This window comes from Flavobacterium sp. PS2 (assembly GCF_046250155.1).
GTDB lineage: Bacteria > Bacteroidota > Bacteroidia > Flavobacteriales > Flavobacteriaceae > Flavobacterium.
This window is the reverse complement of record NZ_CP176426.1, coordinates 1-230,686: the sequence shown is the minus strand read 5'-3', so window position 1 is coordinate 230,686 and position 230,686 is coordinate 1. Positions and strand designations below refer to the sequence as shown.

The following is a 230,686-nucleotide window of genomic DNA, read 5'->3' as shown; positions in this document are numbered from 1 at the left end:
CGATTGTTACGATTCATTTTCCAGTAACAATAGCGGTTTGTTCAGATATAGCAATAGGAAAAGTGGTAAACAATTCAACACCAACAATTGGAGAAAACGTAATATTTACAATAACAACAACCAATATTGGAACAGGTGATTTTAAAAACGTAAGCATCGACGAAATGTTACCATCGGGATATAGTTACGTAATGGCAACAACTACTTCAGGCAATTATAATAGTGTCAATGGAGTTTGGAATCTTCCAGTTTTAGCTGCGGGAACAACCGAAACATTAACGCTAACAGCAAAAGTACTGGAAACAGGAGATTATCTTAATGTAGCCTATTTAAAGGATTCAACACCTACAGATCCTAATCCAGATAATAACCGTGCAGAAGCAGCAGTTGTTCCTACAGGTGTAGTGATTTATAATGCAGTTTCGGCCAATGGAGATGGATTAAATGATTATTTTAAAATAGAAGGATTGCAGCATTATCCTGACAATACCGTAGAGATTTATAATCGTTGGGGAGTAAAGATCTATGAAGCTAATGGATACGGATTAAACAATAATGTATTCCGTGGTATATCTGAAGGAAGATCAACGGTTAAAAATGGAGATATCGTACCAGCTGGAACGTATTTTTATATTCTGCGTTATAAAACAAATACAGAATCAAGAATTGAAAAAAGCGGGTATTTATATATTAATTAAGCCCAGCAATAAGATTAGATTACAAAACAAAAATTGTTCAATAAATGATTTTGGACAGTTTTTGTTTCTCAATTTGTATTGATAAGTAAGGATACAAATCAATACTATAAGAATATAATAACAGTTTTGGGTTTTGCTCAGTGCTAAATTATTAGGAAACGATGAAGAAAAAAAGAGGATTGGTATATGATAGTCAGAAATGTTTTTCGAGATTCTTAAAATATGAATTCAAAGAACATTTTGCATTCGATGTATATAAAAATTTTAAAAACTTCGATGGAGAAGTAGAAGAATATGCCGTAATGTTATTTGTGGTTTATTCGGATAAAGAGTTAATAGATTTAATGCAAATACATAGAAGAGGAGTTCCATTAATAGTTTCGACACTAAATGAAGAAATGAAATCAAAACTTGAAAAAATAGAGGATATACTATTATTTGATCCAACCAAAGTTAAATCAGAAATGAGAGCTGAATTAAAGTTCTATCTAAATATAGTTGCATAAAAGGGGTTATAATAAAGTAAAAAACAAGTATGCCGTTACTCTTTGATAAAGTTAAATACAGAAATACTAATTTATATAAAATAAAGCTAGATAAGCTAAAAGCTATATACCTATTTATAGATAAGTTTTTATCTAAAAGAATCCCCAAAGCAATTGCTTTAAGAAAACAAAAAGCAAAATTTAAACTATCAGAAGAGCATTTTCAATTTGCATTAGAAGCGTCCTCCATAGGAGTTTGGGACTGGGATATAAGAACAAATACCGTTTTTTATTCGTCGCAATCAATGAAAATACTTGATTTAAAAATGACAGATACTTTTGATAATTCACAACGTTGGGATAAAATAGTCCATCCAGATGACTTAGAAAAATATTATGTAACCATTCAAAAACACTTTGATAAGAAAATACCCTTTTACGAAAATTACCATCGAATAATAACTTCAGATGGAGAGTATAAATGGATTCTGGACAAAGGTAAAGTTATAGAACGGGATATAAACGGGAGACCATTAAGAGTTATAGGAACGCATATTGATATCTCTTCCCAAAAAGAGAAAGAATTAGAATTAAAAAATAAGATAGAATTATACCGCAAGCAAAAACATCGTTTGTTGAATTTCTCATATATCGTTTCACATAATTTAAACACCCATATAAGTAATATTAAATTGCTTTTGGATATTAATGAATTAAAAGGAAATAAAAACGATATCGAAACTTTAATGAATCTGCGAACAGTTTCTAATGACTTAAACGACACATTAACCGATTTGTCTCAGATAGTTAATATTCAGAATAACCTAAACATAGTGGTTAAGCCATTAGATATAAATTTTTATTTCATGAAAGTTTTGTCTTTAATTAATGGATACAATCATAAAAACAAAGTAGCTATAGAAAACAATATTCCCGTAGGAACTGTTGTTAATTTTAATCCGGCCTATTTAGAAAGTGTGTTGTTGAATTTTTTTACAAATGCAATTAGATATGCACACCCCAATCGTTTTCCGATAATTAAATTAAACTTCTTTATAGAAAACGAAAAAAAAACGCTGACCATAGCCGATAATGGTTTAGGAATTGATTTGGATAAATATGGGGATTTATTATTTGGGATGTATAAAACATTTCATAGACATAAAGACGGACAAGGATTAGGTTTATATATTGCAAAAAATCAAATCGAAGCCATGAAAGGGCAAGTAAGTGTAAGTAGTAAAGTAGGTGAAGGAGCAACTTTTAAAATTGTATTTAATGATTGATTCTTCAGAGATAAAAATATAAATGTAGTAAGATGAGTATTATTATAAAACCAATAGTAGATCACGAAAAATATATGGTCAATGAACATTTAGTCTATAGAGACAGGCTCTGGAACTGGTCCTGCAAAGATGATTTGTCAAACAAAGAACTTCAAGCGTTTAAACTCTATGAAAAATTGATTATAAAGAATTCAAGAATAAAAAAGCATATTAAAGCAGTATATAACATCAATAATGTAAAAAATAGGTCCTAATTGAACAGTTTGATACTAATTCAAAAGAACTCTTTTTAATAAATGAATTAGTGAAAATTGGTAACAGAAAATTAACCGCAAAGACCACAATCCCAACGTTCAGTCAGGACGAGGGAAAATCCGTGTTTGTCTGTGTTTTCGCTTTAGCGAATCTGTGTCATCCGTGTTCCCTTATAGACAATCTTTGTCGAGAATACAATTAACCATAATTGGCTAAAAAAAGCTTAACTTAATGATATTGCGCTTCGGGATACGCAAAGCACGTAAAGTTTAGAAATTCTAACTAGCAATTTTTAGTTGTTTAAAAATGTAATAATTCTATTTTCAATTGCAGGTTCGGTGTCAGAATGTCCCGCATTTTCAATATATAAAACAGAATTATTTAATTTTTCATGTAGTTCCTGAGCATATTCAATTGGGCAAATTACATCGTTTTCTCCGTGAATTATAGTTATTGGTATACTATCTAGTTTATCCACATTTTTAGTGATATAACCTTCTTCGATAAAACAATTATTACCAAGATAGTGTGCTTCTAATATTGAAAGAGAATGATAAGGAATTTGTTTTACAATAGCATCAATTTCCTTATCTGATAATTCTTGTTTAAAAATAGATATTTCGTAGAATGCCCATTCGTAACAATAGAATTCCTTGTTTTCCGCTGATCCGTTTAACATCTGTGATAGATAATATTCAGATATTTTTTGCCTAGAGTTTACGGGGACATTATTTTCAAACCGATTCCATTCTTTTGGGTACTTATCTTTGATACCGCCATTAGTAAAATGGTCAATTGATTTTTTATCTCCCAGAAAAACTGCTCTAAGCAATAGATTTTTAGTTTTTTCAGGATTCTTAATGGCATATACAAGACTTAAAGTTGTTCCCCATGAACCTCCAAAAATGTTGATTTTATCAATATTCAGATGATTTAAAAGTGTATTGATATCATCAACTAAATGTTGAGTGTTATTTTCTTCTATACAGCCAAAAGGTTCACTTTTAGAAGAGCCCCTTTGATTAAAAAAAATCACTTTATGTTTTTTAAAATCAAAAAAGCGCTTGTCATTTTCAGAAAAACCAGCACCAGGCCCTCCGTGAACAAATAGGTATGGATATCCATTTATATTTCCGCAAACCTCATAATATATTTTATGAAGTTTACTGACCTCAAGAAAACCTTTTTCGATAGTGTAGTTTTGTTCCAATAGATTTCTATTTAAGAATCAATTGCATGAAAACCAAATCTAGCCAATGGTCAAATTTATATCCAACTTCACGAATAGTTCCAGTTGCTACAAATCCGAATTTCTCATGAAAAGTAATACTTCCTGCATTGTCAGCATCAATTGCACCAATCATAACGTGATATCCCTGTTCCTTGGCAAGCCGAATTAATTCAGTCAATAATTTAGAACCAATACCTTTGCCAATAGTGTTTTCTGTAACGTACACAGAATGCTCTACAGTGTATTGATAGCCAATTTTTTCTCTAAACGGACCATAACTACCAAAACCAATAACATCACCGTCTAGCTCGGCTACAATAACAGGCAGGTTTTTAGCATTCTTATCTTCAAACCATTTTTTCTGAACATCAATAGTCTGGATTTCATAGCTATAATTAGCTGTAGTATGTAAAATAGAATAGTTAACAATATCAAGAATTTTTTCTAAATCCTGAAATGTGGCTTGTCGAAGTGTAACAGACATATTGAGTTGTATTATTTGTGGTTTTATTTAAGTTCTGTTAGTAAAGCGTCGGCATCTTTAGAATCCCAATCCATTTCCTTGCAAATAGCTTTTGCTTTCTTAGCATATACCAAAGCCGATTTTTTGTCTTTAATTTTAATATAAAGACGGGATAACAGTAAATTCCCATCATAAGAATCATTTAGTTCTAACGAACGTTTTACCCATTCTATTGATTTTTTAAGACTTTCGACATCAGTAATGTTTTTTAAGTATACTTCACCGATTTCTTTTAAGATACTTGGAGTATTCCACACATATTTTTGAGTTCCATCTAAAGTTGTTTTCTTATAATATCCCCAATTAGTACTTCTTTCTGCAATGGTTAAATCATAAGAAAAAATAAGAGAATCAGTTTTTTGAAGCTGAATCGTCTTAGCAATTTCCCTCTGTTTGTAGTAATTAATAGTATCCAGGCTTTCAGTATAAGGACGAAGCAATTCGGTAACGATATTAACTATTTTTTTCTCTACACGATCAGTAGAAGCAACAGTTCCGAACTCTTTTTGGTGTTGCAATACATATTGAAATTCATGCGACTTGATATCACTCACACCATTGGCAATAATGCGCCAGTTCATTTCGGTAAGCAATTGAGCGTCAGATTGTGTGGCAAGATATGTATGAGTGGCTTTAGATAAATCAACCCTTTCCCGGCCTTTTCTTAACGTATTTAAATAAGCCAAACATTTATTAGCATTACTTGGATCAGCCATAAAAACAGACTCCAAATAAGGCAATTGCATTTTTGGATTTAATGCATTTTTAATTTCGTTTAAAAATTCAGGAGTTTTTATTTCACCTTTCAAGTTATATAAAACAGTTTCATTAGCATCAACAATCAAAAAACTAGGCAAGGATTTAGTGTCAAACTTCGTTTTTAGAGCAAGACCTTCTTCTTTATCAATATCTTTCCAGACACAAATATAATTATCCTTTAAAAAAGCCATTACCGTAGCGTCCTGAAAAGTGCTATTTTTCATTGCATTACAATGCGGACACCAAGTAGCATAAAGCATAATAAAAACAGGTTTGTTTTCTTGTTTAGCCTTAACCAATGCATCTTTATAAGTAATATCATCGTGAACAAATTGTTTTTGAGCATTTCCGGTATGAATAAAAAGGATAAGTAAGGATAGATAAATAAAACGCATGATTCTACTGTTTTTAGTAAAGATAATAGTTACAAATATATTTCCTTTTTCTATAATTAGATGGTAATATATTGTTATTTATACCCTAAATCATTTCTGAACTTACTAACTTTGTACTTTATAATTTCCAAGAAAATGATTTACCCCAAAATACCTCTGGCTCAGAGTATCATTCAGATTTGTTTAGAAAAAGGAATCACCAACATAATTATATCTCCAGGATCACGAAATGCACCTTTAACCATAGGATTTGTTAGTAATCCGGCTTTTCAGTGCTATAGTATAGCCGACGAAAGGTGTGCTGCATTTTTTGCATTAGGAATTGCACAACAAACCGGGCAACCAACAGCTTTAGTATGTACTTCGGGTTCAGCATTATTAAATTATTATCCCGCTTTTGCAGAAGCATTTTATAGCCAGATTCCACTTATTGTAATCTCAGCAGACCGTCCGCAAAGCAAGATAGATATTGGCGATGGGCAAACCATTCGTCAGGAAAATGTGTATATAAATCATTCCATATACAATGCCAATTTACACGAAGATGTTTCGCTCGAAAACGATAAAAAAATAAACGAAGCAATAGATACAGCCAGAGCTCAAAAAGGGCCAGTACATATTAATGCACCTTTTGAAGAGCCATTGTATGAAACCGTTTCAGAACTTGCCGTAAAACCAATAATAAACACTTACGTAAAAGAAAACCAGCCAGAAACAATCGGAGATTTAGCCGATATGGTTGCAGCTTGGAACAAAACAACTCGTAAGATGGTTCTTGTGGGAGTAAACGAGCCAGACACTATTAATAAAGAAATAATAGACGGATTGGCAAATGATAAATCAGTAGTAGTTTTAACCGAAACAACGTCTAATTTACATCATCCGAGTTTTATCAATAGCATCGATACTTTAATTACACCATTTACAGCCACTGATTTTGAAGATTTTCAGCCTGAAATTCTGGTAACTTTTGGAGGAATGATTGTTTCTAAACGTATAAAGGCGTTTTTACGAAAGTACAAACCAAAACAACATTGGCATATAGATACATTAAGAGCTTATGATACATTTGGAGCTTTATCAAAGCATATAAAAACAAACCCAAATGATTTCTTTAAAGCCTTTTTGCCACAAACAAAATCTATAGAGAGCGATTACTTCTTAAGAATTAATAAAATAAATGATTTAAGAAAAGTAAGAGCAAAGGAATATTTAAGTAAAATTCCGTTTTCGGACTTTAAAGTATTCGAAAAAGTAATAGAATCATTGCCTAAGGATAGTCAGTTACAAATAAGCAACAGTTCAGCCATTCGATATGCACAATTAATAGACATCGATTCATCTATTAGCGTATTCTGTAATCGTGGTACAAGTGGTATCGATGGTAGTACATCGACAGCCATAGGAGCGGCAGTTGGCAATTCTAAACCAGTAGTTTTTATTACAGGAGATATTAGTTTCTTGTACGATAGTAACGCTTTATGGAACAGTTATATCCCTAAGAATTTTAAGATTATAATCATAAATAATGGAGGAGGAGGAATCTTCCGTATTTTGCCAGGACATCAGGAACAACCAGTGTTTAATACCTTTTTTGAAACATCACATCATTTAACCGCCGAGCATTTGGCAGGAATGTTTAAGATGAATTACATAAAAGCAGACAATGAAAGTTCGTTACAATCAGGACTAGAAACACTGTATAATGTAAATGAGGCACCAGCTATTTTAGAAATCTTTACACCAACAGTCGAAAACGATAAAATATTACTTCAGTTTTTTAAAGAGTTATTGTAAGTTTAATTTTCATAAAAATTACTTAAAATAAAGGCTTGTATAGAATAAATGCTTAAATTTGAGAATATAAACTAGTATTAATCAAATATTAAAATTTTATTTATGAGCGCAAGAGACGAATTAATTGTAAAGTATGCTGCTGACTTAAAAGATAAATGCGGCGTAACTCCGAATATGGATTTATTGACAAAAGTAACCATCGGTTGTGGGCCGTCAATATATAACGCAGATGCAGCTACAGTTGCAGGAACTCAAAAATCGGAATTAGATACTGTAAAGAATAATTTTTTAATCAAAAAATTAGGCTTGCCAGATGGTCCCGCTTTAGATGCAGGAATTGATGCAGTATTAGAAAAATACGGGCGCTCAAACAAACATAAATACAGAGCAGTAGTATACTACTTATTAACGCTACACTTTAAAAAAGAAAGTGTTTATAAATAGTATTTAAACTTCCAAATATAGAAAGCGCCTTAATGGCGCTTTTTTTAATAGAATAATTTTTATGCTTCTCATTTTCAAACTTCGTACCTTTGCGACTTAGAAACTTGCTTAAATAGCAATACAGAACTTTAAAGAAGATGATTGAAATAGGAAAATACAACACCCTAACTATATTACGTGATACCAAAGTAGGATTATTTTTGGGTAACCCCGAGAAAGATCCAGAAGGAATCCACGACATACTATTACCAAACAAATATGTTCCAAATGAATTTGAAATAGGCGAAGAACTTATCGTTTTTGTTTATTTAGATCACGAAGAACGTCCAGTTGCAACAACCCTAGAACCATATATTTTGTTGAACGAGTTTGCTCTTTTACGAGTAAATTACATTAACCAGATAGGTGCTTTTATGGATTGGGGAATGGAAAAAGACATTCTTGTTCCGTTTAAAGAACAAGCGCGCCCTATGGAAAAAGGAAAGCGTTATTTGGTTTATTTATACATGGACGAAAAAACCAATCGTTTGGTAGCTTCAAGTAAAACAAACCAATTCTTAAGTAATGATAACCTAACGGTAGAAAAAGGCGAAGAAGTAGATTTAATCGTTTCGCATATTACCGAGATAGGAATCAATGTAATTATTAATGAAAAGCATAAAGGATTATTATACAAAGATGAGGTTTATGATGATGCCATTCGTACAGGAGACCGTATGCGAGGATATATCAAGAACATACGTCCTGATAATAAAATAGATGTTTCATTACAAGTGCAGGGATACCAAAGTATCGAACCAAATGCCGAGAAAATAATGGACGAATTAAGAGCAAGTCGTGGTTTTTTAAGACTTACAGATAACTCACATCCAGAAGACATTAAAACGGTGCTTAAAATGAGTAAGAAAACATTTAAGAAAGCGATTGGAGCTCTATATAGAGAGAAACTAATCGAGATAAAAGAAGATGGTATTTACTTGGTAAAAGAGTAATACTAAGTTAGGATCAACGCTAAACGTTGTAGAAAAACTTAAAAATATACTCACTAATTATTTTTTACCGCAGAGAGCGCAAAGATTTTTATCTAAGAATACCTTATAAAGTACAGAGTTCGCAAAGCTAAATCGATACAAAGCTTTGCGAACTTTGTCTTTTATTAAAGTTAAGAGTAAAAAAACTTAGCGTTCTCTGCGGTAATTTTTGTGTATCGCTATTTCAGGACTAGAGATTACAATAACAAAAAAGGCTAATCATTACGATTAGCCTTTTTCTTTTTATTCTAGTTTTATAAAAAAATTGTAATTAAAAAAAAACAAAAATAAAAATAAATCTACTTTCATCACGAAAAGTGAATAGAACCACACAATATGTAATACTGTACTTAATCTTGTTGCGTGTGACTTACTACTTCTTCAGATGGGTTTGTCTTGAATGGGATAACAATTTCTTACATGCTGAAATTGATTTCACGGCAGAACCTTTGGTTTATTTTTAATATTTTTAAAGATGATTAAACAATAATAAGTACCCATTTATAGAGTAGTTTAATATATCTTTCTTGTTAACCGTAGGTGTTACTATCTCTTTTTTGCAATTTCGACAAATGCTAATCTCATTTGCTCTTTGTCTAAAGGTTTTAAATTTAAAACCATAGAAAAATGAGCGACAAATTTTTTAAATTTTCTCAAAAAATCATTTTTTAGGTTAATAAATCAGTGAAAGAAAATCAATCTTAAATGTGTACGAAAAATAATGTATCACATTGATTAATAGAAAGTAAAGATAAAAATAAAAAATAGAATACACTATAAAATGATTGCCGTTTTTAATTGAAAAACAATATTTAACATTTGATCAAAATTTTTTTAGAATAGACTTCATGATGATTGTATAGTCTAAAGTGTAAAAAATGATTTATTTTTACACTATAATTAATTAAAAATACATCTAATGGATTGGATTACTGCCAGAGAATTTGAAGATATAACCTATAAAAAATGTAATGGAGTTGCAAGAATAGCATTTAACAGACCTAATGTACGCAACGCTTTCCGCCCAAAAACTACATCCGAATTATACCAGGCATTTTACGATGCACAAGAAGATACCTCGATAGGAGTAGTTTTATTATCTGCCGAAGGACCTTCGACCAAAGACGGAGTATATTCTTTTTGTAGTGGTGGAGACCAAAACGCAAGAGGACATCAAGGATATGTTGGAGAAGATGGACAACATCGTTTAAATATTCTAGAAGTACAACGATTAATTCGTTTTATGCCAAAAGTTGTCATAGCCGTAGTTCCAGGTTGGGCAGTAGGTGGCGGACATAGTTTACATGTAGTTTGCGATATGACATTAGCGAGTAAAGAACACGCTATTTTTAAGCAAACAGATGCCGATGTAACTAGTTTTGATGGCGGATATGGATCAGCTTATCTAGCCAAAATGGTAGGACAGAAAAAAGCACGTGAAATTTTCTTCTTAGGGCGCAATTATTCAGCTCAGGAAGCAATGGATATGGGAATGGTAAACGCCGTTATTCCTCATGATGAACTAGAAGACACTGCTTACGAATGGGCGCAAGAGATATTACAAAAATCGCCTACATCTATAAAAATGCTAAAATTTGCTATGAACCTTACAGATGATGGTATGGTAGGGCAACAGGTTTTTGCTGGAGAAGCAACCCGTTTAGCGTATATGACCGAAGAAGCCAAAGAAGGAAGAAATGCCTTTTTGGAAAAAAGAAAGCCTAATTTTGGCGAAAATAAATGGTTGCCATAAAAAGAGTTTAAAGTTTAAGGTTTCAAGTTCAGGAACCTTAAACTTTAAACCTTAAATTTTAAATTAAATAAAACATAAGAATGAAACATTGGATTGAAGCCGCTAGATTAAGAACATTACCCTTATCAGTTTCTGGGATTATCGTCGGTAGTATGTATGCTTTGGCAAATCCCACAGAAAACGTTTATACGCCTACAGAAGTTTTTAATTGGAAAATTTTTGGTTTTGCACTTTTAACAACGCTAGGATTGCAGGTATTATCCAATTTTGCCAACGATTATGGTGATGGAGTAAAAGGAACCGATAACGAAGACAGAATAGGACCAAAACGTGCTATACAAAGCGGAGTAATAACGCCACAAGCCATGAAAAAGGCTATAATCATTACTTCGTTGTTAACTTTATTATCGGCAGTTACATTGATTTATTTTGCCTTTGGCGAGACAAATTTTGTGTATTCAATCTTTTTCTTACTATTAGGGATTGCGGCAATTGTTTCGGCAATACGTTATACAGTAGGAAACTCAGCTTATGGATATAAAGGCTTTGGAGATATTTTTGTATTCGTATTCTTTGGTTTAGTAAGTACATTAGGCGTTAACTTTTTATACTCAAAAGAAATAGATCCACTTTTAATCCTGCCAGCAGTAGCCATAGGATTATTAAGCGTAGGAGTTTTAAACCTAAACAACATGCGTGACGAAGCCTCAGATAGAAAATCGGGCAAAAACACAATTGTAGTAAAAATGGGTGGACAAGCTGCCAAAAAGTACCATTACTTCTTAATCATAACAGCAATGATTTCGGTAGTTGCATTTGCTATTTTAAGCGATTATAACTTTGATCAATACTTGTTTTTATTGGCTTACATACCATTAACCAAACATTTAATTGTTGTTTATAAAAACCAAGAACCTAAATTACTAGACCCAGAATTAAAAAGAGTAGCACTTAGTACATTTTTGCTTTCAGTATTATTGACTTTGTGCATGATATCATTAATTTCAGACATTATTGTAAACCTCTTCTTAGGAGGAAGATAATTTATTAAACTTTAAAATTGTATCAATATGAAAATTACATTTTACGGTCATGCATCATTAGGAATCGAAGTAGGAGGAAAGCACATTCTGGTAGATCCTTTTATCTCAGGTAATCCATTGGCATCACATATCGATATTAACACATTAAAAGCCGATTATATTTTGCTAACGCATGCGCATGGAGATCATATTCTAGATGCCGAAGCAATTGCAAAACGTACCGAAGCAGTAATCGTATCTAATGCCGAAATTGCGAGTTATTTTGCCCAAAGAGAGCTAAAAGCACATCCAATGAATCACGGAGGAAGCTGGCAATTTGACTTCGGAAAAGTAAAATATGTAAATGCTATACATTCAAGTTCATTTCCCGATGGTAGCTACGGAGGGAATCCAGGAGGATTTGTAATCGAAGGCGAACACAAAAATATCTATATCGCAGGAGATACAGCACTTACGATGGATATGAAGTTAATCCCGATGCGTACTAAGCTAGATTTAGCGATCTTACCAATAGGAAACAACTTTACAATGGATGTAGAAGATGCCATTATAGCATCAGATTTTATCGAATGTGATAAAATTCTAGGGTATCATTATGATACCTTCGGGTATATCAAAATCAATCATGACGAAGCAATACGTAAGTTTTTTGATAAAGGAAAAGACCTAATGCTTATAGAAATTGGAGAATCTATTGAATTGTAAATAGCGTTATTCTAAAAGAAATTGAAGAATTAGGAGCTATCCCGATAGCTATCGGGACCCGCCATACGCTTTATCTTTTCCTGTCCGCCGCGGCGGACAGGAAAAGGATATCGCTGCTGTCAGGGCTAAAAAACACACACATCCAGTCAAGAAAATGAAATCTAAAAAACTGATTTTAGTACTTTTATTAAGTTCGTTTTATTCAGCTTTTGCACAAAAAGAAGGATATTGGGACAAAGAACGATCCACTACAAAAGAAATAATCGTTTCAGCCCGCGACAGAATCATCATTCCAACCGAAGATTTACCATTAGGAACCACCGAAGTGATATATAGGATCACTCTGTTGGACGAAAACCAACAATTGGCAAGCAGCTTAGTCTCGGTATTAAAATCGATTCCAGACCCATCAGGAATTAGTCAGGGATCAGCCGGAGCAGTATTCCTAATGTCAAAAATATCAGGAGATGATAAGTGTAAATATGCCTTGTTTACCGATCAGGCAATTGCTAAAAGTTATGTACAAACGGGAAAAACCGATAAAGCCTGTTATGCACAAGAAGAACCAGTAAGCAAAGACGCAAAACGATTATCATTAGATAAAACCAGCTGTTTGCAACCAAATGTAAATACAATTTGGTTTGGATTCGAAAGCAAGAATTGGCTTTTAAAACAAAAAATAGTGCTAGAAGTAGTGCCGTGGGTTGATGTAAAGCTAAGCCGTGGTTGGAATCAGGAGAATAAAAAAGAAATTATCAGCCAATGTAAGACCTCAAATCTGGCACAGAAAATGGCAAGTTCTGATGAATTTTGCGTTTGTATCCTCGAAAAAATCGAAAAGCAATACCGTTACACAGAGTTTGATAAACTATTGGCAATGGAAAAAATCAAAGCCTATAAAGATTATGGTAATACCTGTTATAACGATACCAGTATCTCTAAAAACATTTATAGCGATTTAAGAAATCAGGCTTCTAAATTAATTAAAAGTCAGAAATATGGTGAAGCGATAACATTGTTAAACACTGTAATTGCTGACAAAAAGGCTACAGCACTAGATTATAGCGCTATTGGATATTGTTATATAATAACCAAGCAATACGAGAAAGCGATTAAGTTTTTAAAAGAAGGAGAAAAACTAGATGAAACAGAGTTGCAATTAAAACTTAACCTAGCCCATGCTTATTTGGTAAGCGACGATTATAAAGACGCCAAAGCCATTTATAAAAAATACCAAACACAAAACGTTACTGATAGTTTAAGCTGGATTCAAAAAGTAAAACTTGATTTTGCAGCTTTTAAGAAAGCAAATTTACCTTCAGCAAACTTCGATAGAGTTTTAGACCTTTTTAATTAATAATTAATCCTATAAGTGATGCAAGCAAATATAAATTGTATTTTCTAAATGCTTTATTATATGAACTTATATCACTTATATGTTTAAAAAAAGTAAATCACATTGAAAGCCACTTACCACAAATATATTCTCAATTTTAAGCGCCCATCGGGAACTTCCAGAGGCGTAATGAACGAAAAAGAAACTTGGTTCATTATTATTGAAGAAAATAATAAGAAAGGAATAGGCGAGTGCGGAATCCTCAGAGGACTAAGCGCAGACGACCGAGATGACTACGAAGAGAAATTGCAATGGTGTTGCGATAACGTCCATCTAGGTGAAACAGCCCTTTGGGAAGCCTTATTAGAGTTCCCTTCGATACAATTTGGTGTAGAAATGGCTTTCCGTTCATTACATAGTAAAACGCCCTTTTTGCTATTCCCTTCACCTTTTACCACAGGACAGAAATCTATCGCAATAAATGGTTTGGTCTGGATGGGAGAACCGGAGTTTATGAAGCAACAAATAGAGGAGAAGCTAGCCACGGGTTTTCGTTGTATAAAACTCAAAATTGGTGCTATCGATTTTGATAAAGAACTGGAGTTATTAGGTTTTATCCGCAGTCATTTTAGCCCAGAAGAGATAGAAATAAGAGTAGATGCCAATGGAGCTTTTAGTTTAGATACCGCATTACATAAGCTAATTCAGCTTAATGCATATAAGTTGCATAGTATCGAGCAACCTATAAAACAGCACAATATTCAGACTATGGCTAATTTATGCCAGACAACGCCTTTTCCTATAGCATTAGATGAAGAGTTGATAGGCGTGTTTACATTGCAGGAAAAAGAAGCATTACTACAAAACATAAAACCACAATACATTATCTTAAAACCAAGCTTTATAGGAGGTTTTAGAGGAACGCAGGAATGGATTACGTTGGCAGAGAAATATAATATCGGTTGGTGGATAACATCAGCCTTAGAAAGTAATATTGGTCTTAATGCAATCGCACAATGGACTTTTTTGCAAAATAATATGATGCCACAAGGTTTAGGAACAGGAGCATTGTATACGAATAATTTTGATTGCCCGCTAGAAGTTACCCAAGGGCAATTATGGTATAACCCAGATTTAAACTGGGAAATAGATATTGATAAGTTTTAATCTAGAAGAAAAGGACAACGCTTTTATCTTTGTCAAAGTTGACAAAGATTTTCACCAATAGGTTGTCTTTAAAATTAGAAATAAAAAAAACTGGCATAAAGCCAGTTTTTCAATTTTAGTGAATAAAAATTATTCTTTTCCGCCATCTAAGACATCTTGCCATTCTTTTAATTCTTTCCATTTTCCTTCATAAGCCAACTTAGCTTGTCTTGCCCAGGTTCCAGGATTATGAATCGCATAGTTTTCACCAGCGTTATCTAGAATAGTTTGAGATTTTTCTGTTGGTGTTTCCGATAAAGCCAACCAGGTTTTGATTCCAGCCTGATGATACAGCTCTTCAATTTTAGGACCAATTCCTTCAATTATCTTCAAATCATCTTTCTTTATTTTTTTGCCAAATACAGTTGCTGCCAATGCAGCATCAAAAGTAATTTCTGGAATTGTAGTTTTACCCACAAATGATTGTGCAGATGCCGAAGCATTATTTAACTTAGCTGCTAAATCTGCTTCAAGCGAAGAGATTTTTGCATTTAAGTTCTTAGTATTAGCTCTGCAAGCGTCTAAATCAGCTTGTAAAGAAAGCAAATCAGAATCGTTTCCTTTTGAAGCCATTTTTCCTATCAAGTAACCTAAAATTCCACAGATTAACCCAACTAAAGCTGGTATTAAGATACAAGGTATATTCATAATATTATTTTTTTGGATTAATTATTTTATTGTAACTACAGTTCTACGATTATTTGCTTTACCGTCGGCGGTTGTATTATCTCCTACAGGTTCATCTGGACCTTTTGATTGAGTTTCGATTTTACTACCATCAATGCCATTTTTAGACAAATAGTTTTTAGTAAAGTCAGCACGTTTTTGGCTTAACACAACATTCGATTCACGGTTTCCAACATTATCAGAATGTCCAACAACCAATAATGCGCCATCATTTACATGAAGAATGTAATACGAAATGTCTTTAATTTTTTGACGATCGGCAGCATTTAGATTATTATTGGATTTATTGGTATTAAAATGAAGAACCAAAGGATCAGCATTTATTTTGGTTTTTAAAGCAGCAAAATCTTCACCATCAGTTTTTGTTGCAACCGAATCAGTCGAAGTATTAATTTCGAAAGAAACTGGACCTAATAGCGTATCTCCACTTGTTTTCCAGCTATCGATTATTTCGCCATTAGTGTTAAACTTTCCAGCTGATAGCCCTTTTGATACAAAATAATTTTTAACATCATTTGCCCTTGCAATACCAAGATTAGGGTACGTTGTGGTGTTCTTTTCATCGGTAGTCGCATATCCAGTTATGGTAACCTTTTGCTCTGGATTGGCATCTAAGAAAGTTTTCAGTTTTTCAATACCAATATTAACAGAGTCTTTAACTGGCATAATCACCGAAGCACTATTCTTCAGGAACTTCAGATTGTCGCTACTGCGGTAGTCAATACCGGTACCATTAATTACAAAAGGAACAATCTCCGTGACCGTTTCTTTAATAACAACTACTTTTTCGATATCGTCTGCGGGTTCTTTCGTACAGCAATTGCAGCAAAATTTCAGATACAGGAATGTACCTAAGATAATTGTGACTACAATGCCTAAGAGATAAAGTGTTTTTTTAGACATAATTTTTATGAGTTAAAATTCTCTCAAATTTAACAAAAAAATAAATGCAAAACGTTACTAATCAGTTATTTTAATATTATTGTTAAAAATAACCTCTTTTTATGTTTAAGAATTTACTTACTTTTTAAAATTAACAATTAATTTGAATAATTGTAAGGAGAAAATCTTAATTCGCCAATTAATTAAAATGAGTAACTTGCTAACTGAATTTAGTTATGGATATGATGGTCGAAATAGAAAGAAAGTTTTTAGTTAAAACAACCGATTTTAAAGAGCAGGCTTTCGCCAAAAATCGAATTGCTCAGGGATATTTAAGCTCCGAACCAGAGCGAACAGTACGTATACGTATAAAAGGCACGAAAGGGTTTATTACTATAAAAGGAATAGGAAGTGATAGTGGAATGTCACGATTTGAGTGGGAAAATGAAATTCCGCTGGACGAAGCACAAGAATTATTGAAATTGTGTGAGAAAGGTAAAATAGAGAAAACACGATTCGAAATAAAGTCAGGAAGCCATGTTTTTGAGGTTGATGAGTTTTATGGAGAAAATGAAGGATTGATAATTGCCGAAATCGAGCTTGAATCAGAAACAGACACGTTTGATAAGCCTGATTGGTTAGGAGAAGAAGTAACCAGTGATCCAAGATATTATAATTCTTATTTAAGCAAGCATCCGTTCTCAGAATGGAATAAAGAATAATGTTTATGACAATTGAAGCATATGATTTGATTATAGTAGGAGGAGGACCAATAGGTTTGGCCTGCGCGATCGAAGCACAAAAGAAAAATTTAAAGTATTTAATTATAGAAAAAGGAGCAATTGTAAACAGTATTTTTAATTATCCGCTGTATATGACGTTTTTTTCTACAGCCGAAAGACTAGAAATAGGAGATATACCTTTTAATTGCCTGGCTCCCAAACCAGGCCGACAAGAAGCATTGGAGTATTATCGCAATATTCATCGTTATTTTGACTTCTCCATTCATTTATTCGAAAATGTGACCCAAGTTATCAAGCAAGAAAATTCGCTTTTTAAAATAACCACAAATAAGACATTGTATGAAGCCAAGAATGTAATTATCGCAACAGGCTTTTATGATATTCCGATTTATATGAATGTAAAAGGCGAGGAGTTGCCACAAGTGCGCCATTATTACAAAGAGGCACATGAATATGCTTTTAGGAATGTTCTTGTTGTAGGCGCAAATAATTCATCTGTAGATGCAGCCTTAGAATGTTGGCGAAAAGGAGCTAACGTTACAATGGTTATTCGCAAAAGCGAAATAAACAATCGAGTAAAATATTGGGTTAAACCAGATATCGAGAATAGAATAGCCGAAGGAAGTATAAAAGCTTATTTTGAATCGAATATTACTGAAATCAGAGAGAATGAAGTTGAAATTGATACTCCAAACGGAAAAGTAACTATCGAAAATGATTTTGTTTTGGCACTTACTGGTTATAAGCCAGATTTAACGTTTCTGGAAAAAATGGGAATTCAATTATCTGATGATGAAAGAAAAGTACCAACATACAATCCTGAGACAATGGAAACCAATGTTGTAGGATTGTTTTTGGCAGGTGTTGTGTGTGGCGGAATGGAAACTCATAAATGGTTTATTGAGAATTCCCGTGTTCATGCCAATATGATTCTAGATTGTATTACTTCAAAATAGAAAAAGATTGCCATGATCCGAGCGCAATGTTATTAAGTTAAGCTTTTTGGGCTATAATTTTACTCGCAAAGCCGCAAAAGCGCAAAGTTTACACATTCTTTCTTTGCGTTTTTGCGACTTTGCGGGAGATTTAATTTGACAAAGCATTATAAATATTCCCTTTATTTAATGAAATTGCGCTCGGATCGTGACAAAAAATAGCTAAGAACTACAAGAAAGCATAGAACAGCCTACTTTGTCTCTTGCCCAATCTGGACGTTTGGCAAACCATTTTTCGTATTCTGGTTGTTCATCGTAAGGATTTTTAAGTAATAAATGTAATTCCTCTATTAGAGAATAATCACCTTCATCGGCAGCATCAATACTTAGTTGAGCCATATAGTTACGCAAGACATATTTAGGATTTACTTTGTTTTGGCTTGCAGCACGTTCTTCGTCGGATGTTTTTTCGGTATTTAAACGCGTTAAATACACCGAGAACCATTCTAGCCAAGTATTTAAAATAGTACCTTTAATTTCTTCTGGTTTATAAAAAGCATCCTGAATGCAAGCAAATGCCTCTTCTGCAGATTGTTCTTTTTTAATTTTATTTAAATTTCTAAAAAAGATAGTCATATCTGTTTCAGATAATTGCAAGTTGGTTTCTAGATCTAAGATGATTTTATCATCAATTTCTTTTGATGTAGAAATTCCTAATTTGCTTAGCATCATTTCTTTATATTCTTCATCAAATGAATCAGAGAATGATTCTAATATACTCTCTAAACCTTCAGCTTCATTGATTAATGGGTATAATGCATTTGCTAATTGAAATAAATTCCATTTAGCAACATTAGCCTGATTACCAAAACGGTATCTTTTATGTTGATTATCGGTAGTATTTGGTGTCCAATTCGGATCATAATCTTCTAACCAACCATAAGGTCCAAAATCTATTGTTAAGCCGTGAATCGACATATTATCGGTATTCATGACCCCATGTACAAAACCTACACGTTGCCAATCCAGAATCATCTTACGGGTTTTATCAGCTACAGCTTTAAAAAACTGGATATAAGACTTCTTAGGATCTTCCTCGGTTATCTCAGGATAATAATACTTGATGGTATAATCAGTAAGAGATTTAAGATTTTTAAGTTCATTACGTGCCGTTAGCATTTCGAAACTTCCAAAACGAATAAATGACGGTGCTACACGACATACAATTGCCCCTTTTTCGTAAGCAGGATTGCCATCATATAGTTTATCACGCAATACTTCGTCACCAGATAACATTAAAGAAAGGGAACGAGTGGTAGGAACTCCTAAATAAAACATGGCTTCGCTACATAAATGTTCTCGTATAGAGGAACGTAAAACTGCTAAACCATCGGCAGTTCTCGAATAAGGTGTTTTTCCTGCTCCTTTAAGCTGTAAAGTATAAAACTGGTCATTGTGTTCAACCTCGGTTAAATTAATCGCTCTACCGTCTCCTAATTGTCCCGCCCAATTCCCGAATTGATGTCCTGCATAACACATGGCGTATGGATGCGTGGTTGGTAAAACTTCTTTACCTGAAAAAACATTCAGAAATGATTCCGATTGAATGTCTTTTGGCGAAAGCCCAATTAATTCAGCCACAGCTTCAGAAGCGTGAATTAGCTTAGGTTCAGCAGGAATTCGTGGGTTAACATAAGAGAAACAAGTATTTAAAACCTGCCTTATTTCGTTAGTACTTAGTGGATCTTCGGGTAGTTCGGCTGTAAACCGATTATGTATATTTAATTTTTTCATTTTATTTAATTTCAATAACAGTAATACGTGCTTGTTTATGCCAGTTTATCGGCATACATTTTTCTTAGTTTTTGCACTTTAGGGTCGATTACCATTCGGCAATAACCAGCTTCCTGATTATTGTTGTAATAATTTTGGTGATCTTCCTCAGCTTCATAAAACACTTCAAAAGGTTTTAATTCGGTTACGATTGGATCAGCATAAAGAGGTTTTACAGCTTCAAAAACCTGCTCTGCAATTGCTTTTTGTTCCTCATTATGGTATAAAATAATAGAGCGGTATTGTGTCCCTCTGTCAGCTCCTTGTTGGTTTAATGTCGTTGGGTCATGACTCGTCATAAAAATGGCAATTAAGTCATGGTATGAAATGATTTCTGGATCGAAAGTTACCTGAATAACTTCGGCATGACCTGTTCTCCCGGTACAAACCTCGCGATAAGCAGGGTTTTTGATATGACCATCGGCATAGCCCGATTTTATTGATATTATCCCCTTCAGGCGTTGAATAACTGCTTCGATACACCAGAAACAGCCCCCTCCAAAAGTAGCTATAGATAAGTTTTTCATAATATATAATTTAAATAATTATTGTTCTTTGTTGATAATGAGTAACATATTTTAAATAGATACTCAAATTTAATTCTAATTTGTTGGTTTTGCTAAAAAGAAACCTGTTTAAGAGGTGTTTATTTAAAAATAACAGAAATTGTAGTACAGTTTTCACTTAAGTATTAACAAATTCACAATTATATAAAAAATATATACCTTTGTCATCAAATCAGTTTATAATGAATATCAAAAACAATACCACGGCTTTAGAAGCTTATTTCCAAGATTTTCGTAAAAATATCATTGGAATCGACCAGGAATTTACCTCTCCTTATGGTAAAAAACAGATAATTTATACCGATTGGACTGCCAGCGGACGATTATATAGACCGATTGAAGAGAAAATTATGAACCAATTTGGACCTTTTGTCGCAAATACGCATACTGAGACCACTGTGTCAGGTACTGCCATGACAAAAGCGTACCATCATGCCAGAAATATCATTAAGCGTCACGTTAATGCCAATCAGGATGATATTTTAATTACTGATGGAACAGGAATGACTGGTGTTGTTAATAAATTTCAGCGTATTTTGGGTTTGAAAATCCCTGAAAATCTAAAGGATTTTACAACTATACCAGCTGATAAAAAACCAGTTGTTTTTATATCTCACATGGAGCACCACTCAAATCAAACGAGTTGGTTAGAAACTATTGCCGATGTCGAAATTATTCCTGCTTGCGAAAAAGGACTTTTTAGCCTTGAAAGCTTAGAAATTTTATTAGATAAATATAAAGACCGAGCTTACAAAATAGCTTCGATTACCTCTTGTTCTAACGTAACAGGGATAAAAACACCCTATTATGAAGCTGCTAAGTTAATGCACCAACATAATGGAGTTTGTTTTGTAGATTTTGCGTGTTCTGGACCGTATGTAAAAATAAATATGCACCCAGAAGATCCAGAAGCGTATTTGGATGCGATTTTCTTTTCTCCACACAAATTTTTAGGAGGACCTGGAACATCGGGAGTTTTAGTTTTTAATAAAAAGTTATATAAAAACATGATTCCGGATTGTCCTGGAGGAGGAACAGTAAGCTGGACAAATCCTTGGGGAGAGCATAAATATATCGATAATATCGAAGACCGTGAAGACGGCGGAACTCCTGGCTTTTTGCAAGTTATTAAAACTGCTTTGGCAATTGAGCTAAAAGAACAAATGGGAGTAGATAAGATGCTACAACGTGAGCATGAAATCGTAGATTATGTGTTTAATGAACTAAATGATATTCCGAATATTAAAATTCTTGCAGGACAACATCAGGAACGTTTAGGAGTAGTTTCGTTTTTTATCGAAGATTTACATTTTAACTTAGGTGTGAAAATATTAAATGACAGATTCGGAATCCAAACCAGAGGAGGCTGCAGTTGTGCAGGTACTTACGGACACTTTTTGTTACATGTTGACCAAGAAACGTCTAGTAAGCTGATTGATCAAATCACTATTGGAGATTTAATCCGTAAACCGGGATGGATAAGAATGTCAATACATCCTACAACAACGAATGATGAAATTGCTTTTGTTTGCGAAAGCATCAAAGAATTAGCCAAAAACCATAAAACATGGGCCTTGGATTACGAATACAATAAAGAAACCAATGAGTTTATACATGAAAATGTAACTTCATTCGAAGATGAATTAGTCGCAGGTTGGTTTGCATCATAAAACAAAAAATAGCTTCAATCGAAGCTATTTTTTTTTGATTTTTTTAACCATTAAGAGATTAAGGAAAATTAAGAATGCTATTAGAAGGCAAGTTGTGATTATTGAATCTCGTAAAGCCGCCAAGTCACAGTTTTTAAAGAATATTTTAAGAAATTTAAAATAACAGTAAAAGCTTAATTTTTCTTAATCTCTTAATGGTTTAAATTGTTGTCAGTCAACCATTTTACGCGTCTAATAATCGGCGGTGATAGTTTATTTGTCCTAAATGATAGGCGAGGTGAGTGGTGAGATGCGTTAGGATAAAATCGGTAGAGTTTTTACCTTCAAAAACAAATACAGGAAATTCATGTTCCAAATCTTCTTCTGATAAATTACTTAAAGCGGCATCAACAACACTAATTGTCTCTTCAATTTTAGCTATTAATTCTGCTTTTGGGATGTTTTTTAGAGAAAACTCTAATTCTCGATGTCTGATATAACCAGAATTACCCAATGCAGCGCCTATATAAGTGTTTAAATTACCAATTAAGTGTAAACATAGATTACCACCCGAATTTAGAATTTGTTCGCTTACAAGCCAGATTTTAGCTTCGTTTTGATAAGATTCTATTTCGAGTTTTAATTTATTAAGATCTCGGTTAAAAAGAGCTCTTAAGGTCTCGAGATGTGCCATTATTTCTTAGTTTGATAATTATGAAGTGATAATAAGGCTTGTTCTTGTATTTTTTTCTGAAAAAAACCTGTCCAGCCCAATAAGTATCCTGTAATACCAAATGCTTGTTTTGACCATTTCCAGACATCAAAGGTATCGGTATGTTTAATAATCAAACCATCTTGAAACTGAAATTCGGCAGAAATACTATTGATTACCCTTCTGTTTGTTTTGCTAAAGTTGTAAGTAGCAACCCAATGCGCTGAACCTACAAAATCATCGGCTTTTACATCCGAGAATTCTATTTTTATGTTTCCTTTGCTTTTTTTAAGTAGCATTTCCCACATTTTAGAAACCTGATTCTCTTTTAATAAACCAAAAGCAGGATCACGAAATTGTACTTTAGGATGGTAACATTCGCTCATTTTGGCTGCGTCGGCATTGGCAAATGCAGTATAAAATTTCGTAATTGTGGCTTCGTTTGCAGTCATTTTTAATCTAATTAGAATATAAATGTACAGAATTATTGACTATTTACTCCAAAAATAAGCTTATAAACCTTGAATTTCTGTTGCGGTATCAAAGCTTTTTTTAGTTTTGTCAAATTTGGTCGAAAAATAAGACTTCTTATTTACGGCAGTAAAATTACCAATTTGGCTACTAAACTTATTTGCAGTCCCTGTTATATTGAATCTAATAGATTGTATATCAGTTTTCTTTAGTTTATTCATTTCAATAGCCGAAAGATTGTAATAATTTGCCGTTTTATTTTCGGCAGCTTCAGTATTTTTTTTATCAATACATACAATAATCGTATTGTCTACTAAGTAAATATAGGCAACGCCTGTAATTTGTAATTTAGGATCTGTTGTGGCAACACTAAGTTTTAAGAGACCTCCCGTTTCTGTTTTTGCAATTTGCACATTGGCTTCGCCAGATAAAGCATAATTTTCGCAGATAAAATCCCAAGATTGGGTAGCTGGATATGTTTTTCCTTTAAAATTAAGCGACTCCTGAGCATTAACCAAAATGGATAAGAAAAAAAAGGGTAAAATCAGTAGTGTTTTATAATTCATATGTAGATAGTATTTGTTTTTTAAAGGAATATGGAATTCGCAGATCTTCATTGGTATTTGCGACCAATTTTCGGTAATGCTCATTTCATAAGGTTTTATTTTTCAATTAAATTTGACTCGAATGTTTCGTCCCAGTCCAACGATTTTATGGCAGAAATCAGATTGTCTTCGTTTACATAGACGCGAAGTTCTTTATTGGCTACTTTTTTTTCATATAAAGCTCTGTATCTGTAGATGGTTTCGTGTTTGGTTTTATAAACACCATCTAATTTAAGATCTTTAAATGCTCCGTACCATTGTCGGAATTTCTGGCATGTTTTTGTCAATCGCTCTTCTGTTGTATTTGCCATAACCGATGGCGTAACTTCAGTTTCGTTAAAAGGCTTAAATTTTGAGGTATTACAAGTCAATAAAACTCGTTTTCCTAAATCGTAGGCCTTTTTTTGTTGGCTATTATCTACTTCTGTAGGTAAAACTTTTGATATTTTTAAATCCTCTGTTTTGTTTCCTCCTGTTTTAGATTTGCAACCAATCAACAGAAGCAAACTTAGAATAAATAGTACTTTTTTCATCGTTCTTTATGTTATTTTTAATACTAAATTGGGATTTGGGCAGTTGTTAGCATAATAATCTGCGTCGATTTTACTGCAAACACCTGGATAATCGCCAAAATTATCTCCAATATTTTTTATAATCTGAAAGTGCAAGTGCGGTGCATAATCCCCATTTACATTTGATTCTCCTAAAGTGCCCAAAATTTGTTCTTGAATAAAAACATCTCCAACTTTAAGATTCTCTATACTTTCTAACGATAAATGCCCGTATAAAGTATAGAAAATATGATTTTCGATATCATGTTTCAGGATAATTGTAGGGCCATAATCACCCAAACCAATATTGTTTTTAAAACTATGCACTGTTCCGTTAAACGCTGCCAATACTGGAGTTGAGGCTTTTATCCATAAATCGACACCAATATGAATATTACGTTCTGGTGCATCAGAATTATTGAAATTTTCACTTCGTTTGTATAGATTACGTTCCTCTAAATATCCGCCAAAAGCAACTTTTGCATTGGCATGAGCTAATAAATTATCGATATAATTCTCAAAATCGGCAGCAGTTTGTAGCTTGTTGTTTGCTAAATCCTGATTTGTAATTGATAAATCCAAAGGCATATACTGAGCATAACCGATTGTTGCATCGATTACTTTTGCTGGAGCTAATTTTTTTAAAGTAGTTTCTAAATCAGGCATATATTTTACTTTTTTTAATATTCTATCTAATACTTTGTGGAAGGAACGCAGATTAAGCGGATTCGCTAAGGCGAAAACGCAGATTAAAAACGGATTTTTTTCGTACCGACGTTTTGGGATTAGTAAGGGATTGGGATTGTTTTTGAAAATCCGTTTTAAATCCGCGTCTTTACTTTTGTAAATCCGCTTAATCCGCGTTCCTCCGTAGACAATAAACAACTCGTTAAATAAATTTACCGCTAAGCTAGTTTTTCAATAATTATCAATTCATTGTGTTCTTCGATTCGAGGAAGCATTTTTACAGTATGTTGGTCATTGTTTATCTCCGAAATATATTTTTGGTTTCGCACATTATGCTTCTCATCCAGAATCATGGTATTGAAAAGTACAAAACCGCTATTTTTTAAAAGATCACAAACCCTATTACTGAAGAAACTTTCAAATAAAAAATTTGGCATCGTAGTATCCTCAAAAACATCAATTATTATAAGATCGTATTTTTTATTTGTTTTTAGTACAAATTCAAAAGCATCATCAATAATAACTTCGAGTTGTTTTATTTTATTTAGGTTAAAATATTTATTGGCAACCTGAATCATTTCGGGATCAATTTCGACACCGGTGATTTTGCCTTTGTATTTTATTTCATCGACCAGCGTTTTTATAACACTTCCTCCGGCAACACCAAGAAGTAAAATGTGTTTCATCGGAGTTATCTTTTCGAAACCAATATTTTTTAAACCATATCTTAGAATGCGTTGCAAACTTCCGTAAGAGTAATTGGTATTTTCGGAATCTAGGACTAATTCTCCGTTTGCCCAAGTAACTTCGATTGCTTTACTGCGGGCAGATTTTTTTTCAAATATTTTTATAGGAACCAGGTAACTGAATATTTTCTTAATCATTCGTATGCGTTTTTACCAAATTTAAGATTTAAATTATTTATTTTGCAGGTTAAAATAAAATAATGAAGAAACAATTATATAAATTCATCTTTCTGAAGTTGATGGGATGGAAAATTGTAGGGGTTGAAAATGCTGAGGTTAAAAAATGTGTATTAATGGTAATGCCACATACAAGTAACCATGATTTTTATTTAGGAATTTTTACCCGAGGTATTTCAGGATTAGAAATGAATTGGGTCGGAAAGAAGGAATTATTTAAATTTCCTTTTGGATATTATTTTAGAAGTGCAGGAGGAGAGCCGCTGGATCGTTCAGGAGGTTTGAACAAAGTCGATTCCATTGCAGCCATTTTTGATAGAAAAGAAACTTTTCGATTAGCAGTTGCTCCAGAAGGAACTCGTAAAAAAGTTTCAGAAATTAGAACAGGATTTTACTACATCGCTTTAAAAGCAAATGTGCCTATTGTGCCTGTAGCTTTTGATTGGGGTAAAAAAGAAGTTAATCTTGGGAAGCCTTTTTATCCGACAGGAAATTACGAAGAGGATATGGAAATTTTAAAACAACATTATAAAGGCGTAGTGGGGAAAATTCCAGAAAACGGATTTCAATTATAAAAAGATGCTCAGTGAGCTTTCTTTTGGATATAAAAAAAACACAATTTTCTTTAGTGGTATCGGAAATTGTGTTTTTTATTTAAACGAGGTGCTCGTTTATTTTTTTTTGACGTCTTTTTTCTCAAAAAAGCCTTTAAAAAAGCCCTTTTTTACTTTTTCTTTATCGTCTTTTCCAGTAGCTACAAGATGATCTACATATTCCATGTACGTCTTGTTGCGTTCCTCCAGAAAACCTATTAAATATTCTTCAGAGGCTTTAACTCCGCTAGCTTCCTCAATATGTATTAACTTTTTATACAAAGGCTCTATAAACTTTACTATAATGGCTTCAGGAACAGATTTTCTTGTTCCAAAGAATCCCGCAATTTCTCCATCTGAATCGGCAATTATTTTAAAATCGGTAATTACCCAATAGTATCTACCGGTTTTAGACATGTTTTTGATAATAGCATGTATGTTCTTGCTTGCTCTAATATTATCCCACAAGAATTTAAAAATTACTTTAGGCATATCGGGGTGTCGTATAACATTGTGAGGTTGCCCAATTAGTTCAAACTCATCATAACCCGACACGTCTATAAAGGCTTCATTTGCATATAAAATCGTTCCTTTTGTATCTGTTTTACTTAGCAGTACTTTAGTTTTGTTCCAATCAACTTCTCTATCAGATGGAGTCGGGCGAGTAGTTCTTGTTTCCATAAATTTTTATTTTAAGTTAATATATGAGTTGGTTTTTTTTATAAAAGGTGTGATATTTTTTATAAAGTAGTGCTTAGTTAAATTCTTTTTCTAAAGTTGCTAATAGGTCATTTATTTTCTGGAAAACCGTACCTAATTCATCTTCTAGCCAATCAGGTAGCGTATCATCATTTACCAATCTCAAATGTTGGATATCGGTTGCAATATGAATGATTTTCTTGTATTGAAAGTCCAGGTTTTTAACGGTTGCATTGGTGCTGTGTTCATTTAATAATTTTTCAACCTCTTTGCCAAAACCAGTTTCAGATACTACCATATCTCTTGGATTTAGCGCGATGTTGTTTTTTAAAAAATCATCAAAAGATTTTTTCCAGGTAATCAGTGTTTTATTTGCTGATTGAAAATCATATTCTGCCATAAAATAGAGGTTAAGGTTACTAATTGATTTGGGGGGAAATAACAAATACGCCTAAAATTTGGAAATAAAAAGTTTAATTCGCCATATGGTTTGCCGATTTACCGTGGATATCATTGACTAAGCCATCTATTTTTTTGGTATTTTCTTTAATCATTTCAAAATAACCAAGGAGTTTCTCATTGTCGGTTTGCCCTTTAGAAACTTCGATTAATGTGAGTACGGAGTGTACAGGTGATTTTAAATCTTGTGACGTTTTATAAATAAAACTATTAAATTCATTGTTTGCAGAGAGAGAACTATATTTTGCCGATGCCAATTTGATATTTTCCAATTCGTATTCATCAGAAATTTTAGAAATATGATTTTCACTATGTTCTTTAAAATAATAAGACCAATAGCCATTCATAAAAAATACAACAGCAGCAAGGACAACGTGAATGATAAAAGTTTCTATATCAAAATTAACTTGCGAAAAATATATTTGAGGACCATTAGCATCATTGTAAACAAAATTTTGCAAGTAAGCCAAAGCTCCATGATGAAGTACAACTAAAAGCGTAAGCGGAATTTGTAATTTCCAGTTCTGATAAATAATCAAAATCGTACTGGCGATGAATACTGTAAAATGCATTTCGAACAAACCATGCATTTGGTAAATATACTGCGCCATAAATATAGCCAGAACTACAGAGAGAACGTATTGGTAGAATTTAGATTTTTTGAGAAAAAATTTTGCAGAATAATAGGCGATGAGATTAAGTGCTCCAACACCGACTCCAATTTCCCATGTATCATATTTAAATGCCAAAGCTATTCCGAAGAGGAAATAGAACGCAAGAACATAGTTGATAATGGTATCAGATTTTTGTGTCATCGTAGACATAAAATTGTGCAGGTAATCTCGTTCATTCAAACTTGCTTTTGTTTTCATAGTAATTAGAAATTGGTTAGGGTTAGATTTATTTAGTACATTTAGGTAATGAACATCCATAAGCTTTAAGAGCCAAAGCATCAAAAGAAGGTTTGTTATTTTGGATTAATAAAGAATCAATTGCCATTTGTGCATAATTAGTATTTGCATCAGTGCAATATCTTGTCTTGTTATAATTTCCTCGATAATATAAATTTTGGGAAGCATCAATAAGAACCGCTTGAGGTGTAGAGAACACACCGCATTTTTCAGCAATATCATTATCAAAGAAAACAGGAACCTTAGAATCAAATTTGTCTTGAATTTCTTCTACTGTGAAATTTTTTACTTTGTTGAGAACTACGATATTGAAATTAATCTTATCTCCATATTTTTTTATTAATTCACTTACATGTGGCGCGTTAAAACGGGAGCATGGACAATCGGGATTAAAAAAATGGATGAAAATAGGTTTATTTTTAGTAGTAAACTGTTTTCCAAGATTAATGTGAGATCCCATAGCAATATCGTGATGATTTTTTGGGACGGGTGTAGGTAAACTGTATTGGTATTCATTTTGCCAGAACAAAACTAAGATGGCACCGAAAAGAAATGAAAACCACACGGCAAGAAGGAATTTTTTCCTCATAAATTGGTTGTTTTTTTGGTTGAAAATATAGAATTAAACACTTGTTAATTATTTTCATTATAAAACACATTTAGCTAATATGAATAAAAATATCATATTTAAAGACTATTTAAATAGATAATAATAAGATATTATTGTTAAAATATGTTTTTCTTAAGCCGTATCAATGTTACAAATAAAATCGATAAACAACAAATAAAATGGACAAATTGCGACAAAAAAAGCAATATGTAAGAATAGGATTAATTATAGGAAAATATCGTACAATTTTAGGTTAAACAAAAATTACTTTGTTTTAGAAGTATCTTTTGTAAACAAGTCTTGATTTTGCAGTAATAGTTTGAGAGTAAGACAGAAGAGAGGTAGTGTAGAGGATGTTTTTTCCTGTCTTACAAAAATCGAAAAGGGCTCGCTTATTTTTTAAGGAGTGTAAATTTTAAAAGTTCCATTTTTATAAAAAAGCACAATTTTTTCTATTTCTTCGGAAGAAGAAGAATTAGGAATTACGTTTTTTATTTCAGGAGTATTTTTTTCAATTGGTTTTTTCTCCGTTGGATTTTCTATTTCTAAGAATAGGTCTTCGGGGATAAAGCTTTTAGTTGGAAAAATAGGAGCGATGGGTTTTTCAATTTCTTGTGGAATTGAATTTGTAACCACTTCGATATTTTCACTTTTAGGAAAAGTACCTTTTCCGTTCAAGACCCAATACAAATCTACATCGGGAAAAATCTCAATAATTTTTAATATAAAATCTAAGCTAGGTTTGTTTCTGCCAGAAAGTAGGTGAGACATACTAGAGCGTTGCACCCCAATTTTGTCTGCAAATGATGAAGCATTTAAACCATAATAATCGAGTATGGTTTCCAATCTTTTTATAAAATCCTCGATGTTTACCATTGTAAATTGTTTTTTAAATTAAGATGGTTTACAAATGTAACTAAAATATACCGAAGCACCAATTATACAATTGTAAATTGCCTAATTCTAGCTATTTTACTGATTATATGACTTCATGTAATGTTATATAAGTTGTTAGTATTTAGTGTTGTAAGTGTGTTTTTGTAAATAGGTAACAAATGTCACCAAAACCAAGGGAAATGGAGGTTATTTCGAGAAAATAAGCGTTTACAAATGTAGATTATGGCAAAATTTAATTGTTTACAATTGTAAAAATAAAGATGTTTACTTTTGTAAACCAAACAATACGACATGAATTTAGAAGAATTATTTAGCTTACATAAAGAACAAAGTATTCAAGGAAGGTATCTTACACTAGATGCAATTACTCCCTTATTAGACAAATTAAATACTAATAATCAAGTTAAGATTATTGGTAAATCGGTTTTGGATCAACCTATATATAGTTACGAAATTGGGTCTGGAAAAACACGAATTTACCTTTGGTCGCAAATGCATGGAAACGAAAGCACGACCACAAAAGCCTTATTTGACTTTATTAATGTCTTAAATAGCGGTTCAGATTTTGCAAATAAAATGCTAGAAACCTTTACTTTTTATTCCATTCCTATACTAAACCCCGATGGTGCGAAGTTATATACCCGAGAAAATGCTAACAAAGTCGACTTAAATCGTGATTCGCAACAGTTAACTCAACCAGAAAGTAAAGTATTAAGAGCTGCATTTGAAGCGTTTAAACCTCATTATTGTTATAACCTGCATGATCAGCGCACTATTTTTGGCGCAGGAGACACAGGGAAGCCTGCTACGGTTTCGTTTCTGGCACCTGCATATAATGAAGAGAGAGAGATAAATGAGTCTCGTACAAAGGCTATAGATCTGATTGTTGCTATGAATGATGTTCTGCAGCAGTATATCCCTGGGCAAGTAGGGCGTTTTGATGATTCTTTTAATATTAATTGCATAGGAGATACATTTCAATATCTGGGAGTGCCTACAATTTTATTTGAGGCGGGGCATTATCCTAATGATTATGAAAGAGAAGTTACTAGGAAGTATATATTTTTTGCCTTAATTACTGGATTTAAAGCACTAAGCGAAAACGATATAGTTGTCAATGGAATTAATAAATATTTGAATATTTCACAAAATAAAGTCGTTTTTTATGATTTTATGTATAAAAACATCAAAATAAATTATGATGGTATCGAAATAATCACGAATTTTGCCGCACAATACAAAGAAGAATTGATTGAAAATAAAATTTGCTTCACTGCTTACATTACCGAAGTTGGTGAATTAGAAAATTATTACGGTCATTTTGAATATGATGCTAAAGGGGCAACATATACTGATGATTTTAGTAATATTCCGAAAACAAGTCAGAAAGCAGATTTTTATTTAGATAAAAACATAAAATTTGTTAATGGATTGATAAAAAGTTAGTTTTTTTGTCATTTTGTTATTTTTTATATATATTTTTATACTTTGTAATAGCAATTAGTAATATTAATTAAAGAATTATGAGTAAATTTCGTTTGGATGAAGTAGATCACCAGATTTTAGACATGTTGATAGACAACACAAGAGTACCGTTTACTGACATTGCAAAAAAATTATTGATATCTGCAGGAACAGTACATGTAAGGGTGAAAAAAATGGAAGATGCCGGAATAATAATGGGATCTTCATTAGCCTTGGATTATGATAAATTAGGATATTCATTTATAGCTTATGTAGGTGTTTTCTTGAATAATACATCTCAAACAAAATTTGTTTTAGAGCGTATTAATCAAATTCCATTCGTAACAGTAGCATCTGTAACTACAGGAAAATTCAATATTTTCTGTAAAATAAGAGCAAAAGACACGAAACATGCTAAAGAAGTTATCTTTATGATTGATGATATCGAAGGAGTTTACAGAACAGAAACTATGATCTCGTTAGAAGAAAGTATTAATGATAAGAAGCGTTTGATGCATACTATTTTTAAAAATATGTAATTGACCTTGAATGCTATATTGAATATAACCTCAAGTTTTTCTTGGGGTTTTTTTATGAAAAATTAACTATTAACAACCAACCAACTATAACACATTATGTATACGCTTCCTAAAATTGAACGTTTTAATCAAGACGTTCTTTCTAAATACCATATTTACAATAGTGTCTTTATTACATTACCATTTGATTCTATTGATAATACTGGGGTTTTACTTCCTTTATTTACCGAAGTTTGCGAAACAGGCTTCAAAAAACAAGAAACACCTAAAGAAATTGTGAATTTTTTCTCAGGAAAGTATTTAAATAATGCTTCCGAGAAAGATAAAATCGACTTAATGTTTCGATTTATTCAATATATCGAGCGACAAATTGTATTGTTTGATGCTATCGAAGACGCAGCTTTTCCTACTGTAAACAATATGGAAGGAAGAGGATCGCTTCGTGATATCAAAGAAAAGTCTGATGCTAAAGAAAAAGAAGATGATTTAGTAGAGTTTTTAGAAGACTTTAATGTTCGTACCGTTTTAACTGCGCATCCTACACAATTTTACCCAGGGCCAGTATTAGGTATTATTAATGACCTGACCGATGCGATTCGTGCAAATGATTTGCTTAAAATCAAGAAATTACTTGCTCAATTAGGAAAAACACCATTTATACAAAATGAAAAACCAAATCCTTACGACGAAGCGGTAAGTTTAATTTGGTACTTAGAGAATGTATTTTACGAAACCTCGGGCGAAATAGTACATTATCTTCAAAGGAATATCTTTCACGGAAAATCAATTCAAAATCCATTGATAAAACTAGGATTTTGGCCAGGAGGAGACCGTGACGGAAACCCATTTGTAACCACTGCAATTACCTTAAAAGTTGCAGAACGTTTGAGAACTTCGATTCTAAAATGTTACTATGTAGAGATACGAAACCTAAAAAGGAAACTGACTTTTGCGGGAGTAGATACATTAGTTTCAGATTTAGAGTTTAAATTATATCGTTCTGTTTTTTATTCAAAAGGGGAAATTTACATCACTTTAGGCGAATTTAAAACACAATTAAACAAGATAAAAGATATAATTATCGATAAGCACCAGTCGTTGTATTTAGACGAATTAGAGGCGTTACTTATAAAAATTAACTTGTTTGGTTTCTATTTTGCAACACTAGATATTCGTCAGAATAGTAAAATACATGATGCTGTTTTTAAAGATGTTGTAACGTATTACTTAAAGTCTGACTCTACAGTTTTTCCTGCTAATTATTATGATTTATCAGAGAATGAAAAGATAGCAATCCTTTCAAAAGTAAAAGGAGATCTTAATCCTAATGTGTTTGAAAACGAAATTACAAAATCAACAATAGAGTCAATTCAAGCTATTAAAACCATACAAGAGAATAATGGCGAGTATGGAGCAAATCGCTATATAATCAGTAATAACGAAAGTGCGCTGAATGTAATGGAGACTTTTGCATTGATTAGATTAAACAATTGGGAAAGTCCAACAGTTGATATAATCCCACTTTTTGAATCTGTAGATGATTTACAAAAAGCCCATAAAATTATGGAGCAATTGTACACAAATCCAGAATATGCAAAACACCTTGTAGAGAGAGGAAACAAGCAGACTATAATGTTAGGATTCTCAGACGGCACAAAAGATGGAGGGTATTTAATGGCAAACTGGAGTATATACAGGGCCAAAGAAGCACTTACCGAAATCTCAAGAAAATACGGAATTAAAGCTATTTTCTTTGACGGACGTGGAGGACCACCAGCTCGAGGAGGAGGAAAAACACATAAGTTTTATGCTTCACTAGGTCCAAAAATCGAGAATAACGAAATTCAGATTACAATACAAGGGCAAACAATTAGTTCAAATTTTGGAACATTAGATTCTTGTCGCTATAATTTAGAGAATTTATTAAGTGCCGGAGTTACAAATCAGGTATTTAGTAAAGGTAAAAATGAGTTGACTGTAGATGAAAAAGATATATTAGATCAACTAGCAGAACTAGGGTATCAAGAGTATTTAAGCTTTAAGAATCATCCTAAGTTTATTCCTTATCTGGAAAAAATGAGTACTTTAAAATATTACTCTAAAACAAATATAGGTAGCCGACCATCAAAAAGAAGCAAGTCAGAGAATCTGGATTTTGCCGATTTACGAGCTATTCCGTTTGTAGGTTCTTGGAGTCAGTTAAAGCAAAATGTACCAGGTTTCTTTGGGGTAGGTTCAGCTTTGAGACATTTTGAAGAAACAAACCAATGGGAAAAAGTTCAGGATTTATATGATAATTCATTATTCTTTAAAACCTTGTTAGAAAATAGTATGATGTCACTGGCAAAATCATTTTTACCATTAACAGCTTACATGAGGAAAGACCCTGAATTTGGTGATTTTTGGCAAATTATCTACGATGAATTTTCGGAAACTAAACGTCTTTTATTAAAAATTGCCGGACATAAAGAGTTAATGGAGAATTATCCTGATGGTAAAGCATCAATTCAGATAAGAGAGCGTATAGTATTGCCATTGTTAACAATACAACAATATGCTTTGTTAAGAATTAATGAATTAAACAAGCAAGATAAAGTCGATGAAGACCTAATCAAAGTTTATGAGAAAATAGTAACGCGTTCGCTTTTCGGAAATACAAACGCAAGTAGAAATTCAGCTTAAATTTAATTATTATGTTAGGATCACAATTATTAGAAAACGAGTATTCTGGCGGATTTACAACTTATATCCGCGAAGCAGGAGATGTAAATTTGATTGAAGAACTAGAAATTTCTTTGCATGATTTTATAAAGTTTGTTCAGAATATCCCAATGGATAAATTTGATTATCGTTATGCCGAAGGAAAATGGACAATCAAAGAAATCATTCAGCACATAATCGACACCGAACGTATTTTTGCATATCGCGCTTTACGTTTTTCTAGAAACGATAAAACAGGATTGCCAAGTTTTGATGAAAATGATTATGTAGATAATACGAATGCAAACGCAAGAAGCATTCAGGATTTATTAACGGAACTTTCTGCAGTAAGACATTCGAATTTATTGTTCTATGAAAATTTATCAGAAGAGCAGCTTAAACGAATTGGTACAGCATCAAATAATCAGATATCAGTTAGAGCTTTAGGTTTTGTAATTATTGGTCACCAAAAACATCATCAAAAAGTTTTTCAAGAAAGATATTTGTAGCTAATAAAACGCTACAATTAAATATTAAAAGTCTTGTGAAATAGTAATTCACAGGATTTTTTTTTGAAGCTATTCCTGCTGTTTACTATATCTTTTTATTTTTAAAGGAAAAATAAAAAGGATGCCGTTTCCATCAGGGCTAAGGATTATCCTAGTTTATAAAAGATTTTGTGATTAAAGTTTCAAATTTGTCCTCCTGAGTCGAGTCGAAGAGTAATTGCAATTTGTCTTGTTTTTGTTGATACGCGAGTAGTTTGTGTCCTTCGATTCCGCTAGAAAGTCTTAAAGGAACGCAGATGATACGGATTTGCTAAAGCAAAAACGTTGATAAAACGGATTTTTTAAACGAATAAAAATAGAATTCGTCTCAATTTTGATAGATAATTTTCTGCAAACTTGCTTTTTTGAGTGCGATAAATCCCTGTAAGAAACACAATAATCTTTGTCAAAGTTCAAAATTTTGACAAAGATTTAGAGGTGTAATATCGTTTAATGAGTACGTGAATTTATCATGTTTTAATAATTCTTCTCAATAATCGCCAGGCCTAAGCGTATTTTATCATAAGAAATTTGCTCTTCAAAAAAGTCATAATAGGGCTTTAGTGTTTCAGGATTTTCAAGTTTTACTTGGGCTTTTCTTATCTGGATAACTTCGGCATCAGAGACATAATCAGATAAATTAATATCATGCCCATCAACATATAGCTTGGCTAAGTGAGATGCAATTGTCGAAATACCAAGTTTCCTTTTTGCTGCGATAGCCTCAATAGAAATTCCTTCCTGAAATAACTCTAAGGTTACTTTATATGTGCTGCTTTCCTTTTTAGATTTTGCCTTTGGAGCTTTTTTGTTTTTAAAAAAATCGATTATAGCATTTACAAAATCAGAACCATACTTCTCGAGTTTGGCTTTTCCGACTCCGTCAATTGCGATAAGTTCATCATCGCTCATTGGTCGTAATAATTCCATTTGCCTTAAAACAGCATCGCTAAAAATTACATAAGCCGGAACTTCTTCTTCTTTAGAGATTTTGTAGCGCAATTGTCTGAGTATTTCAAAAAGAGAATTTGGCTTAGCTTTAGTAGCTTTTTCTTGTATTTCAATTTGCTCAATAGCTTTCTTAACTACTGTTGTAAGCTGAACTTTTTCCCCTTCAAATAATACTTTTTTAGCAAAAGAAGTCAGTAAAATTTTATTGTGTTGGTGAAAAGCAATTTCGCAATAGCCTAAATTTATCAACTGAATTAAATATTGGTTCCAATCGTACCAAGAAATATCGGCACCAATACCATAAGTTTTTAAATTCTGATATTCGTTTTCGTAAATATGAGCGTTTTTAGAACCTCTAAGAAAGTCGACAATTACTGCTAAAGTTTCTTTTTCTTGTAAACGTGTAATGGCTGATAGCGCTTTTTGAGCAATAACGGTTCCATCAAAAAACTTAGGAGGATTTTTGCAAATATCACAGTTACCACAGTTTTCATTTACTAATTCACCAAAATAAGAAAGCAAGATTTTTCTGCGACAGCTTAAAGCGTCCGCATATTGTTTCATTCGTTCTAATTTTGCAAGTTGTACTTCGGCGTTTAAACCTTCAGAAGCAAATTTCTGCAACTGAATAACATCGCTGTAACTTTCGAACAAAATAGTTTCTGATGGCAAACCATCACGACCAGCTCTTCCGATTTCCTGATAATAACCCTCTATATTTTTAGGTAAATTGTAATGAATTACCCAACGAACATTTGATTTATCGATTCCCATCCCAAAGGCAATTGTAGCACAAACAACCTGGCAATCGTCGTTTATAAAATCATCCTGAGTTTTAGAACGTAGTTTATTATCTAGACCTGCATGATATGCTTTGGCGTTAATTCCTCTTTTTTGTAATTTTCCTGCAAGTTCTTCGGTTGTTTTTCTGCTTAGGCAATAAACAATCCCAGATTCGTGAGGTTTCTTTTCTATAAAATCTATAATTTGTTTTACTCTGTCGAGAGCAGGACGTACTTCCAGACTTAAATTTTTTCTATCAAAAGAAGCAACAACCGTTTTCGGGTTATTTAAATTTAATTGTTTTGTAATGTCGGTTCTCGTTGCTTTATCGGCAGTTGCTGTTAATGCAAGGACAGGAGTGGAAGGGAAGCGATTTTTTAGATATCCTAAATTAGTATAAGCAGGACGAAAATCATGTCCCCAAGCCGAGATACAATGCGCTTCGTCTATTGCTATTAAGCTTACCGTTAATTGATTGAAAATGATATCTAGATAAGATAAGCTTTCGGGAGCTATGTAAACCAACTTTATTGTGTTAGATTTTAAGCTTTCCATGTAAAATTGTTGCTCTTGCTCAGATTGGCTGCTGTTTATAAAACAAGCAGCAATTCCGTTTGCTTTCAAGCTATCGACTTGATCTTTCATCAAGGCAATAAGAGGGGAAATAACGATTGTAATTCCTGGTAGTACTAATGCCGGTAACTGAAAACAGATAGATTTTCCGCCACCAGTAGGCATAATTGCTAAAGTATCCCGACCAGAAAGTATTGTATTTATAATATCTTCTTGGTTTGGTCTGAATTTTTCAAATCCAAAATTTTCTTTTAGCTTGGCGTGTAATATTTCTGTTTTCATTGGCTTATATTTTTGTAGGTAATTTACTAAATAAAAAAGGAACTCATATTATGAGTTCCTTTTTTATTTTGAAATATTCAGATTAATTAATCTTCATCTTCTTCGTCATCATCCTCATCGGCGATATCTTTCTCACGGTCTTCATCGTCATCATCTCCGTCAAGATCTGGCTTGTCTAAGTTTTCATCTTCATCGTCGTCATCGTCAGCAGCGTCGTCGTCTAGATCAAGACCTTTTATTGGTTCGATTGTGTCAACATCTGCATCGATTTCATCATCTTCATCGTAATTTTCAATTCTATCAGCAAGTTTAGTACTAATTTTTACTAAATAGATAGTATCTTCTGTACGTACTTCAACGGCTTCTATCAATTCGTTTTTAGCATTTCTAAAACGGATAACATCCGAATCATCATAACCATCAGGAAATTTATCAACTAATAAGTTTAAAATTTCATTGGTAAGTTTAGCGTAATCAACTATTACTCTTTTCATAAAGTTATTCTATAAATCTAATAAATATGCAAAAATTAACGGTGCTACAATGGTAGCGTCTGACTCTATAATGAACTTAGGTGTTTTAATATCTAATTTACCCCAAGTAATTTTTTCATTAGGAACGGCTCCAGAGTATGAACCATAACTGGTTGTTGAGTCTGAAATTTGACAGAAATAGCTCCAAAACGGAACATCGTGCATTTCCATATCTTGGTATAACATTGGTACCACACAAATCGGGAAATCTCCAGCAATACCACCACCAATTTGGAAAAATCCAATTCCGTTAGTGCTATTTTTAGGGTACCAATCTGATAAGAAAACCATATATTCGATTCCAGATTTCATCGTAGATGCTTTTAATTCACCTTTGATTACGTATGAAGCGAAAATGTTACCCATTGTGCTATCTTCCCATCCTGGTACAATAATAGGTAAATTTTTCTCTGCTGCAGCATACATCCAGCTATCTTTTAAGTCAATTTCGTAGTATTCTTCTAATACACCAGAAAGTAACATTTTGTACATGAATTCATGTGGGAAATAACGCTCTCCTTTATCATCTGCATCTTTCCATATTTTGTAGATATGTTTTTGCAAACGACGGAATGCTTCATGCTCAGGGATACAAGTATCTGTAACTCTGTTTAATCCTCTTTCTAATAAATCCCACTCATCCTGAGGAGTTAAATCACGATAGTTTGGCACTCTTTCGTAGTGAGAGTGTGCCACTAGATTCATGATGTCTTCTTCTAGATTTGCACCTGTACAAGAAATGATTTGAACTTTGTCCTGACGAATTATTTCGGCAAAAATCTTTCCAATTTCGGCAGTACTCATTGCTCCAGCCATACTTACCATCATTTTGGCTCCATTTGCCAATTGTTGCTCGTATGCTTTTGCAGCATCAACTAAAGATGCAGAGTTAAAGTGTAAATAATGTTTTTCAATAAACTGACTAATTGGTCCTTTCATTTTTTCTTTTTTTTTTGAATTCAAAGGTTATAAAAACCCTTAAAGATTGTTATGCAAATTAATAAAATTTATAAAAATATAGTACAATTTGCGATTTTTTTTATTGTTTTTTACTGTACCCTAATATCTTCAATACTTGATCTGATGTTTGCTCTTCTGAAAAGACTTCAGTTGCCAAAAATCCATTCTCATCTCTATCTATCAAAATGTGCTTAGGTTGTGGGATTAAACAGTGATGTAATCCTCCATAACCACCAATCGTTTCCTGATAAGCTCCTGTATTGAAGAAACCAATATATAAAGGCTTTTCTTTATTATATTTAGGTAAGTAAATGGCATTCATATTTTGTTCGGAATTGTAATAATCGTCACTATCACAAGTAAGTCCGCCTAATAGAACCCGTTCGTAAGTATCATTCCACCGGTTTACAGCCAGCATAATAAATCGTTTGTTAATTGCCCAAGTGTCAGGTAAAGTAGTTATGAAAGAAGAATCAATCATATTCCATTTTTCTCTGTCATTTTGTTGTTTTTGGTAAAGAATCTGATAAATCGCACCACCACTTTCACCTACGGTAAATGAACCGAATTCAGTAAAAATATTTGGAACATCTACTTCAGCTTCATCACAAGCAATTTTAATTTGATTGATAATTTCATCAATCATGTATTGGTAATCGTACTCAAAAGCCAATGAGTTTTTAATTGGGAATCCACCTCCGATGTTCAAACCATCTAGAGTAGGGCATTCCTTTTTTAAAGCTACATAAACTTTAATACATTTTACCAACTCATTCCAGTAATATGCATTGTCGTTGATACCTGTATTAATAAAAAAGTGCAACATTTTTAGTTCCAAATTTTTATTTTCTTTGATCTCTTTTTTGTAAAAAGGAACAATATTTTTGTATCCAATTCCTAATCTCGAAGTATAGAACTCAAATTTTGGTTCTTCTTCGGCAGCAATTCTAATTCCGATTTTAAATTTACCTTTTATTTCTGCCTGAAGCAAATCAAGTTCTTCGTAATTATCAATAATCGGAATGGTGTTTTTATGACCATTATTTATAAGTCTTGCGATATTAGTTACGTATTGGTCTCTTTTAAAACCATTACATATTATATGTGTATTTTTGTTAATCTTGCCATTCTCCAATAAATTTTCCGCGATATTGATGTCAAACGCCGAAGAAGTTTCTATATGGATATTGTTTTTGAAAGCTTCATTCATGATAAACTCAAAATGCGAACTTTTAGTACAATAGCAGTAATAGTATTTAGCTTCGTATTTATTTTTTTCCATCGATTTTCTAAACCAACTTTTTGCTTTGTTGATATTATTAGAAATTTGAGGTAAATAAGTAAATTTTAATGGCGTACCATATTTTTCTACTAATTTCATCAAATCGATGTTGTGGAATTGAAGGTTGTCTTTGTTTAAAGTAAATTCCTCTTGAGGAAAGTAATAAGTTTGATTGATTAAATCAGAATATTTTGTATTCATTGAGATATGTATATTTTAAATTAAATTATGTGGTAAACAATAAAATAATCTAAAATTCAAACCCGAATATTTGCATACACGATTTGTAGTTTCTCGTGCTCCGCTTTTGTACATTGAAACAGGTCAAAACAATAGTTTCCTTTTATATTATAAAAACGGTTCAATATCCTCAGGAATGAAGTATTGACTTGGTTCTTGTATGAACGGAATTCTTTTTGTTTTTGATTTTTTTTCACGCTGCAAATGTAAAAAATATTATATACGTAAAGCAAAGCTTTTTTATTAAAAAATACGTTAAGATTTGTAATCTTGAAAGGACTCAAGAATTAATTCATTTTCAACCGATTGATTGATCTTTATTTTCCCGATTCCTTCTATTAATGCAAACTGAATTAAGCCATATTCGTTTTTCTTATCATGAATTAGTAATTCTAAGATAGGTTCGATATCATTTTCTTCAATAATAACATCGTCATAAATAGATTTTATAGCCGATTTTATCTGTGAATATTCCTCTTTTGTAATTAAATTTTTGTGTAACGATATGTAACTTTCCAGAATCATACCTATAGCAATTGCCTCACCATGTAGTAATGTTTTCTTATTTTCATTTTCTAAAAAGTAACTTTCGATAGCGTGTCCTAATGTATGTCCGAAATTTAAAGCCTTACGAATATGTTTTTCAGTAGGATCTTGCATTACAATCTCGTTTTTAATCTCTACCGAGCGATAAATTAACTCGTCTAGATCTGCAAAATCGATAGCTTTTAAATCTAAAAATTTCTCCCAATATGCAGCATCATAAATTAATCCGTGTTTTAGCATTTCGGCAAGACCAGAACGCATCTCGCTTTGAGGTAGAGTTTCCAGGTATTGCGTATCAATTAATACCATTTTAGGTACATTGATAACACCAATCTGGTTTTTTAAATTCCCTAAGTCAACACCATTTTTACCACCAACAGATGCATCAACCATAGATAATAAAGTAGTTGGGATGTGTATAAAATCAACTCCACGTTTAAATGTAGAAGCTACAAAACCACCTAAATCGGTAACAACGCCACCACCAAGATTAATAACCAATGTTTTTCTATCAGCACCAAGTTCCGTTAGAACCTTCCATATTTCGATGCAAGTTTCAATATTTTTATTGATTTCGCCCGATTCAAACTCGATAATTTCGATAGTTAAGTCCGTTTCTAATAAAGGTAAAAATTTAGGTAAACAATATTCATTTGTGTCGGTATCTACAACAATGAACAGGTTTGAATACTTATTTTCTTTTAAATGATTATTTAAAGCTTCGTATGCATTTTGATTAAAATGTATCGGATAATTATTGGCGTGAATTGATTGCATGTTTTCTGTAGTTAATTGAAAGCGCAAAAATAAGGCATTTTAAACTAAAAAATATTCAAACCTGCTCTCTAATTTGCATAAAATACTAACTAATAAGAGAAAAAATATTCAATAACAAACAACTTACTTTTCTGTTAAAAGTAATGAAATGAAACGTAAAAGAGGTTGTTTTATTTTTATAATTAGTTGTATTACTTACAGTTTAGATTTAATTGCTGCTGAGCATCAGGAAAGTTTTTGGCTTTTGAAATAGAAAAGTACTTACAGGCATTTTCTCTTTCGTTAGTTTTTAGGTAACAATTGCCTATAAAAAATTCGGTACGTCCAGATTTAAACTCACGACGTTTTAATGCTTCCAGAAAATATGATTTAGCATCTTGGTATTTGCCTAGGCTATAATAATAGAATGCTAAGTTTTGCATTGTATCGGGATTATTTGGGTCGATTTTTAATGCTTTCTGGTATAACTCAAGACTCTTTTTTAAATCATTTTTCAGGAATAAATCCCGACCTTCGTTGGTATATTTTTGAATTAAAATGTTGTTTTTCTGTTTAGTCAAAAGAGTGTCGGCAGGATGGTATCGCAAACCGTTGTCTATAAAACGGAGTAATTTGGAGCTGTTATAATTACTTTTTTGTAGTTCCTCTGCAGCAATTCCCCACGCTTCGGGAATGTTTCGGTATTTAATAAAGAGATTATGTTCTTTAAATATCTCTGAAGTATCGTTTTTAGCACGTGCAAATTGTGCAGACATTTTAAAGAAATTTACATTTCGAGGTCGTAAATAAAACGCCTGTTTTGCATAGATATAAGCGCTGTCTATGTTTCCTTTTGCATTCGATATAACCATTTTATAAAAGAAGATGCGTCCGAAATGAGGGTTTATTTTATCAGCTTTCGAAAGGTATTTTAATGCGTCGTTATATCTTTTTTCATTTGTATAATAAATACCAGCATATTCATAAAATGATTCGGCTGTGCTAAGTGTATTTTTATATTTTGGTATTCTTTTAAGTAGTTCATCACCAGTTAAATTATTTGTAGCAAATAAACTTTCAACATCTTTTTGGATTAAATATTCAAGACTTGAAGCTTTGTTGTTTAAAAAGGCAAAATAGCTAGTTATTATGCTTATTATAATCAGTATTAAATAGGATTTACTTTTGTTAGTTTCAAATTCAAGGCTTGATGGAGGTGGAGTATTAATGATTGTTAATACAAATATTAAACACAAGAAAATTAGCATTGCAGGACGAAACATCGGGAAGTTTATAGCAGAATCGACTCCATAAACAATCGTCATCATCAAGGTTAGTAAGGCAATTGTTTTGCGGTTAGTTTCAGCTGATTTGAAGATTCTTTTTATATTGATAAAAGTAATAAGAATAAAAATGGATAGATAGATCAAGCCGTTTAAGATTCCTGTTTCGGCAGCTACTTCCAGGAAATCATTATGAGAGTGTAAAGAAATAGAAGAATTGTTATCTAATGTTTTCTCATACGGAATAGATTCTACTTTATAATTTCCTAATCCAACGCCTGTAATTGGGTTTTCTTTGGCTAATTGTATCGAATTTCTCCAAATTGTTATTCTGGTTTTAATAGATTCATCCTTAAGATTTATTTGTTCTACCCGGTTTCTTAATGATATGTAGCGTTCTTCGTTTGCAGATCTTTCAAAAACTAAATTGGTAATAAATACAGCTATAATAATCGGGATAATGAGCGATAAACAAGTTCCTAAAGAGGATTTGTTAGCCGAATTATTTTTTAGATAGTAGAGTATATAGACAATAAAAATTAAAAACATACTAATAAATGTTGCTCTTGCCGCAGTTAAAAGGATGGTTGTGAGAACAAGTAATAATGTGATGTATGAAAACAATTTTTTAAAACCTGAAAAAGTAGTGATTCCGAGTAGTAGAAAAGGGATTTTGATAGTTAAGCTTGAAGCTAAAATATTAATGTTTCCTGTGGTTTTTATCATATTCTGAAGCCCAAATGATATTGTTGCCTGAGATGCTAATAGCTTTAAATTGTATATTTCGACACAGGATTGTAAAAAGGCTGTTATACCAACAATGAAAATAATTTTATTAAATAAATCAAGTCTGTTTTTTAGTAAAACGGTGAAGTTTACCACTAAACAAAAGGCTATGATTAGTTCTGTTATTTTCTCTAAAACTAAAGTTGTATTTTTTGTATTAATGGCAGATATGCCGCAAAGAATAATAAATAGGAGGTATAACCTTAAGAGAGAACTCTTTTTTAAGAGCGGAAAGGTATCGGTGGAAATGACATTTGGATTAAGATAAAAATACAATCCCATTACTAAGTTTAGCCCCGATAGGTATAAAAACTGAGGATAAAGAAGATCGATAGATTTGGGATGGGGCAGGAAATTGGTGAGTAAAAGCGATATTGTAAAAAAAATAACAACGGTGTCTGAAATATTTTGCTTGTCAATATTGTTTGCCATAAGAAAACATTTTATCGATTAATATTTTTTCTTTAACAAATATAACTTTTTTTATTAAGTGAAAATTTACATTTTTACCTTGTTTTTATTTGTTTTAGGCATTTAATAATGTGAAATAATGAATTTTTAACAAAAAAAGTATTCAAACTCTCTCTATATTTGCACAAAAAAATCCCTAATAATGGAAAAAATATTTAATAATACACAAGTTGCATTTTCGTTAAAAAGTGATACAGAACTTGAAAGAGCTTATTTTCTTTTTAAAATGATTGCTAATCAGCCTTTAGTTCGCATAGGAACGGCTGTAACTAACTTTGCTTTAAAAGCAAATTTACCAGTAGAAAAATTAATTCGTGCTACAGTTTTCGACCATTTTTGTGGTGGTGTAAACGAGAACGATTGTATTACTGTTGTTGACAAAATGTACACTAAAGGTGTTTGTTCCGTATTAGATTATTCAGTAGAAGGGAAAGAAGAAGAGGAGCAATTTGATGCTGCTTTAAAAATGACTTTAAAAACAATTGAGTTTGCCAAAGAACGTGAGGCAATCCCGTTTGCGGTTTTTAAACCAACAGGTTTGGGTCGTTTTGAATTGTATGAAAAATTAGGAGAAAAGCAAACTTTAAACGCTGCTGAACAAGCGGAATGGAATAGAGTAGTAGAGCGTTTTGATATTGTATGTAAGGAAGCGCATAAAAATGATGTGGCTTTACTTATTGATGCTGAAGAAAGCTGGATGCAAGATGCAGCCGATGAATTGGTTACCGAAATGATGCGTAAGTATAATAAACAGAAAACAATTATATTCAATACATTACAAATGTACCGTTGGGATCGTTTGGATTATTTGAAAAAATTGCATGAACAAGCTAAAACAGAAGGTTTTTTCATTGGTATGAAACTAGTTCGTGGTGCTTACATGGAAAAAGAAAACAAAAGAGCAGAAGAGAAAAATTATCCTTCGCCAATTTGTGAATCAAAAGAAGCTACGGATATCAATTACGATGCAGCAGTTTTATATATGTTAGCGCATTTAGAAACTATGTCTATTTTTGCAGGAACACATAACGAAAACAGTTCTTATACTTTAATGCAATTGATGCAGGAAAGAGGAATTAAAAGTAACGACCACAGAATTTGTTTTGGTCAGTTATACGGTATGAGTGATAATATTAGCTACAACCTTGCTGAAAACGGCTATAATGTTGCTAAATACTTGCCATTTGGACCTGTAAAAGACGTTATGCCTTACCTTATCCGTCGAGCGGAAGAAAACACTTCGGTTGCGGGACAAACAAATAGAGAACTTGAGCTTTTAAAAGCAGAGCGTAAGAGAAGAAAAGGATAGTAGATTTTAGTCTCAGTTTTCAGTTGCAGATTACAATCTCCAGTTAATATAAAAAAACTCCAATGAAAATTGGAGTTTTTTTTTGATTTTACTTTCCAGATTTAATCTTTAAAACTTAAGAATTACTAAATTGTAAGTTGCTTAAGTTTTTATATGTTCCGTTTTCTAACGCAATTAATTCCTGGTGCGTTCCTTGTTCTGAAATAATTCCATTATCCAGAACCAAAATTTGGTCGGCACTACGAATCGTTGATAGGCGATGAGCAATGATTATACTTGTTCTTCCTTGCATTAAAATCTCTAATGCTTCTTGTACCAGTTTTTCGCTTTCGCTATCTAATGATGATGTTGCTTCATCAAGAATTAAGATACTTGGGTTTTTAAGCAATGCACGTGCAATAGCTATACGCTGGCGTTGACCACCAGAAAGTTTAATTCCTCTTTCTCCAACCAAAGTGTCGAATTTTTCAGGAAAACCTTCAATAAAATTAAACGCATTGGCTTGTCTGGCAGCTATTAAAATTTCTTCTTCGGTTGCATCAGGTTTACCGTAAGCGATGTTTTCTCTGATGGTTCCTCCAAATAAAATAACATCTTGAGGTACAATACTCATGTTTCCTCTTAGATTTTCTAAATCGTAATCGTAGATGTTTTTTCCGTCTACAATTATTTCTCCAGCATCAATATCATAAAAACGTAATAACAAAGATGAGATTGTCGATTTTCCAGCCCCACTTGGTCCAACAATTGCAATTTTCTGACCGAATTTAGCAGTGAAATTTACATCTTTTAAAACCTTGATTTCTTTTCTTGACGGATAACTAAATTGTACGTTTTTAAAAGTAACATTTCCTTGTATTTTTTCGATTGCAGTCGAATTTTGGTGTGAGTTTATTTTCTCAGGATGTTCGTCTAATAATTCAAAAACACGCTCGGTTGCTCCAATAGCTTTTTGGATTTGCGCGTATAATTCGGCGATTCCACCAAAAGAAGCTCCAACAAAAGTAGAGTAGAGTACAAATGAGATTAATTGTCCTACGCTCATTTCGCCAGCAATACTCAATCGTACACCATACCAAACTACAGCTACAATTGCACCAAATAAGCAAAAGATGATAAAGGAAGCAAAGTAACCACGGTATTTACCACCTTTGATGGCTAATTTTACTACTTCTTTAATTTTCCCGTTATAACGTGCAATTTCGTACCATTCGTTAGCAAAAGCTTTTACAATGCTAATTCCTTGCATGGTTTCTTCAACAATTACCTGACTTTCGGCTACCTGATCTTGTACTTTTTTAGAATATTTACGAATAAAACGACCAAAAATAACTGCTGCCACTGCCACAAGCGGAACTACAGATAGCATTAATAAGGTTAGTTTTAAGCTCTCGGTAGCCAATAAAATAACGCCTCCTATAATTAATATAAACTGACGTAAAAACTCGGCAATTGTAGAAGTTAATGTGTCTTGTATTTGAGTAATATCGGCACTTATACGACTATTTAATTCTCCTACTCGTTTTTGAGAAAAGAATGACATTGGTAGTTTTACTAAATTACTGTAAAGTGCCGAACGAAGATTTGCCAGCGTATTTTCGGTAAAATTTACAAATAAGGATAATCTGAAGAATGAACATATTGATTGTAAAAAAAGGATAACAACTAATCCTAGCGCAATCATATTAGCCTCAGAATTGTCTTTGTTCTTAACACAATCTATTAGCATTCCCATTAATTTAGGAAAGGCCAGAGCAGTTGCTCCTGTAAAGAGTAAGAAGACCAATCCTACATAAAATTTCCATTGGTGTTTTCCTGCGTATTTAAATATTATGGTTGCTTTATTGAGTGAAGTAGCGGTTATTTTTGATTTTGGTAAATCATTTTCTTTGAATCTTGCCATTGTATAGTATTTATAAATGCAAATGTATGACTATACCAAGTTACTACAAAAGAAATGTAGCATTTCATCACGTAATTAAAACGCTGCAAAAGAGTAGAGTAAAAAAAACTTTAAATTTATTTAAAAAAAAGGCTTGCGAATATGAAATCTAGCTGTATATTTGCACTCGCAATCAGATAATGATAGCAACCTAGTAAAATAGGGCGATTAGCTCAGCTGGTTCAGAGCACCTCGTTTACACCGAGGGGGTCGGGGGTTCGAACCCCTCATCGCCCACTAAAAACTCCATTAGTAATATTGGAGTTTTTTTATGTCTTTCCCCACTTGTACTTTACTGTTGGGGTATGGATTGCAAATTTGCACAATCGGCCTCGTGGCGCAACTGAATAGCGCACTTGATTACGGCTCAAGAGGTTACTGGTTTGAATCCAGTCGAGGTCACAAAATAAAAAGCTTCAAATCACTGATTTGGAGCTTTTTTTATGGCTTTTTCTTACTACAACTTTTTTATTGATCAATCAGAAAGTAGTAAAACTTCCAAAATGCATATTCATGATAGTATCTGGTAAACTAAAAGTCATTTGATGATTTATTAAGAATTGTTTTTATATTAGTATAAAATATAATCTGAACGAATATCAGACACAATGAAGAAATACTTACAGGTTTGTACTTTGCTATTTATACTTTTTCTTTACACCTCTTGTCGACAAAACAAAACAGAAAGTGGGGGAATTATTATCCACTCCAAAACTGAGGATGTAATTACTTCCTATGGACCTCAATGGATAAGTCGAAATATTATACAAGACAGAAAGAATAATATTTGGATTGCTACATTTACTGGTATTTTTCGGTACGATGGAAAGTCTTTTACTAATATTACAAGTAAAGTGATTTCGACTCGTTTTTTTTCTCTTTTAGAAGATAGAAATGGCAACTTGTGGTTCGGTTCTATAGGTTCAGGTGTTTATTATTACGACGGGAAAACCTTTCAGAATTTTACAATTAAGGAGGGTCTTCTTAATAATGAAGTTACAAGTATTTATGAAGATAAAAAAGGCAACATTTGGTTTGGTGTTTCCGGAGGAGCAAGCCGTTACGATGGCAAGTCCTTTCGAAATTACATCATAGATGGGAATAGCATGAATGAGGATAGGACAGGGAAAACTTTTCCGAATAGACGTCCTTATGAAGTTAATTCTATTATAGAAGATAAAAATGGCAAGTTTTGGTTTGCTACAAGAGGTAACACCTTTATTTATGATGGAAAAACATTTTCTGTTTTCACGCATAACGACAAACCTTTTAAAAATGTTCGTTCTTTAATCGAAGATAAAAAAGGAAATATCTGGCTTGGTGGGTTTGATGGTCTTTGGTGCTATGATGGCAATACATTTATCAGTTTCACGAAGAATTTTGTTGGTTATATACTTGAGGATAAACAAGGTAATATTTGGACTAGTTCACAAAGGAACAATAGTCAGGTTTGGGCACTTTTTAGGTATGACGGAAAGTCTTTATCTGATAAAAAGCCTACTATAAGCGAAATTAAATCAGGAGGAAACGGTCTTTTTGGTATTTTAGAAGCTCGTGATGGGAATATTTGGTTTGGATCTATGAACGGAGTGTATCGTTATGATGGAAAGACCGTCACGGACTTTAAAAATAAAGAGAGTCAGAAATAATATTTACGCCATTTTAAGAACTACAAAAGTATGGATAGCTATAAAGAAACATTTGAAACTTGGAACAAAATTGCTTCGCTATATCAAGACAAGTTTATGGACTTAGATTTGTATAATGACACTTATGATTTTGTATGCAGTTCATTTGATAAAGCAAATCCAAAAATTTTAGAAATCGGTTGTGGGCCGGGGAATATTACAAAGTATTTATTATCAAAAAGGCCAGACTTTGATATTTTCGGGATAGATATCGCACCAAATATGATAGAACTTGCAGGTAAAAGTAATCCAACAGCAAGTTTTGCTGTAATGGATAGTAGATATATTGACGAAATCAAAACAAAATTTGACGGAATAGTTTGTGGCTTTTGTTTGCCGTATTTGTCTCAGTTAGATAGTCAAAAACTTATCAGTGATTGTTATAATCTATTGAATGAAAATGGACTGATTTATATGAGTTTTGTAGAGGGAGATCCGAGTAAATCTGGCTTTCAAGTTGGGAATAGTGGTGATAGAATTTATTTCTATTTTTATAATTTAGATGACTTAAAAGCGCAATTTGCTAAAAATAAATTTGAAGAACTTCAAACATTCAAAGTAGAATATAAGAAATCAGAAACCGAAATTGAGATTCATACAATATTAATTGCGAAGAAGAAGGTATAGTATTACGGTATAAAAAACTAAATATTTATACCCATTTATTAAAATCACGTATTTTTACTTATAGTCTGAGAATTAAAATATCCTAGTTTTGAGTACTTTATAATTTATTTTTGAAACTGTAGCAATCATATCTTAATAGTATAGTTTGTAGATTATTGGCAACTTATACATGACATAAAATATTTATATTTTATAAATTCTACAATGGTCATTTGTTTGAATATTAGTGTTTTAAGGAATGTGTCTGGTTTTGATGAATGTAAAGTCTAATTATTTAATCAATAATACCATCAAATTATGAGCAATTATCCGGCACTAAATTGGGTTACATTTGAGAAAGGCGGTATAAATAGTTTTTTTAATGACTACCGGCCAGCAATTGGTCCGGACGGTGAAGCTGTAATATTTGAACGAACGTCATTCAATATTGAATTGGAGCCGTCGGCTACCCAGCTCTTTATTGTCAATGATCTAAAAAATCCTTCTCCGCAACTTTTTCTTAATAACTGTGATTCTCTCCAACAAACCAGACCTGATTGGTCTGGTGATAACATAGTTTTGAATTTAGAATATGAGAAAAAGGTTACTGTTTGGACAGTTGATGCCAAAGGTAATAACTTGAAACAGATTAAAAATACAACGAGTTGTATTTATCCGCAATGGGCTATCGATCCAACATTTAAAGGTTTCGTTGTGATGAACAATAAACAGCCAAAACCGCACAGTACATTATTAGATATTGATGGTAATATTGTTATTACCAACATGAACGGTAAGGATACTAATAACAATATGATGTTTGGCGGTATGCCTGCAGTTTTCCCAAATAAACCAAGATTAATAGCATTTGCTGGCCAGTCTTCATCTAGCGGTAGTTATAATCAGGAGGATAACTATATTTTCCTTAATGTCGAGGACGGGAATGAATTTTTATCAATACCTATGGAGCGTTCAGCAAATTTAAATTGCTTCGATAAGCATTTTCAAGGACGGGCTCCTGCTATTTCGCCTGATGGAAACTATATTGCTTTCGAGAGCAATAGAGATGGGGGCTATGCAATCTATTTATTTAATTTAAGTAAGCCTGAAAATCCTCCTGTCCAGCTGACTGATTCAAAAGTTAAGCTCAATGCGCAGCATCCAAAATTCTTTCCTGATGGTAGTCGACTAATTTTTAGTGCAGTATCTCCTGGAGATGCTTATAATAGTATTGTCTGGATTGATATTTCTGAATACTTATGACATTTTTCAATTTTATTTTGGCATTTGTATTACGTCATTTGATTGTTTTTGATAGTGCTTTGTTTTAGAAAATAAAAAAGCAGTTTTAAAACATTGAATTTTAAAAATAAACTTGTCTTTTGTAAAAAGTCTACTGACTTACAAATAAGATAAGTAAGCAGTGTAGATGGAACTTTTTTAAATTATTTAAAAAAAAGGCTTGCAAATACGAAATCTAACTGTATATTTGCACTCGCAATCAGATAACGATAGCAACCTAGTAAAATAGGGCGATTAGCTCAGCTGGTTCAGAGCACCTCGTTTACACCGAGGGGGTCGGGGGTTCGAACCCCTCATCGCCCACAAAGAAACTCCATTAGAAATAATGGAGTTTTTTTATGTCTTATTTGAAATATTTTTGATTTATGGAATTAATGCTAACGTTAATCTATTTCATATTATAAAGTTTGATAAAATAAATAGTTATATGCTAAACTATATACCATTTTCTTTTTTCCCATCATTTATTAATTCTATAATCTTTAAAGCTACACCACTTGACGATTGAAAATTTTGTCCAGTAACGATTCTTCCATCCGTTTCTACATGTGCGGCATTACGAACAGAAAACTTAAAAACGCCTCCTCTTTCTTCAATTGTCTTTTGAATTAAGAATGGAAAGTATTTATAATATTCTCCATCTTGCTTTTCGAAAGAATCGGGGTAACCACTAATTTTTTTTCCTGCCACTAAATAATTGCCGTCTTTTGTTTTTAAGTTTACAATTCCTGCAGTTCCATGACAAACAGAAGAGATAATACCCTTATTTTCTTCATATACTTTAAGAGCAATAGTTTGAATTTCTTTATTTTCAGGTACATCATACATGGCAGATCCACCACCGATATAATGAACAGCTTTATAATTTTTTGAATCAATTTCTTCGGGTTTTTTAGTGCTTTTTAGTGCATACATAAAATCTTGATCAAATAAATATTGCTTTTGCAAAGAGTCGGATGTGTTGATATATGCCAATGGAATACTTCCTCCTTCTGGGCTTACAAAATCGACGGTGTATCCTGCTGTTTTAAAAGTATTGTAAGCATTTACTATTTCAGAAAAACTATTGCCTGTTGCTATGGTTGATTTACCATAATAATGAGCATTAGAAACAATAAATAGAATACGCTGTCCTGATTTATTAGAATTTAAGCTAGTTGCAGATTTACTAATAATTTTCCATTCGCCTTGAATCTTTTTAAGTAAAAACAGATCAATAAATTCTAATTTTTTGGAAGGTATTACTATTTCGGCCTTAGCCAAAGCAATATCGTTATACAACTCAACTGAAAGAATTCGGCCTATACGACCATTAAATTGCCCCTGAACGCCCTTTTTATACCCATTGGCGTATTCGTTAATAGGTACAATCCAGAGGTCTTTGTCTTTATGACTTAAAAACAGATTGGCTTCTGGATAAAATGCTTTTTCGATGCTTTCAGGTTTGTTGTATGAACTTCCTTCAATGTAATTGTCAATACATTTTTTCACTAATACTTCTTCTGTTTGTGCTAATAAGCAACCTGGCAAAAATAATAGTGCGATAAAATAAATGATTTTTTTCATAAGCTTTTTTGAATTAAATTTTTCACAAAGCTATGATTGGTGGCATTTCAACAGGAATGAATTTATAAATCAGGACTCCTGATTTATAAATATTAAGAGAAAAAAATGAGTTTTTGCGTAGTTTATAGATGTTGTTCCAGTTTAAGAATAGTTTATTAGATTTATGTCTTTACTCGTGTCTTATTGTGTGGGCACGGATTAGAAATCTGCTATCGGGATTTTGTACTTAATTTCGTAATCTATCAAATCGGTGATTATCTACTGGCCTTTACTTATTAATTGTATTTTGATAATCTGATAGAGATTTCCAAATTTGCTCTATTTCTGGCCAAACAGTAGCTGTGAAATCGGTATCAGTGTTGACTAGTACTATGGTGCCAATTTTAGTTTTAGGATTAAAATACATTGCTGTAAACACACCCGGGTCTGAACCGTTATGACCAATCATTTCATTTTTAATATCTAAAAAGGAATCACGAAATTCAATAAAAACACCATATGCTTCATTTATTCCATTGCTAACAAATGTTTGTTTTTCAAAGAGTTTATTGTAACTTTCTTTCTTTAAAAGTTTTCCATTTCCCTCATATCCTTTTATGAGTTCTGATAAAAATAATCCTAAATCCTTACTTGATGTTAGAAATCCTCCATCAGGATATGTTATGAGAGAATACTCGGCAATCATCTTCTCTTTGTTTGCAAATAATCTCGAACGTCTATTAGGATCAATATCTTTTGATGACCAACCAGAGGAATTCATTTTTAATGGTTTTAGAATATTCTCTTTAGTAAATGAGGCGTAATCTTGTCCCGTTGCAGATTCTATTACTAAAGCACAAAGAGCAGCAGCTATATTTGAATATTCACGCTTTTCTCCTGGTTTAGCATTTAAAAATGTATTTTTTGAATACCATTTTCCGTTTTCAGTAAGACTATTTCGCATGAAATCTGATAATGGAATATTATTTTTGGGTTTATTGAAGTAGTCGTAAACTCCTTCATTTTCATCGTGTTTGTCTTTCGTTAAAATATATGATTTTGCATAAACTTCATCAAGATCAGTAATTGAAGAGGTATGATAAGCCAAATGTTTTATTAAGATTGGAATTTCAGGATGATTTGGATTAACAATCTTGAATGGTAAATACTTATTGATTGGGTCGTTTAGATTTAATTTTCCTAATTCTTGTGCTTTAAATAAAGATATTCCTATTAGCGTTTTTGATATTGAAGCTATGTTTTGAATTGTATTTGATGTGTATGCTTTCTTTTGCTCAATATCTGTAAATCCAAAACCTTTATCGTAAATTAATCCCTTTTCGTTTACCAAGGAAACTGAAAATCCAATTATTGCCCCTTTTTTATAAGCTAAGTTTAAGTTTTTAGTTAGCGTATCATTTTTTTTGGTTTTTTGGTTACACGAAAAGACTAGTATTGAAAGTATGAGAATTAAAGATTTTTTTTTCATTGTCTGTTATTTTTTATGCTATATTTTCTCTATTTTAGTTATGATTACATCAGTTCCTCTTATTTCTATGCAGCCTATTCTTTGTGATTTTTTAGCTGTTTTTATTACTTCAATTTCATAAAGGATTTTTTTATAAAGTCTTTAGACTCCCAATATCCGTTTTCCCTTTACAGATATGGTTTATGAAGCGTAATATAGCGACATCTCTATGTGTGATATCATTTTTGAAATAAATCTCTTAAGTATAAAATAAATTCTACGTTTCATAATTATGGTATTTATAAGTAAGTCAAAAGTTTAAATGTCGTAAAGTCAAAAGAATCAATATTGGGAATAATAGCTTGAAATCAATCTGTTGTGTTATTTTGTCAAATTTTTAAACACGACATTATACAATAGTTGCTACTTAGTTTAATTGGAAAATTTTATTTAAGATACGCTAAAATAAAAAAATGAAAGAATATTTGATTAAAACATTCTTTCATTTTTAATTTTCTTTAGAAAAATAAAGATTATTATAAGCTGTCTTTTATTCTTTCAGTAATTTCGTCAATCGTTCCAAGACCATCAAAAGTGAGTACTTTGATTTTTGATTTCATATATTCAATTGCAGGTCTGGTAGATTCTTCAAAAACCTCTATACGTTTTATATGAATTTGAGGATCTTTGTCGTCTTTTCTATTAGATGTTTCGGCTCTTTTTTGAGCTCTGATCAATAATTCAGATTTTGGAACTTCGATATTTAAAGCTTTTCCGATTTTTAATCCTTTTGAATCAACAAGTTCTATTAAATCGTCTACTTGGGCTTTCGTCCTTGGATAACCATCTAGAATTATACCCGATTTTGTTTTATTTTCATCCAATATTTTACTAAAAAGATCTTTCATGATAGAATCAGGAACTAAATCTCCTTTTTCTTCATATTCACACATAATCTTTCCTATTTTGGTTTCATTTTGTTTTTCTTCTCTGCATTTATCACCTGTTGAAATATGTTCAAAACCAAGGAGTTCTTTTAATACATTACATTGAGTTCCTTTTCCTGAATATGGTGGTCCGGTTATTAATAAAATTTCCATTTTAGTGTAATTGTTTTTTAAGCTAATATAAGAAATATTGTTGCTATGAGTGATTAACTTTTTTTCAAATTTAAACAGAAAACATTTTTGATCAACATGTCATTTTTCAGAAAGAGCTTTGTAAATTAAAATGGCTACAACGAAGATGTATGTTGTTGATTTAGAGTGCGGTTTTTAATTTTGTCTATTTCTTATTTCCTGAAGTTTTAAATTAATTTTAGTACTAATTTCATCTGGCATAGCATTCTTATAAAATTTAATTGTTTTGTTTGTAAGATCAAGCTTTACGATACCACCTCTTACTCCCATAAATATATTTTCATCATCGAATGCTGCAATTGAAGTTGGGTATAAATTGTCCCAAAAGGTGCTTTTAAAAACGAGTTCTTTCTTAAAATCTTTGAGAATGTAAAATTTTTTATGTGTAGCGATTAGAATTTTGTCCTGATATATGGTGTAAGCCATGGGAGTATCATCAAAGTTGACAAGTTCCTTATAATTAAAATTATCATCTTTAATATCAAGTTCGTATAGTTCACCACTATGAAATGTCATATTTCCAAATCCTTCAATAAAATATATTTTATCTTTAAATTTGAAAATATGTCTCATAGCTGCATCTTTAATTTTAATGAAGTTTTTCGGATTATCTTTAGGAACATAAATAAGCTTACCTCCACCAAATTCACCTCCATCATTTCCTGCTAAATAGCCATTAGCCATCAGAAGGATGCATATTTGATCTCCCTTATATTTTTCAATTTTAAGTTTTCCATCAAAAATCTGAACCTTATATTCGATAGAATTATTTAATAAAGACCACTCAGCGCTCCCAACTTTAGGAATTTCACTTTCAACAAATTCTTTCGGAATTAAAATAGTTTTTTGTTTATAATTGGTTAAACCAAATAAATTCAAAATCATTAAAAAAATTTTGCTTATCTTAAGTTTAGATTGTTTTTCTTCAAGCATATATTTATTTAGATAAAAATATTAAATTGATTAAAGCATCTTACACATCTTTTTTCTTCAAACATCTTCCTCTCGGTTGGTCACCTTCATGGAGTACAACTTCGGAATGTAGGAACTGTGCGGCTTCAGCTGAATCTTTTACTTTTATAGCGCTACGTTCTAGCATTTCGGCTTCATAATCATTTAATACACTTTTTCTAATTCCAGCTTTTTTCCATTGTGATAAAGGTCTGCATTCTTTTGTGATTCCTCGGGCGAGTGAGAGGGCATCTAGTAGTGCCTGATTTGCTCCTTGACCTTTAAACGGACTCATGGGGTGGGCTGCATCTCCAATAAGAGTTACTTGCTGTCCTTTTTCTAACAATTCAGGTTGGAGTAATTCCCGATCATAAACAGGATAACCAGAAATTTGAGCTTCTTGAGTAGCTGCCAAAATTTGAGGAATAGGGTCGTGCCACTGAGTTCTGCGACAGGCTTCTTCCTTGAGTGCTAGAGGGCCTTTGGCACTTAATGCTTTGGCTTCTTCTTCGGGCATTGGGAAACTAAGTTGCCACATTATCGAGTCAGATGTATAAGGCATAATATAGATTCGCTCATTACCATTGGCAGTTTGAAACACTGTAGCTGAGTCTAGTAAAGAACTATTAAGATTTTCGAGAGCACTTAAAGGACAAATACCTAATATTACAATACAGTCTAAATAGCGTAAAGGGGTAATGTCTTCACCAATAAGCAATCTGCGGACTGAACTACGAATGCCATCGGCTCCAACTACAAGATCTGCTTTTGCCGTTTTTATTTTGCCGTTTACTTGAAAACTTAAATCAACACTTCCATCCTCAGATTCTTTAAAATCTATTAATTGATGTCCCCATTGTACGATATCATGCTTGCCTAGTTGCTCAAGTAGCTCTAAGCGCAAAGATTGTCGTGCAATATGTATATTTGAACGTTTTGGAGAGGTTTTTACATCCGATTGTATCCATTTTCGAACTCCCCATTCGCCAATCACTTTTCCTTTTGTAGTATGAACGAGATGTCTTGTTGAAACCACACCATCTTTTAACGAAAAAATACCCAATCCTTCGATTGCTTTACTCGCTTGTTGCAAAGTAAGTCCGTAGCCTTGTGATCTTGCAGCAAAGTCATTATCTCGCTCATAAAGAGTAAAAGGGATTCCGCGGTGTAAACAAGCTACTGCCAGAGCAACTCCTCCTATACCAGCACCAATAATAGCAACGTGTGGATAGTTTTCTTTATCTACTACAGGTGGAGTAGTAGAATGTACCAACCCAGACCCGTGACAGATAGTACAGGAATATAAATATCCTTTAGGGCGAGTTGGAGCCGTTCCTTCTCCCTTGTTTTTCTCAAATAGATCGAGTGCCATTTGATATTGGAGTCGAACTTTCTTGCTGATTCTTCTGCTTTTTTTGCCGCGTCCTTGGCATTCCGGGCAAATAGTCCAGCTTACCTCTTCATTTTCTCCTTTTTTCACTTCCTCTATATTAAACTTAATCTTTGCTTCGTTCCGTATGCAAAAATACAATGTCTTGCTCTATATAAGAGTTATCGTGAGACTTGTTTTCTATGTCTAACCATTTATTTATCTTAATTAAGACAAAGCTATCTGGGTTTCTTGTATACTTTTGAAGTCTATTTGTTGCTGCTTTTCCGTGTTGTCAGAATTACATCTTACTATTAAGAACGTTTTTTATTCGTTACTTTTTTTATTTATATTGTTCTTTATCAAAAGAAAAATCGTTGCTAAAAAAACGATCAGGTATATAATAGAGAGACCTAGTTTTTCAAATCTTAGAGTTTCAAAATTAAACTGTTTGTAAAGCGCACTTCCTAAAATTAGTATTATAATAACGGGTACAAAATTCTTCATTTAATTATTATTTAATGGTTAATAATTGTTTTTTATTCAAATAATTGCAATCTTTTTTATCCATTTAGTTTTATAAGACGTGACTGGTCATCAAATTCGGCTGTTACTGTATCTCCATTTTTAGTTGCGGTTAGTTTTATTCCATTTTCTGAAATGTTGTATCCTTTATCAGTTAAATAATTGGTCAAGGCGAGATTATGGTTCATGTCAAATTGCGAAATTAGTTGCGGGAAAACAGTCATAATTCTAAAATGATTGTCCTTGTGATTTTTATCAATTAGATCACTTTTTATTGTTACGACCATTGCACCTTGTCCGTAATCACAAATATAGTAAGCACTTGAATTATGAATTCCGGACGCAATAGTACCTATTAGATGTAAATCTTCTTTTGAGAAATCGAAAGTATCATTTTTTAAAATGTTGATTTTATTATCTTCTCCATATTTTTTTAGTTCCAAAGCTTGTTGGATAACTTTATCTGTAAGCCCAGATTTTGTGTTTGCCCAAGCCCAAAGCCAGGTTTGAGAGGAATGTGAAATAGTACCTAATACTTGAATTGGAAAAACAAGGTCGGTTCCAAAACTAATTTCTCCGTTGGCAATATTTATATTCCAATTATTATTCCCAATTAAGTCTCCAAAATCTAATTGTTTATCAAATACAATCCCACCATATCTTTCGATCAGTTCTTGGTCTGTTTTAAAAGCTATCAAATCCTGTTGTGTTTCTATCTTGTTATTTTGCCCAAATATTTTATTGAAAAATCCCATATGTTTCTTTTATTATTGTTTAAAATTAAAGTTTAGTTTGTAAAATATTTATTAACGGATTATATTTTTGTCAAAATTATTTCGAACCAATTTTTATTAGTTCACTATATAAATTATCTAAAAAAGCTTGCTGTTCTTCATTTTCCTTAAAATAGCGTTGATAGTTTACACTACAACTTTCGACATCTGAAATGTTTTTTGTATTAAAAGACCAATCATCTGTGTCTTTGACTGTAATTCCTAAGTCATTACAGCAACTTTGCCACAGCTCAGAGAATTTAGTTTTTTTATCATTGCTTAATTTATCAAAGTCAGTATTAACAGTAAAACCATGCATTTCGGAATTAAAAAATTTATCAATCGAAATTATAGGAACACCGCCCCAATTTAATGGTTTCCCAGTTGGAAATTCTATCGTTATAAGGTTTTCCTCGTTCATTATTTGATCTTGTTCATCTTCTTTAAAGTATTGTTCTTCATAAACTAGCTTTGTTCCTACTGGAACTGCTATTTTCTTAACGACCAATGGTTTTGTAGTGATAAAATAAGGATAATGTGGTGAAGAATTCCCACCTGTAGGACTCATATTTCCGATGCATCCCGTTAAAAAGAATAAGACGAATAAAGCAGAATAGGGTTTAAAAGATTTCATAAGTGTTTTTCTTTATTTTAAAATTTAAATTTTCTAATCTCCTCCGCATCCGCTACAGCCACTTCCGCAACCACTGCATCCACTACTACAACCGCTGTCAAAACTAGAAGAGTAATCATCAAAACTCCAATCGTAACTACTACAGCCACTTCCTCCGTCATTTGAACTATTTATATTAATTTCGGTTACTAAATTCTTATCAATCTGATTTAATAGTTCGTAATCAAGATTTACTAACAGGAATATATTTGCTCCAATTATTTTTATTAATTCAATCGCTTTTTGGTTTTCGATATTGTCTATGTCTGAAAGCTCATTTCCTGCGTCTTGAATTTCTTTTTTAACCTTTTGTTTTAATTCAGTTCCATATTCTGTAAGACTATAACCATAATAAAATTGCTGAAAAATGTTTTGAGTAAAGCATTTTTTCAGAGTTGGAGTTTTTATTAAATCATTTATTAAATCTTGTACTGTTCTAGTTTTTTGAAAAGCAATTTTAGCCAAATTCCTAAACAATATTTCCATCGTATTATCAGTTCCAAAAGTAGATAGAAACGATCTTTCGTGATTTTGAGAATTATAAGTTTTATAGTTTTGTCCTATGCCAACATATTTATAAACTTTCACTTTTTCTCTAATGTGTGGCTGTCTTTCTACTTCAAAAGTTCGTAAAACTTGTTTAAATAATAAATCGATGAAAGTTATTTTTAAAAGTTCCTGCTGAGTAACATTTTTTTTAGTTAATATTAATATTTCTGCTGGCGTTAGTTCAGATAAATATCTCATTTAAAAAGGTTTTTTTATAATCCAGTTTCTATCCAGATTTATTCTTTCAAAGTTAATTTCAGTAAACCTAATTTCGCTTGACGGCCAAATATCTTTTGGTGTTTCGGTTTTGAAAATTTCAAGATATAATTCTTTGGTTTTTTCGTAATAATTAGTGTATTTACTTTTCTCGGTATTACCGCCTTTAGTTGGCCCGTGATGTATTCTTCTTTTGATTGTGTTTTCGCAAAAATCTTCCCAATATGATTGCGTGTAGAGCAAATGCAAATGCCAAACCTGATCTACTTGATCCGATGGAGTTAATGGATGATTTGCAATAGTTAATAGAAAAATGAATTTTTTATATTCTAAAATCGCTCGGATAGAATATTCAATTGTCCAACCATTTTCTCTGGCAAGTCTATCTGTAAAACTAAATGAAATTTCAGGTTCATCGAGCTCAAAATTCTTAATCCTATTCCACAATATTAATTGTTCGTCATTCATATTTTACTTAGATATACTATTTTTTGATCATTTTTTATTTCTTTAAACTCCAAAACGAAACAGTTCTTGCTAATCTAGTTATGCCTTTAGTAAACTACTCAGAACTTTTTTTCCGTTTTCGTTATTAGGATTTAATTCAACAGATTTTTGATACATTTTAATCGCATCTTCTTTTTTGCCACATTGAAGTAATGCTTCACCATAACTATCATAAATATTCCAACTCTCAGGAAAAATTAATGATCCGGTTTTGAATGTCTGCAAAGCATTTTCATTTTTTTGGAGTCTAAGAAACTGATAGCCTAATCGATTAAAATCTCTTTCGGTTGCTTCATAATTTTTTGGATTTTTTAAATAGTCATTAATCAATTGATTTGCTTTTTCTTTATTTACGTTTTCAAGTAAATTGCCATAGATTCTTGAAAGATTTTGTGCAGGAATTGTATAAGGTTTGTTGTCCATTAATTGTAAGATGGTATTAAGGATAGAATACACTGGGCAATTTCCTGTATTGGATAAAAGGATTACAGTTTGATTTTTAGTAATGTTATGAGCCAAAATACTGGTAAGACCTGTAATAGAGCCATCATGAAAAACTATTTTTCCGTTACTTTCATCGGTGTACATTCCCCAACCTAAACCATAACTCATTTCTTTTCCTTCTAGATTATAAGTTGCTTTTTTTCCATCATTAAGTATTGTAGCTGTAAGAGCTTCCTCTAGTTCTTTTTTGCCTAAAATCTGATAGGTAAATAATGCGTTTTGATATTTTTGCAAGTCTAAAGCGGTGCTTACGATTCCTCCATTTCCATAAAAGTTGCTTTTTTCGAATATTAAAAAAGGTTCTTTTAAGGTATTTATATTAGCAAAATCTGTCGAATAAAAGTTAGGATACATGTATAATTCTACTTGATTTGGTTCTTTAATTTTTCTGTTAATCGGAACAAATGAATCTTTCATTTTTGCAGGGCCGAAAATATTTTTTTCCATATAATTAGCATAACTAATTCCTGATACTTTTTCGATAATTAATGCAGCGATGCAAAAATTAATATTATTGTAGTCCCATTTACTTCCTGGTAAAAATGCAAGCGTTGTTTTAAAACGAATGAATGTTGGAATAATATCCTGATTCGAAATTATTTTTTCGGGTTGTTCTTTTATTATACTATCAAATAAATTATAATATTGAGCTAATCCCGAGGTGTTATTAAGCAGTTGTTTAATGGTGATATTTGGATAAGGAAAATCTGAAAGGTATTTCTGAACCGGATCATCAATTTTAAGTTTGCCTTTCTGTTTAAGCTGCAGTATGGCTGTTGCTGTAAAGGTTTTTGTAACAGAAGCAATTGGAAATCGAGAATTGTCATTAAACTTTTCTTTCTTTTCGATATTAGAAAACCCATAAGTATTAGAAAAAATGGTTTTTCCTGATTTAGAAATTACAGCACTACCCTTAAAAAGATTCCTTTCAGAAAGTGTCGAAAATAAATTGTTCAATTCTTGAGCAGAAACTGTATTCGTTAAGAAGCTAGAGAGTAAGATAAAAAAAAGTATTTTTTTCATTTATTTTAATTTTTATTGTTCGCTATTACTTTTTTCAAAACTTCACCATAATTTGTATCAAACAGATAACTCCAATAGAACTAGAATTATGATACTTGTAATTATTTTTACAGATAGATGTTTTTTATAATAGACTAATAATTAATAAGATTGTTACGCCTATAATTTTATTATTTTGAATTATTGTGTTTATCTACTTAAAAAGTGTACGAAGTCAGGAGACTTCGTACAGCTTAAGATTTTGAAGTGTATTAATTTGCTAGATTAATCATCATTAAAAGATTCATCTTCCCAAGCCTTTTGGCCTAAAAATTTTCCACAAAAGTCATAACGTTTTATTATTCCTTTTTCAGGATTTGTATTGTAATGAAAAAACCATATTTCATTATTTACAATTTTTACTCGGCGATATTTTATATCATCACAAGAGCAGGATGAACAAACTTGAATTGTAGTTTTCTTTAATATTCTCTTTCCGCTACTATCAAATACTTGATCAATATGAATTATTTTTTTGTGTGGTAATTTCCAAAAAAGGAATTTTCGTTTCTTCTCAATTCTTTCTGTTTTTAAAGTTACGCTAGTAACAGAACATTTGCTTTCAATATTATTTATACTATCTATAGGCGGTAATTTATACATACCATAAGCAGACGATAAAATAAACAACATGATTATTTGTATGGTAATTTTCATTTCCTGATAAATTGACTGTATCTTATTTTACTGATTTGATAAGGGTTTCAATTGTCGATTTTTTTTGGTTCAATATTATCAATTGACTTTTATCGTCTAATAGAATTTTGTAAGCAAACTCATTGTCTGCGTTAGCTTGCCAGTTTTTTAATTCTTTAAATTTAGTTTTTAATAGTTTTATCTTTTCAGAACTGTTTTTGGAAATAATGACCACTTTTGTAAGCGATGTTTTTTGCATTTTTTCAATACTACTTTCTGTAATTTGGTCTTCGCTTTCGGTTCTGGAACGATAGCGAAACAGTTGGTTTATGGTCTTAATATCTTTCTCATTTTCGGTAAGCACAAATCTGTAAGACATTATATTATTAAGCTCATTTATCCAATCAGGAAAGTTTGTTTCATATAGGTTGATGTATGTATCGATAAAGTTTTTATCTATTGGTTTCTTCTGATTAATATATTCTGTAACCAACGGATAAATTTGCTTAGCCATAAGGTTAATATATTTTTTATTATACCAATCTCCAGTATCAATTTTTCCGTCTAATTTTTCATAAACATGCCCATTTCCTAAAGCGGTTGCCAAGACTTCGTTCATAAGCTGATAGGCATAATTGCTGCATTTTGATTTATTTTCTTTAAAATAAGTATTAATATCTGTTTTTACTTCAAGCGACTGTTCATCATAAATTATATGATAGGTTTCGTGTAGCATAACACTAAATAAGTCTTTATACGATGTTAAATCGGTTTGTATTGCGCTAATAAAATTGTTGCAAAATGCTTGTGCAGTAAATCCTTTAGAATTTGGTAACGGGTAAAAAGCTACGTTGAAAGGAATTGAATTGTCCCAACTCGAATTATAGAATAATAATCCCGTTTGGAAGTAGTTTTCTATCTGGTTTTCGTTAGAATACTTTGTGAGTTCCTTAATTTGGTTTTCGAATTTATCTTTGTTCGGATTGTATATTAGCTCATTATAAATTGGGGTAAATTCCAAAATACTTTCAGCTAAATCATTCAGTGTATTATTTGGAATAAAACCAATCGAACGAATTTTAAAATCCTTTAGATTTTCTGTTTCTATTAGATTTTTTTTCAATAGATCCTCCGTTTGCATCGTCTTTTTTGAGCCATATGGATAATCATCATATGGGAAACTATAGTAAATGTTTAATTTGTTAAATCTTGAGATTATAGTTTTGTATTTGTCAACGTTATATTTTGATTTTTGAAATTCAGTCTTGAAAACATTCTCAGGATAATCTTCAGAAAGATTTTGTAAAAAAACATAAACGGCCAACTGTTCAGAATATTTAATATTAAAAGTTGCCTTTTGTCCAAAAGCTAAAGATGTCAAAAATAAAAATGCTAGTAAAAGTCTGTTCTTCATTCTTTTAGTTTTGGTTTTTTGGTGAATGTTTTAGGTTATAAATGGCTCTGAATAGTATGTTTTTAAATTATTTTAAGATATAAATTGAATTATGTTTAAGCGAATATAAGAAAAATCTTGAGTATTGGTAATTTAATAGTTAAGTTGATACAATGAATATAATTAGAGGGTATTTTATCAAAATGTTACTAATAAAGACCATAAATTCTACAAAAAACCTCCATTATTTTTAATGGAGGTTTTATAGAATAGATCGATTATTAGATTTGTATGGTTGGGTAGAGTAGGAGTCATCCAGTTTGATATTTTTTATATTGTCATTGTGCATTAATCTTTAAAATAGAACTTCGAAATATTTTCTGTTATAGTATAAGTTTCAATCCCAGTAAGGTTGGTAAACAATATAATAGCTAAATTATCATTAGGATCGAGAGATTTTGAAAAAAGAACTTTATTATTTTTAATTACAGCAATTTGTAGTCCTGGAATCTTTTGCTCTTTCATTTCTTTTTTAAGATACGATATAACTTCTTTCTCATGGTTTTGTGCAAAAATAAAATCAGTTTGAAAGAGTAAAATACATATAATGAATAAAATGTTTTTCATAGAAACAACTTAATAAGTTTTATTTTAGAAAGTTACTGATTAGTTATTTATAAAAATCATAAAATTATTTTGTCAATGTAAGTTTGATTGACTTTGTGCCACAAATAGGCTTTTATTCATGTTATTATAGATCTAATTTCAACGTAAATAATGTATTTATTTAATCATAAAAAAATGCGCAAAGTATGAGATACTTGCGCATTTTTTATAAGAGTTAAGTTGTTTACGAGATTATGGGTATATCATAAGGAATACAAAAGCAAATAGATTGACCAGCAGTACCACACCATAAACAATATTCGACTTTCCTTTGCTTAACGACAACATTACGGTAAATACTGATAATGCTAATAATACAATAGATTTTATGTCGAGCCCAAGAATAATAGGCATATCCATCATGATACAAACAGCTGCAACACTAGGAATGGTTAATCCGATACTTGCCAATGCTGAACCTAAGGCTAAGTTTAAACTCGTTTGTAGTCTGTTTTTTCTTGCCGCAGTAATTGCTGCAATTGCTTCGGGTAACAAGATTATTGCTGCAATTACAACTCCCACTAAAGTTTTAGGAAGATGATAGCTTACAATAATGCTCTCGATAGTAGGCGAAAGTGTTTTTGCTAGTAGCACCACAATACCTAAGCTTACGATAAGGAAAACCAAACTTGTATAAAAGGTTTTATTATCGATTGCTAATGGTTCTGCAGCATCTTCATTTTCATCGGCTCCAATCGTAAGGAAATATTGGCGGTATCTTGTGGTTTGCGCAAACAGAAATGAAGAATAAATAACAATACAGGCACCTGATGCAAAAACAAGTTGAGGTACTGAATAATAAGAACCCTTAACACTTTCGGTGAAAGTAGGGAAGACCAATGTAAATACGATAATCGAAACTAGCGAAACCAATCCAATAGTTACAGAAGAGACAGAAAAATTCTGTTCGTAATGTTTTAGACCACCAATTAATAGGCAAAGACCAATGATACCATTAAGAATAAGCATTGTGGCGGCAAATACAGTATCTCTGGCTAATGAAGCTGCTTCTGCGCCTTCGGACATCATTAAGGAAACAATAATCGAAACCTCTATAACGGTTATAGATATGGCTAAAATAATGGTTCCGTAAGGTTCTCCAACTCTTTCTGCGATTATTTCTGAATGATGTACTGCCGACATAACGCTCAGGATAAGTAGTATACTTGCAATAACTTGAAAAATACTGCTGTTGTCAACAAGTCCGCTAAAAAATAGAATCCAGGAAAGTGCTGGAATGATGATTGTCCACTGTAGTAATTGTTTCATTTTTTTTAATATAAATACGGGTAAATTAATATTCTCGCCAATTGCTTTTAATCACAAATTGGCTCTGATTTTCCGTAATATAGAACTTTTTTCGCTAAAAACGGCAAAAAACTCACATTTTCTTTGATTTTAGGTTAAAAACTGTAAGCTTGAAAAGGACAATTTTGGAGCTAATCTCTTTAAAATCACTTGTAGAAAATGAACTTATATTTAGGTTTTGCATGAACAAAAAAAATGCGCAAAGTCAGAGACATTTGCGCATTTTTTTATATAAACTCTTTTCAGATGATTTTGTAAAATTTATTAAATGTATTCTAATTCATTTTTGAATTGCTTTACTAATTCATAAAATAATTTAATAGATTTTAAATGCTGCTCCTGAGTAATATCATAAGCAAAAAACTCTTCCCATTTTATATTCTCAGGTTTGAATCCTATACTATATGCTAAAATCATATTTGCCCATCCAGCAGTTGATTCAAAATAGCCAAGCTTATTTGCAACCCAATCAAAAAAAGGTTCATCTATTGCTCATTTACAATCTTATTATCAATAAGCGCTAGATAATAGCCCGAAACAAAGGTCTTTATACTCTTAAGACTTGCTTCGCCAGTCCACATGATAGGTCGCTGTTCTATTGCTTTTAATAAACTGTAACATTCTAGAATCATAAATATTGATGAGGTTATTTTATAAATGGGTATTTTGTATATATATCCACATCTTCAATTTTTCTTAATGATGGTCCTTTACTTGTAAGTATTTGTTTGCTTTCGACTATCAATTCATCTAAATCAAATCCTTGTATAGTTCTTCCTAATAAAAATGAAATGGTATAATCGGTCCAGTTTTCCCCTTTTTTAATTGCTATTTCAGAAGCTTTTTTCATGATTTCCCAAGTTTCATTTTCGGTTAAATAACCTACCCAATAACACCATTTTGCTAATGATACTGCTCTGCAAATATCCCATGCATAAGCTGATTTTATTTTTGTAACATTATCCAGATCTAATCCTAAACCTTTTGAAATATCTTTCTGAATACTGCTTAATTCTTTTGATGATTGCAAAAAAACAGGTTCGAACTCATTACTTCTCTGCAATGATAATAAATCATTCAAAGTTTCTTTGGCTTCAGCTTCGTTTGTTATTTCCCATTGAAGTTTTAAACCTCCTATGTATTCATTTAAACTATTCTCAGGTTTAATACCAAGTATTTTTTCTCCTCTGTAATAAAACAAAATTCCTCCAAAAGAAAGTAGTCTTTTTTGCTCATCTGTTAGTGGTGAGTTGGAGTGATTGTTATTAAAATCTTCTAAAAGTTTATTATTGCGTTTTTTCATAATGGTTTTTAGAAAAATCATGTATGCAATAAATAAAACGGCAATACCGCCAATAATAAAGTAAGTGTTTGTAGTCATAAAAATTTATAGTATTAATTATTTTGAGGTTAATAAATTCTGAGGTTAGTATTATAGTTGTTATCAAGGTTAATTAGTATTTAATACTAACTATCATCTATGATGGTATTATGCCGTCTTTTTATATTTTTATTTTAGTTTTTAAAAAGGCTCCTTTTTTATCCTCATTCCACATATCATCCCCAATTAAAAAATAGTTGCCATTTTCTTTAATTATTCTGTTTTTAAAATCTTTATCTTCAGAAATAAAGGCCTTTGTTTTTGCAATTTTTTCCCACTTTTGATTATAAAAACTCCAAATAGAAATTTCATTCCACCAGCCTTCATGAGTTCTGGAAAATATTATGATTTCATTTTTATTATCGCCATTCAAATCATTTACTTTTTGAATATAAACACCTAAACTTTCAAAACTTAAGGGAGGAATTATTTTAGAAAACTCAATAGCTACTTGGTCAAGACTGTTATGACTTATAACACGTACAAAAGCGGTATCTTGGATTTTATCATTATTAACATCGCCAGTAATAAACCGTTTAATTTCGGTTTTGGTTTCTCTTGCTGTATTGTCTTTTTTTGTTTCGCATCCAAAACAAAATATTAGAAAAACAAAAAGGACAAATTTCATATTAGCATTAGTTTGTGTAAAATAATAGATAACTTGATTTTAAGAAAAATCTTCGTTTTATTGGTGGCAAATATAATAAAAGAGTAATATAAAAACAGGATTTTTCGTGTTATTAAAAAGAAACTATATTTCATTAAGAATTTCTCAAGGCTAAAGGCACAATAATCTTAAGCTTGTATTTAAGGCATAAATATAAAAGCCGTGCAAAGTCAGTGATACTTGCGCAGTTTTATAAGAGATGTTTAAATAATGAGGGATTTTTAAAAACGATTAATTTTAACTAACTCCACATTTTATTCAACTATCTTTTTATGGTTTGAATTGATTGATTTTTTTTTAATGGATTAATATTAAATTCTATTATATTTATTAAAAATTATATATGAAAATAGTTAAAAGCAATAGAATTATACTCCTCATTGCCTTATTAGTAACTTGTGGTAATTGTTACAGTCAATCCTCTCAAAAAACGACTAATCTAGACAGCTTATTTCAAAAAGCGCATAAGTTAAAAGCTTTCAACGGTAATGTTTTAATTGTTCAAAAAGGTAAAATAATTTATGAAAAAGCCTTTGGTCAAGCCGATGCAAGTAATACAACTCCATTAAACACAAAATATCGCTTTCATATAGGTTCAATTGCAAAAGAGTTTAACGCTATTGGAATTATGATGCTTAAAGAGCAAGGAAAATTAAAACTGGACGATTCAATTTCTAAATTTCTACCCGAACTTCCTTCTTGGGCAAATAAAATTAAAATTATTCATTTACTGCAATACACAAGCGGTCTTCCTCAAATAAAATGGAATGAAGTTAATCAGGATTCTGATAATATGATGTTACTGAAAAAAACTTTGATTCTTGATTTTGAGCCAGGAACGAAGTATGATTATAACAACAATAATGTATTTCTGCAGAGAAGAATCATAGAAAGAATCACCAATATGCCTTTCAATTCTTTTGTAATAAAAAAGATTCTTGAACCTATTGGTATAAAAAATGGGCTCGTTGATCCAGACGAAAAAGAGAAACTTTTTGCAATATCATTTAATAATAAAGGAAAACAAGATGTCATTAAATACAATATTTCGGGCTGGACAGCACTAAATTTAAAGGATTTTTACAAATGGTCTGAAGCAATTAATTCGTTTAAAATTATTAATCCAGAATCTACACTTGAGCTTTTCATTCCATTTTCTGCAGGAAATCAAACTGGGTTAGGTGAAGGAAGTATAGAAGAGGGCAAAGTTACAAGTCATATACATGATGGAGCTGCTTTTAATTACCAAGCTTTATTGGTTAGTAATCAAAATTTCACGATTATTTTAATGACCAATAACAAACAAAATAATTTAGATGAAATAAGCGATTCAATACAATCTATCCTTGAGGAGAAGCCTTACAATCAAATTAAGTCCCTATAAGTACTTTACTAATCAATGTGCTTTTGCAGTAAGTTTGTGCTTTTTTGTAATGGCAATAAATATCATATAACCATTCTGTGATAATTGATTATAGCAGTCTTGAACTAGTTTTTCTCTTTTGGGATTATCTAATAAATGAATCAGGGCATAGCAAAATATTCCATCATATTGGTAATTGTCTAACGGTATATTTGTTACCGAGTTGTGATGGATAGCAATTAAAAAAAATCAGTATTAAAATTTAATCGTATATCATTTTGATAGAAACTAAACCAATTTCGCAAAGTAAACGAACACCAATTATAGATATTTTAAGAGGTTGGGCATTATTTAGTGTGGCTGTAATGAATTATTCTACAATATATAGCTGGAACAATCACTCGAAGGATTCTGATTCAAATTCTCTTTCGGAAACTTTAAAAATAATATCCGAAACTATTTTTGAATCCAAGGGATGGACATTATTAGCTATTTTATTTGGTTACGGATTTTCTGTTTTGCTCAAAAACATTAAGCAAAATGGACAGAATCATTATACTTTTTTTATAAATCGTATGCTTTGGTTGTTTGTATTTGGGTTCATAAATAGCATATTTTTTGGAGGTGATATTTTAACTGATTACGCATTCATGGGGCTAATATTGCTTATGTTTTATAATTGTAGCACAAGATCACTCTTTATTTTGTCAGTAACTATTTTATTACTGACACCGGCATTACAGTCATTGTTGGGACGGCATCATTTATTGTTTACACCAAAGTATCGTGATATTTTTTATGAACTTTATAATAGCCATACAACTTTGGATAGTGTTAAAGCTAATTTATATATGCGATATAAATGGATGTTACGCTTAAGTTATTCGGTAATATTGCATTTAATTCAATTAGGGTGTTTTATATTAGGAATGGCATTTCAGAGAAGTAATTTCTTCGAAATGATAGATAGAAAACCAAGGATAGTTCTAAAAAAAATAGTGTTCTATAGTTTAATTATTTCTATAGTCATGTTTCTATTACAAATGGCTGTAGATAAAAATGACTGGACTCTTAATGATTACTACAATCTGTATTACCCAGTAGCATTAAGTTTAACGGTTTTCTCAAGTTCACTTATTTGCTGGATATATTTTTCAGGATATTTTAAGAGTGCATTTAATCTTATTAAAGCTACTGGGAGAATGACGCTAACAAATTATGTTTTGCAAAATATAATCTCCTTCTTTTTGTTCATCTGTATTAGACCAAACTGGTCTTGGTATTGGTATTTTCTTGCCGGAATTATTATTTATATTCTGCAAGTATTTTTTAGCAATTGGTGGTTAAAAAAGTATAACTATGGCTTATTAGAATGGTTATGGAGAAGCTTATCATACAAAAAGTGGTTTCCATTAATTAAAGTAAAATAAAAAAAGGATTACCATGTCAACAGACTTTTATCAACTTTAATAGAAAATAAAGAACTGCGCAAAGTCAGGGACATTTGCGCAGTTTATTTTAGCTCATAGCAGGAAAGGTGTTTACTTCTTTTCTCTTTGATAATACGTTACAATACTTGCCTTTGCAATAGTATTTGCCCATAGATTGTAACCAACAACGGCAGGATTTGTATTGGAGTCTAAGCCTAGTTTATCGATTTTTAGAGCATAAACGGTTATTATATATTGATGAAAACCGTGATTTTCGGGAGGACAAGGTCCGCCATATCCAGCCACACCATAATTGGTAACACCTTGAATTGCTCCTTTTGGGGTAAGATTTAAAGTTAAGTTTCCTGCATTTGTAACTAACTCGGTAATGTTTGCCGGAATATCAAATACTACCCAATGCCACCATCCGCTACCAGTTGGAGCATCAGGATCATACATGGTGATTGCAAAACTTTTAGTGCCTTCTGGCGCATTTGCCCAAGATAATTGTGGAGATTGGTTTTTACCTGTACATCCGAAACCTCCAAATTCTTCGGTTTTAGTGGCTTGTCCGCCTAAATCTTTACTACTTAAAGTAAATGTCTTTTGAGCGAAAATCGTACTTGTAGTAAATAGTAAACCAAGCAATGCTAAACTAATCTTTTTCATTTTTTAATTCTTTAAAATTATAGACTACAAAGATATTTTGCAAGGAAGGTTTAGGGATGTTCTAAGAAGTTCTAAAAGTGTTTCCAGAAGTTCATTTTTCTAGCTGGAACTGTTTAGGGGTAGTATTGTATTTGGTTTTAAAGGCTTGTGTAAAACTAGATAAACTTTCAAATCCTATTTCATAATAAATATCTACAGGGCGTTTCTTTTTGGTACTTAATAAGTAAGCAGAGTACTCCAATCTTTTTTCTTGGAACCATTTTCGGGGGCTTGTTTGATACTTTTGTTCAAAGTTTCTCTTGAAAGTAGAAATACTCATATTACATAAAAAAGCAAGCTCCTGAATGGTTAAATTATTAAGTTTATTACTTTCTATTACATCTGTAAAGCGCCTGTTTTGACTATCTTGGGCGAGTATATTATTTAAAAATCCAGTACCGTTTTTGTATAATAAATAGGTTAGTATTTCCTCAAGTTTGGTTTGTAATAAGCTATCTCGAAGGGAATGATCGTATGTCTTTATTTGGATTAAACTCTTTACAAAATGATGAACATAATCATCGTATTGGAATATTTCATAAGGTTTGGAACTAGGATCTGCAGTTTTTGAAACATTGTTTTTTTGCAATAATTTTAGAAGGACATCATCGTTAAAAAAGAGCAATACACTACGATATACATTGGTATCCGAAAGGTTTTCGGTCATTAAACAATTTCCTGATTTTATCAATAAGAACGCATCATTATTGATAATTGTTGCTTTATCTTTTGTAATGAATTCTTTAGTTCCTTCAAGTAAAAAACTTAAAACATTTGTATTAAGCATTACCTTATTCTTGATAGATGAGCTAGTTACACTATAATCAAAAATTTGTATCTCACTTTTAGAATCTATGTTTAAGTCGTTAGGAAGATTATGAATGTTCATTGTATTGTATACGATTAACGAAGATATATTATAATTACCAACTTACTCGTGTAATTATTACAGATTTATTATCATTTAAAAAGCCAACCGAATAATACTTTCCTGCATATATTTCTTTAATATATTCAGCTGAATATTTTTTGTCACCTTTTCTTTTTTCTATATAATCAAGTTCTTTAGCAGACATTTTGCTTTCCTTTTTAATGAAGGCTTTATTTTTCAGATTTGCTTCAAGTTTTTTTATATCTGTTATGCCAAATTCAACTAAAAACGAAGATGTATAATCTCCAAATAGATCAGGATATGAAGCGGTTTTGTATATTATTTCTCCCTTTTCAGGAAATTCCATTTCTGTAACTTCTTTAAAATCTTCTTTGTAGAAATCAGAATCTGGATAAAACGCATCGTATATAAAATATCCCGTAATAATTATCGGGATAAGTGCTAATAGCCTGTATTTTTTGTTAAGTCCTTTTTTCTTAATCCATTTATAGATGAAATAAGAAACACAAATTGGGATTCCAATTAATAAAAGGAGAACGATAATAAATAAAATTAATAATTGCATTTAGTTTTTTATCGTATTTCTTTAAATGTAAAAAATAACATCAAAATATAGGCGATTATTGGTAAATAAAACTTTTTAGTGATTTCTATAATTTCTTGCCATTCTATTTTGAAATTTTTTTCGTCAATTGGGATTATCCTACGGAAATCCCCACAAACACGAAAGATAGTTTTCTTTTTTTCTCCTCTTGAATAAGCAAACCAAATATCATTTTTATATGGAACATAAAATTTGGCATTTTGGATTTCTAGAATTTCAAGAACCTTAATAAAGCTCCAATATTCAGATTTATCTTCAAAATGAAATTTTATTCCATTTATAGAATCTTTAGTCGCAATAAGTTCTTTAATTCTTTTTTCAGCTGCATTTAGTTTCGCTTTATCGGAAGTTGAATTTCCTGTTAGGTTAACAGCAGTAAATTTTTTTGAATTTATAATAGGAACAATTTCTTCTTTATAATTTTCTTCATTCCAAGGTTCTAATTTTATAGAATTATAACTTGTAAAAGCATCATTCTTTTTTAAATATAGAATACACAAAATTGGAAGTAACATGATACTAATTAAACCTGCCGAATAATAAATTTTTCTATTGCATTTCTGCATATTTCCCTAAAGGTAGATGTTAAGTAACTTATCGTTTTAGTCTTTTTTATACACATTAGGATTAAAAAGTTCCATGTATATTTCTGGTTTTGGCAATTTGTTAAAACCATATTTTTCATAAAGCCAATCAGCAGTTGAGGTTAACAAAATCCAGCGTCTTAATCCTTGTAAATTTGGGTGACCCATTACAACTTCCATTAGTTTTTTAGAAAGCCCTTGTCCTCGATAATCATCTAAAACATAAATATCGCCTAAATAGGCAATAGTCGAAAAGTCAGAAATCACTCTTGCAAAACCTATTTGTTTGTCTTTATAAAATAGTCCAAAGTTTAGCGAATTGTCTATAGAAGTTTTTACGTTATCAAAAGGAATATTGTCACTCCAACCTGAATGTTTTGATAAAAAATCATGAATGGCAACAATGTCTAATTTAGCTTTATCAGTCGTAATAAAAAAATCTCCAAAAGAGTGTTCAGTTATTTTCATTTTTGGTTTTCTATTTTAGTATTGAAGGTGTTATTTAGCTATTTTTCGAACCTCAGGATTAACAAGTTTAGAGACTATGAAATAAATTCGTTTTTTAAGTATTATCTAATGGGTTCGCTCAATATGATTTACTAAGCGCTAATATAAAGCTAATTTTATTAAGATTAATACGTTATTTAGTGCTAACTCTATATTATGTAAAAACCTTCAGAATCAGTAATTTTGAAGGCTTTTATTTTTATTAAATTGTAGTTTTAATCTTTTTTGTAAATTCTTTCTTGTCCATCCTGAAAAACTCTTTTGATTCCTGTTACAGATTTATTTTCAGTAATAATTTTGATACGAAAATCGTCTATACCATCAACTAAAAATAAATCTTGTTCCAGAGGAGTAAGTAATAAAGTGACGATATTATTCCATTTGTAATATAAGCTATTATCTTCAAATACTATTTCGGCTTTCCCGTATTTTCCTTGATATGATTTTAAAATTGCATTATCTACATGTACTGGTTTTTGTCTGTTCTTTATGATAGGAATAAACCAATCGAGGTTGTTTAAAGAATCTTTATTTTTAGAAGATAGTTTTTGTAAGGCTATCAAATGCGATGTATTCAGTGCCTCTTCACTTTTGCATAAAACATCTGGCATAACACCTTTACCTTCAAAATCCGTATTTGTAATAGGATCTTTTACTTCTCCAAAAGGGATATTTACAGAAAAACCATGAGCCAAAACTTTTCGATCGATAGGGTGGGCGCCACCAGCTGTTTTTTCGCCTATAATTGTAACACGTTTTAAATTTTGGAGCGAATAACTCATCCATTCCGCTGCAGAAAAAGTAGCACCGCTTGTTAAAATATAAACATCGATATCATCCAGACGTTTACCAGGAACAGATGGTAATAACCACATTTCTCGCTCCAATTTTTTTCTGCCTTTCTCGTAATAATAGTATTTATAAAGAGGTAATTCTTTGTTAGAGTACAGATAACTACTAATAAATTGTCCCATCTCCATCGCTCCGCCATTATTTTTGCGCAAATCTATAATTAGAGCGTCTGTATTGCTTAAAATTCGCATCATTGCAGCTGCAGTTTCGCTTCCTATTGCAGGATCTTCAAAATAATTAAATTCTAAATAGCCAATATTTCCTTCCAGAATTCGCGCTTGTTGAAACCCAAAGTTCTTCTTTTTAGCTTCAGCTAATTCTTCCGCTTTTATTTTTTTAAATGTTTCTTTATCAGTGTCTTTTAGCTTACTTTCTGCCCATTCAGGATCAAACATTACTCTAAAATGTAAATCTTTGCTAATATCTATAAGATTCGAGGAGAGTTTAGAGGCAAATTCATTTGGATTTGAGATGTCCTTATACATTCCTTGCTTATAATTCTCATTCAGCTTTTTCTTTATCTCACCAATAGCATTTGGTCTGATATAGAATTCTTCGAGTTGTTTGGTTAACGAATCGATAATTTGTTTTTTATTTAATTCGGTAAGGTTTATTTCTTCTTTTGCAGTAGGATTTTTTTGAGAAAACGTGCAAACGGAGAATAGTAGCAATGCTAAAGTTACAATGTGTTTCATTTTTAGGAAGTTTTACAATTTGAAATTATTTTATGTAGAATTTTATCAAGTAATTCAATTTCATCAGCAGATAAACCGTCTAGAGCAGTATTGCGATTTAGCTTAAAAACAGGAGTTAATAGAACAATTGTTTTTTGTCCTTTTTCGGTTATAACAAGTTTGGATTTTCTTTTATCTAATTCATTTGTTTCCCTCGTTAGATAATCTTTTTTAACCATTAATTCTATTATTCGGGTTACCGAAGCATTATCCTTAAAGATTAATTTGGCCATTTCTATTTGAGAAATTGTTGCGTTATCGTTTAAGATAATTAATACCAAACATTGATCAACTGTAATATCATCTACAATCTTTTGGATGTTTTTTTGGCAAATTTTCCTGTATTCTTTAATTGTCTGTTCTATTGTATAAAGTACAGTTCCAGTTGGAGTTTTCTGCTTCATGCTTACTGATTTAGATTTAAAAGTATTTGATATATCAAATATAATTATTTATTTCAATATTGGTTATTATTTTTATTAAATTAGTTATGATTTTGTAAATGAGTTAATTATGAAGAGTAAAATGATTTTTGCCGCATTAATACTAGGTTCTGTATTATCGGCTAGTGCACAAAAGAGAATTACAATTACTGAATTACCGAAAGCATCACAGGAATTTCTGCAAAAATATTTTAGCCATTCAACAGTAGAGATTGTCAAAAAAGATGCTGAACATGGCGAAAAAGGGTATGAGGTAATACTTAAAGATGGTACCGAGATAGAATTCTGGAAAGATGGTTCTTATCGTGAAGTAGATGGAGGGAACAAACCAATTCCTACCGAGTTTATTGCCGCATCAATTAAAGAGTATGTTGCTTTTAAAGATGCTAAGGTTCTAAGTTGCAAAGGCTCAAAGGTTGATTGGTTTGTGCGTAAATCTTTGTAATATCAATCAGAACAAATAAATCATGACGATAAATCGATAAATATTATGGAATTTTTAGCGGAGATACTTCCTTCGTCAGGATGACAAGTTTGTGGTAAATGGTGCGCTGATTAAGCAAATTAAAGGTTTCTTTTAAGGAACTAAGGTTCTAAGTTACAATCCCGAAGCCTCGGGACAAAGGTTGATTAGTTTATGTATAAATGTACCTTTGTCAAAGTTTTTTTTAATTTGACAAAGGTCTATACATAAATTGATTAAGATTGCTATTTCATCTGCTTGCTAATTATTATATCATCCCTCAACCAGGCAAAGTTCAAAAGTAGTTTTACCATCTTCATTTTTATGAGCGAGATAACCACCATGTGCTTCGACAATACTTTTGGACAAGGTTAATCCAATTCCTGCACCTTCTTGACGGGTAGTAAAAAACGGCAAGAATATCTTGTTTTCTATTTCTTTTTCGATGCCTTTTCCGGTATCGGTAATTCGTATAAAAGTTCGGTTTTCTTTGGCTTCAGCCGAAATAATAATTTGTTTGTTTAAAGAATCTTCGAGTGCATAAATACAATTTGTTAGAAGATTAATCAGTACTTGTTCCATCTGCTGAGAATCGACATTTATCTTGCGATTTAAAGCGATTGTATTTATAACTTCTATTTGATTTTTTTGAAACAACGGAGCCATAATCTGAAGACTATTTTCTACCCAATACTGCAATTCTATCTTTTCTTTTTTAGGAGAGGGCAACATGGCTAACTTGCGATATCCTTCGATAAATTTTTGCAAATGGTCGCTTCTTCTTAGCATTGTTCCCACGCTATTTTTAATGTCTTCCAGGTCTTCGGTCGACATGGTGTCCTGATCGACCAAATCTTGTAGGTTTTGGCAAATAGAACGAATAGGAGTGATGGAGTTTAAAAGTTCATGAGAAATCACTTTCATTAAATTCCCCCAAGCTTCTTTCTCTTTCTTCTCTACTACATTTTGAATTGAATCTAGCAAGACAATAAAATAATCTAAATCGCATATTTCTGTTCTGGAAGTTTGCATAACAAAGGTTTGCACGTTTTCCTGATTCACACGAATTTCTAGTGATGTTTTAATTTCCTGAAAATCCTGATCTTCGATAACTTCGCATAAAGGTGGTAAATGGTTCTTTAGATATTTCCATTTAGAAATTTTAGGCACATCAAAATATTTGGAGAAATAGTCATTCATCAAAAAAATGTTCCATTCATCGCCATCTTTTTGCAGAATAAAAATTCCGGTTTCGATATTATTCAATATAGAGCGATATATAATATCTCTTGAAACTTGTTCTTTTTGGTTGTTTTTTAGAGTATCATATAAAGTAAATAAATCATCATAATTTTTGTTGAATTTATGCTTAGAAAAATCCGAACTAAAATCATTTTGCAATATCGATGCAATAGTTTTATTATAAAGTAAAACGAAATTACGAACATAAAAATACATTTCGCGTACAAGGAAAAAAACGATGAACAAGCTAAATATAGCAGTAAAAATCAATTCCTTTTTAAAGAAGTAAATAGCGATTTCTACACCAGATAAAATAAGTATTAATCTCAGGAAAAGAAGATTGTATATTTTTAATGATTTAAACATAGTAGATAGTAATGTTATTATTGGTTAAACTAGGTTGTCTATAAAGGAACGCGGATGATACGGATTTACAAAAGTAAAGACGCGGATAAAAACGGATTTTTAAAAAAAAAGTTAACCACAACCCGAGCCCGAAAGAGCGAACAGACGAAGTAATTGCACAAATTTTCACTAATTAAAAACTTTGCGACCTTTGCGTATCCCGTCCCGACGCTTCGGGATCGGGATTGCGTCCTTTGCGGTTAATTTCTCTACCACAAATTGCACAAATTAAAAACTTTGCGACCTTTGCGGTTAATCTTTTGTATGCTTTGCGGTTAATTTCCCTAAACACTTATGGATTAATATTGTATTTCTCTAAACGTCGGTATAAAGAACCTCTTGATAATCCTAGTTCTTCGGCTGTTTTGCTAATGTTGTTATTGTTCTTGAGTAATGCTTTTTCCACGGTTGCTTTTTCGACTGTGGAAAGCTGAATATCATCTGGATTTTCGTCATAAGTTGTTATTTCGTTTAAATCCAAATCAGAAACCGTAATGAGATTGTTTTCGCAAAGGATAACAGCGCGTTCTATTTTGTTTTCCATTTCACGGATATTACCTTTCCAAGCGTGCTTTTCGATTTGTTCGAATACTTTTTTGTCAAAAGTAATTTCGTCTCTTCTGTATTTAACAATCATTTTTTCCAAAAGATATTCTGCCAGAGGAATTTTGTCTTCGTTTCGTTCTCGCAACGGCGGCAGCACTATCTCCATCGTATTAATACGATAATACAAGTCTTCTCTAAAGGTTTTATCCTCAACTTCTAATTTAAGATTTAAGTTGGTTGCTGTTATGATGCGTACATTAAGAGGTCTGGCTTTTGTTTCTCCTAATCGGGTTACGGTTTTGGTTTGTATAACCTGCAAGAGTTTAGATTGTAAATGCAGCGGGACATTTCCTATTTCGTCTAAGAAAATAGTTCCGTTCTGCGCCATTTCAAAACGTCCGGGAGTATCAATTTTAGCATCGGTAAAAGCACCTTTGGCATAGCCAAATAATTCGCTTTCGAATATATTAGAGTTCAAAGATCCCAAATCGACTGCAATAAATGGATTGTTTTTTCTTTCGGATTGTGTGTAAATATGATGTGCCAAAACAAATTTACCAGTTCCGTTTTCGCCCAGAATCAAAACATTAGCATCGGTTTTTGCCACTTTATCTGCCAATGAATATGCTTTTTTTATAATCTCTGAATTGCCAATAAAGAAATCTTCTGCAGGTTCGTGGTCTTTCAGTTTCTTTTGGTCTTTACGAGATTTATCTACTGCTTGTTTTACAGATTCTAGTAGTTTTTTATTTTCCCATGGTTTTAAGATATAATCAAAAGCACCCGATTTTAAACCTTCTACAGCCGTTTCGACTTTACCAAAAGCCGTCATTAAGATTACTACTGTTTTTGGCGAAAGCGTTTTTATCTCTTTTAATAAATACAAACCTTCTTTTCCGTCCTCAAAACCTATTCTGTAATTCATATCGAGCAAAACTACATCGATGGTGTTTTTTGCCAATAATTCGACGATATTTTTTGGATTATTGAGCGTATAAATGTTCTCAAAATACTTTTTTAAGTACACTTTTGATGCAAAAAGGATGTCTTCCTGGTCATCTATAATCAATATTGAGGCATTTGTCTTTTTCATTCTTGTTCGGTTTTGGACGAAAGGTGTTCAATAATGGACACTTTTAAATTTAGCTTTAAATAAAAACTTAAAAATAAGCTAGTTACATATTTTTAATTTTTGGCATGAAAATCACTTTAAGACTAGTAAATCATCAAGTATGAGAATCATTATTGCTAGTAAATGTAACAAAAATAGATATTTATAGATTATGTTATCAATTATCTTAATTTAGGATCTGTTTTTTACTTCAGCGATACAATTCTTAGACAGAAAAACAAACATCAAAAATCAAATTATTATGATCAAAATTGAAAAGCTTTCTAAAATATTTAGAACTGAAGAAGTAGAGACAAAAGCTTTAAGCGAAATTTCATTAACGGTAAACGAAGGCGATTTTATATCGATCATGGGACCATCTGGAAGCGGAAAATCGACTTTATTAAATATCATCGGATTATTAGACAGTGCTTCTGGTGGAAGTTATGAATTGTTAGGACAGGAAATGATTGGATTAAAAGAGAAATTTGTATCGAAAGCCAGAAAAGAAAACATTGGATTCATTTTTCAGAATTTCAATTTAATCGATGAATTATCGGTTTATGACAATATCGAATTGCCATTAATTTACAACAATGTTCCATCATCAGAAAGAAAGAAAAAAGTAGAGAATATTGCGACTATATTAGGTATTTCTCATCGTTTAAAACATTATCCGCAACAACTTTCGGGAGGACAACAACAACGTGTGGCTGTTGCCAGAGCTTTAATTAATGACCCAAAAATTATTCTTGCCGATGAACCTACAGGAAATCTGGACAGTAAAAACGGTAATGAAGTAATGGAATTATTAACGGATCTTCATGCTAGTGGTTCTACAATTTTAATGGTTACACACTCTGATTATGATGCTTCATTTTCGCAGAGAACCATTTTAATGAAAGACGGTATTGTTCTTTCGGAAAAAAAGAATAATCGAAATGTAGATGTTTTAGTAAGTAACTCAATAAACTAAATCATGCTAAAGAACTGGATCAACGTATTTATTTATCACATCAAAAACAATAAGCTTTTTACGGCTTTGAATGTTTTGGGCTTGGGTATTGGAATTGCAGGTTTAATTTTTGCGATTTTATATTGGAACGACGAACAGAGTTATGACCAATGGAATCCTAATAAAGAAAATGTCTTTTTAGTCGCTAATCAAATGGATGCAACTACCTATTGGGCTTCGAGTTCATCACCAATAGGATCTGCGATACAGGCTGTAAGTCCAGAAGTAGAATCGTACTGTTATTTAAGCGGAAGTTATGATAATGAGATACTGTATTTTAATAATAAAAAAGTGCAATCTGACAAGGTTGTCGTAGCACAAAAAAACTTTTTTGATTATTTCCCTTATGAGTTTATAGAGGGGAATCAAAAAGCTGCATTACCAGATGTAAACAGTATTTGTTTATCGCAAGATCTGGCTATTACCCTTTTTGGAAACGAAACGGCTCTGGGTAAAAAAGTAGTTTTACAGAAAAAAGTTCTGATTGTAAGAGGTGTTTATAAGCTGGATAAAAAATCAGTATATAATCCTTCTTGTGTGGTCAATTTTATGGATGCAAGAGTAAAAGAAACGATTCAGCAATGGGGTAATTTTCAATTTGTTCTGTTGTTAAAATTAAAAAATCCGAACGACCAAAAACGAGTGACTCAAAATCTTCAAAAAATATATTTTGAAAATATGACAGCTCGTTATGCAAAGGATCAAGGTATTAAAATTGAAGAATTTATTAAGAAATTTGGCGAAGTAAAACCCCTTTTAGAACCCTTATCATCTATTCGTTTACATTCAAAAACTGGTAGTTTAATAGAAGCAAAAGGTAATCTTCAATTTTTACTTATTATGGTTGGGTTATCGGTTTTGATCCTACTGTTATCTATTGTAAATTATGTTAATTCGGCAACGGCAAATGCTATAAAAAGGGCTAAAGAAGTTGGAGTTCGCAAAATTATTGGAGCTTCGAAATTCTCTATAATTCAACAATTTATTTTTGAAACTGCTATCATTTCGTTGTTTTCAATTTTAATAGCATTGGTTATTGTCGAGATTTCTTTACCGTATTACAATGCTTTTTTAGAGAAATCACTTGTTTTACAAACTGGACAGTTTTACTCTCAGCTTGTTGTTATATTTTTTGTAACCGTTGTCGTGGCAGGAATATTTCCGGCTATTTATGTTGCTAATTTTGAACCGCTAAAGGTTTTAAAAGGAAATTTTGGGCGAAGTAAAAATGGTATCTGGCTTAGAAACGGAATGCTGATATTTCAATTTGCGGTAGCTACTTTCTTTATTATTGGATCTTATATTGTGTATGAACAAATAGAGCTTATGAACTCAAAAGATTTGGGTTTTAACGGAAAACAAATCCTTAATATCTCTTACAGAAATATTTACGGCGAAGCAATAACTGAAAAAGAACAATTTGCCCGCTACAACAGTATTAAAAACCAATTGCAACATATAAAAGGAGTACAACAAGTTGCAGGAGGTGGCTTTGTTTTTGGGAGTGGGGCAAAATCTGTAATATCCTATCACTATAAAGATAAAAATATTGATGGTAGTAATATGCCAATAGATTTTGGACTGTTGGAAATGATGAAAATAAAAATTGTAAAAGGGCGCTATCTGAGTCCGAAATTTGCGCAGGACACCATTACTTCGATGCTAATTAATGAAACTGCCCTAAAATTATTAAATGAAAAAAATCCGATAGGTAAAAAACTAAACTGGAACGGAAATGATGCTATTATTGTTGGGGTTGTAAAAGATTTTAATATCGGAAATCCGGGAGATCCAATACCTCCAATGTCTTTTTTCCATTTTAAAACAGTACCCTGGTTTCCCGGACTTTTGAATAATATTTATATTACGGCCGATCCTAAAACTATGCAGCAAACCATAGCTGATATAGAAAATCTCTGGACAAAAAAAGTAGATACAGAATATCCGTTTTCATACGATTTTGTAGATAAAGAATATAAAAGATCTTATAGTAATTATGTGAAGCAAAAGAATCTTTTCACTTTGTTGAATGTCATTGTTATTATAATTGCACTTTTTGGGTTATTTGCCCTGGCTTCGTACTCTATTGAGCGTCGCATGAAGGAAATTGCTATTCGAAAAACACTTGGTGCCGATACAAATGTTTTATTAAAAGAACTTTGTAAGCAATATGTTGTTTTCAGTATAATAGGTTTTTTAATCGCTTTATTTCCAGTGTATTATTTCCTCAATAAATGGTTGGATAATTTTGCTTACAGAATTAGCATTTCTGTTTATCCTTTTATAATCGGATTTACCGTCTTACTGGTATTAACATTATTAGTTGTACTTACAAGAGCTTATCAGGCAACCAAAATAGATGTTCTAAAATACCTTAAATACGAATAAGATGCTAAAGAACTGGATCAACATATTTATTTATCACATAAAAACCAACAAGCTTTTTACAGCTTTAAATGTTTTAGGATTGAGTATTGGAATTGCGGGATTAATTTTCGCGATTCTGTATTGGAACGAGGAACACTCTTATGATCAGTGGAATCCCGAAAAGGACAAAGTATACTCGGTCATGAATGATATCGGGGGAGGTAACATCTGGTCGGTAAATCCTACGACGACTGCTCCAATGCTAAAAATAATGTCGACAGCGCTGGATAGTTATTGTTATACCCAATGTCTATATACTAAAGAAACGGTAGCCTATAAAGGGAAGCGAGAATTATTAGATAAAATCTATACGGCTCAAAGTAATTTTTTTACTTTTTTTCCTTACGAATTTATTCATGGTAACGGAAAAACGGCTCTTATGGACCTTAATAGTATTGCTTTATCAGAGGAAACTGCTTCTCGATTATTTGGAAACGAAAACCCGATGGACAAGCAAGTAAGGTATTTGGATAAAATATTTATGGTTCGTGGAGTATATCGTTTAAATCATAAATCGTCTGTAATGCCAGATTTGGTCACTACTTTGATAGAAGAAGATTTAGAAAAGGATAAAGGAAAATGGAGTTATAATTATGGATTGATGCTTAAGCTCAAGAAGCAAAGTGACACAACTTCGATTAGAAAAGATTTGGATGCCATTTTTATAGATAATAATTTAAAAGTTTCAGCAAGAGAAGAAGGTGTATCGGTTGCGGAATATGTAAAGATGTATGGCGAACCTGTTAAAGCTAGTTTACTTTCCTTACCCAATACCAGATTATATTCGGGAAATTGTCCTTTTCCAGAAGGCAATGGCAATTTGTTATTCTTGCGAATATTGATGGGTTTATCAGTACTTATCCTATTACTGTCTATTGTAAATTATATCAATTTGGCTACAGCCAATGCAGTAAAAAGAGCCAAAGAAGTAGGAGTAAGGAAGATTGTTGGAGCTGGAAAAAAGCAAATTATAGCACAGTTTGTATTTGAAACGGCGTTAATTACACTTTTCTCAGTTTTATTGGCATTGGTAATGGTAGAACTTTCGTTACCATTTTATAATTCGTTTTTAAGCAAAGAACTTGTATTAAATGGAGCTCAGTTTTATGTTCAGTTAATACTTATTTTCGTAATTGTAATTTTAGTTGCTGGAGTTCTGCCTGCTATTTATGTGTCGAATTTCGAACCATTAAAAGTTTTAAAAGGAAATTTTTCTCGTAGTAAAAGCGGAATTTGGCTGCGAAATGGTATGCTGGTTTTACAATTTGCTATAGCTACTTTTTTTATTATTGGTTCATTTATAGTGTACCAACAGGTAAAATATATGAATGAAAAGGATTTAGGGTTTAGCGGAGCTCAAATTATCGATGTGATTTTTAAACCTCAGCAAGGCAAAAGTCAATTTGAAAGATACAAACTAATTAAGCAGCAAGCAATGAAGATTAAAGGTGTTGAGGCTGTTTCTGCAGGATTGTTTTCTATTGGTAGCAACGAGAATTCCTGGGATAGTTTTTCTTATAAAGAGAATAAAGGAATCTTAATTCAGCGTATGGGAGTCGATTTTGGAGTATTGGATATGTTGGGAATCAAAATTGTAAAAGGGAGATATTTAAATGAAAAGTTTTCTTCAGATACAATTTCGAACGTTTTGGTAAACGAAGCAGCTGTTAAGACAATGCAAGAAAAAAATCCGATAGATAAAGTAATTAATTGGCTAGGTAAAGATTATAAAGTTGTAGGCGTTGTAAAGGACTTTAATTACTTTGGACTTGAGAATGAAATAAGCCCGATGATTTTTGTACACATAACGGCAAGTGCTATTAATAAAGAGAACTTACATAATGTTTCTTTTAAAATTGCTCCGCAAGATATGGCTAAAACAATTGCTGATCTGGATAAGTTTTGGAGATCAAAAGTTGATGCAGAATATCCTTTTGAATATAATTTTGTAGATAAGAATTTTGCCAGAAACTATAAAAAGTATGAAAACCAAAGAGATTTATTTTCCTTATTAAATGCAATTGTTATTCTTATCGCCGTATTTGGATTATTTGCTTTGGCTTCTTTCTCTATGGAACGTAGATTACGCGAAATTGCTATCAGGAAAACACTAGGAGCAGAGACTAATGTTTTACTCAAAGAATTATCTAAACAATATGTAATCTTCTGTGTAATAGGATTTATAATAGGGATTATTCCAGCGTATTTCTTATTGCAACAATGGCTTGACTATTTTGCTTTTAGAATTAATATTCAGATATTTCCGTTTGTAGTTGCCTTTTTGTCTTTATTATTTTTAACACTAACTATTGTTTTGGCAAAAGCATATCAGGTTACTAAAATTGATGTTTTGAAGTATTTGAAATATGAGTAGTTTTTGAGGTTCAGAGGTTTTTTTAAGGTTCAGAGGTTCAGAGGGACAAAGGTTCAAAGTTTTTTAAGATTGAGTTTAAAATCTATAAAATAGAATATATGCTCAATTGTTTTCTTCGTAGTCTTGTAACTCTGAGCGTAGTCGAAGAGCCATAATGAGTTTCGACTAAGTTTATACTTTACGAACTCTTGTTACGTATAATTTAGGACGCGGATTTTAACGGATTTACTTCGTAAAGACGCAGATAAAAACGGATTTTTTTCTTATTCTTACTTTAAGAAATCCGTTTTTATCTGCGTTTTCGCGATAGCGAATCCGTTTCATCCGCGTCCAAACTTTTTAGATGGGGTTATACTCTAAGCGAGCTACGGAATCCTCTTACGGCATAGTATGAATCGGCACCGTTATGGTATATAAAGATAGTATTGTAACGAAAATCGGCAAAGATAGCACCACCGAGTTTTCTTATCTCCGCTGGGGTTTGTATCCAGCTGGATGTTTTTGTATCAAATTTTCCGAGTTTATGTAATTCCCGATATTCTTCTTCGTTTAAGATAGTAACACCCATAGTTGTTGCCATATTAATTGCACTATTCTTTGGCTTGTGTTCTTTTCTTGCTTCTAGTGCTACATGGTCATAACAAATACTTCTGCGCCCTTTGGGAGTTTCGGCTGAGCAATCGTAAAATATGTATTCGTCGGTGCTTTTATCATGTCCTACAACATCGGGTTCTCCACCAGTTTCTTCCATTTCATTAAGCGACCATAATTTTTCGGGATTGGCTTCTAGTTTAGCTTGTATTTTGGCCCATTCAAGGCTTTCGTGACGAGCCTTATTTTTTTCAAAACGAGTTTTTAATAGGTCAAGAAGTTCTTCTTGTTGTTTTGGGGATAATTCTTTTTTCATTTTATTTCTTGATTAAAAATTAAACTAAAATGGTTTTTCTGTCTGTAGGTCTGTAATACCAAGATATAACAGTTAGAACAAGTAATAATATTGGTCCAAAATATTCTTTGGCGCCATCACCGCTTGCAAAATGAGAAAATACTGCACCCGACATTGCAAAAACGAAACCTGCATATGCCCATTCTTTTAATAACGGAAGTTTAGGGATAAGAATTGTTATAACACCTAATATTTTCCAAACACCTAGTATGGTCAAAAAATACAGCGGATAACCTAAATGTGCCATCATATCGGCCTCTTCTTTTAGTTTTAATACTTGTACTATTCCAGTTGATAACATTCCTAATGCTAGCCAGAGTGTAGCAATCCAATAGATAATTTTATTTCTCTTTGTCATAATATTTTATTTTAATTTGTTAGCAATGTCTTGTAATCTGTTGTGAGCCATATTTATGCCTTGGGCAAAAGGTAGTTTTAGCATTTGATCTCGAAGTTCAACCGATTTATATATGATATGTATATCTAGTTTACTTGTATTGTTTGTAAGTTTTTCAAATTCTAAGAATTCAAGTTGTACAGCAAATGGTGTGTTTTCCATTTCAAAAGTTCGTGTGATTTTTTGGTTGGGAACAAACTCATGAATGGTGCCATTGGCTTGAAATACTACATTTCCGTTAGCGTTACTTGTTTGATATTGCCAACTGCCGTGTTTTTTATTTTCGAGTTTTAGTACTTTAGTCCCCATCCATTGTGCTACAATTTCGGGTTCGGTGTAGGCTTTAAAAAGCAATTCAAGAGGCAAATCAAATTCTCGTGTAATTACTATTTCCTGTTTGCCATTTTCAGCATTGATTTTTGTTTTTTTCTCCATGTTAGATAATGTCTTTATAGTTTTTCATTATTGTTTCTAATTTATTAAATCTGTCTTCCCACATTTGGCGGAATGGCTCAATAAAGTCGGATACGTCTTTCATCTTTTTGGGATTAAGGTGATAATAAATTTCTCTTCCGTTTTGTTCTTGTTTCAGTAATTCACACTCTGTGAGTATTTGTATGTGTTTAGAAATAGTTTGTCTCGATGAGTCAAAATTTGCTGCTATTGTACCAGGAGTCATTGCCTGTATTGCAACTAGACTTAATATTGCCCTGCGAGTAGGGTCGGCTATTGCCTGAAATACATCTCTACGAATTTTCATTTTGAAGTTATTTGACTGCTAATATAGTGCAGTTATTTGACTGCGCAAAATTTTTTCTGATATTTTTTTAGTTAATTGTTTGATTACTAAAGATAATAAGTGTTTTTTGGTTGATTTTTCTGCCACAGATTGTACAGATTAAAAGGATTTAAAACAAATGTTAGCTCAATTCTTTACGGTAAATTCTCGTATCAGTAGGATCAAAGTTTTGTGACCTTTGCGCATAAGTCTTGCGCTCTTTGCGGTTAAACTCTCGCCACAGATTGCACAGATTAAATGGATTTAAAACAAAATTCAGGTAAGTTCTTCTCTGTAAATTCTTGTATCGGTGAAACAGCTTTGTAGACTTTGCGTATCCCGACGCTTCGGGATTGTGCTCTTTGCGGTTAATTCTTACTACAGATTTTCGAACCCGTTTAATCCTGTTTTTAGGAGTTATTCTTACTTATTACTCAAACGATGTAGTTTTTTGTAACTTGTTTATTACAAAATAATTAGAATAATTTGTTTTTAAAGAAAACTATCCATATTATTGTTATTTGTTTAAAGTTTTTACTTACAAAAAAAGTATATTGTATAATTAAGCAATCTGAAAAAATGAAAAAACACTACTTATTACTCCTGTTTATTTGTCCATTATTCATGCACTCCCAAGATATCCTTTGGGAAAAATCGTATGGGGGAATACATGCAGATTATCTTTTTGATGCACAACCCACAGCCGATTATGGTTTTATACTCGCAGGAAGTTCTTTATCTGATAAAACAGGTAATAAGACTGACAACAATAATGGAGATCTAGATTATTGGATTTGGAAAATGGATGAAAAAGGGGAGTTAGTTTGGCAGAAAAGTTTTGGAGGTAGTGGTTTTGACTTGTTACAAAGCATAAAAAACACAAGAGATGGTGGTTTTATTCTTGCAGGAACTTCGAATTCTCCAAATGATTTCCAGAAAAAAGATCCTTGTAAGGGAGGTACTGATTTTTGGGTAATTAAGCTAGATGCCAATGGTGAGGAACTATGGCAACGAACTATTGGTGGCAGTGGTCAGGATGAACTTTTATGCGCTTTCCAGACCAGAGATGGAGGATATATACTTGGAGGTTCCTCTAGTTCGATTCCAGAAATAACAGACGAAACGATAGAAATTACACAATCATTAGATTTTAAACCAAATATATATACCAAATCGGAGAAAAGCCGTGGCAACATGGATTATTGGATTGTAAAATTAGATAAAGCGGGAGTTGTAGAGTGGCAAAAGACATACGGAGGCGAATATGCCGATGTATTAAGAAGCATGGAGCAAACCCAAGACGGAGGATATATTTTGGGAGGATATTCTAATTCTCCACAATCGGGAGATAAAACAGAACCTAATGCAGGGATAGGAGATTATTGGATCATAAAGATTGATGGTGTGGGTGGTATCGAATGGCAAAAAACATACGGAGGTAATGGAGACAATCAGTTGTATGTAGTTCATCAAACACTAGATGGCGGATATATAGCAGGGGGAAATTCAAATAGTACCAGTCCGCTTACTTCTTTGGGGGGTATGGTAGGCAATGGTACCGATTATTGGGTATTAAAGCTCGATGATAAAGGAGATGTTGTATGGAGTAAGACTTATGATTTTGGTAAAACGGATATTTTGACCTCTTTGGTCGAAAACCAAGATCAAACCTATTTAATTGGAGGGTATTCTCAAAACGAAAATGAATACGCTAAAGATGGAATTGCCGGAAAAGTAGCAGGACTTGTCAATAAAAACAAAGAGGCAGGATATATTGCTTTAAAAATTGATGATAAAGGCGAAGAAATCTGGAAGAAAAATGTAGCTAGCAATGGTGATGATGTGCTACAAAAACTATTCGAAACCAGAGATGGAGGTTACTTAATGGCAGGAACATCTAACTCCGGTACATCCAAACAGAAAAAATCGACTATAGGAGGTAATGATTTTTGGGTAGTCAAGCTAAAAGACAAGACCAAACCCGAAAAAGTTAAAGCCAAAGGCATAGAAGCCATTCCTAATCCTGCAGTAACATTTACCAATATTATTATAGGATATGAGTATGAAAAAGGAACGGCTACGGTTGTAGATATGGCGGGACGCATCCTCCAGCAGTTCGCAATCACAGACCGGACCGTTCCTATTGATTTAAGCCGTTACCCTGAAGGAATTTATGTGGTGAATATAAAAACCAATGTACAAACGGATGGTGTGAAAGTAATAAGAAGAGGGAGAAATTAAAAAAATAAAATAGAGGCCATGAGATATAGCATATTAACAATACTACTTTTAGTTTATTCTTCAGTTTTTTCGCAAACAGAGGTAAATAACATTGTCCCCTTAGCACCAAATACTGCTGCCTTTGTAAGGTATGGAGAAGTACCTGTCAATAATTTTACAGGTACGGCAAACATATCAATTCCTATTTATAACATTAAGACAAATGCATTTAATTATCCTCTGGAATTAAATTATCATACAGGAGGTAATAAAGTTGAAGATATTGCTTCGTGGGTTGGTTTAGGTTGGTCTTTAGGAACAATACCCATGATTTCTAGATCAGTCAAGGGTATACCAGACGAAGAAACTGGTGGCTTTTTTAATAAGTTCAGTGAACTGTCTATTGAGAAGGTGTATAGGTTAAGTAATAGTGATATTAAAAAACAGCGATTTATGAGCGCATTAGCTGCTGGAACTGCAGATTCTGAACCAGATATATTTTACTTTAATATATTGGGTAAAAGTGGCAAATTTATATACAGTCAAGAGCATAATCAATTTGTAACACTAGAAGAATCACAAATAAAAATCACTTATAATGATAATGGAATTTTCAAGATAATTACAGAGGAAGGTTACGAATATACATTTTCTGAAAAAGAGATTTCCTATGTTGACAATACAGAAACTACAACGGCATGGTACGTTTCTAAAATTGTTTCACCAAATAAGAGTGAAGATATTGTTTTTGAATACGATTTGGAAGTACAAACACTAAAAACAATGACGCCTAAAACGAAGTTAATTTTTATGAGTGGAGTAGCTAGTGATACAAGAGATATTACCGAAGGGCCTATAACAACTATTACTACATTACATTCTAATCTTTTAAAAAGAGTTTCTTTTAATGATGGAGTTGTTGAATTTAATCGAAATATAATCGAAAGATCAGACCTTCAAGGCGGGTATAGTTTGAAAAATATTAAGGTAAAAGATTCTAAAAAAAATGAAGTATTAAGTTATGATTTTGAATATAAGTTTGTTACAGGTGGAAGTTGTTACAGTAAAGAAACGTATTCAAATAAATGGATGTTGTTAGAAAAAATTAGAAATACTACTTCATTAACAAGCTCAATTGGGCATGCTTTTTTTTACGATGAATCTTATTTTCCACCTTGTCGTAATAGTCCAGCTCAGGATTATTGGGGATACTATAATGGAGCTACTGACAATATCGATTTAATTCCTACAATATTTTTGGAGAGCAGACCAATCGAAATTAAAGGAGCCAATAGATTCGTTAATCCTTCTAAATCTCAATTTGGTATATTAAAGAAAATAATATATCCTACTGGAGGATATACCGAATTTGATTTTGAAAATAATGATGGCTATTCGACTAAATTACCTGATGTATATTTGGTTGATGCTGCTTCCATAGACAGTAGTACTGTAATAGGACTTGATGAAAGTTACGAAGAGACTTTTACTATAAATAACCCTCCAGACCCTTTTTTAAATGGAAATAATCCTTTAGGTGGAGCATACGGTGATTTTAGTATGGGATGTAGTGGATGTGGTCTAAAAAATGGAATTGCAGACGCTAATATTAATTTTAGTTTAACAAGATTAGCAAGTTCTACATCACCAGCATATACTTTTTATATATCAAGAAATTTTAATTCCTATCTGCAAAATGGAGACTATATATTAAATGCCCATATAGCTGGTGCTGGTCAGGATTTAGAAATAAAAGATTTTTTTGTTTCTGTTACTTGGAATAAATTAAATCCAAATAACAATCCTAAAAATATTAATAAATATATTGGTGGATTAAGAGTTAAGGAAATTAGAAGTTATCCAGATGCTTTGGCTTTACCTATAACAAAAAAGTACAAGTATAAAAAGGATTATTTTTCTGACTTGAGTTCAGGTAAAGTTTTTAATGAACCAAAGTTCATTTTTGAAGACGATATTATAGTGGGCGCAGGTGAATGTGTTGGTGGACATTGTGATGGCTATTACCATAGGTTAAAATCATACAACAATATTCAGCAAGTAACGTATTCAGGAGCTAATGTAGGTTATGAAACTGTTATAGAAGAATCTAATGATCCTAACAAAACAGGGGTGACTATTTACAATTATACACATTCGATGGATTTTGTGGTTAATAAATTCCCTTTTCCGCCCCCAATTAGTATGGAACTATTTAGAGGACAACCAAAAGAAATTTCATATTATAAAAAAAATGGATTAGCATCATTAACTTTAGTAGAAAAGAAAGAATTTGAATATGATGCGTTTTTGAGTAATACTCAGATAAGCGCTTTAAAAAATATATTTGCTTTTAAAATTGGTAGATTTTATTTTTCTAATAATATACTTCTCACATTTTGGGATACTCACATGGCACTAGAATATGAGATTACTGCAAATGTTAATTTATTGTCTAGTGAAAAAACTACAAGGTATTTTGATAGTGGAAATTTAGTCACTGTAAAAAAATATAACTATAACAGTCTAAAACATTTTTTATTAACCTCGGAAACTATAACAAACTCCAAAGAAGAAGCCTTAGAAACCAAATACTTTTACCCTCAAGATCCACAAATGGCAAGTGAGCCATTTGTAAAAGAACTAATTGCCCAAAACAGGGTTGGAGTACCGTTGGATGTACAAACATTTAGAAGAGGAATAAAGCTATCGGAGCAAAAAACAGTTTATGATAAAAGCATTGCCACCAGTAATTTATTATTACCGAGTTATATACTCGAAAACAAGGGGACAGCGGCATTAAATCCTGTTACCGACAAGAAAATATCCTATGATTTTTATGATGACAGAGGGAATCTCTTGCAATATACTCAAGATGGAGGTACGCCAACATCTATTGTATGGGGATATGATAAAACATTGCCTGTTGCCAAGGTAGATAACATTGCTTATAAGAACATCCAAACCTATTTGGTTAATGGAGTACAAAATGCTTCATCTTGGGATAAAGGAACCGAAGGCGATATGATTATTGCATTAAATAGATTTTGGTATGGGTATTCAGGATTATATAATACATTGATAACTACTTATGCATATAAACCATTGGTAGGAATAAGCCGTATGCGAGATATAAACGGCACAATGACTTACTATGATTACGATGATTTTAATCGATTAAAGTTTGTAAAAGATAATGATCAGAATGTTTTACAAGCCTATTTCTACAATTACAAAGGGCAGGTTATGGATATTTCGCTAGATGTTGCTCCAGTATATCGTAATACAGCAATAAGTAAAACTTTTTATAGAGCTAATTGTAGTTCAGGGCTTACTGGACCTTTAGTATATTCAGTTTCTGCTGGAACTTATACTTCTGTAATCTCACAGCAAGATGCAGATAATAAAGCGTTGAACGATATGAACATGAATGGGCAAGTTAATGCTAATAGAAATGGATATTGCGCTTTTTGGAATAAGGAGAAAAGTGGTGTTTTTACCAAGAATAATTGTGCATCTGGAACAGCAGGAACTTCTGTAGTGTATACGGTTCCTGCAATGACTTCTTATTCTCTTACTTCACAAGCAGCAGCAGATGAAATTGCACAAACATCTGTAAACAAAAACGGGCAAGCTTATGCAAATGCTAATGGTAGTTGTATTTATTTAAGCAATGAACTAAGTGGTTATTTAAATATGTTTTCGGAGTACCTCGGTATGGTAAAGGTTGCCTATCTCGTCCCAGCGGGTGAATTTAGTTCTACTATTTCGCAGGATGATGCCGACAATCAGGCTCAAGAAGGATTATCTCAATGCTGGCAGGAGTTTAGTTGTGGAGTGGAGCAATATCAAGATTTTGCACCAAATATTCCACCAAATAAAATACCAGACTTTAAGGGATATGATTGTAAGAATGTAGTATTTACAATTATGCAACCTTCTTATGAAACAAACTAATCATAAACTAAATAATATGAAAAAGTACTTATCACTAATTATTTTGCTACTATTTTCGAATGCTACTGTAGTGGCACAGGCTTTTAGCGATGATAATTTTATTTATACAGCTTCACCCAAAAAAGGAGTTACAGCAGATTATTTTAAAACGCTGAAAAAAGAAGAAATGAACCAGAGTGTAACTTACTTTGATGGTTTAGGACGTCCTATACAAACTATTGCCATTGGGCAAGGAGGAAATGGAGAAGACATCATAACCCCAATAGAATATGACGGATTTGGTAGGCAAGAGAAAGAGTATTTGTCTTTTTCGCTGCCCAATGGCAACAATAAATATCCAAAAAAGGATAGGCAAACAGCAATTAATGCTACAAAAGTGTTGTATGGTACCGAAAAATACGATTATACAGCAAATCCTTTCTCAGAGAAAAAGTTCGAAAATTCGCCGCTTAACCGAGTTTTAAAACAAGCCGCACCTGGAAACGATTGGGCAATGGGTAGCGGTCATGAGATAAAGTTAGATTACCAAACGAATACTACAAATGAGGTACGATTATTAGAAGCCGCCACAATCTGGAATGCTACAGCAGGATTGTATGATATAACTTTTTGGGATAATAAGTATTATGACAAAAATGAGTTGTATAAAACTATTACTTATGACGAAAATTCCTCAGCAAATCTCTCTGAAACAAAAGGAAGCACGGTAGAATTTAAAGATAAAGAAGGAAGGCTTATTTTAAAGAGAACTTATGAGTCTGATAAAAAACACGATACCTACTATGTATATGATGAATATGGGAACTTAACCTATGTGATTCCTCCAAAAGCCGATGGAGCAATAAGTGATAAAATCCTGAATAACTTATGTTATCAGTATAAGTATGATAATCGCAACCGATTGGTAGAGAAAAAATTGCCAGGAAAACAATGGGAGTTTATTGTTTATGACAGACTTAATAGAGTTGTGGCGACGGGACCTGCAAATTCTCCATTTCAGGATGATACAACTGTAGGCTGGTTATTAACGAAGTATGATGTTTTTGGCAGATCAATATATACAGGATGGGATAATACAGTATGTAATAGTGGTACAAGGCAAACTTGGCAAAAAACTCAAAACGCAGTAATTCCAGTAATAGAGACTCAAAAAAAAACAGGAATGATCGAAGGGATAAAAGTAGAGACTAGTAGTATTCCGTCAGCATCAAGTTTTAAGTTACTTACAGCGACCTATTACGATACATATCATTTTCCTAATCTTGCTCCAAAACCTTCGGCTATTTATGGACAATCTGTTTTATCTATGGAAACTCGTCTAGTAACAGGTGGCTGGACTAGAATAACTACAAGTAAATCGATTGTTTTAGGAGAAACAAACTCTCTGTTTTATGATACTAACAGAAAACCAATAGAAAGCTATATTATTAATTATTTGGGAGGATATACCTATGTGCAGGATAGGTTAGATTTTACAGGTAAAAAAATTACTTCGTTAACAGCTCACAAAAGAATGATATCAGATTCGGGTGTTAGTACACTTGAAAATTTCACATATTCTATACAAGACCGTTTGCTTACACACTTTCATAGAATTGGTTTTGCTGCCGAAGAACTCTTGGCAAATAATACCTATGATGCATTAGGGCAACTTATAAATAAAAATGTAGGAAACTCAGCATCAAGTCCATTTCAGAAAATTGACTATAAGTATAATATACGAGGCTGGCTTACAGGAATTAATAATACCGATAACTTACAATATGGCAATGATCCAAAAGATTTATTTGCTTTTAAAATAAATTACAATAAAGTCGAGGGAAATGCAACGGCAACCAAAGCGCTTTATAACGGTAATATAGCCGAAACGTTCTGGGCAGCAGGTTCAGATGGTATAGGAATTATTCGCGGGTACGGCTACCAATACGACCATTTAAATCGTTTAAAAAATGCTACGTACCAGACTCCAAAGCTCACAGACAATAAAAATTATTTTGGAGAGAACATGGATTATGATAAAAACGGAAACATTACCCGACTACAACGCAAGTTTATGGCAGGAACATTGAGTAATCCTTATGTAGATGATATGGATAATTTGGGATATTTTTATCCCGAAAATTCTAATCAGCTTGTGAAAGTAACCGATACATCCAATAACCCACAAGGATTTAAAGATGATAGCAATGGGTATAACGATACTGAAGATGATTATGCGTACGATGATAGCGGAAACCTAATAAAAGACCAAAATAAAAACATTACTAAAATACAGTATAACCATCTTAACTTACCTACCAAAATAACATTTGGAACAGGAAACACGATTGCTTATATTTACAATGCAACGGGACAAAAATTAGAAAAAAATGTAACCGAGAATGGAGTAGTAACCAATACGAAATATTTAGCAGGAGGTTTTCAGTATAAGAACGATGTTTTACAGTTTTTCCCAACGGCAGAGGGATATGTAAGAAATACAAGTACCAATGCAACTACATATGTTTTTGGTTACGTTTATAATTACACGGATCATTTGGGGAACGTAAGACTAAGTTATGCTCAGAATCCATTAACAAAAAAAGTTGAAATTCTAGAAGAAAATAATTATTATCCGTTTGGTTTAAAGCATCAAGGGTATAATACTCTTAATAATCAACTGGGATATAAGTATAAATATAATTCGAGAGAACTGCAAGATGAGTTGGGGCTTAACATGACGGCGATGGATTATCGTCAATATGATCCTGCGATAGGAAGATTTAATTCTATGGACAGACTTTCGGAATTAGCTTATTCAATAAGTCCTTATCGTTTTGCTTATAATAATCCTGTTTATTGGAATGACCCAACAGGTTTGTTTGAAAGTATAGATGAAGCTAAAAAATGGGCAAAAGAACATGGTATAAGAACTGGCTGGTTTAGTAGAAATAAAATTGAAGAAGTTGGAGATGGAACTTGGGCTATCAATAACAAAAAAGAAGGAACTTCACATTCAGCGGTTAATGCGACAGATGCCGAAGCAATGGGATTAAATGCTGGTGATGTTGTGACTTCCGTTTTATTTGTTGGAGAGAGCAAGAAAAAAGAAAGCGATCCACTTGATTTTAGTATTTGGGGGACAGACAGGTCAGGAGATACCAGTGGAAGAAAAGGAAGTGCTTCGCATTCTTTGAATTCGACTGATTTTGTGACCCCAGGAAACTCAAGATCTTTAAACAATAAAACAACAGGTATATGGGAATGGATAATGAGTCTAGTTTATAATTCATCTTATACAGGTCAGCATGCTAAGGCCATTCAGGATAATGTAAAGAAAAGTGGAAATACCTCTACAATGGAAGTTCAAAATCTTAATCCAGAGCTTCCCCCAGAAATAATTACGGTTCTTCTTGACACAACCCACTATCATATAAAAAGTGATGAAAAGGTAATAGAAAAGAGAACAGGAAAAAAGCTGTTTAAAGGAACAAGAGGAAGTATACAATCATCAAAAGATTCAATCAATGAAAAAAATAAATATTATGACAACTGGTTTAATAACTAAAAAGGTTCTGCTATTATTGCTGTTTATTACATCCTGCAAAGACAAGCCTTTAGAAGAATTAAAAAATTATTATGATAATGGAAGTTTAAAGAGTGTTGAGTATGTAAATGAAAAAGGAAATAAAGAAGCAGAAAACAAATATTATACTGAAGATGGTATTTTGAGTTATATAACCACTTTTAAAAACGGAAATCCGATAAAGACTTTACATTTTTATGATAATGGAAAAATACGCTATAGTTCTGAATTAAAGTCAAAAGATACGATTGAGGCTATAAGTTATTTTAAAAGTGGCAAGATAAAAAATAAAGGAAATTTGATAAACGACATTAAAGTTGGTTGGTGGACAGAATACTTCTCTGACGGGAATGTACATAAAGAATATGAGTATTTAATAAATGATGGAAAAGAATATCAGAATCAAATTAAAGTTTATGATAAAAATGGTAAAATAATAGAAAATCAAAGTTCTTTTTTTACAGTAAACCTTTCTGATACATTAAACTTAGGTAAAAATGAAGGGAATCTAATCTATTGTTCAATTACGAATAAGAATTCTGAAAGACATCTATATGTTATTATTGATAATGAATATGAGGGAGGGGTAATAAAAAAAGATACTTTTTTTATTAAAGAAAATGGTAAAAATCGTTTTGGAGTTTATGCTTATAAATTAGGGATATTGAAAGTAAAAGGAATGATACTAGAGCGAGAGTTACATGAAAAAAAAGATGAAAGGTATTCTGAATTAGAATTTATTGACCATCACAAATACTTTCAAAAAAAGATTTATGTAAAAAAGTAAGAATAATTACTAATCCTAAAATATAAATGAAAAGAATGAAAAATATATTTTTATTTTTAGTAATATGTTGTATAATTTATTCTTGTAATGAGCCTATTGTTAAATATTCAAAATTAAATAAACAAAAAACAATAGAACAAGGAGAATGGATAAGTAACTTAGATTCTTTATCAGGAATTAGTATTAGAGAGAATAAAATAGCTTTCTTTAAAAATATGGAGTTTACCTCTGACGATATTTACGAATATCAGATTATCGATTCCATACATCAAAGTAATGGAAGAGATATAAAAGTTGGAGAGTTTTTAATGATGAAAGACTTTAAAGACACAATATGTTATCAGATTATAAATAAAAATGATAGTAGTCTTACATTAAAAACAGATAAAAATAAATCAGAAATTTTTAAGCATAAAGCCTCTAAAAAATAATATGAATGATTATGTTGGTTTAGCAATTTTAATATTAGCCTTAATTATTAGTCTTTTAATTGCTAAGAAAGATTATAAGAATTGGTATGATTCAGATGGAACCTATAAATCCTATATTATAAGAGTAATACTTATTATTAGCTTTGGAATTATTTTATTAATATGGAAAATTTGTAAATTTTAGTTTTAAACTTTAAAATTCTTGAAGAAAATAATTATTACCCTTTTGGTTTAAAACATCAAGGGTATAATACGGATAATTTACAGGTTGGGTATAAGTATAAATTCCAAGGTCAAGAATTGCAAGATGAGATGGAGCTTGGTTGGTATAGCTATAAATGGAGAAATTATGACCCTGCAATTGCAAGGTTTATGAGTATTGACCCATTGACTGAAGAATATGAAGATTATACTCCATATCAATTTTCTTCAAATCAACCAGTTCATGCAAAAGAATTGGAAGGTTTAGAAAGTTCTAATGATTTAAATAAAAATAAACAAACTCCTACGCAAAGAGCTTATAATCCTAAAACGGGAAATACTGATTTACTTGTGTTTGTAAAAGAAGTAGTTTCTGATTTTGTTCAAAGTATAAATACGTATAGTAGTATAACTGATAAAGAAATTACTACAACTGTTACTTCTAAAAATGCACGTGGGGATAACCCAAAATCAACAGGTAAAAAAGTTGGTGATAATTTTAATGGCGATGCATTTCTTATTGCTGCTCCAGGTTTGGAAAAAAATGGAAATAATCTTAAAACTTTGAAAGATATGCTAGAGGCTGGAAATGATTTAAAATTGATGTTTGAGAAAGGTCAAAAAATTGGGAATGGTGTCAATGAGGTTATCGAAGAAAATGAAAATAAAAAAGAAAAATCATCGGATATGGTTCAAACAGTTAATGACTCTAAAAATCCAAATAAGAATGAGTTCGTGCGAAGAGATATTCTTGAAGAACAACAAAAAAAGAAATAATGAAAAAAATATATATAGTAATATTTATTATTCTACTTGGACTGGTAGTTTTGTTTTTTTATTTTAAAGATGAAAAAGTTCATACGTTTAAAGAATACAGCCCATCAGGAAAATTAATAAGTACAAACGAATACGTGATTAGAAACGGTAAGCCAATTCAGCACGGAAAGTTTGTAAACTATAACGAAAAAGGGATTAAAATTGCTGAAGGCAATTTTGTAAACAACGAACCTAATGGGAAAAGTATTTATTATTTTGATAATGGTAAAATAGAATCGATTCAGTATAAGAAAACCAGTAAAATCACAGAAGAAAGCATTTTTTACAATTCCAATGGTTTAATTAGAAAGTATATATTTTATAATGATTTAGGAGAGCCTTACTTTATTATTGATTTTGATGAAAAAGGAGTAAGAGAATTTAAAGGACCTACAATAAAAGAAATTGATCAATATAATATCAAAAATAACCAGCATTTAAAAATAGGCGATGTTTTAAAATATAGTTATATTGTTGCCAATATTCCTAATACAAAGCGTGATTTCAAAATTGAGAATATAAGTATTGATGATTCAAAAGTTAAACGAACTATACAATTAGTACCCCCAACTCGAATTGATGTAGAGGAAGTTTTAATCAAAAAAGGTATAAATACAATTAGAGCGATTGTTAAATATGAATTTGAGGATAAAATTACTCCAGCAATAAACGATACAATTTCTTTTGATGTAAATGTGAATTGAAACCTTAAGCGACTTATGTTTTTGGTTACGTTTATAATTACACGGATCATTTGGGGAATGTAAGAGTTAGTTATGCCAAGAATCCAACAACAAATAAACTGGAAATATTAGAAGAAAATAATTATTCCCCATTTGGTTTAAAACATCAAGGGTATAATACCCTGAATTTACAACCTGGTTATAAATATAAGTACAACGGAAAAGAGCTGCAAGACGAACTGGGGCTTGGGTTTTACGACTACGGCGCAAGAAATTATGATGCTGCAATTGGGCGTTGGATGAATATTGACCCGCTGGCAGAACAAGGTCGTAGATGGTCGCCTTATAATTATGCAATGAATAATCCTGTATATTTTATTGACCCCGATGGAATGTGGGTTGGTGGTGGCGGTACGAAAATTATTAGCTCTTCTCATCGAGGAAATGTAAATATGACGAAAACGCACACTTTTAGAGGTCATGGCAATTATAACAATGACAGAGGTAGAAATGCGGATAAAAGTATATTCCCAGGAGTAACTAAACTTCAACATTCACACACTTTACCGACTTCAGGGAAAAATACAACAGGGTCATCAACAGAATTAAGTAAAAAATATTCTGGTTTTGAAATAATGGGAAATGATGTAACAACCTCAGTATCTTTAAAATCTACTTCTACGTCAGGTACATATTATAATTCTGATGGCAAAGTGGTGTCAAGTATTTCAGATGCAAGTACTTTTGTGTCAGTAACTAATACAAAAACAATGACAGTAGATGTAGGTATAACAGGAACATCGGATACGGTAAATGTTTCAAATAGTAGTAGTGTTACAACTTATAACGTTACGGATAAGTCAGGAATGCAAGATTATGGAGGGTTACAATTGACCGATGGAAAGACTAAAACGAGCAATACAAACTCAACAATGGAACTTTCAGCACCGCCAGAATCACTAAGGACAGCAGCATCTAGCGAGGCACAAGGTAATAGTAAGGCTATACCTAATAATGCTTCAGACCATATTGATAGTTCAATACAAAGAACTCTTGAACAAGAGAATATGTATAATGACCATCCCACTAATCAAACACGAAAATAAATAAAAATGAAAGGAAAAATATTAAAATTTATCTTAAATTATCTTCAAGCATATCTGTTCTGCGGACTTACAAGTTTGTTATTATTAATTTATTTAGTAACTACAGACCCATATTTTCATAAATTAGATTTTAAATTAGATGAGTTTAAAACAAAAATCGAATTATATTTATTATTCACTTTTAATATCCCCATCATTTTAGGAATTGTATTTATGATATTTCAATTATTAAAAAAATCTTCAAATAGCAACAAACTAATCATTGGACTATCTTCTGCTTTCGGAATATTTACATTTATTATAAGTGATAAAATAATTAAAAAACTATTTATTTATCCTGATAATATTTTGCTTGGTTTGGTAGTGGGGTTTTTACTATATTGTTTATTATTTGTGATAACATATAAATTCACTAACTTAAAATCAATAGTTCAACGATAGCATGAAAATCCTTACCCGACCGCTCGGATATGTGTAACGATAGCACTGATTTGCAATCAGTGCCGACAAAGAAAATAACTTAAAAACACTTAAACCTCGTCCAAATACTGGCGAGGTTTTTTTATGTTTAAAAACAAAATCATCCTCGATATTCTTTAATCCTGAGCTTGTTTTTTTGGAGCATGCTTAATTATGCGATGATATAAAAAATGAAATAATTGACAGATTTATCCTGTATAATGCTGATTTAAAGGATGATAACATGGCAATGTTAGAACATTAAAACAGAATGTAATAACTTGTTTTACAGTGTTATATGGTAAATTTGGTAGGTAAAAGAGTCCCCGAATTTTTACTTAAAAACTTTGCATTTATGTACTACTGTAAAAATTTAAAAAATGAAAACATTATATCCATCCGCTATAATTTTAGGCCTTTGTTTTTTTGTTTCTTCTTTTGGGAGATATGAAAAAAATGACTTAAGTGAGATTAAAATTGCTACATATTCTAATGGTCAAATTACAAATGATAATGACCGTTTAGTTGACAAGGAAGTTTTAAATGATTTTTTCGAAAGATATCCTGATTTTAAAAAATATCAAAATGATGTTGTCTTATTATACAAAAACAGATCGTATGGAACGATTTGGTATGATAGAAATAAAATCACTGAATTTGGAAATTTATTATATCAAAAATTAAAAGTTACAGATGAAGAAGGAATACAAATTACTATTCCTTATGAAAATACAATTGACCAAATTTTTGATAAAAAATCAAAACAAAAACCTTCAATAACTGATACCGATATGCTGTTGAGTACTGCTTATATCATTTATATGAGTAATGTATATGGAGGACTTGATGAGGCTGCTGTAAAAAAAACTGGTTGGCTTTTGCCTAAAAAAAAGATATCCTATGATACTCTATTAGACTCTTTAATATCTAAACCTACGTTATTAGAAGTAAATGGAGAACTTCTTTTTGATCAATATTATAAACTTCAGGAAGCGCTAAAAAAATACAGAAAAATAGAACAAGATAATACTTGGCAACCTATTATCACAGACATTCCTTATAATGATTTGAGACCAGACGCAACTTCGGCAACCATTGGACAAGTCAGGACACGATTATTTGTAATGGGAGATTTAAAGAGTGACTCAAAAAGTAATTTTTACGATCAGGAATTAATGGATGGTATTATGAAATATAAATTACGTAATGGTTTTAAACCAAACTACATTATTTCTGAAGTTCATATTAAAGAAATGAATATCCCAATAACGGATAAAATAAAAACGTTGATGGTTAATATGGAGCGTTGTAGATGGATTTCTCCTAATCTGGTAAAAGATAAAGAGTATATTATGGTAAATATCCCTTCTTTTGAATTGATTTATGTAAGAAACGGAAAAGTTGAATTGCTTTCTAAAGTCTTTGTAGGAACAGTACTGACTAAAACCACCATTTTTAGCGGAAGTATTGATAAAATTGTTTTTAGTCCCTATTGGACTATACCACAAAGTATTGTAGAAAATGAATTGAAGTCAAAAATTGCTTCTGATAAAAATTATTTGGCTGATCATAATATAGAAATGGTAAATGGTCAGTTGAGACAAAAACCAGGACCGAGCAATTCGTTGGGATTGGTGAAATTTATCTTTCCAAATTCAGATGATATCTATATGCATGATACGCCATCTAAAACGTTATTTGATTTTGAAAAAAGAACTTTTAGCCATGGTTGTATAAATATGAGTAAAGCCAAAGAATTAGCTGTTGCCATGCTGAAAGATTATCCGGAATGGACACAAGAAAGAATAGATAAGGCTATGGATGGGACAGAAGAAACAACATTTAAATTATCTAGTAAGGTTCCAATTTATATTTGCTATTTTACTGCATGGGTAAAAGATTCGGGCGAAGTTAGCTTCTTTCAGGATGTTTATGATCAAGATGCAGATTTGGATAAAATTCTTTTCCCTCTAGTTGAAATATGATAGTATTTTGAAATGCCATGTATTAAGATGCGAGTTGTTCAGAACAAATAAAAAAACTAAAAAAAGCTCTCATTTTGAGAGTTTTTTTTTGGCATTCTAAGTCCCAGAGGGACGATCATATTTATAGAAATTCACAAATTCATTTTACAAATCCCATTGGGGTGACATACATAGTAATTGGAAAAAGAGATCAAATAGCGCTACGCTGTAACTTTAACACTAGATTCTAAAAAAATGCTATAAATATTATGCTCCGCTGAAGGAATTAGCAATAATGTTTTCGAAAATCAATAAAGAAGCTGTCTAAAAATTACTTTTTGGACAACCTGATGTATTTTTAAAGCATCGTTTTTACAAACGAATAAATCCCTAAAAGATAAGCGATAAAGCTTATATCGTTTATAAAATCCATGTCGTAAATATAATTATAAAAGCCTAGCCCAGATAATAGCGGCATCCTTTTTATCTCATTTTTTTCGAGATAAAAAGATATAGCGGATAGCTGGAAAAAGCTCCAAATTTGGCTAAAATGTCTTTTGGGTTTCGGTCTATTTTCCTCAATAAAATATACCTTTGTGGTAAATTGATTATCTACAAAAACATAATTGTATGGATTATGACAAATTTATTTTCTGCCTCGAGGCTGTTCCCGATGTAGAGATTGACGTGACTACCGAAGTGGTTAAAAACTTAGAACAACTGGCTTTTGATCAAGGTATTTCGAGTATTCATAAGACTTGCGATACTATCGAAGGTTTAGAGGATAGCTTAAACGCTTTGCTTTATGATGACCATAACTTTAAGGATTATGAAATAATATATTTGGTGATGCCTGGGGAAGGAAACAATGTGTGCCTTAATGATTATTACTACAGTCTGGAGGAAATAGCCGAAATTTTTGAGGGTAAAATGAAAGGTAAAATTTTGCATTTTGCCAATGCAAAAATATTAGATTTAAGTGAAGAGGAAGCGCAATATTTTCTTGATATTACCGGAGCGAGAGCCATTTCGGGTTATGGAACTGCACTTAAAAAAATAACTAGTTGTAGTACGCTTGACAAAGCTTTCTTTAGTTTGTGTCAGGAGGAAGATGATGTAATTGAGATTGTGGAGGAATTACACCAAAAACACTATGACCTTTGTAAACATCTAGATTTTAGATTATATTATTAATAGAATCTGTTGGATGCAATTATTAAGAATTGTATCCAACAGATTAATATTTGCCTATTTAAGTTTCTGAATCTGTTCGAATATTTCGTTTAAGGTATCTTTCATGTCTTTTGGTGTGTTTTCGCCACTTTGGTTTGTGATAATAAATACCCCTAAATTATATTCTGGAATTATATAAATAAAACATTGTGAACGAGGAACGCCTCCATGATGCATATATAACGTTCCTAGTTTTTCATCTTTGGTTACTCGCCAGCAATATCCTGAGCTAAAACGATCATTAACTTTAACCAATGGGCGGTGTGATTCGGCTACAACGGCATCATTTTTTAATTGGTATTTAATGTATTTTACCATATCGGGAACTGTAGATTTCACATTTCCGCCCGCGCCCCAAGGCAATGTTGTCATTTGGGTAGTGATTTCGTCGTAAGCACAATGATATCCTACTGCAAGATTTTTTTGATCCTCTGGAGATAAATTTATCATTGTATGATTCATCTGAGCATTTTTGGCAAAATATTCTTTTAATATAACTTCAAATTGTTTGTTATATACTTTCTCCAAAACTGCTGCCAAAAGTTCTATTCCTGCGCTTGAATAAGAGAAGTTGTATCCTGGAATGGTATCAATTTTTATTTGATGCAGGTCTCTGAAAAAATCTTTTTTGGTGTAATTTTTTAATGCATTGTTGAGGTCTGCTGGTGTCTCTTTTTTGGTGAAGTTTTTCAACATTTCATTTACGCTTAAAGGAATCATATTTGGTAAACCACTTGTATGGGTAACTAAATCTTTTATGCGAATTGGGTGGTTGTTAAATATTAAATTAGGATAATCTTCGCTTAAATATTTTTGAACCGGATCATCAAGATTTATTTTTTTATCTAAAACAGCTTTGGCTATTAATGTACCTGTATGGGTTTTTCCTAATGAACCAATTTCATAAATTGTATTATTAGTTGGTGCATTTGATTTTCCTTTTTCTAATTCTCCATAATGTCCTATAAATTCTTGCCCTTGATATACTATCCCGATTGAGGTAGAATTGATCAAAGGTTTTTCGATCATTTTGGTTGCGGCATTATCAACTATAGTTTTAATGGTTGTTTTTTGTGCAATAGATAATAGTGGTAATACTAAAAAAACGATAAGGATTAATTTTTTCATGATTTCTAAATTTTATTGGTTCTTGTTATTTGATACAAATATCCTTTAGATAATTATGGAATACGTACGACAAAAAATAGTCGTACGCATTTTTTTATTTAAAATGAGTTCGACTATTTACAAGAAGGCGTACGAGTAGTTACAAATGTTTGAAAATCAATAATTTTAGAGTGATTTTTAAGCTTGGTTTGTATGGTTTTTTGAAGGAAGTCTTAAAATTTTATTCTTTGCAATGGTCTTTAAAAATTGATTTTTCTTCGATTAAAAAAGCTTTTTGGAACTTAATAAAAGTATCTATCTTTTTATAAATATAAAGTAAGTTGGTATTATTGTAATCATAATCCTCTGCGTTTTCTTCGCCCGCCACATAGTTTAGTTTATTGATGTAGGCGTTTCTTTTTTCATCTAAATTATAGTTTAGTTTAAAATTGATATCCTCTGTATCTGATTCTCGAATATTATATTTTAGTGTAGATAGTACAATTTTTGGTTCAAAATCGATACCCGAAATTTGCCCGAATTCAGATTCTTTTAAAGCATCATTTAAATTCTGTTTTTTGCTATAATCATCTTCATCTTCGTACATAACATTATCCTTGAATAGGTATGAAAACGCATGATAATTTGGATGGTCACTAAAATGATATACAATAAAATCGTTAAACTTTTCGGTGTTATTATAAGTGTAAATTGTAGGCTTGAAATCTTTAGCTCTTAGATTATCATAAGGAAATGAAGAGAATGATATGGTATCTACTTTTTTAGTTGTTGTATATACTTCGGGAAATTGAATACAATGATGTCCTTTTACATAAACTCGTTGTAGTTTTGGGTTTACTGCACTAAGTTTCCCTATATGCATAAAAGTTTCTCCTTTGTCTAATCCGTTTGAGAGCATGAATTTGGAGTTTTCTTTTAACTCTGGAGTATATCTTCCGTAAACCTGAAATGATTCTTTAGGAGAGTCGGGAACAAAGTTTACTTCGCCATGTTCTTTTAATGTCCATTTTCCGGTTATTAATGTTGCGTATCCTATTATTACAAATGTACCATCGGGTTTTAGGTAATGGCTTCCGCCTCTTAATTTGTAATAACCAACGACATCGTTTTGAGTTTGCGCTTTTGCATTATAATTAGAAAACATAAGTATAATTAGAATAAATATTTTTTTCATTTGTTGTTCCTTAGTGTACATCAATTCCGTTAAAATAGATTTCGGTTATAGCGGTGTCGTTGAATTTATCTCCTTTATAGACTTCAGCAATTTCGAATTTTAAAATTAAGTCGGTTCCGTTTTTGTTATGTCCAAATGTGCCAAGGTCGAATATTTGGTCATTTTTACTGTCTTCTAAATTCAGGATTCCAAATACTTTTCCGTTTATACTTAATCGTAGTTTTTTTACTCGGTTATTGTTTTTCCAAGCGGCATCGGATTTTACATATCCGTTAGAGATTATAATTTGTGTAATCCTCGGGCTTTTGTTGTAAAAATAATACTCTAAATATTCTCCAATTCCTTCATCTGGTTTGCCTTCGACCCAAGCGGTTTGGTAGCTTAAATCATTGGCATTTTTTGCTTGGTATTTTGTGTCTTTTTCGGTGTTTAAAGTCGATGATGCTTTTACTTTATAATTTCCGCCTGCGCAATACCAACTACAGCCACCATCTACAACATCCCACATACTTTCTACAACCTCACCATATTTCTGTAATAAAATATCGAGTTCTTTTTGTTCTGCAACTGTAAGTTTCGATTTTTGTAAAAGTTCGTTTTGACGCTTTATTTCATTGTCGGTCTTTGTACTTAAATCTACTTTTCGGGTTTCCTTGGGATAAAAGTTCTTATCTGAATTTTGGGCATAAGTAAAGCTTACAATTATTGTAAATAAAAATAGTGCTAAGTAGTTTTTCATAATAGGATTATCAGTTTTGGCACTATTCTTTATTTTTTGGTTGGATATTTTCCAACAGCTGTTATTCCGTTTTCCGAAATAAACAATATTTCTGTTGTAATTGGATAACCTGAATTCTGATATTCTTTGACTACAGTTGTTCCTATTCTATTTGCGAAGAAATCAAAATCTTTTTCAGAAAAAATATAACAAAAATCTCTTACCGGGATTACTGCGTAAAATGGAAATCCAATATCGGCTTTCAATTTTTCTTTTATTTTTGAGGCAAATAGGAGTGAACTTTTCAGAAATGTTTTTTCAACTTCGATCATACCAAGTTTCCTGTCTTCTATTATTTCAAAATCTATCTTCGTCTTTGCTAGTAGTTCATTAGCGTTTAAATCAGCTTGTTTAATTAAATCTAGCTTAGTTATTTTCCACTTTTTTAAATTATCTGCAGAAATCCAAGTTAGTTTTTCATTTTCGCTTACTGCATAAATCTTACTAAATTCATCTGTGACTTTTTCAGAAATTAAGTGATTGAAATCAAAATCATTTGGAAATAGCTGGATGTAGACATTATTTTTTGAATTCTCCCAATTTGGAACGTCAGATGGATAAGATAGATAGGATAGTATAGTTTGAACCAAATCGGTTATATGACTTTCGTCGGAATCTCTTTCGTAATTTCGTCTTACGTTTTCCAAACTTATTTCTAAATTATTTCCGTCAACATTAATATGAATGAGATTTTCGTTGTCAATTGAATCGATTTTTAGACCACTTTGTTCAAGTTGTTCTCTAAATTTTTCAAAAACAATATCTTTTTTTTGATTGTTGTGTCCAGAAAGATCAAGCATAAATATTTAGTGTTATTGTAATTTTAAATTGCCTTATTTTTTTAACAAAGTGTTTTAAAACACTTTCTTATATAAGCTATAAGAAAGGCTTGCAAAGTCTGGTTTTGGTAGACTTTGTGTCATAAATACCCTTTTAGTAGGCTAATATAGCACTATTTTTAGTACAAATAATGTACGAAATAATGATAAATTAAGGAAGTAATTATAATAAAGAATAGGAGTGGAGCTAGTATCCTAAAGATTTAGGAATGCGTATGCAATATCTTATGGACTGACAAAAAATAAAAATAAGTGTGAAGAGAATAAACGCAAGAAACGTTTTTAGGAATAAAAAGAAGGGAATCAGGAATGGGATATATTTTAAATGCAACTTAATTTTACTTAAATTAAGTTGCATTTTTTTTACTACAAGTTTCATTAATGTGAAACTGATTTTAATCCGATGATTGAACCAACCAATGTTGCAATAAAGAACAATCTCCAGAAGTTTGTTGGATCTTTAAACACAAAAATACCGACTAAAACTGTCCCAACAGCCCCAATTCCTGTCCATACAGCATAGGCAGTCCCAATAGGTAATGTTTGTGTACTCTTGATAAGAAGCAACATACTTATAATAAGTGATGCCAAGAATCCTCCATACCATAAATAAACATCATTTCCTGTTGCTTCTTTAGCTTTCCCCAAGCACGAAGCAAACGCCACCTCAAATAATCCTGCAATAATCAAAAGAATCCAATTCATATTTTTAAATTTTAATAGGGCAAAGATCCTCTAGCGGATTCAATTAAAATTTAACAAATGATAAAAAATAAATTTATTTTATTTCGGCTCGAATTCGGCTTAAACTTACTTGGGTAATCCCGAGATAGGAGGCAATATGACCAAGTTGTACTCTCTTGATTAAATCGGGGTTGTTGGTTATTAGTTCGTTATATCTTTCAGACGCTGTTTTAAATTGTCTGGAGATTAATCTTTCTTCTGTTTTTATGAGTTCTTTTTCGGCAAATTTTCTTCCCCAATTTGCAATATGTATATCTTCTTCAAACAATCTTTGCAAATTGATTGTATTTAATTCATACAGATCACAGTCTTCCAGAAGTTCGATATCTTCATAGCCTTTTTGGTTTTCTACATAGCTTTTCATCGAGAGAATTGTTTCTCCTTCTTTGCCAAACCAAAAAGTAACATCGCTGTCATTCTGGTTTACATAAGCTCTTACAATTCCTTTTTTTATGAAATAGATATTAGATTCGATTTTACCTGCTTTTAATAAAATATGTCCTTTGGGGAAACTAACCAAAGTAATGTTTTCCTCCAAGGTTTTTCTGGAGCTTTCTGGCAGTTTAGATATTTGATCAAAAATAAGGTTACTGTTCATTTAGGGGTGTTGTTCTGGGATATTGTTTAATTGTTTTTTATGGCTTTATCTATCTCATTTTTCCAAATTTCTCTGTTTGTTACAACAAATCGTTCATTCATGCCATTAGAAGTGATTATAGATAATCCGTTATTAACGATTCCTAATGTTTTTTCAAAATGGGTTTCGGTTATATTTTTAATATCAATTGCAGTTTCATGCTTTTGAATAAAGTTTAGCATGTTGGTTTGAAAAATAAGCTGATTGTCTGTTAGGTAAAGATTCCCACCAACTGTTACTCCATCTTTATAATGATTTGCACGTCCTGAATATGCTACGTTTTTTAGTTGTTGAAATTTTACTTCTTGATTTGTTATATGTGCAAACATTTTAAAATAAGACATTAAAGTCATCATAATAAAAACAAAAATAGCACATACAATAAGTACATCATTATTAAAGTCTTCTGTAAGGGTTAAGTATAAACTTAGAAGAAGGCTTGTTACTAACCCTAAAACAATCGAATATTTAAATCTTTTCATATTTAATTACTAAGAACAGGAATAATATGCTCCCAGTTTAATTGTTTAGCAATGTCTAATGCTGTTTTACCTTGACTTGTTTTCATGTTTTTATCTACACCAGACTCTAATAAAAGAGTTATAGAAGTTAAATTTCCAGCAACGGTTTCAGTATGTAATAACGAGAATCCTTCTTCATCCTGATAAGTAATTTCGTCAGGATTTTGCTTTAAGAAATCCTGGAGTTTTTCTTTCATGTTTTTGCTCATAGGATGTTCTATAAGGTTTTCCGGCTTTTCTTTTTGCTCGTTAACAAGAAGCACTTCATTGTAATCTCCAAAATCTAATCCCCAGGCTTTATCATGATCTTTTCTTTCCTGATTTGTCATTTCTGAGCGTATTGCCTGAATGGTAAATCCTCCATAAGCTCTAGGTTGAGGCGATGAGAATAGTTTTGAAAGCCCTTTTGGCGAACTACCTTGAATTGCAAATAACCAATCGCTAATTTGGTTTAAAGGAACTACAACTTCATCTCCGTTCTCGATGTTTGTTAACTCGTTTGGATCATTTATTAAAACACCCTTTATTTGTTCACCGTCAAAAGAGATATCGTTAATCCACATATGTTCTACAATAGGATGTTCGTTTCCGTCTACATCTTGCGAGAATGCTACTTTTACGCACGCTACGGTTAATGCAGGAACAATTCGGCGGTATTCCCAAGATAATTCTCTCCAAAAATATTTAAATGTTTCTTGAGCATTTTTAAAAGCTTCTATCATTTTTGGACTATCTCCTTTGGCAAAGAATATTTCTTGGTTTGGCATTTGTTTGAATATTAGATTATTAATAAAATAAGTAAACTCAATTTAGTTTGAGTTTGTATTAAAATGTAATTTTTGTATTGCTAATATATGATTATTTTATAATTAATAACAAGCGATTTTTTGACTAATGCCACGTTTTTGACATAAAAAAACTCCCTAATTTCTTAAGGAGCTTAATTTTATAGATTGCAATTAGAAGTTAAGAAGATTTAATTTTTTTATTGAAACTAGTGCATTTATTATTGGATTGAATGAGATTTATTCATAGAATTTCAGGAATGAAAAGTCTGAACCATGCATGGCTATTTCGTTCTGGCTTGTTTCTTGTTGCGCTTCGGTTGCATAAATCATCATTTTTTGTTCATAATCATTGATTGCTGCTTCTATGGTTTCAAATTTTCCATTAGTCAGATTATCAGATAAAATTAAGGCGTCTAATAATCCTGTATTTGCGCCTTGACCAGCAAAAGGAGGCATTATATGTGCTGCATCGCCAATAAGTGTGATAGGCAAAGGGCGGTTATTCTTCCAAGGATTTCCTAAAGGTATTCTTCTCGTTGGCCATAAAATAAAAGACGATGTAGCGCTAAATAATTGTTTATAACTGTCATGCCAATGGGCAAATTTATCGATAAGGTATGTTCTTACACTTTCGGTATCTTCGGGGTTTAATCCAGTTTCAGAGTTCCAATTTTCTGGTGTTTTAAAAATTACATTGTAGCTCAATATATTGCTATTCTTAGGGTTTGCTACTAGCGAATTACCTTCGGCTGCAATCATTAGTATATTATCATTGCATAATTTGTAGCACTCGTTACAGGCAATTTCTGGCTCAGGAACATCACCTTGTATAATAAGCGTTCCTGTGTATACTATTTGAGCATCTGTTACATATTTTCTCACTTTAGACATTCCGCCATTGGCACCAATAATAAAATCTGCGATTACATCTTTTTCATTTTCAAATTGTAAAAACCATTTTCCGTTTTCTTCTTTAATATCAGTAAATTTCCTATCCCAAATTACGGTATCATTTGCTAAACTATCTAGTAGCAATTTTCTTAAATCATTTCTGTTTATCTCAGGATTATCATATTTGTTTTTGGTTGTAGGTTTGTTAGAAAATAGCACTTTGGCTTGCTCGTTAGCAACGGTTCTTCCCATGGGTGTTCCCATTGCATAATACTTTTCGAGCAATCCAGCTTTTTTCATTGCTTCTTGTCCAGAACCTTTATGCAGGTCGAGTGTTCCGCCAGAAATCCTTGTTTGTGCGTCTTTGTCTCTTTCGTAAACAGTTACATCTATTCCTTCTTGCTGTAATAATTTTGCCATGGTAAGACCGACAGGTCCTGCACCTATAATGGCTATTTTTTTATTTTTAAATAACATGATTTTGTATTATTAATTATCATACAAAATTCAATAATGTTAGTAGGTTAGGATTGTATAAACGCGACAAAATCATTACTTAACGTTTCTTTCTTTGCCTTTCGTGCAAATGCTGCTGGTGTAGTGCCACTATAGCGCTTAAATTCTTTACTTAGATGAGATTGATCGGTGTAGCCAAATTCATGAGCTAAACTGGCAATATTCGAATTTGGATTGTCCCATAATTGGTTTCGTACTTGCTCAAACCGCATGAGTCCTGATACGTCTTTTACACTATAACCAGAGGATTGTTTAAACTTTCTTTCTAAAGTACGAACTGTTGCATGTGCAGCTTCGGCAACTTGACTTACGGGTATAGAACCGTTTGCTTTATTCATAGCAACTCCAGCTTTGTATAACATACTGTTAGTAGGGATTTGCGATTGTGCATTCAGGAAGTATTGTTTTACCAGAGTTATGGCACCATCAATTTTATTACTAAGTACTAAATCTTTTAATACTGATTGAAGTTGATTAATAGGATGTTCAAATGCTTGAACTCCGTTTTTTCCAGAGGATAATCCTAGTAAATCAAATACTGTCCAGGGATAACATCTTATACCAATAATTTCTAAACAATCTTTGGCATAAAAAAGAACCGGTTTATTAAGTAATCCTATCAAAAAAGGTGACGGGAGTGGCTGTAAACTTCCATTATAAGATATGCTGCAGGTGCTGCCGAAATAGAAAATTATTTCGGCATAACCATCTGGAACTACTTCAAAACTAGTTTCTAATTCTCCTAAATTTCTTTTGTCATACCAAAAACATTTTATGGCAGCGAGCAATTCTGTAGGAGATTCAAATTCTTGATGTTGTACTTTTAAAGATTCCATATATTTTACAATAAAATTGTTCGCTCAATATTTATTTGTTCCAAAAAGTATTCGTCGTGTGATATAACGATTAATGTTCCTTTAAACTCATTAATTGCTGCAGTTAGGATCTCGATGTTCTGAATATCAAGGTTATTTGTCGGTTCGTCGAGGATTATACTATCTGGCGACTGATTGCTTATTGTTAGACAACAAAGCATCAAACGCATTTTTTCTCCACCACTTAATACATTGCAAGGTTTATCCCAATCTTCTCTAGTAAATAAGAAACGGTTAAGCCTCATCTTGATTTCATGCTCTTGTAATGCGGTGGTATTAAATTGTTGTGCTTGTTCGTATACTTTAAGCTGATTGTCTATAAGCGAATAATCCTGATCTATATAAACTGACGTATTTTCTGCTCGGGATAATGTACCTGTTTTTGGTTCTAATTTCCCCAGTATTAATTTTATCAAAGTGGTTTTTCCTGAACCATTAGATCCTTTTAATGCAATGCGTTCGCCACTAGTAATCTGAATATTTAGGTTTTGCTTCCAAATAAACTCATTATCATAGCTATAATTAATGTCTTTGGCATTAAACAGAATTTTGCCTTTGTGTAATGACGAATTATCAAAACCAAATTTCATTTTGTCAATATCTGGTAAGGCCGAACGTAATTCTTGCAGTTCTTGCGAGATACCATCAATTTTTTCGGCATGCATACCTTTTATTTTAGAGGTACTATTCTCAGCATTATTTCTTAAGGTATTTATCATTATTCGGGCTACACCAGCTTTTTCTTGTTTCTTTTTGCCACGAGCGTCTAGTTTTTGTTGGCGTTCCAGCGTTTCACGTTCTTTTTCTTTGGCTTTTCGTAACGCTTTTTCTTTGCTATGTAAATCTTGGTTTAGGGCGTTTTGTTCTATTTGCTTTTGCTCAGCATAAAAATCATAATTACCACCATAAATACTAATACCTCGCTTACTTAGTTCGAAAACGGTGTTTAAAAGATTTAATAATTTTCGGTCGTGACTTACTACAATTAAAGCGCTCGATGTAGACTGAATAAAATCATACAATAATTGTCTGGCTGTTACATCAAGATGATTACTGGGTTCGTCCAACAGCACTAATTCTGGCTGATGAATAGAAATACCAGCAAGGAAAACCTTTGTTTTTTGTCCTCCGCTTAAAGTTTCTATTTTTTGTGATAAATCTAAGTCTGTTAATTGCCAATATTTTAAGGCATTGTTGCAGCGTTCCTCGATTGTCCAATCATCATTTAATGCGTTAAGATTATTTTCGGATACGTTTCCTTTCAGAATCTCTTTTAGAGCGGTTAGTTTTTCCTCAATTTGTAATGCCTGAGCAATTGTAAGATCATTATACTGACCAAATATTTGTGGTATATAATAAGGTTCAGAGCCGCATCTTACTTGTCCGTTTGAGGGTTGTAATTTGCCTGCAATGATTTTAAGCAAAGTCGATTTTCCTGTGCCATTGTTGCCTATTAAGGCGATTTTTTCGTTAGTATTGACAGTAAAGTTAATAGTGTCAAATAACAATTCCTTGTTGGGATGTGTATATGAAATGTTTTGTAGAATAAGCATAATTTCTTTCTTTTGAGATGAATAAATTAAGCAGACTCGATTTGGAGTCTACCTTCTTGATTGTCCGAAAGAAATTATTTTTCACATATAGTGTTGCTTTAATTTTGAGATTACAAAGATACATTTTTTTGTTTAATAGGGCATATAATATGATTTTGGAGATAATTCTGCTGTCATTTTTTTCTTCTATTATTTTAATAAAAAGGATAACAAAGCTATATAATTCAATATCTCAGCTGTAAAAAGGATAAAAATCTGTTATATTTACAACAATAGATTTTATGTTATGTATGAGGAATTAAAGTATTGGTATTTGCGTGATCACAAATTGTTTGAAACATTGAGTTTTAGACAAATAAAACAATTATGTATTATCACTGGTTTTAAAAAAGCAAACAAAGGAGAAATTATTTATTTTTCTTCTTCTGATGTGCCTCGTATTTTTTTGTTGAAAAAAGGAAATATCAAAATTGTTTCTGTTGATGAAGAAGGCAATGAAAATATAAAAGATATTATCCAGAAGGGAGATTTATTTGGAGAATTAAGTCTCGAAACTGATGAACAGACAAATGAATATGCCAAAGTACTCTCTGACGATGTTACAATATGTAGTTTTTTGATGTCAGATTTTGAAGATTTATTATTACGAAATCCAGCTTTGGCGCTGTCTTACACTAAATTTGTCGGGCTAAAAATGAAACGTATCAAAAACAGTTATTCTAATCTGATTTCTAAGGATGCCAGAACCAGAATGATTCAGTTTCTAAAAGATTGGGCAGCAAAAGAAGGTGTTCAGTCTGGAAACTCTGTTAGAATAGAGAATTATCTAACTCAAAATGATATTGCTCAAATTATTTGTACTTCAAGGCAAACAGCCACACAATTGATTAATGAATTAGAAACAAATCAGATTCTTGTTTATAACCGAAAAGAGATTTACATACAGGATATTACTAAATTATAGTTATTTGTTTGACGATTAATTTAGTAGATATTTTGATTTGAAAGGGTATTGTAGCTTTATATTATTTATTAAAACAATATCGATTGCATTTTGTACAGCGTAATAAAATTGTAAATTTTTATGTTTTGTTTGAAATAAAAAAGCTCCTTAAAATGATAAGGAGCTTAAAGAATTATGTTTTTTTAGGTTGAAAAAGCATTAGATAAGTTCTAGGTTTATTTCTTGTCTAATGTTAATTTCATTTCTTCACCATCTAATATTAATTGATCTTTTTCTATAGTACTTACAAAAGGGTAGGGAGTACCTACTTCATCTTTAATAATTAAACTTTTTCCTGCTTTGTATAGAGCAAATGTTCCATTTAATTCTGAATCTAAATACCCGGTTACTTTTCCATCTTTTGTAAACGTAAGATTTCCTTTGGTGAGTATTATGTTTTTGATTGAATCTGTAAGTGGTTTTTTGACCTCTACATTGGTAACTTTCCAGGAATTAACAAGTGTATTTCTTCCTTTATGACATGAAATCATTAATATTGATAATAAGGCAATCCCGAAGATAAGCAGTGTAGATTTTTTCATAGTTTTTTTGATTAAAAGTTAAACATGAAAAGTTACAAAAAAATAATATTCAATCAAATAATAAAATTTAAGATTTTAGGATTGAATTGACTAGTTATTAATGTATTATGAATGCTGGGACTAAGGTGTTTTTGAATTATATATCATGCATTTTTCTTGATTTAAAAATGTTACATTGATGCTAGATTTCCTCTTCCTTTTATCTTTTTTTGTATCAATAAGACGAATATTCTGTATAGTAAATGATTTTTAATAAAGGTTCAAAGTTTCTGAGGTACTAAGGTACTAAGGTTCAAAGGAACAAAGGTTAAAAGGTTGTAAAAAAGAAGATAAGAATTTAAGGCAGATTTAGTCATAAAGTAATACCAAACTTGTCACCCTGACTCAGGAAGGGTCTCCGCTAGTAGCTTGACAAAAAGAAGAACAGTATTTGATTTAGATGATAATAAGTTAGCATATAACACAGAGTAAATACTCTCATGTTAAATAGAGTAAAGGCTCATTTTTTTTCTTGAATTGTTTCATTGGATAATTGAGTTATTTACGGAGACCTTTCCTGAGTCAGGGTGACAAGTTTGAGGATATTTGGATACAATTAACCGCAGAGGACGCAAGGTTTTACGCAAAGTCCACAAAGCTTTTCAGAGCCTTTGTACCTCAGTCCCGAAGCTTCGGGATTGCAACTTTGAACCGATGCCTCTCAGAACCTTAATAAAAAAAAGCCCAATTCAACTGAATTGAGCTTTTTTGAGTATAAAAAGGGGGGGCAAAATTAGTTGTTTAGCTTTATAGAGTAGCTTCTTGTTGTACTGGGGTTTTACTTTCTACAGCAATGAATTTTGTTAGCATCATGTCTGCAGTTTGTAATGCTCCTTCAACCCAGCCTTGTCCATCTGAATAAGCTTCTCCACATATATATAAAGAACAATTGTCTATCGGGTGGATAATTTTTTCTTTTACTTCCCAGCTTTTTACTCCAATATTCCAACTATTCCAACCTCCTCCAAAAGGGTCTTCTCCCCAGTCACGGAACGTTGCGTTCTTAACTGCTGGTGCATAATCGACATCATGTATTTGTTTTAACTGACGGCTTAATTCTTCGACCATTTTGCGTGGAGCCTGATATTGATGCCAGGTTTGATTTAAAGCTTTACTTAAAAGAGATTCTGTTTCTGAATATTCTCCAATAAACGGATCATCCAGAAGTTCGGCATGTGAGATGCCTTTTTTCCAGGCTTTTTTACGTTGAGGTCTAAGTCCATCCCAGAACCCGATATTCGAACCATCATCATAACTTGCTAATAGCATTGATTCTCCACTTACTGAAGGATGTCCGTTATTTAATGGCCAATAATAAGTTTGTCTTATTGGTAAATCGGTAACGGTTCTTCCGGATTGTAATGGAACATATTCTCCTTCAGAATCATTATATCCTGCATTTCTCCACCAAGGACTAGTATAGGTCGTAAATATTTTAAATAATGGTCGTGGTGTTACACTGCTTATAAGGGATTGAATTTCCTGTAATCTAGGCGAAGTATTGGTTAATAAGTCTAGCGAACGACGTGGCATTGCCAATATTAATTGTGTCGCCTCGATTATTTCGCCATTAACAGTAAGTTCAAATAAATTATTTTTAGACTCAAATCCTTCGAGTTTGGAATCTAATCTTATTTCGCCTCCATCTGCTTCGAAGAAGTTTGCTAATGAAATCGGAACTTGTTGGAATCCATTTTTAAATCCTTTATATACAGGTTTAATACCAAAATCTGAGAGGTACCACGGAATTGCATCAGCAGCATTCCAATTGACTAGTGTTGAGTTATATCCTCCGGAATCGATACTAAATTGATATGCTTCACCACTAATTACGCGATAGAGCAGATTCCAAAAACCTAATTTGTATAATGGTTCTCCTTCAAAAGTAGCTTCCTGACACATTTTTAAACGCTCTTTTTCCGTCAATTCCGTATTTGTTATACCCGGAACCAATTGTTCGATTGCATTTACTATTATGGCTCCAGAGGTATTGCCTTTTTCTAAAAAGGATAATTTATAAGGTACTTTGTCTGGTTCGCTTGTAAAATCAGATAAGCGCAGGTGCTCTCCACGCAAATAAGCGATGTTTTGTGGCTGATCTACTGGGAAATCATATAACTTGATTTGATCCTCCTGAGATAATTTTGCATTAATATCATCTATTAATTTTACAATTAAATGTTGTGTGTTTTCAAGAATTCTCATTCCGCCTAACTCTGCTACCATATTAGGAATTCCTGGGGGGATTACAGATAATAAACGCCCTCCAATATGATCTCCTCCTTCAAAAAGAACAATCTTTTTGTTTGGATATTTTGTTTTAAGTTTCCATGCGCTGTATACGCCCGAAACACCTCCACCAACTATGGCGATATCAATTTTTTCGTTTTCCATTTTGTTATATATTTATGTTGTTTTCACAACGATTATTTCTTTAAAAGAATGATGGTAAATTAAGTATTGTACTTTCGTTTTCTAGAAGGTCAGTGTTTTTTAAAGATGCTTTCATGTTTAATGAATTCCCTCTTAATGAATCTTCCAGAGATATATTTAAGGTTGGTTGTAACGCATATCGTTTATCGACCAAAAAGGTTGCATCATTAGATTTTATTTGTATTGGTGGTGTGTCCGATGCAATACGCATATCTAGTATATAAGAAGTATTATTGGTTAAAACGTGATTTATTCCTCTCTCGACAGCTTCTTTTACTGTAGCGGGAGTAAGAACAACTTCGCCATGTTCTCCACCAAAAGCTTTTGCCAGATTCACAAAATCCATTTTTGGTCTTTCTAATCGCAAATAAGAGGGATCCATAGTTTTAGGGTTCCATCCATATCCAGGAGCTTTACCATAGGCAGCAACTACTTGTTGTAAGCCTAACTGTAATGTATGGTATTCGTGATTATTGGTAATGATATATAAGATTGGTAATTTTTCGTGCGCTGCTGTCCACCATGTTTGCGGATAGAATAAAGATGATCCATCGCCAATGGCATTAATGACTAATTTAGTACCAATTCCTTGTGAAGTTTTGTCTTCTAGTTTAATTCCTAATGATGCTGGCATTGACCATCCTAGTGAGCCTCCTGCGACACAATAATAACTAATAGGTTTTGCTCCTTTGGTTCCAAAAGGTAGATAATACTGAAATGGAGCTCCATCGGATACAGCTTCGTGTACATAGACAAAATTATCGGCTAAGTTGCGATCTTCTATAGCTTCTTTTAATGCTTTGGCTATAACAACTGCCCAGATATCTGGCTCATTCATAGCTTTTTCATGATACAGATCCCATTTTTGAGCACGAACAAGATCTAAGGCCTTGAGTTTTTGATTTCTTGCATCGGCTTCTTTAGGTCTTTGCGGGGAGATATAATTGTTTAGTATTGGCAATGTGGCTTTAATATCTCCTAGAATGGCTGTTTCACCATAAAAATTCTTAGCTATATCCCAAGTGTTGTTTGTAAGATAGGCTAGTTTTACCTGTTCTGGTATAAGCGGTCCATCTGAATATTTGAATACTGCTACTTGTGCCTGAGCTCCAAAACCGATTAAAAAAGCTACGTCATGGTCTTTAAAAGCAGCTTGAACTCCTGCTTGACTTCCTGCTAATTCTCCTTGCCAGTGATAGTCATTGTTAGGGAAGTTTGCTACACTACTAAATGATTGTAAAACTACAGGTGCACCAATTAATTCGGCTAGGTCTTGAATTTCTTTCCAGGCATCGGCATATCCTACTGCATCGCCAGCTACAATAAGCGGGTTTTTGGCTGTAGCCAATAAATTAGCAGTTTCTTTAATAGACTCATCATCTCCTGTAAAGTGTGGAGAAATACGGGTAACTCCTTTTATTTTTTGATTTTCCTCGATGGCTACCATTGTAAATTCCCATGGTATAGAGATAAAAACTGGACCATTTGGCGGCGCCATAGCTTCTTTAAAGGCTCTTTGTAATACAAGTGGCATTTCTTCGGCTGTGCGCACTTCATGAGCCCATTTTGTGTATTGTTTGGCAAGATCTACTAAGTTTGATGCTAGTAATGGTTCTTGTGTTACCAGCTCGTTCTGTTGCTGACAACAAAGTACTACTAATGGCATTTGCGATCGATGAGCGTTAAAAAGATTACCAATACTGTGGGCAATTCCTGGTGTTACATGCACTATAAGTACTCCTGGCTTACCTGTCATTCGAGCTGAACCCATTGCAGCTCCAATAGCAATATTTTCGTGTAAACATTCTATATACTTAACTCCATTTTCGGGGTAAGAGGTTCCATCTATTAGTGGGATTTCGTTGGTACCGGGAACACCAAATATGTAATGGATTCCTAAATCTTTGAGAATATCAAATAAATAATCTCTGGTCCATCGCGTAGGTGGGGCAATAGCGTCTTTTTTCATTTCTTTTTGATTTTTAGCGTAGGTTACTAAATCAAAGATAGAAACAAGGTTTTACAGAAAATTGAGTATAAATACGTGTTTTATAATTAGTTATTTTATTTTTTTAGAATAAAAAGGTAAGTGTTTTAATATAAAGAATAGAAGTTAATGTTGTATTTCGAAATTTTATTAGATATTACCTTTTATAATTCCTCTAGTTGATTGTTTTATAAAGTGTATGATTTTATCGCGTTCTACAGTTTGTTTAAAGTGGTTTTCAATTAATTCTAAAGCAAGGGTTGTATTTTTCTTTTCTTGAAAAATAATACGATATATTTCTTTGAGTTCATTTAATTTTTCGGTTTCAAATCCTCTCCTTTTTAAACCTACAGTATTTATGCCCACATAACTCAGTGGTTCTCGAGCTGCCATTATGTATGGAGGGATATCTTTTACAATGCGACTCATGCCACTAATCATGCTGTGCTCACCAATAACAGAAAATTGATGTATGGCAGTTAATCCACTAATATTAGCCCAATTACCTAGAACTACCTCTCCAGCCATTCCAACACTAAATCCTATAATACAATTATCTCCAATCAGGCTATCATGACCAATATGTGCATTAGACATTAATAAATTATTATCTCCAATTATAGTTTTTTGTTTGGATATTGTCCCTTTATTAATGGTTACAAATTCTCGTATAATATTGTTATTTCCGATTTCGAGTGTTGTGTTTTCTCCATTATATTTTAAATCTTGTGGCATTCCTGCCAACACTGCTCCCGAATGTATTTGGCAATTTTCGCCAATTCTTGAGCCATTTAAGATACTTACATTATTACCAATCCAAGTATTATTGCCAATTATGACGTCACTTTCTATAGTAGTAAAATTTCCTATATGAACATTTTTCCCAATATTGGCTTTCTTTCCTATTATTGTATTTTTCACTTTTGCTTTATTAGTTGGCAAATGTTGAAAAAATATAAATGATTTTGATTGATGTAATATCAATTAATTGAAGCTCTTATTCGGCTTAAGGTTTCTGGACTTACATTGATAAGGGAAGCAATATGTTTTAATTTTGCTTTTTTTATGATGGAAGGAAATGAATGAAGTAAGTACATATATTTTTCCTGAGCACTCATTAGTTTATATGAATGATGGAATTCATTAAGTTTAGAAAGATATAGTCTTAGTAGTTTTATATGAAATTTTGCAAATAATGGATATTCTAATAAAAGTTGCTCATCAGTATAAGATAAGGAATATAGTATAGTTTCTTCACAGGCTTGAAAGATTTCGAATGATGGTTTTTGTTCAAAAAAACTACTTAATGATGTAACGAACTGGTCGTTGGTATAAATCCATTTAGTTATTTCTTCACCATCATCAAGATAGAACCTACGGACTAATCCTGATTTTATGTAACTGATTTTTGAACATATTTTTCCTTCTTCAACGATAAACTCATTTTTAGCATAGGTTTCCTTGACAAAGCATTTTTTGATGGCTTGTTCGGTTTCGAAATCTAATTCTTGTAGCGTATTTATAAATGCAATTAGTTCGGTCATTTTTTACGAAGTTTTAGGAATCATCTTCCAGGTAATTTCTAGCACACTAAAATACTATTTAAACTGATATTTCCATAAAATCTCTAGCCCAGATAGCAACGGCATCCTTTTCTTTGTTTCCTTAACAAAGAAAAGATAGAGTGGAGAGCTGGAAATAGCTCCTTATTCTTCTCCTGTTCCGAAAAAATCTCACGTAAAGACGCTAAATAGAAATGACAAAATTGTAGTGAAACTTTGCGCCCTCTGCGGTTAATTTTTTTGCCACAGATTAAAAGATTTAAATGATTTTAAAAAAAAATACTTAGCGTCCTTTGTGTATCTCTTTGTGAACTTTGCGGTTAAATCGCTCAGGTTTCCTACGTCGAAATTGACAAACTATAGGGTTTTATTTAAGTGTAAGTTCTCCTAGAATTTCTTCGGACATGAATGGTCCTCCAGGATATTTGGCTGTATAATCAAGGTTTAGCCATACTTGTCCGCGTTCATCGATATGATAGTGCAATGTTTTCTTGTAGCTTTCGTTTACAAAAAGGACATTTTTAATCAAGTAATTTACTTTTTCGAGGTCTATCATTGACCCAATTAATATTTCTGGGTAAATATGCCCTTTGGTATGAATAAGTCTTGGTGTGCCGCCGATAGAGCGTACAGCTGCTGCCATTAAAATAGAATGATCGTCGCAATCGCCCGAAAAATACATTAAGGACTCACTTGCTGTAGCGATATAGTCGCCTTCTTTGGGATCATTTACATAATTCCATCGACTATTGATTTCTTTAAAAACAGCAAAACATTGTATTATGGTTCTATAATCCGAATATCCTTTGATGTTCTTAAAATGTTTAGACGTTGCCATTATAGCAAAATTCCTCACTTTAGGATTTTGATATTCTATGGCATTAATAATCTTAGATTTGTTAGGAAACGGAAGCAGTTTGGCAACAATAATATCCTGAGGATAAGGATTATCGGACATGGTATAGATAATCGAATTGTAATCTTCGGCAACTTCGCTAAAGCCATAATTGCCCAAAGCGGTTCCGTAAAACAAGATTATGAGGTATAAAACGATACAAATAATGATTATCGTTTTTAATTGCATTAAGAGAAAATAGAGTGCTACGAGAACAAATATAAAGAGTAATACTCTATCGAAATTAAAGGGCCAGTTGAGGTCGATTAAATTTTGGTGCAATATGATAAAAGTAGGAAGCGTGATTAAAAAACTCAATAGCATAATAATAACCTGATTCCAAGGTGATTTTACCTGAAGGCTACTTTTAAGTTTTATTAAGTCAATTTTTCTATTTTTTATCATAATGCCCCCTAAGCAATTTTTAAAGAACTTTTACCGTTTCTACAAAAGTACCTTTTTTATCAATAATACTCAGTTCAAATAATTGATTTTGAATTTTATTAAATGTTTTTTCATTTAATGGTTTTTGTGACCATTGTGTAAGTTTTAACCATTCTTGGATATCTTCGACTTTTTGCTCAAATAATTCGGCTAAAGTTCTGTCTATGCTAGGTATTGACTTGAAATCTTCGGTTGTGGCGTTTATAACTTCCAAAATTGAAGCAATTGCCTTTGGATTCTTTTTGAGCACTTCGTCACGCACAGCAATTACAAATGATGGCCATGGAGTAGGACAGTCGGTTATGCGTCTGAAAACGCCTTTATCGACTAATGGTTTTGTCATGAAACGTTCCCACATAAAGTAATCGGCAGTTTTATTTGTTAGTGCTTCGACTGCGCCATCGATAGTGTTTACGATTTCGAATTCCAGATTATTTGTTTTCCAATCTTGATTATTGGCATTTACGTAAGCCATTAATTGTGATCCTGAACCTAAGCGGGAAATTGCTACTTTTTTGTTTTCTAAATCTCCGATGGTTTTATAATCTGATTTTGCCGCAACGTGTATGCCCCAAATTAAAGGCGATTGTACATATACTTGCACAATTTTGCTTGGGTTTCCTGCAGCTATATCTTTTACGATTCCTTCGGTTAATATTACAGCAATATCAGTTTCGCCATCGCGAAGCATCTGGCACATTTTGCCTGTTCCTTCGGGAACATCTGTCCATTGTAAATCGATTCCGTCGTTTTCGAATTCGCCATTTTCAATACATAAATGCCATGGTAAATTAAAATGCTCGGGAACACCTGCTATTTTTATAGTTTTCATTTTTAGACTTCTTAGATTTTTAGATTAGTTAGACTACTTAGATTTTAGAAAATTTATTTAGCTTTTAATGATGAAATAATAATACGGAAACCATCTGGATCAAGCAACATTTTTCCGTTTTCTTCCAAATTCCAATATGGATTTTTAGCCGTTATAAAAGATATGTTATTATTTAAAATATTAATTACTAATCGATTATATTCTAAAAGTGTTTCGGGATATAATACTATAGCATCGTCTTCATCTGAAGTATGATTGGCTTTATCATTCGACTTTGTAAATTCAAAATGCCAGCCTAAATCAGGTTTCCCGATAAAAGCTCCATCATAATTGTTATGATCCTGAAAACCTCCTAGTCTTTCAAATCCCAAAATATTGACATAGAAATTTACTAGTTTTCCTAGATCATTTGTATGGCGAGCAACTCTTAAAGTCATGCTATTTTTTTATTTGATTAATATGATGTTCCAAATGCTCAACGTAATCTTTCATCAAGAAATCGAGGTTAATCATAGAACCATCACTTAATATAATTTTGTAATCGAGTGCTTTTTCATCAACAGATTTAAAAAGTCTAATAATTTGCTTATTTATCGAGTACCAAAGCTGTATTAACTCCTCCATATCCATTGTTTGATATTGGTTTATGTTAACCAAATCATTCTGGTTGTATGGTCTGTGATTATACGGCTTTGGCAGATAATTTATCTCTGTAAAACGAATTAAATTATGTATAGATGAATCTACAAGATGTCCTAAAATTTCTTTTTTTGACCATTTTTCAGGAAGTTTCTTTTCTAAAGTTTCGTTGTCTAAAGATCTTAGGTATTCTGAATTTTCATGGAGCAATTTTTCAAACTTGTAGATTGCATTTTGCATATTAATTCGTAATTAATTTGTTTAACGTGTATTTAATTAATTCATCTACAGCTTTGTATGGGTCTTCGCTAAAAGTTCCCGAAGCACGATTGGCAATAATTGCATTTAGTGATAATGCATGATGTCCTAAAAGTGCCGAAAGTCCATAAATAGCAGCAGTTTCCATTTCTAGATTTGTAATTCGGTTATCATTAAAAGTAAAATTATCCATCTTAGCATTTAATTCTTCATCCTGAATGTTTAAACGTAAAACACGCCCTTGTGGACCATAAAAACCTCCTGCAGTTGCAGTGATTCCTTTGTGTATTTTGTCGCTCTCGATAAGTTTTTCTAGTTTCTCTGAACCAGCAATTACATATGGTTTTCCTTTACGGATGTCCCAATTGGTATGGTTTATAAAAGCTTCTTCCATGGCAACATTCGAAACTTCATCGATTAAATAAGAACGAAGCATATTATCAAGACCAAGTCCAAAAGTAGACATTACAAAACTATCTACAGGAATATCTGCTTGTAGTGAACCAGAAGTTCCAATTCTGATAATATTTAGAGAGGTTAGGTTTTCTTTTGGTTTACGAGTTTCTAAATCAATATTTACCAAAGCGTCTAATTCGTTTACTACAATATCAATATTATCTGGACCAATACCAGTAGACATTACAGTAATTCTTTTTCCTTTATAGGTTCCGGTTTGAGTTTTAAATTCTCTTTTTTGTGTAGAAAACTCGATGCTGTCAAAAAACTGAGTAATTTTTTCTACACGATTTTGATCGCCTACAAAAATAATGTCATTTGCAATATGTTCTGGGCGAAGATTTAAATGGTAAACGCTTCCGTCTGGATTTAGTATTAATTCTGATGATTGTATCATTGTTTGTATTTTTTAAGGTTCAAAGGGTTTTTAAAGGTTCAAAGAGACAAAGGTTCTGAGGTTCTAAGGTTTTCTTATAGAAGCGCATAACTGTACGTCTTTTTTTTTATTTTTTTAAAGGTTCAGTTCTGTAGAGGCGCACCGCAGTGCGTCTTTTCCTGTGTTTTGTTATGATTTAACCGCAAAGGGCGCAAAGGTTTCATACTAGATTTTCATAAACGCAAGGTTCGCAAAGAAAAATTTTGCGCTCAAAGTTATGTATCTGAAAACCGAAACTGATTACTGGTACTAAATACTAGCCGCCAACACGTTTTACTTTAAATCCTTTAGCTTTTAGTATTTCCATTATTTTATCTCGGTAATCACCTTGTATAATAATAGAATCGTCTTTAAAAGTGCCGCCAACGCTTAATTTGGTTTTAATTTCTTTGGCTAGGATTTTAAAATCTTCATCGGTTCCTTCGTAACCTTCGATTATGGTTGTAGCTTTTCCTTTTCGTTTTTCGTATTTACAAATCATAGGTTCTTTTTGAATAAAAAGCGTATGATCTTCTGGAACCACAATTTCGTCGGGAGATACTTCGTGATCCGGGAAAAGATTTTTTAGTTGGTCTTGTAAGTCCATTTGTAATTTATTTTAAAATTAAAAAGACATTAAGTATAAACTCAATGTCTTTTTATTATTAGGTAAATTTAAAGATTATTTTTTGATTAAACCCAAATCTACCAAACGTTCGTATAAATATTCTCCAGCAGTAATATCCTCGAATTTTTTAGGATTCTCGTCATCAATACAGTTTTCTAAACAATCCAAACGCATATCGCTTACAGGGTGCATAAAAAACGGAACAGAGAAACGAGATGTTCCCCATAATTCTCTTGGAGGGTTAACTACTTGGTGAATAGTCGATTTTAGTCTGTTGTTGGTATGACGAGAAAGCATGTCTCCAACATTAATTACCAATTGATCATCTTCGGCAATGGCATCAATCCATTCTCCATCATGATTTTGAACTTGTAATCCTTTTCCTTGCGCTCCCATTAATAAGGTAATAAGGTTAATATCACCGTGAGCAGCAGCACGAATTGCATCTTTAGGTTCAGATGTAATTGGTGGGTAGTGAATAGGACGTAGGATAGAATTTCCGTCTTTGGCATATTTGTCAAAGTAAAATTCATCTAATCCAAGGTGTAATGCTAAAGCTCTTAAAACATAAACTCCAGTTTTTTCAAGCATTTGGTACGCTTCTTTACCAACTGCATTAAATTTAGGTAGTTCTGTTACTTCAACATTTTCTGGGTATTCTGAGGCATACTTTGAGTCTTCACTCACATACTGACCAAAATGCCAGAATTCTTTTAAGTCACCTTCTTTTCTTCCTTTGGCGTGTTCTGTACCAAAAGAAACATAACCTCTCTGACCTCCAATACCTGGAATTTCATAATTATGTTTAGATTCTATTGGCAATGCGAAAAATTTTCTAATTTCGCCATAAAGTTCGTCAACTAACTGATCATCTAAAAAATGACCTTTTAGGGCAACGAAGCCAATGTTTTCAAATGCATTTCCGATTTCATTTACAAATTTTTGTTTACGTTCCGGGCTGTCCGAAAGGAAATCACGTAAGTCTACACTAGGAATGTTTTGCATACTTTACATATTTATTGATAACTTGATTGGTTTAAAAACCATATCTTGAGCAAATGTAAAACTAATTTGTTATTTTTATTTCAACAAATGCTAATAATTTACAATTATATAACAAAATATAGCTTAATTGTTATATTTTTACAACATTCATTGACTAAATAATAAACCAAAAAATGATTTTTGACAGAAAAAAACTGACCAACGACCAACTACTAGATTTATACAAGAGAATTTTAAAACCAAGATTGATAGAGGAGAAGATGCTCATCTTAATCCGCCAGGGAAAAGTTTCTAAATGGTTTTCTGGAATAGGGCAAGAAGCAATTTCGGTAGGAGTTACTGCCGCTTTAGATTCCGATGAATACATTTTGCCAATGCACCGTAATTTAGGTGTTTTTACAGGAAGAGATATTCCATTATACCGTCTTTTTTCGCAATGGCAAGGAAAAGCAAATGGTTTTACCAAAGGTCGTGACAGAAGTTTCCACTTCGGAACACAACAATATAAGATTATCGGAATGATTTCGCATTTAGGACCACAATTAGGTGTTGCCGACGGAATCGCTTTGGCTAATAAATTAAAAAAGAATAATAAGGTAACTGCTGTTTTTACTGGTGAAGGAGCAACGAGCGAAGGAGATTTTCATGAAGCATTAAATATTGCTGCTGTTTGGGAATTACCTGTAATGTTTATTATCGAGAATAATGGTTACGGACTTTCGACTCCTACAAATGAGCAATATCGTTGCGAAAACCTTGCTGATAAAGGCGTTGGTTATGGTATAGAAAGCCATATTATAGATGGGAATAATATTCTGGAGGTTTATAACCTTTTATCAGAATTAAAACTTTCGATGATTGAAAATCCACGTCCTGTTTTATTAGAGTTTAAAACATTTAGAATGCGTGGTCATGAAGAGGCGAGTGGTACTAAATATGTTCCGCAAGACTTGATGGATATGTGGGCAGTAAAAGATCCTGTAAATAATTACAAGAACTACCTGACAGAAATAGGGGTATTAACGCCTGAATACGATGAGAAATTACATGCAGATATTAAAACGGACATTGAAGAAAGTTTGGTTATTGCTAATGTAGAATTTGAAATCGAGGCTTCGTATGAAGAAGAGTTAAATGATGTTTATGCGCCATATAGCTATAAAGAAATCACGCCAGATCCTGAAGAAAAAAATATCCGTTTTATAGATGCTATTTCTTCAGCTTTAAAACAATCAATGCAATTACATCCTAATTCGGTTATAATGGGACAAGACATTGCCGAATATGGTGGTGCTTTTAAAATTACGGATGGTTTTGTAGATTTATTTGGAAAAGAACGTGTACGGAATACGCCAATTTGTGAAAGCGCTGTGGTTTCTGCCGGAATGGGACTTTCTATAAATGGTTACAAAGCGATTGTCGAAATGCAATTTGCAGATTTTGTTTCAACAGGATTTAATCCAATTGTAAATTTATTGGCAAAATCACATTACCGTTGGTTAGAAAAAGCTGATGTTGTAGTTCGTATGCCTTGTGGAGGCGGAACTCAAGCAGGACCTTTCCATTCGCAAACCAATGAAGCCTGGTTTACAAAAACTCCTGGTTTAAAAGTTGTTTACCCAGCTTTTCCTTATGATGCCAAAGGGCTGTTAAATGAATCTATCAATGATCCAAATCCAGTTTTGTTCTTTGAGCATAAACAATTATATAGAAGCGTTTACCAAGATGTTCCAACAGATTATTATACAATTCCGTTAGGAAAAGCAGCTTTATTAAAAGAAGGTACAGCTGTTACTATCATTGCTTTTGGAGCTCCTGTTCATTGGGCTCTGGAAACGTTGGCTAAAAATCCTGAAATCTCAGCTGATTTATTAGATTTAAGAACATTACAACCGTTGGATACCGAAGCAATTTTTGAATCGGTTAAGAAAACTGGACGCGTAATAATTTATCAGGAGGATTCTCTTTTTGGTGGTATTGCAAGTGATATCTCGGCATTAATTATGGAAAACTGTTTCCGTTATTTAGATGCTCCTGTAAAACGTGTGGCGAGTTTAGATTCTCCTATTCCGTTTACAAAAGCACTTGAAGATCAATATTTACCAAGAGGTAGATTTGAGAAGGAACTCCTTGATTTGTTAGCTTACTAGAAGGTTCTGAGGGACTAAGATTCTAAGAGGCAAAGGTTTATCTTTAGACGCACCGCAGTGCGTCTAAAGATTTAACGGTTCAATGAAAAAGCCTCAAAGGTTTTCTAAACTTTACACATCCCGTTTCGACGTTTCGCGATCGGGATTATGAACCTTAGCGTTCTTTGCGTATCCCGACGCTTCGGGATTGCGAACTTTGCCTTAACTTCTTTTGCCACAGATTTAAAGATTTAAAGAGATTAAAAACTTAGTGCTCTTTGCGTAAACCCTTGCGAACTTTGCGGTTAAATTTTTCGCCACAGATTAGATTAAAATATAGCCCAGCATAAAGATCATTTTTTATCTTTAGCGGTTTAATACATTATATATGAAAAAACTTTTTATTCCTATTGTTATTGTAGCTCTACTAGTTTCCTGTAATAAAAATGCTAAAACAGGTGATGATAAAGCTTCAAACGAAAAATTTGAGAAATATAAGGATGGTTTTATTACCGACTTATGGAAACTGAATCCTGATTGGGCTGCAAGCCAAGGATATCATAAATTAGATAGCGTTTTGGTTATACCAAATGCCGAAAATCAAAAGAAACAATTGGATTTTGCTAATTCTCAATTAGATTCATTAAAACAATATTCTTTAGAAAGTCTTTCTGATAATAATAAAACTGATTTTTATATGATTAAAAATCAGCTAGAAGGAACACTTTTTAGCATAAACGAACTTAAATCTGGACAATGGGATCCATCAGAATATAATGTTTGTGGCGCTTTCGCAGAAATATTAAACGGAAAATATGATTCATTAGATGTAAGATTGCATAATTTTAATTTGAAGATGAATGCAATTCCTGCTTATTATGAAGCAGCAAAATTAAATATTAAAAACCCAACTCAGGAACATACATCACTTGCAATAGATCAAAATCTAGGAGGAACTTCGGTATTTAAAGAAGATTTAGTTGCCGCTTTGAGCAAAAGTAAATTATCTCCTGAAGAGAAAAAAGCGATTACTACTAAAGCAGACGCATCAGTAAAAGCAATTACAGATTATGCTAATTGGTTGAAAAAACTAGACAATAAAACACCTCGTTCGTTTAGATTAGGATCTGAGTTATATGCTAAGAAATTTAATTTTGATATTGAGTCAGGATATACTGCCGATGAAATTTTTAAAATTGCAGTAAACCATAAAAATGATCTGCATGATAAAATGTTTGTTCTTGCCAATAAACTGTGGTCAAAATATAACGGAACAGCAGTAAAACCAACAGATAAACTGGAATTAATTAAGCAAGTAATCGATAAGATTTCATTACAGCATACAACTCCAGAGAAATTTCAATCAGAAATAGAAAAGCAAATCCCTGAACTTGTTGCTTACGTTAAGGCAAAAGATTTACTTTATATAGATCCATCAAAACCGCTTGTAGTAAGAAAAGAACCTGCTTATATGGCTGGAGTTGCAGGAGCTTCGATATCTGCGCCTGGTCCTTACGATAAAAATGCAAATACGTATTATAATGTTGGTAGCATGGTAGGTTGGACAGCCGAAAATGCCGAAAGTTATTTAAGAGAATACAATGATTATATCTTGCAGATTCTTAACATTCACGAAGCAATTCCGGGACACTACACACAATTAGTTTACAGCAATCAATCGCCAAGTATCATAAAATCTATTTTAGGAAATGGAGCAATGGTTGAAGGTTGGGCGGTTTATACTGAAAGAATGATGCTAGAAAGCGGCTACAAAAACTCAAATGAAATGTGGTTGATGTATTACAAATGGAATCTAAGAACAACTTGTAATACAATATTAGATTATAGTGTACATACTAAAGATATGAGTAAAGAAGCTGCAATAGCTTTACTTACTAAAGAAGCTTTCCAACAACAAGCAGAAGCCGATGGAAAATGGAAGCGTGTAACATTATCTCAAGTTCAGCTTTGTTCTTATTTTACAGGATATACAGAGATTTATGATTTTAGAGAAGCATTAAAGAAAGAACAAGGAACGAAGTTTAACTTAAAAGAGTTTCATGAAAAATTCCTAAGCTATGGTAGTGCTCCAGTAAAATACATAAAAGAGCTAATGACAAGCAAAAAGTAACATACATAAAAAAGCCTTTAGTTAATTCTAAAGGCTTTTTTATGTATGTTACTAAATATGAAAGTATTTTTAAAATGCTTGCGTAAAACTAATAGTCATACGCGTGCCATTTTCTTTTACATAATTCATGTTATTAGACCGCCATTGAGAAATAACAGTATAGTAACTTATCAGGTAAGTAAGTATGTTTTTAAGCAGATATAATTAGTTTTTTATTCAGCATGAAACATACTAGAAATCTCTGATATTTGTTTATTCAGAATGGCTTTTGTAAAAGTTAAATTTGCTTTTGAAGAATCGGCAATTAAGTAAATAAAGTAACTATTATTTTTCGAAATTTTTAAAAACTGATACTGATTCGTTAATGTTATAGTAATATCGTCTATGCTTTGATTCAGTTTTAGAAAATCATTAGCATTTAACTGAGCTCGAATCATTTCTAATGCAAATTTTGATGCTACTTCTATATTAAAGCTATCATTAATTTTTTTTGAATAATATAGATTTCCACTTTTCACATCAATAACACTCAAAGCTACAAATCCGGGCATTTCCCTAGATATATTTTCTCCGAATAATTTTAAAAAATCTGACATCTATAAAAATTTAAGAAGCAAATTTAATTTTTTTCTGCTTCAAATACTACAAAACCTTTTTTATTCTTCTAAATATTTATTAATCTAATAACTGAAAGGCTGAGTACATTAAACACATAAAAAACATAGTAAAATTACTTACAATTCACTTCTTTGTTTTATTAATTTAAGAACGGCTTGAAATATAGTTAAATTCTTATGATTAATGTAATGCTGAAATTGTATTAAACTGTAAATCACATCAAGAGGTAAATTATATTTATCTAACATTAAAAAAAATCACTAACGAATTATATACTAAATAATTAAAGAAATATTCAGATGAAATCTTACATTTTATTCTTTAAAAATTGAGGTATGCTGATTTTTTTTTGTAGCTTCGCAGCCCAAAAACACTAGCAATTGCGATGAAAGTGACATCCAAAAATTTGCTTTACAACTAATTTAAAAATCTTTCTTTTTCATTCTCAAAAGATATGATATTTCTGCATTACTAAATCACTATAATAAATTACGGGATTTTAAATGTCAACCCGAGACAAATAAAACTTAACCTATGAAAAATCTAAAATTGTATTTTACACTATTTCTTTTATTTTTTATTACACCAATACTTTTTTCACAAGAAAATATTTTTGCTGGAATTGAAATTGGAAGTAAAGGAATTAAAATGTCAGTTATTGATGTTTACAACATTAAAAGAGGAGACTTCACCGTCAAATCATTTTGGACAGAAAATGTAGCTATAGCAAAAGGTATTTCTATAGATGGAAATATGGCACTAGTTGATATTGATAGAGCTATTGCAGTTATTACAGCTAACTACAACAAAATGAAGACAACTATGAAAGTGCCTGATGAAAACATTTTTATAGTAGGTTCTTCTGGAGTAGCCATGGCTCAAAACACTCAAATTCTTACCGATAAAGTAAAAGCTGCCACAGGTAAAGATCTTGAGTATATTGAAGTACAAATGGAAGGGAAAATGCTTCTAAAAGGTTGTATTCCTCCTGTTGATTATAAAAATTCTATAATACTAGACATAGGTGGAGGTAATACTAAAGGTGGTTATGTAGATGTTAGTAACAATAACACTTTTGTATTTTTCCCATTATCCCTTAATTACGGAAGTGTAACTCTTACAGAAAGTGTAAAAAAAATAGCTCGTAGTCAAGATATTGATGAATTCAACTCTAAATCATTTAGCTTCTTGCCAATCTTAAGAGAGCAGGTAAATGCGATGTACAAGTCTAGTCCTCAGGCTTTAGATAAAGATAAAGTCTATTTGTCTGGTGGAGCTGTTTGGGCATTTTATACTTTGTATAAAGGTGCTACTAAAGAAACATACAATCAGTTTAAACTTGAAGATGTTATAAACTATGATGCTATCTTAAAAAACAATTTCAAAAAATTTGAGGATCTGGCAAAAACAGATAATGAAGTCAAAAAAGTACTAGAAACATACTCGCAAAAATACTTAATTTCAGGTAGTAATATCTTATTGGTTAGTCTGGAAGCCTTTCCTGATATTAACAATAAAAAATTGTATTTTGCAAAAGAAGGACAAATAGCATGGTTAATATCTTATATTGCTGATCGTTCTAAAAGAGTGAAAAAAATCTACTAAATACAACGAACTCATATTTAATGAGTTATTTACTAAAACCCAAATAAATTGAAATTTTATGGATAAAATATGTCCAACCCCAATTGATAAAGAAGTTAAGTGGGATACTACCAAAACTATTGTAAGTAAGGCAGACTTGTACGGAACTTTAGAGTACGTAAACGACACTTTTTCTAAAGTTTCAGGATATGATGAATCTGAATTAGTAGGTCAGCCACATAATATTATCCGTCATCCCGATATGCCTAAAGTGATTTTTAAAGTCTTATGGGATAATATTAAGATGGGAAGAAAGTTTCACGGTATCATTAAAAACTTAGCCAAATCTGGAGAATATTACTGGGTAATTACTGATTTTGATTATATAGTAAATGAAGATGCAAAAATCACGAAATATATTGCTCGCCGTAAAGCTATTTCGGCTGGAGTAGTAGAAAAAATCGAAGATTTGTATAAAAAACTATCTAAAATCGAACAAGTAAGCGGAATAGAGGCAAGTGAAAAATACTTAACTGGTTATCTTGAAGATCATAATCTTGATTATGTAGAATTGATTACAAAATTGATGATGGATGATTTAAATGAACAAATTAAATTAGAGTCATCTACTGAGGAAATTGAAGAAACTAAAAAAAGTTTCTTTGGTAGGTTCTTTGGAAATTAGTACTTCTTTAAAGTACTCAAAAAAATATATGCCCCAACTAAATATTTTTGAAAATGCTTAACCGTTATTTAGGAAATTTTAAAAATTTCCCAAGAGAAATATGGATTCTTGCCCTAATTACTCTGGTAAATAGAATAGGAGCTGTAGTAGTTCCTTTTTTATCTAAATATTTTAAAGACGAATTAAACTTAAGTTACTCAGAAATAGGTTGGGTTATGGTTTGTTTTGGAATAGGATCTTTATTCGGAACTTTCTTCAGTGGAAAATTATCTGATATTTTTGGGGCGTACAAGGTCATGGTTTTTAGTTTGTTTTCTAGTGGAATAATCCTTCTTTCACTGCAATTTGTAAAAACTTTTGAACTATTATGTCTTTCCATTTTTCTTTTAACGGCAATAGCAGATATGTACAGGCCTGCAATGATGGTAAGTCTAAATAGTTATGTAAATAACGATTCACGACTGCGTGCCTTATCATTATTAAGAATGGCAACCAATGTTGGTCTTGTCGTTGGTCCTGTTTTAGGAGGACTACTAATTATAAATTCAGAGTATAATACCTTGTTTATTGTAGATGGTTTAACTTCTATTATTTCTATAGTAATTTTTGTCTTTTTTGTAAAAGAAAAGAAGCTATTGTATAAGCTTGAAATGAATACTGTAAATCAGGATAAATTTGCACCGCTAAAAGATTTTCCTTTTGTAATGAATTGGATAATTGCTTTAGTAACAGGATATCTCTATTTTCAGGTTTTTTCTATTGTACCCATTTATCATAAAGAAGCATATCATTTAACAGAATTTGATAGCGGAATGTTCCTTGGTTTTAGCGGAGTTATATTTGTCTTATTTGAAATGGTGGTGGTAAATTTTGTTCAAAAGAATAAAATCACTGATCTGGTTGCTATAATGATAGGATTATTATTAATAGGAACTTCATATCTCATGTTGTTCTTAGTACATCAGGCATGGGTATTTTGGATCTTTATGTTTTTAATGTCTTTTGGAAACATGCTAACTTTTGCTTTTGCTAGTGGTTTTGTCATGAATAGAAGCCATAAAAACCTAGAAGGGATATTTATGTCAACTTTTCAAATGAGTTATGGTTTTGCACATGTATTTAGCTCTAAAACAGGTTTGACAATTATTCAAAATTACGATTACAATACAAATTGGATGTTTAATTATATACTTGCATTTGCTACAGCTTTTATTACTTATTTAATTTATTTAGTGGTTAAAAAAGAGCAAAAAAAGGTAAAAGAAGACATTGTGGTTTCTTTTTTTAAGTAATAAATATTCTGGATTTTTGCAATCCATTAAATTAAATGGAATTTAAAAATTTATAAGGAACATTTTACAAAACACGTAAAACTACGCGTACAACTTTGGTTTTAATTATTTTAATTTACTTATGTGTAGTAATGTAAAATACTTTAAAATGAAAAAAGAAATAATATTAGTATTACTGTTAATCACGACTTTAATAAGTTGTAAAAAAGAAGTTGAAAATCCAGCAGACCTTATTTATTTTGGCGGTGATATAATCACAATGGAAGGAGATCAGGCTCAATACGTAGAAGCAATCGCTGTAAAAAGTGGGAAGATTTTATTTGTTGGTTCTAAAGCTGAAGCTGAAAAATTAAAAGGAAGCAATACTGAAATGAGAGATTTGAAAGGTAAAACATTATTGCCTGGATTTATTGATCCGCACAGTCATTTTTTGAGCTCTCTGGCCATGAATTCCCAAGCTAATTGTCAACCAGCACCTGCAGGAGAAGCAAATAGTGTAGAAGGGATTATTAAGGCATTAAAAAAACTGAAAGTGGATAAAAAAATCCCTGATGGTGAAACAATAATTGGTTATGGTTATGATGATAATGCTATGCCTAACGGAAGATTATTGAATAGAGATGATCTAGATAATGCATTTCCAAATAACCCAGTGATGGTAATTCATGTTTCTATGCATGGTGTAGTATTGAATTCTAAATCGATGGCTATATATAATATAAATGACAAAACGCCAACTGTTCCAGGAGGTATAATCGTTAGAAAACCAGGTACAAATGAGCCTTATGGGTTGATTATGGAAATGTCATATCTCCCTATTTTTGCGGCAATGCCAAAACCATCTATAGAAACACAGCTTTCTCAATTAAAAGAAGGACAAATGTTTTATGCAGCCGCGGGAATAACAACTGCACAAGAAGGAGCCACACATATGGGCGAGGTTACAATGTTAGATCGAGGTGCCAAAGAAGGTAAATTGTTTATTGATGTTATTTCATATCCGTTGTTTACAGAAATGGATACTTTATTTAAAGCGTATCCGCCTAAAGTCTTTGGGAAATACAATAACCATTTTAAATTAGGTGGTATAAAAATTACGATTGATGGTTCGCCGCAGGGAAGAACTGCATATTTTACAACACCATACTTAACAGGTGGTCCCGGAGGAGAGACAAATTGGTATGGACAACCCTCATTTAGTCAGGATGAAGGCAATCAACTATTAAAACGTATTTATGATGCAGGTTTGCAATCAGGATTTCATGCCAATGGAGATGCGGCAATTGATATGTGTATTAAAGCTCATGAATTTGCTTCGGCTGGAAATCCAACAAAAGAGCGAAGAACAATTATTGTTCATGCCCAATTTGCCCGAGAAGATCAATTAGATAAATTTGTTGAGTACAAATTAATTCCGTCATTTTATACTGAACATACATACTTTTTTGCTGATACACATATTAAGAACAGAGGTAAGGATCAGGCATTTTTTATAAGTCCTTTTAAAACTGCACTTGATAAAGGACTTCGTCCAACAAATCATACTGATTTTAATGTGGTGCCAATAAATCAGATGTTTGTTATTTGGTCTGCGGTAAATCGTATTTCCAGAGATGGAGTTGTTATAGGAGCTGATCAAAGAATTTCTCCATATCAGGCTTTGCAAGCTATTACAACTAATGCGGCATATCAATATTTTGAAGAAAATAATAAAGGTTCTCTTAAAGTTGGAAAATTGGCTGACTTAGTTATTCTGGATAGCAATCCTATTAAAGTAGCCGCTATGGATATAAAAGGTATCAACGTAGTTGAAACCATTAAAGAAGGGAAAACCATTTTTGGAAAATGATTTGTAAAGAATATATAAAAAAACAAACTCCAAAGTCATTTGATTTTGGAGTTTTTTTGGTTTTGAAATTTATTTTGAAAATATCTTAACACTTGATAGATGCACAACTAAAAAAAACGGGAGTCTTTTACAAAATTCTATTGGCTTCAAACTATTTTGCTTCTGTCAGATTCATAATCCAATTTGTTATTAAATCCTTTGCCTGTTCTATGTATTGAAATTTGTTTCCAAACATATTAACTCCTTTAATTCCCCAACCGTGATCTCCCTGAGGAAATATAAATAAACTTGAATCTATCCCATTGTTTCTAAGTGCTTCATAATACATTATGCTATTAATGGGAGAAACAATGGTATCGTCATTACTTGTCAATATCAATGTAGGCGGGGTAGTTACAGACACTTGGTTTTCACAAGAAAATGCTTCGATATCCTCTATTGATGGTTGATTTCCTAAAAAATTTTCTCTGGTATTTATTTGTGTATTACTATTCATGGTAATAACCGGATAAAATAAAATGGAGAAGTCTGGGCGGTATTCCATACCATTTTTAGAGGATAAGGTAGAGACTAATGCTGCAAGATGTCCTCCGGCAGAAAACCCAGCTATACCAATTTTGTTATCATCTAAATTTAATGTTTTTGAATTTCTACGTACATAACGTATTGCTTCCTTGACATCATCTAGAGGAATTTCTTTGTTTGCGTTTGGCATTCTATACTTTAATACGATTGCCATAATACCAATTGAGGATAACCATTCTGCAAAATCATATCCTTGAGGCGTAATTGCTAAACCTGCATAAGCGCCACCTGGGCAAATAATAATTGCCCTTCCACTATTTAAGGAAGGGGTAGGAGAATAGATAATAATCTCCGCTTGTGTAATATTACTGATTTCAATAACCTCATTAGGATGCAAAATTTCATTACCGATTAAGCCACTATTTGTTGGCATATTGTTATTCCAGAGATTAACTCTTTTAATTGTTTCCATTTTTTATAATTACGTATTATTTATTTGCTAATGCAGCTCTTACTTTAGGAGCAATTTTTGTCCCGAATATTTCAATAGATTTCATAATATGACTATGAGAAGGCGCTCCTACATCCATATGAGCTGTAAAACGAGTCATTCCGTATAGTTTATGTGAATACAATATTTTATCTATAGCTTGGTTTTCATCTCCTACAAAAAGAGCAGCTTCTCTTGATCTTCCATAATCAAATTGGTTTTGACTAAAAGGCGACCATCCTCTGGTTTTCCCTATCCTATCCATTTGAGCAGCATATAATTGGAAGTAATATTTTGCTATGTCATTAGCATCATTACCAAATAGCGAATGAGAAAACATACCCACTTGAAATTTGGACATATCATGACCAAATGCTAAATAAGTCTCTTTATAAAACTCAAAAAGGGGTTTAAAATTAATTAAAGGAGTTCCTGCCACAATTGCAAAAACTAATGGCAATCCCAAACGACCTGCACGTTCTACAGACGCGGGAGTTCCTCCAGCAGCAACCCAGACTTTTAGGCTATTATTAACTGCTCTGGGAAGCACCAGCTGATCTTGCAAATCTGGGCGGAATTCTCCCCTCCAGGTAATCTTTTCTTCATTATTGATTCTAAGCAGCAAGTCTAATTTCTCCTCATACAAAAGGTTATAATCTTTTAGATCATAGCCAAATAAAGGAAAAGATTCTGTAAAGCTTCCTCTGCCGGCCATCAGTTCAGCCCTGCCATTTGAAAGCAAATCGACTAATGCAAAATTCTGATACAATTTAACGGGATCCGAAGAGCTTAAAACAGTCACAGAACTTGTCAATTTTATATTCTTTGTTACTATCGCTGCAGCAGCAAGTACAATCTCAGGACTTGATACTGCATATTCTTTTCGATGATGTTCCCCAATTCCCGCAAGATCTAAACCTACTTCATCAGCAAGTTTTATTTCTTCAATTAATTCTTGTAAGCGCACTTGCGCAGATTGTATTTTGCCAGTAGTAGGGTCAACATGTAAGTCCCCAAAAAGGCTAATTCCTAATTCCATATAAAGTATTATTATTATTATTAAAAATGCTGTTAAGTAAGATTTATTACTGTATTATCCTCTTTTTTGTTTCCATACCTCTAAGTAATCATACGTTAGATATGCTTCGGAATTAAAGGCGCCCCAAGCTCCTTTTTCGATGGCAAGATTTACTTCTCGTAATTGAGATGGAGCAAATCTGAGTGTGATTAAATGTCCAAGACCAACCAATACATTCCAACTCAGAACTTCTACATTAGGAGAAGGGAAAATTTGCCAGAATTTGTTATCCTCCAAAATCTCAGAAATACTATCGAGATTTTTGTCTTGTTGATGCTTTAAGATGTAGCTAACTACTATTTTATTATTTTCTTCCATTTTTATTATTTTTAAATATCACTTATTAGAACGAACGTTCTATTTTAAATCAAAAAAATATGGAGATTGTTTTATCTCCATTAAATAAACTTATATGCTTTGATTATTAATTATATAAATATCATTTTAAACTTTCCAAAATACGTTCTGCCATTGCTTCGACCATCATTCTATCATTAAATAAAGACTGCATTTGCCAAAGTCCTGCAAAGCTTCCAACAATAAATTGAGCAGATTTTAATGCATTTTTTTCTGTTGAAATCTCACCAGCTTCCTGTGCTTTTATAATAAGATTCTGAAAAATTATAATTAGTTTTTGAGTATGTTGTTTTAATAAATCTCTCATGCTTTGATCAAGTGGAGCCAGCTCAAATGAGGATTTAACAATCATACAAATTTTCTCCTTTTCAAACGAACGTTCAATTGCTTTTGATATAATGCCTTCTATGGCTTTTTTGGGTGATTTTTCTAATTGAGCAATGCTATTAAATTCACCATATGTTTCGATTGCATAGCTTTCAAGACTTTGAATAAACAACTCATGTTTATCTCCATAAGTATCATACATACTTCTTCTATTAACTTGCATTTGGTCTACCAAATCTTGTATAGAAGTTACATGATATCCTTTTTTCCAAAAAAGATCTCTAGCTTTTACTAGTTTTTCTACTGGGTTAAATTGTTTATTTCTTGACATAATGTGGCAAAGTTATATAATTAGAACGATTATTCTAATATAAATTAAAAATATTTAGCGCTTCACAGCTAGCATTGGTTCTGTTTATAATTGTAGGAAGAATTTATCTCAATACGGTTACTGGTTTTAAGAGCTAATTTGTCAATTACTTATGCTTTAATAAAGCTCTCTTGAAGGATTTTTTTTGCATCATTTAAAAATAAAAAAAGAAGATGATAATTACTTTTTTAAACTGCTCATTAACATAATCTACGAAGATATTAAAACAGGTATTTTTACGTGATAGTATATAATTTTCTTTTTTTAAATTTGGTAATTACTTAGTTATCAATAGTTTGTTTCTTTGTTGGACTTATTTTTAATACAGAAACTAACCATTAAATTTTTACGGAGTTAATAAAACATTATATCCCAATAAGGTAATTTTTTGGTTTAATAGCAGGACTTAGACTTCTTCTTAAGAACTTTTTTTAAACCATTTAACCCTTGTAATTTTTATCATTTTTATTAGATAAATAACATATAATCAGTGTATTATTTGTCATTAGAGAATTATATAAGAATCAATGACAATAAATTGAACAGCCAAGACAACACATTAGTAAAGTATAAAGTGTTGTAATCTCACCTACAAGTCGATAAAGTTACCCTCATTTGCTTTTGCCTCAACGCATTAAATAATAAGAAATGAAAGAACAGACTAAAAACAACTCTAACAATGAATTTCTCCAAACTGATGGAGGAAAAACTAAATCCAATGCAATAGAGGTGCCGTCAATTTCTTTACCAAAAGGAGGTGGCGCTTTAAAGGGAATTGATGAAAAGTTTACTGTTAACGCTGTAAATGGCACATCTTCATTTTCAATTCAACTTCCGTTTTCATCTGCAAGGGGTACATCACCTTCATTAAGTCTTTCTTATAATTCAGGTACCGGTAATGGTATTTTTGGATTAGGTTGGGGGCTAAGTTTAGGGTCAATTAAACGTAAAACAGACAAAGGACTGCCTCAATATCTTGATTTAATTGATTCGGATACTTTTCTATTTTCGGGTGCGGAGGATTTAGTTCCTGAATTTACAAAAGATCCGGATGGAAGTTTTCAGTTAGATGTTAATGAAGACTATATTATACACGAAAGAATCTCATCTGACGGACTATTTATTATAAGAAATTATAAACCCAGAATTGAAGGTCTTTTTGCCCGCATTGAACGCTGGACAGAAAAGGAGACTGGAAGAATTAAATGGCGGGTAATTTCAAGAGATAACGTTACGACTCTTTTTGGATGGACTAATAATTCTATTATTACAAATCCAAAAGACCTGACAAAAATTTTTGAATGGTTTCCTGAATTTGTATTTGATGATAAAGGAAACTGCACTCAATATATTTATAAGAAAGAAAATGAGATTGGTTTTGATGATTCTTTATTGCATAACAAAAACCGATTTAAAGACGGTAAAATTACGTACACCAATCTTTATTTAGAAAAAGTTTTATATGGTAATAAAACACCCTACAAAAAATTTGGTGATGCATTCCCAAGTGAATCTGATTATTTGTTTTCAACAGTTTTCGATTATGGAGAGTATAATGATGTCGCACCTTTCAATAAAATAAAAGATTGGACCTTCAGATTAGATGCTTTTTCAGATTACAAATCAGGATTCGAAATTAGAACGACAAGGTTATGCAACAGGATATTACTATTTCATCATTTTACCAATTCCAATGAATACGAAGGTTTAGTAAAATCCCTCAATATAGGATATGACCTTGCAACGGAGCAGGATTTTACATTTCTGAAATCCATAACTTCAATCGGCTATATTAAAAAAGGGGATGGTTCCTATTCTTCTAAAAAGATCCCTCCTATAGAGTTCGACTATCAAAGGCATGAATGGAATGATATTGTTAAATCCATAGATGCAGGAAATTTAGCTCATGCACCATCAGGCTTGGATGAACAGCAATATCAATTTACCGATTTATTTAATGAAGGATTGTCGGGTATTCTAACAGAACAAGCCAATGGATGGTATTATAAACACAATCTGGGAGATGGAAAATTTGAACATGCAAAATTAGTCTCCCCTAAACCTGCTTTTTCAGGATTGGGTAGTAGGATGCAACTAGTAGATTTAGATGCAGACGGTGGTAAACAACTAGTCAGTTTCAATACCGAACCTAAAGGTTATTTTGAATTGGATGACGATAATGCATGGCAGGGATTCCGCTCGTTTAAGGCGATTCCAAATATTGATTTTAACGATCCCAATACTCGAATGCTGGATCTGAATGGTGATGGAAAACCCGAAGTAGTTATTTCAGAAGATCAGGTTTTTACATGGTATGCTTCTGAAGGTAGAAATGGTTTTTCAGCTGCACAAAGAGCACCTAAATCATTTGATGAAGAAGCTGGACCGCATATTGTTTTTGCCGATGCAAAGCAAACGATTTATTTAGCTGATATGTCAGGTGATGGTATGACAGACATTTTAAGGATTCGAAATGATGAGATCTGTTATTGGCCCAATATGGGTTACGGAAAATTTGGTGCAAAAGTAGCGTTGGATAATCCACCAATTTTTGATAGTGAGAACGATTTTAACCTTTCCTTTATAAAACTCGCAGATATTGATGGTTCTGGAACAACAGACATCATCTATTTGGGTAAAAACAAATTTACTTGCTGGAAAAACCTAAGTGGCAACCGTTTTAGTACAACTCCGTTTGAGATAGACTCCTTTCCAGAAATCGATTCCCATGCTAAAATTACTGTAACTGATTTATTAGGCAATGGCGTTGCGTGTATTGTATGGTCCAGCATATTATCAAAAAACACTCCCTCTCCATTAAAGTATATTGACCTAATGAACAGTAAGAAACCACACATCATGGTTTTCTATAAAAACAATTTTGGGAAAGAAGTATCATTAGAATATACACCCTCGACTAAATTTTACATCGAAGATAAGTTAGCAGGAAAACCTTGGATAACTAAATTACATTTCCCCGTACATTGTGTTTCCAAAACCACCACCGAAGATAAAATATCAGGCTACAAATTTGTAAGTGAATACAAATACCATCATGGCTATTATGATCATTCAGAAATGGAGTTTAGGGGTTTTGGTATGGTTGAACAAATTGACACCGAGAGTTTTGAACATTGGAAAAAGAGTAATGCCACTAACATTGTAGAAAAATCATTGCATCAGGAGCCAGTCGTTTCCAAAACCTGGAATCATACCGGGGCTTTTTTAGAAAAGGATAAAATTCTGACTCAATTTTCGAAAGAGTACTGGTATGAAGAAATGTCTCGCAATGGATTTGATGTTATTCATCATGAAATACCTCTGACAGATGCCCGATTGATAACCGCTCCTGAGGTTCAGCCAACTATACTTAATCACCTTTCTGCTCAAGAATGGTGTGAGGCACTCCGAGCCTGTAAAGGCATGAGTTTACGCTCTGAAATTTTTGCAAAAGACGCTATTAATTTTGAAAACACAGCTGAAGCAAAAAGAAAAGAGCTTATTCCTTTTTCTGTAGCTTCACATAATTATGTTATTGAATTACTACAGCCCAAAGGAAAAAACAAACATGCCATTTTTATAGTTAAAGAAAATGAAGCTATAACTTATAACTACGAACGAAACCCTGAAGATCCGCGAATTGCTCATAACTTAAACATTAAATTAGATAAATACGGCAATGTATTAGAGTCCGCTGCGGTTGTCTACCCGCGATTGTTAACAGATGTAACTCTTCCTGTCGAAACACAGCAAGAGCAAAATAAAACTGTTATTATCTATACACAAAATCAATTTACAAATGATGTCATTAATGCTGATACACTTCGATTGCGATTGCCTTCAGAGGCAAAAACATATGAACTAAAAAATGTGCCAAAAGCAAATGCATTTTATATACCCAATGATTTTAATGAAATACTCACCGAAGTAAAATCAGCAATAGCTTTATATCATGAAATAGATAAACCAACAATCCCTGGTTTATCACAAAAACGATTGATAGAACATACCAAAACGATTTACAGAAGCAATGATCTGAAAAGTGCTTTGGCTTTGTATAAATTAGAATCCTTAGCCATGCCGTTTGAGAGTTATCAGTTGGCATATACTCCCGATTTATTGCAACATATTTACCATGAAAAAACAGACGATTGGGCACTACAAAATTTAATGTTAGAAGGCAAGTTTACTCACGCATTAAATGAAAGTGGTTTAGAAGATGCCAATTGGTGGGTACGTTCTGGTACGATACAATTTCTAGCAGATGTAGAAGCTGTGATAGATGCAAGCAAAAGATTTTATGTCCCAATATCTTACACAGATCCTTATGGAGCCCTAACAAAAGTAAAATACTATGGGAATTATTTTCTGTTTATAGAAGAAACCGAAGACGCAATAGGGAACATGGTTAAAGTGAATTTATTTAATTTCCGAACACTATCGCCTCAGCGGATGAGTGATATAAATACCAACTTATCAGAAGTAATAACAGATGAATTAGGTTTGATAAAAGCTGTTGCAATAATGGGTAAGGGAAATGAAGCGGATGAATTGACCGATTTAACCGAAATAACAGATGCAGCCGAATTAATACTGATTAATAACTTCTTTCAGGCTCCCGATTCTGTTGATTTAACCAATATTGGGAAAGACTTATTGAATAAAGCAACGTCAAGATTTGTTTATGATTTTGATACTTATATCAATTCCGGTAAACCTGCTGTATTAGCGTCAATAAGTAGAGAGCAACATTATAAGCAAGATAACAATTCACCAGTTCAAATTGGCTTTGAATACTCCAATGGTTTAGGTGAAGTAATAATGAAGAAAGTACAGGCAGAACCTGGACTTGCCAAAAAGGTTATTGTGCTTCCGGATAATACGATTACTATTTCGGAAACAAATACATCAGCAAGTCTACCTAAACAACTTCGTTGGATCGGTAATGGCAGAACCATCAAAAACAACAAAGGCAAAGCTGTAAAACAATATGAACCCTATTTTTCGGTAACACATCAATTTGAAAATTTAAAAGAATTGGTCGAAACTGGAGTAACACCCATCATGTATTACGATGCAGCTGGACGATTGATAAAAACAGAAATGCCAAACGGTACATTGTCAAAAGTTATTTTTGATAGTTGGAAAGTAAGTATGTATGATCCTAACGATTGTGTATTGGAAAGTGAATGGTATAAAAAAAGGACAGATTCTACCCATCCAGAATTTATCAATGATCTCAAAGAACAACAAGCAGCATTAAAGGCCGAAAAACATGCCGATACTCCCAGTGTTCAATGTTTTGACACATTAGGAAGACCAATTCTGTCAATTGAAAATAATAAAAATGGAGTAACAGGTGTCGACGAATTGCAATATACACGTGTAAAATTAGATACCGAAGGAAACCTGCATTACGTAACCGATGCGCGTGGTAATATAGTAATGCGCTATAAACATGATATGCTGGGTAGCAAAGTATATCAACAAAGTATGGATGCAGGACAGCGCTGGTTATTAATAAATATTTTAGGTAAACCGTTACGTACTTGGGACGAACGCAATCATGAACTACACTATTTTTATGATACACTACAAAGACCCTTATACAATAAAATTATAGGAGGTGATGGCGATGTAAGTTTAAATCACCTATTTGATAAAATAATTTATGGAGAAACACAACCTAATGCGCAACTCAAAAATTTAAAGGGACAGGTTTGGAAACATTATGATACCGGTGGTGTAATAGAAACGCCAAGCTATAATTTTCAAGGTAAACCAACAAGTACCAAAAGAACACTTTTTAAAAAATATAAAGAAGTTGTGAATTGGATCGATGATAATTTGGTCGATGATTTAGAAAATCAATCTTTTACTTTTATTACAGAAATTGATGCCTTGTCACGTATTACAAAACAAATTGCGCCTGACGGTAGTGTTATTACACCTTCTTACAACGAATCTGGTTTATTAGATGGAGAAAGCGTATTACATCCCGATAATGTATTATCAAATACCTACATCAAGAATATTGATTACAATGAAAAAGGCCAACGTAATAAAATTGTTTACGGAAATAATGTAACCACTAAGTTTTATTACGATAAAGAAACGTTTCATTTAAAACGTTTGGAAAGTAAACAGAATAATACCCCTTTGCAAGATTGGTTTTATACTTACGATCCAGTTGGGAATATTACCCATATAGAAGACAGAAATATACCTGTTGTATTTTTTAATAACCAAAAAGTGACGGGTATTTCAGAATATACCTATGATGCATTATATCGATTAATAACAGCAAGCGGGAGAGAAAATAATGCTGCACTAACACTCAATGGGCAAGACAATTGGAATGATACTCCTTTTATGCACCAATTAAATCCTGGTGACCCAATGGCAGTTCGAAATTATACTCAAAACTATCGTTACGATAAAGTAGGGAATATGATGCAGATGAAACATGTTGCAGCGGGTAATAATTGGACACGCGAGTATACCTACGAAACCAGTAATAATCGTTTAAAAATGACACAGGTAGGTAGTGAAATGTTTACTTACCCACATCATGTACAGCACGGTTTCATAACCACATTACCTCATTTGCAGGAAATGGGATGGAACTACAAAGAAGAATTAATCAAGACAATTAAACAAAAACGTACCGATGGCGGTACACCGGAAACGACGTATTATCAATACGACGGACAAGGACAACGTATTAGAAAAATAACAGAGAACACTGCCAACGAAGGAGAAACACCAACATTAAAAAACGAACGCATTTATGTATCGGGTTATGAATTGTATAAAAAGCATAGTGGTGCCGATGCCGGATTAGAAAGAATTAGTTTGAGTTTAATAGATAAAGGGCATCGTTTTGTAATGGTAGATATGGAAACTAAACCTAAATATATTTTGGGCATTCCCTTTGGCAGAACATCGATTGAATTTACTACACGTTACCAGTTATATAATCATTTAGGATCTTCTGCCTTAGAACTTAACGAAACTGGTGATATTATCTCTTACGAAGAGTATCATCCCTATGGAACAACCGCATATCAAGCTATAAATGCATCTATTAAAGCGGCAGCTAAACGCTATCGTTATACAGGCATGGAGCGTGATGAGGAAACTGGGTTGGAGTATCACAGTGCCCGGTATTATTTGCCCTGGTTAGGCAGGTGGATGAGTAGTGATCCTATTGGGATTGGGGATGGCGTGAATTTGTATGCCTATTGTAATGGCAACCTTATTATAAAAAATGATAAAGCAGGAACAGATGGATGGGATTTCTTAGAAGGTATTGCAATAGGCATTGGAACTGGTCTTGTAGTTGCTGCTGTAATTGCGACTGCCCCTATTACTATACCTGCTTCTGTCGCAACAGGTTTAGTTGTTGCTGGTGTTGCAGTAACTACTGCAACTGTTGTTCAATCTGCTAGACAAAGAGATTTATTTAATAATGAAATAACTCCTGCACAGGCAGATAGACAAATGGGCATGGCCTTAGGAGGGATTGTTGTTGGCGCTGCAGCTGGTCCAACTTCTACTCTAATGACTGAAACTGCCGAATCTTTTGCTATTCCGGGCATGGTCTTAGCAGAAGGGGCACTTGTAACTGGAGCAGCACCAGCAATTCCAGCAGTAGTGTCTGCTGCTCCTGGAGCAATTACAGCAACTGCAGGGCCTATACTCATGTCGATGAGTGGAAATGGAGGTTCAAATGAATCTGGTAATAGAAGTAGTTCCTCAACCAGTAGAGGAAGTTCTTCTGGCAGTAGAAGTAGTCGATTACAGAATCAATTACCTGAAAGATTACCTGAAGAATTAGCTGCTGCTGAAAGTGTTGGCGTTAGACCAGAAATTGCCACAGCTGAAACCATAGAATCAGCTACTTTAGCATCAGACGTTGGAAATATTAAATGGGTTCTAACTGAAGAAGGGCAGTTAATTGTTGCTCCTCATACAGTTGAAGGAGTTGAAATTTCTCATGCTGTTCTTGCTGAAAATCAAGCTATTATAAGTGCTGGTGAAGCTAATATTGCAAACGGATCAATTGGACTTGATATTTCTAATAGTAGTGGACATTTTATGCCTCCAAATAGTACATTGAGTTCAGCATTAAGTGCATTCGAAGAAAGTTTAGGGATATGTTTTGATCCATCAAGCATAACATTAGTGGGAAGATAAACTTAAAGATATTGAATTTAATATTCTAAATTATTTAAACTAAATGCAAAGCTATTAATAGAATCATAATTATTTTTTGAATTAAACAAAAAGACAATCCATTCTTTATAGTTCATTTTGTGTATCAATCAAAAAAAAATAAAGAATGTAATGACCTTAAACTTTTTAGCACAACATTTATTAACCATTTAAAAATTTTAAATTATGACAGCAAAGAAAAAAAATGACGAAGAATCGATCTTCTTAGTATCCTTAGAAGGGCTTGATTTATCTAAAGATCAGAAGAAAAGAATTGAAGAAGGTATAAAAAGCCTTGTTTTAAAGGAAATTGCGGGAATAGATTTTGAAGGCGACATAAAGATCAGTAGGAGATTTACAGGAAAGCCCGGTTGGGAAGATTTATGGAAAAGAGGACAACTAGCAGGTTTCTGGATTGGAGGTTTCCCAAACTTCCCATCTGAGATCCCAAAATAATGTTATCAAGGTTGCTAAAATTCATAATTATGAATTTTAGCAACTTATAATTGTCATTTAAAAAATAAAGAAATGGAAAACAATAAAGATAACGACAATAGTTATTGTCCTAGTTATGCCGTTAAACCAGGTGCAAAACTTTATGGTATTGTAAATGAAAACGGCTTCATTAATTATCTAAAAAGTCCCATTGAAATCAATCAGGATTTTATTGAAGAAGCTTACAAAGGAAGAGACCCCGAAAAAAGATTCAGATTTGCTGGCAATTGCTCCAAATCTGGCTGTAATCAATGGAATGGTACTTCAAAAGAATGTGGTCTGGTTGATCAATTGATTGATATCATAGGGAATGAAGAGTCTATACAGTTACAGGATTGTCCAATTCGTTCAAAATGCAGATGGTTTAGTCAACGTAAAGGTTATGCTTGTGCTCAGTGTAATGAGGTGATTCGGGATATAGAAATGAAAATTATTGGGGTTGATTGACATAATCGCTTCAAATAACTGATTTTATAAAACTGTCAAAATTCTAAAGTTTTGGTTTTTTCGATAGCACGGATTTACACTCCATGCCACATCAAAGTATTTCTGCTAAGTCCAATAATTTAGGAAAAATTAGAGAATAATTTTAAAAAGTTGAAAATTATGAAACCTACAAACGATAAAAAAACACATCAAAATACACTACCCGTAAATGACAAAATATTTCAGGCAGTATATGATTCTCCCTCTTCATTACCAGGAAAGCAAAAATGGATAACAAAAGACGAAGATGTTCGCATAATAGAAAAATTATTAGGTATGCCGGACAAAACAATTGGTGCCCCGCTTTGGGTAAGTGGAGATAATAAAAAATGTCCAAAATGCAGACGCGAAATCAATTGGCTAGATATTGTTTCCTCCGCAGTAGATAGCATTCATGCTAAAGAAATGATTGCACAAGTTATTCTTGGCGAAACCAAATTTGTAAATATTGAAGTTCCAAGAGCTATAGCAAATCTACATTGTTTTAAATGTAAAACCGCTATTGAAAACCTTCGCAGTTTTAAATGCCACAATTGGGCTTATGCAAAACCAGCTTTGCTTAAAGTGCTGCAGGAAATGGAGAGAAAGCAATAACCGATTCAGAAAACATATAATAACAATATCATGGCAACACAATCTGACAACCAAGATCCAAATAAAAATAAACTCAATTTTTTTAAATTCGATTTAAAAGCCGGAAACCAACTCAAAGCATTCGATGCTATTTATAAAATACATCATGGCAATTGGGATGAGGTAAAAAGTGAACTATCCAAAGACAAAAGTTTTACACCAATACTGGTTAAGAATCTTGAGTTTACACACTACTTGTCTAAATGGAGTAATGATAATAAAGCGGTTGTTGAGCTTTTTCAGAAAGATGATAAGTTACTTTCGATGCGTGATATTGCTTTAAATTTTAATAAAGAGGCTTTTATCCAAAAAGTAAAAAGTAGTTCACCGGCAACATCAAACGAGGATAAAAAAGCATTTGCCATTGATTTGCATCATAAGCTTTTTGAGTTTGAACCCACTGCGGTTGTCGTAAACATGATAAAAGACCCACAAGTAACAGTGTTAAATACTGCTGTAGGAACAAAAGTTGCTACATTATTAGAAAAAAATCCAGATTTTAATATCAGAACCACTTCGATATATGAAGTATTCAAAAATAATAAGGAATTCAAAAAAATCCCGGTCGAATTACAACAACCTGTTCAAACAGAATTAAAAACGTTACAAAGAATTGTTGCTATTAGTCCCATAGCCGATGCTATTCCGGTTTTGTACGATGCCAAAATTCATACTGCATTTCAAATTTCAAACGTGCCACCTGCGCAATTCAAAACCGCAATGAGTGGTAAAGGATTGGATGAAAACGTATTGTTGCAAATTCATACCAATGCGCAGCATTTACGTGTACGTAATGAACACGCTTTAATAGCCTTAAAAGAAGCCAGTCAGAATACTGGTATTGACATGATTGACAGAAGCGTGCGCTTGGGTAATGGGGCTGAAATAAAAAAGGGGCTGGGAGCAATGAAGACAGAGAGTAATACCATTATATATTCTCCGGAAGAAGCTACAAAAGAGATTATAGAAAAAAATAATTTAACATGGGATATGCTTTTTGGCGATGCAGATATTTGCGAATGTGGCGAATGTACTTCCGTCTACAGTGCCGCGGCATATTATGTAGAGTTATTACAGTATTTGCGCAACAACAATCTTGATCCTGATGCCACGGAAGATGTTGCCATAAAATCCAACCCTAAAAATATTTCCGGAACTCCATTAGAAAAATTATTCAATCGTCGTCCAGATTTAGGCTGTCTGGAATTGACTTGCAAAAATACCAACACCATTTTACCTTATGTAGATTTGGCCAATGAAGTCATGGAAAGTTATGTGGCATTCAAACATTTAAAACCTTTTAATGTAGCCGATGAAACCAGTAGTGAGTTACTTGCAGAACCTCAGCATACAGAATATCAGGCGTATTGCATCCTGAAAAATGAAGTATATCCATTTACACTACCATACCATCAGCCCATTGATGCCACAAGAATATATCTGGATTATTTAGGAACAAGTCGTTATGAAGTAATAGATACATTCCGAAAAAACAATAGTAGTAACAATGTCGAATTAACTCAATTAAAAGATGAGGTTTTAGACAGGGCATCTGATTCTGAATTTTTAAATATTACTAAAGAAGAATATATCATACTCACAAAGGAATGCTTTGAAAGTAAAGCCCTGATGAATAAGCTCAAAAATAAAACATTCACAGATTCAGAATATCAAGAACTGATTGGTGTAAAATCAGTAGGTGAATATTATGGCTATGATAATGATGCAACAATGTTGAGCGATAACGGACTCACATTAATCAAAAAAGAATTTTTACGACGCACAGGAATTGATTATTTCAACCTTGTTGATTTACTTAAAACACAATTTATCAACCCGTTTTTACCCAAAGGAAAATCAAAAAACATAACGGAAAGCCTGCATTTTAGCTATCGATTTTTACAAAACTATGCCAAAAAATACGGCATGGATAAAATGGCGGAAGATTTGGTAAAATTGGAAAAATTTGCTGATTTATTGCCAATGATTATAGATCAGATTGAAGTATTAACCAACAAAAAAGTACTAAGTTGCCCTGATACATGCAAAGATAAAGTCGAAATAAGCGATAAAGATATTATTTGTTGGGTGAAATGCCATTTTGAGAAAATAGGCAAAATGATAGTCATAGAAAGCGGTAGAGGATGCGTGAACGGGGAAATACTGTTTGCGAATAATAATAGTTTATTTGATAATGACTTCAGCATAAGGGTTGAAAATTGTAAAATACTTTATGATACAGCAAAAGAAAAACTTCCACTTGGGCAAATCGATAAAAAAACAGGAAAAGTCACTTTTTTGATTGATAATGGAGAAACGGATCCTAAAAGTTGGGAGCAAATAAAATTTGTAGGTGACAAGGGCGAAAAAGGCGTATTCTTAATAATAGACGGAGAAGTATATCTCATTTTCCTGGAACAAAAAGACAGTTGCGATTTAAATACGGCGCTATTGCAGCATTTAGACGGAACACCGCTGACTGTTGACGAATATGATCGTATACATCGTTTTATACGCTTGTGGAGAAAATTAGATTGGACAATTGATGAAATTGATAAAGCAATTATTGGATTAAGCATCCAGAAAACAGTAGATAATGAAGACGATGTAAGCGAGGATGATTCTATTTGTGATGATTGTGGTGATGAGTGCAATACTTCAGATTGTGATGAATGTGATTGCGATGATTGTAGCGAAGAATGTCATCATGATTATGCTATTTCAACAACCTTACTACATCAATTGGTAGCCGTAAAAAAACTATTGGATAAAACAGGAATTGAAGTAATAAAATTACTTTCTTTTTGGACAGATATCAGCACAGCAGGAGAAAATTCGCTCTACAAAAAACTTTTCTTAACACACAATGTACTAGGAATCGATAAGGTATTTAAGGCCAATGCAAATGGAAATTATCTTACTGTAAATACTACAATTACCGAACATTTTCCGGTATTAATGGCGGCTCTAAATTATACAGCCGATGATTTGCAAACTGTCATGCAGGCAACAGCAATGACAGATGAAATGACTATCAGTAACCTCTCAACACTATATCGCTACCGATTGCTCTCAAAAGTTCTGGGCTACAAGATTCCTGCATTTATGGATATCGTTCCTTTATTAGGTACTATATTTAATGATGCATACAGTACACTTGAATTTATAGAGAATCTATCCAAAATAGATGATGCAGGTTTTACACCACAAGAACTCAATTATATCATTAGCGATTTTGATGATATTAAAAAACCGTTTAAACCTACACAGAAATCAATTTTAATTTTGGCAAAATCCATATACGATGGATTAAACACAATCGACGAAACTCAACAGGACTTGAAGCCTGATGATAAAATAGGTAATGCAGCATTAGAACAAATTAATCTCAAAGAAAAAGCAACGTCAGAATTTGTAAGAGCTAAAGCAAGTTTGCTTTTTGAAACGGATATTGTAGAAAAAGTCATCGGTATATTGAATGGTACAAATGTATTTATAACCAATGCTCCTAAAAACATAGCGTTCATTCTAGGAGAAGATAAAACGCTTCAAAATAAATTAAAATATGATAAAATAAATGGTAGTATCCAAATAACAGGGATCTTAACCGAAGCTGAAAGCATTGATTATAAAGCAATCAGTAACGACCCAGAGTGGATATCTGCGTTAAACAGGGTTGAAAAACAACAAAACAAACAATTTAAAGAATTATTGTCTAAAATTTTTGAGACTGAAAAAACAAAAACAGACGCTCAAAAAGAAGCATTAGAAATAATAATTAAAGCAGGTGACATAAGTTTACCTATTGATAAAATACTTGAAGGAGATCCTGATATTAATACAGCTCCACAAAAAAGAATAGCATTTTTAGAAATTTTCATGCCTTACCTGCGTCAGGAACTGAGTCATCGTTTTATTGTAAACACTTTGTCTGGCATAGTAGGTTTACAATCTAATATTACTGACTTATTGATTTCTGATATACTAAAAATTGGTAATATACCAGTTTCGTTATTCAGTATTTTTGAAAAAATAAAAGAAAGTAGCAAGCCTGTTGAAAGCAATTGGAATGGATATCTAATTCCTTCAACAACTGCTACATATACTTTTGTTATTAAAGAGAGCAATGTTCAACCTATACTTAGTATTGATGGAACAACATTGACTTTTACAGTTCAGGAAGACCCTACAAATGAATGGTGGAGTACTGATATTGTGCTCCAATCTGGCAAATTATATAAATTATCAACTACTGGTGTCGAATTAAAAAAGATCCATTGGAAAACAACTGCCTCTGCTATTACAGCTGTTCCATCATCGGCATTAATTCCCGACTTTGCCTCACAGCAATGCGAGCCCGCATTAATTGCATTAAAAAAAGTGGCCATGCTGGTTACTGGTTTTGATTTGAGTGCAGATGAAATTCAGTTTCTGGAAAAAAACAAAGTTCATTTTGATAATCTGGATTTTAACAAATTGACATTAATCCATTGGTTGCGACTGGAGGTATATACCAGATTGCGAAACTCTTTGCCAGAATCTGAATTCAATATACTTGATTTTTGGAACTGGACTTACAATCCATTATCTGATGGCACATTATTGAGCGGTAAAATTGTGGAACTCACAACATGGAAAAAACAACGAATTGATAAATTGATTGCCCCAAATCATTTCAATATAACACAACTACAAGATTACAACAACGAAAAAAATCTATTAAAACTGCAGTCTGCTCTGGCTGTTGCCGATAAGATAAGTGTAGATATCGATTTGCTTTTTGAATGGGCAATCCCAACTTCTAAATTCAATAAATGCAGGGTAATAGCCGATAGTATAAAAAATGCAATTCGTGCCAAATACAATCAAACCGATTGGGAACAGGCTGTAAAACCATTGAGCGATAAACTGCGTAATAACCAGAAAGAAGCCTTAATTGGATTTTTGTTGCAACAACAAACATTAATAGATTGGGGGGTAACAGATGCAGATAGCCTATTTGAATATTTTCTGATAGATGTTCAAATGGATGCCTGTATGGAAACCTCACGTATCAAACAGGCTTTATCATCAGTACAATTATTTATACAACGTTGTTTCTTGGGATTGGAAGAAGAATACAGCGGAATTGCGCCAGATATATTAGATAGAGAACGTTGGGACTGGATGCAGCGTTACCGCGTTTGGGAAGCTAATCGTAAAGTTTTCTTATATCCCGAAAATTGGATTGAAAGCAATCTACGAGATGATAAGAGCCCATTTTTTAAAGAATTAGAGGGCGAATTACTGCAAAAAGACATCAACAAGCAAAATGTTATTGATGCGTTAAAATCCTATCTCTATAAAGTTGATGAAGTGGCTAATATGGAAGTAGTAGGATTGTATATTGACGGCGAAAAAACATCCGAAAAATGGAATGAAGGAGCAAAATTACATGTGTTTTCCCGCACCCGCAATGCTCCCTATTTTTATTATTATCGTTATTTGGCCCTAGATGAAATGAATTGGTATCCTTGGGAAAAAATGCAGGTAGATATACCAGGTTATGATGTAGAAGATGCAACTGGGAAAGTTACAGATAATGGTTGTTTTTTAACAGCTGTGGTATGGAATGAACGCTTGCTGATTTTCTTTCCTCAGATTGCAAAAAAAGTAAAGCCAGCTAAGACTGGTAATGATTCAATGAAAACTCTTGGAGATACAACAGTTAACAGTAATTTGCCTGTAGAATATTTTGAAATAAAAATGGCATGGAGTGAGTACCGAAATGGTAAATGGACACAGAAACAATTGAGCAAAGATGTTTTGGCTACAAGTCCTAAAGATAGTACTCATGATATTCCATTTTTTAAATTCATTCCTATTATAAGTGATGATAAAATACTAATTAATGTAGATGATCTTAAAGATGCTGATGGTGGTTATTTTGGTGCATTTAAATTTGAAGGGAATACCATAAAAGTAGGATCAGCGATAGGAACTGTACCAATTCCAATTGATCATTTTAATCAGTCAGACGGGAAAATGTATTCATGGCAGCTTAACAGTCCAACTTTTGCACGTCATCTTGATTTTTATTTTAATGAAGAATCATCAAAAGAAAATTTAGTTTGGGATTATGGAAGTTCAAATACGGTAAAATTCCATCATTCTTTTACACATAAACTAATGGGTAAAATTAATTCAGGGAAACTGGAAGAATTTTTTAATTGTAATCTAAAAATAGTTGATAAAGATGATGCTTTTGGTAAATATGACCATGATGGAGATGCAAGTACACCCGAAATATACAATGAGCTCAAACGCCCTTATTCTTTATACAATTGGGAACTGTTTCTGCATACACCAATGATGTTGGCAGATGCATTAAGTAAATCACAACAATTTGAAGAAGCCATGAAATGGTATCATTTTGTGTTTAATCCTATTGCCGAAGGTTCTGATGATAAACGCTTTTGGCAATTTGCGCCATTCAAAGAAACAAATAGTCAAAGAGTTTTAGAAAGCATTTTCAATAATCTGAAACCTAATAAGGCTGATCAAACCATTAACGAATGGCGTAACAAACCTTTTATGCCACACTTGGTAGCCCGTAACCGTCCGGTGGCATACATGAAATGGGTCGTAATGAAATATATAGATAATCTGGTGGCGTGGGGCGATTATCTATTCCGACAAGACACTATTGAAAGTATTAATCAGGCTACACAATTGTATATTTTAGCCATGCATATTATGGGACCTCGCCCTATGATTATTCCTAAGCGCGGTATTACAAAACCGCAAACCTATATTGGTTTATTAGACAAATGGGATGCTTTTGGGAATGCCATGGTAGAATTAGAGTTAGCAGCTCCATTCAGCAATCAAACTGCCTTACCTTTTGGGGCAGTAAATGGGGAATTGGCCTTTGCAAATATATACGGTTTAGCTTCTTCGCTCTATTTCTGTATCCCGGACAATCCTAAACTTATGGGCTATTGGGATACGATTGCCGATAGATTATATAAAATACGTCATTGTGAAAATATCGAAGGAGTATTCCGAAAATTACCATTGTTTGAACCACCAATTGATCCTGCATTATTGGTAAAAGCTGCGGCGCAAGGATTAAGTATTGCCTCGGTAATAAATGATTTAAATACTCCAATGCCTAACTATCGTTTTTACTATTTACTCCAAAAAGCATTGGAATTGTGTGTAGAATTAAAATCTATGGGGAATGCCTTGCTTTCCGTAATCGAGAAAAAAGACAATGAAGCCATTGCACTTATCCGTTCCAGACATGAAAATGCTATGCACAATCTGGTAATGGAAATTAAAAAATTGCAACTGGAAGAGGCTCAGAAAAATATGGATGGTCTGGAACAGAATCGTAAAAGTCCAGAACATCGTATGAAGTATTACCTAAAATTAATAGGGGAGGACTTAGGCAAAGTACCGGGATTGGATGCTGAATTTGCTGAAATTGTCAATAGTATAGAAGCACCTGTGGATGAAAGCGGATTGAAACTTATACCTTTTGAGAAAGAAGATATGGATAAGGCCAGTGCTGCTGCCGATTGGCAAACTGGTATTGGAGTAGTAGAGACATTGGCTTCGGTTTTTCATGCATTACCAACGATAAATGGTCACGGAACACCCTTAGGAGTAGGGGTTGCTGTATCTTGGGGATTTCCTAACTTAGCAAATGCTACATCAGCAGTTGCTAGAGGTTTACGAATTTATGCAGATCATCTTTCTTACCAATCTTCATCAGCTGGTAAAAAAGGAAATTTTAAACGTGCTTTACAAGAACGAGTTATGCAAGCTAATGCTGCAGGTTATGAACTAAAACAAATAGATAAGCAAATAACAGCTCAAAAAATTCGTATTGCCATTGCCAATCAGGAAATTACCAATCAACAAAAAATGATCGATAATGCACTGGAAATAGAAGATTTTTTAAAAAATAAATATACTAATGAAGAATTGTATACCTGGATGCGCGGCAGTCTTAAAACATTGTACCATCAGGTATATAGTTTGGCACATGAACTGTCTAAAAAAGCAGAAAAAGTATATCGCTTTGAGCGAGGAATAAGCAATTCCAATTTCATACAATCAGGCTATTGGGATGCTGGACGAGAGGGCTTACTCGCTGGAGAACAACTTTATGTTGGATTAAAACAAATGGAAGCCGCTTATCAGAACGAACGAGGTTATGATTATGAAATCACAAAACATGTTTCTTTATGTTTATTAAGCCCATTGGCACTTATTCAGCTTAGGGAAACAGGCAAGTGTGAGTTTGAAATACCCGAAGTATTATTTGATATGGATTATCCGGGGCAATACAAACGTCGTATTAAATCGGTATCAGTATCATTACCATGTATTGCTGGACCTTATACAGGTGTCAATGCCAAATTCAGTCTGTTGGAAAATAAATTCAGAAATAATGCGATCGGAGGTAAGACATATGAGGAGAATACAGATGATACAGATGATCGTTTCAGTACATACCGAATACCAATTAATGCTATTGCAACCAGTACAGGTCAAAATGATAGCGGTATGTTTGAATTGAATTTTAAAGACGAACGTTACATGCCATTTGAAGGTGCTGGTGTTGTTAGTAAATGGCGTCTTGAATTACCAGAGATTCGTCAATTTGACTATGGAACAGTTACCGATGTTATTGTACATATTAGATATACATCCAACGAAGGTGGAGAACGATTAAAACTAAACGCTACAAAGACCGTATTTAAACAATTGGAAAATATTAAACAACAATTGAACGAAACTGGTCTCCATTTGGCATTAAACATGAAGCATGATATGGCTAATGAATGGCATTTATTAAAAAAATCAGGAACAGTTGAGTTGAATATTGACAAAGTACGATTGCCTTATTTGGCTCAGTCTATTAATTCAGTACATATTGAACAAGTTATGTTCTTGGCAAAAGTCAAAGATAATCCAGTTAGTTTTGTACTTAATATTGATGAAACCGAAACAATAGATCTTTCTAAAGTAAATGAATTGAATATGTGTCGTGGCATCAACTCGGATATTAAACTTAATATTCCATTTAGCCTATCTGTTGAAGAAGTCGATAAATTAAAATTGGAGGAATTGATAATGATAGTGAAATATGGTTTTTAAAGTTAAATGATTCTATATTTAGATGGAGAGGTAGTTGACCATGCCACAATATAATTGACTTTTTTTGTTGACTAAGCAAAGACAGAGGATGGGTGCTTAGGTATTTTAAATAAAGGTAATTGAGAATAATTGTAAACCAGATATAATAAATATTGATAAAAGTGGCTCAAATATCAGTACTGCCAGAGTTTATAGTAAACGTTTGTTTTCCAAAATAGCAATCCGACAGAACTTTATAATTTAACCATCATAAAATGGCGCCACTACAAAAGATTTAATTTTTTATAGTAAATAAGGGGAGGAACTCCAATAAACACTTTCTATAAAAAGACTGTAGACTCACTCGATAATGATGCGTATATTTGGAATTATAAATTATAATAATGCTATCTATGAAGAAAATAGGATTTTTATCGTTTGGGCATTGGGCCAATCATCCTTCCTATCAAACTCGTACTGCTGCTGATACACTGCTTCAATCTATTGATTTGGCCGTGGCTGCTGAGGAAATTGGTCTGGACGGCGCTTATTTTCGAGTGCATCATTTTGCTACACAGCTGGCATCGCCTTTTCCTTTACTTTCGGCCATTGGTGCTAAAACGAGTAAAATAGAGATTGGGACAGGAGTAATCGATATGCGGTATGAAAATCCGTTGTATATGGTGGAAGATGCTGGCGCTGCAGACTTAATTTCGGGAGGACGTTTGCAATTAGGAATCAGTAGAGGGTCGCCGGAGCAAGTCATTGATGGTTGGCGTTCTTTTGGTTATGAGCCCATGGAAGGTGAAACTGATGCTGATATGGGACGCAAGAAAGCTTTGGAGTTTTTGGATAAGTTAAACGGTGTGGGATTTGCTGAGCCAAACCCGTATCCGATGTTCCCAAATCCACCAGGTTTATTGCGCCTTGAACCACATTCTGAAGGTTTACGAGAACGAATCTGGTGGGGAGCAGCCTCTAATGCTACTGCCATTTGGGCGGCCGAAAACGGGATGCATCTGCAAAGTTCTACCCTGAAGTATGACGAAAATGGTAAACCTTTCCATGTTCAACAGGCCGAACAGATCAGGTTATATAAAGAAGCCTGGAAAAAAGCAGGACATAAGTACGAAGCACGAGTTTCGGTAAGCCGTTCTATTTTTGCACTGGTTAATGATCAGGACAAATACTACTTTGGAGATCAGGGTAAAGGATCAGATAGTTTTGGTAATATTGAGAGAGATAAACGAGCAATTTTCGGAAAGAGTTATGCTGCTGAGCCGGAGAAACTCATTGCAGAATTGGCACAGGATGAAGCTATTCAGGAAGCTGATACGGTGCTGTTGACCATACCCAACACATTGGGTGTTGACTACAATGTACATATACTGTCGGCTATATTAAAATATATTGCTCCAGAATTGGGCTGGCGTTAGTTTTTTATAAAAAAGTGAACCTCCAAGATTAAATAATTTTGGAGGTTTTTTTGTTTCAAAAACTCTTAATACCATCGATTTATAAAAAGGAGGATATAAAATCACTTAGACTTTAAAAGCTTTGAATCTGAAAAACAGAATGTTATATAAGCAATAGAATCTTAATTTACACAACTACAGTTACTTGATCTATTCTTAAAATCAAATCCAATAGTTAACATATGTGTGCCTGAGTTATGATTTTGAAGTTGATTTAAACTAATATTAAAGGAGTAAGCGGCATAAAACTTATTTTGTCTGAATCCTACTAAGGGTGCGATTGAATTGGGCTTAAATGATTGATCTGCTAACAATCGTAAGTTTATGCCTCCCCAAATATAGTTTTCACCAGTCATTTTCCGAATCTTAAGGTTAAGATCAAGACTTGACCGACCATCACTTTCGTATATTTGATATAGGATAGATGGTTCATATTCTATAGAAGTAAATTTATTTTTTAAAAGAAATCCTGTATATAAATAATAGTTTCTAATATTCATTGGTTCTTTTAAGATTGTAGGTTTTACTGATTTATTTAAAATATTAACCGCATTGAAACTGACGAAAAAATTTTCTAAACGATATAAAAAGCTTAAATCAAAATTTGAGTTATTCACATTATAAGACTGGACACTCGGATCAGATGTGTTAATGTCGGATATATCAATATTAAAATTTGTAAACTTATAAGAGAGCCCAAATGACAAATACTGATTATTAAACTCTGATAAAGTAATATGATGAGCATAAGTTAACTGTCCTCCCTTTTGAGAAGTATTTCTATTTTTATCATTAAAAAAAATGGCACCAATGCCTGAGCGATCTGCAATTCTGGCATCAAAGGATAATGATTGTGTTTGTGGTGCATCTTCTACTCCTAACCATTGTGTTTCGCCAGTAAGACGTATTTTATAAAATTCACCAATACCTGCGTAGGCTCCAGCAATAACATACGGATTGTCTGCTAAATATTGGCTAGTTGGTGCTAGTTGTAATTCTTGCCCATAAGTGGGAAGACTAGCTATTATGAAAAGTAATAATACTATTTTGTTTGTTTTTTTCATTTTATCTAAATAAAGTCATTCCGCCAATAAATTCTCTTCTATCCTTATCATTATTAGTTTTAATAACGTACCAATAATCCCCAGTTGGCAAAGGTTTTCCTTGATATGTACCATCCCATCCCATTGTTGTATTCCCTTTAAAATTCATGATTAATCTCTGATATCTATCAAATATTGAAACTTCTAAATTTGGATAATCTTCTATTCTTGTAGGATACCAATAATCATTACTTCCATTTCCATCTGGTGAGAAAAATTTAGGAAACTCTATTCCTTCATAAGCTAAATATGCTGTTTCAGTAGAGAAACAACCTTTGTTATCTTTAACATAAATGGTATAATTTCCAGAGTGATCAATCTTAAAAATTGGATTGGAGGTATAACTATTAGCGCTATTAATGCTATATTGATAAGGAGCAGTACCACCTGATGCAACAATTGTATATTGATTAACTCCTGTTTCGGAAAAAGAAAAATCTGGATTCTCAATATTTTGTGTAACTAAAACAGTATCACTAGAAGCACATCCCAAAATACTATTTGTGACTGTTAAAGTATAGACTCCACTGGAACTAACAACGGGGGTTAAAGTATTCGCACCACTATCGATAGTTCCCCCAGTCCATAAATAAGTAACACCCGAAATATCAGAACCAGCTCCATTAAGCATAATTGTTGATGAAGCACAAGTAATTATAACTGGACTACCTGCTTCTGCAATGGGAGCAGTTTGTCTATTTATAGTTACTGTAGCTGTAGCAGATAGATTGCAAGGAGAAACAGCATTTACAGTATAAGTATAAATATTACCAACATTAGTCCAAACACCACCTGTATCTGGTGTTCCGCCCAACTGAGCAAACAATTGAGCATTGGTAGGAGTAGTTCCTGAGCATAAAGTCAACGTTCCGTTTGTTCCTGCATTTGGAATTGTTTGCCTATTTATAGTTACAGTAGCTGTAGCAGCTATATTGCAAGGAGAAACAGCATTTACAGTATAAGTATAAATATCACCAACATTAGTCCAAACACCACCAGTATCTGGCGTTCCGCCCAACTGAGCAAACAATTGTGCATTGGTAGGAGTAGTTCCAGAACATAAAGTCAAAGTTCCGTTTGTTCCCGCATTGGGAACAGCTTGCGTATTTAAGGTTACAGTAGCTGTAGCAGGTATATTGCAAGGAGAAACAGCATTTACAGTATAAGTATAAATATTACCAACATTAGTCCAAATACCACCTGTATCTGGCGTTCCGCCCAACTGAGTAAACAATTGAGCATTGGTAGGAGTAGTTCCTGAACATAAAGTTAACGTTCCGTTTGTTCCTGCATTTGGAGTTGTTTGTCTATTTATGGTTACAGTAGCTGTAGCAGATAGACTGCAAGGAGAAACTGCATTTACAGTATAAGTATAAATATCACCAACATTAGTCCAAATACCACCTGCATCTGGCGTTCCGCCCAACTGAGCAAACAATTGAGCATTGGTAGGAGTAGTTCCTGAGCATAAAGTCAACGTTCCGTTTGTTCCTGCATTGGGAACAGCTTGCGTATTTAAGGTTACAGTAGCTGTAGCAGCTAGACTGCAAGGAGAAACTGCATTTACAGTATAAGTATAAACATTACCAACATTAGTCCAAATACCACCTGTATCTGGCGTTCCGCCCAACTGAGCAAATAATTGTGTATTAGTAGGGGCAGTTCCTGAGCATAAAGTCAACGTTCCGTTTGTTCCCGCATTGGGAACAGCTTGCGTATTTAAGGTTACTGTAGCTGTAGCAGCTATATTGCAAGGAGAAACAGCATTTACAGTATAAGTATAAATATTACCAACATTAGTCCAAACACCACCTGTATCTGGCGTTCCGCCCAATTGAGCAAACAATTGTGCATTGGTAGGAGTAGTTCCTGAGCATAAAGTCAACGTTCCGTTTGTTCCTGCATTTGGAGTTGTTTGAATATTGATAGTCTTAGTTATTCCTGTTAGAACCTGACTACAGATACCATCTGTAGTATTTGTTAAATTTAAAGTCGTATTAGAACTTGCTGAAGGAATTGTTACCACTACAGAACCTGTTGTTCCTATTACAGCTGTTCCTGAAACGACTCCTGTATAACTCACATTATCACCAGTTTTCCCAGTTATTGTAAAATTAGCATCCGATCCTAAGCAAATGGAATTTGGACCCGTTAATGTTGGAACTGTTGGTAACGAATATGCTCCTGTAACATTAACAGTTACCGGAAGAGAACTACAACCTCCACCAGCTGTATTGGTTACAATTAACTTATAAGTACCTGCAGCATCCACAATTGGGTTTAATGTTGTTGCTCCGCTGACAATTGAGCCATCAGTTGTTGTCCATTGATAATCGATACCAGCACCGGTTGTCGAGCCTGTGCCATTTAGCGTAACCGAAGGACTCAAGCAAGTAATTACCGCAGTAGTAACTACTTGTGCTACCGGAATGCTACAAGTTGGTGCTGTACTAGTCTGGCAACTATATTTTTCAACGTCAAAACAAGTACCAAGACTACCTACTGGAGTTACAAAAATCTCGACATTATCGGATGGTTGCAATCCGGTTACACTATAGGTTAAGACATTACCAATGGCTCCAATATTTTGGATTAGATTAGTGTTTACTTGATAAGAGATTGTATAATCAGTAGCTCCCGCAACTGCTTCCCATAGAAAAGATACCGCATTTTGTGATGGTACTCCGCATGAAATTTTAGGCTTTAATATTGAATTTATACCAACCTGTATCTGTTCTTTTTTTATAATGTCTGTACTACCATCACAATCCTTAACTGTACAGGTTACTTCATAAATACCTGCATTAATTGTTTGCGCATTGGTAATACTCGGATTTTGGGTTGTATTAGAATAGCCGTTGGGTCCAGTCCATGAATAAGTAGTACCTGTAGGTAAAGTTCCGTTTACTTTTAAATCGATAGTGCTATTGGCACAAAGAGAAATTGGCGTAACAACGCTTGGTTCAAGAACCACGCTAGGAGTAACCACTAGTTCTTTGGTTCTTGTAATCAGGCAATCAAAAGAAGTAATTTCTAAGGTATAAATACCAGCATCTTGAGGTGTTACAGCGGAGATAGTATATTTATTAGATGTGGAAACGACTGTCCCCAATGGATTCTTCCATTTATAAGTAACCCTGGAATCAGTATCGAGATACTTTGGAAAATTATTTTCGACACTAAAATCTGCTTGGTATCCTTCGCACAATAGGGTAGGCATAGACTCAGTATAAAGTATATCTTCAAAATCATCTACATTAAACAAAAACATTTGCACGCCCGAAACAGTACTTCCGTATGTAATATTCCTGAAGCCTATTTTTTGAGGTTTAGAACAATCACTGTTTACATAAATAGCATGCACTTTTCCAGGTTTAGAGTAGCGGGTATCAACTCTTCCTGCTTTAAATTGTGATTGGGTTTCGGCAATAGAAGTCCAAATTCTTGGAGCGATGAGAGTTCCGTTATTTATAGTAATAGCCGTTTCTTCTCCAGCTATTGGGCTCACAGTATTTTTTTGTTCTACGTACATTTTACCTAAAACAGGAGTATCATCATTATTGCGCACCCCAGCATATAAGCCATCTTTACCTATAAACCCATTGCCATGCAATCGGTAGTATTTACCTTTAACAGCCCCACCAGATTGAAATTCAATATTATAAATATATAAACCAGTCGTTTGTATCTTATAAATAATCCTGTCGGCATTAAGACCCAATCCATTATACCAACTTCCATCGTTTATTCCCCCATTAGTGATTGCACGATCTGCAGAAGTTGTGTACAAGCCATGACCATCTATTCCTGTTGGAAAACAAGGTGTACCTGTTAAACTTGGTGGCAAACAAGGACCTTGATTAGGTCCATAATATCCAGCATCATTGTTTCTAAAATTTAGAGTGTTATTAACCGCTCCAGTTGTATAATTTACGATATCAATTTTTCCAGATGAATTATTAAGTTGATGAAACCAACGTTGGGTAATATTACCAGAGTTATCTAATTTATCCCAGGACCACTCGTTTCCTCCAGGTAAATTTTGAGTTTCAATTAAATGGATTCTATTATCATGTCCCATATCGCGCACTCCATCGGCACCCTGAAAACTGAGCATATGCACTTTTTTCCCTGGGATCACTTTACAATCTAAAACACGTTGTTTGTCTATCCACAAATTGGTTTCTTTTTCTTCAACTTTAGGCAGTACCGTACTAAAAATGTCCACGAGTAAAGATCGTGATGTTAACAGCGTATGATCGGCATTCATTCTTCTGTAATATTCAGCATTGAATTTTTTGAAAACATCAGAATCTTCAACATACATTTTATAAAAAGCAGCCGAACTCGTACCATAGCGTTCCCAATGTGCTCCAATACCTTGATCACTTGACCAAAAATCAGTAGTGGTAAGTTGAGAGTGGTTCTGAAAATCATAATCCCAATCAAAGGCATAACCGTCCTCATGTCCCCAATGCTTATTTAGATAGGCAGTTCCTGCAGGGAAGTAATTAGGATATGCAGCAGCAAACTTATCCATTACAATCTGCGCAACACATTCTGCCATACCTTCTTCAAAACCACTTAAAGTATTTTGGTAATGCCAAAGATTATCAGAAGACAAACACACATTATCACGCCAGGCATGCAAAAGTTCATGAACCATTAAGCGTGGTTGAGTCATCTTGCCAAAAGCATCAGCAGTATATTGAGTCGAAATCCAGTTAGGGCCATTATAAAATGTATTACTCCCAGAAGCATTACCATCATTCACTACATTTACTGTATAAGAGTGAGAAGAGGGACCATATATTTGCGCTATAATAGGGATTACTTTGCTGTAAAAGTCCATCATATTGGTAGCTTGCCAATTGGCAAAACCTCCCAATCCATTGACTCCAAATTGCGTCTCTATAGTAACATTTACCATATTGCCAGCTGTACCCAAATTTTGCCATGTAAAATTTAACGGACCAATTACTGTGTCTGTACCACCATTTAATAAGTGAAAATAAAAATTTTGCCCTTGCATAAATGTAGTTCCCAAAGCGAGAGCCGTTAAACGTAATTCTTCATAGCTATAGCCGTAAGTCGTCTTATCTGTATTATTCAAACCTTGACTCCAACGAATATTTTGCGAATTAGGACCATTAGGAACTGAGCCTGTTCCGATAGAGAAGCTTGTAAAACCTCCAGTTTGCCAGTTTACAAAAGCACTATGAATACTTTCTACATTTCCTGTTATTCCTGTGGCTGCTACAGCCTTTAATTTGCTTTGTAGGTTTGATTTAATCGGGACCGGAGCAGGAACATTTGCGGGTTTACATCCCATTGGCAAAGTACCAGACTGTTGTACTTGAGCGACTAAAGTGAAGGAAAAAAAAGCAAACAAGGCTAGGATGTGTAATTTTTTCATTGCATAAAAGTTGTAGGTTAATCGACAATGGACATGTTTTATCGAAGCACTACAAAATTAGTTTTGTCATGAAAAGAAAATAGTCATAAGTTATTCAGTATTGATATTAAATTAACATAAAAAATACACTTACAATAATTATTTACAATATATGTAGTATTAATCGTTGTTTTTGGTTTTCTGGGTAATGAGAGATGAGGTATGGTTTATTAGTTGATATAAGAGATTAAGCGTTATAATCTGATTTAAACTTAGGACTAAATAAAAAATTAAAATAACGGCTGGGATCTCAAAGCCCGCTTCAAAAAAGTGATAAAAAAAATTAAATGACACTGTTTCTTTTTAGCTTGAATGTGGTCAACTCAAGAACTTTTATATATTTGTTGCGCCTTATAAATCAGTTTTTTATTGGGAATAAATGAACATTATTTATAAAATTATAACACATATAACAATGAATTTGAACACCAAATACGGGAAGAAAGAATTCCTGAAGCTATAAAAAATGTTTTTATTTTGAATGACCTGAACTAAGAGAATTACTTTATTTATTATCCATTCCATTGGAAGGAGTCTGAGAAGAATTGGATTTTAAGCAATATAAATTAATAGATTTTATCTTCAGAAGTTGTTCAGAATAAGCCGTTTTTATTTTGTGGATATTTAACTTAATTTATTAGAATGAGAACAATTTCTAAATTACTAGTTGCAAATAGAGGAGAGATTGCACTACGTATTTTTCGCGCTGCCGCGGAATTAAAAATTAAAACTGTAGCTATTTATACCTATGAAGATAGGTATTCCCTGCACCGCTACAAAGCCGATGAGGCGTATCAGATAGGCAAAGATACAGACCCCCTAAAGCCCTATCTTGATATTGATGAAATCATTAAAGTTGCCAAAGCCGAAGGGATCGATGCTATTCATCCTGGGTATGGTTTTTTATCAGAGAATGTACTATTTGCTACTAAATGTGCCGAGAATGGTATTTTATGGATTGGCCCCAATCCAGAAGTCATGGAACAATTAGGTGATAAAGTGGCTGCCAAAAAAATTGCACTTGCTGCCAATGTACCTTTAATCGAAGACAGTAAAATAGACCTTTCTTCATTTTCTATTGCTCAGGAAGAAGCAAATCGCATTGGATATCCTTTGATGTTAAAGGCTGCTGCAGGCGGAGGAGGGCGCGGTATGCGAGTAGTTAGAAAGCCCAACCAGTTAGAAGCTTTGTTCAACGAAGCAAAAAGAGAAGCAAAAACAGCTTTTGGAGATGATACGTTATTCCTTGAAAAATTCATTGAAAATCCCAAACATATCGAAGTACAATTATTAGGAGATAATTATGGAAATATTGTCCATTTATTTGAACGTGATTGTAGTGTTCAGCGAAGATTTCAAAAAGTGGTTGAAATTGCTCCGGCCCCAAATTTAAAACAAGAAACAAAAGATAAGTTATATAAATATGCACTTAGTATTGCAACTAAAGTAAATTACAATAATGCTGGAACGGTTGAATTTTTAGTCGATGCGGCAGAAAATATTTATTTTATAGAAGTAAATCCCCGCATTCAGGTAGAGCATACCGTTACGGAGGAAGTAACAGGAATTGATATTGTTAGAAGTCAAATTCTTATTGCTTGTGGTCATAAACTCTCTAGCCCGGGAATTTATATTATGGGACAAGAAAGTTTAAAATGTAGTGGTTTTGCAATTCAATGCAGGATTACTACCGAAGATCCAGCAAATGATTTTACACCCGATTACGGGACAATTATTGCATATCGAAATGCTGGAGGTTATGGTATCAGAATAGATGAAGGTAGCTCTTATTCGGGAGTTAAGATTTCGCCTTTTTTTGATTCTATGCTCGTAAAAATTACTGCCAGAGGAAGAACATTAGAAGGAACCAGCCAGCGTCTTTTAAGAACGCTGAAAGAATTTACTATTGAAGGAGTAAAAACTAATATTCCATTTTTAGAAAATTTAATTGTACATCCCGATTTTCAGGCAGGAAATATCACGGTGAATTTTATAGGTGATAATCCGTCATTGATGAAAATCAAAAGAAAATCTGATAATGTAACCAAGAATTTGGCATTTATAGGGAATATAATTGTCAATGGTAATGCAGATGTTCCTTTTATCGTCCCTGATAAAAAATTTCTGACTCCAAAATTACCAATTCCATCAAGTGCCTTTCATACTAATGGAACCAAACAACTACTAGATCAGTTAAAACCAAAAGGATTTTCAAACTGGATCAAAGAGCAAAAACAAATTTTGTATACAGATTGTACTATGCGAGATGCACACCAGTCATTACTTGCTACCAGAGTGCGTACGATTGATATGATGCCTTTTGCAGAAACATTTACAAAAGACTTTCCACAAATGTTCTCTATGGAAGTTTGGGGAGGAGCGACATTTGATGTTGCGATGCGATTTTTGAATGAATGTCCTTGGAGTCGTTTGGAACAAATGCGAAAAGCGATGCCCAATGTACTGTTGCAAATGTTGATCAGAGGTTCTAATGGAGTAGGTTATACGGCATATCCAGATAACTTGGTCGAAAAATTTATTGAAGTATCCGCTCAAAAAGGGATAGATGTTTTTAGGATTTTCGATTCATTAAACAGTATCGACAATATGAAAAACAGTATTAATGCCGTACTTACAAATACAGATTCCCTTGCCGAAGTATGTATGGGCTATTCAGGAGATATATTAAATCCTGAGCGTCCAAAATTTAATCTTAACTATTATTTAGATCTCGCTAAGAGAATAGAAGATACAGGAGCTCATATTCTTTGTATAAAAGATATGGCAGGTTTATTGAAACCTTATGCTGCCGAAAAATTAATTACCGAGTTAAAAAAATCCATTGACATTCCAATACATTTGCACACACATGATACAGCAGGAATCCAGTCTGCAACCTATCTCAAAGCAGTAGAGGCAGGGGTTGATATTATAGATGTTGCATTATCCTCTATGTCAGGACTTACCTCACAACCCAATTTTAATGTATTTGCAGAAGCCTTAAAAGGAACTCCTCGTGATTCGGGGCTTGATGTCGAAAAACTAAATCAATACAGTAATTACTGGGAAGATATCAGGGAGTATTATTACCCTTTTGAGTCCGATTTAAAATCAAGTACGGCAGAAGTCTACAAGCATGAAATTCCTGGCGGACAATATTCTAATCTTAAACCTCAGGCTTATTCCTTGGGCTTAGAGACCAGAATGACAGCTATAAAACAAGCATATCAGGATGCCAATAGTTTACTTGGAGATATTATTAAAGTTACACCTTCTTCAAAAGTAGTGGGTGATCTGGCGATGTTTATGGTAAGTAGTAACCTGAGCAAGCAAGATGTTTTAGATCAAGGCACCACCTTGTCTTTTCCTAATTCTGTAAAAGGAATGCTTAAAGGTGAATTAGGACAACCAGACGGCGGATGGCCAATTGATTTTCAACAAATGGTTCTCAAAAAAGAAAAACCATTTTTAGATTTACCCAATGCACATTTAACCCCTATAGATTTTGATAACGAATTTGAAGCTTTTCAGGAAAAATTTTCATCATCCTGCACTTTAGCTGATTTTATATCTTACCAATTTTATCCAAAAGTTTTCGAAGATTATTTTAAAACTATCGAAAAATATGGAGATGTGAGTGTAATTCCTTCGACTACATTTTTCTACGGATTAAAACCTAATGAAGAAGTAATTGTTAATATCTCGGAAGGAAAATCTATTATTGTAAAATTCTTGTATAAGTCAGAACCTGATTTACAAGGAATCAGAACAGTCTATTTTAAGCTTAATGGCCAGACAAAAGCTATTGAAATAAAGGATAAGTCTATAAAGACAATGAATGTTCAGAACCGAAAGGCATTAACAGCTGCTGAAATTGGGGCTCCTTTACCAGGATTACTGAGTAAAATATGGATTAAAGAGGGAGAGGAAATTAAACAAGACCAACCTTTATTTACTATTGAAGCCATGAAAATGGAAAATACAGTATTAGGAAAGTCTGGAATAATCCATAAAATCCATCTCAATGAAAATAGTTTGGTAGAAAAAGGAGATTTACTTATTGAGTATCTTGTTGAATAACATACTTATGTCAACTTTCAGTTTCTTCTAAATAAAAAAGCTCTTTTGTTACAAAAGAGCTTTTTTTTATAATTGATTTTGACCAATTAACTTTTAAACAACTTAAATACTTATTATTCAATTCTGATAGATGTGACAGAACTATGTTTTGTACGATTCCTTTTTTAACTTATCTTCGCTGTTTATACATTTGTGAGTACATTTAACTCATTTAAAAAATCTAATTTGTGAAAGAAAAACATGAAGACGTAAAAGAGAATCAGCTTAAACGTGGGCTGACTAACCGCCACATTCAGTTAATTGCCTTAGGCGGATCAATAGGAACAGGTCTTTTCCTCGGTATTGGTCCAGCAGCTGTATTAGCAGGGCCATCTGTTATTTTAGGATATGCTGTTGCCGGAATTATTGCTTTTTTTATTATGAGACAACTTGGCGAAATGGTTGTTGAAGAACCTGTTTCAGGAAGTTTTAGTCACTTTGCCTATAAGTATTGCGGTTCTTTTGCAGGTTTTGCATCAGGTTGGAACTATTGGATTTTATATATTTTAGTTAGTATGGCTGAACTTACAGCCATTGGTGTTTATGTACAGTTTTGGTGGCCTGAAATTCCGCTGTGGGCATCCAGTTTATTTTTCTTCCTGGTTATTAATGCTTTAAATTTTGCCTCTGTAAAAGTTTACGGAGAAACTGAATTTTGGTTTTCAATTATAAAAGTTGTCGCAATTATTGCAATGATCCTCTTTGGTACTTACTTGCTAATAAGTGGTACAGGAGGAGAACATGCTACAATTCATAATTTGTATAACGATGGAGGCTTCTTTCCAAAAGGAGTTTTTGAAAAAACGGGAGATGGTAATTTTCAAGGTTTATTATCAGCAATGGCTCTAATTATGTTCTCCTTTGGTGGTTTAGAACTAATTGGGATTACCGCTGCTGAGGCAGAAAATCCAGAAAAAAATATTCCAAAAGCAACAAATCAGGTTATCTATAGAATCCTTATATTTTATGTTGGTGCATTAGTAATTTTATTTGCTTTGTCACCTTGGCAACAAATTACTACAGATAGTAGTCCATTTGTAATGGTTTTTCAAAATTTAAACGGAATGGAGTTTGAGTTGTTTGGCAACAAAATATTTTTTACAAGCCTTATTGCTAATGTGCTTAATTTAATTGTATTAACTGCCGCTTTATCAGTATATAATAGTAGTGTATATAGTAACTCACGTATGTTATATGGTTTAGCAGATCAAGGCAATGCTCCTAAGTTTTTAATGAAGCTAAACAAACAATCGGTACCAATTAATGCTATTTTAATTTCTTCCTGCTTTGCAGCGATTTGTATTTTAATAAATAAGCTAATTCCAAAAGAGGCTTTTAGTATTTTAATGTCTTTAGTGGTGTCTTGTTTAATTATTAACTGGGTTATGATTTCTTATACGCATCTAAGATTTAGACGTTCAAAAGACAAGGAAGGTACAAAAACTAAGTTTGCTTCATTATTTTATCCAGTAAGTAATTACATCTGCTTTGTATTTTTATTGGGTATTTTATCAATCATGTGGATTACTAATATGAAGTTATCCGTAGAATTAATTCCTATTTGGTTAGGTATTCTTTTTGTATGTTATAAAGTTTTTAAAACAAAAAAATAAGTAGCTTTTACTACATTATTCTAGCTATCTGTGTACATCTGCTAAAATCTTTTAAAATCTGCGTGAAACAAAACTAATATCTTCTAAGTATGCAGATATTAGATTATTAAACTAGCAACTTTAATTAAAGGATTTAACACATAGTCGACAAAGATTGGATTCGTGTTGCGAAGTTATTTACGAAGTAATTGGACCCAATGGGTTAAAAAAAACAGATACAATTAAGATTTATAGTAAAAGTAAAAAAAACAAACCTTGCTTAATTTTATTTAAGCAAGGTTTTTTTATTTATTATGGGCTTATTTTTTAGATTCTTCTACAGATACTTTTCTAAACTCTTTTAATAGTTTTTCAATTTCTAAAGTTGATTTACGAGCTCTTGGTCCTGCTGCTTTCACACCTTTCTCGATTAATGATTCTGATTCAGTTTTGAATGTTTCGAATTCTGCATTGATTTTTGATACTAGATCTTTCATGATGTTATTTTTAATTTAAGAATCCAAAAATATTCTTTTTGCTCTTAATACATAAATTAGATGCAATTAATTTTACTCAATGCTTTTAATCTTTAAATCAATTACTTTAATTTCACCGTCGGTTAAGAATCCTAGTTTTCCTTGTTGGCTTAAATTACTTTTTTCTATAGAGCACTCTAATGTCTTTTCATTATTAACAGAGAAGTATAATTGATTGTTCGTTACCCTAATTTTTACCGAATACCATTTGTCATTTTCTAATTTCATTGGCTTATTAAACAAAGTTGGACCGCCGCGTTTTTCGTATTCGTCACTTCCTTCTTTATAAACACCTTTCCCTATTACAATATTCTGATCAATATTATACAAATACGTTCTTATATATTGTTCTTTATCAATGTTTAGCATTACCTCAAATAGAGATCCTTTGGTCATGTTTACTCTAAATTCGATTTCATAATTTTTTGAGAGTTTCTTTTTAGATTTTATAACTCCCCAATGCATTGGTCCTCCAGTACCTATCAAAGTATCTTTTTTTAGTAACCACTCTTTTGAGTTAAAATTCCAATTTGATTTCAGTTTAGAAGTTTGAACAATTTTATATTCTTTTTTTGCAGTTGAAATTGTGCTAGAACACGAAATCATAACGAGAGATAGTATCAATAAACCGAAATATTTATTCTTCATTTTTGTTTTTAGTAAATTTATAATTATTTTTTTTAAGTCTTTTAGAAAACATAATTTTTAAAGGTAATTACATAATTTTGTAATGTACGAAGCAACGAGCTTTTTAAATTATATTATGAGCAATACATTTTCTGACAGCAACCAAATTGGGATGGTACCAACTTTCTCTGATCTTATACAGACCAGTTTCAAGGGAGAAATGAATGCGCTATGCTGGCACAGAAATTTGGATGGCGATTTTAACGAGATTGTAACCCAACTAGGTTTAAAAGAAAATATAACCGAAGTTTATCCTGAAGATTTACTCGCACTCCAACTATCAGAAAAGGGGAGTATAGCAAGGGAAATAATCTTAAAAGATTTACAATTATTAACTGATTTTGGCGCTTCGCCGGCTCTTAATTTATTGAAGTATTATGAACGTGATGATGAATTTGATTTCATATCTACAGATGTATATTCTTTTCATGTTGATCGTTCGCCCATTGCAACAGATACTTTTTTATGTACCTATCACGGAGCGGCAAGTGATATTGTTTCTAATTCGGAAGCAGCCCAAAAAGTTCTAATTCCGGAAATACGAGTCAAGCTAAAAGAACTGCATGACGGACCAGAGGAAGAATTCGAAGACTTCTTGAAGGAAAATTATTTTGATTTGCATTATCAGATACACGACGATGCAGAGCCTATTAATTTAGGCATAGGACATCTTTGGCGATTGGCTGTAGATCATCCAAAACAACAAGTGCTGCCTTGTATTCATAGAGCACCAATAGAAAATGAAGGGGAGTATAGGTTGTTGTTGATTTGTTAGGGAAATTGTTGAGACAATGTAGTTGAGAAAAGCTTATTTAAATCCTTGAAAACCGAATAGATTTATGGCAATAAGCAAAGTAGTTAATCACGAAACCCCTTAATAATACTATCTAATTCTCTCTATTTTCCTGATCTCTATGGAATTTAATAGAGTCTGTCTTTATAGTTTTTAAAAGAGAATCTATTATTGTTTTTTGAGAATCTGTACGTTTTTTGATTCTAATAAGATATAGACTATCTCTTTCTCTTTCTTGTTTAAAATACTTCGTAGAGATAGCTCTAGTGGTGTAATTCCAAACCATATTCATGTCGTTCAGAAATTTATTTCGAACATAAATAATTCCATTTTCTTCTATATAATCTACTCTGGAATCATTCAAAACCCATTTTATGTTCTTATAGTAACTTGGAGAAATCTCATTTGGCTTGGCAAATTTGTAAAGATCATTGTCAAAAAAAGTTATTTGACGTGTATATTCTCTTTCTGCTACAATTACTGGCTTAAGTTCGACGTATCTATTTTCCCAATAATAGTAACCAGAAAACAAAAGAACTAGAGCGATTAAGGTTACGTATATTTTCTTTTTCATTTTAATGAATAAACCTCTTAATAATAGTGTTTAATTCTCTTTATTTTCCTGATCTCTATGGAATTTAATAGAGTCTGTCTTTATAGTCTTTAAAACAGAATCTATTTTTTTTCTCCGAGAATCTACATACTCCTTTTCGGAAATAAGATTAATGCTATCCATTTCTCTTTTTATTTTAAAATACTTGGTAGAGATAGCTCTAGTAGTGTAATTCCAAACCATCTCCATGTCGTTCAGAAATTTATTTCGAACATAAATAATTCCATTTTCTTCAATATAATCCACTCTGGAATCATTCAATACCCATCTTATGTTCTTATAGTAACTTGGAGAAATCTCATTTGGTTTTGCAAATTTATAGTAGTCATTTTGAAAGAATACTATTTGGCGATCGTATCCTTTTGAAATTACCGGCTTAAGTTCGACGTATCTATTTTCCCAATAATAGTAGCCAGAAAACAAAAGAACTAGAGCGATTAAGGTTATGTATATTTTCTTTTTCATTTTTCTATTTTAATTTAAGATATAAATCACCTGAAGAAGTAAATTTAAAGGTTTTTTCGAAACTTTGCTTCCAGTTTCCTCTCATTTCAAATGGTTTTGCCCCGCAATATTTTTCAACCAACAATGCATCAGAATCCTTAACACTTCCAAAGCTGGGTATGTAAGCTTTAGCCCCTTTATGCCAATTGTAAGTATCGTGCCAAGAATGAATTATATACCCTGATAACGTATAATTATCTTTCCCCTTATTAGTGACCTTAAAAAAACATCTTGAAGTCAAAATACTAGTACCACTAGTATAATACAACTCGCCAAAAATTCCTCCAGTAAATTGCTTGTCATAATAAGTAGTAAAGTTCCTAGGCTTTCCTTCTTCCAGAGTTAGCAGAAAAATCCCAAAATTAGTGTCATAATCAATTTCAAAACGTTCAAGATTTACATTTTCTGCGGCAATAACCTCACTTTGCTTTCTCAACCAGTTAAAGTCCATGGTTTTTGTAAATCCTGTACCGTCTAACCACCATTGTAAACAATCTGCTGCCATATTGAAATTTCTTTCTCTGGCTTTTTTAATCATTTCAAGGTAATTCTTTTTTAACATTAAAGCTTTGTCTTTTTCGCTCAGCTGGAGATAGAAGTTTCTAGCTTTTGAACTTCCTTGTTCATTCCAAAAAGGATCTCCAAATAATTTTTTGTACTCTGAAGGATCTAAATTAGTTTTTGATTTAAAAATATCTTCATTCATATTTTATAATTATTTAATTATCTCTCAAATTTGAGATATCCAAATAACTACCATGCCTGAAATAAGGTTTAAGAATATTACTAAAAGTCTAAATATTGTTTTTGTATAAATTCGATCTCTCGGATATGCGCAACGAGAGCACGGAAAATCTTTCTGTGCCTATAAAGTAATTAGTTTCGTCAAAATTAGATTTAAGGGTATTAAATTATTGACTTCTAAATGGAATAAATTTTGTTTTTTTACATATAAATTCTCCCCTAAACAAAAACCTATGATAAGAAATTTTTTAATAGCCATTAGTTTTTTATTGTTATTGAGCTGTCAAAATACTACAGTTCCGGCAATGGCAGAGCCGGCTTCTGAAAATATCAAAAAGACTGTACCACAACAAGCAATAAAATTAGAAAAGCATCACGATAGTAAGCCAGAAGATAATGAAGTTTATAATGCTTCTGCGGTAGAAACTCTGCCAAAATTTCCGGGAGGTATTGAAAAGTTTTATGCTTTTTTAAAGAAAAATTATGTTATACCACAAGAATTAATGGATGATGAAGCTTCCAGAGGCGGTGTTTTTGCAACTATAAAAATTGAAAAAGACGGCAGTTTGTCTGAAATAAAAATTCTTCGTGATTTTGGTTACGGATCGGGAAAAGAATTAGAAAGGGTTTTAAGATTATCCCCAAACTGGATTCCGGCAATCAAAGATGGAAATCCAGTACGATGTTTATATAATATTCCGTATTATGTTCAATAATTAATAATAACTATTGTTTATAATAGTTGTCTTTAGAATGTTTAAACCACTGCTGCAAAGTCTCCCGACTTCTTGCCGTTCCAATATTCTATAATATGATGCTATTACTTTTTGAGACTTCTCTTTGTTGATTCTCTATGCGGGTGCGAAGTCAGGAGACCTTCGCACAGTTTTTCATAAGAACTCTTCGGGGAGCGGGCTGATAGTGTTTTGATTGCACTTTATCTTGTTTAATAGTGGCTGTTGTATTATTTTTTTTTTTAAGAGTTAAGTTTTAAGCATAGTGCGATAGAAGTTTTGTTTGAGATTATACAATTTAGGATAATATAGTATTATTTGATGATAATATTGTATTTCTAAAATCTTATGAATTATTGTTTTTTTTGCTTAAAAATTAATTATGAATAATCATATATTTAAAAACACTTCAAATATGCCTTAGACGATTAAAGTTTAAAGTAAATATTACAAAATATATTTATTTTATCATTTTGCTGTCTTTAAAAAGTATTCATACTCTCAATTTATATAAAATTTTCAATTTGTTTTGAAACCAATATTAATGACTAAAACACTGATTATTTCATGAAAATACAAATATTAATGGTATTAATATTTTTTTACACATCAGGATATTCACAAGATATTTTTGAGTACGAGAAAAAAAATATAGATATCGAAAAAGATGATTTTAATATCGAAGTTTCTCAATTTATTAATTTAAAATCGACACAAAATGCATTCTAAACTTTTTAAAACCTGTTTCGTTGTGATGATATTTTTTACAGGCAAGGCTACTAGTCAGGAAACCATTACGGTATCCACTGAAAATACAGTTCTAGTTCTGCAAATAGATAAAGACAGCTCTTTATTGGCTACCTACCTTGGGAAAAAACTAAAAAATACAGATGAATATGCGGTCATCAATTCGCTGGATAAGTTTAAGGTGGGTAATGATGATTTGTTTAACAAGCGGGAAGCCTACGTAGCTTCCGGCTCGCTTAACCTGATGGAACCTGCCCTGTCTGTAACCCACAGCGATGGAAATAAATCCGCCGTGTTGAAGTATGTGAATCACGAAGTAAAAAAAATTGATGATAACCAGACATTGACTACTATTGTGTTGAACGATGCGAGGTACAAATTCCAGGTTACATTATTTTACAAGGCCTATTATAAAGAAGATGTAATTGAACAATGGTCGGAAATAGAGCATAAGGAAAAGGGTAATGTTGTGCTGAATAAATATGCTTCTGCGAACCTTACACTTCAGGGTAAAAAGTTTTTCCTTAAAAATCATTACAGTGGTTGGGGGCGTGAGATGCTGTCGGAAGAACAGCAGTTATTGCATGGCATCCGCACACTTGATTCAAAGCTGGGTACACGCAGCAACCTGTTGCATTCATCCTCATTCATGATATCGATCAACAAGCCCGCAGGCGAAACAGAAGGTGAAGTAATTGCTGGTTCATTGGAATGGTCTGGTAACTTTAAAATTGATTTTGAAACCTTTGATGAATACTACTTGCGGGTAACAGCGGGCATCAATAATTTTTCATCGAACTACACATTAAAACCATCTGAGAAGTTCACTACACCACGTTTTGTTTACACTTATTCTGATGAAGGTAAGGGCAGGGCAAGCCGTAACTTGCAACGCTGGGCCAGAAACTATCAATTGGCGCAAGGCAGCGGCCAACGCCAAACCATATTAAACAATTGGGAAACTACTTATTTCGATTTCAATGATGAAAAACTGAGCGAGCTCACTAAAGACACAAAGAAACTAGGAGTGGATGTTTTTCTGTTAGACGATGGGTGGTTTGGTAATAAATACCCCCGCAACGGAGCCTCAGCAGGGTTGGGTGACTGGCAGTATAATAAGCAAAAACTCAAGAATGGTATCAGCTCTATAGGTAAGGAAGCTACTGCCCATGGCGTAAAGTTTGGTATATGGATAGAACCCGAAATGGTGAATCCTAAAAGCGAATTGTATGAAAAAAATCCTGACTGGATCATCAGGCAACCAGGTATAAAAGAATTTTATATGCGCAACCAACTTGTGCTTGATCTTACTAATCCAGCGGTTCAGGATTTTGTATACAACACTGTGGAGCAGTTGTTTAAAGATGTACCTGAATTGGCATTCATCAAATGGGATTGTAATTCACTTATCTATAATGCCCACTCACCATTCTTAAAAAACCAGGATCACTTTTATATTGAATATGTTCGTGGTTTAAACAAAGTATTGGAAAGAGTAAGAGCCAAACATCCAAAAACACCTATGATGCTTTGTGCAGGTGGTGGCTCAAGAGTTGATTATGCTGCCCTGCAGTACTTCACGGAGTTTTGGCCGAGCGATAATACCAACCCGTTTGACAGAATATTTATGCAATGGGAATATTCATATTATTTTCCTTCTATTGCTGTGGACAATCATGTAACGGATATGGGCAAACAATCCATCAAGTTTAAAACAGATGTTGCCATGATGGGCAAACTGGGTTTCGATATTCGGGTAAATGAATTAGATGCTAAGGATTTACTGTATGCACAAAATGCAGTGAAGCTGTATAATGGAATTAAAGATATCATCTGGCATGGCGATCAATACAGGTTACAAAACCCAGATGATGAAAAAGTGGCATCGATGGCATACGTAAAGGAGACTCAAGAAGAGGTAATTGTGTTTAACTATTATGTAGCCACTACATTCAATACCACCATTGGGTTGCCTATTAAAATGCAGGGACTGGATCCAAAAAAACAATATAGAATTGAAGAAGTAAATCTTTATCCCGAAACACAGTCACCCATTGATAGCTCCAAGATTTATTCGGGAGATTTTCTGATGAAGGTTGGTTTTAATCCTGAAGTCAATGCTAGAAGAACCAGTGTAATCTTGCAGGTGAAGGCTGTGAATTAAGTTAATTTGTTAAGGAAAGAAAATTTAGGCAAACATTACAACAAAATAGGTTTAAATACCTATTTTGTTTTTTATTTTAATTCCCGATACCTTGGATATGCACAACGATAGCGCGAAAATTATTCCTGCTGGCGAAGTCTCCCGACTTCGTACCCGTTCCAACATTCTATAATATGATACTATTACTTTTTGAGACTTCTCTTTGTTGATTCTCTATGCGGGTGCGAAGTCAGGAGACCTTCGCCTTTACTTTGGATTAGATAAAAAACTTTAATTTTATTCAAAGGAAAGCAGAGGTGAACTTTAGACTTCGCTAGTTAAGAACCATGCTGTGCATTAGTCCTCTGCCTTCTCCTTGAATCCCGTTGAATTGCTTCAAATAGAATGATAGACATGACGGTCTAATAAAGGCTCTAAAGAAGTTCAACATTTTTATTCATCTTAAATTCAAAGTTATGAAAAAGTATTTATTTTATGTTGGTATTGATGTATCAAAAGCAAAATTGGATATTAATATTCTTGATTCTTTAACTCTTAAATCAGAGCATTTTATCATAGAAAACAATATTAAGAGTATTTCTATTTTTATTAAAAAACTGGATAGAAAAGTTGATAAAGGATGTACTCTTTTTTGTTGCGAGAACACAGGTGTTTATACCAATCATTTATCAAGTGTTTTAGTGAAACTTAATCTAGATTTATGGATTGTTCCCGCTATTGAAATAAAAAAATCTAAAGGAATTTCAAGAGGAAAAAATGACAAAACTGATGCTAAAGATATTTCTTATTACAGTTATAGAAATATAGATAAATTAAAACTATTCGCTTTCGCAAGCATGGATATTCAGAAATTAAAAATTCTTTATACTGAAAGAGAGAAAATGCTAAAAGCGTTATTACTTCTACAAGCGACTAAGGAAAGTAAAGCTTTCACGGATAAAATAATTTTTAAAGAAGTATCACAAATTAACCAAACTCTTGTCAAATCTATTAAAAATTCCATCCATAAAATTGAGTCAAAAATTAAAGAAGTCATCAAAGCAAACGATCAATTAACTAAGCAAGCTCAACTTATCAAATCGATTCCTGGATTGGGAGAACAAACCAGCGTATATTTGATTATTGCAACAAAAGGATTTACAGCTTTTAAAAACTGGAGACAATTTGCCTGTTATTCTGGTGTTGCGCCTTTTGAACATAGTTCAGGTTCGAGTGTAAAAGGAAGGACAAGAGTAAATCATATGGCAGATAAAAAAATGAAGTCATTATTGCAAATGTGTGCTATGACAACATTAAAATATGATCCACAATTAAAAGAATATTACAAAAAGAAAAAAGCGGAAGGTAAAAACTCAATGTTGGTTTTAAATAATATTAGATGCAAACTTATAAGCAGAGTTTTCGCTGTTATAACTAGAGAAACTCCCTATATAAATACTTATAAATTTGCATCTTGAATTTTAACTCTTTTTACTTGTTTTTCATCATAGAATGCACAGCTTTTCATAAGAACTCTTCGGGGAGCGGGGTTACAAATCCTCGCGATAGGGCTTAGTATTGTTGATTTGTTGAGGGAATAAAATTTTGGCAAACATTACAAAAAACGGGTATAAATATCTATTTTGTTTTTATTTTAGTATAAGAACGTTGTGTATATTTAATACAAAATCAGCAAACAAAAAACATTTAAAATATGAAAAGAATAATATTACTATTTACTATAATGATTGGACTAAATAGTTGTGGTCAGAAAAATGAAAATTCAGTAGAAAGTGAAAAATTTGAAACAAAAATTCTAAAAATGAATGATGACGAATTATTGGCTTATTCAAATCAATTGTACGATTCTAATTCAGAAAATGCAAAAACCATAATTGCTTTTCAAGAATGCGTAAAAAGAAATATAGACAAAGGAAATAGTTTATATAGACTTGGAGTAAGTTACATTGGAAAAGGAGAAACTGAAACGGGAATAGAAAACCTTGAAGAATCAATTAAAATAAATCCGAAGAATTTTAAAGCATATTTTAATATTGGTGCGGTTTGTTATGATACAAGACAATTTGAAAAATCAATCAAATTTTATAAAAAATCATTAGAAATTGAACCTAAAAATGATGCAAGTTATTACGGAATTGCTTTATCTGAGTATGTTCTGAATGAAATAAAAAGTAGTAAAGAAAATTGTAAAAAAGCACTACAATTAAATCCAAATAATGAGAATGCTAAATTATTAATAGCAAAATACTAAATAGAATAGACTTCGGATAACAGCGACTGTAATCGCATAAAATCGGGATGATTTATAATTTGTCAAAAAAATATCTATTGAAAATACAAAACTAATAGTTTTAATCTATATTTTTAATTTTTTAAATCATAAAAAAATGGAAAAGATAAATATTTTAATAAATGATATTCAACAATTTGAAGTTGAATCGAAAGAACAGTATAACAGAAATGAAGAAATAAATCGAGAGCAATATTTTAAATTGGTGGATCGTATAGAAGAATTAGCTTTTGAAGATTTTAGTACATCTGAAAAGTTTGAATATTTTTTCCAATATTGGAATCAAGATAATAGAAAAGCCACAAGATTTGTAATAAGTAATTCATTTATAGATAACTATATAGACTTGAATTCCTTTCTAATACTTTCAAATGATTTTGTTGGAGCTGTAAATTGGTTAAAAAACTGATTAAATAATAAACAACTACTACCAATACATATTTTATCCGAGTGCTGAGATATGCGTAAAACCCTTCATGACAGAGAGGTGCATAGTATAAATAAAAAAAGCACTTAATTTGAGTGCTTTTTTTATGGTACTTTGTTAGGAGTAACTGCTTCGTCTTTTGGATATAAATTTGGTACTGGAACATCATAAATTTTAAAATCTTTCACATTACTCATTTCATAAATAAGTGTTTGATTTTTTGACTTATCATAAATAAAAATATTATCGTTGGTTTTACCTATCAAGTATATATTAAATTTTTTACCTGTTTCTACAATTTTAGATTCATTGTAGCAAAAATAGAGACGGTCAGATTTTGGAAAATAGTTTACTTCGTTAATAATCAATTGACACATAAAGTAAGGTATGATCAAAATGACACTAAAATATGCTTTTAGATTGTATGATGTAATTTTAAATTTATAGCGTATAAGTTTGCTTAACCTATCAATAGCATGTATAATACCAATTACGACCAATGCTGTAACGCTAAACAAAGGTCTGTTTATTGATGAATCAATTCCTAAAAGCAACATTATAAACAAACCTATAAAAATTATAAATAAAATATAAAAAATGGCTATAGTTTTTCGTATAGAGAGTTTATTAAAAGTCTGATTTTTGACTTGAAAAGACTTTTTAGAAGTTCCTGCCACGACTAATAGGACAAGGGTAGAAAAAATTATAATCTTAATCGTATTACTTAGGAATAGTGTCAAAACCCCTTGTAAATCTGTGTAGTAAAAAATATTTATACCATAAAAGCCATAATATACAAAAACGTAGATTATGGAGTAAAATGTAAATAAAATTCCTAAATTTTTAAAAGTTAAATTGTCGGTCATTTAATCAGATTTCAAAATCAATTTTATTACGTCGACAATATTCTTCAATACTTGCATGCATTAATATAGTGTGTCCATTAGAGATAACAACGTAAATTCTTAATTCAGTTCCAGCGGGCAATAAACGACAAGCTTGTAAAGTTGCCTCCTTATTTGATAGAGTATGGTGTACAGTCCTAGAAATAGCTACTACTGGAGCAATTAAATTTGCATTAGATGCAAAAGGTTGTATTAATAAATTTTGATCTTCGGGTCCGACAAAAGTATAGTCATTCCCTAATAAAAAAGGTTGAAATTTCTTTTCTAATTTAAATACTTCTTCGTTCATGTTTTTTGGTTTGTTAATTTTATAAATGTTTAAATATGATTTTCGACAATGATTTTACCATCATTATCTTTATAAACTGTTTGGCTAAATTCTATTTGCACACAGCCACCTCTATTTTTGGTACGATAAAAGTCTAACCCGCCAAAATGGACAGGTAATTCAGGGTCAAAAATCTTTAATTGCTCAATAAGCTCTCCAACAGTTATTTCCATAGTTATATAGTTTTTATTTCAAATATACTTTTATTTTTTTATGTTTGTTTAAATAAAAAAAACATGACATTTTCTGAAGTTTTTAAAGATATGGTAGAAGCATCAAAAGAAAGAATAAAAACACCTATTGCTGGAGCTTTCACTTTAGCATTTGTACTTTACAATTGGAGACCCATCGCACTCTTATTAAGTTCAAAAAAAACAATTGAAGAGAATATCAATTTTATCGATAAAAATTTTATAGGCCTGCATACAATTTTAAATCCATTTATAATTGCATTGATTTATTCAATGGTTATTCCCATTGTTGGGTTGCTATTAGATATGTTTTTAGTTTTTGTTAAAAGAAAGAGATTAGAAATTATTTACAATAATAAAGGATTCGTTTACGACCTTAAAATTAAAATTACCAGTAAAGCTCTACAATTAAGAAAAGAAGAATTAGAAGTTGATCGCTTGAATGCTCAAGTAGAACTTGCAAGAAAACAAATTGATGATTTAGATGATAAACTTATAAATCGAACTCAAAAAGTATTGCATAGAACTCAAGAATTCCAAGAATTTAATAAAATTTTACAGAATTTTAGTGCTAGGGAAATTAGAATTATATTAAGTACATTCAAAAATCTATCAAAAAAACAATTAGAAGATTTCGACCTTTCTATATTAGATGATTCAGTATTATCCAAGTTTGAATTTATGAGTATGATAACAGTCAACAATGGAAATCAAACCTTGTCAGAATTAGGAATTAAATTTATTGATTTTGCAATTGAAGTAGGATATGATTTAAATATTTAGTAAAAAATGAATTAGTAAAAAAGCCTCGACTTTTTACAGTTATTTCTTAATATTGGTTTGATTTTCTCTTTTCTAGAAATTACATCTAAGAAATTTAGTTTTAATTCTGAGTTTTTATGACAGATACATTTTAAATTGCAAATTGCCAAAATGGCGCAAGGTCAAAGATATTTTCGAAATGCTTTTGTGGTAAACTTTGTATAGCAGAGGTTTAGTGTTTTTAAAATTAATTAGCACTTATAAAAGATTTTAAGTACTCTTCATTTTCGCAGGCAATTTTATCTTGGCAATAATCTAGATTTATTTCATTTATTTCTTTTACAAGTTCTGAAGAACAATATGTAATTATGTAATTTGGAACTTGAGGATTTTTATAAAGCTTTTCAGAATAAAAACGGATGTATATTTTGCTTTCCAAAGGCAAACTTATAAAAGCAATATCCTTTATGTCTAGATTAAAATATTCATTGATTCTTTCTCGTGCAGTTCCAGCAGAGAAATCGGGAACAATAAAAAAATCGGTTTCACTTTCAGGAATTAATATTTCAAAAATCAATCTACCCATTTTTTGAAATATCTTTTCGGTTATTTCAATGAAACTCACCATATTGCTATATTTCACTTCTTTTTTATACTCAAAGACCTCTTCAATTTGAGTTTTTAATTCTGGGGTACAACGTGAGTGAAAATTTGCAAAAATTTCTTCGAGTGCATTGTCTGTCTCTTTCTTAAATCTAGGAGTTCGCATTTCTCCAATAATTCCATATTTTGCAAAATAAGTTAAAGCGGAATTTACACCTTCGGTAAATTCTTTATTACTCACAAATTTTTTGATTATTTGAGTGTTTCTTGAAAAGTCTTTTTCAAAATAATCATTCAATTCTTTTTCGATAGAATAGTGGTCAACTTCTCCTTTTTTAAACTTAGAGTTTAATTTCGGTTCACTAAATAACGATTTGGTAGTTTTTTTAAAATATTGCCTTTTTTCAATTTTATCATAGACATAAATTTTTTTCTGTTCATTATTAAAAAAGTTTTTTATGTGTACTTGAGAAACAAAATGATGATTAATGGGAGGATTCATAAAAAGTAATTTAATTCAATGATAATATTATATTTAGTAAAAATTAATATATCTACTTAAATAATTATTTATTGGTTAATTTCTCAAGCCTCATCATCATTTCATCTTTTTCTTTCAACATACGCTCGTATAACTCAATTTTTTCTTCGTGTAGTTTAACCAATTGATCAATTTGATTAATGTTAGAATTGTAAAATACAGATGCCGGTTGCTGACAATTGTCAAATGTATTAGAAATAATATTTATTGCTTGATCTTCATCAAAATTCTGAAAAGCTTCTACAGGAATTTTTAATGCATCTGAGATTTGATTAAGTATATCATCTTCGATAATGTCTTTTTGCTCCAGCATAGAAATTTTCTTCTGATTCCAGTCATTTCCCAGATTATAAGCCAGTGCTTCTTGTTTTATGCCAAGCATTTCTCTGAAGCGTTTTACGTTTCTTCCCTGATGTATTTTCTGTTCCATAATGAATATCAATTTTCTGAAGGCTCAAAGATAAAGCCATTTGGATAAAAATCCTGAGTTTCAAAGATAAAAAAATATCCAGTAAAATATCCTCTTTTGTCAGATATTATATCCGCATTACGAATAGATTATCCTTTGCAAAGAATGGAACTTCGCTTGAGAATTTTAAATCTCCGTGATATGAAAAAGAATAAAGTATCCTTCGAAACTTGCTCTTGGGCAGGGTTTGCTGCAGATAATCCATTTAAAACTCTAGATGCCTTTTTTGAGTTTGAAGATCTTGATTATTATAAACAGAGTTTAACCGAAGCGGTAATTTACAGCTATAAGGGGAAAATTTACAAACGAGACAATCCATCCGATGTTTTTGTCTTTTATACTATTGTCAACTCATTTCTCAAAGTCTGTTACTGCCTGCAAGAGAAAAGCAAAAAATGGAAAGTTACAGCGTCTTTGTGCTCTGAAACAGTATTTCATTTTTCTTCTCTGACGGAGGAAGAATACGAGAATCCTTTTATTGTATTTCAAAAGGCTTTTGATGAAAAAACGCTGGAAGAATTTGAATTATTTCTATGCAAAATCGTGGAGTTTTCATTGTCTCCCCATGCCAGAGATCCAGACTCAGATCTGACGACGCCCTATATTCATTTAATCAAAATGTTGGATGCAGTCGAATTAATGAGAGAAAGAGGAGTGGAAAAAATCAAGAAAACAAATCAGATTGATGCTGTAACGGAATAAAATATCCGCTATCCAAATTTAAAATAGTATTTTCGTTTTATTCAATAACTTATCGTTTACGCAATTAATCAAAAAACGGGACAATATATTACTATTATTTACACAGATGAAAAATTAGAGATTGATAATGAAATACCGCATTTTCGCGAAAATGTTATGAAGCTAACAGTTATGTAAATCATAATCATTCTCAATGGAAAGCCAGTTATCAAGCTGAGCCAGGTAACGAACCCGGCAGCTCTACAGGTTCTATGTGGCAAGATCTTGGTTCAGAAGCATGTGAACCAAAATCATAAGTGTACCTAAATTAATAATAGTGCAATAAAGCCGACTCTTAAACAGAGTCGGCTTTTTTTTTGAAATTTTAATTAATCCCGTATTGAATATTATAAAACTAATTTTCCCGCAGCCTTTTTCCAATTAAGCCACGACACTATCAATTCTTTTTGAAGTTGATTATAGGCTAGTTCCAGATTTTGCAATTGAATCTCTTTATCATTTAGTTCATTAAACGATATTTGGTCAAATTTATATCGCTCCTGATAAACCAGTACCATTTCGGAGGTGAGTCTACTATTTTCACGCACTGTTTTTAATTGTTGCAAGACGTTATTATACGTAGCACTAGCATTCAGGGCATTGTATTTGTTTTTATTAACATCCTCAACAATTCGATTATTATTTTGCTCTTGCTGGAATTTTAATTGATCTATTCTTTTTGCTGTATTCTCTCCAAAAAAAATGGGTAATTTTAATGAGATACCAATATAACTATTCCCATACCAACTGTCTTGCTGAAAAGGATTCATGTTTTCTGTGAACTGATCTGTTCCTAAATAACCATTGGCACTAATCATCGGACTATGTTTGGCTCTTTCTAGTTTCTTTTTATTCTCTAGTACTTCATTTTGTGTTTTCAAAATTTCGATCTGAGGCAATGCCAGAATTTGATTTTCATCAAGATCAGTAATATTTTCACTCATATTATACTTCTCTAATATCATTGAAGACGCTAGAGAAGATTCATTTCCGGTAACATACAAAAGATACTGTTTTAGAACCAATGCGTTATTTGTTGCATTAAGATATTTTTGTACAGCATTATTATGCGTTATTTTGGCGTCATTTACATCAACTTTTAAAACTCTTTTATTATTATATTTTTGGGTTATAGTTTTCAGACTTAATGCCGTACGAGCGGTATCGCCAATAGCTTCTTTTACTTGTTCCTCTGTTACCAATATATTAAAATACACTTTTGAAACTTCATAAGTTAGTTCCAATCTTGCTTCTTTTTCACTTAAATTGGCTAGTTTCTCGTATAACTTAGACTCTGCAATTAATTTTGAAATGGTGATATCCAGTAAAGGTTGTTGCAGCAAAATACCTGCATTTTGAGAATAATTAGCGCCTAATTTTATCGGAATCATATCACTTGAAGAAGTTCCAGAGTTAAATGCGCTTGCAGGTAAAACATTTGTAGCAATAATTGGATTATACTGATAATTGTAATTCAGCGATACTCGGGGTAAATATTTTGCATTTAACTCTTTTGTCTTTAATTGATTGATTTTATATTCAGTTTCCAACGAAGCCAATAATTTTCGATTCTTTTGTGCTTCTTCAATTGCTTTATTTAATGACCATACAACACTTTGTGCATTCATTTTTGAAATGCTTATTAGTATAATACATCCTATAAAGAAGATATTAATTGAATTGTTTTTTATCATAATAACTTTTTTAGCCTCTAAATACTGAAGCTGGTTCTACATTTTTTATTCTTCTAATAGCAAACACAGCCCCAAAAAGCGAAATAGAAAAAGTGACCATTAGGATGGAGAAGAGTATTATTGGGGTAAAATCGATCACTATTCCCGATTGATACATGCCTTTTTTAAAACCCATTAAGAAAACCAGAGCAATTAGAAAGCCAACAACAGCAAACAAAGTAGCTTGAGTAAGTATTAACTTTCGGATGTACGAATCGGTAGCGCCAATTGCTTTTAAAGTTCCATAATCTTTAATCCTGTCAAGTGCCGACGAATACATTGTGAGACCAATAATAAAAAAACCGGCAATGATAGCAAATCCCACCAAAGATCCTGTGCTGGCACCTAAGCCAGTAGAAGCCAAAACACTTTTTATAGTAGAGGAACTTAGGGATGATGTACGCCAAGCTCTTACACCATAAATAGAATTATTGATCTGATTTACAACATGATTTATATCTTCGCCTTCTTTTACATTGACCATTAAGGCACTTATATTGGTGGAAGAAATATTACCATAATATCTTGCTCTATCTATTGAGGTGTACATTAAATAACCACCCCAACCTCGTATTCCTTTAGTTTGTAGCATAATAACGGCTCTTTTTCCGTTAATTTCAAAATAGGTTCCAACATTTGATGAACCTCCAAAATTGCTCCGATCAAAGTAATCTGCAGAGACTCCCGCTTCTTGCAATAAATCAGGAAGTTTTCCTTCTATTATTTTAGTGCTGTCAGGACCTGCTTTAAAATAAGGGTATTCGCTGCCTATAATGTTTACGACAGCACTGGTTCCTCCAGAAAATTTAGCTTTCCCATTTGTCATAACAATAGGAAATGCTTCTTTAACACCTGGCAGGCTCTTAATCTCTTTTTCTTTTCTCGAGTCAATCAGGCTAAGTTGGTTGGCATCTGTCGTCTTGTTATCAACAACCCAAATATCTGATGTTGTATTTTTTACTAACACACTCATTAGTCCTGTCAAAAAATTAAATGTGCCGATTTGCTGACCAATAAGAAAGGTACTTATCACTATCCCAACAACTACTCCTATACTTTTTGTTTTATCAAAGCGGATAAACTTCCAAGCTATTTTAATAATAGAATTCATCTTTAGAGGCTATTTGTTTATAATGGATCATAGTATTTGCGTATCCAGATTGGTATTTGCAACCAATTTGAAGGTATATACAATTCCATTCTTGTTTATCTTACTTATTTGATGTTTGAATAACGCATTCAATCCGGGAATTAATTAAATACTTTGTTTGGTTTGCCAATAGAATTTTTATTTCCCGAACCCTTCTGTCTTCCTGATCGCCAGCCTTTTCAGAAAAAAGTGATTTGCGCTTAAGTGCCGAAGAAGTAAAAATTACAATGCCAGAACCAATAGTTTTATTGGAACCAATTTGGCGGATAATAGCTTTTTGCCCTTTTTTAATTTTGTGTGCAAACAGCTCATCAATTTCGCAAGTAGCAACCAATTTGCTTTTTGGAATAAAATCTGCAAATGATTGATTTGGTGATAGTGCAGCACCTTTAGTAGCATTCATTGTCAAAATTTGTCCATCGCTTAGTGCTTTTACCAAATACTGTTGCAATTCCTTATTTGAAACTTTCAACTCTTGTTTAATTTCCTGAAGTTGTGAATTTGCTATCAAAACCCGCGCTTGTAATTGTTCTACATTCGTTTGAAAAATTTTGGTTTCTGTTTCCAGATTATCAAAGTTTTGTTTTGTTTCGGCTCCTTCTTTAAGTAAGTTTCTCAATCGCTCCAACTCAATTTGTTTATTGGCTAAATTTATTTTCTGCTCTCTTAAGTTTAGTTGCGCTACATTAATTTCGATTCTTTGTGTTTCGATTCTGCTCTTAATTTGGTCTTTTTTTGCATCCTGAACAGCATGATCCAATTCAATAATTAGATCTCCTTTAATAATCACATCATTTTCTTTCTTATGGATAGCTACAACAATGCCTCCCACTTCTGTTGCTAATGAGGATAGTTTCTCGTCAGGTTCTATGCGACCAAGCCCTACAATACCTGATAGAGGAACTTCTTTGTGATCTGATACCTGATTTGATATCTTTTCTTCTTTCTTACTACAACTGCAAAAAAAATAGGGCTATTAGATAAATTAAAATATATTTCATTCTTTATAATATTGGTTTAATGATTTTCAATAAATGCTAGATTTTCATTCTCGGTTGCAATCCCATTATCTACATAAATAATTCTGTCAGCAAATTGTTTAAGGCGCATATCGTGTGTAACAACAATAACACTCTTACCATTTTGGGCAAGTGCTTTTAATTCATTCATTACCAAACCAACGCTCTTAACATCTAATGCAGCCGTTGGCTCATCACAAAGCATTATTGGCGGATTAGTTACCAGAGCTCGTGCAATTGCAACCCTTTGCTGCTGACCACCACTTAGCATTTTGGGTAAGTTTTTCATTCGATCTTTCATCCCGACTAATTCCAAAGCTTTCTCTGCTTTTTTCTTTGCTTCAGGATCACTTAAATTCATAAGTTGTAGTGGCATCATAACGTTTTCTAAAGAGTTAAGCGGAGCCAAAAGGTTAAAGCCTTGAAATACGAATCCTATTTTATTTAATCTCAAAATCGATAATTCTTTGGCCGAAAGTGTATTTACTTGTTGACCATCTATAAAAACATCTCCTTTTGTGGGGTAGATAACACAACCCAACAGGGAGAGCAAAGTAGTTTTTCCTGAACCCGAAGGACCTACTATCAATGTAAGTTCTCTGGTTTTAAATTGAACAGTTGTAGGCTGTAAGGCTGTAATTAATGTATCGCCCGTTTGATATTCCTTGCAGGCACCTTTTATTTCTGCAATAATTCTATTTTTAAAAGTTGCCTCTTTCATAATTTGATATCATAATTTAAGTTTTCTTAATTGAGGTCAATTGTAATTGTAGAATCATTATTTAAAACATAAATTGAGCAATCACCAAATGTTGGCGCTCCACCATCAGGCTTAAAATTAGTGCTGTTTCCTACGGGCTCTTTAGGAATTCCTAACCAGTTGCTATTAAGATTGCCGTTATTATCTAAATCCTGAAAAACGGTAATAGCATAAGTTCCTCTTGGTAAATCGACTTGAAATTTTATAGTTCCCTGATTTGCCTTTTGAACCTTGGTAAAGTAAGCGGTTTTAAGAAAGTTTTCTTTTTTGTTGTAAACATTCAATACGACACTGCCTTTTCCTTTTTGAACATTGGTCACATCAACATTCATTTTTAATTGTTGCGCATTAGTAAAATAGGACACTCCTAATAGTAGAATACTAAGAATTAATTTCATCATTTTTCCTTCTTTTTATTTATTGTTATTGATTTTTATTCTGCAATTATTTTCCAAAACGATAGGTTAGCATCATCTTTACATAAGGCATTTCTTTTGCTTTGTAGTTACTAATGGTATCATTATTAGAATTATATAAAGTGTATTTGTTTGCAAATCCGAGACCTCCTTGTAGTTGAAGCCAAAAACCATCAAAAAGACGTTGATTAATTTGTAAGCCTCCGTGAATAGCCGAGAACTGAGCATAATCAATCTCCAGGTTCTCATTATTCTTGTAATTTTGTAAGTTGTGAAGTGTCCAGTCTATTGATCCCGCTACACCAATTTGTGTGTTATTGCCGAGATTTCGAAAAATATTAACCCTTGGCCAGTATAGCTGTGCAAACCACTTACCGTTGTTACTTTTATAATCGACAGATACTGCAGGTGTTATCAGAAATTTTCCAAAAGCATACATGATATGAGGACCAATCCCGATTTCGAGATTTGATTTTTCTCCGAATTTTCTTGAGACTCCAAAAATGCCATCATATACCATATCATTCATCGAAAAGGAGCTTTTAAAATCGGAAGCAATAGTTGGTATTAAAACTCCAAAAACTGCCCATCGTTTTCCAAAAGGATGCCGCACTACAATAGTTGGTTTTATCTCTTGTATTTTTGTGATGTAATTCGGACTAACTTCAATTTCCTTATCGAATGTAAAGTCTAAAACGCGGTAGTTGACTGTTCCAAGAATACGAGTTTTTCCAATTTTAAAAGATGGTATTGGCAACCAAAAATCGTACGTATTATATTTGAATTTATTCCCATAATACGGATCTGCCGAAGATAAATTCTTAAAGCTGCTTTTCCCACTAACTGTAACGCCAATCCCTGCGCCATCAGTTATTAATTGAGCATAAAATTTATTAGGAAGGCAAATAAACAAGGTTAATAAAACCAATGATAGCACTTTTTTCAAAATAACATTTATTAAATTTAAACACACGAGCCGCATTAGCCCTCTAAGATTTTCTTAAGACAAAGGTGTGGTTAAAACAATAATTGTTGCTAGGATTTAGCTTGCCTTTATTCGGACAAATCGTGCCTAAGTGAACTTCGATACTGTGAAGGAGTTGTACCAGTTATTTTTTTGAAAAGTCGTCCAAAATACGAAGGGTCTTCGTAATTCAATTCAAAAGCAATTTCGGAGATATCTTTAGTCAAATCTTGTAAAAGAATTTGGCTTTGCAGGATACTAACGTTGTTAATCCATTCTTTTGGGGCTATTCCGGTGGTTTGCTTAATACATCTGTTGAGATAATTTACAGAAATTTTTAATTTATCTGCATAAAAGGATACCGATTTATCCTGGCTATGGAATTTATAAACCAACTCTTTAAAGGAAAAAGTGATTTCATTACCACGATGTACAGTTTTATTAAGTTCTTTATTTGAAGAAATTATTTTTTGAAAGGCTGCTTGCATAAGCGAATAACAAATTTCAATATTGGAATTTTCATTTCGAAATTCCTGACCTAATAAGCAAAATAAAGAATTAAGCCATATACTAGTTTCTTTGGGTAGTTTAATAACCGAATTAGTGGCAAAAATTTGTATCAACTCTTGTTTAGACAAAATATGATTGAGGACGCTTTCTTCAAATAAAATAAAATGACCCGTAATTACCAGATCAATTTCTTTCATTGCTGTAATATGGCCTTGTTTTATAAATAAAACATCATTTTCTGTTAATGATATTACCTCATTATCTACTTGCTGTTTTGCATTACCCTTAGTAACATGGACCATAAAATTATAATCAGGTCTAAAAAGGGGAGTTGGAATTTGTATATACTCTGTTGTTGTATTCAGATCATATATCTGTAAAGGAGTTTTTAAAAAATCAAACTCTAAAGAAGCATCAGACATAAATTGTCTTGGAAATTCCTCTGATGAAATAATTTTGATAGTCTTCTCCATGCTACAAACTTAATTATTTTTTTATTGGAATGATATGATTTATTTGTTTGAAGGTTGAGTAGGGGAGCTCATGTTGTGAGCCTTACGAGATAATTTATAAACCATTTCCTTTATGATTTGAAGAAATGAATGAACTCAACCAAGAAATAAAATATTCACATCATAATTTAGTGCGTATTTTATATACCTTCTTGAGGTATTTTTATAAGAGTATTTTTTAGCCTCACTAATTGATTCACTCTCCAAATCAAAAATATGGTGCAAAGTGTTATTGCGGCAAATACATATCCTAGTATATCATAGTTTTCCAGCGGTGATTGTTTAGTATCCTGATGTACAATAAAACCAGCACAGACAGCAGCAATCCCTCCGGCAATTTGTTGCAATGAAGAAGTTACAGACATATAGGCACCGCGATCTTTTATTTCTGGAATGGCTGTATTTAGAGTAGAGGCAGGTATCATTCGGCTCATTATTGCCATGTACAATACTATAGTTATTGCTACGATTTCCCACAATGCTATGGGATTTAAATTGGTGTAGATTATAACCATAATTATCGAGAGAAGAGATGCTATTGTAAATAGCTTAAATTTATTAAACTTATCACTTAATTTTCCAATCACCGGCATTATTATAAGTATTGAAAGTCCTATAAGGAAAAATATCATAGGTAACTGGAGTTGACTAATATGTAAATTATTAACCATAAAAGCGGTTCCAAAGGGTTGGAGCATAAAAGCGCCAATAGACAAAAGAGCAATGGCAGTAAAACCTATCCTATATTCTTTATTGTTTAATGTGCCCCAAAGATGGAGAAAAGGATTCTTACTGGATTGGAATTCTAGATGTTTGTTTATAGACTGCATTTGAGTCACTATCGCAATAAGGATTAAAATACCTATACCTGCAATCATAATAAAGGCCGAATGCCATCCCCAGTTATTGGCAAAATAAACTCCTACTGGTATTCCTAAAATCAGGCTTGCAGCAAATGCCATTTGAATATAGGCCATAACACGTCCTCTTTGATTAATCAAAAATAAATCAGCTACTATGGCAAGGGAAATGGACCCGATTACACCGCCAAAGAGTCCTGTAACAATCCTCGCTATAAGGAGCATTAAGTAACTGGAAGAGATAGCACAGGAAACAGTACCAATAATAAATCCGGTATAGAAGAAAATTAAAATCTTTTTTCTATCAAATTTATCTGCAAATCCTGCCGCCAGTAATCCTGATATTCCCGCGCTAAAAGCATAAGCTGAAACTACAAAGCCAAAACTAGATGTAGTCATATCAAGGTTTTTAATCAGCATATCCCCGAGAGGAGAAATAACAATAAAATCTAATGTGACCGTAAATTGTAAAAGGAATAATATAACAATTATAAATTTTTGGTAAGGAGTAAAAGATGTACTCTTAACTATTGATTTTTTCATTTATAGGTGTGTATAAAATGATGTTTTTTTTCTCTTTATTTTTTAAAGATATGGAGGTTCTATTAAAATAGGATATTTCATTGCATCTAAAATCATTTTATCTGATTGATACATGACCATAAATTATCTTTTTATGCTGACTATTTAGAGATTAATATTAGCTTATAGATTTTTTTTCCAAGACCTTATTCATTACATATCTGAATCTTAAATACAGTAAGACAGACGATGTTAACAAACCAAGAGTCAGACCATACCAGATTCCATTTACACCTAAATTGAAGTGCATACCTAAAACATAGGCTGCAGGCAGACCAATAATCCAATAGGCAACAAAGGTTATAAAAGTGGGAATGTTTACATCTCCCATTCCTCTTAGTGTTCCTAGTCCAACTACCTGTGTACCATCAAAGAGCTGGAATATTGCAGCAATTATTAATAATTGCGCAGCCAGAGCTACAACATTTACGTCATTTGTTATTAAGTAAGGTAAATATTGATTAAATATTGTAAAAATTACAGCAAAGAACATCATGAAAATGATAACTAAATGATAGGATGCATAAGCAAACTTTTGAAGTCTTTTGTAATTTTTATTTCCGAAACTATTTCCGACTTTAATAGTTGCAGCCGATGCAATTCCTCCTGCCATCATGTAGGTCATTGCGGCAAGGGTTATTGCTGTCTGATGGGCTGCCTGTTCTACTGCGCCTATATGACCCGCCATTAAAGCGGCTACTGCAAATACTCCAATTTCAAACACATACTGCATGGCAACAGGTAATCCTATTTTTACCACTTTTGCAATTTTTGAAAAATCAATAAACTTAACGGAGAAATGGTGCAGGTAAACTCTAAAATTTTCTGAGCGAAGTACATACCACATCATAACTAGCATCATTAAAATCCTATCGATCAATGTTGCAATTCCAACTCCTTTAACTCCCATTGGCTCGATCCCAAACATTCCCTTTACCAGAATTACTGCGATAATTACGTTGAGCACATTTCCCCATATCGTTATGGACATTGCTTGTTTTGTAAAGCCCAGTCCTTCTGCAAACTGTTTGAAAGTTTGAAATATCATTAAGGGTATAATAGATAAACTTAAAATAAGTAAATAAGGTTTTGCTGTTTCTACCACCTGAGGATCCTGATCTGCATGCTGCATGGCAAACATAGAACCATAGTACACTACTAAAAAAAGAAAAATTGAAGACGCAACATTAAGCCATAAACTGTTTGACAGAAGCTCGGCGCATTCCTTAAAATTTGATTTTCCATTTTCTTGTGCAATCAAAGGTGTTAATCCGTAGGCAACTCCTAATCCTATAACTAAAACTACCATGAAAACAGAATGAACCAGCGAGACTGCTGCCAATGATATAGTTCCTGCATAATGCCCAATAATAACTGTATCAAGAGTTTGCACCAGAGTATGCCCCAGCTGAGAAATTACAACAGGTCCTGCAAGTGTTATTGTACTTTGGTAATATATCTTATTGGATTTGTATTTTTTGATCATATTGAAAAATTAATTGCCTCGAGGCAGATTTAAATGTATTGAAATTACCATGCTGTAAACTTTCATTTAAAGTATAGTAATTCTTTTGTTGTAAAATTATCTTATTCTGTAACAGCTTTATAAAATGTTATGAAAATATACCATTTTGATAATCTGAGAGGAACTGACTGCTGGTTATCCCTGTCTGTGTTTTAAAAAATCGCATCATATGTCCAGGTTCAGAAAAATGAAGATCATAAGCAATCTCAGCAATAGTCTTTCCGGAATGTATCAGGTCATTTTTTATCTCAAAAAGCAGTCTTTGTTTTATGAGCTCTGTCGCGGTTACATTAAACTGCTTTTTCACACAAGTGTTAATTGTGATCCTGCTCACATTTAATAAATCGGCATAGTAGTCAATTCGTTGCTTCTGCCTAATATGTATTTCCAACAATTGTTTAAATTGGTATGCAAAGTTATTTTCTGCCCTATCAATTGAAAGATTATTTGCATTAGCATATATTCTGTTAAACTTCAAAAGTAGGTAATAAGTAAGAGATCGTATAATATGAATACTATCTGTTTTGCTATTAATAAGTTCGTATTTGATTTCCATAAGCTGACCAAGTGCTTTTTGAAGTTCTTCCTTTTCAATACTAATATTTAAAGGATAATTCAATTGATAGAAATACAAAAGGCGATATGTAAAGAATTTGTCTGAGAAAAAATCATTAAGAAAATTTTCCTGAAAAACCAGAACCGTATAATCCAATCCCTCTTTTTCTAAAGTCCATTGCCTTTTTTGAAAGGGAGAAATAAAAACAATTGTATTGTCCCTTATATCGATCTTCTGCTGATTTAAAATCAGAGATCCTTTGGCAGTCTTAAAAAGCAATATTTCAAAAAAATCAGTATTGTAAGTATCACGCTCTAGATATCTTTCGCTCAGCATATCGCCGTGCAATACATTTAGAAGCACTTCAACACCACATTCTGTTTTATGAAATTTGACCGTTTTCATTTTTTTAATTAGTTAATGTATTGGAATCTGTTCCTTATTACTTTCTTTAAGAGGTGCTTAAATATTATAATTAACCCGTTGGACGCAATTAATCTTAACACATAGAAACATAGGTCTTGTACGCACAAAAAAGGCGTTTCACTTGTTTTAAATGCACATAGCTAGCTATGTGAAAGAAATATATTTCTTTTTGGACTCTTTTTTACACATAAAATCTATGTTTCTATGTGTTAAATGAATTTTTCACGACCCGAGCGAAGCGAATAGACGCAGTAATTGCACCCAACGGGTTATAATTAAAGCAAATTTACAACTTCATTTACAAATTACTCCCAACGAAAAAAAATAAGCTGCAATAAATTACAGCTCATTTTATAAAAGTGATTCTTTATTTGCCCTTTATTTTACGACAGCAAATAATCTTCTGTTGTTGTAATTTTTGCGTAAAAGAATTCCAGTGCCGCCAAAAATGCATTATGAACATCTGCAGCCTTAACTTCCTGACCGTTTATTTGAAGATTCAATGTAGCACAGGCATCTCCAATTACAGTACATTCAAATCCAAAGTCAACAGCGGCTCTTGTTCCTGCGTCAATGCACATATGAGTCATCATTCCTGCGATTACCAAATGTGTTATTTTCTTTGACTGAAGATATTCTAGTAAATCAGTCCCTCTAAAACTATTAGGAAACTGTTTTGTAATTACTTTTTCTCCTGCTAACGGTTTTACATTTTCATGAATATCCACTCCTTTTGTACCGGGAACAAAAATGGGAGCACCTTCTCCAGATATGTGCTGAACATGAATAATAGTCCCATTTTCTTTTCTAAAATGCTCCAATAGTTTCTTAGCGTTTTCACTTGCAGCAATAGGGTTTACAAGTTCTAATGCTCCGTTTTCAAAATATTCTTTCTGTATATCAATTAATAATAATGCCTTATTCATTTTATTTTTATTTTAAAATTTATATCTGACAAAATTAAAACTTAGACTAGCGATACCAGATACCAAAGCACTGCCAATACATACCATTTTGATAAGCAATGTTTTTTTATCTATGTTAATGGAAAAATAAGTCACTCGGATCACGCTCTTTCGGTAAAGTTTGAGCAGTAGTTTAGGAAAACGTTGTTTAACACATTATGTAAACATCTAAAAAAGTACTGAAAGTAGCGTAAATGAAGATAGAGCTCCTTAACTTTTTGTGACAAAAAAAGCAGCAATTTTACAGGTTATATCTTATAATCAATATGCATCCAAGGTGTTAGGTTTTGCCTATGTCAACATTGTTTTTATCAGTTTGAATTTATAAATGTGCTCATATACATTTGTCCTCTAAAACAAAATGCTATATGAAAAAAAGATCAATTCTGTGTGCTTTGGTTATGTCATCAATATCAATAATGGCACAACAAAAGCAGATTACAACTAATACAGGTACTCCTGTTGGCGATAATCAAAATTCAAAAACAATCGGTCAGAATGGACAGGTTTTATTAGAGGATATTCATTTAATCGAAAAACTGGCTTCTTTTGATAGAGAACGCATACCAGAAAGAGTAGTTCATGCCAGAGGTACAGGAGCTTATGGCGAATTTATAGCATCTGGAGATTTCTCAGGCTATACAAGAGCTTCATTATTTGAAAAAGGGAAGAAGACTCCTGTTTTTGTTCGTTTTTCTACTGTTGTACACGGTACAGGTTCGCCGGAGACTTTGAGAGATCCAAGAGGATTTGCTACTAAATTTTACACAGATCAAGGGAATTATGATTTGGTAGGTAATAATTTGCCTGTATTTTTTATTCGTGATGCGATTAAATTTCCAGATATGGTGCATGCTTTCAAGCCATCACCCGTGACTAACAAGCAGGATGCAAGCAGAGTTTTTGATTTTTTTAGTAACATTCCCGAAGGAACACATATGCTTACACGTGTTTACTCTGATTACGGAATACCTGCTAATTACAGACAAATGGATGGTTCTGGAGTACACGCTTTTAAATGGGTTAATGATGGGGGCGAAGTAACCTACGTAAAGTATACATGGAAATCTCTACAAGGCGTAAAAAATCTAACAGCTGCAGAAGCTACCGAAATGCAAGGAAAAGATTTTCAGCACGCTACAGTAGATTTATATGAAAACATAAAGATGGAGAAGTATCCGTCATGGGAACTTTATGTACAATTATTAAAACCTAGTGACTTTGATAAATTGGATATCAACCCGTTAGATCCTACTAAAGTGTGGCCTGAAAGTATGATTCCCTTACAGTTGGTTGGGAAAATGACATTAAACAGAGTTCCAGATAATTTCTTTCAGGAAGTAGAACAGTCGGCATTCTCACCTGGAACATTAGTACCAGGAATTGAACCATCAGAAGATAAGTTGTTGCAAGGACGTTTGTTTTCTTATTTTGACACACAACGATACAGGATAGGAACAAATTTTCAGCAATTACCTATAAATGCCTCTAAAGTAGCAGTAGTTTCTAATAATCAGGATGGTGCATTTTCTACAAAGAAAGGAAATGGAGATATTAACTATGAACCTAGTGCTTCTAAAAATGGTTTTATCGATAACGAAAATTATGAGTATTCAAAATCAAGCTTTGTGAATACAACTACTGTTCAACAAAAAATTAGTAAGCCGAACGATTTTAAGCAAGCGGGTGAATTTTACCGTTCTCTAAATGAAAAAGAAAAGCAAAATCTTATAAGTAATCTATCGGGTGATTTAAAAGGTGTAGCCAATAAAGATGTGGTTAAGAAAATGGTTGGTTATTTTTATATGGCTGATGCTGATTATGGAAAACGTTTGGCAAAGGAACTTGGTTTATCTAGAGAGGATGTAGAAAAAATGTTTTTAAGATAAACAGTTCTGATATACATTTAGAAGTAATATCACTCTAAAAAAAGGAGTTCAATTTTTAATTAAATGAACTCCTTTTTTCTACTCCACTCATAACTAAAACAATAGTTTTTATGGCTATACTAATTTATAATACATCAAGAAAATGAAGACAAAATACAATATGCATATTTTGCTTTTAATGTTATTTACATCTTTTATAGCTTTTGCTCAAGAAGATATTTTTACAGCTGCACGTACCAATAATGTCAAACTATTGAACAAGCTGTTAGTTGAAGATATTAATAGAGCGGATGAAAGAGGGAGTACTGCATTAATAATAGCATGCTATAACGACAATTTTGAAGCTGCCGAATTGTTGTTAAAAAAAGGGGCGAACCCTAACATTCAGGATAAAATGGGGAATACGGCACTTATGGGAGTGTGCTTTAAACGATTGGATAAAATGGTTCAACTATTATTGAGTTATAAAACAACCATCAATCAAAGAAATTATAATGGAGCAACAGCATTAATTTTTGCAGCAACTTTTGGCACTGATTCAATAATAAAAATTCTACTTGATAAAGGAGCGGATAAAACAATACAAGATAGGTTTAGTAAAACGGCATTTGATTATGCAATTCTTCAGGAAAATGAAATTGCAGTGCAACTTTTAAAATAGATAAAAATGTTTATTGTTTCTCTTCAAAACTTAAATAGTTTTTTATTAACATGTCATCTTAATTGTAATAAGGTTTTTTTAATTTGATATTTACTACTAAAAAAAAATTAAAAAAAAATATTCATTGTAATACAATTTAGATATATTTATATATAAATTCCTTATTTTCTTTTTGGAATATTAAAACGCCGAATCTTATTATACGCTGTTATTTTTAAACTTGTAAAACATTAAGTGTCTGTTTTATAAACGTATGAGTACCTATGTGGTATGTGTTTTTTAGGATGTTACCTAGTTTTTATAATATGTTTGCCTAACGTTTTTATGTAGTGTGAATATTGTCCCCAAATCAATCTCACATTATAAATTGCTTACTTAACCTCAAGAGCTATTGAGAAAATTTTTTAGTTTTTTACTTGTTAAAAAAAAGTAACACAAGTACAAACCTAAATTTTATTTTCTTCTAAAAGAATTACTGAGTTATTAACACAAACTAAAAATTTAAGATATCCTTATGGGTATTGTTATTGACCAAAATCGCAAAGAAACTTGTTTTTCTTAACGTTTTTAGGCATGATGCAATATGACAATTTCAGTACCAGATAAATCTTAAATCTATAGCTAATAGCAGTAATCGCTTATTACGCATGTAATTTTTAAACAACTTATATATTATGGATCATTCTATTTTTTTGAGGCGCTTTGTGCCTTGGGCTAAATTGTTTTATAAAATATTTAAACCAATTAGTATTCGACATGGATTACAAATCCCGAATCATCAAGTAACGGCTAGTGGTAACAATAGTGCTTATAGTACTACACAGTCATTCTTGACAACACTGATCAGTTATTAACATTAAGCCCAATTTTAAATCAATTTAAAAACTTTATAACTGCGAAACATGAAAAAAATTACTTTAATTAAAAAATCCTGCTTGGCAAAGGTTTTTCACCGTAGATCGGTTTTATTGCTATTTCTACTGGTGAATTTTGCAATGCAAGCGCAAGTGACCTTGCCTACATTTACTCTCAGCGTGACGCCAACTCCAGAGACTTGCAGGAACAATGGCGCATTAGCATTTAGTACTACGGGAACAGATCCCGGTGCTACTGTTACCTATGCGATCTACAAAGCTCCAAATTTTAGCACGGCGCTTGTTACAACAACAAGCAATTCTCAGACGGGACTAAGCGGTGGTGTTTATCGTATCGTTGCCACCCAAAGTATGGTCGGACACACGAGTAACTCTCAAACTTGGGATGGCAATATAAGTGCAAATGTGAGTCCGCTAGGTTTTACTGTTACCAAAACAGATGTGACTTGCCCTAATTCAGGCGCAATTAATGTCACGATTAATGCAGGAAACCCAGCTGCTGTTAATGCGTATTCAATTACAGGCCCTATGAATGTAGGTCCTCAATCGAGCGGATCTTTTACAGGTCTTAGCGGAGGTTCTTACGTAGTGTCGGTTACAGATAATTGTGGGGAAATTGTAACTCAAACAGCTACTCTTACTGTATTTACACCTAATATAGAATTTGCTGATGGTAGTAATGGTATTAGTAGTTATAATACAGAAAGAAGTGCTTGTGGTTTTGGCGATTTTCGACAATTTATAAAAGCAGGAGCAGATAGTAACGTAATGGTTTACCCGCTTCAGTTTGACTATATTGTTCATCCACCTGGTGGAGGAGCAGACATAACAACTTCTAAAACAATTACAGGTCCTAATCGGTTTGGTAGTAGTACTGAGGACATAACTACCTCTATTCCTTTTTATACTGCACCTTTTGTATTAGATCTAAAGATCACAGATGCTTGCGGAAATGTCTTTCCTGCTACACGAAATATTAATAATCCTGCAGAAGTATTTGCTCAGATTTTACCTGCAGATTGTATGGGATCCTATATTTCTTTAGGCACTCAATATATGGTAAAAACTTTGCAATATGAGGTTTTATCGGCACCGCCGGGATACACCATTGGTGCACCATCGAATTCTAACCTTGTTGGAGGTGTTGGAAATCCAATACCAGATGGGGTTTATATGATTCGTGTAACGGATGCTTGCGGTGTTTTTATTGATGAAGAGGTTACTGTATCTACTCCAACTCCGAGTGTATGGGTATTTCAGGGAATAGGTTGTGGAGCTGGAAATGGTACATTTTCGGTATCACAAAATACTTCAACATATACTTTTGTAAGTGCAAGAATTTTGGCAGGTCCTTCGGGTTTCTCAGGTTCTTATCCTGTTGACGTTACATCTCGTATTACTGCAGACGGATACAATGTTGTCTTTGATGATGTTGCAGGAGGAATATATAAAGTTGAAACGACAGATAATTGCGGACATATCATTCCTACCGATGTGACTGTTATAGGTTATGATCAAGGGACTGTAGTTGCAGCTAAAGTTCAAAAGTGTGGTAGTTTTGATGTTAATTTGAGTGTAACAGGAGATAATCTTGTTCAAGCTAATCAAAATGTGTTTTATTGGCTACAAATAAAAGATCCTTCAAGTAATAATTGGGGACATCCTACAGCAGGAGGTTTTTCCAGCGATGTACCTAGTGCATCAAATGCTCAATCATTAATAAATGGTCAGCAGCAAGGTTCTTGGACAGCACCGGGAACTTATAGAATAGTAAAGACTTTTACAACGCTTGAATTATATCCAGGTGTTGCTAATTATGGTTATGGAAGAAATTGTTTTGATGTTCTTTCTACTTTTGATTATGCTACAATGGGGTTGAAACCGAAAGATTTATATTCGTTTAAATGTGCAGATGGGGTACATTATAATGCTTCTATAACTGGTTATGACGGTGTTGAACCTTATACGTATGCGATTACTACTAAAGATGGTAACCCATTTGTAGTAAATAATGGTAGCAGTAGCCTTTTTACAGGTTTAACCGGTGGTATCTATAATTTTAGGATTACAGATAACTGTGGTAATGTGGTTAACTCTTTACTTGATATTGAAAAACTAGGTTTACCAAAATTAACAGCTGTAAATATATGTAATGGTTCAACAACAGGAAAACTTTCTGTAGATGGAGTTCCATATCTTAATTTTAGCTGGACAAAAGACAATGATCCAACTGTATTGAGTACTACTTCAACGTTATCTTTTCCAACATTTAATACAGCTACCGATACGGGTACTTATCATGTAAGACTTACTTCGTCTCCTCCAGGATCTTGTGTAGATGTAGTATTAGACTATCAAATAACCTCAAATTTAGATAACCCAAATTCTGGGGCAGATAGTTCAACAGCTGTTTGTAGATCAGTTACTACTTTAGATTTAAATACATTACTTCCTGCTACAGCAGATCCTTATGGAACGTGGGTTGAAACAACAAACCCATCAAGCGGAAACTTAAATGGTCATCTTTGGTCACCATCAGTATCTGCAACAGGATCATTTACATTTACATATACTGTGAATGGGTTATGTTCAGGAACTTCTGTGTCAACTTATACAGTTGTTAATACAGCTGCTCCAGCTGCTCCAACAGCTGATGTAACGGAACCAACTTGTACTTTAAGCACAGGTACTATTACTGTTCTTACTCCCGTAGTAGCTCCGGATATTACTTATACGCTTACGGGAACAAATCCTGTAGTTCCAGCAGTTACCAATGCAACCGGTATATTCTCAGGATTAGCATCGGGTATTTATGATCTTACTGCTTCTGCAGGAACATGTATCTCTGCAGCAGCTAGTTTTACCGTGAGTGCACAACCAGTAACACCTGCAATAGCTTTATTTGGTGCAGTAACACAACCAACGTGTACTGTTGCTACAGGTAGTTTTACAATTACCAATTATGATGCTACAAAGACCTATAATTTTACACCATCTGCAGGAGTTAGTATCTCTGCAGGAGGAGTTGTAACAGCACCTGCCGAAACATATACAGCAACAGTTACAGATGCAAATACAGGATGTACGTCGGCAGCTTCGGCTAGTACAACAATAGATGTTCAGCCTGTAACGCCAGTTGCACCAACATTAGGAGCTGTAACACAGCCTACATGTGCCACAGCAACAGGAAGTTTCACAATTACCAACTATGATGCGACTTACACATACACTTTTACACCAAATACAGGAGTAAGTGTCTCTGCATCAGGAGTTGTAACAGCACCGGAAAGTAACTATACAGTTACGGCAACATTAGGAGCTTGTATTTCACCTTCGGCTAGTACAACAGTTAATGCGCAACCTGTTACACCAGTACAACCAACATTAGGAGTTGTAACACAACCAACAACTTGTGCTTCTCCAAATGGTAGTTTTGCAATTACCAATTATGATGTAGCTTATACATATACTGTTACACCAAATACAGGAGTAACTATATCGGCTACAGGAGTTGTAACAGCACCAGCGGGAGATTATTCAGTAACAGCTACATTAGGAGCTTGTACTTCGGTAGCTTCTTTAGAGGTAACAGTTAATGCAGCACCATCTGCACCTGCAATAGCATTATTTGGAGCGGTAACACAACCAACGTGTACTGTCGCTACAGGTAGTTTTACAATTACCAATTATGATGCTACAAAGACCTATACTTTTACACCAAATACAGGAGTAAGTTTATCGGCAACAGGAGTTGTAACAGCACCGGCAGATTCATATACAGCCACAGTTACAGATGTAACTTCAGGATGTACGTCGGCAGCTTCAGCTATTTCAACAATTAATGTTCAGCCTGTAACGCCAGTTGCACCAACATTAGGAGCTGTAACTCAGCCTACATGTGCCACAGCAACAGGAAGTTTCACAATTACTAATTATGATGCGACTTACACATATACATTTACGCCAAATACAGGAGTAAGTGTTTCTGCATCAGGAGTTGTAACAGCACCAGAAGGTAACTATACAGTTACGGCAACATTAGGAGCTTGTATTTCACCTTCGGCTAGTACAACAGTTAATGCACAACCTGTTACACCAGTACAACCAACATTAGGAGTTGTAACACAACCAACAACTTGTGCTTCTCCAAATGGTAGTTTTGCAATTACCAATTATAATGCAGCTTACACTTATGTTGTTACACCAAATACGGGAGTAACTATATCGGCCACAGGAGTTGTAACAGCACCGGCAGGAGATTATTCAGTAACAGCTACATTAGGAGCTTGTACTTCAGTAGCTTCTTTAGAGGTAACAGTTAATGCAGCACCATCTGCACCTGCAATAGCATTATTTGGCGCGGTAACACAACCAACTTGTACTGTTGCTACAGGTAGTTTTACCATTACCAATTATGATGCTACAAAGACTTATACTTTTACACCAAATACAGGAGTTAGTATTTCTGCATCAGGAGTTGTAACAGCACCGGCAGATTCATATACAGCCACAGTTACAGATGTAACTTCAGGATGTACGTCGGCAGCTTCGGCTATTTCAACAATAAATGTTCAGCCTGTAACACCGGTTGCACCAACATTAGGAGCTGTAACTCAGCCAACATGTGCCACAGCAACAGGAAGTTTTACAATTACCAACTATGATGCGACTTATACGTATACAGTTACACCAAATACAGGAGTAAGCGTATCTGCAACAGGAGTTGTAACAGCACCAGAAGGCAACTATACAGTAACGGCAACATTAGGAGCTTGTACTTCACCTTCGGCTAGTACAATTGTTAATGCACAACCAGTAACACCTGCAATAGCATTATTTAGTGCAGTAACACAACCAACGTGTTCTACAGCAACGGGTAGCTTTACCATTACCAATTATGATGCTACTTACACATATACGTTTACACCAAATACAGGAGTAAGTATATCAGCAACAGGAGTTGTAACAGCACCAACAGGAGGATATACCGCTACAGTTACAGATGCAACTTCAGGATGTACATCAGCAGCTTCGGCTAGTGCAACTGTTAATGCACAGCCAGTAACACCTGCAATAGCATTATTTGGCGCAGTAACACAACCAACGTGTTCTACAGCAACGGGTAGTTTCACCATTACCAATTATGATGCTACAAAAACATATACGTTTACACCAAATACAGGAGTAAGTATATCAGCAACAGGAGTTGTAACAGCACCAGCAGGAGGATATACCGCTACAGTTACAGATGCAACTTCAGGATGTACGTCAGCGGCTTCGGCTAGTGCAACTGTTAATGCACAACCAGTAACACCTGCAATAGCATTATTTAGTGCCGTAACACAACCAACGTGTTCTACAGCAACGGGTAGCTTTACCATTACCAATTATGATGCTACTTACACATATACATTTACACCAAATACAGGAGTAAGTATATCAGCAACAGGAGTTGTAACAGCACCAGCAGGAGGATATACGGCTACAGTTACAGATGTAACTTCAGGATGTACATCTGCAGCTTCGGCTAGTGCAACTGTAAATGCACAACCAGTAACACCAGTAACACCAATATTAGGTACTGTAACACAACCAACTTGCGCCATTGCAACAGGAAGTTTTACTATTACCAATTATGATGCTACTTACACGTATACATTTACGCCAAATACAGGAGTAAGCGTATCAGCTACAGGAGTTGTAACAGCACCAGAAGGTAACTATACAGTAACGGCAACATTAGGAGCTTGTACTTCACCTTCGGCTAGTACAATTGTTAATGCTCAACCTGTTACACCTGCACAACCAGTATTGAGTACTGTAGTACAACCTACAACTTGTGCCATGACAGCAGGAAGTTTTACAATCACTAATTATGATGCAACTTACACGTATACAATTATACCATCTACAGGAGTAAGTATATCGGCTACAGGAGTTGTAACAGCACCGGCAGGAGATTATACAGTATCAGCTACATTAGGAGCTTGTACTTCAGTAACTTCTTTAAGTACAAAAATCAATGCAGCACCATCTGCACCTGCAATAGCATTATTCGGTACAGTGACTAAACCAACGTGTACTGTTGCTACAGGAAGTTTTGCAATTACCAATTATGATGCTACAAAGACATATACTTTTACACCATCTACTGGAGTTAGTATCTCAGCATCAGGAGTTGTAACAGCACCGGCAGGAACATATACAGCAACAGTTACAGATGTAACTTCAGGATGTGTTTCATCAGTGTCTGATGATGTAGTAATACAATCTGTAATTTGTGCCAAAATAGATGATTACACTCCAATGCCAATCATAGGAAGAGATGGAGGTACAACATTGAGTGTACTAAGAAATGATACTTTGAACGGATTAGCAATCATTGCATCTGAAGTGAACTTATCAGAAGTAAATGTACCAACAGGATTAACATTAAATGGTGATGGAACTATAACTATAGCTCCTAACACACCAGCGGGTATTTATGTTGTTACTTACAGGATTTGTGAGAAGTTGAATCCATCAAATTGTGATACAACAACTGCCACGGTAGTTGTAGTTACAGCTAGAATTGACGCAATAGTCGATGATTATTCTGCAACACCTATCAATGGGAAAAATGGCGGTACAACTACGAGCGTATTAACAAATGATACTCTTAACGGATTCCCTGTTGTACCTGCTGAGGTAAACTTAACAGGAGAAAATGTACCAACAGGATTAACCTTAAATGCAGACGGAACTATCACGGTAGCACCAAACACGCCAACAGGTAATTATGTGGTTACTTACAGAATCTGTGAAAAGTTAAATTCATCAAATTGTGCTACAACAACTGCTACAGTAGTAGTAGCAACAACAGTAATTCAGGCAAACGATGATGATTATACTGCAACGCCAATTAATGAAAAAGATGGAGGTACAACGCCAAGTGTATTAACAAATGATACCCTAAACGGAGTACCGGTTATACCATCTGAAGTAAACTTAACAGAAGTATCTGTTCCGGCAGGATTTACATTAAATCCCGATGGTACAATCACAGTTGCACCTAATACGCCGGCAGGAAACTACACCATTAGTTACAGCATCTGCGAAAAAGCAAATCCAACAAATTGTGATACAGCGACAGTTTCAATAGTTATAGATCCATCTTGTATTATAGAAGTCTTTAATGCTGTTTCACCAAATGGAGACGGAGAAAATGATGTATTTAAAATTGATGGATTAGAATGTTTCCCTGATAACACAGTAGAGATTTATAATCGTTGGGGAGTTTTAGTATTTGACCAGGATCATTATAATAATTCAGACAGAGTCTTTAAAGGAATATCTGAAGGACGTGTAACGATTAATCAAAGTGCAGAGCTGCCAGTAGGAACTTACTATTATATTCTAAAATATAAAGACAACGCTTCAAATGCACATTCGAAAGCAGGGTACTTGTATTTAAACAGATAACAGATAAATTTAAATTAATCCCTGAGAGCTGGGAAACTTTTCTTCTCAGGGATTTAAATAAAAAAACAGATGAAAAAAATAATATTAAGATTTGTTTTGCTACTGGCAACAATCGCAAGTTATGGACAACAAGACGCACAGTATACACAGTATATGTATAATACTATAAACGTCAATCCGGCCTATGCAGGATCAAGAGGAGTAATGAGTATTTTTGCTTTGCATCGTTCACAATGGGTAGGACTGGATGGTGCACCAGTAACTAATTCAGCATCGATAAATACCCCAATAAATGGAACTAATTTAGGAATAGGAGTTTCAGTTGTTAATGACAGAATTGGTCCATCAGACGAAAATAATATTGCTTTAGATGTTTCGTATACTATTCATACATCAGAGCGTTATAAATTATCTTTTGGAATAAAAGGAACAGCTAATTTATTGAATGTTGATTTCACCAAGTTGAATCAATACGATAAAAATGACTATGTTTTTGAAACCAACATTGATAATAAATTTTCGCCTAATATTGGAGCAGGAGTGTACTTGCATTCAGATAATACTTATGTTGGTTTGTCGGCACCACAATTGTTGGAGACCAAACATTTTGACAGATATGCTGATGCAGGATCAAATAGTCATGTGGCTAAAGAAAATATGAATTTGTATTTAATTGCAGGTCATGTATTTGATTTAAGCTATAATGTAAAATTCAAACCTTCTTTGCTAACCAAATACGTACAAGGAGCCCCTTTGCAAGTAGATGTATCAGGAAATTTTTTAATCAATGAAAAATTTGTTGCAGGTGTTGCTTATAGATGGAGTGCTGCATTAAGCGCTATGGTAGGATTTCAGGTAAGCAATTCTTGGTTTATCGGGTATGCATATGACTTAGACACCACCCGATTAGGAAATTACAATTCAGGATCACATGAAATCTTTTTGCGATATGAATTGTTCAATAAATATGATAAAATGATATCTCCAAGATTCTTCTAAACTACTACTATTATGAAAATAAAAACTCTACTTTATAGCACCATTTTTAGCGTTCTGGCTTTACATAGCTATGGACAAAAAGCAGGAATAGTTGCGGCCGACAAGAAATATGAAAGATATGCCTATGTCGATGCTATTGCCATCTATGAGCGTGTAGCCGAGAAAGGTTACAAAGACGAAAAAATGTTTCAAAAGCTTGGTAATGCTTATTATTTTAATGCTGAATTACCCCAAGCTGAAAAATGGTATGGTGAACTTTTTGCTATGAACCCAAACCAGGAACCTGAATATTATTATCGTTATTCTCAAACACTCAAGTCTGTAGGTAATTATGCCAAAGCAAACATGATGTTAGAGGAATTTAATAAGAAATCAGGCAATGACCTAAGAGCTAAATTATATGAGAATAATAAAAATTATCTGGAAATAATTACAGCCAATTCAGGTCGTTTTGATATAGCTGATCTCGGTATTAATTCTGCATCTTCAGATTATGGGAGTTCATTTTTGGACAATAAATTAGTTTTTGCCTCAGCAAGAGATACAGGAGGAGTTTCTAAGAAAGTGTTCAGCTGGACCAATCAATCGTTTACTGATATATATACTTCTGAAATAAAAGCTGGAGGAGAAATGGGGAAACCTGAGCGCTTTAGTAAAAAAATAAATTCAAAATTTCATGAGTCAACACCAGTATTTACAAATGATGGTCAAACGATGTACTTTACCCGAAACAATTATTTGAACAGTAAAAAAGGAAAAGACAACAAGAGTATAACACTATTGAAATTATACAAAGCAACGCTAACGGATAATCAGTGGGGCAATGTAACCGAATTACCTTTTAATAGTAATGACTATAGCGTTGCACATCCTGCATTAAGTTTAGATGAGAAGACATTATACTTTGCCTCAGATATGCCAGGAACATTAGGGCAGTCAGATTTGTTTAGTGTAAAAATTAACAGCGATGGCAGTTATGGTGTTCCAATGAATTTAGGAAAGACTATTAATACTGAAGGAAGAGAAAGCTTCCCATTTATATCTGGAGATAATGAGCTTTATTTTGCAAGCGATGGACATCCCGGGCTTGGAGGTTTAGATGTATTTGTATCTAAAATAGGAAATGACAACAGCTTTGGCGAGGTTCAAAATGTAGGCGCTCCAATAAACAGTTCTCAGGATGATTTTGCTTTTTTGATAGATAGCAAAAATCGAAATGGGTTTTTCTCTTCCAATCGAAGTGGTGGTAAAGGATATGATGATATTTATCGTTTTTTAGAAATGCGAAAACTAATTTGTGAGCAATTATTATCGGGAATTATAACAGATCGTGAAACTGGTGCTGTCCTTGCAGACTCAAAAGTAAGCTTGTACAACGAGAAAATGGAGTTAATAACTACCACAACAACCAATGATAAAGGAAGTTATAAATTTGATGTAGTGTGCGGAAAAATATATTCAGTACGAGCAGAGAAAAAAGACTATGAAACTAAGGAAGAAAGAATTACGATAAATAATACAACGGGAAAAACGGTGCTATCATTGCAGTTAGAGCAACGAATCAAACCTATAGATGTAGGTACAGATTTAGCAAAAACCTTAAATATACCTATTATCTATTTTGATTTAGATAAGTCATTTATTCGCAAAGAAGCAGCCTTCGAACTAGAGAAAGTACTTGCTGTAATGCAACAATATCCAAAGATGAAAATCGATGTTCGTTCGCATACCGATAGTCGTGCAACATTTAAATACAATATTGCATTATCAAACAGAAGAGCCAAATCTACTATCGCATGGTTAGTGAAAAACGGAATTTCTACAAGCAGGCTAACAGGAAAAGGTTATGGCGAATCGCAATTGGTAAACCATTGTTCTGATGGGGTAAAATGTACCGAAGAAGAGCATCAGGCTAATAGACGTAGTGAGTTTGTTATTGTTTCGATGCAATAGTGAAATAATGTTACACTATTAAAATTACATTTATTTAAATAAATGATGGCATAAATATTTAGAAGGGATAGGCGATTTAGGATAATGATTTTAATTATTATTACAGCTGACTCCCTTCTTCTTAAATTAGGTTTGTAATTGTCATATTTATTTTAGTATTGAGTCAAATCTTTAAATTGAAAATACAAATAGAGCCGTTATTCTCTTTACAATAACATTTCCCCCTTTTCAAAGTAAATATATTTAACCTAAAATGAAACAACCAAATAATTTTTGTTTTGTAGTTGCTGATCGTCATTGTGTAGTCCGGCATGGACTTTCTCTAATTATAAAAGAATCATTCTCAAACGCTGTAGTTTATCAAACAAAAAAATTTAGCGATATTATTAAAACCCTTACAGAAACTAAAGTTGATTTATTAATTCTGGATGTGAATTTTCCAGAAGGCAGTAGCCTGAATATTTTAAAAGAAATAAAAACAATTCAGCCCAATGTAAATATTTTAATATTCTCAATCTGTGATGAGGATTCGTATGCGATGCGCTATTTAAACGCTGGAGCATCTGGGTTTCTAAGCAAGGAAAGCTCAGAAGAAGAAATAAAAAATGCCTTAAATGCAATGATTTTTTCAGGTAAGTTTATCACACCTAGTTTAAAAAATAAAATTTTAGAGTCTTGCATCTCAAAAAAACCAGTTAATCCACTAGATCTTTTATCTAACAGAGAACTTGAAATTGCTCGTTTACTAGTCGATGGGTATGGAAATTTAGAAATAATGGCATACCTAAAAATAAAATCAAACACTATTAGTACTTACAAATTTAGAATTTTTAAAAAATTAGAAATAGATAATTTGGCTAGTCTAATAAAGCTCTTTTTGCAATATTCAGATGTAGTAAATTAGTTAATTTCTATTCAAAAAAAATGATACAGAATCATGAATTCATTATTTATCTAATTTGTTTTAATGAATTAGTAATGAGTGATTTTGTAATGATTTGTTGTTGTTTTTATAAAGTTTCATCTTTAAAAAGACAAATGTATATTTGCAGACTTATACACGTAAACTAATAAACTTAATTATTATATAGATAAAATCTAACACAGTGAATATACAGCAATTAGAATACATAGTTTCATTAGATAAGCATCGCCATTTCTTAAAAGCATCAGAAGCTTGTTTCATTACACAAGCGACCTTAAGCGGAATGATTAAAAAACTGGAAGATGAACTCAATGTCATATTATTCGACAGGAGTAAGCAACCAGTTCGACCTACAGACATTGGCATGAAAATAATAGAGCAGGCAAAAATTGCTTTGCAGGAAACCAACAGGATAAAAGAGATAATACGTGAAGAAACAGGTGAGGTGAGAGGAGATCTCCGAATAGGAATTATACCATCACTAGCTCCATATTTATTACCTCTTTTTATAAAAGATTTTATGGCAAGCTATAAAGAAGTTAAGTTGGTCATTAATGAGTTGACTACCGAAAAAATTCAGGAGAAATTGAAGGATGGCTCAATAGATGTAGCCATATTGGCAATTCCATTATTAGATAAAGGTTTAAAAGAAGAAACCTTATTTTATGAAGAATTCTATCATTATGGTGATTTGAATGCTGCTTCGGCTAAGAAAAAATACATTGTTCCGGAAGATATAAATCCTAACAAATTGTTACTGCTGGAAGAGGGGCATTGCCTTAGAAACCAGATTGTAAATTTATGTGAATTAAGAACCAAAGGCGCTTCAGATCTAAAAATAGATTATCAGTCGGGTAGTATCGAGACCCTTAAGCAAATGGTAGATTTGAATATGGGCACAACGATTCTCCCTGAGTTAACAGTACTAGCGTTAAATAAAGAACAAAAGAACAAGATTAGCCGTTTTGTATCCCCATATCCAGTTAGGGAAATAGGATTAGTTTATTACAATCATTTTGTAAAAAAAAGACTGATTGAGGCATTAAAAAAATCTATCCTTGAGACTATTCCAGACACTATGTTATTGAAGAAAAATATGTCTATTATTCCAGTAAAACAATAGTCACTTTGTTATAATCTGAATAGCACAAAATAATAAATAAAATAAACGCGTATGAATTGTCATTGAAAAACTTTAATAGCCATTTCTGGATTATTACTAATGACAGTTTGTAGCAAAACTGAAAAAAAACAAATTCAGGAAAAGAAAGTACATGGAGAAGAATAAGTTAAATAGATGTAACGTTTAAATAATAAATGATGGAATCAAAACAGGTAATAGTGTATGATAATCAGCATGGTTATTCTAGATTTTTAAAAAAAGAATTTGGAAAAAGAATAGATTTTGAAGTTTATAAAAAATTTAATTTTATTAGCGATTTTGATAACAGTAAAAGTGATTACTCATTTATTTTTTTTGTAATTTATTCCGAGAATGATTTATTAGACTTTATTAAAATACATGACCAAGGACTTCCTATTGTCGTTTGTAGTTCTAAAGGAGTATTTGATAAGTTTGACAATAATTGCGGAGTTAATTTCATTGATATTTCTAAACCTAAAAAAGAACTAGTAAATGATTTTCAATCTTTTCTTTATAGATAACAACAAGCCATCAAAGAATACTAATATCTCATTTTTAGACTATTGATTAACTATTAGTTTTTAACTATATTATCATAGAAAATACCAGTTTGATTTAGATATACTTGTTTCGTAAATTTGCAAAGAACTTGTTTACTGGGTCTTACAAAATAAGTAGAGATGATTTGTATTTTAATAATATCTTAAAATAAATACTTTAATTCGCTGTTTTATGGGTATCCTTTATGTTTATAAAATGTAGTTATCAATAATAAATTCATTAAAAAAATGGAAAATAATTCAAATGATATTAGTAAGTGTCCATTCCACAACTCAAGCAAAGAGCAAAGTATTGCGAATGGAGGCACAAAAAATCAAGACTGGTGGCCAAATCAATTAAAAGTTAATGTACTACGCCAACATTCTTCTTTATCAAACCCGATGGGTGAAGACTTCGATTATGCCGAAGCTTTTAAAAGTCTAGATTTAGAAGCCCTAAAAAAAGACCTTCATTTTCTTATGACTGATTCACAAGATTGGTGGCCAGCAGATTTTGGACACTATGGAGGTTTGTTTATTCGTATGGCATGGCATAGCGCCGGTACTTATAGAGTAGGTGATGGTCGTGGTGGAGCAGGAGCCGGACAGCAGCGTTTCGCTCCGCTTAATAGTTGGCCAGATAACGTAAACCTTGATAAAGCCCGAAGATTACTTTGGCCTATCAAACAAAAGTATGGAAGAAAAATTTCATGGGCAGATTTGATGATACTTACAGGTAATGTTGCACTGGAATCTATGGGATTCAAAACATTTGGCTTTGCAGGTGGTCGTACAGATGTATGGGAACCAGAACAAGATATATATTGGGGGTCTGAAAAGACATGGTTAGCTGGTAATGAAAGATATGCAGATAGTAATAGTGCTCGTAATCTGGAAAAACCACTTGCAGCAGTCCAAATGGGTTTAATTTATGTTAATCCAGAAGGACCAGAGGGACAACCAGACCCAATAGCAGCGGCGAAAGATATTCGTGATACTTTTGGACGAATGGCAATGAATGATGAAGAAACAGTTGCCCTTATTGCAGGAGGTCACACTTTTGGTAAAACACACGGAGCAGCACCAACCGAACATGTAGGAGGAGATCCGGAATCTGAGAGTCTTGAAACGCAAGGTTTTGGATGGAAGAATAGTTTTGGTTCTGGAAAAGGTGCAGATACAATCTCAAGTGGTTTAGAAGTAACATGGACAAAGACACCGACTCAATGGAGTAATAATTTCTTTGAAAATCTTTTCGGTTTTGAATGGGAACTTTCTAAAAGTCCAGCAGGTGCACATCAGTGGGTAGCAAAAAATGCTGAAGCTTTTATACCTGATGCCTATGATAGTTCAAAAAAGCATCTTCCAACGATGTTAACTACCGACTTGTCTTTAAGATTAGATCCAGAATATGAAAAAATATCACGACGTTTTCTTGAAAATCCTGATCAATTTGCAGATGCATTTGCCAGAGCATGGTTTAAATTAACCCATCGTGATATGGGACCACGTGCTTTATATCTTGGAACAGATGTACCTAAGGAAGAGTTGCTTTGGCAAGATCCAATTCCAAAAGTTGACCATGACTTGATAAACGAAAGTGATATTACATTGCTTAAAGCAAAAGTATTAGCTACTGGATTAAACATATCAGAACTTGTATCTACCGCATGGGCTTCAGCTTCAACATTTCGAGGTTCAGATAAAAGAGGTGGGGCTAATGGTGCACGAATTCGACTAGCTCCTCAAAAAGATTGGGAAGCAAATAATCCTGCGAAGCTGCAAAAAGTATTAAATGTATTGGAAGGTATTCAAAGAGAATTTAACCAGACACAATCTAATACTAAAAAAGTTTCTCTTGCCGATATTATTGTATTGGCAGGTAGTGCAGGAGTAGAAAAAGCTGCCAAAGATGCTGGAAGCAACATTAATGTTCCTTTTGCTCCAGGTCGTATGGATGCTTCACAAGAACAAACGGATGTAGAATCATTTGGATTCCTGGAACCAATAGCTGATGGTTTCCGAAACTATAAAAAAAATAAATACGCTGTTGCAACTGAGACTTTATTAATAGACAAAGCACAATTATTAACACTTACAGCACCCGAATTAACTGTACTTGTAGGAGGAATGCGTGTATTAGATTCCAATTTTGATGGTTCTAAAAAAGGTGTTTTTACAGAACGTCCCGAAGTACTAACTAATGATTTCTTTGTAAATCTGCTAGATATTGGTACAGTTTGGAAAGCAGTTTCCGAGGATAAAGAAGAATATAACGGACATGACTATACAACTGGAAAAGTGAAATGGACAGGTACACGTGCAGATCTTGTATTTGGTTCCAATTCAGAACTTAGAGCTCTAGCCGAAGTTTATGCTAGTGCAGATGCTCAGAAACAATTTGTTACTGACTTTGTTGCAGCATGGACTAAAGTGATGAATCTAGATCGTTTTGATTTGCTATAATGTAGTATATCGTACAGACAAGCATTATAAATAAAAAATTGTTAAGTACAGAATGAAGAAAAGAACAGCCCTTAGGCTGTTCTTTTTTAGATAATAAATCTCATAAAAGATTGTGAGTTAATTAATTCTTGTTCGATTTAATTGAAAAGTAAGGTTAAAACAATAATTAATTTGTGAGGAATATTCCTGTAGTACAAAGTCTACAGAGCAATCGTTCACAGTTCTACTGATTTATAATTTTATTGATGCTATTTTTGCATGCTGATAAAACACCAGTTTTTAAAAGTTTTAAATCCCACTAAATCGAAAAAAAAGTACTTACCATAAATACAAAAATCTTAACCTAAAACAGTATCCCACGTCTATTTTTACAATAAATAAAGGCTTTTTTTTATACCATTAGCCTTATTAATTGATTTTATTAAAACTAGATATAAAATCACAATAACGCTTTAGTTTATAGCGAGTGTTTTTTATAAAGTTTACTTAATAATTTGCCAATAAGATTTATCGAGAGAATAAAGTAAGAATTAAAGCCATTAATAAAATTGGTAGTACTCAACGATCAGTAAAACTAGTAAAAGTAGAGGTAATGCCTAATAAAAAAAGAATAAATGAATAAACAATATGTCCCAAAATAAGTTTTTATTAGTAAAATATATACGGTTATATTTTACTGTTTTTTATATTGTTTTTGGGTTATGGAATAGTTATGGTCAAAGAAAAAATTTGACTGTAAAGGAAATAGATAGCACTTTAAATTCGGTAAATCAGTATTTAAAAAAATCACCAAATGAAGGTTATGAAATTTCAAAAAATATATATCATATTGCACTAAAACAAGACTATCGTGTAGGTTCGTGTTTCGCTTTATTAAACATGGGGAATTGTAAAGGGAAACTTCGCGACTTTGACAAAGCATTAAATTATCTAGAACAATCCAAAGAGATAGCCCAAGAAATAAGAAATGATTCTCTTTTGCTTTATGCAGATTTTGTTATTGCAGTTCAACATGGGAGAATGCACCTTAATAAATTAGCACTCTCTCAATTAGACAATTGCTTAACAAGGGTTAATTGTTTAAAAGGAAAATCAAAATACTGTTTTTTAGGTAGAGTGTATAGTTTTAAAGCTTGTTTTTCAGCTGGTCTCAAGAATAAACCGACTGTTGATGAGTTTATAAAGTTACATAAAAAAGCAGCCTATTATTTTAGTAAGAATCCACGAGTTCCCAATTTTGCTTTGGTGAATATCGGAGATACGTATATGTCAGCGGGCAGACTTGATTCAGCCGAATACTATTTTAAAGTGGCATTATTAGATTATAAAAAAAAGAACATAAGCTGCACAGAAATAGTACTAAGTAATCTAGGTGAAATTTATTATAAAAAGAAAGATTATGCTAGGGCAATTACATATTTAGACAAATCTACTGTCGTGGCCAAGCGCGAAAAAACTTATTACATTCTAGAATACAATTATGGATTATATAAAAAAATAGCAGAAGAAAAAGGTTTAAACCAGGCAGTATTTGATTATCAAAAACTAGAATTAATTTATAAAGACAGTACTCAAATAGCTGAACAAAAAAGTATGATTGCGGCAACTAATTATGTTGTTTCAAAAGCAGAAGCTGAAAAGGAAGTATTAGTAAACAGAAGTATGATTTTATTAATAATTGCAGGCTTGCTTATAATTAGCTTGTTGGTATTTTCCTATTGGCAGTTTTGTTATAAAAATAAATTAAAATTAGATACTCAACAAAAGAAGAAAGAAATAGAACAAAAAGCGACTCAAATTGTATCCCTAAAACAGAAAGTAACAACATCATATGATGAGGTAATAGAAATGGCTAAAAAGAATGATCCATTGTTTGTAGTTGTATTTAAAGAGTTGTATCCTGATTTTTATTTAAAATTGATTGCCATACAACCCGATTTAACGATTACCGAACAAAAAATTTGTTTTTATCTTAAACTTAAATTTTCAACTAAAGAAATTGCAGATTACACTTTTGTTACCGCTAAGGCAATACAGAATAGGAAAAATCGCTTGCGGAAGCGGCTTTTTCTGAAGGAAGGAGAAGATATTTACAAATATTTCGACTAACTAATATATTAAAGATAGTATAAGTAGAGACTGAGGGGATTAGATATTCGAAGGCTACTTATCTTTTAAATCTAAGAACATAAAAAAAATAAAACAAATGAAAAAAACAATTTTGATCGTTGGAGCCATTGTAGTAATAATTTTACTGGCTGGAATTTATAAATTCAATTTTACAAATGACGACATTTATGTGAAAGATCCTGAGGGAAAGTCTATACCTATTGATGAAGCAAAAGACATTAGTAAGAATACAGATTCCAAGGAATTTAAAACTAAGACAGGAAAAATTATCATTATTACCGAAACTCATCCAGTTGGACAAAGTATTTCGTCTATAACTATTACCACAAAAGGATTTAAAGAAAACAAACTCATTGAATTAAGTGATATCGATCCAATTGAAAAAATAGAACTAAAAGATTTAGACAACGATGGTTTTGATGAGATATATTTGTTTACTCGATCTGTTGGATCTGGAAGTGGAGGTGATTTTTATGTATATGGCTCGGACAAAGATGATAGACTAATGGAATATGAAAAAGAAAAATTAGATGAAAAAGAATATCTAAAAGGAGGAAGACTAGAAGGATATATGGGACATGACACTTATTTCTTTGATAAACAAATGTTGGTAATGGAGTTTCCAATTTATAAAGAAAATGATGCAAATTTAAAACCTACTGGTGGGACAAAAAAAGTATATTATATGTTGAATCAATCAAAGTTCAAAATTAAAAAAATTGCAGGTTAGTAAGGATCAGCAAGAAACTCCATTGTTACAAATGGAGTTTTTTTATGCTTTATTTTTATTGAATGGATTAGATTTTAAAAATTCTGAATCGCCTATACCTATATATAGTAGGTATGAAACAATAATTAAAGTGACTAAATTCGGAAAAACTCAGTCTTTTTAATAGGGACATTGCGAAAAATACATGTATAATAAGAAAATTCTTAAAAATGTAAAAAATGGATAAAATGCAAATAGTACATTATCAAGTTGTTAGTAAAAAGTTTTAAAAAACATTCGAAAAAGTCTGTAAAAAGGCTTGCGAATCTAAATAAAGGGAGTACTTTTGCACCCGCAATGAGAAACAAACGAAACGAACAAAGCGAGAGTCACACAGAGTGAGACACATTAAAAAGAAGAATACGTTCCTAGACATATTGAATTGACAGCCGTTTTAAGAGAGATCTTAGAACAACAAAATAAGAGTAATAGAATCGATAGATTTGAATAAAACCGATAGAATCATTAGTCGAATATAATATTAAAATATACGATGAAGAGTTTGATCCTGGCTCAGGATGAACGCTAGCGGCAGGCTTAACACATGCAAGTCGAGGGGTATACTTCTTCGGAAGTAGAGACCGGCGCACGGGTGCGTAACGCGTATGCAATCTACCTTTTACAGAGGGATAGCCCAGAGAAATTTGGATTAATACCTCATAGTATAATAGCTCGGCATCGAGCAATTATTAAAGTCACAACGGTAAAAGATGAGCATGCGTCCCATTAGCTAGTTGGTAAGGTAACGGCTTACCAAGGCTACGATGGGTAGGGGTCCTGAGAGGGAGATCCCCCACACTGGTACTGAGACACGGACCAGACTCCTACGGGAGGCAGCAGTGAGGAATATTGGACAATGGGCGCAAGCCTGATCCAGCCATGCCGCGTGCAGGATGACGGTCCTATGGATTGTAAACTGCTTTTGTACAGGAAGAAACAGTTCTACGTGTAGAACCTTGACGGTACTGTAAGAATAAGGATCGGCTAACTCCGTGCCAGCAGCCGCGGTAATACGGAGGATCCAAGCGTTATCCGGAATCATTGGGTTTAAAGGGTCCGTAGGCGGTTTAATAAGTCAGTGGTGAAAGCCCATCGCTCAACGGTGGAACGGCCATTGATACTGTTAAACTTGAATTATTAGGAAGTAACTAGAATATGTAGTGTAGCGGTGAAATGCTTAGAGATTACATGGAATACCAATTGCGAAGGCAGGTTACTACTAATTGATTGACGCTGATGGACGAAAGCGTGGGTAGCGAACAGGATTAGATACCCTGGTAGTCCACGCCGTAAACGATGGATACTAGCTGTTGGGTGCAAACTCAGTGGCTAAGCGAAAGTGATAAGTATCCCACCTGGGGAGTACGTTCGCAAGAATGAAACTCAAAGGAATTGACGGGGGCCCGCACAAGCGGTGGAGCATGTGGTTTAATTCGATGATACGCGAGGAACCTTACCAAGGCTTAAATGTAGATTGACCGGTTTGGAAACAGATCTTTCGCAAGACAATTTACAAGGTGCTGCATGGTTGTCGTCAGCTCGTGCCGTGAGGTGTCAGGTTAAGTCCTATAACGAGCGCAACCCCTGTTGTTAGTTGCCAGCGAGTCATGTCGGGAACTCTAACAAGACTGCCAGTGCAAACTGTGAGGAAGGTGGGGATGACGTCAAATCATCACGGCCCTTACGCCTTGGGCTACACACGTGCTACAATGGCCGGTACAGAGAGCAGCCACTGGGCGACCAGGAGCGAATCTATAAAACCGGTCACAGTTCGGATCGGAGTCTGCAACTCGACTCCGTGAAGCTGGAATCGCTAGTAATCGGATATCAGCCATGATCCGGTGAATACGTTCCCGGGCCTTGTACACACCGCCCGTCAAGCCATGGAAGCTGGGGGTGCCTGAAGTCGGTGACCGCAAGGAGCTGCCTAGGGTAAAACTGGTAACTAGGGCTAAGTCGTAACAAGGTAGCCGTACCGGAAGGTGCGGCTGGAACACCTCCTTTCTAGAGCCCTATATGTTAGCACTTGTGCACGTTAGGGAAAGAAGACGAAATGACCTATAGGTTAAATTGAAGATTATATTACTCTGCTGTTAGTTCAAATAATACAATTAAGTAAAACAGAGTCTCGTAGCTCAGCTGGTTAGAGTACTACACTGATAATGTAGGGGTCGGCAGTTCGAGTCTGCCCGGGACTACTTTTTAAAAAGTAATTGACAATTAATAATTGACAATTTCTAATTAGAAAGACTGTAAACTTAAAAAAAAGGAAATTCTAGAAGTTGGAATTCACCAAAAGAAATTAGATAAGAATTAAGAAGTCTAAAATCTGAATTCTACAATCTAAGATTGAAAAATGGGGGATTAGCTCAGCTGGCTAGAGCGCCTGCCTTGCACGCAGGAGGTCAACGGTTCGACTCCGTTATTCTCCACAAAAAGCTATAAGCCGTAGGCTATAAGCTTAATGCCTAAAGCGTAAAGCCTAAAGCATAATAAAGTTCATTGACATATTGAGATAAGAAAATAATAAAAAGTAGAAAGCATTTTTTATTGAAAGTAGTGATACAGACGATAAAGAAAACGGTCTTGATTTATCAAGACTGGTACAATAAGCAAAATAAGGGCGTATGGGGGATGCCTTGGCTCTCAGAGGCGATGAAAGGCGTGATAAGCTGCGAAAAGTTACGGGGATCGGCACACACGACTTGATCCGTAAATACCTGAATGGGGCAACCCACTATGTTGAAGACATAGTACACCGATAGGTGGGCAAACCCGCTGAACTGAAACATCTAAGTAGGCGGAGGAGAAGAAAACAAAAGTGATTCCGTAAGTAGTGGCGAGCGAACGCGGATTAGCCCAAACCAATGTTGTTACGGCAATGTTGGGGTTGTAGGACCACGACATTTCTTGCACAAAGAATTAGAATCTACTGGAAAGTAGAACCATAGAGGGTGATAGTCCCGTATAGGTAATGAGTGTAAAGGATAGTGGTATCCTGAGTAGGGCGGGGCACGTGAAACCCTGTCTGAATTTGGCGGGACCATCCGCTAAGGCTAAATACTCCTGAGAGACCGATAGTGAACCAGTACCGTGAGGGAAAGGTGAAAAGAACCGTGAATAACGGAGTGAAATAGATCCTGAAACCATACGCTTACAAGCGGTCGGAGCCCTTTCGTGGGGTGACGGCGTGCCTTTTGCATAATGAGCCTACGAGTTAACGTTGCTGGCAAGGATAAGTGGTTAAGCCACGGATCCGTAGCGAAAGCGAGTCTGAATAGGGCGCTTTAGTCAGTAGTGTTAGACGCGAAACCGTGTGATCTACCCATGGGCAGGTTGAAGCTGTGGTAACACACAGTGGAGGACCGAACCGGTTGACGTTGAAAAGTCTTCGGATGACCTGTGGGTAGGGGTGAAAGGCCAATCAAACTCGGAAATAGCTCGTACTCCCCGAAATGCATTTAGGTGCAGCGTTGTGCATAAAGTTATATAGAGGTAGAGCTACTGATTGGATGCGGGGGCTTCACCGCCTACCAATTCCTGACAAACTCCGAATGCTATATAATGTTTCACAACAGTGAGGGCTTGGGTGCTAAGGTCCAAGTCCGAGAGGGAAAGAACCCAGACCATCAGCTAAGGTCCCCAAATATATGTTAAGTTGAAAGAACGAGGTTTGTCTGCCCAGACAGCTAGGATGTTGGCTTGGAAGCAGCCATTCATTTAAAGAGTGCGTAACAGCTCACTAGTCGAGCGGACGAGCATGGATAATAATCGGGCATAAACATATTACCGAAGCTATGGATTTTGACTTAGGTCAAAGTGGTAGGGGAGCATTCTAACAGGGTTGAAGGTGTGTCGTAAGGCATGCTGGACTGGTTAGAAAAGAAAATGTAGGCATAAGTAACGATAATGCGGGCGAGAAACCCGCACACCGAAAGACTAAGGTTTCCACAGCTATGCTAATCAGCTGTGGGTTAGTCGGGACCTAAGGCGAACCCGAAAGGGACAGTCGATGGACCACGGGTTAATATTCCCGTACTACTTATTACTGTGATGGGGTGACGGAGTGATGAAAGCGCCGCGAACTGACGGAATAGTTCGTTGAAGTACCTACCTATAAGCTGCGCAGGCAAATCCACGCGGCTTGGGGAAATACGATAGTACTCGGAGACTTCGGTCAAAGAGATAGTGCGCCTAAGGGCTTCCAAGAAAAACCTCTAAACTTCAGGTAATAAGTACCCGTACCGCAAACCGACACAGGTAGTCGAGGAGAGAATCCTAAGGTGCTCGAGAGATTCATGGCTAAGGAATTAGGCAAAATAGACCTGTAACTTCGGGAGAAAGGTCGCCAGCAGCAATGCTGGCCGCAGTGAAGAGGTCCAGGCGACTGTTTATCAAAAACACAGGGCTCTGCAAAATCGTAAGATGAAGTATAGGGCCTGACACCTGCCCGGTGCTGGAAGGTTAAGAGGAGATGTTATCTTCGGAGAAGCATTGAATTGAAGCCCCAGTAAACGGCGGCCGTAACTATAACGGTCCTAAGGTAGCGAAATTCCTTGTCGGGTAAGTTCCGACCTGCACGAATGGTGTAACGATCTGGACACTGTCTCAGCCATGAGCTCGGTGAAATTGTAGTAGCGGTGAAGATGCCGCTTACCCGCAGTGGGACGAAAAGACCCTGTGCACCTTTACTATAGCTTAGTATTGACCTTGGATAAATGATGTGTAGGATAGGTTGGAGACTGTGAAGTGGCGTCGCTAGGCGTTGTGGAGTCATTGTTGAAATACAACCCTTTGTTTATCTGAGGCCTAACCCCGCGATTGCGGGGGACATTGCTTGGTGGGTAGTTTGACTGGGGTGGTCGCCTCCAAAAGAGTAACGGAGGCTTCTAAAGGTTCCCTCAGTACGCTTGGTAACCGTGCGTAGAGTGCAATGGCATAAGGGAGCTTGACTGAGAGACATACAGGTCGATCAGGTACGAAAGTAGAGCATAGTGATCCGGTGGTTCCGCATGGAAGGGCCATCGCTCAAAGGATAAAAGGTACGCCGGGGATAACAGGCTGATCTCCCCCAAGAGCTCATATCGACGGGGGGGTTTGGCACCTCGATGTCGGCTCGTCACATCCTGGGGCTGGAGAAGGTCCCAAGGGTTGGGCTGTTCGCCCATTAAAGTGGCACGCGAGCTGGGTTCAGAACGTCGTGAGACAGTTCGGTCTCTATCTACTGTGGGCGCAAGAAATTTGAGTGGATCTGATTCTAGTACGAGAGGACCGAATTGGACAAACCTCTAGTGTATCTGTTGTTCCGCCAGGAGCACCGCAGAGTAGCTACGTTTGGAAGGGATAAGCGCTGAAAGCATATAAGCGCGAAACCCACCACAAGATGAGATTTCTTTTAAGGATCGTGGGAGATGACCACGTTGATAGGCTATAGATGTAAAGGCAGTAATGTCATAGTCGAGTAGTACTAATAATCCGTAAGCTTATGTACGCTTTTCCCCACGCTTCGGCGTGGGGGAGAAACTTTCTAAAAAATACTTTTTTCTTTATCTCAGTGTGTTAAGATATTTGCTCGACGCAGAGCAGTTGATGGTTACTAGTTGATAGTTGCTGGAGAAATCCATCAACCGACAACCAAAAACCAACAACTAACAGCCTTAAGGTGGTTATTGCGGCGGGGCTCACCTCTTCCCATCCCGAACAGAGTAGTTAAGCCCGCCTGCGCAGATGGTACTGCAGTTATGTGGGAGAGTATGTCGTCGCCTTTCTTTAAAATCCTCATCATTTATTTGATGAGGATTTTTTTTTTTGCTTTACTTTTTGGGATTTTGTGAAAAAGTTGTTTTGCAAAGTTCCGCAAAAGAAAACACAAAGGTTCGCAAAGTTTAATCAATAGCTTTGCGAACCTTTGTGTTTTTTCT

At 33.0% G+C, this 230,686-nt stretch carries 183 protein-coding genes, 5 tRNA genes and 3 rRNA genes (1 of these 191 cut by a window edge); 83 read left to right on the top strand and 108 right to left on the bottom strand.

What is annotated here, in order from left to right:
* The 3 genes from ACJ6WR_RS00955 to ACJ6WR_RS00945 form a co-directional block, all read left to right on the top strand.
* A protein-coding gene (locus ACJ6WR_RS00955; RefSeq protein ID WP_409416799.1) for a gliding motility-associated C-terminal domain-containing protein crosses the window boundary here: on the top strand, positions 1-698 show its end. Its footprint begins 4,930 nt before the window's first position; only the last 698 of its 5,628 coding nucleotides appear in the window; its start codon lies beyond the left edge, outside the window; it ends in the stop codon at positions 696-698.
* A 161-nt stretch (positions 699-859) separates the two neighbouring features.
* Positions 860-1,204 (top strand): hypothetical protein, encoded by a 345-nt coding sequence (locus ACJ6WR_RS00950; protein WP_039114244.1) that lies wholly within the window; start codon positions 860-862, stop codon positions 1,202-1,204.
* Positions 1,205-1,233: 29 nt separating this feature from the next.
* The gene (locus ACJ6WR_RS00945; RefSeq protein WP_409416798.1) at positions 1,234-2,469 is read left to right on the top strand and encodes a PAS domain-containing sensor histidine kinase; all 1,236 of its coding nucleotides are present in this window, start codon (positions 1,234-1,236) and stop codon (positions 2,467-2,469) included.
* 547 nt (positions 2,470-3,016) lie between these two features.
* On the opposite strand, the gene pip is transcribed toward ACJ6WR_RS00945, so the two are convergent.
* From pip to ACJ6WR_RS00930, 3 genes are read right to left on the bottom strand one after another with little or no spacing between them, the layout of a single operon-like run.
* Positions 3,017-3,934, bottom strand: a complete 918-nt coding sequence (gene pip / locus ACJ6WR_RS00940) for a prolyl aminopeptidase (RefSeq protein WP_409416797.1) — start codon at positions 3,932-3,934, stop codon at positions 3,017-3,019.
* A gap of 7 nt (positions 3,935-3,941) precedes the next feature.
* A complete protein-coding gene (locus tag ACJ6WR_RS00935) occupies positions 3,942-4,439 on the bottom strand; it encodes an N-acetyltransferase family protein (protein ID WP_409416796.1) in 498 nt (165 codons plus the stop codon).
* Positions 4,440-4,462: 23 nt separating this feature from the next.
* A complete protein-coding gene (locus ACJ6WR_RS00930; RefSeq protein ID WP_409416795.1) occupies positions 4,463-5,632 on the bottom strand; it encodes a thioredoxin family protein in 1,170 nt (389 codons plus the stop codon).
* 135 nt (positions 5,633-5,767) lie between these two features.
* On the opposite strand from ACJ6WR_RS00930, the gene menD reads away from it, so the two are divergent.
* From menD to ACJ6WR_RS00890, 8 genes are all read left to right on the top strand, one after another.
* Positions 5,768-7,429, top strand: a complete 1,662-nt coding sequence (menD, locus tag ACJ6WR_RS00925; RefSeq protein ID WP_409416794.1) for a 2-succinyl-5-enolpyruvyl-6-hydroxy-3-cyclohexene-1-carboxylic-acid synthase — start codon at positions 5,768-5,770, stop codon at positions 7,427-7,429.
* A gap of 102 nt (positions 7,430-7,531) precedes the next feature.
* Positions 7,532-7,873, top strand: coding sequence for a DUF2853 family protein (locus tag ACJ6WR_RS00920; protein WP_039114238.1), 342 nt, complete (start codon positions 7,532-7,534; stop codon positions 7,871-7,873).
* Positions 7,874-8,010: 137 nt separating this feature from the next.
* Positions 8,011-8,865: a S1 RNA-binding domain-containing protein gene (locus tag ACJ6WR_RS00915; protein WP_035625111.1), complete on the top strand. Its 855-nt coding sequence runs from the start codon at positions 8,011-8,013 to the stop codon at positions 8,863-8,865.
* A gap of 958 nt (positions 8,866-9,823) precedes the next feature.
* Complete coding sequence (locus ACJ6WR_RS00910; RefSeq protein ID WP_035681238.1) at positions 9,824-10,657, top strand: 1,4-dihydroxy-2-naphthoyl-CoA synthase; 834 nt, start codon at positions 9,824-9,826, stop codon at positions 10,655-10,657.
* 80 nt (positions 10,658-10,737) lie between these two features.
* A complete protein-coding gene (gene menA, locus ACJ6WR_RS00905; protein WP_039114236.1) occupies positions 10,738-11,700 on the top strand; it encodes a 1,4-dihydroxy-2-naphthoate octaprenyltransferase in 963 nt (320 codons plus the stop codon).
* 27 nt (positions 11,701-11,727) lie between these two features.
* Positions 11,728-12,405, top strand: coding sequence for a metal-dependent hydrolase (locus ACJ6WR_RS00900; protein ID WP_409416793.1), 678 nt, complete (start codon positions 11,728-11,730; stop codon positions 12,403-12,405).
* 154 nt (positions 12,406-12,559) lie between these two features.
* The gene (locus ACJ6WR_RS00895; protein ID WP_409416792.1) at positions 12,560-13,762 is read left to right on the top strand and encodes a tetratricopeptide repeat protein; all 1,203 of its coding nucleotides are present in this window, start codon (positions 12,560-12,562) and stop codon (positions 13,760-13,762) included.
* A 102-nt stretch (positions 13,763-13,864) separates the two neighbouring features.
* Entirely contained in the window at positions 13,865-14,908 is a 1,044-nt protein-coding gene (locus ACJ6WR_RS00890; RefSeq protein ID WP_409416791.1) for an o-succinylbenzoate synthase, read from the top strand.
* A 129-nt stretch (positions 14,909-15,037) separates the two neighbouring features.
* Here ACJ6WR_RS00890 and ACJ6WR_RS00885 read toward each other — a convergent pair whose 3' ends face one another.
* Together ACJ6WR_RS00885 and ACJ6WR_RS00880 are read right to left on the bottom strand one after the other, a co-directional pair.
* Entirely contained in the window at positions 15,038-15,595 is a 558-nt protein-coding gene (locus ACJ6WR_RS00885) for a hypothetical protein (protein ID WP_409416790.1), read from the bottom strand.
* A 21-nt stretch (positions 15,596-15,616) separates the two neighbouring features.
* Positions 15,617-16,537, bottom strand: a complete 921-nt coding sequence (locus ACJ6WR_RS00880) for an OmpA family protein (protein ID WP_039120079.1) — start codon at positions 16,535-16,537, stop codon at positions 15,617-15,619.
* A gap of 224 nt (positions 16,538-16,761) precedes the next feature.
* Between ACJ6WR_RS00880 and ACJ6WR_RS00875 the strand changes: the two genes are divergently transcribed.
* Together ACJ6WR_RS00875 and ACJ6WR_RS00870 are read left to right on the top strand one after the other, a co-directional pair.
* Positions 16,762-17,238 carry a CYTH domain-containing protein gene (locus ACJ6WR_RS00875; protein ID WP_409417913.1) on the top strand — a complete coding sequence of 159 codons (477 nt, stop codon included), beginning with the start codon at positions 16,762-16,764 and terminating at the stop codon, positions 17,236-17,238.
* Positions 17,239-17,243: 5 nt separating this feature from the next.
* Entirely contained in the window at positions 17,244-18,215 is a 972-nt protein-coding gene (locus ACJ6WR_RS00870; protein WP_409416789.1) for a YpdA family putative bacillithiol disulfide reductase, read from the top strand.
* Between the two features lie 201 nt (positions 18,216-18,416).
* Here the strand turns inward: ACJ6WR_RS00870 and ACJ6WR_RS00865 are convergent, their stop codons facing one another.
* Entirely contained in the window at positions 18,417-19,988 is a 1,572-nt protein-coding gene (locus tag ACJ6WR_RS00865) for a protein adenylyltransferase SelO (RefSeq protein ID WP_409416788.1), read from the bottom strand.
* Between the two features lie 35 nt (positions 19,989-20,023).
* On the bottom strand, positions 20,024-20,554 hold the full coding sequence (gene msrA / locus ACJ6WR_RS00860; protein ID WP_409416787.1) for a peptide-methionine (S)-S-oxide reductase MsrA: 531 nt from the start codon (positions 20,552-20,554) through the stop codon (positions 20,024-20,026).
* A gap of 221 nt (positions 20,555-20,775) precedes the next feature.
* Between msrA and ACJ6WR_RS00855 the strand changes: the two genes are divergently transcribed.
* A complete protein-coding gene (locus ACJ6WR_RS00855; RefSeq protein ID WP_409416786.1) occupies positions 20,776-22,263 on the top strand; it encodes an aminotransferase class V-fold PLP-dependent enzyme in 1,488 nt (495 codons plus the stop codon).
* Between the two features lie 223 nt (positions 22,264-22,486).
* On the opposite strand, the gene ACJ6WR_RS00850 is transcribed toward ACJ6WR_RS00855, so the two are convergent.
* The 6 genes from ACJ6WR_RS00850 to ACJ6WR_RS00825 form a co-directional block, all read right to left on the bottom strand.
* A complete protein-coding gene (locus ACJ6WR_RS00850) occupies positions 22,487-22,936 on the bottom strand; it encodes a DinB family protein (protein ID WP_409416785.1) in 450 nt (149 codons plus the stop codon).
* Positions 22,936-23,406 carry a nuclear transport factor 2 family protein gene (locus ACJ6WR_RS00845; protein ID WP_086894496.1) on the bottom strand — a complete coding sequence of 157 codons (471 nt, stop codon included), beginning with the start codon at positions 23,404-23,406 and terminating at the stop codon, positions 22,936-22,938. The genes ACJ6WR_RS00850 and ACJ6WR_RS00845 overlap by 1 nt, the downstream gene beginning before the upstream one ends.
* A 60-nt stretch (positions 23,407-23,466) precedes the next feature.
* On the bottom strand, positions 23,467-24,075 hold the full coding sequence (locus ACJ6WR_RS00840) for a hypothetical protein (RefSeq protein ID WP_242667436.1): 609 nt from the start codon (positions 24,073-24,075) through the stop codon (positions 23,467-23,469).
* 11 nt (positions 24,076-24,086) lie between these two features.
* On the bottom strand, positions 24,087-24,563 hold the full coding sequence (locus ACJ6WR_RS00835; RefSeq protein ID WP_039114224.1) for a hypothetical protein: 477 nt from the start codon (positions 24,561-24,563) through the stop codon (positions 24,087-24,089).
* Positions 24,564-24,569: 6 nt separating this feature from the next.
* Positions 24,570-25,247: a peptidoglycan DD-metalloendopeptidase family protein gene (locus tag ACJ6WR_RS00830; protein ID WP_409416784.1), complete on the bottom strand. Its 678-nt coding sequence runs from the start codon at positions 25,245-25,247 to the stop codon at positions 24,570-24,572.
* A 239-nt stretch (positions 25,248-25,486) separates the two neighbouring features.
* Positions 25,487-26,152 carry a spermidine synthase gene (locus tag ACJ6WR_RS00825; RefSeq protein WP_039120090.1) on the bottom strand — a complete coding sequence of 222 codons (666 nt, stop codon included), beginning with the start codon at positions 26,150-26,152 and terminating at the stop codon, positions 25,487-25,489.
* A gap of 62 nt (positions 26,153-26,214) precedes the next feature.
* Here ACJ6WR_RS00825 and ACJ6WR_RS00820 point away from each other — a divergent pair, with 62 nt between their 5' ends.
* Positions 26,215-26,766, top strand: a complete 552-nt coding sequence (locus ACJ6WR_RS00820; protein ID WP_409416783.1) for a 1-acyl-sn-glycerol-3-phosphate acyltransferase — start codon at positions 26,215-26,217, stop codon at positions 26,764-26,766.
* Positions 26,767-26,862: 96 nt separating this feature from the next.
* Here ACJ6WR_RS00820 and ACJ6WR_RS00815 read toward each other — a convergent pair whose 3' ends face one another.
* The 5 genes from ACJ6WR_RS00815 to ACJ6WR_RS00795 all read right to left on the bottom strand — a co-directional run bounded on the left by ACJ6WR_RS00815 (position 26,863) and on the right by ACJ6WR_RS00795 (position 30,339).
* Positions 26,863-27,465, bottom strand: coding sequence for a PAS domain-containing protein (locus tag ACJ6WR_RS00815; RefSeq protein ID WP_039114220.1), 603 nt, complete (start codon positions 27,463-27,465; stop codon positions 26,863-26,865).
* A gap of 73 nt (positions 27,466-27,538) precedes the next feature.
* The gene (locus ACJ6WR_RS00810; protein WP_409416782.1) at positions 27,539-27,883 is read right to left on the bottom strand and encodes a hypothetical protein; all 345 of its coding nucleotides are present in this window, start codon (positions 27,881-27,883) and stop codon (positions 27,539-27,541) included.
* 73 nt (positions 27,884-27,956) lie between these two features.
* Complete coding sequence (locus ACJ6WR_RS00805) at positions 27,957-28,814, bottom strand: hypothetical protein (RefSeq protein ID WP_039114307.1); 858 nt, start codon at positions 28,812-28,814, stop codon at positions 27,957-27,959.
* 28 nt (positions 28,815-28,842) lie between these two features.
* Positions 28,843-29,442: a TlpA family protein disulfide reductase gene (locus ACJ6WR_RS00800; RefSeq protein ID WP_409416781.1), complete on the bottom strand. Its 600-nt coding sequence runs from the start codon at positions 29,440-29,442 to the stop codon at positions 28,843-28,845.
* Between the two features lie 420 nt (positions 29,443-29,862).
* Positions 29,863-30,339: a helix-turn-helix domain-containing protein gene (locus tag ACJ6WR_RS00795; protein ID WP_086894493.1), complete on the bottom strand. Its 477-nt coding sequence runs from the start codon at positions 30,337-30,339 to the stop codon at positions 29,863-29,865.
* A gap of 312 nt (positions 30,340-30,651) precedes the next feature.
* Between ACJ6WR_RS00795 and ACJ6WR_RS00790 the strand changes: the two genes are divergently transcribed.
* From ACJ6WR_RS00790 to ACJ6WR_RS00775, 4 genes are all read left to right on the top strand, one after another.
* Complete coding sequence (locus ACJ6WR_RS00790; protein ID WP_323489412.1) at positions 30,652-31,806, top strand: M14 metallopeptidase family protein; 1,155 nt, start codon at positions 30,652-30,654, stop codon at positions 31,804-31,806.
* 77 nt (positions 31,807-31,883) lie between these two features.
* A complete protein-coding gene (locus ACJ6WR_RS00785) occupies positions 31,884-32,363 on the top strand; it encodes an Lrp/AsnC family transcriptional regulator (protein WP_007805990.1) in 480 nt (159 codons plus the stop codon).
* 96 nt (positions 32,364-32,459) lie between these two features.
* Positions 32,460-35,045, top strand: coding sequence for a phosphoenolpyruvate carboxylase (locus ACJ6WR_RS00780; protein WP_409416780.1), 2,586 nt, complete (start codon positions 32,460-32,462; stop codon positions 35,043-35,045).
* 11 nt (positions 35,046-35,056) lie between these two features.
* On the top strand, positions 35,057-35,572 hold the full coding sequence (locus tag ACJ6WR_RS00775) for a DinB family protein (RefSeq protein WP_409416779.1): 516 nt from the start codon (positions 35,057-35,059) through the stop codon (positions 35,570-35,572).
* Positions 35,573-36,088: 516 nt separating this feature from the next.
* On the opposite strand, the gene recQ is transcribed toward ACJ6WR_RS00775, so the two are convergent.
* The 6 genes from recQ to ACJ6WR_RS00745 all read right to left on the bottom strand — a co-directional run bounded on the left by recQ (position 36,089) and on the right by ACJ6WR_RS00745 (position 45,018).
* Positions 36,089-38,200 carry a DNA helicase RecQ gene (gene recQ / locus ACJ6WR_RS00770; protein ID WP_039114213.1) on the bottom strand — a complete coding sequence of 704 codons (2,112 nt, stop codon included), beginning with the start codon at positions 38,198-38,200 and terminating at the stop codon, positions 36,089-36,091.
* Between the two features lie 86 nt (positions 38,201-38,286).
* Entirely contained in the window at positions 38,287-38,694 is a 408-nt protein-coding gene (locus ACJ6WR_RS00765; protein WP_086896062.1) for a DNA primase, read from the bottom strand.
* A 9-nt stretch (positions 38,695-38,703) separates the two neighbouring features.
* Positions 38,704-39,672: a deoxyhypusine synthase family protein gene (locus ACJ6WR_RS00760; protein WP_039114211.1), complete on the bottom strand. Its 969-nt coding sequence runs from the start codon at positions 39,670-39,672 to the stop codon at positions 38,704-38,706.
* A gap of 100 nt (positions 39,673-39,772) precedes the next feature.
* On the bottom strand, positions 39,773-41,176 hold the full coding sequence (locus tag ACJ6WR_RS00755; RefSeq protein WP_039114210.1) for a decarboxylase: 1,404 nt from the start codon (positions 41,174-41,176) through the stop codon (positions 39,773-39,775).
* A gap of 294 nt (positions 41,177-41,470) precedes the next feature.
* Positions 41,471-42,538, bottom strand: a complete 1,068-nt coding sequence (gene aroB / locus ACJ6WR_RS00750; RefSeq protein ID WP_086896061.1) for a 3-dehydroquinate synthase — start codon at positions 42,536-42,538, stop codon at positions 41,471-41,473.
* A gap of 191 nt (positions 42,539-42,729) precedes the next feature.
* Complete coding sequence (locus ACJ6WR_RS00745; protein ID WP_409416778.1) at positions 42,730-45,018, bottom strand: O-antigen ligase family protein; 2,289 nt, start codon at positions 45,016-45,018, stop codon at positions 42,730-42,732.
* A 181-nt stretch (positions 45,019-45,199) separates the two neighbouring features.
* Between ACJ6WR_RS00745 and ACJ6WR_RS00740 the strand changes: the two genes are divergently transcribed.
* Positions 45,200-46,366: a proline dehydrogenase family protein gene (locus ACJ6WR_RS00740; protein ID WP_409416777.1), complete on the top strand. Its 1,167-nt coding sequence runs from the start codon at positions 45,200-45,202 to the stop codon at positions 46,364-46,366.
* 115 nt (positions 46,367-46,481) lie between these two features.
* On the opposite strand, the gene ACJ6WR_RS00735 is transcribed toward ACJ6WR_RS00740, so the two are convergent.
* Positions 46,482-48,269: an ABC transporter ATP-binding protein gene (locus ACJ6WR_RS00735; protein ID WP_086896057.1), complete on the bottom strand. Its 1,788-nt coding sequence runs from the start codon at positions 48,267-48,269 to the stop codon at positions 46,482-46,484.
* 201 nt (positions 48,270-48,470) lie between these two features.
* On the opposite strand from ACJ6WR_RS00735, the gene ACJ6WR_RS00730 reads away from it, so the two are divergent.
* The 6 genes from ACJ6WR_RS00730 to ACJ6WR_RS00705 all read left to right on the top strand — a co-directional run bounded on the left by ACJ6WR_RS00730 (position 48,471) and on the right by ACJ6WR_RS00705 (position 52,207).
* Positions 48,471-48,545, top strand: a tRNA-Val gene (locus ACJ6WR_RS00730).
* A 91-nt stretch (positions 48,546-48,636) separates the two neighbouring features.
* Positions 48,637-48,710, top strand: a tRNA-Arg gene (locus ACJ6WR_RS00725).
* 206 nt (positions 48,711-48,916) lie between these two features.
* On the top strand, positions 48,917-49,957 hold the full coding sequence (locus tag ACJ6WR_RS00720) for a two-component regulator propeller domain-containing protein (RefSeq protein ID WP_409416776.1): 1,041 nt from the start codon (positions 48,917-48,919) through the stop codon (positions 49,955-49,957).
* Between the two features lie 30 nt (positions 49,958-49,987).
* Positions 49,988-50,623 (top strand): class I SAM-dependent methyltransferase, encoded by a 636-nt coding sequence (locus ACJ6WR_RS00715; RefSeq protein WP_409416775.1) that lies wholly within the window; start codon positions 49,988-49,990, stop codon positions 50,621-50,623.
* A 297-nt stretch (positions 50,624-50,920) separates the two neighbouring features.
* On the top strand, positions 50,921-51,865 hold the full coding sequence (locus ACJ6WR_RS00710; protein WP_409416774.1) for a hypothetical protein: 945 nt from the start codon (positions 50,921-50,923) through the stop codon (positions 51,863-51,865).
* A gap of 267 nt (positions 51,866-52,132) precedes the next feature.
* Positions 52,133-52,207: transfer RNA gene (locus tag ACJ6WR_RS00705), tRNA-Val, on the top strand.
* A gap of 132 nt (positions 52,208-52,339) precedes the next feature.
* Here ACJ6WR_RS00705 and ACJ6WR_RS00700 read toward each other — a convergent pair.
* From ACJ6WR_RS00700 to ACJ6WR_RS00615, 18 genes are all read right to left on the bottom strand, one after another.
* Positions 52,340-53,470 carry a nuclear transport factor 2 family protein gene (locus ACJ6WR_RS00700; RefSeq protein WP_409416773.1) on the bottom strand — a complete coding sequence of 377 codons (1,131 nt, stop codon included), beginning with the start codon at positions 53,468-53,470 and terminating at the stop codon, positions 52,340-52,342.
* Positions 53,471-53,738: 268 nt separating this feature from the next.
* A complete protein-coding gene (locus ACJ6WR_RS00695; RefSeq protein WP_409416772.1) occupies positions 53,739-54,938 on the bottom strand; it encodes a serine hydrolase domain-containing protein in 1,200 nt (399 codons plus the stop codon).
* A 515-nt stretch (positions 54,939-55,453) separates the two neighbouring features.
* Positions 55,454-56,017, bottom strand: coding sequence for an adenylate kinase family protein (locus ACJ6WR_RS00690; protein WP_409416771.1), 564 nt, complete (start codon positions 56,015-56,017; stop codon positions 55,454-55,456).
* A gap of 174 nt (positions 56,018-56,191) precedes the next feature.
* Positions 56,192-56,989 (bottom strand): hypothetical protein, encoded by a 798-nt coding sequence (locus ACJ6WR_RS00685; RefSeq protein ID WP_409416770.1) that lies wholly within the window; start codon positions 56,987-56,989, stop codon positions 56,192-56,194.
* Between the two features lie 40 nt (positions 56,990-57,029).
* A complete protein-coding gene (locus ACJ6WR_RS00680) occupies positions 57,030-58,487 on the bottom strand; it encodes an FAD-dependent oxidoreductase (RefSeq protein WP_409416769.1) in 1,458 nt (485 codons plus the stop codon).
* Between the two features lie 452 nt (positions 58,488-58,939).
* Positions 58,940-59,656, bottom strand: coding sequence for a DUF6882 domain-containing protein (locus ACJ6WR_RS00675; RefSeq protein WP_409416768.1), 717 nt, complete (start codon positions 59,654-59,656; stop codon positions 58,940-58,942).
* Positions 59,657-59,732: 76 nt separating this feature from the next.
* Positions 59,733-60,308, bottom strand: coding sequence for a hypothetical protein (locus ACJ6WR_RS00670; RefSeq protein WP_409416767.1), 576 nt, complete (start codon positions 60,306-60,308; stop codon positions 59,733-59,735).
* 33 nt (positions 60,309-60,341) lie between these two features.
* Positions 60,342-61,094: a hypothetical protein gene (locus tag ACJ6WR_RS00665; RefSeq protein WP_409416766.1), complete on the bottom strand. Its 753-nt coding sequence runs from the start codon at positions 61,092-61,094 to the stop codon at positions 60,342-60,344.
* Positions 61,095-61,580, bottom strand: coding sequence for a glycine-rich domain-containing protein (locus tag ACJ6WR_RS00660; RefSeq protein WP_409416765.1), 486 nt, complete (start codon positions 61,578-61,580; stop codon positions 61,095-61,097).
* Positions 61,581-61,658: 78 nt separating this feature from the next.
* A complete protein-coding gene (locus ACJ6WR_RS00655; protein WP_409416764.1) occupies positions 61,659-63,146 on the bottom strand; it encodes a serine hydrolase in 1,488 nt (495 codons plus the stop codon).
* Between the two features lie 264 nt (positions 63,147-63,410).
* A complete protein-coding gene (locus ACJ6WR_RS00650; RefSeq protein ID WP_409416763.1) occupies positions 63,411-63,842 on the bottom strand; it encodes a hypothetical protein in 432 nt (143 codons plus the stop codon).
* Positions 63,843-63,864: 22 nt separating this feature from the next.
* A complete protein-coding gene (locus ACJ6WR_RS00645) occupies positions 63,865-65,235 on the bottom strand; it encodes a hypothetical protein (RefSeq protein ID WP_409416762.1) in 1,371 nt (456 codons plus the stop codon).
* Positions 65,236-65,562: 327 nt separating this feature from the next.
* Positions 65,563-65,841, bottom strand: coding sequence for a hypothetical protein (locus tag ACJ6WR_RS00640; protein WP_409416761.1), 279 nt, complete (start codon positions 65,839-65,841; stop codon positions 65,563-65,565).
* A 231-nt stretch (positions 65,842-66,072) separates the two neighbouring features.
* Positions 66,073-67,149 (bottom strand): calcium:proton antiporter, encoded by a 1,077-nt coding sequence (locus ACJ6WR_RS00635; protein WP_039114188.1) that lies wholly within the window; start codon positions 67,147-67,149, stop codon positions 66,073-66,075.
* Between the two features lie 303 nt (positions 67,150-67,452).
* Positions 67,453-67,605, bottom strand: coding sequence for a hypothetical protein (locus ACJ6WR_RS00630; RefSeq protein ID WP_409416760.1), 153 nt, complete (start codon positions 67,603-67,605; stop codon positions 67,453-67,455).
* Positions 67,606-67,673: 68 nt separating this feature from the next.
* The gene (locus ACJ6WR_RS00625; protein ID WP_409416759.1) at positions 67,674-67,820 is read right to left on the bottom strand and encodes a hypothetical protein; all 147 of its coding nucleotides are present in this window, start codon (positions 67,818-67,820) and stop codon (positions 67,674-67,676) included.
* 14 nt (positions 67,821-67,834) lie between these two features.
* Positions 67,835-68,569 (bottom strand): DUF1266 domain-containing protein, encoded by a 735-nt coding sequence (locus tag ACJ6WR_RS00620; protein ID WP_039118271.1) that lies wholly within the window; start codon positions 68,567-68,569, stop codon positions 67,835-67,837.
* Between the two features lie 121 nt (positions 68,570-68,690).
* Positions 68,691-69,197: a hypothetical protein gene (locus tag ACJ6WR_RS00615; protein ID WP_409416758.1), complete on the bottom strand. Its 507-nt coding sequence runs from the start codon at positions 69,195-69,197 to the stop codon at positions 68,691-68,693.
* A gap of 382 nt (positions 69,198-69,579) precedes the next feature.
* Here ACJ6WR_RS00615 and ACJ6WR_RS00610 point away from each other — a divergent pair, with 382 nt between their 5' ends.
* On the top strand, positions 69,580-70,620 hold the full coding sequence (locus ACJ6WR_RS00610; protein WP_409416757.1) for a serine hydrolase domain-containing protein: 1,041 nt from the start codon (positions 69,580-69,582) through the stop codon (positions 70,618-70,620).
* Positions 70,621-70,632: 12 nt separating this feature from the next.
* Here ACJ6WR_RS00610 and ACJ6WR_RS00605 read toward each other — a convergent pair whose 3' ends face one another.
* Positions 70,633-70,833, bottom strand: coding sequence for a methyltransferase domain-containing protein (locus ACJ6WR_RS00605; protein ID WP_409417912.1), 201 nt, complete (start codon positions 70,831-70,833; stop codon positions 70,633-70,635).
* Between the two features lie 44 nt (positions 70,834-70,877).
* On the opposite strand from ACJ6WR_RS00605, the gene ACJ6WR_RS00600 reads away from it, so the two are divergent.
* Positions 70,878-72,029, top strand: coding sequence for a DUF418 domain-containing protein (locus ACJ6WR_RS00600; RefSeq protein ID WP_409416756.1), 1,152 nt, complete (start codon positions 70,878-70,880; stop codon positions 72,027-72,029).
* A gap of 111 nt (positions 72,030-72,140) precedes the next feature.
* Here the strand turns inward: ACJ6WR_RS00600 and ACJ6WR_RS00595 are convergent, their stop codons facing one another.
* The 7 genes from ACJ6WR_RS00595 to ACJ6WR_RS00565 all read right to left on the bottom strand — a co-directional run bounded on the left by ACJ6WR_RS00595 (position 72,141) and on the right by ACJ6WR_RS00565 (position 77,314).
* Positions 72,141-72,698: a YbhB/YbcL family Raf kinase inhibitor-like protein gene (locus tag ACJ6WR_RS00595; RefSeq protein WP_409416755.1), complete on the bottom strand. Its 558-nt coding sequence runs from the start codon at positions 72,696-72,698 to the stop codon at positions 72,141-72,143.
* 91 nt (positions 72,699-72,789) lie between these two features.
* Positions 72,790-73,626, bottom strand: coding sequence for a helix-turn-helix domain-containing protein (locus tag ACJ6WR_RS00590; protein WP_409416754.1), 837 nt, complete (start codon positions 73,624-73,626; stop codon positions 72,790-72,792).
* 34 nt (positions 73,627-73,660) lie between these two features.
* Complete coding sequence (locus ACJ6WR_RS00585; protein ID WP_409416753.1) at positions 73,661-74,194, bottom strand: hypothetical protein; 534 nt, start codon at positions 74,192-74,194, stop codon at positions 73,661-73,663.
* Between the two features lie 8 nt (positions 74,195-74,202).
* Positions 74,203-74,748 (bottom strand): hypothetical protein, encoded by a 546-nt coding sequence (locus ACJ6WR_RS00580; protein ID WP_409416752.1) that lies wholly within the window; start codon positions 74,746-74,748, stop codon positions 74,203-74,205.
* 87 nt (positions 74,749-74,835) lie between these two features.
* Positions 74,836-75,285 carry a GNAT family N-acetyltransferase gene (locus ACJ6WR_RS00575; RefSeq protein ID WP_409416751.1) on the bottom strand — a complete coding sequence of 150 codons (450 nt, stop codon included), beginning with the start codon at positions 75,283-75,285 and terminating at the stop codon, positions 74,836-74,838.
* A gap of 254 nt (positions 75,286-75,539) precedes the next feature.
* Positions 75,540-76,871 carry a S41 family peptidase gene (locus tag ACJ6WR_RS00570; RefSeq protein ID WP_409416750.1) on the bottom strand — a complete coding sequence of 444 codons (1,332 nt, stop codon included), beginning with the start codon at positions 76,869-76,871 and terminating at the stop codon, positions 75,540-75,542.
* Positions 76,872-76,873: 2 nt separating this feature from the next.
* Positions 76,874-77,314, bottom strand: a complete 441-nt coding sequence (locus tag ACJ6WR_RS00565; RefSeq protein ID WP_323489528.1) for a MarR family winged helix-turn-helix transcriptional regulator — start codon at positions 77,312-77,314, stop codon at positions 76,874-76,876.
* Between the two features lie 109 nt (positions 77,315-77,423).
* Here ACJ6WR_RS00565 and ACJ6WR_RS00560 point away from each other — a divergent pair, with 109 nt between their 5' ends.
* Complete coding sequence (locus ACJ6WR_RS00560) at positions 77,424-77,798, top strand: PepSY-like domain-containing protein (protein WP_409416749.1); 375 nt, start codon at positions 77,424-77,426, stop codon at positions 77,796-77,798.
* A 291-nt stretch (positions 77,799-78,089) separates the two neighbouring features.
* Here the strand turns inward: ACJ6WR_RS00560 and ACJ6WR_RS00555 are convergent, their stop codons facing one another.
* The gene (locus tag ACJ6WR_RS00555) at positions 78,090-79,424 is read right to left on the bottom strand and encodes a sensor histidine kinase (protein ID WP_409416748.1); all 1,335 of its coding nucleotides are present in this window, start codon (positions 79,422-79,424) and stop codon (positions 78,090-78,092) included.
* Between the two features lie 331 nt (positions 79,425-79,755).
* On the bottom strand, positions 79,756-81,102 hold the full coding sequence (locus tag ACJ6WR_RS00550) for a sigma-54-dependent transcriptional regulator (protein ID WP_409416747.1): 1,347 nt from the start codon (positions 81,100-81,102) through the stop codon (positions 79,756-79,758).
* Positions 81,103-81,382: 280 nt separating this feature from the next.
* Here ACJ6WR_RS00550 and ACJ6WR_RS00545 point away from each other — a divergent pair, with 280 nt between their 5' ends.
* Genes ACJ6WR_RS00545 through ACJ6WR_RS00535 form a run of 3 tightly spaced genes read left to right on the top strand, consistent with a single transcriptional unit; the run spans position 81,383 to position 86,936 of the window.
* Positions 81,383-82,096, top strand: coding sequence for an ABC transporter ATP-binding protein (locus ACJ6WR_RS00545; protein WP_086893840.1), 714 nt, complete (start codon positions 81,383-81,385; stop codon positions 82,094-82,096).
* Between the two features lie 3 nt (positions 82,097-82,099).
* Complete coding sequence (locus ACJ6WR_RS00540) at positions 82,100-84,523, top strand: ABC transporter permease (protein WP_409416746.1); 2,424 nt, start codon at positions 82,100-82,102, stop codon at positions 84,521-84,523.
* Position 84,524: 1 nt separating this feature from the next.
* Positions 84,525-86,936: an ABC transporter permease gene (locus tag ACJ6WR_RS00535; protein WP_409416745.1), complete on the top strand. Its 2,412-nt coding sequence runs from the start codon at positions 84,525-84,527 to the stop codon at positions 86,934-86,936.
* 349 nt (positions 86,937-87,285) lie between these two features.
* Here the strand turns inward: ACJ6WR_RS00535 and ACJ6WR_RS00530 are convergent, their stop codons facing one another.
* From ACJ6WR_RS00530 to ACJ6WR_RS00515, 4 genes are read right to left on the bottom strand one after another with little or no spacing between them, the layout of a single operon-like run.
* A complete protein-coding gene (locus ACJ6WR_RS00530) occupies positions 87,286-87,843 on the bottom strand; it encodes a DUF4256 domain-containing protein (protein WP_039118256.1) in 558 nt (185 codons plus the stop codon).
* Positions 87,844-87,862: 19 nt separating this feature from the next.
* Positions 87,863-88,240 (bottom strand): DoxX family protein, encoded by a 378-nt coding sequence (locus tag ACJ6WR_RS00525; protein WP_323489535.1) that lies wholly within the window; start codon positions 88,238-88,240, stop codon positions 87,863-87,865.
* Positions 88,241-88,246: 6 nt separating this feature from the next.
* Complete coding sequence (locus ACJ6WR_RS00520) at positions 88,247-88,714, bottom strand: SRPBCC domain-containing protein (protein WP_409416744.1); 468 nt, start codon at positions 88,712-88,714, stop codon at positions 88,247-88,249.
* A gap of 1 nt (position 88,715) precedes the next feature.
* Positions 88,716-89,039, bottom strand: a complete 324-nt coding sequence (locus ACJ6WR_RS00515; protein ID WP_409416743.1) for an ArsR/SmtB family transcription factor — start codon at positions 89,037-89,039, stop codon at positions 88,716-88,718.
* 597 nt (positions 89,040-89,636) lie between these two features.
* Here ACJ6WR_RS00515 and ACJ6WR_RS00510 point away from each other — a divergent pair.
* The 11 genes from ACJ6WR_RS00510 to ACJ6WR_RS00460 all read left to right on the top strand — a co-directional run bounded on the left by ACJ6WR_RS00510 (position 89,637) and on the right by ACJ6WR_RS00460 (position 106,437).
* The gene (locus ACJ6WR_RS00510; RefSeq protein WP_323489537.1) at positions 89,637-91,298 is read left to right on the top strand and encodes a T9SS type A sorting domain-containing protein; all 1,662 of its coding nucleotides are present in this window, start codon (positions 89,637-89,639) and stop codon (positions 91,296-91,298) included.
* An 18-nt stretch (positions 91,299-91,316) separates the two neighbouring features.
* Positions 91,317-95,231: a DUF5977 domain-containing protein gene (locus ACJ6WR_RS00505; protein WP_409416742.1), complete on the top strand. Its 3,915-nt coding sequence runs from the start codon at positions 91,317-91,319 to the stop codon at positions 95,229-95,231.
* 16 nt (positions 95,232-95,247) lie between these two features.
* Positions 95,248-98,778, top strand: a complete 3,531-nt coding sequence (locus tag ACJ6WR_RS00500; protein WP_409416741.1) for a DUF6443 domain-containing protein — start codon at positions 95,248-95,250, stop codon at positions 98,776-98,778.
* Positions 98,738-99,583: a toxin-antitoxin system YwqK family antitoxin gene (locus tag ACJ6WR_RS00495; protein ID WP_409416740.1), complete on the top strand. Its 846-nt coding sequence runs from the start codon at positions 98,738-98,740 to the stop codon at positions 99,581-99,583. Before ACJ6WR_RS00500 ends, ACJ6WR_RS00495 begins: the two co-directional genes overlap by 41 nt.
* Before the next feature lie 35 nt (positions 99,584-99,618).
* Entirely contained in the window at positions 99,619-100,014 is a 396-nt protein-coding gene (locus ACJ6WR_RS00490; protein WP_409416739.1) for a hypothetical protein, read from the top strand.
* A gap of 177 nt (positions 100,015-100,191) precedes the next feature.
* Entirely contained in the window at positions 100,192-100,992 is an 801-nt protein-coding gene (locus tag ACJ6WR_RS00485) for an RHS repeat domain-containing protein (protein WP_409417911.1), read from the top strand.
* Positions 100,992-101,735 carry a toxin-antitoxin system YwqK family antitoxin gene (locus ACJ6WR_RS00480; protein ID WP_039118250.1) on the top strand — a complete coding sequence of 248 codons (744 nt, stop codon included), beginning with the start codon at positions 100,992-100,994 and terminating at the stop codon, positions 101,733-101,735. Before ACJ6WR_RS00485 ends, ACJ6WR_RS00480 begins: the two co-directional genes overlap by 1 nt.
* 50 nt (positions 101,736-101,785) lie before the next feature.
* Positions 101,786-102,820, top strand: coding sequence for an RHS repeat-associated core domain-containing protein (locus tag ACJ6WR_RS00475; protein ID WP_409416738.1), 1,035 nt, complete (start codon positions 101,786-101,788; stop codon positions 102,818-102,820).
* 6 nt (positions 102,821-102,826) lie between these two features.
* Positions 102,827-103,261 (top strand): hypothetical protein, encoded by a 435-nt coding sequence (locus ACJ6WR_RS00470; protein WP_409416737.1) that lies wholly within the window; start codon positions 102,827-102,829, stop codon positions 103,259-103,261.
* Positions 103,262-103,659: 398 nt separating this feature from the next.
* Positions 103,660-105,264 (top strand): murein L,D-transpeptidase, encoded by a 1,605-nt coding sequence (locus ACJ6WR_RS00465; RefSeq protein ID WP_409416736.1) that lies wholly within the window; start codon positions 103,660-103,662, stop codon positions 105,262-105,264.
* Between the two features lie 609 nt (positions 105,265-105,873).
* The gene (locus tag ACJ6WR_RS00460; protein ID WP_039114163.1) at positions 105,874-106,437 is read left to right on the top strand and encodes a DUF6642 family protein; all 564 of its coding nucleotides are present in this window, start codon (positions 105,874-105,876) and stop codon (positions 106,435-106,437) included.
* 54 nt (positions 106,438-106,491) lie between these two features.
* Here the strand turns inward: ACJ6WR_RS00460 and ACJ6WR_RS00455 are convergent, their stop codons facing one another.
* From ACJ6WR_RS00455 to abc-f, 11 genes are all read right to left on the bottom strand, one after another.
* Positions 106,492-107,604 (bottom strand): serine hydrolase domain-containing protein, encoded by a 1,113-nt coding sequence (locus tag ACJ6WR_RS00455; protein ID WP_409416735.1) that lies wholly within the window; start codon positions 107,602-107,604, stop codon positions 106,492-106,494.
* 220 nt (positions 107,605-107,824) lie between these two features.
* Positions 107,825-108,778, bottom strand: a complete 954-nt coding sequence (locus tag ACJ6WR_RS00450; protein WP_409416734.1) for a hypothetical protein — start codon at positions 108,776-108,778, stop codon at positions 107,825-107,827.
* A gap of 10 nt (positions 108,779-108,788) precedes the next feature.
* Entirely contained in the window at positions 108,789-109,517 is a 729-nt protein-coding gene (locus tag ACJ6WR_RS00445; RefSeq protein ID WP_409416733.1) for an NADase-type glycan-binding domain-containing protein, read from the bottom strand.
* Between the two features lie 29 nt (positions 109,518-109,546).
* The gene (locus tag ACJ6WR_RS00440) at positions 109,547-110,356 is read right to left on the bottom strand and encodes a hypothetical protein (RefSeq protein ID WP_409416732.1); all 810 of its coding nucleotides are present in this window, start codon (positions 110,354-110,356) and stop codon (positions 109,547-109,549) included.
* 417 nt (positions 110,357-110,773) lie between these two features.
* Positions 110,774-111,100 carry a multidrug efflux SMR transporter gene (locus ACJ6WR_RS00435; protein WP_035627059.1) on the bottom strand — a complete coding sequence of 109 codons (327 nt, stop codon included), beginning with the start codon at positions 111,098-111,100 and terminating at the stop codon, positions 110,774-110,776.
* Between the two features lie 73 nt (positions 111,101-111,173).
* Positions 111,174-111,737 (bottom strand): Crp/Fnr family transcriptional regulator, encoded by a 564-nt coding sequence (locus tag ACJ6WR_RS00430; protein ID WP_039118238.1) that lies wholly within the window; start codon positions 111,735-111,737, stop codon positions 111,174-111,176.
* A gap of 26 nt (positions 111,738-111,763) precedes the next feature.
* Positions 111,764-112,258 carry a GRAM domain-containing protein gene (locus tag ACJ6WR_RS00425; protein WP_409416731.1) on the bottom strand — a complete coding sequence of 165 codons (495 nt, stop codon included), beginning with the start codon at positions 112,256-112,258 and terminating at the stop codon, positions 111,764-111,766.
* A 2-nt stretch (positions 112,259-112,260) separates the two neighbouring features.
* On the bottom strand, positions 112,261-113,064 hold the full coding sequence (locus ACJ6WR_RS00420) for a DUF2314 domain-containing protein (RefSeq protein ID WP_409416730.1): 804 nt from the start codon (positions 113,062-113,064) through the stop codon (positions 112,261-112,263).
* Between the two features lie 258 nt (positions 113,065-113,322).
* Complete coding sequence (locus tag ACJ6WR_RS00415; RefSeq protein WP_409416729.1) at positions 113,323-114,453, bottom strand: FAD-dependent oxidoreductase; 1,131 nt, start codon at positions 114,451-114,453, stop codon at positions 113,323-113,325.
* Positions 114,454-114,500: 47 nt separating this feature from the next.
* Positions 114,501-115,328 carry a helix-turn-helix domain-containing protein gene (locus ACJ6WR_RS00410; protein WP_039114152.1) on the bottom strand — a complete coding sequence of 276 codons (828 nt, stop codon included), beginning with the start codon at positions 115,326-115,328 and terminating at the stop codon, positions 114,501-114,503.
* A 5-nt stretch (positions 115,329-115,333) separates the two neighbouring features.
* Entirely contained in the window at positions 115,334-116,920 is a 1,587-nt protein-coding gene (gene abc-f, locus ACJ6WR_RS00405; RefSeq protein WP_409416728.1) for a ribosomal protection-like ABC-F family protein, read from the bottom strand.
* 286 nt (positions 116,921-117,206) lie between these two features.
* On the opposite strand from abc-f, the gene ACJ6WR_RS00400 reads away from it, so the two are divergent.
* Entirely contained in the window at positions 117,207-117,884 is a 678-nt protein-coding gene (locus ACJ6WR_RS00400; RefSeq protein WP_086893822.1) for a Crp/Fnr family transcriptional regulator, read from the top strand.
* Positions 117,885-118,099: 215 nt separating this feature from the next.
* On the opposite strand, the gene ACJ6WR_RS00395 is transcribed toward ACJ6WR_RS00400, so the two are convergent.
* From ACJ6WR_RS00395 to ACJ6WR_RS00340, 12 genes are all read right to left on the bottom strand, one after another.
* Positions 118,100-118,465, bottom strand: coding sequence for a hypothetical protein (locus ACJ6WR_RS00395; RefSeq protein ID WP_039114149.1), 366 nt, complete (start codon positions 118,463-118,465; stop codon positions 118,100-118,102).
* 786 nt (positions 118,466-119,251) lie between these two features.
* On the bottom strand, positions 119,252-120,898 hold the full coding sequence (locus ACJ6WR_RS00390) for a flavin monoamine oxidase family protein (RefSeq protein WP_409416727.1): 1,647 nt from the start codon (positions 120,896-120,898) through the stop codon (positions 119,252-119,254).
* A 40-nt stretch (positions 120,899-120,938) separates the two neighbouring features.
* A complete protein-coding gene (locus tag ACJ6WR_RS00385) occupies positions 120,939-122,906 on the bottom strand; it encodes a thiamine pyrophosphate-binding protein (protein WP_082001826.1) in 1,968 nt (655 codons plus the stop codon).
* A gap of 168 nt (positions 122,907-123,074) precedes the next feature.
* Positions 123,075-123,845 (bottom strand): acyl-ACP--UDP-N-acetylglucosamine O-acyltransferase, encoded by a 771-nt coding sequence (gene lpxA, locus ACJ6WR_RS00380; protein WP_409416726.1) that lies wholly within the window; start codon positions 123,843-123,845, stop codon positions 123,075-123,077.
* A gap of 59 nt (positions 123,846-123,904) precedes the next feature.
* Positions 123,905-124,468 (bottom strand): Crp/Fnr family transcriptional regulator, encoded by a 564-nt coding sequence (locus ACJ6WR_RS00375; RefSeq protein ID WP_039114146.1) that lies wholly within the window; start codon positions 124,466-124,468, stop codon positions 123,905-123,907.
* Between the two features lie 385 nt (positions 124,469-124,853).
* A complete protein-coding gene (locus tag ACJ6WR_RS00370; protein ID WP_039114143.1) occupies positions 124,854-125,786 on the bottom strand; it encodes a hypothetical protein in 933 nt (310 codons plus the stop codon).
* 19 nt (positions 125,787-125,805) lie between these two features.
* Complete coding sequence (locus tag ACJ6WR_RS00365; RefSeq protein WP_409416725.1) at positions 125,806-126,657, bottom strand: substrate-binding domain-containing protein; 852 nt, start codon at positions 126,655-126,657, stop codon at positions 125,806-125,808.
* A gap of 53 nt (positions 126,658-126,710) precedes the next feature.
* Positions 126,711-127,094 carry a VOC family protein gene (locus ACJ6WR_RS00360; protein WP_409416724.1) on the bottom strand — a complete coding sequence of 128 codons (384 nt, stop codon included), beginning with the start codon at positions 127,092-127,094 and terminating at the stop codon, positions 126,711-126,713.
* A 1-nt stretch (position 127,095) separates the two neighbouring features.
* Positions 127,096-127,536, bottom strand: coding sequence for a DinB family protein (locus ACJ6WR_RS00355; RefSeq protein WP_409416723.1), 441 nt, complete (start codon positions 127,534-127,536; stop codon positions 127,096-127,098).
* A gap of 1 nt (position 127,537) precedes the next feature.
* Positions 127,538-128,407 (bottom strand): nucleoside phosphorylase, encoded by an 870-nt coding sequence (locus ACJ6WR_RS00350; protein WP_039114138.1) that lies wholly within the window; start codon positions 128,405-128,407, stop codon positions 127,538-127,540.
* Positions 128,408-128,702: 295 nt separating this feature from the next.
* The gene (locus tag ACJ6WR_RS00345; RefSeq protein WP_039114137.1) at positions 128,703-129,032 is read right to left on the bottom strand and encodes a translation initiation factor; all 330 of its coding nucleotides are present in this window, start codon (positions 129,030-129,032) and stop codon (positions 128,703-128,705) included.
* Positions 129,033-129,107: 75 nt separating this feature from the next.
* Positions 129,108-130,058, bottom strand: coding sequence for an isopenicillin N synthase family dioxygenase (locus ACJ6WR_RS00340; RefSeq protein WP_039114136.1), 951 nt, complete (start codon positions 130,056-130,058; stop codon positions 129,108-129,110).
* Positions 130,059-130,231: 173 nt separating this feature from the next.
* Between ACJ6WR_RS00340 and ACJ6WR_RS00335 the strand changes: the two genes are divergently transcribed.
* Both ACJ6WR_RS00335 and ACJ6WR_RS00330 read left to right on the top strand, forming a co-directional pair.
* On the top strand, positions 130,232-132,208 hold the full coding sequence (locus ACJ6WR_RS00335) for a thiamine pyrophosphate-dependent enzyme (RefSeq protein ID WP_409416722.1): 1,977 nt from the start codon (positions 130,232-130,234) through the stop codon (positions 132,206-132,208).
* 367 nt (positions 132,209-132,575) lie between these two features.
* Positions 132,576-134,318: a DUF885 domain-containing protein gene (locus ACJ6WR_RS00330; RefSeq protein WP_409416721.1), complete on the top strand. Its 1,743-nt coding sequence runs from the start codon at positions 132,576-132,578 to the stop codon at positions 134,316-134,318.
* A 212-nt stretch (positions 134,319-134,530) separates the two neighbouring features.
* Here ACJ6WR_RS00330 and ACJ6WR_RS00325 read toward each other — a convergent pair whose 3' ends face one another.
* Positions 134,531-134,914 carry a hypothetical protein gene (locus ACJ6WR_RS00325; RefSeq protein WP_039114132.1) on the bottom strand — a complete coding sequence of 128 codons (384 nt, stop codon included), beginning with the start codon at positions 134,912-134,914 and terminating at the stop codon, positions 134,531-134,533.
* A 556-nt stretch (positions 134,915-135,470) separates the two neighbouring features.
* On the opposite strand from ACJ6WR_RS00325, the gene ACJ6WR_RS00320 reads away from it, so the two are divergent.
* From ACJ6WR_RS00320 to ACJ6WR_RS00305, 4 genes are all read left to right on the top strand, one after another.
* Positions 135,471-136,541, top strand: a complete 1,071-nt coding sequence (locus ACJ6WR_RS00320; RefSeq protein WP_086895042.1) for an exopolyphosphatase — start codon at positions 135,471-135,473, stop codon at positions 136,539-136,541.
* A gap of 58 nt (positions 136,542-136,599) precedes the next feature.
* Positions 136,600-137,205 carry a PAS domain-containing protein gene (locus tag ACJ6WR_RS00315; RefSeq protein ID WP_039114129.1) on the top strand — a complete coding sequence of 202 codons (606 nt, stop codon included), beginning with the start codon at positions 136,600-136,602 and terminating at the stop codon, positions 137,203-137,205.
* Positions 137,206-137,258: 53 nt separating this feature from the next.
* On the top strand, positions 137,259-138,497 hold the full coding sequence (locus tag ACJ6WR_RS00310) for an MFS transporter (protein WP_039114128.1): 1,239 nt from the start codon (positions 137,259-137,261) through the stop codon (positions 138,495-138,497).
* Positions 138,498-138,645: 148 nt separating this feature from the next.
* Positions 138,646-140,346, top strand: a complete 1,701-nt coding sequence (locus ACJ6WR_RS00305; RefSeq protein ID WP_409416720.1) for an amidohydrolase — start codon at positions 138,646-138,648, stop codon at positions 140,344-140,346.
* Between the two features lie 151 nt (positions 140,347-140,497).
* Here ACJ6WR_RS00305 and ACJ6WR_RS00300 read toward each other — a convergent pair whose 3' ends face one another.
* From ACJ6WR_RS00300 to ACJ6WR_RS00285, 4 genes are all read right to left on the bottom strand, one after another.
* A complete protein-coding gene (locus tag ACJ6WR_RS00300) occupies positions 140,498-141,304 on the bottom strand; it encodes an alpha/beta hydrolase (protein ID WP_409416719.1) in 807 nt (268 codons plus the stop codon).
* Between the two features lie 55 nt (positions 141,305-141,359).
* Positions 141,360-142,400, bottom strand: a complete 1,041-nt coding sequence (locus ACJ6WR_RS00295) for an LLM class flavin-dependent oxidoreductase (protein ID WP_409416718.1) — start codon at positions 142,398-142,400, stop codon at positions 141,360-141,362.
* A 54-nt stretch (positions 142,401-142,454) separates the two neighbouring features.
* Positions 142,455-142,757 (bottom strand): hypothetical protein, encoded by a 303-nt coding sequence (locus ACJ6WR_RS00290; RefSeq protein WP_052259462.1) that lies wholly within the window; start codon positions 142,755-142,757, stop codon positions 142,455-142,457.
* Between the two features lie 121 nt (positions 142,758-142,878).
* Positions 142,879-143,454 carry a TetR/AcrR family transcriptional regulator gene (locus ACJ6WR_RS00285; RefSeq protein WP_039114125.1) on the bottom strand — a complete coding sequence of 192 codons (576 nt, stop codon included), beginning with the start codon at positions 143,452-143,454 and terminating at the stop codon, positions 142,879-142,881.
* Between the two features lie 687 nt (positions 143,455-144,141).
* Here ACJ6WR_RS00285 and ACJ6WR_RS00280 point away from each other — a divergent pair.
* The 6 genes from ACJ6WR_RS00280 (at position 144,142) to ACJ6WR_RS00255 (ending at position 163,889) form a co-directional block, all read left to right on the top strand.
* A complete protein-coding gene (locus ACJ6WR_RS00280) occupies positions 144,142-151,692 on the top strand; it encodes a SpvB/TcaC N-terminal domain-containing protein (protein WP_409416717.1) in 7,551 nt (2,516 codons plus the stop codon).
* Between the two features lie 204 nt (positions 151,693-151,896).
* Positions 151,897-152,166 carry a hypothetical protein gene (locus ACJ6WR_RS00275; protein WP_409416716.1) on the top strand — a complete coding sequence of 90 codons (270 nt, stop codon included), beginning with the start codon at positions 151,897-151,899 and terminating at the stop codon, positions 152,164-152,166.
* 72 nt (positions 152,167-152,238) lie between these two features.
* Positions 152,239-152,652 (top strand): hypothetical protein, encoded by a 414-nt coding sequence (locus ACJ6WR_RS00270; RefSeq protein WP_409416715.1) that lies wholly within the window; start codon positions 152,239-152,241, stop codon positions 152,650-152,652.
* A 159-nt stretch (positions 152,653-152,811) separates the two neighbouring features.
* Positions 152,812-153,285, top strand: a complete 474-nt coding sequence (locus ACJ6WR_RS00265) for a hypothetical protein (RefSeq protein ID WP_039116223.1) — start codon at positions 152,812-152,814, stop codon at positions 153,283-153,285.
* 30 nt (positions 153,286-153,315) lie between these two features.
* Positions 153,316-162,474 (top strand): neuraminidase-like domain-containing protein, encoded by a 9,159-nt coding sequence (locus ACJ6WR_RS00260; RefSeq protein WP_409416714.1) that lies wholly within the window; start codon positions 153,316-153,318, stop codon positions 162,472-162,474.
* Positions 162,475-162,866: 392 nt separating this feature from the next.
* Entirely contained in the window at positions 162,867-163,889 is a 1,023-nt protein-coding gene (locus ACJ6WR_RS00255; RefSeq protein WP_039116221.1) for an LLM class flavin-dependent oxidoreductase, read from the top strand.
* A gap of 161 nt (positions 163,890-164,050) precedes the next feature.
* On the opposite strand, the gene ACJ6WR_RS00250 is transcribed toward ACJ6WR_RS00255, so the two are convergent.
* Both ACJ6WR_RS00250 and ACJ6WR_RS00245 read right to left on the bottom strand, forming a co-directional pair.
* Positions 164,051-164,992 (bottom strand): type IX secretion system membrane protein PorP/SprF, encoded by a 942-nt coding sequence (locus ACJ6WR_RS00250; protein WP_086895050.1) that lies wholly within the window; start codon positions 164,990-164,992, stop codon positions 164,051-164,053.
* Position 164,993: 1 nt separating this feature from the next.
* A complete protein-coding gene (locus ACJ6WR_RS00245; protein WP_409416713.1) occupies positions 164,994-170,447 on the bottom strand; it encodes a T9SS type B sorting domain-containing protein in 5,454 nt (1,817 codons plus the stop codon).
* Positions 170,448-171,128: 681 nt separating this feature from the next.
* Here ACJ6WR_RS00245 and ACJ6WR_RS00240 point away from each other — a divergent pair.
* Both ACJ6WR_RS00240 and ACJ6WR_RS00235 read left to right on the top strand, forming a co-directional pair.
* The gene (locus tag ACJ6WR_RS00240) at positions 171,129-174,566 is read left to right on the top strand and encodes a pyruvate carboxylase (protein ID WP_409416712.1); all 3,438 of its coding nucleotides are present in this window, start codon (positions 171,129-171,131) and stop codon (positions 174,564-174,566) included.
* Positions 174,567-174,793: 227 nt separating this feature from the next.
* Positions 174,794-176,218 (top strand): amino acid permease, encoded by a 1,425-nt coding sequence (locus ACJ6WR_RS00235; protein WP_039116215.1) that lies wholly within the window; start codon positions 174,794-174,796, stop codon positions 176,216-176,218.
* Positions 176,219-176,517: 299 nt separating this feature from the next.
* On the opposite strand, the gene ACJ6WR_RS00230 is transcribed toward ACJ6WR_RS00235, so the two are convergent.
* Together ACJ6WR_RS00230 and ACJ6WR_RS00225 are read right to left on the bottom strand one after the other, a co-directional pair.
* Positions 176,518-176,694, bottom strand: a complete 177-nt coding sequence (locus ACJ6WR_RS00230; protein WP_035621526.1) for a histone H1 — start codon at positions 176,692-176,694, stop codon at positions 176,518-176,520.
* Positions 176,695-176,766: 72 nt separating this feature from the next.
* Positions 176,767-177,381 carry a family 16 glycoside hydrolase gene (locus tag ACJ6WR_RS00225; protein ID WP_409416711.1) on the bottom strand — a complete coding sequence of 205 codons (615 nt, stop codon included), beginning with the start codon at positions 177,379-177,381 and terminating at the stop codon, positions 176,767-176,769.
* Positions 177,382-177,496: 115 nt separating this feature from the next.
* Here ACJ6WR_RS00225 and ACJ6WR_RS00220 point away from each other — a divergent pair, with 115 nt between their 5' ends.
* Positions 177,497-178,195: a DUF1826 domain-containing protein gene (locus ACJ6WR_RS00220; protein WP_409416710.1), complete on the top strand. Its 699-nt coding sequence runs from the start codon at positions 177,497-177,499 to the stop codon at positions 178,193-178,195.
* 112 nt (positions 178,196-178,307) lie between these two features.
* Here ACJ6WR_RS00220 and ACJ6WR_RS00215 read toward each other — a convergent pair whose 3' ends face one another.
* From ACJ6WR_RS00215 to ACJ6WR_RS00205, 3 genes are read right to left on the bottom strand one after another with little or no spacing between them, the layout of a single operon-like run.
* Positions 178,308-178,787, bottom strand: coding sequence for a hypothetical protein (locus tag ACJ6WR_RS00215; protein ID WP_039116213.1), 480 nt, complete (start codon positions 178,785-178,787; stop codon positions 178,308-178,310).
* A 30-nt stretch (positions 178,788-178,817) separates the two neighbouring features.
* A complete protein-coding gene (locus ACJ6WR_RS00210) occupies positions 178,818-179,291 on the bottom strand; it encodes a hypothetical protein (RefSeq protein WP_039119703.1) in 474 nt (157 codons plus the stop codon).
* Between the two features lie 4 nt (positions 179,292-179,295).
* Entirely contained in the window at positions 179,296-180,036 is a 741-nt protein-coding gene (locus ACJ6WR_RS00205; RefSeq protein ID WP_409416709.1) for a hypothetical protein, read from the bottom strand.
* Between the two features lie 271 nt (positions 180,037-180,307).
* Between ACJ6WR_RS00205 and ACJ6WR_RS00200 the strand changes: the two genes are divergently transcribed.
* The 6 genes from ACJ6WR_RS00200 (at position 180,308) to ACJ6WR_RS00175 (ending at position 186,418) form a co-directional block, all read left to right on the top strand.
* Positions 180,308-180,790, top strand: coding sequence for an energy transducer TonB (locus ACJ6WR_RS00200; protein WP_409416708.1), 483 nt, complete (start codon positions 180,308-180,310; stop codon positions 180,788-180,790).
* A 585-nt stretch (positions 180,791-181,375) separates the two neighbouring features.
* Positions 181,376-181,537 (top strand): hypothetical protein, encoded by a 162-nt coding sequence (locus ACJ6WR_RS00195; protein WP_165572130.1) that lies wholly within the window; start codon positions 181,376-181,378, stop codon positions 181,535-181,537.
* Positions 181,527-183,719, top strand: a complete 2,193-nt coding sequence (locus ACJ6WR_RS00190) for an alpha-galactosidase (protein WP_409416707.1) — start codon at positions 181,527-181,529, stop codon at positions 183,717-183,719. Before ACJ6WR_RS00195 ends, ACJ6WR_RS00190 begins: the two co-directional genes overlap by 11 nt.
* A 455-nt stretch (positions 183,720-184,174) precedes the next feature.
* Positions 184,175-185,176: an IS110 family transposase gene (locus ACJ6WR_RS00185; protein ID WP_409415845.1), complete on the top strand. Its 1,002-nt coding sequence runs from the start codon at positions 184,175-184,177 to the stop codon at positions 185,174-185,176.
* A 236-nt stretch (positions 185,177-185,412) separates the two neighbouring features.
* Positions 185,413-185,970 carry a tetratricopeptide repeat protein gene (locus tag ACJ6WR_RS00180; RefSeq protein WP_409416706.1) on the top strand — a complete coding sequence of 186 codons (558 nt, stop codon included), beginning with the start codon at positions 185,413-185,415 and terminating at the stop codon, positions 185,968-185,970.
* Between the two features lie 136 nt (positions 185,971-186,106).
* Positions 186,107-186,418, top strand: coding sequence for a hypothetical protein (locus tag ACJ6WR_RS00175; protein WP_409416705.1), 312 nt, complete (start codon positions 186,107-186,109; stop codon positions 186,416-186,418).
* A gap of 122 nt (positions 186,419-186,540) precedes the next feature.
* Here ACJ6WR_RS00175 and ACJ6WR_RS00170 read toward each other — a convergent pair whose 3' ends face one another.
* From ACJ6WR_RS00170 to ACJ6WR_RS00160, 3 genes are read right to left on the bottom strand one after another with little or no spacing between them, the layout of a single operon-like run.
* Positions 186,541-187,302 carry a hypothetical protein gene (locus tag ACJ6WR_RS00170; protein ID WP_409416704.1) on the bottom strand — a complete coding sequence of 254 codons (762 nt, stop codon included), beginning with the start codon at positions 187,300-187,302 and terminating at the stop codon, positions 186,541-186,543.
* Between the two features lie 4 nt (positions 187,303-187,306).
* Positions 187,307-187,630: a hypothetical protein gene (locus ACJ6WR_RS00165; RefSeq protein ID WP_409416703.1), complete on the bottom strand. Its 324-nt coding sequence runs from the start codon at positions 187,628-187,630 to the stop codon at positions 187,307-187,309.
* A gap of 29 nt (positions 187,631-187,659) precedes the next feature.
* Positions 187,660-187,842: a hypothetical protein gene (locus tag ACJ6WR_RS00160; RefSeq protein ID WP_409416702.1), complete on the bottom strand. Its 183-nt coding sequence runs from the start codon at positions 187,840-187,842 to the stop codon at positions 187,660-187,662.
* 63 nt (positions 187,843-187,905) lie between these two features.
* On the opposite strand from ACJ6WR_RS00160, the gene ACJ6WR_RS00155 reads away from it, so the two are divergent.
* Positions 187,906-188,643: a hypothetical protein gene (locus ACJ6WR_RS00155; protein WP_409416701.1), complete on the top strand. Its 738-nt coding sequence runs from the start codon at positions 187,906-187,908 to the stop codon at positions 188,641-188,643.
* Positions 188,644-188,869: 226 nt separating this feature from the next.
* On the opposite strand, the gene ACJ6WR_RS00150 is transcribed toward ACJ6WR_RS00155, so the two are convergent.
* Entirely contained in the window at positions 188,870-189,727 is an 858-nt protein-coding gene (locus tag ACJ6WR_RS00150) for a DUF4238 domain-containing protein (RefSeq protein WP_409416700.1), read from the bottom strand.
* Positions 189,728-189,791: 64 nt separating this feature from the next.
* Complete coding sequence (locus ACJ6WR_RS00145) at positions 189,792-190,196, bottom strand: helix-turn-helix domain-containing protein (protein ID WP_409416699.1); 405 nt, start codon at positions 190,194-190,196, stop codon at positions 189,792-189,794.
* Between the two features lie 180 nt (positions 190,197-190,376).
* On the opposite strand from ACJ6WR_RS00145, the gene ACJ6WR_RS00140 reads away from it, so the two are divergent.
* Entirely contained in the window at positions 190,377-190,937 is a 561-nt protein-coding gene (locus tag ACJ6WR_RS00140) for a hypothetical protein (protein ID WP_409416698.1), read from the top strand.
* Positions 190,938-191,323: 386 nt separating this feature from the next.
* Here ACJ6WR_RS00140 and ACJ6WR_RS00135 read toward each other — a convergent pair whose 3' ends face one another.
* The 11 genes from ACJ6WR_RS00135 to ACJ6WR_RS00085 all read right to left on the bottom strand — a co-directional run bounded on the left by ACJ6WR_RS00135 (position 191,324) and on the right by ACJ6WR_RS00085 (position 202,915).
* Positions 191,324-192,670, bottom strand: coding sequence for a TolC family protein (locus tag ACJ6WR_RS00135; protein ID WP_409416697.1), 1,347 nt, complete (start codon positions 192,668-192,670; stop codon positions 191,324-191,326).
* A gap of 10 nt (positions 192,671-192,680) precedes the next feature.
* A complete protein-coding gene (locus ACJ6WR_RS00130) occupies positions 192,681-193,820 on the bottom strand; it encodes an ABC transporter permease (RefSeq protein WP_409416696.1) in 1,140 nt (379 codons plus the stop codon).
* A gap of 100 nt (positions 193,821-193,920) precedes the next feature.
* The gene (locus ACJ6WR_RS00125) at positions 193,921-194,730 is read right to left on the bottom strand and encodes an HlyD family secretion protein (protein WP_409417910.1); all 810 of its coding nucleotides are present in this window, start codon (positions 194,728-194,730) and stop codon (positions 193,921-193,923) included.
* 146 nt (positions 194,731-194,876) lie between these two features.
* The gene (locus ACJ6WR_RS00120) at positions 194,877-195,599 is read right to left on the bottom strand and encodes an ABC transporter ATP-binding protein (RefSeq protein WP_409416695.1); all 723 of its coding nucleotides are present in this window, start codon (positions 195,597-195,599) and stop codon (positions 194,877-194,879) included.
* A 26-nt stretch (positions 195,600-195,625) separates the two neighbouring features.
* On the bottom strand, positions 195,626-196,039 hold the full coding sequence (locus ACJ6WR_RS00115; protein WP_409416694.1) for a DUF2141 domain-containing protein: 414 nt from the start codon (positions 196,037-196,039) through the stop codon (positions 195,626-195,628).
* A 43-nt stretch (positions 196,040-196,082) separates the two neighbouring features.
* Complete coding sequence (locus ACJ6WR_RS00110; protein ID WP_409417909.1) at positions 196,083-196,991, bottom strand: DUF6268 family outer membrane beta-barrel protein; 909 nt, start codon at positions 196,989-196,991, stop codon at positions 196,083-196,085.
* Positions 196,992-197,107: 116 nt separating this feature from the next.
* Positions 197,108-198,001 (bottom strand): AraC family transcriptional regulator, encoded by an 894-nt coding sequence (locus tag ACJ6WR_RS00105; RefSeq protein ID WP_039116196.1) that lies wholly within the window; start codon positions 197,999-198,001, stop codon positions 197,108-197,110.
* Between the two features lie 179 nt (positions 198,002-198,180).
* Positions 198,181-199,443, bottom strand: coding sequence for an MFS transporter (locus tag ACJ6WR_RS00100; protein WP_409416693.1), 1,263 nt, complete (start codon positions 199,441-199,443; stop codon positions 198,181-198,183).
* Positions 199,444-199,600: 157 nt separating this feature from the next.
* Positions 199,601-200,968, bottom strand: a complete 1,368-nt coding sequence (locus ACJ6WR_RS00095; protein WP_323489620.1) for an MATE family efflux transporter — start codon at positions 200,966-200,968, stop codon at positions 199,601-199,603.
* Between the two features lie 127 nt (positions 200,969-201,095).
* Positions 201,096-201,968 (bottom strand): helix-turn-helix domain-containing protein, encoded by an 873-nt coding sequence (locus tag ACJ6WR_RS00090; protein WP_409416692.1) that lies wholly within the window; start codon positions 201,966-201,968, stop codon positions 201,096-201,098.
* A 404-nt stretch (positions 201,969-202,372) separates the two neighbouring features.
* Entirely contained in the window at positions 202,373-202,915 is a 543-nt protein-coding gene (locus ACJ6WR_RS00085; protein ID WP_409416691.1) for a cysteine hydrolase family protein, read from the bottom strand.
* Positions 202,916-203,322: 407 nt separating this feature from the next.
* Here ACJ6WR_RS00085 and ACJ6WR_RS00080 point away from each other — a divergent pair, with 407 nt between their 5' ends.
* The 16 genes from ACJ6WR_RS00080 to rrf all read left to right on the top strand — a co-directional run bounded on the left by ACJ6WR_RS00080 (position 203,323) and on the right by rrf (position 230,533).
* On the top strand, positions 203,323-204,843 hold the full coding sequence (locus tag ACJ6WR_RS00080; protein WP_409416690.1) for a catalase: 1,521 nt from the start codon (positions 203,323-203,325) through the stop codon (positions 204,841-204,843).
* Between the two features lie 142 nt (positions 204,844-204,985).
* Positions 204,986-205,504, top strand: coding sequence for an ankyrin repeat domain-containing protein (locus ACJ6WR_RS00075; RefSeq protein WP_409416689.1), 519 nt, complete (start codon positions 204,986-204,988; stop codon positions 205,502-205,504).
* A gap of 902 nt (positions 205,505-206,406) precedes the next feature.
* Positions 206,407-213,840, top strand: coding sequence for a gliding motility-associated C-terminal domain-containing protein (locus ACJ6WR_RS00070; protein ID WP_409416688.1), 7,434 nt, complete (start codon positions 206,407-206,409; stop codon positions 213,838-213,840).
* A gap of 69 nt (positions 213,841-213,909) precedes the next feature.
* On the top strand, positions 213,910-214,839 hold the full coding sequence (locus ACJ6WR_RS00065; RefSeq protein ID WP_039116710.1) for a type IX secretion system membrane protein PorP/SprF: 930 nt from the start codon (positions 213,910-213,912) through the stop codon (positions 214,837-214,839).
* Positions 214,840-214,851: 12 nt separating this feature from the next.
* Positions 214,852-216,792, top strand: coding sequence for an OmpA family protein (locus tag ACJ6WR_RS00060; protein ID WP_409416687.1), 1,941 nt, complete (start codon positions 214,852-214,854; stop codon positions 216,790-216,792).
* A gap of 253 nt (positions 216,793-217,045) precedes the next feature.
* On the top strand, positions 217,046-217,696 hold the full coding sequence (locus ACJ6WR_RS00055) for a response regulator (protein WP_409416686.1): 651 nt from the start codon (positions 217,046-217,048) through the stop codon (positions 217,694-217,696).
* 202 nt (positions 217,697-217,898) lie between these two features.
* Positions 217,899-218,840 (top strand): LysR substrate-binding domain-containing protein, encoded by a 942-nt coding sequence (locus ACJ6WR_RS00050; RefSeq protein ID WP_409416685.1) that lies wholly within the window; start codon positions 217,899-217,901, stop codon positions 218,838-218,840.
* A 194-nt stretch (positions 218,841-219,034) separates the two neighbouring features.
* Positions 219,035-219,382 carry a hypothetical protein gene (locus ACJ6WR_RS00045; protein WP_123912091.1) on the top strand — a complete coding sequence of 116 codons (348 nt, stop codon included), beginning with the start codon at positions 219,035-219,037 and terminating at the stop codon, positions 219,380-219,382.
* 267 nt (positions 219,383-219,649) lie between these two features.
* Positions 219,650-221,866 carry a catalase/peroxidase HPI gene (katG, locus tag ACJ6WR_RS00040; RefSeq protein ID WP_409416684.1) on the top strand — a complete coding sequence of 739 codons (2,217 nt, stop codon included), beginning with the start codon at positions 219,650-219,652 and terminating at the stop codon, positions 221,864-221,866.
* Between the two features lie 627 nt (positions 221,867-222,493).
* Positions 222,494-223,975, top strand: a complete 1,482-nt coding sequence (locus ACJ6WR_RS00035) for a tetratricopeptide repeat protein (protein WP_117590115.1) — start codon at positions 222,494-222,496, stop codon at positions 223,973-223,975.
* 97 nt (positions 223,976-224,072) lie between these two features.
* Positions 224,073-224,726 carry a hypothetical protein gene (locus tag ACJ6WR_RS00030; RefSeq protein WP_409416683.1) on the top strand — a complete coding sequence of 218 codons (654 nt, stop codon included), beginning with the start codon at positions 224,073-224,075 and terminating at the stop codon, positions 224,724-224,726.
* A gap of 529 nt (positions 224,727-225,255) precedes the next feature.
* Positions 225,256-226,769: ribosomal RNA gene (locus ACJ6WR_RS00025) — 16S ribosomal RNA — on the top strand.
* Positions 226,770-226,889: 120 nt separating this feature from the next.
* Positions 226,890-226,963: transfer RNA gene (locus ACJ6WR_RS00020), tRNA-Ile, on the top strand.
* A gap of 160 nt (positions 226,964-227,123) precedes the next feature.
* A tRNA-Ala gene (locus ACJ6WR_RS00015) sits at positions 227,124-227,197 on the top strand.
* A 174-nt stretch (positions 227,198-227,371) separates the two neighbouring features.
* Positions 227,372-230,256 (top strand): 23S ribosomal RNA (locus ACJ6WR_RS00010).
* 167 nt (positions 230,257-230,423) lie between these two features.
* Positions 230,424-230,533, top strand: a 5S ribosomal RNA gene (gene rrf / locus ACJ6WR_RS00005).
* Together the 16S, 23S and 5S rRNA genes with 2 tRNA genes alongside form the textbook arrangement of a ribosomal RNA operon.
* Positions 230,534-230,686: the final 153 nt, after the last annotated feature.

Excerpts from the sequence above, each read along its gene's own strand:
- ACJ6WR_RS00335 (WP_409416722.1), top strand. The coding sequence starts at position 130,232 with ATGATTTTTGACAGAAAAAAACTGACCAACGACCAACTACTAGATTTA.
- ACJ6WR_RS00310 (WP_039114128.1), top strand. The coding sequence starts at position 137,259 with ATGCTTAACCGTTATTTAGGAAATTTTAAAAATTTCCCAAGAGAAATA.
- ACJ6WR_RS00520 (WP_409416744.1), bottom strand. The coding sequence starts at position 88,714 with ATGGAGAAAAAAACAAAAATCAATGCTGAAAATGGCAAACAGGAAATA.
- ACJ6WR_RS00780 (WP_409416780.1), top strand. The coding sequence starts at position 32,460 with ATGTATACGCTTCCTAAAATTGAACGTTTTAATCAAGACGTTCTTTCT.
- ACJ6WR_RS00575 (WP_409416751.1), bottom strand. The coding sequence starts at position 75,285 with ATGAAAATAACTGAACACTCTTTTGGAGATTTTTTTATTACGACTGAT.
- ACJ6WR_RS00595 (WP_409416755.1), bottom strand. The coding sequence starts at position 72,698 with ATGAAAAAGATTAGTTTAGCATTGCTTGGTTTACTATTTACTACAAGT.
- ACJ6WR_RS00550 (WP_409416747.1), bottom strand. The coding sequence starts at position 81,102 with ATGAAAAAGACAAATGCCTCAATATTGATTATAGATGACCAGGAAGAC.
- ACJ6WR_RS00610 (WP_409416757.1), top strand. The coding sequence starts at position 69,580 with ATGAAAATAGTTAAAAGCAATAGAATTATACTCCTCATTGCCTTATTA.
- ACJ6WR_RS00895 (WP_409416792.1), top strand. The coding sequence starts at position 12,560 with ATGAAATCTAAAAAACTGATTTTAGTACTTTTATTAAGTTCGTTTTAT.
- ACJ6WR_RS00545 (WP_086893840.1), top strand. The coding sequence starts at position 81,383 with ATGATCAAAATTGAAAAGCTTTCTAAAATATTTAGAACTGAAGAAGTA.
- ACJ6WR_RS00845 (WP_086894496.1), bottom strand. The coding sequence starts at position 23,406 with ATGACTGCAAACGAAGCCACAATTACGAAATTTTATACTGCATTTGCC.
- ACJ6WR_RS00585 (WP_409416753.1), bottom strand. The coding sequence starts at position 74,194 with ATGCAATTATTAATTTTATTTATTATCGTTCTCCTTTTATTAATTGGA.
- ACJ6WR_RS00030 (WP_409416683.1), top strand. The coding sequence starts at position 224,073 with ATGAAAAAAACAATTTTGATCGTTGGAGCCATTGTAGTAATAATTTTA.
- ACJ6WR_RS00180 (WP_409416706.1), top strand. The coding sequence starts at position 185,413 with ATGAAAAGAATAATATTACTATTTACTATAATGATTGGACTAAATAGT.
- ACJ6WR_RS00365 (WP_409416725.1), bottom strand. The coding sequence starts at position 126,657 with ATGAAAACTATAAAAATAGCAGGTGTTCCCGAGCATTTTAATTTACCA.
- ACJ6WR_RS00835 (WP_039114224.1), bottom strand. The coding sequence starts at position 24,563 with ATGAAAAAAGTACTATTTATTCTAAGTTTGCTTCTGTTGATTGGTTGC.
- ACJ6WR_RS00060 (WP_409416687.1), top strand. The coding sequence starts at position 214,852 with ATGAAAATAAAAACTCTACTTTATAGCACCATTTTTAGCGTTCTGGCT.
- ACJ6WR_RS00070 (WP_409416688.1), top strand. The coding sequence starts at position 206,407 with ATGAAAAAAATTACTTTAATTAAAAAATCCTGCTTGGCAAAGGTTTTT.
- ACJ6WR_RS00175 (WP_409416705.1), top strand. The coding sequence starts at position 186,107 with ATGGAAAAGATAAATATTTTAATAAATGATATTCAACAATTTGAAGTT.
- ACJ6WR_RS00805 (WP_039114307.1), bottom strand. The coding sequence starts at position 28,814 with ATGAAAACAAAAGCAAGTTTGAATGAACGAGATTACCTGCACAATTTT.
- ACJ6WR_RS00445 (WP_409416733.1), bottom strand. The coding sequence starts at position 109,517 with ATGAAAAACTACTTAGCACTATTTTTATTTACAATAATTGTAAGCTTT.
- ACJ6WR_RS00385 (WP_082001826.1), bottom strand. The coding sequence starts at position 122,906 with ATGAAAAAAGACGCTATTGCCCCACCTACGCGATGGACCAGAGATTAT.
- ACJ6WR_RS00555 (WP_409416748.1), bottom strand. The coding sequence starts at position 79,424 with ATGTTTAAATCATTAAAAATATACAATCTTCTTTTCCTGAGATTAATA.
- ACJ6WR_RS00275 (WP_409416716.1), top strand. The coding sequence starts at position 151,897 with ATGACAGCAAAGAAAAAAAATGACGAAGAATCGATCTTCTTAGTATCC.
- ACJ6WR_RS00250 (WP_086895050.1), bottom strand. The coding sequence starts at position 164,992 with ATGAAAAAAACAAACAAAATAGTATTATTACTTTTCATAATAGCTAGT.
- ACJ6WR_RS00910 (WP_035681238.1), top strand. The coding sequence starts at position 9,824 with ATGGATTGGATTACTGCCAGAGAATTTGAAGATATAACCTATAAAAAA.
- ACJ6WR_RS00360 (WP_409416724.1), bottom strand. The coding sequence starts at position 127,094 with ATGACTTTAAGAGTTGCTCGCCATACAAATGATCTAGGAAAACTAGTA.
- menD (WP_409416794.1), top strand. The coding sequence starts at position 5,768 with ATGATTTACCCCAAAATACCTCTGGCTCAGAGTATCATTCAGATTTGT.
- ACJ6WR_RS00650 (WP_409416763.1), bottom strand. The coding sequence starts at position 63,842 with ATGAAAATTACCATACAAATAATCATGTTGTTTATTTTATCGTCTGCT.
- ACJ6WR_RS00785 (WP_007805990.1), top strand. The coding sequence starts at position 31,884 with ATGAGTAAATTTCGTTTGGATGAAGTAGATCACCAGATTTTAGACATG.
- katG (WP_409416684.1), top strand. The coding sequence starts at position 219,650 with ATGGAAAATAATTCAAATGATATTAGTAAGTGTCCATTCCACAACTCA.
- ACJ6WR_RS00075 (WP_409416689.1), top strand. The coding sequence starts at position 204,986 with ATGAAGACAAAATACAATATGCATATTTTGCTTTTAATGTTATTTACA.
- ACJ6WR_RS00560 (WP_409416749.1), top strand. The coding sequence starts at position 77,424 with ATGAAGAGTAAAATGATTTTTGCCGCATTAATACTAGGTTCTGTATTA.
- ACJ6WR_RS00130 (WP_409416696.1), bottom strand. The coding sequence starts at position 193,820 with ATGAATTCTATTATTAAAATAGCTTGGAAGTTTATCCGCTTTGATAAA.
- ACJ6WR_RS00880 (WP_039120079.1), bottom strand. The coding sequence starts at position 16,537 with ATGTCTAAAAAAACACTTTATCTCTTAGGCATTGTAGTCACAATTATC.
- ACJ6WR_RS00915 (WP_035625111.1), top strand. The coding sequence starts at position 8,011 with ATGATTGAAATAGGAAAATACAACACCCTAACTATATTACGTGATACC.
- ACJ6WR_RS00200 (WP_409416708.1), top strand. The coding sequence starts at position 180,308 with ATGATAAGAAATTTTTTAATAGCCATTAGTTTTTTATTGTTATTGAGC.
- ACJ6WR_RS00315 (WP_039114129.1), top strand. The coding sequence starts at position 136,600 with ATGGATAAAATATGTCCAACCCCAATTGATAAAGAAGTTAAGTGGGAT.
- ACJ6WR_RS00195 (WP_165572130.1), top strand. The coding sequence starts at position 181,376 with ATGAAAATACAAATATTAATGGTATTAATATTTTTTTACACATCAGGA.
- ACJ6WR_RS00735 (WP_086896057.1), bottom strand. The coding sequence starts at position 48,269 with ATGGCAAGATTCAAAGAAAATGATTTACCAAAATCAAAAATAACCGCT.
- ACJ6WR_RS00625 (WP_409416759.1), bottom strand. The coding sequence starts at position 67,820 with ATGATTCTAGAATGTTACAGTTTATTAAAAGCAATAGAACAGCGACCT.
- ACJ6WR_RS00820 (WP_409416783.1), top strand. The coding sequence starts at position 26,215 with ATGAAGAAACAATTATATAAATTCATCTTTCTGAAGTTGATGGGATGG.
- ACJ6WR_RS00790 (WP_323489412.1), top strand. The coding sequence starts at position 30,652 with ATGAATTTAGAAGAATTATTTAGCTTACATAAAGAACAAAGTATTCAA.
- ACJ6WR_RS00455 (WP_409416735.1), bottom strand. The coding sequence starts at position 107,604 with ATGAAAAAATTAATCCTTATCGTTTTTTTAGTATTACCACTATTATCT.
- ACJ6WR_RS00190 (WP_409416707.1), top strand. The coding sequence starts at position 181,527 with ATGCATTCTAAACTTTTTAAAACCTGTTTCGTTGTGATGATATTTTTT.
- ACJ6WR_RS00670 (WP_409416767.1), bottom strand. The coding sequence starts at position 60,308 with ATGAAATCTTTTAAACCCTATTCTGCTTTATTCGTCTTATTCTTTTTA.
- ACJ6WR_RS00745 (WP_409416778.1), bottom strand. The coding sequence starts at position 45,018 with ATGGCAAACAATATTGACAAGCAAAATATTTCAGACACCGTTGTTATT.
- ACJ6WR_RS00795 (WP_086894493.1), bottom strand. The coding sequence starts at position 30,339 with ATGGTAAACATCGAGGATTTTATAAAAAGATTGGAAACCATACTCGAT.
- ACJ6WR_RS00320 (WP_086895042.1), top strand. The coding sequence starts at position 135,471 with ATGAAAAATCTAAAATTGTATTTTACACTATTTCTTTTATTTTTTATT.
- ACJ6WR_RS00865 (WP_409416788.1), bottom strand. The coding sequence starts at position 19,988 with ATGAAAAAATTAAATATACATAATCGGTTTACAGCCGAACTACCCGAA.
- ACJ6WR_RS00690 (WP_409416771.1), bottom strand. The coding sequence starts at position 56,017 with ATGGAAATTTTATTAATAACCGGACCACCATATTCAGGAAAAGGAACT.
- ACJ6WR_RS00685 (WP_409416770.1), bottom strand. The coding sequence starts at position 56,989 with ATGCTTGAAGAAAAACAATCTAAACTTAAGATAAGCAAAATTTTTTTA.
- msrA (WP_409416787.1), bottom strand. The coding sequence starts at position 20,554 with ATGAAAAACTTATCTATAGCTACTTTTGGAGGGGGCTGTTTCTGGTGT.
- ACJ6WR_RS00875 (WP_409417913.1), top strand. The coding sequence starts at position 16,762 with ATGGTCGAAATAGAAAGAAAGTTTTTAGTTAAAACAACCGATTTTAAA.
- ACJ6WR_RS00640 (WP_409416761.1), bottom strand. The coding sequence starts at position 65,841 with ATGAAAAACATTTTATTCATTATATGTATTTTACTCTTTCAAACTGAT.
- ACJ6WR_RS00635 (WP_039114188.1), bottom strand. The coding sequence starts at position 67,149 with ATGAAACAATTACTACAGTGGACAATCATCATTCCAGCACTTTCCTGG.
- ACJ6WR_RS00115 (WP_409416694.1), bottom strand. The coding sequence starts at position 196,039 with ATGATGAAATTAATTCTTAGTATTCTACTATTAGGAGTGTCCTATTTT.
- ACJ6WR_RS00510 (WP_323489537.1), top strand. The coding sequence starts at position 89,637 with ATGAAAAAACACTACTTATTACTCCTGTTTATTTGTCCATTATTCATG.
- ACJ6WR_RS00080 (WP_409416690.1), top strand. The coding sequence starts at position 203,323 with ATGAAAAAAAGATCAATTCTGTGTGCTTTGGTTATGTCATCAATATCA.
- ACJ6WR_RS00775 (WP_409416779.1), top strand. The coding sequence starts at position 35,057 with ATGTTAGGATCACAATTATTAGAAAACGAGTATTCTGGCGGATTTACA.
- ACJ6WR_RS00580 (WP_409416752.1), bottom strand. The coding sequence starts at position 74,748 with ATGTTACTTCCAATTTTGTGTATTCTATATTTAAAAAAGAATGATGCT.
- ACJ6WR_RS00035 (WP_117590115.1), top strand. The coding sequence starts at position 222,494 with ATGTCCCAAAATAAGTTTTTATTAGTAAAATATATACGGTTATATTTT.
- ACJ6WR_RS00255 (WP_039116221.1), top strand. The coding sequence starts at position 162,867 with ATGAAGAAAATAGGATTTTTATCGTTTGGGCATTGGGCCAATCATCCT.
- aroB (WP_086896061.1), bottom strand. The coding sequence starts at position 42,538 with ATGCAATCAATTCACGCCAATAATTATCCGATACATTTTAATCAAAAT.
- ACJ6WR_RS00100 (WP_409416693.1), bottom strand. The coding sequence starts at position 199,443 with ATGAAAAAATCAATAGTTAAGAGTACATCTTTTACTCCTTACCAAAAA.
- ACJ6WR_RS00415 (WP_409416729.1), bottom strand. The coding sequence starts at position 114,453 with ATGTTATTTAAAAATAAAAAAATAGCCATTATAGGTGCAGGACCTGTC.
- ACJ6WR_RS00630 (WP_409416760.1), bottom strand. The coding sequence starts at position 67,605 with ATGATTTTAGCATATAGTATAGGATTCAAACCTGAGAATATAAAATGG.
- ACJ6WR_RS00830 (WP_409416784.1), bottom strand. The coding sequence starts at position 25,247 with ATGCCTGATTTAGAAACTACTTTAAAAAAATTAGCTCCAGCAAAAGTA.
- ACJ6WR_RS00700 (WP_409416773.1), bottom strand. The coding sequence starts at position 53,470 with ATGAAAAAAATCATTTATTTTATCGCACTATTATTTTTGCCAGGTTGC.
- ACJ6WR_RS00565 (WP_323489528.1), bottom strand. The coding sequence starts at position 77,314 with ATGAAGCAGAAAACTCCAACTGGAACTGTACTTTATACAATAGAACAG.
- ACJ6WR_RS00165 (WP_409416703.1), bottom strand. The coding sequence starts at position 187,630 with ATGAACGAAGAAGTATTTAAATTAGAAAAGAAATTTCAACCTTTTTTA.
- ACJ6WR_RS00620 (WP_039118271.1), bottom strand. The coding sequence starts at position 68,569 with ATGACTACAAACACTTACTTTATTATTGGCGGTATTGCCGTTTTATTT.
- ACJ6WR_RS00570 (WP_409416750.1), bottom strand. The coding sequence starts at position 76,871 with ATGAAACACATTGTAACTTTAGCATTGCTACTATTCTCCGTTTGCACG.
- ACJ6WR_RS00340 (WP_039114136.1), bottom strand. The coding sequence starts at position 130,058 with ATGCAAAACATTCCTAGTGTAGACTTACGTGATTTCCTTTCGGACAGC.
- ACJ6WR_RS00755 (WP_039114210.1), bottom strand. The coding sequence starts at position 41,176 with ATGAATACAAAATATTCTGATTTAATCAATCAAACTTATTACTTTCCT.
- ACJ6WR_RS00055 (WP_409416686.1), top strand. The coding sequence starts at position 217,046 with ATGAAACAACCAAATAATTTTTGTTTTGTAGTTGCTGATCGTCATTGT.
- ACJ6WR_RS00870 (WP_409416789.1), top strand. The coding sequence starts at position 17,244 with ATGACAATTGAAGCATATGATTTGATTATAGTAGGAGGAGGACCAATA.
- ACJ6WR_RS00800 (WP_409416781.1), bottom strand. The coding sequence starts at position 29,442 with ATGAGGAAAAAATTCCTTCTTGCCGTGTGGTTTTCATTTCTTTTCGGT.
- ACJ6WR_RS00300 (WP_409416719.1), bottom strand. The coding sequence starts at position 141,304 with ATGCCAACAAATAGTGGCTTAATCGGTAATGAAATTTTGCATCCTAAT.
- ACJ6WR_RS00220 (WP_409416710.1), top strand. The coding sequence starts at position 177,497 with ATGAGCAATACATTTTCTGACAGCAACCAAATTGGGATGGTACCAACT.
- ACJ6WR_RS00765 (WP_086896062.1), bottom strand. The coding sequence starts at position 38,694 with ATGAAAAGAGTAATAGTTGATTACGCTAAACTTACCAATGAAATTTTA.
- ACJ6WR_RS00170 (WP_409416704.1), bottom strand. The coding sequence starts at position 187,302 with ATGACCGACAATTTAACTTTTAAAAATTTAGGAATTTTATTTACATTT.
- ACJ6WR_RS00855 (WP_409416786.1), top strand. The coding sequence starts at position 20,776 with ATGAATATCAAAAACAATACCACGGCTTTAGAAGCTTATTTCCAAGAT.
- ACJ6WR_RS00330 (WP_409416721.1), top strand. The coding sequence starts at position 132,576 with ATGAAAAAACTTTTTATTCCTATTGTTATTGTAGCTCTACTAGTTTCC.
- ACJ6WR_RS00435 (WP_035627059.1), bottom strand. The coding sequence starts at position 111,100 with ATGAATTGGATTCTTTTGATTATTGCAGGATTATTTGAGGTGGCGTTT.
- ACJ6WR_RS00135 (WP_409416697.1), bottom strand. The coding sequence starts at position 192,670 with ATGATAAAAAACAATTCAATTAATATCTTCTTTATAGGATGTATTATA.
- ACJ6WR_RS00210 (WP_039119703.1), bottom strand. The coding sequence starts at position 179,291 with ATGAAAAAGAAAATATACATAACCTTAATCGCTCTAGTTCTTTTGTTT.
- ACJ6WR_RS00950 (WP_039114244.1), top strand. The coding sequence starts at position 860 with ATGAAGAAAAAAAGAGGATTGGTATATGATAGTCAGAAATGTTTTTCG.
- ACJ6WR_RS00350 (WP_039114138.1), bottom strand. The coding sequence starts at position 128,407 with ATGATACAATCATCAGAATTAATACTAAATCCAGACGGAAGCGTTTAC.
- ACJ6WR_RS00885 (WP_409416790.1), bottom strand. The coding sequence starts at position 15,595 with ATGAATATACCTTGTATCTTAATACCAGCTTTAGTTGGGTTAATCTGT.
- ACJ6WR_RS00740 (WP_409416777.1), top strand. The coding sequence starts at position 45,200 with ATGGAAAAAATATTTAATAATACACAAGTTGCATTTTCGTTAAAAAGT.
- ACJ6WR_RS00105 (WP_039116196.1), bottom strand. The coding sequence starts at position 198,001 with ATGGAGAAGACTATCAAAATTATTTCATCAGAGGAATTTCCAAGACAA.
- ACJ6WR_RS00265 (WP_039116223.1), top strand. The coding sequence starts at position 152,812 with ATGAAACCTACAAACGATAAAAAAACACATCAAAATACACTACCCGTA.
- ACJ6WR_RS00305 (WP_409416720.1), top strand. The coding sequence starts at position 138,646 with ATGAAAAAAGAAATAATATTAGTATTACTGTTAATCACGACTTTAATA.
- ACJ6WR_RS00370 (WP_039114143.1), bottom strand. The coding sequence starts at position 125,786 with ATGATAAAAAATAGAAAAATTGACTTAATAAAACTTAAAAGTAGCCTT.
- ACJ6WR_RS00295 (WP_409416718.1), bottom strand. The coding sequence starts at position 142,400 with ATGGAATTAGGAATTAGCCTTTTTGGGGACTTACATGTTGACCCTACT.
- ACJ6WR_RS00425 (WP_409416731.1), bottom strand. The coding sequence starts at position 112,258 with ATGAAAAGATTTAAATATTCGATTGTTTTAGGGTTAGTAACAAGCCTT.
- ACJ6WR_RS00935 (WP_409416796.1), bottom strand. The coding sequence starts at position 4,439 with ATGTCTGTTACACTTCGACAAGCCACATTTCAGGATTTAGAAAAAATT.
- ACJ6WR_RS00155 (WP_409416701.1), top strand. The coding sequence starts at position 187,906 with ATGACATTTTCTGAAGTTTTTAAAGATATGGTAGAAGCATCAAAAGAA.
- ACJ6WR_RS00395 (WP_039114149.1), bottom strand. The coding sequence starts at position 118,465 with ATGAAAAAATCTACACTGCTTATCTTCGGGATTGCCTTATTATCAATA.
- ACJ6WR_RS00675 (WP_409416768.1), bottom strand. The coding sequence starts at position 59,656 with ATGGGATTTTTCAATAAAATATTTGGGCAAAATAACAAGATAGAAACA.
- ACJ6WR_RS00810 (WP_409416782.1), bottom strand. The coding sequence starts at position 27,883 with ATGGCAGAATATGATTTTCAATCAGCAAATAAAACACTGATTACCTGG.
- ACJ6WR_RS00490 (WP_409416739.1), top strand. The coding sequence starts at position 99,619 with ATGAAAAATATATTTTTATTTTTAGTAATATGTTGTATAATTTATTCT.
- ACJ6WR_RS00460 (WP_039114163.1), top strand. The coding sequence starts at position 105,874 with ATGGATTATGACAAATTTATTTTCTGCCTCGAGGCTGTTCCCGATGTA.
- ACJ6WR_RS00815 (WP_039114220.1), bottom strand. The coding sequence starts at position 27,465 with ATGGAAACAAGAACTACTCGCCCGACTCCATCTGATAGAGAAGTTGAT.
- recQ (WP_039114213.1), bottom strand. The coding sequence starts at position 38,200 with ATGAAAACAGAAATATTACACGCCAAGCTAAAAGAAAATTTTGGATTT.
- ACJ6WR_RS00225 (WP_409416711.1), bottom strand. The coding sequence starts at position 177,381 with ATGAAGAATAAATATTTCGGTTTATTGATACTATCTCTCGTTATGATT.
- ACJ6WR_RS00720 (WP_409416776.1), top strand. The coding sequence starts at position 48,917 with ATGAAGAAATACTTACAGGTTTGTACTTTGCTATTTATACTTTTTCTT.
- ACJ6WR_RS00325 (WP_039114132.1), bottom strand. The coding sequence starts at position 134,914 with ATGTCAGATTTTTTAAAATTATTCGGAGAAAATATATCTAGGGAAATG.
- abc-f (WP_409416728.1), bottom strand. The coding sequence starts at position 116,920 with ATGCTTATTCTACAAAACATTTCATATACACATCCCAACAAGGAATTG.
- ACJ6WR_RS00500 (WP_409416741.1), top strand. The coding sequence starts at position 95,248 with ATGAAAAAGTACTTATCACTAATTATTTTGCTACTATTTTCGAATGCT.
- ACJ6WR_RS00230 (WP_035621526.1), bottom strand. The coding sequence starts at position 176,694 with ATGAAAGATCTAGTATCAAAAATCAATGCAGAATTCGAAACATTCAAA.
- ACJ6WR_RS00140 (WP_409416698.1), top strand. The coding sequence starts at position 190,377 with ATGAAAAAGAATAAAGTATCCTTCGAAACTTGCTCTTGGGCAGGGTTT.
- ACJ6WR_RS00505 (WP_409416742.1), top strand. The coding sequence starts at position 91,317 with ATGAGATATAGCATATTAACAATACTACTTTTAGTTTATTCTTCAGTT.
- ACJ6WR_RS00665 (WP_409416766.1), bottom strand. The coding sequence starts at position 61,094 with ATGAGATATTTATCTGAACTAACGCCAGCAGAAATATTAATATTAACT.
- ACJ6WR_RS00240 (WP_409416712.1), top strand. The coding sequence starts at position 171,129 with ATGAGAACAATTTCTAAATTACTAGTTGCAAATAGAGGAGAGATTGCA.
- ACJ6WR_RS00645 (WP_409416762.1), bottom strand. The coding sequence starts at position 65,235 with ATGAAGAACAGACTTTTACTAGCATTTTTATTTTTGACATCTTTAGCT.
- ACJ6WR_RS00655 (WP_409416764.1), bottom strand. The coding sequence starts at position 63,146 with ATGAAAAAAATACTTTTTTTTATCTTACTCTCTAGCTTCTTAACGAAT.
- ACJ6WR_RS00920 (WP_039114238.1), top strand. The coding sequence starts at position 7,532 with ATGAGCGCAAGAGACGAATTAATTGTAAAGTATGCTGCTGACTTAAAA.
- ACJ6WR_RS00590 (WP_409416754.1), bottom strand. The coding sequence starts at position 73,626 with ATGAACATTCATAATCTTCCTAACGACTTAAACATAGATTCTAAAAGT.
- ACJ6WR_RS00355 (WP_409416723.1), bottom strand. The coding sequence starts at position 127,536 with ATGCAAAATGCAATCTACAAGTTTGAAAAATTGCTCCATGAAAATTCA.
- ACJ6WR_RS00450 (WP_409416734.1), bottom strand. The coding sequence starts at position 108,778 with ATGAAAAAAATATTTATTCTAATTATACTTATGTTTTCTAATTATAAT.
- ACJ6WR_RS00495 (WP_409416740.1), top strand. The coding sequence starts at position 98,738 with ATGAAAAAAATAAATATTATGACAACTGGTTTAATAACTAAAAAGGTT.
- ACJ6WR_RS00290 (WP_052259462.1), bottom strand. The coding sequence starts at position 142,757 with ATGGAAGAAAATAATAAAATAGTAGTTAGCTACATCTTAAAGCATCAA.
- ACJ6WR_RS00850 (WP_409416785.1), bottom strand. The coding sequence starts at position 22,936 with ATGGCACATCTCGAGACCTTAAGAGCTCTTTTTAACCGAGATCTTAAT.
- ACJ6WR_RS00205 (WP_409416709.1), bottom strand. The coding sequence starts at position 180,036 with ATGAATGAAGATATTTTTAAATCAAAAACTAATTTAGATCCTTCAGAG.
- ACJ6WR_RS00065 (WP_039116710.1), top strand. The coding sequence starts at position 213,910 with ATGAAAAAAATAATATTAAGATTTGTTTTGCTACTGGCAACAATCGCA.
- ACJ6WR_RS00900 (WP_409416793.1), top strand. The coding sequence starts at position 11,728 with ATGAAAATTACATTTTACGGTCATGCATCATTAGGAATCGAAGTAGGA.
- menA (WP_039114236.1), top strand. The coding sequence starts at position 10,738 with ATGAAACATTGGATTGAAGCCGCTAGATTAAGAACATTACCCTTATCA.
- ACJ6WR_RS00375 (WP_039114146.1), bottom strand. The coding sequence starts at position 124,468 with ATGACCGAACTAATTGCATTTATAAATACGCTACAAGAATTAGATTTC.
- ACJ6WR_RS00090 (WP_409416692.1), bottom strand. The coding sequence starts at position 201,968 with ATGAAAACGGTCAAATTTCATAAAACAGAATGTGGTGTTGAAGTGCTT.
- ACJ6WR_RS00095 (WP_323489620.1), bottom strand. The coding sequence starts at position 200,968 with ATGATCAAAAAATACAAATCCAATAAGATATATTACCAAAGTACAATA.
- ACJ6WR_RS00930 (WP_409416795.1), bottom strand. The coding sequence starts at position 5,632 with ATGCGTTTTATTTATCTATCCTTACTTATCCTTTTTATTCATACCGGA.
- ACJ6WR_RS00615 (WP_409416758.1), bottom strand. The coding sequence starts at position 69,197 with ATGAAATTTGTCCTTTTTGTTTTTCTAATATTTTGTTTTGGATGCGAA.
- ACJ6WR_RS00535 (WP_409416745.1), top strand. The coding sequence starts at position 84,525 with ATGCTAAAGAACTGGATCAACATATTTATTTATCACATAAAAACCAAC.
- ACJ6WR_RS00760 (WP_039114211.1), bottom strand. The coding sequence starts at position 39,672 with ATGAAAGGACCAATTAGTCAGTTTATTGAAAAACATTATTTACACTTT.
- ACJ6WR_RS00245 (WP_409416713.1), bottom strand. The coding sequence starts at position 170,447 with ATGAAAAAATTACACATCCTAGCCTTGTTTGCTTTTTTTTCCTTCACT.
- ACJ6WR_RS00710 (WP_409416774.1), top strand. The coding sequence starts at position 50,921 with ATGAGCAATTATCCGGCACTAAATTGGGTTACATTTGAGAAAGGCGGT.
- ACJ6WR_RS00145 (WP_409416699.1), bottom strand. The coding sequence starts at position 190,196 with ATGGAACAGAAAATACATCAGGGAAGAAACGTAAAACGCTTCAGAGAA.
- ACJ6WR_RS00390 (WP_409416727.1), bottom strand. The coding sequence starts at position 120,898 with ATGGAAAACGAAAAAATTGATATCGCCATAGTTGGTGGAGGTGTTTCG.
- ACJ6WR_RS00150 (WP_409416700.1), bottom strand. The coding sequence starts at position 189,727 with ATGAATCCTCCCATTAATCATCATTTTGTTTCTCAAGTACACATAAAA.
- ACJ6WR_RS00660 (WP_409416765.1), bottom strand. The coding sequence starts at position 61,580 with ATGAATGACGAACAATTAATATTGTGGAATAGGATTAAGAATTTTGAG.
- ACJ6WR_RS00440 (WP_409416732.1), bottom strand. The coding sequence starts at position 110,356 with ATGCTTGATCTTTCTGGACACAACAATCAAAAAAAAGATATTGTTTTT.
- ACJ6WR_RS00085 (WP_409416691.1), bottom strand. The coding sequence starts at position 202,915 with ATGAATAAGGCATTATTATTAATTGATATACAGAAAGAATATTTTGAA.
- ACJ6WR_RS00465 (WP_409416736.1), top strand. The coding sequence starts at position 103,660 with ATGAAAACATTATATCCATCCGCTATAATTTTAGGCCTTTGTTTTTTT.
- ACJ6WR_RS00715 (WP_409416775.1), top strand. The coding sequence starts at position 49,988 with ATGGATAGCTATAAAGAAACATTTGAAACTTGGAACAAAATTGCTTCG.
- ACJ6WR_RS00525 (WP_323489535.1), bottom strand. The coding sequence starts at position 88,240 with ATGACAAAGAGAAATAAAATTATCTATTGGATTGCTACACTCTGGCTA.
- ACJ6WR_RS00825 (WP_039120090.1), bottom strand. The coding sequence starts at position 26,152 with ATGATTAAGAAAATATTCAGTTACCTGGTTCCTATAAAAATATTTGAA.
- ACJ6WR_RS00480 (WP_039118250.1), top strand. The coding sequence starts at position 100,992 with ATGAAAAAAATATATATAGTAATATTTATTATTCTACTTGGACTGGTA.
- ACJ6WR_RS00285 (WP_039114125.1), bottom strand. The coding sequence starts at position 143,454 with ATGTCAAGAAATAAACAATTTAACCCAGTAGAAAAACTAGTAAAAGCT.
- ACJ6WR_RS00270 (WP_409416715.1), top strand. The coding sequence starts at position 152,239 with ATGGAAAACAATAAAGATAACGACAATAGTTATTGTCCTAGTTATGCC.
- ACJ6WR_RS00410 (WP_039114152.1), bottom strand. The coding sequence starts at position 115,328 with ATGGAATCTTTAAAAGTACAACATCAAGAATTTGAATCTCCTACAGAA.
- ACJ6WR_RS00185 (WP_409415845.1), top strand. The coding sequence starts at position 184,175 with ATGAAAAAGTATTTATTTTATGTTGGTATTGATGTATCAAAAGCAAAA.
- ACJ6WR_RS00045 (WP_123912091.1), top strand. The coding sequence starts at position 219,035 with ATGATGGAATCAAAACAGGTAATAGTGTATGATAATCAGCATGGTTAT.
- ACJ6WR_RS00515 (WP_409416743.1), bottom strand. The coding sequence starts at position 89,039 with ATGAAAATTCGTAGAGATGTATTTCAGGCAATAGCCGACCCTACTCGC.
- ACJ6WR_RS00160 (WP_409416702.1), bottom strand. The coding sequence starts at position 187,842 with ATGGAAATAACTGTTGGAGAGCTTATTGAGCAATTAAAGATTTTTGAC.
- ACJ6WR_RS00400 (WP_086893822.1), top strand. The coding sequence starts at position 117,207 with ATGTATGAGGAATTAAAGTATTGGTATTTGCGTGATCACAAATTGTTT.
- ACJ6WR_RS00540 (WP_409416746.1), top strand. The coding sequence starts at position 82,100 with ATGCTAAAGAACTGGATCAACGTATTTATTTATCACATCAAAAACAAT.
- ACJ6WR_RS00420 (WP_409416730.1), bottom strand. The coding sequence starts at position 113,064 with ATGCCAAACCAAGAAATATTCTTTGCCAAAGGAGATAGTCCAAAAATG.
- ACJ6WR_RS00695 (WP_409416772.1), bottom strand. The coding sequence starts at position 54,938 with ATGAAAAAAAAATCTTTAATTCTCATACTTTCAATACTAGTCTTTTCG.
- ACJ6WR_RS00215 (WP_039116213.1), bottom strand. The coding sequence starts at position 178,787 with ATGAAAAAGAAAATATACGTAACCTTAATCGCTCTAGTTCTTTTGTTT.
- ACJ6WR_RS00260 (WP_409416714.1), top strand. The coding sequence starts at position 153,316 with ATGGCAACACAATCTGACAACCAAGATCCAAATAAAAATAAACTCAAT.
- ACJ6WR_RS00945 (WP_409416798.1), top strand. The coding sequence starts at position 1,234 with ATGCCGTTACTCTTTGATAAAGTTAAATACAGAAATACTAATTTATAT.
- ACJ6WR_RS00840 (WP_242667436.1), bottom strand. The coding sequence starts at position 24,075 with ATGAGCATTACCGAAAATTGGTCGCAAATACCAATGAAGATCTGCGAA.
- ACJ6WR_RS00430 (WP_039118238.1), bottom strand. The coding sequence starts at position 111,737 with ATGAACAGTAACCTTATTTTTGATCAAATATCTAAACTGCCAGAAAGC.
- ACJ6WR_RS00470 (WP_409416737.1), top strand. The coding sequence starts at position 102,827 with ATGAAAGGAAAAATATTAAAATTTATCTTAAATTATCTTCAAGCATAT.
- ACJ6WR_RS00280 (WP_409416717.1), top strand. The coding sequence starts at position 144,142 with ATGAAAGAACAGACTAAAAACAACTCTAACAATGAATTTCTCCAAACT.
- ACJ6WR_RS00345 (WP_039114137.1), bottom strand. The coding sequence starts at position 129,032 with ATGGACTTACAAGACCAACTAAAAAATCTTTTCCCGGATCACGAAGTA.
- ACJ6WR_RS00530 (WP_039118256.1), bottom strand. The coding sequence starts at position 87,843 with ATGAAAAAAGAATTATCCCCAAAACAACAAGAAGAACTTCTTGACCTA.
- ACJ6WR_RS00120 (WP_409416695.1), bottom strand. The coding sequence starts at position 195,599 with ATGAAAGAGGCAACTTTTAAAAATAGAATTATTGCAGAAATAAAAGGT.